220 protein-coding genes, 1 tRNA gene, 1 rRNA gene, 3 pseudogenes and 1 riboswitch are annotated in these 214700 nt (G+C 72.9%); of the genes and pseudogenes, 110 read left to right on the top strand and 115 right to left on the bottom strand.

The annotated features are described in order from the left end of the window. A pseudogene (locus tag AB0424_RS22640) lies at positions 1 to 246 on the top strand (ABC transporter); the annotation flags it as partial. Further along, positions 243 to 1031 (top strand): ABC transporter permease, encoded by a 789-nt coding sequence (locus tag AB0424_RS22635; RefSeq protein ID WP_366308137.1) that lies wholly within the window; start codon positions 243 to 245, stop codon positions 1029 to 1031. The pseudogene AB0424_RS22640 and the gene AB0424_RS22635, both read left to right, overlap by 4 nt. A gap of 160 nt (positions 1032 to 1191) precedes the next feature. Here AB0424_RS22635 and AB0424_RS22630 read toward each other — a convergent pair whose 3' ends face one another. From AB0424_RS22630 to AB0424_RS22620, 3 genes are all read right to left on the bottom strand, one after another. After that, a complete protein-coding gene (locus AB0424_RS22630) occupies positions 1192 to 2100 on the bottom strand; it encodes an aminoglycoside phosphotransferase family protein (protein ID WP_366308135.1) in 909 nt (302 codons plus the stop codon). Between the two features lie 98 nt (positions 2101 to 2198). Next, the gene (locus AB0424_RS22625) at positions 2199 to 2897 is read right to left on the bottom strand and encodes a copper homeostasis protein CutC (RefSeq protein ID WP_366308133.1); all 699 of its coding nucleotides are present in this window, start codon (positions 2895 to 2897) and stop codon (positions 2199 to 2201) included. Positions 2898 to 2948: 51 nt separating this feature from the next. After that, complete coding sequence (locus tag AB0424_RS22620) at positions 2949 to 3932, bottom strand: hypothetical protein (RefSeq protein ID WP_366308131.1); 984 nt, start codon at positions 3930 to 3932, stop codon at positions 2949 to 2951. Positions 3933 to 4125: 193 nt separating this feature from the next. On the opposite strand from AB0424_RS22620, the gene AB0424_RS22615 reads away from it, so the two are divergent. From AB0424_RS22615 to AB0424_RS22605, 3 genes are all read left to right on the top strand, one after another. Continuing rightward, the gene (locus AB0424_RS22615; protein WP_366308153.1) at positions 4126 to 4410 is read left to right on the top strand and encodes a heavy-metal-associated domain-containing protein; all 285 of its coding nucleotides are present in this window, start codon (positions 4126 to 4128) and stop codon (positions 4408 to 4410) included. Positions 4411 to 4650: 240 nt separating this feature from the next. Further along, positions 4651 to 6918, top strand: coding sequence for a heavy metal translocating P-type ATPase (locus AB0424_RS22610; RefSeq protein WP_366308129.1), 2268 nt, complete (start codon positions 4651 to 4653; stop codon positions 6916 to 6918). A 35-nt stretch (positions 6919 to 6953) separates the two neighbouring features. Beyond that, complete coding sequence (locus AB0424_RS22605) at positions 6954 to 7235, top strand: metal-sensitive transcriptional regulator (protein ID WP_366308127.1); 282 nt, start codon at positions 6954 to 6956, stop codon at positions 7233 to 7235. 21 nt (positions 7236 to 7256) lie between these two features. Here the strand turns inward: AB0424_RS22605 and AB0424_RS22600 are convergent, their stop codons facing one another. Continuing rightward, the gene (locus AB0424_RS22600; RefSeq protein ID WP_366308125.1) at positions 7257 to 7412 is read right to left on the bottom strand and encodes a hypothetical protein; all 156 of its coding nucleotides are present in this window, start codon (positions 7410 to 7412) and stop codon (positions 7257 to 7259) included. A gap of 82 nt (positions 7413 to 7494) precedes the next feature. Here AB0424_RS22600 and AB0424_RS22595 point away from each other — a divergent pair, with 82 nt between their 5' ends. From AB0424_RS22595 to AB0424_RS22565, 7 genes are all read left to right on the top strand, one after another. Then, positions 7495 to 7884, top strand: coding sequence for a BlaI/MecI/CopY family transcriptional regulator (locus tag AB0424_RS22595; RefSeq protein WP_366308123.1), 390 nt, complete (start codon positions 7495 to 7497; stop codon positions 7882 to 7884). Continuing rightward, complete coding sequence (locus AB0424_RS22590) at positions 7881 to 8792, top strand: M56 family metallopeptidase (RefSeq protein WP_366308121.1); 912 nt, start codon at positions 7881 to 7883, stop codon at positions 8790 to 8792. The genes AB0424_RS22595 and AB0424_RS22590 overlap by 4 nt, the downstream gene beginning before the upstream one ends. Before the next feature lie 122 nt (positions 8793 to 8914). Beyond that, positions 8915 to 9394, top strand: a complete 480-nt coding sequence (locus tag AB0424_RS22585) for a GNAT family N-acetyltransferase (protein ID WP_366308119.1) — start codon at positions 8915 to 8917, stop codon at positions 9392 to 9394. 234 nt (positions 9395 to 9628) lie between these two features. Beyond that, entirely contained in the window at positions 9629 to 10489 is an 861-nt protein-coding gene (locus AB0424_RS22580) for a class I SAM-dependent methyltransferase (protein WP_366308117.1), read from the top strand. 101 nt (positions 10490 to 10590) lie between these two features. Next, the gene (locus AB0424_RS22575) at positions 10591 to 11031 is read left to right on the top strand and encodes a transcriptional repressor (RefSeq protein ID WP_366308115.1); all 441 of its coding nucleotides are present in this window, start codon (positions 10591 to 10593) and stop codon (positions 11029 to 11031) included. Between the two features lie 99 nt (positions 11032 to 11130). Next, positions 11131 to 12162 carry a helix-turn-helix domain-containing protein gene (locus tag AB0424_RS22570; RefSeq protein ID WP_366308113.1) on the top strand — a complete coding sequence of 344 codons (1032 nt, stop codon included), beginning with the start codon at positions 11131 to 11133 and terminating at the stop codon, positions 12160 to 12162. 90 nt (positions 12163 to 12252) lie between these two features. Then, positions 12253 to 13305 (top strand): helix-turn-helix domain-containing protein, encoded by a 1053-nt coding sequence (locus AB0424_RS22565; protein WP_366308111.1) that lies wholly within the window; start codon positions 12253 to 12255, stop codon positions 13303 to 13305. A gap of 175 nt (positions 13306 to 13480) precedes the next feature. Here AB0424_RS22565 and AB0424_RS22560 read toward each other — a convergent pair whose 3' ends face one another. From AB0424_RS22560 to asnB, 6 genes are all read right to left on the bottom strand, one after another. Continuing rightward, a complete protein-coding gene (locus AB0424_RS22560) occupies positions 13481 to 13687 on the bottom strand; it encodes a hypothetical protein (protein WP_366308109.1) in 207 nt (68 codons plus the stop codon). Between the two features lie 218 nt (positions 13688 to 13905). Next, positions 13906 to 15210, bottom strand: a complete 1305-nt coding sequence (mshA, locus tag AB0424_RS22555) for a D-inositol-3-phosphate glycosyltransferase (RefSeq protein ID WP_366308151.1) — start codon at positions 15208 to 15210, stop codon at positions 13906 to 13908. A 196-nt stretch (positions 15211 to 15406) separates the two neighbouring features. Then, on the bottom strand, positions 15407 to 16972 hold the full coding sequence (locus AB0424_RS22550) for a class I tRNA ligase family protein (RefSeq protein WP_366308108.1): 1566 nt from the start codon (positions 16970 to 16972) through the stop codon (positions 15407 to 15409). 105 nt (positions 16973 to 17077) lie between these two features. After that, positions 17078 to 17824, bottom strand: coding sequence for an SDR family oxidoreductase (locus tag AB0424_RS22545; protein WP_366308106.1), 747 nt, complete (start codon positions 17822 to 17824; stop codon positions 17078 to 17080). A gap of 91 nt (positions 17825 to 17915) precedes the next feature. Further along, positions 17916 to 18737 (bottom strand): hypothetical protein, encoded by an 822-nt coding sequence (locus AB0424_RS22540; protein WP_366308105.1) that lies wholly within the window; start codon positions 18735 to 18737, stop codon positions 17916 to 17918. A gap of 522 nt (positions 18738 to 19259) precedes the next feature. Further along, positions 19260 to 21065, bottom strand: a complete 1806-nt coding sequence (gene asnB, locus AB0424_RS22535) for an asparagine synthase (glutamine-hydrolyzing) (RefSeq protein ID WP_366308103.1) — start codon at positions 21063 to 21065, stop codon at positions 19260 to 19262. 178 nt (positions 21066 to 21243) lie between these two features. On the opposite strand from asnB, the gene AB0424_RS22530 reads away from it, so the two are divergent. Both AB0424_RS22530 and AB0424_RS22525 read left to right on the top strand, forming a co-directional pair. Further along, entirely contained in the window at positions 21244 to 21993 is a 750-nt protein-coding gene (locus tag AB0424_RS22530; RefSeq protein ID WP_366308101.1) for a PIG-L deacetylase family protein, read from the top strand. A gap of 169 nt (positions 21994 to 22162) precedes the next feature. Then, on the top strand, positions 22163 to 23278 hold the full coding sequence (locus AB0424_RS22525) for a hypothetical protein (protein ID WP_366308098.1): 1116 nt from the start codon (positions 22163 to 22165) through the stop codon (positions 23276 to 23278). Between the two features lie 34 nt (positions 23279 to 23312). Here AB0424_RS22525 and AB0424_RS22520 read toward each other — a convergent pair whose 3' ends face one another. Further along, positions 23313 to 24272, bottom strand: coding sequence for an SMP-30/gluconolactonase/LRE family protein (locus tag AB0424_RS22520; RefSeq protein ID WP_366308096.1), 960 nt, complete (start codon positions 24270 to 24272; stop codon positions 23313 to 23315). A gap of 111 nt (positions 24273 to 24383) precedes the next feature. On the opposite strand from AB0424_RS22520, the gene AB0424_RS22515 reads away from it, so the two are divergent. Next, positions 24384 to 24830 (top strand): Lrp/AsnC family transcriptional regulator, encoded by a 447-nt coding sequence (locus AB0424_RS22515; protein WP_366308095.1) that lies wholly within the window; start codon positions 24384 to 24386, stop codon positions 24828 to 24830. Between the two features lie 46 nt (positions 24831 to 24876). On the opposite strand, the gene AB0424_RS22510 is transcribed toward AB0424_RS22515, so the two are convergent. After that, on the bottom strand, positions 24877 to 25524 hold the full coding sequence (locus AB0424_RS22510) for a dihydrofolate reductase family protein (RefSeq protein WP_366308093.1): 648 nt from the start codon (positions 25522 to 25524) through the stop codon (positions 24877 to 24879). 120 nt (positions 25525 to 25644) lie between these two features. Between AB0424_RS22510 and AB0424_RS22505 the strand changes: the two genes are divergently transcribed. Then, positions 25645 to 25959: a hypothetical protein gene (locus tag AB0424_RS22505; protein WP_366308091.1), complete on the top strand. Its 315-nt coding sequence runs from the start codon at positions 25645 to 25647 to the stop codon at positions 25957 to 25959. A 99-nt stretch (positions 25960 to 26058) separates the two neighbouring features. Here AB0424_RS22505 and AB0424_RS22500 read toward each other — a convergent pair whose 3' ends face one another. Then, positions 26059 to 26841 carry an MBL fold metallo-hydrolase gene (locus AB0424_RS22500; RefSeq protein WP_366308090.1) on the bottom strand — a complete coding sequence of 261 codons (783 nt, stop codon included), beginning with the start codon at positions 26839 to 26841 and terminating at the stop codon, positions 26059 to 26061. Next, positions 26838 to 27416 carry an NADPH-dependent FMN reductase gene (locus AB0424_RS22495; RefSeq protein ID WP_366308088.1) on the bottom strand — a complete coding sequence of 193 codons (579 nt, stop codon included), beginning with the start codon at positions 27414 to 27416 and terminating at the stop codon, positions 26838 to 26840. Before AB0424_RS22495 ends, AB0424_RS22500 begins: the two co-directional genes overlap by 4 nt. Before the next feature lie 134 nt (positions 27417 to 27550). Between AB0424_RS22495 and AB0424_RS22490 the strand changes: the two genes are divergently transcribed. The 3 genes from AB0424_RS22490 to AB0424_RS22480 all read left to right on the top strand — a co-directional run bounded on the left by AB0424_RS22490 (position 27551) and on the right by AB0424_RS22480 (position 30546). Next, the gene (locus AB0424_RS22490; RefSeq protein WP_366308087.1) at positions 27551 to 28489 is read left to right on the top strand and encodes a pirin family protein; all 939 of its coding nucleotides are present in this window, start codon (positions 27551 to 27553) and stop codon (positions 28487 to 28489) included. Continuing rightward, entirely contained in the window at positions 28486 to 29724 is a 1239-nt protein-coding gene (locus AB0424_RS22485; protein ID WP_366308085.1) for an MFS transporter, read from the top strand. The genes AB0424_RS22490 and AB0424_RS22485 overlap by 4 nt, the downstream gene beginning before the upstream one ends. A 144-nt stretch (positions 29725 to 29868) precedes the next feature. Next, positions 29869 to 30546 carry a TetR/AcrR family transcriptional regulator gene (locus AB0424_RS22480; protein ID WP_366308083.1) on the top strand — a complete coding sequence of 226 codons (678 nt, stop codon included), beginning with the start codon at positions 29869 to 29871 and terminating at the stop codon, positions 30544 to 30546. Here AB0424_RS22480 and AB0424_RS22475 read toward each other — a convergent pair. Beyond that, positions 30500 to 31783 carry an amino acid permease gene (locus AB0424_RS22475; protein WP_366308149.1) on the bottom strand — a complete coding sequence of 428 codons (1284 nt, stop codon included), beginning with the start codon at positions 31781 to 31783 and terminating at the stop codon, positions 30500 to 30502. The genes AB0424_RS22480 and AB0424_RS22475 overlap by 47 nt on opposite strands. A 269-nt stretch (positions 31784 to 32052) precedes the next feature. Here AB0424_RS22475 and AB0424_RS22470 point away from each other — a divergent pair, with 269 nt between their 5' ends. The 3 genes from AB0424_RS22470 (at position 32053) to AB0424_RS22460 (ending at position 33183) form a co-directional block, all read left to right on the top strand. Continuing rightward, complete coding sequence (locus AB0424_RS22470; protein WP_366308081.1) at positions 32053 to 32271, top strand: type II toxin-antitoxin system VapB family antitoxin; 219 nt, start codon at positions 32053 to 32055, stop codon at positions 32269 to 32271. After that, positions 32268 to 32675 carry a PIN domain nuclease gene (locus AB0424_RS22465; RefSeq protein ID WP_366308079.1) on the top strand — a complete coding sequence of 136 codons (408 nt, stop codon included), beginning with the start codon at positions 32268 to 32270 and terminating at the stop codon, positions 32673 to 32675. The genes AB0424_RS22470 and AB0424_RS22465 overlap by 4 nt, the downstream gene beginning before the upstream one ends. Before the next feature lie 139 nt (positions 32676 to 32814). After that, positions 32815 to 33183: a peptidoglycan-binding domain-containing protein gene (locus AB0424_RS22460; RefSeq protein WP_366308077.1), complete on the top strand. Its 369-nt coding sequence runs from the start codon at positions 32815 to 32817 to the stop codon at positions 33181 to 33183. A 58-nt stretch (positions 33184 to 33241) separates the two neighbouring features. On the opposite strand, the gene AB0424_RS22455 is transcribed toward AB0424_RS22460, so the two are convergent. The 3 genes from AB0424_RS22455 to AB0424_RS22445 are packed head-to-tail and all read right to left on the bottom strand — an operon-like array spanning position 33242 to position 34552. Further along, complete coding sequence (locus AB0424_RS22455; RefSeq protein WP_366308076.1) at positions 33242 to 33868, bottom strand: LysE family transporter; 627 nt, start codon at positions 33866 to 33868, stop codon at positions 33242 to 33244. Beyond that, the gene (locus AB0424_RS22450) at positions 33865 to 34212 is read right to left on the bottom strand and encodes a DUF2087 domain-containing protein (protein ID WP_366308074.1); all 348 of its coding nucleotides are present in this window, start codon (positions 34210 to 34212) and stop codon (positions 33865 to 33867) included. Before AB0424_RS22450 ends, AB0424_RS22455 begins: the two co-directional genes overlap by 4 nt. A 58-nt stretch (positions 34213 to 34270) precedes the next feature. Further along, positions 34271 to 34552: a hypothetical protein gene (locus tag AB0424_RS22445; protein ID WP_366308072.1), complete on the bottom strand. Its 282-nt coding sequence runs from the start codon at positions 34550 to 34552 to the stop codon at positions 34271 to 34273. 120 nt (positions 34553 to 34672) lie between these two features. Between AB0424_RS22445 and AB0424_RS22440 the strand changes: the two genes are divergently transcribed. After that, positions 34673 to 35161 carry a hypothetical protein gene (locus AB0424_RS22440; RefSeq protein WP_366308070.1) on the top strand — a complete coding sequence of 163 codons (489 nt, stop codon included), beginning with the start codon at positions 34673 to 34675 and terminating at the stop codon, positions 35159 to 35161. Between the two features lie 9 nt (positions 35162 to 35170). Here the strand turns inward: AB0424_RS22440 and AB0424_RS22435 are convergent, their stop codons facing one another. Together AB0424_RS22435 and AB0424_RS22430 are read right to left on the bottom strand one after the other, a co-directional pair. Further along, positions 35171 to 35365, bottom strand: a complete 195-nt coding sequence (locus AB0424_RS22435) for a DUF397 domain-containing protein (protein ID WP_366308068.1) — start codon at positions 35363 to 35365, stop codon at positions 35171 to 35173. Then, on the bottom strand, positions 35358 to 36179 hold the full coding sequence (locus AB0424_RS22430) for a helix-turn-helix transcriptional regulator (protein ID WP_366308066.1): 822 nt from the start codon (positions 36177 to 36179) through the stop codon (positions 35358 to 35360). Before AB0424_RS22430 ends, AB0424_RS22435 begins: the two co-directional genes overlap by 8 nt. Before the next feature lie 109 nt (positions 36180 to 36288). On the opposite strand from AB0424_RS22430, the gene AB0424_RS22425 reads away from it, so the two are divergent. After that, the gene (locus tag AB0424_RS22425; protein ID WP_366308064.1) at positions 36289 to 36534 is read left to right on the top strand and encodes a hypothetical protein; all 246 of its coding nucleotides are present in this window, start codon (positions 36289 to 36291) and stop codon (positions 36532 to 36534) included. A 245-nt stretch (positions 36535 to 36779) separates the two neighbouring features. Here AB0424_RS22425 and AB0424_RS22420 read toward each other — a convergent pair whose 3' ends face one another. Continuing rightward, a complete protein-coding gene (locus AB0424_RS22420; protein WP_366308062.1) occupies positions 36780 to 37370 on the bottom strand; it encodes a TetR/AcrR family transcriptional regulator in 591 nt (196 codons plus the stop codon). A 103-nt stretch (positions 37371 to 37473) separates the two neighbouring features. Here AB0424_RS22420 and AB0424_RS22415 point away from each other — a divergent pair, with 103 nt between their 5' ends. The 5 genes from AB0424_RS22415 to fxsT all read left to right on the top strand — a co-directional run bounded on the left by AB0424_RS22415 (position 37474) and on the right by fxsT (position 44619). Next, entirely contained in the window at positions 37474 to 38613 is a 1140-nt protein-coding gene (locus AB0424_RS22415) for an ABC transporter permease (protein ID WP_366308060.1), read from the top strand. After that, positions 38610 to 39296: an ATP-binding cassette domain-containing protein gene (locus AB0424_RS22410; protein ID WP_366308058.1), complete on the top strand. Its 687-nt coding sequence runs from the start codon at positions 38610 to 38612 to the stop codon at positions 39294 to 39296. Before AB0424_RS22415 ends, AB0424_RS22410 begins: the two co-directional genes overlap by 4 nt. Positions 39297 to 39455: 159 nt before the next feature. Further along, positions 39456 to 40520 carry a hypothetical protein gene (locus AB0424_RS22405; protein ID WP_366308056.1) on the top strand — a complete coding sequence of 355 codons (1065 nt, stop codon included), beginning with the start codon at positions 39456 to 39458 and terminating at the stop codon, positions 40518 to 40520. A gap of 113 nt (positions 40521 to 40633) precedes the next feature. Then, positions 40634 to 41380 carry a DUF4232 domain-containing protein gene (locus tag AB0424_RS22400; RefSeq protein WP_366308054.1) on the top strand — a complete coding sequence of 249 codons (747 nt, stop codon included), beginning with the start codon at positions 40634 to 40636 and terminating at the stop codon, positions 41378 to 41380. Positions 41381 to 41481: 101 nt separating this feature from the next. Then, a complete protein-coding gene (fxsT, locus tag AB0424_RS22395; protein WP_366308052.1) occupies positions 41482 to 44619 on the top strand; it encodes an FxSxx-COOH system tetratricopeptide repeat protein in 3138 nt (1045 codons plus the stop codon). Here the strand turns inward: fxsT and AB0424_RS22390 are convergent. The 16 genes from AB0424_RS22390 to AB0424_RS22315 all read right to left on the bottom strand — a co-directional run bounded on the left by AB0424_RS22390 (position 44601) and on the right by AB0424_RS22315 (position 65247). Continuing rightward, the gene (locus tag AB0424_RS22390; protein ID WP_366308050.1) at positions 44601 to 48314 is read right to left on the bottom strand and encodes an amino acid adenylation domain-containing protein; all 3714 of its coding nucleotides are present in this window, start codon (positions 48312 to 48314) and stop codon (positions 44601 to 44603) included. The two genes, fxsT and AB0424_RS22390, sit on opposite strands and share 19 nt — an antisense overlap. 405 nt (positions 48315 to 48719) lie before the next feature. Beyond that, positions 48720 to 49394 carry a maleylpyruvate isomerase family mycothiol-dependent enzyme gene (locus AB0424_RS22385; RefSeq protein ID WP_366308048.1) on the bottom strand — a complete coding sequence of 225 codons (675 nt, stop codon included), beginning with the start codon at positions 49392 to 49394 and terminating at the stop codon, positions 48720 to 48722. Beyond that, a complete protein-coding gene (gene ahcY / locus AB0424_RS22380) occupies positions 49394 to 50809 on the bottom strand; it encodes an adenosylhomocysteinase (protein WP_366308046.1) in 1416 nt (471 codons plus the stop codon). Before ahcY ends, AB0424_RS22385 begins: the two co-directional genes overlap by 1 nt. Then, positions 50802 to 51662 (bottom strand): methylenetetrahydrofolate reductase [NAD(P)H], encoded by an 861-nt coding sequence (gene metF / locus AB0424_RS22375; RefSeq protein ID WP_366308044.1) that lies wholly within the window; start codon positions 51660 to 51662, stop codon positions 50802 to 50804. Before metF ends, ahcY begins: the two co-directional genes overlap by 8 nt. After that, positions 51659 to 55129: a methionine synthase gene (metH, locus tag AB0424_RS22370; protein ID WP_366308042.1), complete on the bottom strand. Its 3471-nt coding sequence runs from the start codon at positions 55127 to 55129 to the stop codon at positions 51659 to 51661. The genes metF and metH overlap by 4 nt, the downstream gene beginning before the upstream one ends. Then, positions 55126 to 56109 (bottom strand): carbohydrate kinase family protein, encoded by a 984-nt coding sequence (locus AB0424_RS22365; RefSeq protein ID WP_366308040.1) that lies wholly within the window; start codon positions 56107 to 56109, stop codon positions 55126 to 55128. Before AB0424_RS22365 ends, metH begins: the two co-directional genes overlap by 4 nt. A gap of 5 nt (positions 56110 to 56114) precedes the next feature. Continuing rightward, positions 56115 to 57365: a methionine adenosyltransferase gene (gene metK, locus AB0424_RS22360; protein WP_366308038.1), complete on the bottom strand. Its 1251-nt coding sequence runs from the start codon at positions 57363 to 57365 to the stop codon at positions 56115 to 56117. Further along, complete coding sequence (locus AB0424_RS22355) at positions 57362 to 57613, bottom strand: acyl carrier protein (RefSeq protein ID WP_366308036.1); 252 nt, start codon at positions 57611 to 57613, stop codon at positions 57362 to 57364. Before AB0424_RS22355 ends, metK begins: the two co-directional genes overlap by 4 nt. Before the next feature lie 13 nt (positions 57614 to 57626). Next, on the bottom strand, positions 57627 to 58094 hold the full coding sequence (acpS, locus tag AB0424_RS22350; protein ID WP_366308034.1) for a holo-ACP synthase: 468 nt from the start codon (positions 58092 to 58094) through the stop codon (positions 57627 to 57629). Position 58095: 1 nt separating this feature from the next. Further along, complete coding sequence (locus AB0424_RS22345; RefSeq protein ID WP_366308032.1) at positions 58096 to 58995, bottom strand: hypothetical protein; 900 nt, start codon at positions 58993 to 58995, stop codon at positions 58096 to 58098. Between the two features lie 46 nt (positions 58996 to 59041). Then, positions 59042 to 59935 (bottom strand): diiron oxygenase, encoded by an 894-nt coding sequence (locus AB0424_RS22340; RefSeq protein WP_366308030.1) that lies wholly within the window; start codon positions 59933 to 59935, stop codon positions 59042 to 59044. A 30-nt stretch (positions 59936 to 59965) separates the two neighbouring features. Beyond that, a complete protein-coding gene (locus tag AB0424_RS22335; protein WP_366308028.1) occupies positions 59966 to 61009 on the bottom strand; it encodes a class I SAM-dependent methyltransferase in 1044 nt (347 codons plus the stop codon). Continuing rightward, complete coding sequence (locus AB0424_RS22330) at positions 61006 to 61848, bottom strand: SAM-dependent methyltransferase (RefSeq protein WP_366308026.1); 843 nt, start codon at positions 61846 to 61848, stop codon at positions 61006 to 61008. Before AB0424_RS22330 ends, AB0424_RS22335 begins: the two co-directional genes overlap by 4 nt. Before the next feature lie 82 nt (positions 61849 to 61930). Next, positions 61931 to 62470 (bottom strand): MaoC family dehydratase, encoded by a 540-nt coding sequence (locus AB0424_RS22325; RefSeq protein ID WP_366308024.1) that lies wholly within the window; start codon positions 62468 to 62470, stop codon positions 61931 to 61933. An 89-nt stretch (positions 62471 to 62559) separates the two neighbouring features. After that, positions 62560 to 63729, bottom strand: a complete 1170-nt coding sequence (locus AB0424_RS22320; protein ID WP_366308022.1) for an aminotransferase class I/II-fold pyridoxal phosphate-dependent enzyme — start codon at positions 63727 to 63729, stop codon at positions 62560 to 62562. A gap of 78 nt (positions 63730 to 63807) precedes the next feature. After that, complete coding sequence (locus tag AB0424_RS22315; RefSeq protein ID WP_366308020.1) at positions 63808 to 65247, bottom strand: MFS transporter; 1440 nt, start codon at positions 65245 to 65247, stop codon at positions 63808 to 63810. A 176-nt stretch (positions 65248 to 65423) separates the two neighbouring features. Here AB0424_RS22315 and AB0424_RS22310 point away from each other — a divergent pair, with 176 nt between their 5' ends. Further along, the gene (locus AB0424_RS22310; RefSeq protein ID WP_366308018.1) at positions 65424 to 66098 is read left to right on the top strand and encodes a hypothetical protein; all 675 of its coding nucleotides are present in this window, start codon (positions 65424 to 65426) and stop codon (positions 66096 to 66098) included. 63 nt (positions 66099 to 66161) lie between these two features. Here the strand turns inward: AB0424_RS22310 and AB0424_RS22305 are convergent, their stop codons facing one another. Further along, entirely contained in the window at positions 66162 to 66551 is a 390-nt protein-coding gene (locus AB0424_RS22305) for a hypothetical protein (protein WP_366308016.1), read from the bottom strand. A 16-nt stretch (positions 66552 to 66567) separates the two neighbouring features. Beyond that, positions 66568 to 66957 (bottom strand): hypothetical protein, encoded by a 390-nt coding sequence (locus AB0424_RS22300; RefSeq protein WP_366308014.1) that lies wholly within the window; start codon positions 66955 to 66957, stop codon positions 66568 to 66570. Between the two features lie 198 nt (positions 66958 to 67155). Here AB0424_RS22300 and AB0424_RS22295 point away from each other — a divergent pair, with 198 nt between their 5' ends. Next, positions 67156 to 68370, top strand: a complete 1215-nt coding sequence (locus tag AB0424_RS22295; protein ID WP_366308147.1) for a Cmx/CmrA family chloramphenicol efflux MFS transporter — start codon at positions 67156 to 67158, stop codon at positions 68368 to 68370. A gap of 52 nt (positions 68371 to 68422) precedes the next feature. Then, on the top strand, positions 68423 to 68944 hold the full coding sequence (gene cpt, locus AB0424_RS22290) for a chloramphenicol phosphotransferase CPT (RefSeq protein WP_366308145.1): 522 nt from the start codon (positions 68423 to 68425) through the stop codon (positions 68942 to 68944). A 69-nt stretch (positions 68945 to 69013) separates the two neighbouring features. Here the strand turns inward: cpt and AB0424_RS22285 are convergent, their stop codons facing one another. Beyond that, positions 69014 to 69283: a DUF4031 domain-containing protein gene (locus AB0424_RS22285; protein WP_366308012.1), complete on the bottom strand. Its 270-nt coding sequence runs from the start codon at positions 69281 to 69283 to the stop codon at positions 69014 to 69016. Between the two features lie 25 nt (positions 69284 to 69308). Then, positions 69309 to 69665 carry a hypothetical protein gene (locus AB0424_RS22280; RefSeq protein ID WP_366308010.1) on the bottom strand — a complete coding sequence of 119 codons (357 nt, stop codon included), beginning with the start codon at positions 69663 to 69665 and terminating at the stop codon, positions 69309 to 69311. A gap of 112 nt (positions 69666 to 69777) precedes the next feature. Between AB0424_RS22280 and AB0424_RS22275 the strand changes: the two genes are divergently transcribed. The 3 genes from AB0424_RS22275 (at position 69778) to AB0424_RS22265 (ending at position 73319) form a co-directional block, all read left to right on the top strand. Then, complete coding sequence (locus AB0424_RS22275; protein ID WP_366308008.1) at positions 69778 to 70695, top strand: MurR/RpiR family transcriptional regulator; 918 nt, start codon at positions 69778 to 69780, stop codon at positions 70693 to 70695. 127 nt (positions 70696 to 70822) lie between these two features. After that, positions 70823 to 71761, top strand: a complete 939-nt coding sequence (gene murQ / locus AB0424_RS22270) for an N-acetylmuramic acid 6-phosphate etherase (RefSeq protein WP_366308006.1) — start codon at positions 70823 to 70825, stop codon at positions 71759 to 71761. Positions 71762 to 71804: 43 nt separating this feature from the next. After that, positions 71805 to 73319 (top strand): PTS transporter subunit EIIC, encoded by a 1515-nt coding sequence (locus tag AB0424_RS22265; protein ID WP_366308004.1) that lies wholly within the window; start codon positions 71805 to 71807, stop codon positions 73317 to 73319. 112 nt (positions 73320 to 73431) lie between these two features. On the opposite strand, the gene AB0424_RS22260 is transcribed toward AB0424_RS22265, so the two are convergent. Continuing rightward, entirely contained in the window at positions 73432 to 74940 is a 1509-nt protein-coding gene (locus AB0424_RS22260) for an alpha/beta hydrolase (protein WP_366308002.1), read from the bottom strand. 163 nt (positions 74941 to 75103) lie between these two features. Here AB0424_RS22260 and AB0424_RS22255 point away from each other — a divergent pair, with 163 nt between their 5' ends. Continuing rightward, positions 75104 to 76036, top strand: a complete 933-nt coding sequence (locus AB0424_RS22255) for an aldo/keto reductase (RefSeq protein WP_366308000.1) — start codon at positions 75104 to 75106, stop codon at positions 76034 to 76036. 9 nt (positions 76037 to 76045) lie between these two features. Beyond that, complete coding sequence (locus tag AB0424_RS22250; protein ID WP_366307998.1) at positions 76046 to 76786, top strand: transporter substrate-binding domain-containing protein; 741 nt, start codon at positions 76046 to 76048, stop codon at positions 76784 to 76786. 37 nt (positions 76787 to 76823) lie between these two features. On the opposite strand, the gene AB0424_RS22245 is transcribed toward AB0424_RS22250, so the two are convergent. After that, positions 76824 to 78107: a lysine 2,3-aminomutase gene (locus AB0424_RS22245; protein ID WP_366307996.1), complete on the bottom strand. Its 1284-nt coding sequence runs from the start codon at positions 78105 to 78107 to the stop codon at positions 76824 to 76826. Between the two features lie 548 nt (positions 78108 to 78655). On the opposite strand from AB0424_RS22245, the gene AB0424_RS22240 reads away from it, so the two are divergent. Next, positions 78656 to 79399 (top strand): class I SAM-dependent methyltransferase, encoded by a 744-nt coding sequence (locus tag AB0424_RS22240; protein WP_366307994.1) that lies wholly within the window; start codon positions 78656 to 78658, stop codon positions 79397 to 79399. A 30-nt stretch (positions 79400 to 79429) separates the two neighbouring features. Here AB0424_RS22240 and AB0424_RS22235 read toward each other — a convergent pair whose 3' ends face one another. Next, positions 79430 to 79900 carry an SRPBCC domain-containing protein gene (locus AB0424_RS22235; RefSeq protein WP_366307992.1) on the bottom strand — a complete coding sequence of 157 codons (471 nt, stop codon included), beginning with the start codon at positions 79898 to 79900 and terminating at the stop codon, positions 79430 to 79432. Between the two features lie 277 nt (positions 79901 to 80177). Between AB0424_RS22235 and AB0424_RS22230 the strand changes: the two genes are divergently transcribed. Then, a complete protein-coding gene (locus AB0424_RS22230) occupies positions 80178 to 81800 on the top strand; it encodes a hypothetical protein (RefSeq protein WP_366307990.1) in 1623 nt (540 codons plus the stop codon). Beyond that, positions 81790 to 83469: a hypothetical protein gene (locus tag AB0424_RS22225; protein WP_366307988.1), complete on the top strand. Its 1680-nt coding sequence runs from the start codon at positions 81790 to 81792 to the stop codon at positions 83467 to 83469. Before AB0424_RS22230 ends, AB0424_RS22225 begins: the two co-directional genes overlap by 11 nt. An 89-nt stretch (positions 83470 to 83558) precedes the next feature. Here AB0424_RS22225 and groL read toward each other — a convergent pair whose 3' ends face one another. From groL to thrC, 4 genes are all read right to left on the bottom strand, one after another. Then, positions 83559 to 85187, bottom strand: a complete 1629-nt coding sequence (gene groL / locus AB0424_RS22220) for a chaperonin GroEL (RefSeq protein WP_366307986.1) — start codon at positions 85185 to 85187, stop codon at positions 83559 to 83561. A gap of 384 nt (positions 85188 to 85571) precedes the next feature. Continuing rightward, positions 85572 to 85775 carry a cold-shock protein gene (locus AB0424_RS22215; protein WP_015035246.1) on the bottom strand — a complete coding sequence of 68 codons (204 nt, stop codon included), beginning with the start codon at positions 85773 to 85775 and terminating at the stop codon, positions 85572 to 85574. Between the two features lie 397 nt (positions 85776 to 86172). After that, positions 86173 to 86451, bottom strand: coding sequence for a MoaD/ThiS family protein (locus tag AB0424_RS22210; RefSeq protein ID WP_015035244.1), 279 nt, complete (start codon positions 86449 to 86451; stop codon positions 86173 to 86175). A gap of 14 nt (positions 86452 to 86465) precedes the next feature. Continuing rightward, positions 86466 to 87752, bottom strand: coding sequence for a threonine synthase (thrC, locus tag AB0424_RS22205; protein ID WP_366307983.1), 1287 nt, complete (start codon positions 87750 to 87752; stop codon positions 86466 to 86468). Between the two features lie 17 nt (positions 87753 to 87769). After that, positions 87770 to 87914: riboswitch (SAM riboswitch) on the bottom strand. 149 nt (positions 87915 to 88063) lie between these two features. Here thrC and AB0424_RS22200 point away from each other — a divergent pair. The 3 genes from AB0424_RS22200 to AB0424_RS22190 all read left to right on the top strand — a co-directional run bounded on the left by AB0424_RS22200 (position 88064) and on the right by AB0424_RS22190 (position 91004). Beyond that, positions 88064 to 89032, top strand: coding sequence for a glucosyl-3-phosphoglycerate synthase (locus AB0424_RS22200; RefSeq protein ID WP_366307981.1), 969 nt, complete (start codon positions 88064 to 88066; stop codon positions 89030 to 89032). Positions 89033 to 89070: 38 nt separating this feature from the next. Next, positions 89071 to 89484, top strand: a complete 414-nt coding sequence (locus tag AB0424_RS22195) for a hypothetical protein (protein ID WP_366307979.1) — start codon at positions 89071 to 89073, stop codon at positions 89482 to 89484. Positions 89485 to 89639: 155 nt separating this feature from the next. Next, complete coding sequence (locus AB0424_RS22190; RefSeq protein ID WP_366307977.1) at positions 89640 to 91004, top strand: trehalose-6-phosphate synthase; 1365 nt, start codon at positions 89640 to 89642, stop codon at positions 91002 to 91004. Here the strand turns inward: AB0424_RS22190 and AB0424_RS22185 are convergent. Then, positions 90994 to 91344, bottom strand: coding sequence for a helix-turn-helix domain-containing protein (locus tag AB0424_RS22185; RefSeq protein WP_366307975.1), 351 nt, complete (start codon positions 91342 to 91344; stop codon positions 90994 to 90996). The genes AB0424_RS22190 and AB0424_RS22185 overlap by 11 nt on opposite strands. Before the next feature lie 98 nt (positions 91345 to 91442). On the opposite strand from AB0424_RS22185, the gene AB0424_RS22180 reads away from it, so the two are divergent. Beyond that, entirely contained in the window at positions 91443 to 92330 is an 888-nt protein-coding gene (locus tag AB0424_RS22180; RefSeq protein WP_366307973.1) for an NAD(P)-binding domain-containing protein, read from the top strand. 59 nt (positions 92331 to 92389) lie between these two features. On the opposite strand, the gene otsB is transcribed toward AB0424_RS22180, so the two are convergent. The 3 genes from otsB to AB0424_RS22165 all read right to left on the bottom strand — a co-directional run bounded on the left by otsB (position 92390) and on the right by AB0424_RS22165 (position 94892). Further along, the gene (gene otsB / locus AB0424_RS22175; RefSeq protein ID WP_366307971.1) at positions 92390 to 93232 is read right to left on the bottom strand and encodes a trehalose-phosphatase; all 843 of its coding nucleotides are present in this window, start codon (positions 93230 to 93232) and stop codon (positions 92390 to 92392) included. A 68-nt stretch (positions 93233 to 93300) separates the two neighbouring features. Continuing rightward, positions 93301 to 93552: a DUF3263 domain-containing protein gene (locus AB0424_RS22170; protein ID WP_366307969.1), complete on the bottom strand. Its 252-nt coding sequence runs from the start codon at positions 93550 to 93552 to the stop codon at positions 93301 to 93303. Between the two features lie 56 nt (positions 93553 to 93608). Further along, entirely contained in the window at positions 93609 to 94892 is a 1284-nt protein-coding gene (locus tag AB0424_RS22165; RefSeq protein ID WP_366307967.1) for an extracellular solute-binding protein, read from the bottom strand. Between the two features lie 201 nt (positions 94893 to 95093). Between AB0424_RS22165 and AB0424_RS22160 the strand changes: the two genes are divergently transcribed. The 3 genes from AB0424_RS22160 to AB0424_RS22150 all read left to right on the top strand — a co-directional run bounded on the left by AB0424_RS22160 (position 95094) and on the right by AB0424_RS22150 (position 98249). Beyond that, on the top strand, positions 95094 to 96044 hold the full coding sequence (locus tag AB0424_RS22160; protein WP_366307965.1) for an ROK family protein: 951 nt from the start codon (positions 95094 to 95096) through the stop codon (positions 96042 to 96044). Continuing rightward, a complete protein-coding gene (gene nagA / locus AB0424_RS22155; RefSeq protein WP_366307963.1) occupies positions 96044 to 97198 on the top strand; it encodes an N-acetylglucosamine-6-phosphate deacetylase in 1155 nt (384 codons plus the stop codon). The genes AB0424_RS22160 and nagA overlap by 1 nt, the downstream gene beginning before the upstream one ends. Positions 97199 to 97328: 130 nt before the next feature. Then, positions 97329 to 98249, top strand: a complete 921-nt coding sequence (locus AB0424_RS22150) for a 1-phosphofructokinase family hexose kinase (protein WP_366307961.1) — start codon at positions 97329 to 97331, stop codon at positions 98247 to 98249. Positions 98250 to 98262: 13 nt separating this feature from the next. Here the strand turns inward: AB0424_RS22150 and AB0424_RS22145 are convergent, their stop codons facing one another. Together AB0424_RS22145 and cdgB are read right to left on the bottom strand one after the other, a co-directional pair. Beyond that, the gene (locus tag AB0424_RS22145; protein ID WP_366307959.1) at positions 98263 to 99240 is read right to left on the bottom strand and encodes a CBM35 domain-containing protein; all 978 of its coding nucleotides are present in this window, start codon (positions 99238 to 99240) and stop codon (positions 98263 to 98265) included. A gap of 73 nt (positions 99241 to 99313) precedes the next feature. Continuing rightward, the gene (gene cdgB / locus AB0424_RS22140) at positions 99314 to 101041 is read right to left on the bottom strand and encodes a diguanylate cyclase CdgB (RefSeq protein ID WP_366307957.1); all 1728 of its coding nucleotides are present in this window, start codon (positions 101039 to 101041) and stop codon (positions 99314 to 99316) included. Positions 101042 to 101357: 316 nt separating this feature from the next. On the opposite strand from cdgB, the gene AB0424_RS22135 reads away from it, so the two are divergent. Continuing rightward, positions 101358 to 101924 carry a flavin reductase family protein gene (locus tag AB0424_RS22135; protein WP_366307955.1) on the top strand — a complete coding sequence of 189 codons (567 nt, stop codon included), beginning with the start codon at positions 101358 to 101360 and terminating at the stop codon, positions 101922 to 101924. 19 nt (positions 101925 to 101943) lie between these two features. On the opposite strand, the gene arfB is transcribed toward AB0424_RS22135, so the two are convergent. Beyond that, the gene (arfB, locus tag AB0424_RS22130) at positions 101944 to 102381 is read right to left on the bottom strand and encodes an alternative ribosome rescue aminoacyl-tRNA hydrolase ArfB (protein ID WP_366307953.1); all 438 of its coding nucleotides are present in this window, start codon (positions 102379 to 102381) and stop codon (positions 101944 to 101946) included. A 139-nt stretch (positions 102382 to 102520) separates the two neighbouring features. On the opposite strand from arfB, the gene AB0424_RS22125 reads away from it, so the two are divergent. Together AB0424_RS22125 and AB0424_RS22120 are read left to right on the top strand one after the other, a co-directional pair. Beyond that, positions 102521 to 103096, top strand: a complete 576-nt coding sequence (locus AB0424_RS22125; protein ID WP_073911578.1) for a TerD family protein — start codon at positions 102521 to 102523, stop codon at positions 103094 to 103096. 61 nt (positions 103097 to 103157) lie between these two features. Next, positions 103158 to 103682: a GNAT family N-acetyltransferase gene (locus tag AB0424_RS22120; RefSeq protein ID WP_366307951.1), complete on the top strand. Its 525-nt coding sequence runs from the start codon at positions 103158 to 103160 to the stop codon at positions 103680 to 103682. Positions 103683 to 103713: 31 nt separating this feature from the next. Here AB0424_RS22120 and AB0424_RS22115 read toward each other — a convergent pair whose 3' ends face one another. Beyond that, positions 103714 to 105156, bottom strand: coding sequence for a M1 family metallopeptidase (locus AB0424_RS22115; protein ID WP_366307949.1), 1443 nt, complete (start codon positions 105154 to 105156; stop codon positions 103714 to 103716). A 146-nt stretch (positions 105157 to 105302) separates the two neighbouring features. Then, positions 105303 to 105839, bottom strand: a complete 537-nt coding sequence (locus AB0424_RS22110) for a heme-binding protein (RefSeq protein WP_366307947.1) — start codon at positions 105837 to 105839, stop codon at positions 105303 to 105305. Between the two features lie 268 nt (positions 105840 to 106107). Between AB0424_RS22110 and AB0424_RS22105 the strand changes: the two genes are divergently transcribed. The 4 genes from AB0424_RS22105 to AB0424_RS22090 all read left to right on the top strand — a co-directional run bounded on the left by AB0424_RS22105 (position 106108) and on the right by AB0424_RS22090 (position 109794). Beyond that, complete coding sequence (locus AB0424_RS22105; protein WP_366308143.1) at positions 106108 to 107220, top strand: sensor histidine kinase; 1113 nt, start codon at positions 106108 to 106110, stop codon at positions 107218 to 107220. Then, positions 107220 to 107840 (top strand): response regulator transcription factor, encoded by a 621-nt coding sequence (locus AB0424_RS22100; RefSeq protein ID WP_015035223.1) that lies wholly within the window; start codon positions 107220 to 107222, stop codon positions 107838 to 107840. Before AB0424_RS22105 ends, AB0424_RS22100 begins: the two co-directional genes overlap by 1 nt. 92 nt (positions 107841 to 107932) lie before the next feature. Further along, a complete protein-coding gene (locus tag AB0424_RS22095; protein ID WP_366307945.1) occupies positions 107933 to 109138 on the top strand; it encodes an FAD-dependent monooxygenase in 1206 nt (401 codons plus the stop codon). 155 nt (positions 109139 to 109293) lie between these two features. Next, positions 109294 to 109794: a hypothetical protein gene (locus AB0424_RS22090; protein ID WP_366307943.1), complete on the top strand. Its 501-nt coding sequence runs from the start codon at positions 109294 to 109296 to the stop codon at positions 109792 to 109794. Between the two features lie 91 nt (positions 109795 to 109885). Here the strand turns inward: AB0424_RS22090 and AB0424_RS22085 are convergent, their stop codons facing one another. Then, a complete protein-coding gene (locus AB0424_RS22085; RefSeq protein WP_366307941.1) occupies positions 109886 to 110554 on the bottom strand; it encodes a pentapeptide repeat-containing protein in 669 nt (222 codons plus the stop codon). Between the two features lie 97 nt (positions 110555 to 110651). Between AB0424_RS22085 and AB0424_RS22080 the strand changes: the two genes are divergently transcribed. Continuing rightward, positions 110652 to 111869: an NAD(P)-binding protein gene (locus AB0424_RS22080; RefSeq protein WP_366307939.1), complete on the top strand. Its 1218-nt coding sequence runs from the start codon at positions 110652 to 110654 to the stop codon at positions 111867 to 111869. 60 nt (positions 111870 to 111929) lie between these two features. Then, positions 111930 to 112934, top strand: coding sequence for a zinc-binding dehydrogenase (locus AB0424_RS22075; protein ID WP_366307937.1), 1005 nt, complete (start codon positions 111930 to 111932; stop codon positions 112932 to 112934). Positions 112935 to 112996: 62 nt separating this feature from the next. Here the strand turns inward: AB0424_RS22075 and AB0424_RS22070 are convergent, their stop codons facing one another. The 4 genes from AB0424_RS22070 to AB0424_RS22055 are packed head-to-tail and all read right to left on the bottom strand — an operon-like array spanning position 112997 to position 115635. After that, positions 112997 to 113332, bottom strand: coding sequence for a hypothetical protein (locus AB0424_RS22070; protein WP_366307935.1), 336 nt, complete (start codon positions 113330 to 113332; stop codon positions 112997 to 112999). 9 nt (positions 113333 to 113341) lie between these two features. After that, positions 113342 to 113821, bottom strand: coding sequence for a GNAT family N-acetyltransferase (locus AB0424_RS22065; protein WP_366307933.1), 480 nt, complete (start codon positions 113819 to 113821; stop codon positions 113342 to 113344). A 19-nt stretch (positions 113822 to 113840) separates the two neighbouring features. After that, complete coding sequence (locus AB0424_RS22060; protein WP_366307931.1) at positions 113841 to 114860, bottom strand: aminoglycoside phosphotransferase family protein; 1020 nt, start codon at positions 114858 to 114860, stop codon at positions 113841 to 113843. A 43-nt stretch (positions 114861 to 114903) separates the two neighbouring features. Then, the gene (locus AB0424_RS22055; RefSeq protein WP_366307929.1) at positions 114904 to 115635 is read right to left on the bottom strand and encodes a thioredoxin domain-containing protein; all 732 of its coding nucleotides are present in this window, start codon (positions 115633 to 115635) and stop codon (positions 114904 to 114906) included. Between the two features lie 153 nt (positions 115636 to 115788). On the opposite strand from AB0424_RS22055, the gene AB0424_RS22050 reads away from it, so the two are divergent. Further along, positions 115789 to 117177 carry an FAD-binding oxidoreductase gene (locus tag AB0424_RS22050; RefSeq protein WP_366307927.1) on the top strand — a complete coding sequence of 463 codons (1389 nt, stop codon included), beginning with the start codon at positions 115789 to 115791 and terminating at the stop codon, positions 117175 to 117177. Positions 117178 to 117293: 116 nt separating this feature from the next. Here the strand turns inward: AB0424_RS22050 and AB0424_RS22045 are convergent, their stop codons facing one another. Further along, on the bottom strand, positions 117294 to 119381 hold the full coding sequence (locus AB0424_RS22045) for a restriction endonuclease (protein ID WP_366308141.1): 2088 nt from the start codon (positions 119379 to 119381) through the stop codon (positions 117294 to 117296). Between the two features lie 189 nt (positions 119382 to 119570). Here AB0424_RS22045 and AB0424_RS22040 point away from each other — a divergent pair, with 189 nt between their 5' ends. Genes AB0424_RS22040 through AB0424_RS22030 form a run of 3 tightly spaced genes read left to right on the top strand, consistent with a single transcriptional unit; the run spans position 119571 to position 121138 of the window. Continuing rightward, positions 119571 to 119957: a metalloregulator ArsR/SmtB family transcription factor gene (locus tag AB0424_RS22040; RefSeq protein ID WP_366307925.1), complete on the top strand. Its 387-nt coding sequence runs from the start codon at positions 119571 to 119573 to the stop codon at positions 119955 to 119957. Further along, a complete protein-coding gene (locus AB0424_RS22035; RefSeq protein ID WP_366307923.1) occupies positions 119954 to 120694 on the top strand; it encodes an aquaporin in 741 nt (246 codons plus the stop codon). The genes AB0424_RS22040 and AB0424_RS22035 overlap by 4 nt, the downstream gene beginning before the upstream one ends. Before the next feature lie 24 nt (positions 120695 to 120718). Further along, entirely contained in the window at positions 120719 to 121138 is a 420-nt protein-coding gene (locus AB0424_RS22030; RefSeq protein ID WP_366307921.1) for an arsenate reductase ArsC, read from the top strand. A gap of 342 nt (positions 121139 to 121480) precedes the next feature. On the opposite strand, the gene AB0424_RS22025 is transcribed toward AB0424_RS22030, so the two are convergent. Continuing rightward, positions 121481 to 121873: a hypothetical protein gene (locus AB0424_RS22025; protein WP_366307919.1), complete on the bottom strand. Its 393-nt coding sequence runs from the start codon at positions 121871 to 121873 to the stop codon at positions 121481 to 121483. A 424-nt stretch (positions 121874 to 122297) separates the two neighbouring features. Between AB0424_RS22025 and AB0424_RS22020 the strand changes: the two genes are divergently transcribed. Beyond that, positions 122298 to 122744 carry a hypothetical protein gene (locus tag AB0424_RS22020; RefSeq protein ID WP_366307917.1) on the top strand — a complete coding sequence of 149 codons (447 nt, stop codon included), beginning with the start codon at positions 122298 to 122300 and terminating at the stop codon, positions 122742 to 122744. 595 nt (positions 122745 to 123339) lie between these two features. On the opposite strand, the gene AB0424_RS22015 is transcribed toward AB0424_RS22020, so the two are convergent. Further along, entirely contained in the window at positions 123340 to 123951 is a 612-nt protein-coding gene (locus tag AB0424_RS22015) for a hypothetical protein (protein WP_366307915.1), read from the bottom strand. Between the two features lie 101 nt (positions 123952 to 124052). On the opposite strand from AB0424_RS22015, the pseudogene AB0424_RS22010 reads away from it, so the two are divergent. Next, positions 124053 to 124427: pseudogene (locus AB0424_RS22010) on the top strand (site-specific integrase); the annotation flags it as partial. Positions 124428 to 124601: 174 nt separating this feature from the next. Here the strand turns inward: AB0424_RS22010 and AB0424_RS22005 are convergent. From AB0424_RS22005 to AB0424_RS21995, 3 genes are all read right to left on the bottom strand, one after another. After that, complete coding sequence (locus AB0424_RS22005; protein ID WP_366308155.1) at positions 124602 to 124892, bottom strand: hypothetical protein; 291 nt, start codon at positions 124890 to 124892, stop codon at positions 124602 to 124604. Positions 124893 to 125088: 196 nt separating this feature from the next. Further along, a complete protein-coding gene (locus AB0424_RS22000; protein ID WP_366307913.1) occupies positions 125089 to 125553 on the bottom strand; it encodes a hypothetical protein in 465 nt (154 codons plus the stop codon). Between the two features lie 507 nt (positions 125554 to 126060). Beyond that, positions 126061 to 126137: transfer RNA gene (locus AB0424_RS21995), tRNA-Thr, on the bottom strand. A gap of 182 nt (positions 126138 to 126319) precedes the next feature. Between AB0424_RS21995 and ugpC the strand changes: the two genes are divergently transcribed. From ugpC to AB0424_RS21980, 3 genes are all read left to right on the top strand, one after another. Next, positions 126320 to 127417 carry a sn-glycerol-3-phosphate ABC transporter ATP-binding protein UgpC gene (gene ugpC / locus AB0424_RS21990; RefSeq protein ID WP_366307911.1) on the top strand — a complete coding sequence of 366 codons (1098 nt, stop codon included), beginning with the start codon at positions 126320 to 126322 and terminating at the stop codon, positions 127415 to 127417. Positions 127418 to 127632: 215 nt separating this feature from the next. Beyond that, entirely contained in the window at positions 127633 to 128043 is a 411-nt protein-coding gene (locus AB0424_RS21985; RefSeq protein WP_366307909.1) for a hypothetical protein, read from the top strand. A 55-nt stretch (positions 128044 to 128098) separates the two neighbouring features. Further along, complete coding sequence (locus AB0424_RS21980) at positions 128099 to 128815, top strand: nucleotidyltransferase family protein (protein ID WP_366307907.1); 717 nt, start codon at positions 128099 to 128101, stop codon at positions 128813 to 128815. Positions 128816 to 128937: 122 nt separating this feature from the next. On the opposite strand, the gene AB0424_RS21975 is transcribed toward AB0424_RS21980, so the two are convergent. From AB0424_RS21975 to AB0424_RS21950, 6 genes are all read right to left on the bottom strand, one after another. After that, the gene (locus tag AB0424_RS21975; RefSeq protein ID WP_366307905.1) at positions 128938 to 130521 is read right to left on the bottom strand and encodes a DoxX family membrane protein; all 1584 of its coding nucleotides are present in this window, start codon (positions 130519 to 130521) and stop codon (positions 128938 to 128940) included. Positions 130522 to 130626: 105 nt separating this feature from the next. Continuing rightward, the gene (gene rlmB / locus AB0424_RS21970) at positions 130627 to 131583 is read right to left on the bottom strand and encodes a 23S rRNA (guanosine(2251)-2'-O)-methyltransferase RlmB (protein WP_366307903.1); all 957 of its coding nucleotides are present in this window, start codon (positions 131581 to 131583) and stop codon (positions 130627 to 130629) included. A gap of 79 nt (positions 131584 to 131662) precedes the next feature. Further along, the gene (cysS, locus tag AB0424_RS21965; protein WP_366307901.1) at positions 131663 to 133060 is read right to left on the bottom strand and encodes a cysteine--tRNA ligase; all 1398 of its coding nucleotides are present in this window, start codon (positions 133058 to 133060) and stop codon (positions 131663 to 131665) included. Between the two features lie 388 nt (positions 133061 to 133448). After that, positions 133449 to 133958, bottom strand: a complete 510-nt coding sequence (ispF, locus tag AB0424_RS21960) for a 2-C-methyl-D-erythritol 2,4-cyclodiphosphate synthase (RefSeq protein WP_366307899.1) — start codon at positions 133956 to 133958, stop codon at positions 133449 to 133451. Continuing rightward, positions 133948 to 134697: a 2-C-methyl-D-erythritol 4-phosphate cytidylyltransferase gene (ispD, locus tag AB0424_RS21955; RefSeq protein WP_366307897.1), complete on the bottom strand. Its 750-nt coding sequence runs from the start codon at positions 134695 to 134697 to the stop codon at positions 133948 to 133950. The genes ispF and ispD overlap by 11 nt, the downstream gene beginning before the upstream one ends. Before the next feature lie 366 nt (positions 134698 to 135063). Beyond that, positions 135064 to 135546, bottom strand: coding sequence for a CarD family transcriptional regulator (locus AB0424_RS21950; RefSeq protein WP_003953493.1), 483 nt, complete (start codon positions 135544 to 135546; stop codon positions 135064 to 135066). Positions 135547 to 136188: 642 nt separating this feature from the next. Between AB0424_RS21950 and AB0424_RS21945 the strand changes: the two genes are divergently transcribed. Further along, the gene (locus AB0424_RS21945; protein WP_366307895.1) at positions 136189 to 136842 is read left to right on the top strand and encodes a DUF461 domain-containing protein; all 654 of its coding nucleotides are present in this window, start codon (positions 136189 to 136191) and stop codon (positions 136840 to 136842) included. 169 nt (positions 136843 to 137011) lie between these two features. Here the strand turns inward: AB0424_RS21945 and AB0424_RS21940 are convergent, their stop codons facing one another. After that, a complete protein-coding gene (locus tag AB0424_RS21940) occupies positions 137012 to 137692 on the bottom strand; it encodes a response regulator transcription factor (protein ID WP_188271409.1) in 681 nt (226 codons plus the stop codon). Then, entirely contained in the window at positions 137689 to 138918 is a 1230-nt protein-coding gene (locus tag AB0424_RS21935; protein WP_366307893.1) for an ATP-binding protein, read from the bottom strand. Before AB0424_RS21935 ends, AB0424_RS21940 begins: the two co-directional genes overlap by 4 nt. Positions 138919 to 139182: 264 nt before the next feature. On the opposite strand from AB0424_RS21935, the gene phoU reads away from it, so the two are divergent. Together phoU and AB0424_RS21925 are read left to right on the top strand one after the other, a co-directional pair. Further along, positions 139183 to 139863: a phosphate signaling complex protein PhoU gene (phoU, locus tag AB0424_RS21930; protein ID WP_033203724.1), complete on the top strand. Its 681-nt coding sequence runs from the start codon at positions 139183 to 139185 to the stop codon at positions 139861 to 139863. A 205-nt stretch (positions 139864 to 140068) separates the two neighbouring features. Then, entirely contained in the window at positions 140069 to 140221 is a 153-nt protein-coding gene (locus AB0424_RS21925) for a hypothetical protein (RefSeq protein WP_366307891.1), read from the top strand. Between the two features lie 43 nt (positions 140222 to 140264). On the opposite strand, the gene AB0424_RS21920 is transcribed toward AB0424_RS21925, so the two are convergent. After that, the gene (locus tag AB0424_RS21920) at positions 140265 to 140735 is read right to left on the bottom strand and encodes a GNAT family N-acetyltransferase (RefSeq protein ID WP_366307889.1); all 471 of its coding nucleotides are present in this window, start codon (positions 140733 to 140735) and stop codon (positions 140265 to 140267) included. Between the two features lie 75 nt (positions 140736 to 140810). Further along, positions 140811 to 141170, bottom strand: coding sequence for a hypothetical protein (locus AB0424_RS21915; protein ID WP_366307887.1), 360 nt, complete (start codon positions 141168 to 141170; stop codon positions 140811 to 140813). Between the two features lie 289 nt (positions 141171 to 141459). On the opposite strand from AB0424_RS21915, the gene AB0424_RS21910 reads away from it, so the two are divergent. Further along, entirely contained in the window at positions 141460 to 141678 is a 219-nt protein-coding gene (locus tag AB0424_RS21910) for a hypothetical protein (protein WP_366307885.1), read from the top strand. 130 nt (positions 141679 to 141808) lie between these two features. On the opposite strand, the gene AB0424_RS21905 is transcribed toward AB0424_RS21910, so the two are convergent. After that, positions 141809 to 142570 (bottom strand): phosphoglyceromutase, encoded by a 762-nt coding sequence (locus tag AB0424_RS21905; RefSeq protein WP_366307883.1) that lies wholly within the window; start codon positions 142568 to 142570, stop codon positions 141809 to 141811. 124 nt (positions 142571 to 142694) lie between these two features. Here AB0424_RS21905 and AB0424_RS21900 point away from each other — a divergent pair, with 124 nt between their 5' ends. Beyond that, the gene (locus AB0424_RS21900; RefSeq protein ID WP_366307880.1) at positions 142695 to 144098 is read left to right on the top strand and encodes an MFS transporter; all 1404 of its coding nucleotides are present in this window, start codon (positions 142695 to 142697) and stop codon (positions 144096 to 144098) included. A 101-nt stretch (positions 144099 to 144199) separates the two neighbouring features. Here AB0424_RS21900 and AB0424_RS21895 read toward each other — a convergent pair whose 3' ends face one another. Further along, positions 144200 to 145114, bottom strand: a complete 915-nt coding sequence (locus AB0424_RS21895; RefSeq protein ID WP_366307878.1) for an MBL fold metallo-hydrolase — start codon at positions 145112 to 145114, stop codon at positions 144200 to 144202. Between the two features lie 103 nt (positions 145115 to 145217). Between AB0424_RS21895 and AB0424_RS21890 the strand changes: the two genes are divergently transcribed. Next, entirely contained in the window at positions 145218 to 146237 is a 1020-nt protein-coding gene (locus AB0424_RS21890) for an AraC family transcriptional regulator (protein ID WP_366307876.1), read from the top strand. On the opposite strand, the gene AB0424_RS21885 is transcribed toward AB0424_RS21890, so the two are convergent. The 3 genes from AB0424_RS21885 to mshA (AB0424_RS21875) all read right to left on the bottom strand — a co-directional run bounded on the left by AB0424_RS21885 (position 146137) and on the right by mshA (AB0424_RS21875) (position 149786). Further along, on the bottom strand, positions 146137 to 147807 hold the full coding sequence (locus AB0424_RS21885; protein ID WP_366307874.1) for a glycosyl hydrolase family 28-related protein: 1671 nt from the start codon (positions 147805 to 147807) through the stop codon (positions 146137 to 146139). The genes AB0424_RS21890 and AB0424_RS21885 overlap by 101 nt on opposite strands. Before the next feature lie 100 nt (positions 147808 to 147907). Beyond that, positions 147908 to 148426: a YbjN domain-containing protein gene (locus tag AB0424_RS21880; protein ID WP_366307872.1), complete on the bottom strand. Its 519-nt coding sequence runs from the start codon at positions 148424 to 148426 to the stop codon at positions 147908 to 147910. Then, the gene (gene mshA, locus AB0424_RS21875; protein WP_366307870.1) at positions 148419 to 149786 is read right to left on the bottom strand and encodes a D-inositol-3-phosphate glycosyltransferase; all 1368 of its coding nucleotides are present in this window, start codon (positions 149784 to 149786) and stop codon (positions 148419 to 148421) included. The genes AB0424_RS21880 and mshA (AB0424_RS21875) overlap by 8 nt, the downstream gene beginning before the upstream one ends. A gap of 177 nt (positions 149787 to 149963) precedes the next feature. Here mshA (AB0424_RS21875) and AB0424_RS21870 point away from each other — a divergent pair, with 177 nt between their 5' ends. The 3 genes from AB0424_RS21870 (at position 149964) to AB0424_RS21860 (ending at position 153730) form a co-directional block, all read left to right on the top strand. Then, a complete protein-coding gene (locus AB0424_RS21870; RefSeq protein WP_366307868.1) occupies positions 149964 to 150758 on the top strand; it encodes a class I SAM-dependent methyltransferase in 795 nt (264 codons plus the stop codon). 243 nt (positions 150759 to 151001) lie between these two features. Continuing rightward, the gene (locus AB0424_RS21865) at positions 151002 to 152051 is read left to right on the top strand and encodes a C40 family peptidase (protein WP_366307866.1); all 1050 of its coding nucleotides are present in this window, start codon (positions 151002 to 151004) and stop codon (positions 152049 to 152051) included. Positions 152052 to 152500: 449 nt separating this feature from the next. After that, positions 152501 to 153730, top strand: coding sequence for a fused response regulator/phosphatase (locus AB0424_RS21860; RefSeq protein ID WP_366307864.1), 1230 nt, complete (start codon positions 152501 to 152503; stop codon positions 153728 to 153730). A gap of 110 nt (positions 153731 to 153840) precedes the next feature. Here AB0424_RS21860 and AB0424_RS21855 read toward each other — a convergent pair whose 3' ends face one another. The 4 genes from AB0424_RS21855 to AB0424_RS21840 all read right to left on the bottom strand — a co-directional run bounded on the left by AB0424_RS21855 (position 153841) and on the right by AB0424_RS21840 (position 155982). After that, positions 153841 to 154185: a DUF2516 family protein gene (locus tag AB0424_RS21855; RefSeq protein ID WP_026058798.1), complete on the bottom strand. Its 345-nt coding sequence runs from the start codon at positions 154183 to 154185 to the stop codon at positions 153841 to 153843. Positions 154186 to 154279: 94 nt separating this feature from the next. Beyond that, the gene (locus AB0424_RS21850; protein WP_366307862.1) at positions 154280 to 154849 is read right to left on the bottom strand and encodes a hypothetical protein; all 570 of its coding nucleotides are present in this window, start codon (positions 154847 to 154849) and stop codon (positions 154280 to 154282) included. A gap of 27 nt (positions 154850 to 154876) precedes the next feature. Further along, positions 154877 to 155311 (bottom strand): helix-turn-helix transcriptional regulator, encoded by a 435-nt coding sequence (locus AB0424_RS21845; RefSeq protein ID WP_366307860.1) that lies wholly within the window; start codon positions 155309 to 155311, stop codon positions 154877 to 154879. 77 nt (positions 155312 to 155388) lie between these two features. Next, entirely contained in the window at positions 155389 to 155982 is a 594-nt protein-coding gene (locus tag AB0424_RS21840; RefSeq protein ID WP_366307858.1) for a hypothetical protein, read from the bottom strand. Between the two features lie 171 nt (positions 155983 to 156153). On the opposite strand from AB0424_RS21840, the gene AB0424_RS21835 reads away from it, so the two are divergent. Beyond that, a complete protein-coding gene (locus AB0424_RS21835) occupies positions 156154 to 156645 on the top strand; it encodes a helix-turn-helix transcriptional regulator (protein ID WP_366307856.1) in 492 nt (163 codons plus the stop codon). 10 nt (positions 156646 to 156655) lie between these two features. Then, the gene (locus AB0424_RS21830) at positions 156656 to 157072 is read left to right on the top strand and encodes a VOC family protein (protein WP_366307855.1); all 417 of its coding nucleotides are present in this window, start codon (positions 156656 to 156658) and stop codon (positions 157070 to 157072) included. An 84-nt stretch (positions 157073 to 157156) separates the two neighbouring features. Here AB0424_RS21830 and AB0424_RS21825 read toward each other — a convergent pair. Beyond that, positions 157157 to 157525: pseudogene (locus AB0424_RS21825) on the bottom strand (hypothetical protein); the annotation flags it as partial. A 63-nt stretch (positions 157526 to 157588) separates the two neighbouring features. Here AB0424_RS21825 and AB0424_RS21820 point away from each other — a divergent pair. The 3 genes from AB0424_RS21820 to AB0424_RS21810 all read left to right on the top strand — a co-directional run bounded on the left by AB0424_RS21820 (position 157589) and on the right by AB0424_RS21810 (position 160626). Beyond that, the gene (locus AB0424_RS21820) at positions 157589 to 158074 is read left to right on the top strand and encodes a MarR family winged helix-turn-helix transcriptional regulator (RefSeq protein WP_366307853.1); all 486 of its coding nucleotides are present in this window, start codon (positions 157589 to 157591) and stop codon (positions 158072 to 158074) included. 141 nt (positions 158075 to 158215) lie between these two features. Continuing rightward, positions 158216 to 159673: an MFS transporter gene (locus AB0424_RS21815; protein ID WP_366307851.1), complete on the top strand. Its 1458-nt coding sequence runs from the start codon at positions 158216 to 158218 to the stop codon at positions 159671 to 159673. Then, complete coding sequence (locus AB0424_RS21810) at positions 159670 to 160626, top strand: WYL domain-containing protein (protein WP_366307849.1); 957 nt, start codon at positions 159670 to 159672, stop codon at positions 160624 to 160626. Before AB0424_RS21815 ends, AB0424_RS21810 begins: the two co-directional genes overlap by 4 nt. Before the next feature lie 31 nt (positions 160627 to 160657). Here the strand turns inward: AB0424_RS21810 and AB0424_RS21805 are convergent, their stop codons facing one another. Both AB0424_RS21805 and AB0424_RS21800 read right to left on the bottom strand, forming a co-directional pair. Beyond that, on the bottom strand, positions 160658 to 161902 hold the full coding sequence (locus tag AB0424_RS21805) for a GNAT family N-acetyltransferase (protein WP_366307848.1): 1245 nt from the start codon (positions 161900 to 161902) through the stop codon (positions 160658 to 160660). A 73-nt stretch (positions 161903 to 161975) separates the two neighbouring features. Further along, positions 161976 to 162596: an ABC transporter substrate-binding protein gene (locus AB0424_RS21800; RefSeq protein ID WP_366307847.1), complete on the bottom strand. Its 621-nt coding sequence runs from the start codon at positions 162594 to 162596 to the stop codon at positions 161976 to 161978. A gap of 139 nt (positions 162597 to 162735) precedes the next feature. On the opposite strand from AB0424_RS21800, the gene dtd reads away from it, so the two are divergent. Further along, entirely contained in the window at positions 162736 to 163161 is a 426-nt protein-coding gene (dtd, locus tag AB0424_RS21795; RefSeq protein WP_366307845.1) for a D-aminoacyl-tRNA deacylase, read from the top strand. A 39-nt stretch (positions 163162 to 163200) separates the two neighbouring features. Here the strand turns inward: dtd and AB0424_RS21790 are convergent, their stop codons facing one another. The 6 genes from AB0424_RS21790 to AB0424_RS21765 form a co-directional block, all read right to left on the bottom strand. After that, on the bottom strand, positions 163201 to 164181 hold the full coding sequence (locus AB0424_RS21790) for a folate-binding protein (protein WP_366307843.1): 981 nt from the start codon (positions 164179 to 164181) through the stop codon (positions 163201 to 163203). A gap of 10 nt (positions 164182 to 164191) precedes the next feature. Beyond that, a complete protein-coding gene (locus AB0424_RS21785) occupies positions 164192 to 164629 on the bottom strand; it encodes a transcriptional repressor (RefSeq protein ID WP_366307842.1) in 438 nt (145 codons plus the stop codon). 61 nt (positions 164630 to 164690) lie between these two features. Next, entirely contained in the window at positions 164691 to 165263 is a 573-nt protein-coding gene (locus AB0424_RS21780) for an FABP family protein (RefSeq protein WP_366307840.1), read from the bottom strand. A gap of 228 nt (positions 165264 to 165491) precedes the next feature. Further along, entirely contained in the window at positions 165492 to 166427 is a 936-nt protein-coding gene (locus AB0424_RS21775) for a hypothetical protein (protein ID WP_366307838.1), read from the bottom strand. Beyond that, positions 166424 to 167311: a hypothetical protein gene (locus AB0424_RS21770; protein WP_366307836.1), complete on the bottom strand. Its 888-nt coding sequence runs from the start codon at positions 167309 to 167311 to the stop codon at positions 166424 to 166426. The genes AB0424_RS21775 and AB0424_RS21770 overlap by 4 nt, the downstream gene beginning before the upstream one ends. Then, positions 167308 to 168105: a hypothetical protein gene (locus tag AB0424_RS21765; protein ID WP_366307834.1), complete on the bottom strand. Its 798-nt coding sequence runs from the start codon at positions 168103 to 168105 to the stop codon at positions 167308 to 167310. The genes AB0424_RS21770 and AB0424_RS21765 overlap by 4 nt, the downstream gene beginning before the upstream one ends. A gap of 229 nt (positions 168106 to 168334) precedes the next feature. Here AB0424_RS21765 and AB0424_RS21760 point away from each other — a divergent pair, with 229 nt between their 5' ends. Next, positions 168335 to 168697: a DsrE family protein gene (locus AB0424_RS21760; protein ID WP_366307832.1), complete on the top strand. Its 363-nt coding sequence runs from the start codon at positions 168335 to 168337 to the stop codon at positions 168695 to 168697. A 9-nt stretch (positions 168698 to 168706) separates the two neighbouring features. Here the strand turns inward: AB0424_RS21760 and AB0424_RS21755 are convergent, their stop codons facing one another. The 8 genes from AB0424_RS21755 to AB0424_RS21720 all read right to left on the bottom strand — a co-directional run bounded on the left by AB0424_RS21755 (position 168707) and on the right by AB0424_RS21720 (position 173997). Then, complete coding sequence (locus AB0424_RS21755) at positions 168707 to 168970, bottom strand: DUF3099 domain-containing protein (protein ID WP_366307830.1); 264 nt, start codon at positions 168968 to 168970, stop codon at positions 168707 to 168709. Between the two features lie 135 nt (positions 168971 to 169105). Then, entirely contained in the window at positions 169106 to 169393 is a 288-nt protein-coding gene (locus AB0424_RS21750; RefSeq protein ID WP_017242395.1) for a DUF1416 domain-containing protein, read from the bottom strand. Positions 169394 to 169443: 50 nt separating this feature from the next. After that, the gene (locus AB0424_RS21745) at positions 169444 to 170289 is read right to left on the bottom strand and encodes a sulfurtransferase (RefSeq protein ID WP_366307828.1); all 846 of its coding nucleotides are present in this window, start codon (positions 170287 to 170289) and stop codon (positions 169444 to 169446) included. A gap of 167 nt (positions 170290 to 170456) precedes the next feature. Next, entirely contained in the window at positions 170457 to 170537 is an 81-nt protein-coding gene (locus tag AB0424_RS21740) for a putative leader peptide (RefSeq protein WP_350203226.1), read from the bottom strand. Between the two features lie 230 nt (positions 170538 to 170767). After that, positions 170768 to 171457, bottom strand: a complete 690-nt coding sequence (locus AB0424_RS21735; protein ID WP_366307826.1) for a DUF2993 domain-containing protein — start codon at positions 171455 to 171457, stop codon at positions 170768 to 170770. A gap of 151 nt (positions 171458 to 171608) precedes the next feature. Continuing rightward, on the bottom strand, positions 171609 to 172853 hold the full coding sequence (locus AB0424_RS21730) for a hypothetical protein (protein ID WP_366307824.1): 1245 nt from the start codon (positions 172851 to 172853) through the stop codon (positions 171609 to 171611). A 10-nt stretch (positions 172854 to 172863) separates the two neighbouring features. Further along, positions 172864 to 173118 (bottom strand): MoaD/ThiS family protein, encoded by a 255-nt coding sequence (locus AB0424_RS21725; protein ID WP_161374566.1) that lies wholly within the window; start codon positions 173116 to 173118, stop codon positions 172864 to 172866. Between the two features lie 45 nt (positions 173119 to 173163). After that, complete coding sequence (locus tag AB0424_RS21720; RefSeq protein WP_366307822.1) at positions 173164 to 173997, bottom strand: alpha/beta fold hydrolase; 834 nt, start codon at positions 173995 to 173997, stop codon at positions 173164 to 173166. Between the two features lie 216 nt (positions 173998 to 174213). On the opposite strand from AB0424_RS21720, the gene AB0424_RS21715 reads away from it, so the two are divergent. The 5 genes from AB0424_RS21715 to AB0424_RS21695 all read left to right on the top strand — a co-directional run bounded on the left by AB0424_RS21715 (position 174214) and on the right by AB0424_RS21695 (position 179490). After that, complete coding sequence (locus AB0424_RS21715) at positions 174214 to 175023, top strand: response regulator transcription factor (RefSeq protein WP_366307820.1); 810 nt, start codon at positions 174214 to 174216, stop codon at positions 175021 to 175023. 24 nt (positions 175024 to 175047) lie between these two features. After that, positions 175048 to 176073: a LacI family DNA-binding transcriptional regulator gene (locus AB0424_RS21710; protein ID WP_366307818.1), complete on the top strand. Its 1026-nt coding sequence runs from the start codon at positions 175048 to 175050 to the stop codon at positions 176071 to 176073. Between the two features lie 134 nt (positions 176074 to 176207). Next, positions 176208 to 177278: a trypsin-like peptidase domain-containing protein gene (locus AB0424_RS21705; RefSeq protein ID WP_366307816.1), complete on the top strand. Its 1071-nt coding sequence runs from the start codon at positions 176208 to 176210 to the stop codon at positions 177276 to 177278. A gap of 32 nt (positions 177279 to 177310) precedes the next feature. Continuing rightward, the gene (locus AB0424_RS21700) at positions 177311 to 178039 is read left to right on the top strand and encodes a response regulator transcription factor (protein WP_366307814.1); all 729 of its coding nucleotides are present in this window, start codon (positions 177311 to 177313) and stop codon (positions 178037 to 178039) included. Then, on the top strand, positions 178036 to 179490 hold the full coding sequence (locus tag AB0424_RS21695) for a HAMP domain-containing sensor histidine kinase (RefSeq protein WP_366307812.1): 1455 nt from the start codon (positions 178036 to 178038) through the stop codon (positions 179488 to 179490). The genes AB0424_RS21700 and AB0424_RS21695 overlap by 4 nt, the downstream gene beginning before the upstream one ends. On the opposite strand, the gene AB0424_RS21690 is transcribed toward AB0424_RS21695, so the two are convergent. Next, positions 179455 to 180309 (bottom strand): phosphatidylinositol-specific phospholipase C, encoded by an 855-nt coding sequence (locus AB0424_RS21690; RefSeq protein WP_366307810.1) that lies wholly within the window; start codon positions 180307 to 180309, stop codon positions 179455 to 179457. The genes AB0424_RS21695 and AB0424_RS21690 overlap by 36 nt on opposite strands. A 206-nt stretch (positions 180310 to 180515) precedes the next feature. Further along, positions 180516 to 182348, bottom strand: a complete 1833-nt coding sequence (locus tag AB0424_RS21685) for a bifunctional metallophosphatase/5'-nucleotidase (protein ID WP_366307808.1) — start codon at positions 182346 to 182348, stop codon at positions 180516 to 180518. 151 nt (positions 182349 to 182499) lie between these two features. Here AB0424_RS21685 and mshD point away from each other — a divergent pair, with 151 nt between their 5' ends. The 11 genes from mshD (at position 182500) to pstB (ending at position 194283) form a co-directional block, all read left to right on the top strand. Beyond that, on the top strand, positions 182500 to 183426 hold the full coding sequence (gene mshD / locus AB0424_RS21680) for a mycothiol synthase (protein ID WP_366307806.1): 927 nt from the start codon (positions 182500 to 182502) through the stop codon (positions 183424 to 183426). A 118-nt stretch (positions 183427 to 183544) separates the two neighbouring features. Beyond that, positions 183545 to 183937 (top strand): GntR family transcriptional regulator, encoded by a 393-nt coding sequence (locus tag AB0424_RS21675; RefSeq protein WP_366308139.1) that lies wholly within the window; start codon positions 183545 to 183547, stop codon positions 183935 to 183937. Continuing rightward, positions 183934 to 184773, top strand: coding sequence for an ABC transporter ATP-binding protein (locus AB0424_RS21670; RefSeq protein WP_366307804.1), 840 nt, complete (start codon positions 183934 to 183936; stop codon positions 184771 to 184773). Before AB0424_RS21675 ends, AB0424_RS21670 begins: the two co-directional genes overlap by 4 nt. Further along, positions 184770 to 185753: an ABC transporter permease gene (locus AB0424_RS21665; protein WP_366307802.1), complete on the top strand. Its 984-nt coding sequence runs from the start codon at positions 184770 to 184772 to the stop codon at positions 185751 to 185753. Before AB0424_RS21670 ends, AB0424_RS21665 begins: the two co-directional genes overlap by 4 nt. 258 nt (positions 185754 to 186011) lie before the next feature. Next, positions 186012 to 188255: an RNA degradosome polyphosphate kinase gene (locus AB0424_RS21660; protein WP_366307800.1), complete on the top strand. Its 2244-nt coding sequence runs from the start codon at positions 186012 to 186014 to the stop codon at positions 188253 to 188255. Continuing rightward, positions 188242 to 189231: a CHAD domain-containing protein gene (locus AB0424_RS21655; protein WP_366307798.1), complete on the top strand. Its 990-nt coding sequence runs from the start codon at positions 188242 to 188244 to the stop codon at positions 189229 to 189231. Before AB0424_RS21660 ends, AB0424_RS21655 begins: the two co-directional genes overlap by 14 nt. Then, on the top strand, positions 189228 to 189632 hold the full coding sequence (locus tag AB0424_RS21650) for an NUDIX hydrolase (protein WP_366307796.1): 405 nt from the start codon (positions 189228 to 189230) through the stop codon (positions 189630 to 189632). Before AB0424_RS21655 ends, AB0424_RS21650 begins: the two co-directional genes overlap by 4 nt. Before the next feature lie 558 nt (positions 189633 to 190190). Continuing rightward, on the top strand, positions 190191 to 191333 hold the full coding sequence (gene pstS, locus AB0424_RS21645; RefSeq protein WP_366307794.1) for a phosphate ABC transporter substrate-binding protein PstS: 1143 nt from the start codon (positions 190191 to 190193) through the stop codon (positions 191331 to 191333). 104 nt (positions 191334 to 191437) lie between these two features. Further along, on the top strand, positions 191438 to 192412 hold the full coding sequence (pstC, locus tag AB0424_RS21640) for a phosphate ABC transporter permease subunit PstC (protein ID WP_366307792.1): 975 nt from the start codon (positions 191438 to 191440) through the stop codon (positions 192410 to 192412). Beyond that, entirely contained in the window at positions 192409 to 193482 is a 1074-nt protein-coding gene (gene pstA, locus AB0424_RS21635; protein WP_366307790.1) for a phosphate ABC transporter permease PstA, read from the top strand. The genes pstC and pstA overlap by 4 nt, the downstream gene beginning before the upstream one ends. Before the next feature lie 24 nt (positions 193483 to 193506). Next, positions 193507 to 194283 carry a phosphate ABC transporter ATP-binding protein PstB gene (gene pstB, locus AB0424_RS21630; RefSeq protein WP_366307788.1) on the top strand — a complete coding sequence of 259 codons (777 nt, stop codon included), beginning with the start codon at positions 193507 to 193509 and terminating at the stop codon, positions 194281 to 194283. Positions 194284 to 194393: 110 nt separating this feature from the next. On the opposite strand, the gene AB0424_RS21625 is transcribed toward pstB, so the two are convergent. Together AB0424_RS21625 and AB0424_RS21620 are read right to left on the bottom strand one after the other, a co-directional pair. Next, positions 194394 to 195392 carry an inorganic phosphate transporter gene (locus AB0424_RS21625; protein WP_366307786.1) on the bottom strand — a complete coding sequence of 333 codons (999 nt, stop codon included), beginning with the start codon at positions 195390 to 195392 and terminating at the stop codon, positions 194394 to 194396. 6 nt (positions 195393 to 195398) lie between these two features. Then, positions 195399 to 196019, bottom strand: coding sequence for a DUF47 family protein (locus tag AB0424_RS21620; protein ID WP_033203812.1), 621 nt, complete (start codon positions 196017 to 196019; stop codon positions 195399 to 195401). Between the two features lie 193 nt (positions 196020 to 196212). Between AB0424_RS21620 and AB0424_RS21615 the strand changes: the two genes are divergently transcribed. Then, positions 196213 to 196569 carry a metal-sensitive transcriptional regulator gene (locus tag AB0424_RS21615; protein ID WP_366307783.1) on the top strand — a complete coding sequence of 119 codons (357 nt, stop codon included), beginning with the start codon at positions 196213 to 196215 and terminating at the stop codon, positions 196567 to 196569. A gap of 22 nt (positions 196570 to 196591) precedes the next feature. On the opposite strand, the gene AB0424_RS21610 is transcribed toward AB0424_RS21615, so the two are convergent. Both AB0424_RS21610 and AB0424_RS21605 read right to left on the bottom strand, forming a co-directional pair. After that, on the bottom strand, positions 196592 to 196777 hold the full coding sequence (locus AB0424_RS21610) for a hypothetical protein (RefSeq protein WP_366307781.1): 186 nt from the start codon (positions 196775 to 196777) through the stop codon (positions 196592 to 196594). A gap of 118 nt (positions 196778 to 196895) precedes the next feature. After that, positions 196896 to 197738 (bottom strand): hypothetical protein, encoded by an 843-nt coding sequence (locus AB0424_RS21605; protein ID WP_366307779.1) that lies wholly within the window; start codon positions 197736 to 197738, stop codon positions 196896 to 196898. 131 nt (positions 197739 to 197869) lie between these two features. On the opposite strand from AB0424_RS21605, the gene AB0424_RS21600 reads away from it, so the two are divergent. Continuing rightward, positions 197870 to 198043, top strand: coding sequence for a hypothetical protein (locus AB0424_RS21600; protein WP_366307777.1), 174 nt, complete (start codon positions 197870 to 197872; stop codon positions 198041 to 198043). Between the two features lie 15 nt (positions 198044 to 198058). Here the strand turns inward: AB0424_RS21600 and AB0424_RS21595 are convergent, their stop codons facing one another. Continuing rightward, positions 198059 to 198778: a phosphatase PAP2 family protein gene (locus AB0424_RS21595; RefSeq protein WP_366307775.1), complete on the bottom strand. Its 720-nt coding sequence runs from the start codon at positions 198776 to 198778 to the stop codon at positions 198059 to 198061. 233 nt (positions 198779 to 199011) lie between these two features. Further along, a complete protein-coding gene (locus tag AB0424_RS21590; protein ID WP_366307773.1) occupies positions 199012 to 200046 on the bottom strand; it encodes a bifunctional lytic transglycosylase/C40 family peptidase in 1035 nt (344 codons plus the stop codon). A gap of 160 nt (positions 200047 to 200206) precedes the next feature. Here AB0424_RS21590 and AB0424_RS21585 point away from each other — a divergent pair, with 160 nt between their 5' ends. From AB0424_RS21585 to AB0424_RS21555, 7 genes are all read left to right on the top strand, one after another. Further along, on the top strand, positions 200207 to 200791 hold the full coding sequence (locus tag AB0424_RS21585) for a TetR/AcrR family transcriptional regulator (RefSeq protein WP_366307771.1): 585 nt from the start codon (positions 200207 to 200209) through the stop codon (positions 200789 to 200791). Between the two features lie 258 nt (positions 200792 to 201049). After that, entirely contained in the window at positions 201050 to 201358 is a 309-nt protein-coding gene (locus AB0424_RS21580; protein WP_024757447.1) for a hypothetical protein, read from the top strand. A gap of 109 nt (positions 201359 to 201467) precedes the next feature. Beyond that, positions 201468 to 202304, top strand: a complete 837-nt coding sequence (locus AB0424_RS21575) for a hypothetical protein (RefSeq protein WP_366307769.1) — start codon at positions 201468 to 201470, stop codon at positions 202302 to 202304. Continuing rightward, positions 202294 to 203616, top strand: coding sequence for a hypothetical protein (locus tag AB0424_RS21570; RefSeq protein WP_366307767.1), 1323 nt, complete (start codon positions 202294 to 202296; stop codon positions 203614 to 203616). Before AB0424_RS21575 ends, AB0424_RS21570 begins: the two co-directional genes overlap by 11 nt. Continuing rightward, positions 203613 to 205166, top strand: a complete 1554-nt coding sequence (locus AB0424_RS21565; protein ID WP_033203824.1) for an SCO6880 family protein — start codon at positions 203613 to 203615, stop codon at positions 205164 to 205166. The genes AB0424_RS21570 and AB0424_RS21565 overlap by 4 nt, the downstream gene beginning before the upstream one ends. A 20-nt stretch (positions 205167 to 205186) precedes the next feature. Then, on the top strand, positions 205187 to 206587 hold the full coding sequence (locus tag AB0424_RS21560) for an ATP-binding protein (RefSeq protein ID WP_366307765.1): 1401 nt from the start codon (positions 205187 to 205189) through the stop codon (positions 206585 to 206587). Then, a complete protein-coding gene (locus AB0424_RS21555; protein WP_366307763.1) occupies positions 206588 to 208195 on the top strand; it encodes a type VI secretion protein in 1608 nt (535 codons plus the stop codon). Positions 208196 to 208216: 21 nt separating this feature from the next. Here AB0424_RS21555 and AB0424_RS21550 read toward each other — a convergent pair whose 3' ends face one another. Next, entirely contained in the window at positions 208217 to 208780 is a 564-nt protein-coding gene (locus AB0424_RS21550; protein ID WP_366307761.1) for a GNAT family N-acetyltransferase, read from the bottom strand. 133 nt (positions 208781 to 208913) lie between these two features. On the opposite strand from AB0424_RS21550, the gene AB0424_RS21545 reads away from it, so the two are divergent. Genes AB0424_RS21545 through AB0424_RS21530 form a run of 4 tightly spaced genes read left to right on the top strand, consistent with a single transcriptional unit; the run spans position 208914 to position 212518 of the window. Further along, a complete protein-coding gene (locus tag AB0424_RS21545; RefSeq protein WP_366307759.1) occupies positions 208914 to 209816 on the top strand; it encodes an ATP-binding cassette domain-containing protein in 903 nt (300 codons plus the stop codon). Next, on the top strand, positions 209813 to 210595 hold the full coding sequence (locus AB0424_RS21540) for an ABC transporter permease (protein ID WP_366307757.1): 783 nt from the start codon (positions 209813 to 209815) through the stop codon (positions 210593 to 210595). The genes AB0424_RS21545 and AB0424_RS21540 overlap by 4 nt, the downstream gene beginning before the upstream one ends. Positions 210596 to 210608: 13 nt before the next feature. Further along, positions 210609 to 211847, top strand: coding sequence for a histidine kinase (locus AB0424_RS21535; RefSeq protein WP_366307755.1), 1239 nt, complete (start codon positions 210609 to 210611; stop codon positions 211845 to 211847). Next, positions 211844 to 212518 (top strand): response regulator transcription factor, encoded by a 675-nt coding sequence (locus AB0424_RS21530; protein ID WP_366307753.1) that lies wholly within the window; start codon positions 211844 to 211846, stop codon positions 212516 to 212518. Before AB0424_RS21535 ends, AB0424_RS21530 begins: the two co-directional genes overlap by 4 nt. A 10-nt stretch (positions 212519 to 212528) precedes the next feature. On the opposite strand, the gene AB0424_RS21525 is transcribed toward AB0424_RS21530, so the two are convergent. Then, positions 212529 to 214517 carry a pentapeptide repeat-containing protein gene (locus AB0424_RS21525; RefSeq protein ID WP_366307751.1) on the bottom strand — a complete coding sequence of 663 codons (1989 nt, stop codon included), beginning with the start codon at positions 214515 to 214517 and terminating at the stop codon, positions 212529 to 212531. Positions 214518 to 214606: 89 nt separating this feature from the next. After that, a 5S ribosomal RNA gene (gene rrf, locus AB0424_RS21520) occupies positions 214607 to 214700 on the bottom strand; the annotation flags it as partial.

The raw sequence follows: 214700 nt of genomic DNA, 5'->3' as shown, positions 1-214700 counted from the left end.
ACCTACCGCACCGCCGCCCACACCCTCACCGACGCCACCCGCGACGACGACACCCTCACCCTCCACATCCCCGGCGACGGCAGCCAACGCGCCCTGCGCACCCTCCTCGACCACCTCCACACCACCGGCATCGAAGCCGACGAACTCACCGTCCACACCCCCGACCTCGACGACGTCTTCTTCGCCCTCACCGCCACGCCCGACATCCCCGGCCAGCAGAACCCGACCAAGGAGAACGTCCGATGAGCTCCCTCTCCCTCGCCGTCCGCGACTCGACGACCATGCTGCGCCGCAACCTCCTGCACGCGCGCCGCTACCCGTCGCTCACCCTGAACCTGCTGCTCACCCCGATCATGCTGCTGCTGCTCTTCGTCTACGTCTTCGGAGACGCGATGAGCGCCGGCATCGGCGGCGGCGGAGGCCGCTCGGCGTACATCGCGTACATCGTCCCCGGCATCCTGATGATGACCATCGGCGCCACCACCGTGGGCACCGCGGTCTCCGTCTGCACCGACATGACGGAGGGCATCGTCGCCCGCTTCCGCACCATGGCCATCCACCGCGGCTCGGTCCTCTTCGGCCACGTCGCCGGAAGCGTCCTGCAATCGGTCGCGAGTGTGACCCTCGTCGGCGCCGTCGCCGCGGCGATCGGCTTCCGCTCCACGGACGCCACGGCCCTGGAGTGGTTCGCGGCCTTCGGCCTGGTGGCCCTGTTCGCCCTGGCGTTCACCTGGATCGCGGTCGGGATGGGCATGGGGAGCCCGAACGCCGAGGCCGCCAGCAACAGCGCCACGCCACTGATCCTCCTGCCGATGATCTCCAGCGCCTTCGTCCCGCTGGAGACCATGCCGGGCTGGTTCCGGCCGATCGCCGAGTACCAGCCCTTCACCCCCGCCATCGAGACCCTGCGCGGCCTGCTCCTCGGCACCGAGATCGGCAACAGCGGCTGGATCGCCGTCGTCTGGTGCCTGGCGCTCACCGCACTCGGATACCGCTGGTCAAAGGCCCAGTTCGACCGCGACCCCAAGTAGGCGTCTTGCGTACGCGGGCCGACATGCCCGGACGAGCAGGAATCCCGGCACGAGCAGGACCCCCTCCCCCGCACGACCGAACCCGCGAAGGCCCGTCACCGCCGTCTCCGATGGCAGCGACGGGCCTTCGCCGTGTCCGCGGGACCTCCGTGCGGGCAGGTCAGCGGGCCGCCGCGAACTCCGCCAGCGCCTCGGTGCGGGTGCGGCGGGCGACCTCGGCGAGGACGGGGTTGCCGGCGCGGTAGTAGTGCTCGGTCACCAGGCCCCAGGCGAGGGCCCAGCCGCGGCCGCGCGCCCAGGTGGCGTCGTCGGCGCCGGACTCCTCGCGGAAGAGGTCCCTGGTGCCGGCGGTGAGCAGGGTCCAGGCGGGCATCATGTCGCAGGCCGGGTCGCCGGTGCCGAGGCCGCCGAAGTCGATGACGGCGCTGAGGCGGCCGCCGCGGGTGAGGAGGTTGCCGGGCAGCAGGTCGGAGTGGATCCACACGGGGGCGCCCTGCCACTGCGGCAGGCGCAGGACCGACTCCCAGGCGGCGGTGGCCAGTTCGGCGTCGACGACGCCGTCGGCACCGAGGTCGCGGATCGCGGCGGGGAGGTGGCCCTCTTCCCACGCGGTGACCGGGCCGCCCCGGAACGACCGGGGCCCGCCGCTCGCGTCGACGGCGCGCAGGGCCCGTCCGAAGCGGCCCAGCGCGACCGCCGCGTGGGCGAGGTCGGTGACGGGGGCGTCGAAGGCGTCGGCGCCGTCGAGCCAGCGGTACACGGACCAGGGCAGCGGGAATCCGTCCCCCGGCTCGGCCCGCCCGACGGGGACGGGGACGGCCAGCGGCAGGTGCGGGGCGAGCCGCGGCAGCCAGCGCTGCTCCTTCTCCACCTGGCGCGCCGCGGAGGGGACGCGGGGGAGCCGGACGACGAGTTCGTCGCCGAGCCGGAACATGGCGTTGTCGGTGCCGGCCGAGTCCACGGCCCGTACCGGCAGTCCGGCCCAGGCGGGGAAGCGGCGGGCGACGAGCCCCGCGACGAGGCCGGTGTCGATGTCGGGTTCGTCGGGTCGCGTCGGGGTGGCTGCCATGGCGCGGAGGGTAGCGGCCGTCCCGCCCGTCCGGCGAGGCGATTTCCCCGGGGGCGGGCGGTCGGCGGCCGGGCGGACCCGGCCGCCGCCGACGGGTCCTACGCGTCGATCGCGGTGCGCCAGGTGCGGACGGCGTCGGCGGAGACCGGTGCGGCCCAGCCCTGGGGCCGCGCGGCGCCGCCGATGTGGAAGGCGTCGAGTCCGTCGGCGCGGAGCCCGGGGAGGTGGTCGAGGCGGAGGCCGCCGCCGACGAGGACCCGGGCCTCGTAGCCGGGCTCGCCGGCCCGGGCGGCCTCGGCCTTGAGGGTGGCGAGGCCGTCGTCGACGCCGGTGGCGGAGCCCGCGGTGAGGTAGGTGTCGAGCCCCGGGAGGTCGGCGAGCCGCTTGCGCAGGCCGTCGCGGTCGGCGGCGCGGTCGATGGCCCGGTGGAAGGTCCAGCGGCAGCCGTCGAGGACGGCGATCAGCCGTTCGACGGCCACCAGGTCCGGCTCGCCGTCCGGGGTGAGGAAGCCGAGGACGAACTCGTCGGCGCCGGCCTCACGGAGTTCCGCGGCCCGTGCGACCAGGGCGTCGACGCCTTCCGGGCCGCCGGCCGAGAATCCGTCGGTGAGCCGGAGCATCACCCGCAGCGGGATGTCGACGGCGGCGCGGATCGCGGCGAAGCGGGCCCGGGACGGGGTGAGCCCGTCCGCCGCCATGTCGGTGACGAGTTCGAGGCGGTCGGCCCCACCCGTCTGGGCGGCGACCGCGTCTTCCTCGTCGAGGGCGATCACCTCAAGGACTGCACGGTTGCTCATCGAGCCCATTCCTCCACGCGTGCCGGCTACAGGTCTAGTCCAATGACCAGACTAGCCGTGCGCGTGGCCTCCCGCACCGTGCGTGGCCTCGCCGGCCCCGGGAACGGTCGCCGGACCGGTCGCACCGGTGGCGCCGGCCGTGACGGTGAAGGCCGCCGTGCGCACCTTCCCCTGGTGCTGGAAGTCCAGGAAGAGACGGTACGTCCCGGCACTGGGCGCGGTCGCCGTGAACGAGACGTCCGGGCCGGGGCCCCCCTCGTTGGGGTGCACGTGCAGATAGGCGAGGTCGCCGTCGCGCAGGGCGACGAGGTGTCCGTACGCCCCGAGGTACGGCTCCAGATCGGTGACCGGCTTTCCGCCCTTGGTCACGGTCAGCCGGAGCTCTCCGGCCTTGCCCGGGTCCAGCGTGCCGCCGAGACGGACCTGGTAGCCGTCGACCGCGACGGTCGCCGCGACGGCCGGCAGCGGCTTCGGCGCGTACGCCCCCGGCACGGAGAGGTCGGCGCCGAGCGTGACGCCCTTGGCGCCGGCGGCCGCGGGCTTGAAGTCGGCGAACGCCTTGTAGCCCCCGGCGGCGGGGAGGTCCGCGGCCACCGACCAGGTGCCGTCGGCCGCCTTGACCGGGTGCAGATGACGGAAGGTGGTGAGGTCCCGCGAGGCGACGATGAAGTGCAGCTCCTTGCCGTGCTCGGTGGTGAAGGCGGTGACCTTCCGTCCGGCCGCGTCCTTGATCGAGAACTTCAGGACGCTCCGGCCGGCCGCGGGTGTCGGCGTCTCCAGGGCGAGCGTGTAGCCGTCCTGGGAGACCTGCAGACCGCCGGGGAGCTCCGCGGCGGCGGAGTCCGGGGTCGCACCCTCCCCGTGACCGGCGTGCCCGTCGGCGGCCGGGCTCTCCGAGGGCGCGGCCGCGTGGTCGCCGTGCCCGGCCTTCGCCGACTCCTCGACGGGGCCGACCCCCACGCCGACCCCGTACGCGGTCCCGAAGGTCGCGACGAGCGCGGCGGCATAGGCAGTGATCTTCACTCCGGTGTTCATGGCTGCTCTCCCGTGCGTGGGTGGACGTGGTGCGCCGTGGCGACCCCTTCAATGCACTTCACCATACCCCTGGGGGGTATCAAGTCAAGTCGCGGAACCGCTTGCGGGTCCATACGGCCGGGGGGTATACATGACTCAGGACCGGATACCCCCCGAGGGTATCGATGAAGTGGAACCGACCGAGGAGGAAGCCATGGGCTCCTGCTGCACCCCCGACAACAGCTGCTCGACCACCGGCGAGACCACCGCCACCGCGGTCGCCGACAGCACCGTCACCGTCTACGCCGTCTCCGGCATGACGTGCGGCCACTGCAGGACCGCGATCACCACCTCCGTCACCGCGCTGGACGGCGTCATCTCCGTGGACGTCGACGTCACCGCCGGCCTGGTGACCGTCACCACCGGCGGCGAGCCCGACGACGCCGCGATCACCGCGGCCGTCGACGACGCGGGCTACGAGCTGACCGGCCGGGCCTGATCCGCCCGCCGGGCCGACCGACACCCACCGGCGTCCCCCGTCCCGGTACCTGAAGGTCGGCCCGGCAGGCGGCCCCGGCCCGGCCCGGCCCCCCAGGCGGGTGAGCCGAAGGGGCGCGTCGGTGTCGAGACGGCGAGCGCGCGGAGGCCCGACGAAGGAGGGTCGAGCACGATCGCCGACTCGACACCGGCACCAGCGCCCCGGAGGCGAACCGAGCCCCCAGGAAAAGAGGAGCAGGAAATGACGACGACCACTCCGGGCCCCGCCCAGGTCGAGCTCGCCATCGGCGGCATGACCTGCGCCTCGTGCGCGGCCCGCATCGAGAAGAAGCTCAACCGCATGGACGGGGTCGAGGCCACCGTCAACTACGCCACCGAGAAGGCGAAGGTCACCTTCGACGCCGACATCGACGTCGCCGACCTGATCGCCACGGTCGAGGCCACCGGCTACACCGCCGCCGAGCCGGAGCCGGAGCGGCCCGCGGGCGGTGGCACCGGGGACGGCCCCTCCGACGAGGAGCGGGCCGACGAGGAGCTGCGGCCCCTCCGGCAGCGGCTGATCACGGCCGCCTCGCTCGCCGTGCCCGTCATCGCGATGGCGATGGTCCCGGCGCTGCAGATCGAGTACTGGCAGTGGCTGAGCCTCACGCTCGCGGCGCCGGTCGTCGTGTACGCCGCCTGGCCCTTCCACAAGGCCGCCTGGACCAACGCCCGGCACGGCGCGGCCACCATGGACACGCTGATCTCGGTCGGCACGATCGCCGCGTTCCTGTGGTCGCTGTGGGCGCTGTTCTTCGGCACCGCCGGCACCCCGGGCATGACGCACCCCTTCGAGTTCACGATCGCCCGCACCGACGGCGCCGGGAACATCTATCTGGAGGCCGCGGCCGGCGTCACCGCCTTCATCCTGGCCGGCCGGTACTTCGAGGCCCGCTCGAAGCGCAAGGCGGGCGCCGCGCTGAAGGCGCTGATGCAGCTGGGCGCGAAGGAGGTGACGGTCCTCAGGAACGGCCGCGAGGTCACCGTGCCTACGGCCGAACTCCAGGTCGGGGACCGCTTCCTGGTCCGTCCGGGCGAGAAGATCGCCACCGACGGCACCGTCGTCGAGGGCTCCTCGGCCGTCGACGCGTCGATGCTGACCGGCGAGTCCGTGCCCGTCGAGGTCTCCGTCGGCGACTCCGTCACGGGCGCCACCCTGAACGCCGGTGGCCGGCTGGTCGTCGAGGCGACCCGCGTCGGTTCCGACACCCAGCTCGCCAGGATGGCGAAGCTCGTCGAGGACGCGCAGAACGGGAAGGCCGCCGCCCAGCGCCTAGCCGACCGGATCTCCGCGGTCTTCGTCCCCGTGGTCATCGCGCTCGCGCTCGGCACCCTCGGCTTCTGGCTGGGCACCGGGCAGGGACTCACCGCCGCGTTCACCGCGGCCGTCGCCGTCCTGATCATCGCCTGCCCCTGCGCCCTCGGCCTGGCCACCCCGACCGCCCTCATGGTCGGCACCGGCCGCGGCGCCCAGCTCGGCATCCTCATCAAGGGCCCCGAGGTCCTGGAGACGACCCGCAAGGTCGACACCATCGTCCTGGACAAGACCGGCACCGTCACCACCGGCCGGATGACGCTCATCAAGGTCCACACGGCCGCCGGTACGGACGAGACCGACGTCCTGCGCCTGGCCGGCGCCCTGGAGCACTCCTCCGAGCACCCCATCGCCCAGGCCGTCGCCACCGGCGCCGCCGCGAAGGTGGGCACCCTGCCCACCCCCGAGGACTTCGCCAACATCCCCGGGCTCGGCGTCCAGGGCGTCGTCGACGGCCGCGCCGTCCTCGTCGGCCGGGAGAAGCTGCTCCAGGAGTGGGCGATGGAGCTCACCCCGTCCCTCAAGGCCGCCAAGGAGGCCGCCGAGAAGGCCGGAAGGACCGCCATCGCGGTCGCCTGGGACGGCGAGGCGCGCGCGGTCCTGGAGGTCGCCGACGCCGTGAAGGAGACCAGCCCGGAGGCGATCCGGCGGCTGCGGGCCCTGGGCCTGACCCCGATCCTGCTCACCGGCGACAACAAGGCGGTCGCCGAGGCCGTCGCCGCCGAGGTCGGCATCGACGAGGTCATCGCGGAGGTCATGCCGCAGGACAAGGTCGACGTCGTCAAGAGGCTCCAGGCCGAGGGGCGTTCGGTCGCCATGGTCGGCGACGGTGTGAACGACGCGGCGGCGCTCGCCCAGGCCGACCTGGGTCTGGCGATGGGCACCGGCACGGACGCCGCGATCGAGGCCGGCGACCTGACCCTCGTACGGGGAGACCTGCGGGCCGCGGCGGACGCGATCCGGCTGTCCCGCAGGACGCTCGGCACCATCCGCTCGAACCTCTTCTGGGCCTTCGCCTACAACGTGGCCGCCCTGCCGCTAGCCGCGGCCGGGCTGCTCAACCCGATGATCGCGGGCGCGGCCATGGCCTTCTCCTCGGTCTTCGTGGTCGGCAACAGCCTGCGGCTGCGCGGCTTCCAGGCCGCCGACCGCTGACGCACCCCTTCCCGCCGAACCCCGAGGAGCCCGTCGTGGCCGGTTACGGACAGCACAAGGAAGACATCATCAGACGCCTGCGGCGCATCGAGGGGCAGGTCAGGGGGGTCCAGCGGATGGTCGACGAGGACGTCTACTGCATCGACGTCCTCACCCAGGTCTCGGCGATCAACGCGGCGCTCCAGTCCTGTGCGGTGGCCCTTCTGGACGAGCACCTCAGCTGCTGCGTCACGGAGGCCATCGCCCAGGGCGGGGACCAGGCGAAGGAGAAGGTGGGCGAGGCGTCGAGGGCGATCGCCCGGCTCATCCGGACGTAGCGACCGGCCTCCTCGGAGGGATCAACCGCCCTTGGGCGAAGGACAGTCGGCGGACAGCCTGATGCTCAGGCGAAGGCAGAGTCCGAGCACCCGGCGGAGGAGCACCAGCTCCGCCGCACCGGGCAGGCCGGGGCCGCAGACCTTCGCGCAGGGGCGGTTGCCCATGAGGGTCGACATCCCGCCATCGTACCCCTGGGGGGTATACCTGGAGCGGGGAGGCGGACCGTACGATGAACCGCCCAGGGGGAAGGGGATCCATGTGCGCCGGCTGGGTGAGCTGGAGGCCGAGATCATGGACCGGCTGTGGGCCTGGCGGCGGCCCGCCACGGTCCGCGAGGTCGTCGACGACATCAACCGGGAGCGCAGGGTCGCCTACACGACCGTGATGACCGTGGCGGACATCCTGCACCGCAAGGGCTGGCTCCGCCGCGAGAAGGCCGGACGGGCCTGGCTGTACGAACCGGTCCGCGGCCGCGAGGAGTACACGGCCGGCCTCATGCGGGACGCCCTCGGCGACAGCCGGGACCGCCCCGCCGCCCTGCTCCGGTTCGTCGAGGTCATCTCGGACGAGGACATGGCCGCCCTGGACGCGGCCCTGCGCGCCGCCCGCGGCGCGGCGCCCGACGGCCCGGCGGGGGGCGGCGCGTGAACCACCACGTCCTCGTCCCCCTCGGGCTCGTCCTGCTGACCGGCTGCCTCGTCCCCTGGCTGGTGGTCCGGTCCCGCTGGGCCCAGCAGGCCCCCCGGCTCGCGCTCGGCGTCTGGGCCGCCTGCGGGGCCGTCTTCGCCGGCGCGGCGGCCCTGCTGCCCGCCCAGATGGTCCTGACCAGGGAGAGCAGCCACCGCCTCACGGACATGGCGCTCACCCTCCGGCCGCCCGGCCCCGGCCGGTTACTGGCCCTCGACGGCCGCGAGACGCTCGCCCTGTCGCTCGCGCTCGCCGTCCTGGCCGTGCCCGCCGGCGCCTTCGTCCGCCGGCTGGCCCGTGCCCGCCGGGTGCGGGTGCGGCACGCGGGGGTGCTGCGCCTGGTCGGACGGTACGACCCCGCGCTGCGCGCCACCGTCCTCGACGACGAGCGGCCCGCGGTCTACTGCCTGCCGGGCCGCTCGCGCCGGGTCGTCGTCACCTCGGGCGCGGTCCACACGCTGACCCCCGACCAACTGGCGGCGGCCCTGGCCCACGAGCGGGCGCACATCACCGGACGGCACCATCTCCTCGTCGCGGCGGCCGAGGCGTTCGCCGCCGTCTTCCCGCGCCTCCCGCTGGCCCGGCACGGCGGCGGAGCCGTACCGCTGCTGCTCGAGATGGCCGCCGACGACCGGGCGCTGCGCCGGTGCACCCGGGACGCGCTGGCGACCGCGCTGTACGCGCTGGCCTCGGGGCGGGCGCCGCGCTCGGCGTTCGCCGCGGGCGGGCCGTCGGCGGCGCTGCGCATGCGCCGCATCCTCATGCCCCACAGCGCCGGACACCCCGTGCTCCGCGGGCTGTTCACGATCGCGGCGGCGGCCTTCGCGATGACACCCCTGATCGTCGCCTGCTGCGCGTTCCCCCGGTAATGGCGAACGTCGTTATTTACTAAGCGAATTCGTAGATTTCGCATCGGTCACGGAGCGTCGAATTCGCCGCTATCGTGGGTACGTTGGGGCTGGGACACGGTACGTCGAAGGGTGCAAAACCAATGCAGCTCGCTGGCGTTCGCACGGCAGCGGCCGGCGACGCGACGACGATATCCAGGCTGCTGGCCGACATCATCCGGAGCAGCTACGCCGGAATACTGGACGAAATCCCGATGCGACGGCTGATCTCGGCCCAATGCGCACTCCCCCGCATACGCGCGGAAATTGAAATTCCGGGCGGAGCACCCGGATGGCTCGGCTGGCTGGTCGCCACGGACACGCGGGGCTCGGTCGTCGGCATGGCCGCCGGCGGCGTCCCGGTGCCCGGCGAGGGCGAGGTGTACGCGCTGGCGGTCGCGCCCGGCTCGCGCCGTACCGGCGTCGGCACGGCCCTGCTCGGCGCGGCGAGCGAGCGGATGCGGGCCTACGACGCCCACGAGCAGCGCGTGAAGCTCCCCGTCGAGGCCGACCCGGCCCTCCCCTTCTACGCCGACCAGGGCTTCACCCCGCTCAGCCCCGGCCGACTGGCCAGACCGCTCTAGGGGGCGGCCTCTTCCGGATCTCGCCCGACGCGCCTCCTCCTCGCGGGGACCGTGGCAGATCCACGCCATCGCGTGTTCACGCAGCCCGATCCGGTGGATCGGGGCTCCCTCCCCAGGTCACGATGGGTCCAGCGGCGCGGTCCCGGCGGCACGGGTACCTCGTCCGGACGGCATGGACCGAGCGAGCCCCTGGAGGAGCGGATGCACACACCGAGCGGCACTTCCCTGCCCGTCGTGCCCGCAGCGCTCGCGCCGGTCCTGCCGTCCCGATACGACCGGGCCGCGGAGCCCTCCCCCGGCGCGGGTGTCCGGGTCACCGCGGACACCCTTCCCGGGCTGGAGTCGGTCTCCCCCGCCGACGAGGGCTCCGTGTGGCTGCACGACGCCCTGCTCGGCCCGCACAGCGCGGACATCGTCCGCTACCTCGGCCTCGCCCGCTCCGCCGGCGGACCCGTCCTGGACCTCGGCTCCGGAGCGGGGCGGCTCGCCGTCCCCTTCGCCCGCCACGGCTTCGCCGTGGAGGCCGTGGACCGGGACGCCTCGGCCCTGGAGCGCCTCGACGGCTGGGCACGGCGGATCGGCCCGCAGGTGGCCGGGCTCGTCGTGACGCACCGGGCCGACCTCACGGAGCTCCGCCTCGACGGCAGCTACCGGCTCGCGCTCCTGGCGGGGGCGATGGTCTCCGCCGTACCGCCGACGAGCCGGCCGGCGCTGCTGCGGGAGGTCGCCGCCCACCTGGAGACGGGCGGGGCGCTGGCCCTCGACTACACGGCGCACCGGATGCCGGGGCTGGTCGCGGAGCCGCAGCGCACCTGGGCCTTCCAGGTGCCCCGCTTCGACGGCATCGACGAGTGGGTGGTGGCGCGGCAGGTCTTCGACCTGCCGTCGATGAGCGAGCGGATCACGTACTACGCGGCCCGGACCGGCAAGCTGTCCACGGAGCGGGTGGTGCTGACCACCGACAAGTGGATCGTGGACCCGGAGCGGCTGGCGGCCGAGCTGCACGCGGCCGGACTGCACGTCGAGGGACGGCGGCGCCACCGGATCGACGACCGGACCGAGAGCGTCCTGCTGGTGTGCAGGACCGGCGACTGACCGGGCGGAACGGCCGAAGGACGCCTGCCGGGGCGGGCGGGCAAGAGGTACGATGCCCACAAAGGTTTGAGCCGACCAGGCGGCGCGGACGGGCGGAGAAGATGGCAGTCGTGGAAGAGCTGACGGGCCGCGAGGCGGTGATCCAGCGCCTGCGCGACGTCGGGCTGCGGGTCACGGGCCCGCGCCTGGAGGTGCTCACGGTGCTCGCGGCCGGCGGCCATCTCGACGTCGAGGCGATCACCACCACGGCCCGCGAGCGGCTCGGCACGCTGACCAGCCAGGCCGTGTACGAGATGCTGCGGCACTTCCAGGAGACCGGCCTGGTGAGCAAGTTCGACCGGCCGGGCCTGCCGGCCGTCTTCGAGATCTCGGGTCCGCCCCACCAGCACGCCCTGTGCACCGGCTGCGGCCGCGTGGAGAACGTCTCCGCCGCCGCCCCGGAGCCGCCCCGCCGGGCCCTTCCGCAGTGGCGGGTGGACGACGCGGAGATCGTCTTCAAGGGTCTGTGCCCCGACTGCCGGGCGAACGCCTCCACCGTCTGATCCACGGTCAACTCCGTGCGTGTCGTTGGAATGTGTGGCAGGGTCTAGCGGGGCGATTCATCAGGGATCCCGCGGGATCCGAGGGGAGTCAGCTGCGCCGTGTCCAGAAACGCCGCCGTGACCCGCGTGGGGAGCGAACAGGCTCTCGCCCTGTACCAGGAGCTGCGGGCGTGCCCCGACGCCGGCTTCGACGAGGTGGCGGACCGGTTCGGCCTCTCCGCCGAGGAACGGCGGCGCTGCCGCGACGAACTCGCCTCCTTAGGACTGACCACCGCCGCGGACCCGGCCGCCCCCGCCGCCCCCACCCGGGTCGTCGACCCCGACGTCGCCCTCCTGCGGCTGCTGCGCCGCGAGCGTGACCGGCTCCAGGACCGGCTCGCCGCCGCCGGGCGGGCGCACACCGCGATCGAGGCCCTCGCCGGGCCGTTCCTGCGGACCGGCGCCGCCCCGAGCTCCGAGGTCGAGGTGGAGATCGTCACCGACCCGCAGCGGGTGGCGCGCGAGCTGGCGGATCTGACGGAGTCGGTCCGCGGCGCCGTCCACGTCATGCACACCGGCTCGGTGCGGCGCGACGACATGGCCGCCGAGCTGGAGCGGGACCGCTCGCGGGCGGCCCGCGGGGTGCGGGTCCGCGCGATGTACAGCCGCCGGGTCGGCACCGTCCCCGAGATGACCCAGCACCTGGCGGACCGGGCCGCCCTCGGCGTGGAGCTGCGCCTCTCGCCCGTCGTCCCGATGAACATGGTCCTCGCCGACGAGAACTTCGCCCTGCTGCCGACCGACCCGCACGACCAGGACTCCCCCGTCATCCTCGCCCGCGGCCCGGGCCTGGTGCGCTCCTACCTCGCGCTGTACGAGTACTGCTGGCAGGCGGCCTCCCGGTACGGCGAGGAGCCGGGCGAGAGCGGCGGCGACGGCCTCTCCGACCAGCAGCGGGCCGCGCTGCACATGCTCGCGTCCGGCATCAAGGACGAGCAGATCGCGCGCAGTCTCGGGGTGTCGCTGCGGACCGTCAGCCGGCTGCTGTCGGAGGTCATGCAGGAGCTCGGCGCGGCCAGCCGATTCGAGGCCGGGGTGAAGGCGGCCCGGCTCGGCCTGCTGGACGGTGAGGGGCCGGAACCCGTGGCCTAGTACGAGGAGTTGACATGGCACGGATGCCCGCCGAGCCGTATGACAGGGTGAGGGCGGGGCGACTCGGAGGATGAGGGGGGTCACTTCGCCATGGTCACTGCGGGCGACGGCATCGGGGACGGCGCGACCGACGTCCTGCTGGCCGTGTACCAGGAGCTGCGCCGCCGGGGCGTCTCGGACTTCGAGGAGGTCCGCAGGACGCTGGGGCTCGCGGCGGAGGAGTACGAGCGATGTCGCGCCGAACTCCTCGCCCTGGGTCTGATCGTGCCGACGGGGCAGGCACACGCCACGGTCACGGCCGTGCAGGACGGCAGCTGGCGCTCCGAGACGGACACGGTGGCGGCGATCGATCCGGAGATCGCGCTGCTGCGACTCCTGGAGCGGGAGCGGGAGCGGCTGCGGGAGCACCTGGCCGAGGCGGACGAGGCGTACAGCACGCTGGAGATCCTCGCGGGCTCCTATCTGCGGGCGGAGGCGCTGACCCGGGCGGAGGCGCATGTCGAGGCGCTGACCGACTACCGCAGGATCCAGCAGGCCATCGAGGACATCACGGACGTGATGCAGGAGAGTTCGGCGGCGCTGCACCCGGGGACGCCGGGCCGGCAGAACCCGGACCGGATGCTCGACCGGGACCGGCGCCAGATCGCCAACGGGGTGCGGGTGCGGGCCATCTACGGCCGGCAGGAGGCGACGGACCCGCACATGGAGAAGTTCCTCGGGCAGCGGGCCGAGCTGGGGGTGGAGATCCGGCTGGCACCGGTCGTGCCGATGAACCTGATCATCGCCGACCAGCAGTTCGCGCTGGTGCCGATCCGGCCCGAGGAGCCCGGCGAGGGCGCGATCCTGGCGCGGGGCAGCGCGCTGGTGCGGCCCTATCTGAGCCTGTACGAGCACTGCTGGCACACGGCGACGCCGTACGGCGTGGAGGCGGCGACGGAGGCGGGCGGCGACGGCCTGTCGGAGCAGCAGCGGGCGGCGCTGCACATGCTGGCCTCGGGGATGAAGGACGAGCGGATCGCGCGGACGCTCGGGGTGTCGCTGCGGACGGTCAGCCGGATGATCTCGGAGCTGATGCAGGAGCTGGGGGCCACGAGCCGATTCGAGGCGGGGGCCCGGGCGGTGCGGCTCGGCTGGCTCGACTGAGGCGCGCGGGATTCTCCGTGAAGGCCCGGACGCACGGAAAAGGCCCGGACGCGCGGAAAGGCCCGGAGGCACGGAAAGGCGCGGAGTCACGGAAAACACCGGACCCCGCAATCGTGGCAGCGATCACGGGGCCGGGCGGTCACGGAATTCCGGGGGCATTCCCCTGGCAATTGCCTCAGTTGGTGGGGCTGGGGGTCGGCTTCGGCGGGGCGACCGGCCAGCCGTTGTCGTCCGCGACGCCGGCGACGGTCTGCGGGACGACGGGGTCGCCGTCGGGCGAGACCGCGAGGGCGGCGCCACCGGCGACGGCCGTACAGGCGACCATCGCGACCAGGAGCTGACGGACGGCGGTGGCGAGGCGGGAGTTCTGCGCAGCGGACATGATTCCTCCAGGATTCGGAATGGGGATTTCCGCCTTCCGGGGGCCCGTGCCGCCGGGCGTTCCCTGAAGACATCTCCATACTGTCCCGGCCTCGAGTGCGAATCCAGGGATACTCGGTGCGTGGACCCGCCATGGCGTGGATGCGTCAATACGCCTTTCCCGCAACGGAATTGAGGCATCCGGAGCTCGCCATACCTTTGGTCGAACCAAAAGAGATGCTAGACTTGTGCTACGGCCTTCTCGTTCCTCCAGGAGAGAGGGGCCGCCGGGGCAGGGGCGTGCCGCCGCCCCTGCCCCACCATCCCGCGCACGGCCGGCCGACGCGTCTCCGCGAGCGCCCCCCGGTACACCTCGACGGTCCGCGCCGCGGACGCCCGCCAGCTCATCCCGCCCGCGTGGTGCACCGCCGCCTCCCCCATCGTCTCCACCACCTCCGGACGGGCCGCCAGCCACCGCAGCCGCCGGGCGTACTCCACCGGGTCGTGACCGCGCACCAGCAGCCCCGTCACCCCGTCCCACACCGCGGTCGGCAGCCCGCCGACCGCCGCCGCGAGGACCGGCGTCCCGCACGCCTGCGCCTCCAGGGCGACCAGGCCGAACGACTCGCTGCGCGACGGCACCACCAGGACGTCGGCCGCCCGGTACCACTGCGCCAACGCGGCCTGCGGGACCGGCGGGAGGGGCCGCAGCACGTCGGCGACGCCCAGCTCCTCCGCCAGCCGCCACACCGTCCCCTCGCGGGACGCGCCCGAATGGCCCCCGATCACCGGCACCAGCAGCCTGCGCCGCAGGTCCGGCGCCTCCCGCAGCAGCTCGGCGACCGCCCGCACCAGCACGTCCGGCCCCTTCAGCGGCTGGATGCGGCCCGCGTAGAGCGGCACGAACGCGTCGGCCGGAAGCCCGAGCCGTGCCCGGGCGGCCGCCCGGCCCTCACCCCGGTGGAAGGTCCGCAGGTCGACCCCGGGCCGCACGACCTCGGTCCGCTCCCCCTCCGCCCCGTACAGCGTGCGCAACGCCTCCGCCTCGTCGGCGGTGTTGGCGATCAGCCGGTCGGCGGCGCCCACCACCTGGTGCTCGCCGCGCACCCGCAGCTCCGGCTCGGGGGTGTCGCCCGCCGCCAGTGAGGCGTTCTTCACCCGCGCCAGCGTGTGGGCCGTGTGCACGAGCGGCACCCGCCAGCCCACCGAGGCGATCCGGCCCGCCTGCCCCGAGAGCCAGTAGTGCGAGTGGAGCAGGTCGTACCGCCGCTCCTCCTTGAGCAGCGCCAGCGAGAACGGCACCACCAGGTCGGGCATGGCCTCCTTGGGCAGCGGCCCGCGCGGCCCGGCGTGCAGATGACGCACCCGCACCCCCGGGGCCGGCTCCACGGTCCGGGGCCGGTCCTCGCCCCGGCAGCGGGTGAAGAGGTCGACCTCCACGCCCAGTTCGGCCAGGGCGCGGGAGAGTTCGACCATGTAGACGTTCATTCCGCCGGCGTCCCCCGTCCCGGGCTGGTGGAGCGGGGAGGTGTGGACGCTGAGCATGGCGACGCGCAGGGACACGTGAAGCTCCTGTGGAGTGGGGGGCCACGTGTCCCTGCGCGTCGCTGGCGCGCACGGTCACGCGGCAGGGTGGGTGAGGGTGCGGGTCGTGCGGGTGCGGGTGCCGGGGCGGTTCGCGCGGTGCGAGGAGAGGTCGTGCGGGGGCCGGGGCCGGTCGTCCGGGGCCGGCCCCGGACCGTCAGAAGCCGAAGACCGGGCCCGAGGGCGGCGCCAGCCTGGTCCCCGGCAGCGGGGCCGACAGGGCCTGCCAGTCGACCGGCCGGCCCGGCTCCGCCCGGAGCGCCGCTGCGAGGCGGTCGGCACCCTCCGGCATCACCGGCCGCGCCCACGCGGACAGCGCGGACGCCACCGACAACTGGGCCGCCAGCGCCGGAAGATGACGGCACGAGGTGCTGGGGCGGCAGCGCTCGTGGGCGTTCACATGACCGAAGTCGGCCACCGAGCGGACCATCTCGTCGAGGACGGCCACCGCCCGCCGCGGGTCGAAGGCGTCGGGGCCGTACGCCTCGCGCAGGTCGTCGACCCCCCGGTGCAGCCGCCGCTCCAGGACGTCCCAGCCGGTGCCGCCGGGCAGCGCCTGCGGGGCGAGCCCGCCGCACTCCTCCCGGACGGACGAGAAGAGCCGCGACAGCCAGCTGTTCCAGTTCTCGTCCAGCTCCAGCCGGGCGGCGGCGAGCCGGTCCCGGTGGAAGACCGTGCGGCGGCCCAGCGGGCGGGCCTGGAGGACATGGCGGCGCAGGCTGTCGGAGCCGTACTCGGTGAGCAGGTCGAGCGCCCACACGTTGCCCTCCTGGACGCCCTCCTCGATGACGTACGACTCGTTGACGTTGAAGTCCTGCGGCAGCTTGACGTCCTGCGCGAGGAGCAGCACCGGGAGCAGCACCGCGTGGCAGAAGGCGTGCCCGAAACCGCAGAAGTGGATGGCGCGGCGGGGCAGCGGGCCCGTGACGTCGTAGCCGAACAGGTGCATCGCGGCGGCCTCGAAGCAGCCGTCGATCCGGTGGTCGGGGAAGCCCTCGACCGGCACCGGCAGGCCCCACTCGGCGGGGTGGCCGACGGCGATGTCCGGCAGGCCGTCCTCGACGAGCGACTCGCAGAGCGCCGCGAGGCGCGGCGGCAGACCGGCCGTCGCCCAGTAGTCGGCGAGCGTCTCCCGGAACGGCTCCAGGGGCACGTACAGCCGGCGGCAGCGGCGGGCCACCGCCGGGGTGTCGCAGAGCGCGCAGCGGGCCCCGATCAGGTCGCCGCCGTCGTTGGGCCGGGCGCACTCGTGGCACGTGCCGCCGTCGCTGACGGCGCCGCAGTGCGGGCAGCCGCCCCTCGCGTGCGCCCCGTACAGCCAGCGGTCGCACGGCTCGCAGTACGGCAGGAGCCGCGTGCGGGGCGCGATGACCCCCTGCGCGAACAGCCGGCCGAAGAGGTCCTGCACCCAGCGCCCGTAGCCCTTGTCGCGGCGCGGGCTCACGATGTGGTCGAACTCCACGCCCGAGCGCAGCCAGTCCGCGGTGATCGCGGCACGGTAGCCCTCCGCGACCTCCTCGGGCTTGCGGTGGTGCCGCAGCGCCCGCACCTCGACGGAGGAGGCGTGGTCCGCGGTGCCGGTGGTGAACCGGACGGCCTCGCCCTCCGCGCGCAGGAAGCGCGTCAGGACGTCGGCGGCGACGTACGGCCCGGCCAGATGGCCGATGTGGAGTTCGCCGTGGGTGGCGGGAGGAGTCGCGGTGATCCAGACAGGGGTGCTCATGGGACCTCCTTGACGCTGTGGTGCGGTGGGCTTCAGCGGTCGCGTGCGGCGGGGCGCTGTCGGCGCAGGGCGGTCAGCGGGTCTCGGTCGTTCGGGGGGTGGCGGTCAGCGGGGCTCGAAGTGGAACGAGCGGATGAAGCAGTCGCGGGGCTGCTCGACGGCGTAGACGACGCACTCGAAGAGGGCCTGCGTCGTCAGCTTCTCGTCGGGCGCCACCCCGTCCGGATCGGAGCCGTCCCACTCCGCGAAGCGCGGGTCCGACGTCGAGAAGTCCGGCGGGAACAGGGAGAAGACGCGCACCCCCGACGGCCGCAGCCGCCGCGACAGGATGTCCGCGAACCCCGCCTGGGCGCTCTTCGCCGCCCAGAACGCCTCGTGCGCCGCGCCCGCCGTCGCCGCGGAGGCGCCTCCGGCGTCGCGGACGGCCACCATGTTCACGATGTCGGGCCGCAGCGAGCCGCGGAGCAGCGGCAGGAAGTGCTTCACCATCAGGACCGTGCCGCCGGCCGTCGACTCGATCGTCTCCACGATCTCGGCGTCGCTCGCGGCCTCCAGGTCCATGCCGTCCAGCCACCGGGCCCCGTTGTTCACCAACAGGTCGACGCGGTCGGTGCGTTCGCCGACGCGCGCCGCGAAATCACGGATCTCCGCGGGCCTGCTCAGGTCGCAGCCGAACGCGTGGATCCGGTCACGCGCCGAACCCATCACCTCCGCACGGGTCCGCTCGGCGGCCTCGACGGTCCTCGCCGACACATAGACCTCCGCGCCGAGATGCGCGAATCCGACGGCGAGCGCGCGACCGAAATAGCGGGACGCCCCGGTCACGACGACACGCAGATTCTCGAATTTCATGTGTGTCTGCTCTCCCCACGGATACCGATTGCCGGTCCATTTCAGCGTCGCAGAGGAAACACACGCCAAGCCCTCCGAGCGGCCTGCGCGTTCACGCCGTTGCGTGGACACGCCACGGCAGTTCGAGGCGTTCCAGCACCTCGGCCCGCTTGTGGTGGACCCGCACCCGGTCCCGCCCCGCGGACACCGTCACCGTGCCGCCGGGCGTCCGCACCTCGCCGTCCACGGCCGGCACGACCGTCCCCCCGATCGCCCCCGCCGCGGCGAACGCGGCGGCCCCGGTCACCGCCAGCCGCGGATGCCAGCCGCCGACCGTGAGGGCCCGCACGGCCGGGCCCTCGGCGCCGCCGTCGGCGAACACCGCGATCTTCGGCAGCGCCGAGCCCTGCGCGTACCCCAGCACGCGGGCGGCCTCCGCCCGCAGCCCCAGCAGCCGCCGCCTGAGCGCGTCGTCCTCCGCGGGGACCCGTCCGGCGTCCACGAACACGTACGGGTTGCCGTACCGCACGATCGACACCGGCACCCCGTCCAGCACGTCCACCGCCCTCCCCGTGGGCAGCGTCCCCGGTCCGCCCGGCGGCCTCAGGAAACTCAGCGTGTACGCGTGCCCCTCGTCCCCCTCGTCTCCCTCCGGCTCGCACCGCACCACGTCCCCCGTCGTCACCGCCCGCACCTCGACCGGCCCGCCCCGCCCCTCCGCCACGACGCACGCCAGCAGCGAATGCCCGCACCCCGCACGGAAGTCGAACCCGCCGTCCGGCAGGGCCTGCACGAACCGGTACCTCAGCGTCGCCCCCGCCCTCTCGTACAGCGCGATCTTCCCGATCCCCTCGTACGCCGTCCCCACCAGCGCCTCTCTCGCCTCCGCGACCTCGCTTCCCGCGCCTGTCGGCAGCGCCTCGGCTCTCACCACCAACGTCGGCCCCGGCGCCCCCTCCACCCCCACCACCACTCCCCTCACCCCTCCCCCTCCCCCTCCCGTTGTGCGCCATCGTTCCGCCGGGCCGGTGCCGCCCTCGTTGTGGGCAATCGTTCCGCTGGGGCGGAACGGGTGGGCACAACGGAACGGCGCCCCCTGCCGGGCCTAGGCTTCAGCGCCCCGGGCCCGCACCCCACGCGCGGCGCACTGCTGGTGCGGGTCCAGGCACAAGAGGCGGAGGCGCGGCCAGGCGCGCCGTCCCGTGTGCCCACCCGTCCCGCCCCAGCGGGACGATTGCCCACACGGAGGTGGGCCAGGGCCCGGCCCTGCCACGGCGTGCGCCCACACGGCGGGGGGCCAGGGCCCGGCCCAGCCGCGGCGTGCGCCCGCACGAGGGCGCGGGCCGGGGGCCCGTACGAGGGGCGCGGGCTCGCAGGGACGGGGCGGGGCCGTACGAGGGGGGCAGGGCGCGGGCCCAGGCGACAGGCGGGCCCGCCCGGGTGGCACGGCGGGGGGTCATGCGGCGTAGTCGAGGGGGAGGCGGAGGGTTTGGATGATGTCGGTCCAGAGCTCGTGGACGGCGAGAGCCCAGAGCGCCTGGGCGTCGTGGTGGCTGGGCCGTTCAAGGTGGCGGGCGAGGAGTCGGGAGACGCGGTCGGCGCGGAGGCGGCCGCCGAGGACGAGGCGGGCGGGGGAGAGGAGTTCGCGGACGGTGTCGAGGAGGGGCGTGCCGGGGGCGAGCATGGCGGCGACGGGCAGGGTGAAGGGCTGTTTGGGGCGCCGGAGGACTCCGGCGGGGAGGAGCTCGGCGCCGGCCTCGTGGAGCGCGGCCTTGCCGGTGCGCGCGGCGGTGGGGAGGGCGCGGGCGTGGGCGACGACGGCGGGCTGGCAGAAGGGCATGCGGGCTTCGACGGCCCAGGCCATGGAGAGGTGGTCGACGCGCCGCAGGTGGTAGGCGGGGAGCCGCCAGCGCGTCTCGAAGGCGGTCATGGCGGTGAGCCGGTCCTCGCCGACGGCCTCGGCGGAGCGGAGTTCCTGTTCGATGCGGTCGGCGGCGGAGCCCTGGTCGGCGATGTAGGCGCGGTAGTGGGAGGTGTAGAGGTGCTCGCGGAGGAGCCGGGGGGCGGCGGAGAGGGCGTCGGTGTAGGCGCCGGCCCAGTCGGCGCCGGCGGGGGCGGCGAGTGCGGCGCTCATCCGGTCGTATCCGCCGAAGAGTTCGTCGGCTCCGTCGCCGGTGAGGGCGACGGTGAAGCCGTTCTGGCGGACGGCGCGGAAGAGCGCGTAGGTGGAGACGGTGACGGGGTCGGCGTTGGGCTGGCCGAGGTGGCGGACGGTGCGGGTGAGGAGGGAGCCGAGTTCGTCGGGGTCGACGGCGACCTCGTGGTGGACGGTGCGGGCGCGGCGGGCGACGGAGCGGGCGTGGGCGGCTTCGGATCCGGGCCACCGGCCGCGGTAGGTGAGGTGGAAGGTGTGGAGGGGCGGCGCGTCGGTCTCGCGGGCGTGTTCGGCGGCGAGCGCGGTGACGAGGCCGGAGTCGAGGCCGCCGCTGGTGATGGCGCAGACGGGGAGTTCGGCGCGGGCGAGGCGGCGCACCTCGTGGCGCAGGACGTCCTGGGTGTCGCCGACGGGGGTGGCGCGGTGGGCGCCGCGGCGGCGGACGACGGGTGCGGTGCCGGGCCGTACGAGGGCGGTGGCGCCGGGCGGAAGGACGCTGACGCCGTCGAGGGCGGTGTGGGCGGAGAAGGAGGTGCGGGTGGCGAGGACGGTGTCGAGGGCGTCCTCGCGGGGGGAGATCCGTACGCCTTCGAAGGCGAGGAGGGCGGGGATCTCGGAGGCGAAGCGGGTGGATCCGTCGCGGGGGTCGTGGTGGAGGTGGAGGGGTTTCATGCCCATGTCGTCGACGGCGAGGACGAGTCCGGTGGTTCCGGGGCGCAGGTCGAGGACGGCGACGGCGAACATGCCGTCGAGGTGTTCGGCGAAGGCGGGGCCGTGTTCGGCGTAGAGCGCGGGGAGGACGGTGCCGTCGCAGAGGTCGGGGAAGCGGTGGCCGCGGGCGGCGAGGGTGCGGCGCAGTTCGGCGTGGTTGTAGATCTCGCCGTTGAGGACGGCGAGGATGCCGGGGAGGTGGGGCAGCCGGTAGGGCTGCTGTCCGCCGCACGGGTCGGTCACGGCGAGACGGTCGCAGCCGAGGGACCAGCCGGGTCCGCTGAGTATGTGGTGCTCGTCGGGGCCGCCGTGCCGCTGGCGGGCCGAGGCCGCCGCGAGTTCGGCGGGGTCGGGCCGGTCCGCTCCCGCGGCGAAGGAGCCGAGAATCCTGCACATGGCGGTCGCCTCTCCGAATCCGAAGTGTCCGTCGTGGACGTCTTCACGCACTTGCCACACTGGTCGACCTCAATGATTTGAATCTACCAAGTTTTTGAATGGCGCGTAAGTGCCATGTCCAGTTCACGCCACGGGTCGGCCTTGCGACGCCCCCGGCCGCCCCAACAGGCTTTGCCCCATGGAGGACTTGGCGACCGATCTCACCCAGCTCACCGACCGGGGCGCGCCCGAATCCCTGCTGGTCGTGGCCGCGCACCCGGACGACATCGAGTTCTGCGTCAGCGGCACGGTCATGCAGTGGATCGCGCGCGGCACCCGCGTCACGTACTGCATCGTCACGGACGGCGGCGCCGGCGGTTACGACGAACAGCTCCCCCGGCAGGCGATGGCGGACCTGCGCCGCGCCGAGCAGGTGCACTCCGCCAAGCTCAGCGGCGTCGCGGACGTCCGCTTCCTCGGCTACCCCGACAGCTTCGTGGAAGCCTCCGTGGAGCTGCGCCGCGACCTGTGCCGGGTCATCCGCGAGGTGCGCCCCCAGCGTGCGGTCATCCCCTCACCCGAGATCAACTGGGCGCGCGTCGCCGACCTCCACCCCGACCACCGGGCGGTCGGGGACGCCTGCCTGCGCGCGGTGTACCCGGAGGCCCGCAACCCCTTCGCCCACCCCGAACTCCTCAAGGAGGAGGGACTGGAGCCCTGGACGGTCCACGAGCTCTGGCTGATGACCGGCCCCACCCCGAACCAGTACGTCGACGTCACCTCCGTCTTCGACCGCAAGGTCGAGGCGCTGCGCATCCACACCTCCCAGACCGCCCACTTCGACGACCTCGCCGGCCTCCTGCGCACCTGGCTCGGCGAGCACGCGGCGGCGGGCGGACTGCCTCCGGGCCGCATGGCGGAGGCGTTCCAGATCGTGCACATCGACTGAATCACGCACATCGACCGGCCGGGAGACCGGATCCCGACCGTCCGCCCCCGACCGTCCGCCCCCTCCCCCGACGGCCACCCTCGCCCACCCCTTCCCGACTCTTGTAGGTGCAAGGGCCACATGAGACCGTCGATGCCCAACAGACGGTGACCCTGGGGGAGTTCGCGTCATGGCGGTCGAACGGACGGATGAGGAAGCGGCGCTGATGCGCCGGTACGCACTGCCCTGGATCGAGGCGAACGAGGACCGGTCCGGGGACGCCGACCGCAACCTGCGCGCGTACGCGTCGTCCCTCGGGGACGACGCGGCCGACGCCGACAAGGCCGTGGAGCGGCTGCTCTCCAGCGGGCGCGGCGAGGCCATGAAGGCGCTGGAGGAGCACTGGTCCCGCGTCCGTTCCTGCTTCGGGCGGACGACCCGCGCCACGATCGAGATCGCCGCCGGGGTGCAGTCCTGCGGTGACACGATCGTCATCGGCAAGCACCGGGCCCAGCAGATCGTCGGGTACCTCGCGGCGATCCACCCCGACCTGGCCACCACCCCTCCCGACGCCGCACTCCGGCGACACGTCGACGTCGCCCGCGAGGACCTGGAGGAGAACGTCCGCACGACCACCGCCGACGCCCACGACAGCGCGTCCCGCGCCCGGGGTTCTGCGGACGTCGCCGCCCTGCCGTCGGTCCCCGCCGCACTCGGCGGCGCATCCGGCGGCATGGGCCCGGGCGTCGGCGGCGGGGCCGGTGTCGCCGGGGCGACGGGCGGCCTGGGTCGGGCCGTCGGCGGCGGGGCGGGAATCGCCGGGGCGACCGGCGGGGCGGGCCGGGCCGTCGGCGGCGGATCCGGTGTCGCCGGGGCGACGGGCGGCGGCGCCGACGGCCTCGGCGCGGGAGCGGGGATCGCGGGCGCGGCGGGCGCCCGGCACGCGGACCCCCTGGCGGGGACGACCGCGGGCACGACCGCGGGCAACTGGAACGTCTTCGTCGACCACGACGAGCACAGGCGCGCCGCCGACGGTCTCGCCAAGGCCGCCGAGCACCTCCGCGGCAAGACCACGACGGCGCTCGCCCGGGCCGTGTACGACCTCGACGCCCTCGCCGCGAGCGGCTCCCTCGGCGCCGCCGTCGCCGCGGACTACAGCCCCCTCCTCGCCGACCTCGACCTCGCCACCCGCGCCCTCGCCGACCACCTCGACGGCCCCCTCCGCGCCATGGTCGTCGCCGTGGCCGAGGACCAGCAGGACACCGACGACGCCCGGCGGGACCGCTTCGGCTTCCGGAACCGCTGACGGGGCCGTCGCGGCAGCGGGGCCGTGCGGCGGGTCAGACGGCCGCGGCGGTCCGCCACGGCCGGTGGCCCGGGCCCGTGGGATGCGTGCCCGTGACGGCCATGACGACGGAGTAGAGGCTCGTCTCGGCGGTGATGAAGAGGCGGTTGCGCTTCGCGCCGCCCCAGGAGACGTTGGCGACCGCCTCGGGGAGGTTCAGCCGGCCGATGAGGGTGCCGTCGGGGTCGTAGCAGTGCACGCCGTCGTCCATGGCGGCGACCCAGAGGCGGCCCTCGTCGTCGAAGCGGAGGTTGTCGAAGCGGGCGCGCTCGCGGTGGGCGGCGTCGGCGAAGACCTCACCGTCGGACAGGGTGCCGTCGTCGCGGACGTCGAAGACCCGGATGAGGCCCGCGCGGGTGTCGGAGACGTACAGCTGCCGCTCGTCGTGCGAGAAGACCAGCCCGTTCGGCGCCCCGAAGCCGTCGGCGACCATCCGCACCTCGCACGTGGCCGGGTCGACCCGGTAGACGTGGTTGGCGCCGATCTCGCTCTGCGCCCGGTAGCCCTCGTAGTCGCTGGTGATGCCGAAGTCCGGGTCGGAGAACCAGATCGACCCGTCGGACTTCACGGTGGCGTCGTTCGGGCTGTTCAGCCGCTTGCCGTTCCACCGGTCCGCGAGGACGGTCACGGTGCCGTCGTGCTCGGTGCGGGTCACCCGGCGGTTGCCCTGCTCGCAGGTGACGAGCCGGCCCTGCCGGTCGAGCGTGTTGCCGTTGGTGTGCCCGGCGGTGCGGCGGAAGACGCTCACCGCGCCCGTCTCCTCGTCCCACCGCAGCATCCGGTCGTTGGGGATGTCGCTCCACACGACCTGCCGCCAGGCCGGCACGTAGACCGGGCCCTCGGCCCAGCGGCAGCCGGTGAACAGCACCTCCGGCGCATCGTCGCCGTTCATGCACCGCCCGGTGCGGAACCGCTCGTCGAACATCTCGTACAGCCCAGGGCGCTCGCTGGTCACGGAACCCTTCCCCCTCCATCGACTGCGGTCATCGACCGAATGCCATCCTGCTGGTCGTGAACATTGCAGGATGAGCTACGGTCATGACAACACATCACCGAACGGAGAGTCGTGGATCACATCGACCGCGTCCTGCTGGCCCGGCTCCAGCAGGACGCCACGCAGTCCTACGCCGCCCTGGGCCAGGCCGCCGGCCTCTCCGCGGGGGCCGCCCACGAGCGCGTACGCAAGCTCCGCGAGCGGGGCGTCATCCGGCGCACGGCCGCCGAGGTCGACCCGGCGGCCGTCGGCGGCGGCGTCCTCGCCTACGTGATGGTCGACTCCACGGCCTGGATGGGCGACTCCGCCGACGCCTTCGCCGCCCTCCCCGAGATCCTGGAGGCCCACGTCATCGCCGGCAGCGCCTCCGTCCTCGTGAAGGTCAGGACCGCCACCACCGAGCAGCTCCAGGACGTCCTGCGCCGCCTCTACGCCATCGAGGGCGTCAGCGGCACCCAGGCCACCGTCGTCCTGGAGACCTTCTTCGAGCGCCCCGTGTCGCCGCTGATCGAGAACTGACCGGGCGAGCACCGGCCGGCGGTGGCCGGGGCCGCGCTCCTCCTCGTCACCTCCGCCAGAACAGGTGGTGCGTCACCCGGCCGCCCGGGCTCGGCACCACGTCGTGGTGGAACCGGTCGTCGAGCTCCTCCGGCGACTCCCACAGCCGCGCCCCGTCGCCGAGTTCCAGGGGCGAGACCGCCACGTGCAGGGTGTCCACGAGGCCGGCGTCCAGGAACTCCCGGATCGTCGTCGCCCCGCCGCCGAGCCGCACGTCCTTGCCGTCGGCGGCCTCACGGGCCAGAGCGAGGACCTTCTCCGGCTCGTCGTCCACGAAGTGGAAGGTCGTCTCACCCAGCGCGAACGACGGCCGCAGGTGGTGCGTCATCACGAACACCGGTGTACGGAAAGGCGGTTCGTCGCCCCACCAGCCCTGCCACTCGTGGTCCTGCCACGGTCCGCGCTGGGGTCCGAACTTGTTCCTGCCCATGATCTCCGCGCCGATGTTCCGCGGGTAGTCACGCGTCAGGTAGTCGTCCAGGCCCCGGCTGCCCCCGGGGTCCGTCCGCATCGGCCAGCTCGCCGTCGCCCCGGCCCACGAGAACATCGCCCCGGGGTCCGCGTGCCCGAAGGGCCGCTCCAGGCTCTGCCCGACCCCCGCCCCGTAGCCGTCGCTGGAGACGTTGAAGTTCTGCACCCGCAACAACTGCCCCACGTCCGTCCTCCTCGCTCGTACCCTGCCGACAGGGGGTGGACCGCCCGCACGGAGCAGACTCATCGCCCTTCCGGGCCCGGATCCGCGCCGGGCCGCCCGGCCCGTGCCTAGGATCGCCGCATGACCACCCACCGACCCGCCTCGACACGGTCCTGCCTGTCCCTGTGGTCCCGGGACTCCTTCCTCTCCATCGGGTCCGTCGGCTCCGCGCTCTCCATCGGGTCCGTCGGCTCCTTCCTCTCCGTCGGCTCCGTCGGCTCGGCCGCCTCGGTCGCCTCGGTCGGCTCCTGGGCCAGCGCCGGCTCCCTCCTCTCGGCGTGCTCCACCTGGTCCGTCCTCTCCTGGCGCTCCCGCCGGGGCGTCCTCGCCGCCGGCGCCGGTCTCGCCCTCGCCGGCACCCTCGCCCTCACCACCCGGACCCGCCGCTCCTCCTGAAACCGCCTCCGGCCTTCCCTGCACGAAGCAGGGAAGGCCGGTGCCGTTCCGGACGGCCGGAGGGACGGACGCACGGACGGTGGTGGGGTGCGTCCGGGTTCAGAGTGTCTCGGCCGCGCCGGGTCGGAGCCGGCGCAGGCGGCCCACGAGGTCGGGGGCGGAGAAGGCTTCGTCGATGCGGGCGGGGTCTTCGGAGAGGTGGTCCCAGGAGTCGAAGTGGAGGGGGACGACGGTGCGGGCGCCGAGGGTGCGGGCGAGGGCGGCGCCTTCGTGGGCGGAGAGGGAGAAGGCGCGGTCGCCGGTGGTGGGGAAGTGGGCGTCGCCGAGGTGGAGGAAGGCGGTGTCGAGGGAGAAGCGGGTGCCGATCTCGGCGAGGGCGTCGTGCCGGACGGTGTCGCCGGAGAAGTAGAGGGCGCGGCCGTCGTGTTCGACGACGAAGCCGGTGACGGGGCCGGTGACGTGCTCGGTGCCTTCGGGGCCGTGGCGGGCGGGGGTGGCCGTGACGGTCACGGTGGTGGCGCTGGCGGTGACCCGGCGGGTCTCCCAGCGCGCGAGGCCCTCGACGCGGCCGGTGGCGCGGCCGTCGGCGCGGAGGCGCTCCGCGGCCTCGGGTGTGGTGAGGACGGTCGCGGCACGGGCGAGGACCTCGCGGCCGGCGTGGTCGAGGTTGTCGACGTGCTGGTCGTGGGAGAGCAGGACCAGGTCGAGCGGCGGCAGCTCGTCGGGGGTGAGGGCGGGGTCCGCGGTGCGGCGCAGGGGCCGGGCGCCGGGGTAGTCGGCGGGGGCCGGGTCGAAGGCGGGGTCGGTCAGGACGGTGAGGTCGCCGAGGCGGAGGAGGACCGTCGCCGTTCCCACGTAGGTGACGGTCGCGGGGCGGGTCACGACCGGGCCGCCGCGGCTTCGATCGTGTCCTGGAGGTTGGCCAGGAGGCCCTGGACGAGCTCGATGGTGAGCTCGTCGGTGAGGTTGCCGTCGGCGTCGAAGCGCTCGTGGGAGCGGAAGACGTGGACCTCGGGCTTCACGACGACGTCGCTGTCGGTGCAGAGGAGGATCTGGCGGAGGGCGAGCTGCGCCCGGACGGTGCCGAAGCTGCCGGGGCCGGCGCCGAGGATCGCGGTGGGCTTGTGGCGCAGGGGCAGGCCCTCGGTGCGGGTCCAGTCGGTGCTCAGCCAGTCGAGGGCGTTCTTGAGGACGCCGGGGACGGAGTAGTTGAACTCCGGGGTGGCGATGAGCAGTCCGGCCGCCTCCGACACGCGGCGGCGGAGTTCGCCGACGGCCGCCGGCCGCCGTTCGGGGGTGTCGAGGTCGAGGTCGTACGGCGGGATGTCGCGCAGTCCTTCGTAGATCTCGATCTCCCGGGTGCCGGGGTTGAACTTCTGCGCGGCACGGAGCAGTTGCGTGTTGTGCGAGTCGGCGCGGAGCGAGCCGGACAGGGCGAGGATCGTGGACGCGGACATGGGGACCCCCCGTTTCGTCGGGCGAGCCGGCGGGTGCCGGACTCGACGGCCATGAAGCTAAACCGAACGGTTCAGTCTGTCAATCGAACGGTTCAGTATTGACAGTGAACTGAATGGTGTAGTTCATTCGATGCATGGCCACTCACCTGAGCGAGTCCCCGCCCGCCGCAGCCGACCGGGCCGTCACCGACCAGGCCGTCACCGAACGGACCGTCGCCCGCGTCACCCGCCCCGTCCACACGCACGAAGGCGCCGGATTCCCCGTCCGCCGCCCCTTCCCCACCGAGGAACTCCCCCACCTCGACCCGTTCCTGATGGTCGACCAGGTCGGACCGGCCGAGCTGGGCCCCGGCGAGGCGAAGGGCGCGCCCCCGCACCCGCACCGCGGCTTCGAGACGATCCAGTACGTCCTCGACGGCGACATCGCGAACGCCGACTCGCGCGGCCACCGGGCCGTCGTCCGCGCCGGCGGCGTCCAGTGGCTCACCGCGGGCTCCGGGATCGTCCACGAGGCCCTGCCCACCGAGGAGTTCCTCGCGGCGGGCGGCCGTCAGCACATGCTCCAGATCTGGGTGAACCTGCCCGCACGCCTCAAGGGCGTCCCGCCGCACAGCCAGAACGCCGAGGCCGCCGACCTCCCCGTCGCCGCCACCCCGGACGGCTCCTCGCTGACCGTCCTCGCCGGCACCAGCCACGGTGTGACCGGCCCGTTCGTCCCCCGTACGCCCCTGCTCGTCGTCCACGGGCGGCTCGCGCCCGACGGTCGGGCCGAGTTCACCGTCCCGGCCGGGCACAACGCGATGGTGTACGTCCTCCGGGGCGCCGCCACCGTGTCCGGCGCGCACCTGCCCGACGGGCATCTCGCGGTCCTGGCCCGGGACGGCGAACGCTTCACGGTCGAGGCCCCCTCCGCCGGGGAGGAGCCGTACGCGGCCGAGGTGCTCGTCCTCGCCGGGGAGCCGATCGGCGAGCCGGTCGCCCGCAGCGGGCCGTTCGTGATGAACACCGCCGCCGAACTCCGCCGGGCGGAGCAGGACTTCCGGCGCGGCCTGATGGGACGGATGGCGCCGTGACCGCCCTGTCGGCACCCGCGCGCACGGGGGCCCCGCGGGGCGGGGCGAGGACCGGGCTGCTCCTCGCCGCACTCGCCGCGCCCGCCGCGATGGGCGTGTCCGGTCCGAGCCTCGCCCTGCCGGCGGCGGCCCGCGCGCTGGCGGTCTCACCGGCGTCGGCGGCCTGGCTGATGACGGCGTTCGGGCTCGGCATGGCGGCCGGTACGCCGCTCCTGTCCGCCACGGCCGGCCGGCGGCACGGCCCCGCCGGGGTGATCCGGGCCGCCGCCGTCCTCGTCGTGCTCGGCGCGCTCCTCGTCCTGGTCGCCCCCGGCCTCCCCCTGGCGGTCGCCGGCCGGGCACTGGAGGCGGCGGGCGCTGCCGGCCTGAACGTCGCCGCGTTCCAGCTCGCCGGCCGGGACTCCACCGGCCGCACCCCGGGGCTGGTCGCCATCGGCAGCGCGGCCGGCGGCACCGCCGGCCTCTTCGCCGGAGCGGCCGTCGCCGGCGCGCTGGGCTGGCGCGCGGCCCTGGTCCTCCCCCTCCTCAGCCTCCTCGCGCTCGCCCCGGCCCTCCGCCTGGCGGGCCGGGAGCAGGAGCGGGGCCGGTCCCTGATCCTCGGCGGCAGCCCCGGCCCGCTCGGAGACACCGGCGGATCCCCCGGCCCGAGCGAGGGCACGAGCGGCGCCCCCCGGCCGTCCGCCCCCGAGGGAAGCGGCCACGGCGGGACCCGCGGGACCCGCGGCACCCCCCTCCCGCTCCGTCTCCCCCTCCCCCTCGACGTCCTCGGCAACCGCCGCTTCCAGGTCGCCGTCGGGCTCATGCTCGCCGTCTCCACGGTCAACTTCGCCCTGCTGTACGCGGCTCCGCGCCGGGTCGCCGCCCTCACCGGCTGGGGTGCGGTGGAGACGGGGGCGGCCGCGTCGGTGGCGGCGCTCGCCGGGGCCCTGCTGTCCTGGCTGCTGATCCGCTCGGCGCCGGTCCTGGGGGCGCGACGGGTGCGCGTCCTGCTGGCGGTCGGTTCGGCGGGGGCCCTCGTACTCGCGCTCGGCGCGCCGTGGCCGGCGGTCGTCCTCGTCGCCTCGGGGGCGAGTGCCCTCGTCACCGCCGGCGGTCAGGGGCTGCTCACCGGCGCGGCGACGGGCGGTCTGCCGCCGGCCCGCCACGGGCTCGCCATCAGCCTCTTCAACCTGGCGTTCCTGACGGGCGTGGCGGCGGGTCCGGCGCTGGCCGCCCTGGCCGCCCCGACGGCCTGACGCCCGGCCGCCGGGGGTCGGAGCCCCGGACGCCTCGACCCACCCCCGGCCCACCCACGGCCCACCCCCGGCCGACCTTTGCAGACCAAACCGTTCAGTTCATATACTGGCCGTTCCCCCGTCACCCCTCGTAAGGACACCCCCATGGGAGCCGGAGCCGAGACCCAGGACGCCATCGACGAGTACGGCATCCCGATCATCCCGGACCCCGCGGACGCCGCCTCGCGCAAGCGCCAGGCGATCATCGACGCGGCCCTCTCGGAGTTCCTGGCCGAGGGGTACTCGGCCGCCTCGATGGACGCGATCACCCGGGGTTCGGGCGTCTCCAAGGCGACGATCTACAAGCACTTCGGCAGCAAGGAGCGGCTCTTCCTCGCCGTCATCGGCGGTGTCCTGCCCAAGACGTACGCCGACCTGGAGCCGTCCAACTCCACGATCGCCGACGCCCCGGACCTGCGGGCCGCGCTCGTGAAACTCACGACCGACTGGGCGCGGATCCTGCTGCGCCCGGACATCATGTCGCTGCGGCGGCTGGTGATCGGCGAGATCGACCGCTTCCCGCAGCTCGGACAGCTCTGGTACCGGGTCAGCTACGACATGAACAACGGGCCGCTCGTCGAGGCGTTCACCGAGCTGAACGCGCGGGGCGCCCTCGACGCGCCCGACCCGGCGCTCGCCGTGCAGCAGCTGGTGGCGGCGACGCTGGGCGTGCCGCAGCTCGTCCGCACGTTCTCCCCCGACGCCGAGATCGACGACGCGGAGCTGACGCGGGTGATCAGCTCGGGAGTGGATCTGTTCCTGGCCCGGTACGCGCGTTCCTGAGGCTCCTCACCCGGGCCCAGACGAGCAGGGCCGCCGCCCAGCCCCCGGTGGTGAGGAGCTGGGTGCGGCTGGCCGCGTCGCCGAGCATGAAGAGCAGCACCCCGCCGATGCCCGCGAGCGCGAGGCAGGCCCGTACGGAAGGGCCGTGCAGGCGCAGGTGGGAGGCGGCGATCAGGGCCCAGACGAGAAGGATGGCGGCGCCGATGGAGTTCAGCAGGAACGGGAAGACCGTGCGCGGCCACAGCAGGCTGAGGACCACCGACACGAAGCCGAACGCGGCGGAGGCGAGCACCGCCGCGTAGGGCACGCCGGTACGGAGCCGGCCGAGCGCCCGGGGCGCGTCGCCGCGCCCGACGAGGGCGTACAGCATGCGCGAGGAGCCGTAGATGTTGGCGTTCATCGCCGACAGGAGGGCGACGAGGACGACGGCCTTCATGAGGTCGGCGGCGCCCGGGACGCCGATGCGGTCCATCACGGCGGCGTACGGTCCGTCGGCGACGCCCGGCGCGTTCCACGGGACGAGCAGGACGATCACCGCCATCGAGCCCAGGTAGCAGACCGCGACCCGCCACATGACGGCCCGTACGCCGGTCCGCACCGCGCGGACCGGGTCGGCGGACTCCGCCGCCGCGATGGTCACCGTCTCCAGACCGCCGAAGGCGAACACGGCCGCCACCATGCCGACGGCCACGCCGTGCCAGCCGTGCGGCAGGAAGCCGCCGTCACCGGTGAGGTGCCCGGCCCCGGGTGAGGGACTGCCCGGCAGCAGGCCCGCGAGGACGACGGCGCCGAGGACGAGGAAGCCCGCGATGGCCGCGATCTTCAGGCCGGCGAACCAGAACTCCAGCTCGCCGAAGTTCCGCACCCCGGCCAGGTTGCTCACCGTGAAGACGCTCATGAACAGCGCCACCCACGCCCAGCCCGGCACCCCCGGCACCCAGCCGCCCAGGAGGTGCGCCGCCCCGACGGCCTCCGCCGCGACGCTCACCACCAGCAGCGCCCAGTACATCCACCCGGCGAGCAGCCCCGCCCACGGCCCGAACGCCCGCCGCGCGTGCTCCGCGAACGACCCCGTCACCGGGTGGGCCGCGGACATCTCCCCGAGCATCCGCATCACCAGCGCCGTCAGCACCCCCGCCGCCGCGTACGCCACGAGGATGCCCGGCCCCGCCGCCGCGATCCCGAACCCCGAGCCCACGAACAGCCCCGCCCCGATCGCACCCCCCATCGCGATCATCGCCAGATGCCGCTGCCGCAGCCCCCCGCCCAGCCCCCGCCCCGTCACGCTTCCCCCCGCACCCTCGACCCGTTCCACCGACCAGCGCAGGAGCCTGACGCCCCCTCCCCCACCCCCGCAACCCGGTACCGCCCCCCGAGACGTCCCGGGACCTGGGGGACGACGCATCGAGGGGGAGACCCCACCGGCGGAGCACGCTGCGGCACACGCCTCCCAGGCTCACGATATATACTTCTGACAACGACATATACGATCTGCTGGAGGCTCTGGTGTCCAAGACCCTGGTCGACATCGACGACGACATGCTCGCCTTCGCCCAACAGCAGCTCGGCACCAAGACCAAGCGGGACACCATCAACAGGGCGCTGACCATAGCGGCATCCATCAGCGCGGATGATCGGGCGCGAGCGCTGCGGTGGCTTCAGGAGAACGCCGAGGACTTCCTCGACTTCGACTTCCTGGAAGCGCAGGAGCGGTCGGACCGGTGAACTACCTCGCCGACACGTCGGCCGTGTGGCGCCTCCTCCGCCGACAGGTACGCGAGCCCTGGCCGGGACGAGTGGCGCAGGGCCAGGTCTCCATTTGCCCGCCAGTCGAGGCCGAGTTGATGCGCGCCCTGCGCTCAGACCGGGACAACGAGCCCTTCACCACGATGCTCAGCCAGACTTTCACCTGGGTGCCCACACCAGACGACCCGTGGCCCCGAGTCATCGCGATCCAGCGGGACCTGCTCGGTATCGGTCACCATCGGGGCCCCTCTCCCATGGACATCCTCATCGCGCTGACGGCCGAACAGCACCGGCTGACGCTGCTGCACGTCGACGACGACTTCGCCGCCATCGCCAAGGTGCGCCCAGGCATCGACATGGTGCGACTGCTGCCCGACGCATGACCAGGTGGGTGGAGACCACTCACCGTTGATCCGCTGTTGGCGGGGTGTTGGAGGGGGGCGGCAGGGTGGTCGTGGTTGCCCCGGCACGGGGGTGTGGGGCAGCCGGAACGCCGACACCAGCAGGAATCGAGGCTTGCCCATGAACGTCAGGACGCCGCTGTCGCGACTCGGATTCGTCGCCGCGAGCACCGCTCTCGCCGCGGGCGCGTGGATCGCCCCGGCCCAGGCCAACCCGTCCGCCCCGTGGATCGGGCCCGGCCAGGCGAACACCTACAACGGGGTGCGCTGCTTCCAGGAGCTCTTCAACGACCTCCAGAACTCGATCGGTTACCACCCGATCGCCGAGGACGGCGCCTTCGGCCCGGACACCGCCGGCGCCATCAGGGCGTTCCAGAGCTGGGACGGCCTGCGTCCCGACGGCATCGTCGGCCCCCAGACCGGCGGCGACCTCCTCATCGCCACCTACGGCGGCGGCGGTTGCGCCACCCACATCCCGAGCCGGTACTGAACCGGAGAAGGGCCGGTCTCCGGAGGCGACACGCCTCCGGAGACCGGCCCTTCACACGTCAGCTCACCAGCCCCACCGCGAGCACCGCGATCAGCGCGCTCGACGCGAGAGCGGTCACCAGGCGCCCCCGCGGACCGGTCAGGACACGGCCCAGCAGGGTGCCGCCCGTCGACAGCAGCAGCTGCCAGCTGACGGAGGCCAGGAGCGCGGCCGCGACGAAGACGGCGCCGTCGGTGAACGTCGAGGAGGCCGCCGGGCCACGGGCGAGGATCAGGGCGGCGAAGTAGATCACGGTCATCGGGTTGAGGATCGTGATGCCGAGGAAGGCCAGGAACGCCCCGACCGGGGTGAGCGGGGCGTCCGCCCCGTCCCGGGTCGGCGTCGACCGCGCCCGGTAGGCCCGTACGGCCGTCCAGGTCGCCCGGCCCGCCAGACCGAGGAGCACCAGCGCCGACACCCAGCGCAGGGGGCCCGTCACCGGCGCGATGAGCGGCACGAGCGCCGCACCGCCGATGACGGCGACCAGCGCGTACAGCCCGTCCGCGGCGGCGATGCCCAGCGCCGCGCCCGCACCCGTGCGCCACGGGGAGCGCGCCGCGACCGCCACCAGATGCGCCCCGACGGCGCCGACCGGAATCGCGATCCCGTAGCCGGCCACCAGGCCGGCCACCACCGCCCCGGTCACGCGACGGCGGGAATCGAGCCTCCGGGGACGCCGGTCCGCTGCTGTCGGCGGTAGGCCGAACCGTCCTTCGTCCGCGCCAGGAACCCGCCGATCACGAGATAGCGCCGCAGGGCCGAGAAGTCGTCGTGCACGGTCAGCAGGGCCTCGTTGACCTCCCGCTCGCGGTACTCGCGCTCCGCGTCGAACAGCGTCTCCGCGAGGTGCGCGAGAAGCGCCTCACGGCGGGCGGGCCTGCGGGGGATCGCCTTGAGTCGCCCGTCGGCGGCGAACAGGTCCGCGACGGGTCGGGGGCCCGCTGCGGGCAGGTCGGAGTCCGCGGCGGGGCGGTCGGAATGACTGGTCATGGCCGGAAGACTGCCGCCCGCCGCACCCGCCCCGCAAAGGGTTTTCGGCCCGCCGCCGCTACGTTCGCAGCATCACGTTCACGGCCTCCTGCACCTTCGGGATCATCGTCCGCATCCCGTTCCGCTCGAAGATCGGCCGCGCGTTCTCCACGAACGCCAGGAAGTCGTCCTCCGACTCCCAGAAGTCCACCACCCGCCACCCCCCGGTCCCGTCCGGCCCCGCCGCGTGCGCGAGGAGCTCCGCCGGCGGAAACCATTCCGTGGCCCGGAGCTGCGCGGTGCTCGCCTCGTACTGCTCCTGCGTACCACCGGGAATCTCGACGGTGATGATGACGGCCATGGTTCTGCTCCCGTGGGATGTCGTGAGGGGTCCCGCCCAGCAGACCAGCCCCCTCCCCCACCCGCACGACGACGGGCCCGAACGAGCGACGCGCGCCCGGCGTACCGGAGGATGGCGCCCATGGACCCCTTCGTCGACCCTCTCCAGAGCCGCCACGTCCTACCCGGCGAGTACCCCGCCTGGGACCACGCCCTCGCCCTCCTCAACCAGGACCTCGCGGCCACCCTGCCCGACCAGGAGCCCCTCCGCCTGATGGCCCTCCCGCCCTACGCCGACGGCGAGCCGGAAGCGGTCCACGTCTCCCTCGCCAACGGCGAATGGCATGGCAACTCCCTGCCCCCGGAAGCCGCGGACGACCCCGCCACCGCCTTGGAGGCCATCGCCGAAGCCGCCCAGGACACCCTCGTCGAGCTCCTGTGGCAGGCATGGCCCCTGTGCCCCGAGCACGACCTCAGCATGCACCCCCGCCCCGTCGACGGCCGCCTCTCCTGGTGGTGCGCCGGCGAACGCCTCCGCCGCGGCCCGTCCCACCTCCGCGCCGCCGTGGGCGAACTCGACACGCTGGTGCGCGTCCCCCGCCCCAACCAAAAGAAGCGGAAGTCTCGTTGAGCCCGCTCGTCAGCCGGCGTACGTCCGCGCGAAGACGGTGAACGCGGACCACGCGGCGGGCGTGGCCGTGAGCTCGCCGCGGGCGTGGTCCTTGGTGTCGCGGACGAGGACGACGCCGGGGAGGTTGTCGGCGACCTCGATGCAGGCGTCGTTGTCGTTGCCGCTGTAGCTGCTCTTGTGCCAGTTCGGGGAGGTCTCAGTCATCGTGTTCCTTCGCGATAGCACGCATCAGTTCGAGGGATCTACGGACGCCCAACGCACCCTGTTGCAGCAGATCATAGACGCGCTGGAACCTCATCACCTCTGCTGGTTCCTCTGTGTAGTTGCCCGTACTGAACCCCTCGGTATACGCCCCGCGCTCACCCTTGGGCAGCGTAAGGAGGGCGACGGAACCGGCCACGGGGGCGCCCCTCATGGGAAGCACCTGGATGTTCACGTTGGGGCGCTCGCTCATCGAGATCAGGTGCTCGATCTGCTCCCTCATGACCGATGCACCACCCATGTCACGCCGCAGGCACGCCTCGTCGAGGACGATCATCATCCACGGCGGGTCGGGCTGGTCGAGTACGGCCTGACGCTCCAGTCGCCTGCCGACGAAGCCACCGATCTGGCCGGAGTCGCCCGCGAGGCCCGCCTCCATCACGGCGCGGGCGTAGTCGGCGGTCTGGAGCAGGCCCGGTACGACGATCGAGAACTCGTGTATGGCCGTGGCTTCGAGCTGCCGCCTCATGTAGGTCTTGGCGTAGTCGCGGACGTTCTGGTCGGTGAGGATCTTCACCAGGTTCACCAGGGACCCGGGCGGAAGCCGTAGGACGGTCTCCAGCTTCTTCGCCAGGTCGCGGTCCGGGGGATCCTCGCCGCGCTCGATCTCGGAGATCCGGCTGCCGCTGCTGAAGACCTTCGTCGCCAGGTGCGCCTGGGTCCAGTCCCGCCCCTGTGCCAGGCGTGCCTCGCGCACCGCGTTTCCGAGGTACTGCTCGATGCTGTCGCCGGGGTCCAGTTCCTTCGCTCCTGGCATATGCCTCGTTCCTCACCCGTGCCATGGAACTCAACTCCTGGTGAGCGTAGGTCCGGTCACGTCATCGTGGAGTCGTTCCGGAGGAGATCCACCAGAAAGAGAGCCCTCCATGCCGACGACCACGAACCCTCCCCCGATGCGACCCGTCTCCGAGCCCGAGGCCGCTCGGGTGTACCGCGATCTCAAGGCGGCCATGGACGCCGCGGGTCTCCCCACGAACGGTCTGTACCGGGACGTGACGCGGGCGCCGGGCGGGGATGTGCACCGCTTCGGGCTGGGGGTGGTGGGCATCGGCGGGGCGAAGTTGCTGACGGCGCTGCTGTGCGCGGCGGTGGCGAGGACGGATGCCGGGTGAGGTACCGGGTCGGGGACGTGGTGACGGACGGGCAGCGGGCGCTGACGGGCCAAGTGCGGTACGCGCACGGAGGGTTGCTGACGCTGGTGCGGCCCAGCGGGTATCTGTGGGAGGCCGTGGCGGATCAGTGCTGGACGGCGAGTCCGGAGGAGCGGGCGAGCCTGACGCCACGGGGGGCCGTGCGGATCATCAGCACGTCGGCGTCGCCGGCGCGGCGGTCGTCCTGATCGCGCCGGACGGAGGCGTCACGCGGAGGCGAGGCCCCGGAGCGCGGCGACGGAGAGGCGGACGGCGCGGTCGGTGACGGCGGCGTAGTCGTGGCCGGACTCCAGGGCGGTGGTGGCGGCGTTGACGAAGCCCTGGAGGAAGCGGGCGGTGAGGAGGGGGTCGTCGTCGCCGAGGTCGCGGAGGGCGTCGACGAGGGGGTCGAGGAGGGCGCGGTGGGCGGTGTCGGCGCCGGCGCGGAGGGCGGCGGCGTCGCCCTCGTCGGCGACGGCGCGGGCGACGCGGTGTTCGCCGTCGCGGACCATCTCCAGCTGGGCGGTGACGTAGGCGGCGACGCGCGCCTCGGGGGTGTCGCCGGCGGCGGCGAGGGCGGCGTGGATGCGATCGGTCCAGCGGGGCGCGGCCTCGCGGACGACGGCGGTGAGCAGGTGGTGCCGGTCGGGGAAGTACTTGTAGACGCTGTTGCGGGCCAGGCCGGTGCGGCGGGCGACCTCGGCGAAGGTCACGCGGGAGGCGTCGCCCTCCTCCAGGACTTCGCGGGCCGCTTCGAGGAGGGCGGCGCGCTGCTGGGAGCGGTGGTCGGCGACCGTGGCGGCGTGGATCTTGGGCACGGGTCAAGTCTATGAGCCCGGCTTTCCGAGGGACCCCCTTGGGGACGTGGCGTCCCCATCTTCTATCTTGGGGACGTACCGTCCCTATCTTTGGAGGGAACCCGTGTTCCTCGCCCTGCTGGAACTGAGAGCGGCCCGTGGCCGCTTCCTGCTGATGGGCAGCGTCGTCGTCCTGGTCTCGGCGCTCGTCGGCATCGTGTCCGGCTTCACCACCGGACTCGGCGACGACACCGTCTCCGCCCTGCGGCGCCTGCCCGCGACCCATGTCGCCTTCGCCACGGGGTCGGACTCCGACCAGTTCGCCCGCAGCCTGATCGACGACCGGACCGCCGCCGGCTGGAGCGGCGAGAAGGGTGTCGAGGCCACCCCGCTGGGCGTGACGATCACGCGCGGCACGACGGGCCGGGGCACCGAGGTCGACCTGGCCGCGTTCGGGGTCGTCCCCGGCGCCTTCACCGACCCCGGCGCCGACGACGGGCGCCGGCTCGACGCCGCCCGCCCGCACGGCGTCGTCGTCTCCCGCCAGCTCCTGAACGAGGGCGTGCGGGTCGGCGACACCCTGACCGTCGACCGCCTCGGCATCCGCCTGGAGGTCGTCGGCAGCACCGGCCGCTCCTCGTACGGGCACGTGCCCGTCGCGTACGTCACCACCGACGCCTGGCGGCAGATCCGCTTCACGGCACCCGGCGCGCCCGCGACCGCGTCGGCCCCGGCCGCCGGGCCCCCGGTCCAGTACAGCGCCATGGCGCTCCGGCTCCCCGACGGGGCCGACACCGCGGTGCTCGAAGCCGCCGACCGGCGGCACGACACCGCCACCGTTCCCCTGGAGAGCGCGTTCGCCGCGGCCCCCGGCTACGACGGCGAACGCCTCACGATGACCTCGATCCAGACCTTCCTGTTCCTGATCGCCCCGCTCGTGGTCGGCGCGTTCTTCGCCGTCTGGACGGTCCAGCGCACCCCCGAACTCGCCCTGCTCCGGGCCATGGGCGCCTCCCGGCGCCGCCTCCTCGGCCACACCCTCGCGCAGGCCGCCGTGGTCGTCGCGACCGGCACCGCCGTCGGCGCGGCCCTCGCCGCCGGGCTCGGTCTGCTCGTCGGCGAGAAGGTGCCCTTCAGCCTGCCCGCCGGGACCCTCGCGGGCACCATGGCCGCGGTGGCCCTCGTCGGCCTCGCGGGCTCCGCGCTCACCCTGCGCCGCGTCACCACCGTCGACCCCATGACCATGCTGGGAGCCGCCCGATGAGCCTCCACCTCCACGACGTCACCGTGACCCTGGGCCGCGGCGAGTCCCGTACGACCGCCCTGCGCGGACTCGGCGTGTCCTTCGCCCCGGGCGTCCTGACCGCCCTCGTCGGCCCGTCCGGCTCGGGCAAGTCGACGCTCCTCGCCGTCGCGGGAGCCCTCCTGCGGCCCGACGAGGGGCAGGTCCTCCTGAACGGCGCCGACCTCGCTGCGCTCACCGACGGGGAGCGCGCCCGTGCCCGCCGCGAGCGCATCGGCTACATGTTCCAGAGCGGCAACCTCCTCACCGGCCTCACCTCCGAGGAGCAGCTCCTCGCCGCCGCCTCGCTCGCCGGGCGCCGCCCCCGCACCCTGCGCGCCCAGGCCCGCGCCCTCCTCGACGAGGTCGGCCTCGGCCACCGCCTCGCCCACCGCCCCGACCAGCTCTCCGGCGGCGAACGCCAGCGCGTCGCGCTGGCCCGGGCCCTCCTGCTCGAACCCGAACTCCTCCTCGTCGACGAACCGACGGCCGCCGTCGACCGCACCCGCGCCGACGACCTCGTCGCCCTGATCTCCCGCACCACGCACGAACACGGCTGCGTGACGGTCGTGGCGACGCACGACCCGGTCGTCACCCAGGCCGCGGACACCGTCGTGGACATGGCGGCGGACGTACAGCCGCGGGAGGGCGCGCTTTCCGCCTGAACGACAACGCCGGTGACGGCTCGTCACCCACAAGAGCGATCTTCATGAAGTACGGCCGGATGCGCTTGGCATATGCGCTACGTTCACGAAAAACGGCCCCTGCCGATGGCTCGCAACCATCGACGGGGGCCTGAACCACTAGTGGAATACGAGTCCACCGTGATCTACCGGCACTTTAACGCGCCCGTGCGGGCCTTCACCCAGCTCTCGCACGACATCATTCGCCATCCCCGGCTCAGCTCCGACGCCGTCCGGCTCCTGACCTGGCAGCTCTCGCTTCCGCGCGCCGCCCGGGAACCCCTGTCCCGAACAGCCGAACGTGCCCGGATCGGGGCATGCGCCTTCACCAAGGCCAAACTCCAGCTCAAGGAGGAGGGCTTCCTCCACGAGCGGCGCGTCCAGGTGGCGGGCGGCCGCTGGATCACCCAACAACTCCTCTCCAGCGTTCCGTTGAGCCCCGAGCAGGCCGTGAAGCTCCTCGCGCGGGACCCCGTGCCGGCCGACCCGGAGCCGATGTCCCCGCAGCTCGCACCGGGTCGTCGTTTTCCGGCGGCCGGTGGGCCGGTCGCCGGTGGGCCGGGGATCCGGCCCACCGGCGGTCATCCAGAAGAACAACCGGGAGAAGACACCTCCGACCTTCCGCCGGCGGAGACGGAGGCGGAGACGGAGGCACCTCCCGGGGCACCCCCGGCCCCGGCACCTGCCGGAGGACTCCCGACACCGCCCCCGGTCCCCGCACCACCCCAGGCCCCCGCACCACCCCAGGACCTGGCACCGCCCCAAGCCCCGGCACCGCCCGAGAGCCCGCTCCGCGAAGAGGCCCGCGCGCTCGTCGGCGTCCTGCCCCTGCTCTCCCCCGCGCTGCGGAACATCCCGCCGGGGATGCGGGAGGAACTGGCCGGGCTCGCCGCCCGGTGGCTGGAGGCCGGGTACGGCTCGGCCGAGGTCCACGAGCACGTCCTGCGCGGACTGCCGGGCGCGGGGACGCCCGTACACCGCCCGGGCGGGCTGGTGAGGTACCTGCTGCGGGAGGTGCCGCCACGCGCGGTCCCCGCCGTCGAGGCCGAAGGACCGCCCGAGCCACGTCTGTCGGTCCGACTGGAGGGCGCACGGGAGTGCGCGGGCGAGGGACACACCCAGCCGATGCTGTTCCGCCCCGACGGGAGCGAGACGCACTGCGGCGACTGCCGACGGAACCGACCCCTCCCTGTCCTGAGTCGGTAACAGAACATCTGTGCCCGTGTGTCGTGGTTCGTCACCGAGCAGAATCCGCTCGCCCGCGCCACCGGGCGAGACGACGGACACGGCCCCGCAGGGCCGACCACGGGGGATGCACCATGAGGACTTCTGCCAGGCCGACCACCACGTCCAGGGGCCTGCGGCCCCACGCCGTCGGCGCCGCGGTCGCCGCCGCCCTGCTCGCAGCCACCGCGTGCGGGCCGAGCGGGGACGACGGCACCGGCGACGACACGGGATCGGGGCGGCCGAGCGCGACGGGCTCGGCGGCACCGGGCGGGACCGCGTCGCCGCGGCCCGAGGACACGACCACGTCGGAACCCGAGGGCACGCCCGCGGCCAAGCCGAGCGCGACCGCGACGAAGAAGCCGGGCGGCGGCTCGGGCGGCGGAACCACCGCCGTCGCCACCTGCACCCAGGAACAGCTCGCCGTCTCCTCCCAGTTGGAGCCCGCGAACAGCAAGGACCCGCGCCACGTGCTCCTCACCGTCCAGAACGTCAGCGACAAGAAGTGCAACCTCCACCGCTACCCGCACGTCAGGATCGGCGCCGACTCCCAGGCCGACACCCCCGTCATCAAGGACAGCGACCCCGACCCCGGCAAGCCCGTCACCCTCGACCCCGGCCGCGAGGGCCACGCCGCCCTCCTCGTCGCCGGCGGCGGCCGGGACGAGTACGAGGCCACGAGCATCTCGATCACCCTCCAGGGCGCCAGGCCCGGCACCCACGCGGGCAGCGCCATCGACGTCCCCATGCCCGCGGCCAGGCTCTACGCCGACGACGGCCAGCTCGTCACCCACTGGACCACCGCCTCCGGCTTCGCCCTCCGCTTCATCACCTCCAAGTGATCCGCCCCACCCGCCGAACCCCTGCGGCGGGCGGGGCGGTTGGGCGACACTGATGACGGGACGCCGCTCCTTGGCGCCCTCGTTCGAACCGGAGGCCCGCCATGGACCCACAGCGACTCGTCTGGGTCCGCACCGCCGACCCCCAGGGGTCCGGCTCCGGCTATCTCGTCGGCCCCCGGCTCGTCCTCACCGCACTGCACGTCGTGCTCGACGGCGGACGGTGGGCCGGACGGGTCGAGGCCCGCGTCGGCCACCCCCGCTTCGGGGAGACCACGGAGCGCCAGGCCGAGGTGTGCTGGCCGGACACCCGGGACGGCATACCCCCCGACGACGCCCCGGACATCGCCCTGCTCTGGCTCGACGCACCCGTGCACGCCGGGAAGGGGCCCGTGCGGTGGGGGCGTCCGGACGGCACCGCCCGCATCCCCTTCACCGGCGCCGGCTTCCCGGCCTTCGCGGCCGACGACGCCCCCGCCGCACAGTTCGAGGACCTGCACGGCCACCTGTCCGTCATCGGCACCTCCCTCCCCGGCTGGGTCCTCGACTGCCCGGTCTGGCCCGCACCCCGCCGCGACGGACAACGCCCCTGGGCCGGCGCCTCCGGCTCGGCGATCTTCTGCCAGAACCGGCTCGTCGGCGTCGCCGTCGAGGACAACCGCACCATGGACTGGCGCCGCCTCCACGCCGTCCCCCTCCACGAAGCCCTCGAACGCCCCGGCTTCGCCCCGCTCATCGCCCGCCACGGCCACCCCGGCACCACCACCGCCGCCGAACCCGTCACCGCACGACCCGCCACACCCGGCGCCGACGGCGTCTCCTGGCCCGTCGAAGTCGGCCCCATCCCCACCCTCGCCTCCGCCTTCCAGCCCCGCAGCGGCCTCCGCGAACGCATCGACGCCCTCCGGTCCGCCCGCGGCACCGTCGTCCTCACCCAGGTCCTCTCCGGCGGCGGCGGCTTCGGCAAGACCCAACTGGCCGCGTCCTGCGCCCTCGACGCGCTGGCCGACGGGGTGGACCTGGTGATCTGGGCGTCCGCGACCGAGGCCCAGCAGGTCATCACCCAGTACGCCCAGGCCGCAGCAGACCTCCACCTCCCGGGCGCGACCGGCCAGGACCCCGAGTCCGACGCGCGCACTCTCCTCCGCTGGCTCGCCACGACGGACCGCCGCTGGCTCGTCGTCCTGGACGACATCACCCACCCCACCGACCTCGGCTCCTGGTGGCCCGCCGGCCGCACGGGTACCGGATGGGTCCTCGCCACCACCCGCCTCAACGACTCCCGACTGACGGGCGGCGGGCGGAACCGCATCGACATCGACGTGTACTCCCCCGAGGAAGCCGACGCCTACCTGCGGGAGCGCCTCACGGGCGACGACATGGCCCACCTCCTCGACGACCGCGCCCCGGCCCTCGCGGAGGCCCTGGGCCACCTCCCCCTCGCCCTCGGCCTCGCCGCCGCCCACATGCTCAACGAAGAGCTGACCTGCACCGCCTACCTCCGCCTCTTCACCGACCGCCGCACCCGACTCGACGAAGCCCTCCCGGAGACCGCGGACGCCGAGGGCTACGGCCGCCAGATCTCCGCCGCACTGCTCCTCTCCCTGGAAGCCGCCCAGGCCGCCGACCGCACCGGCGTCGCCGTCCCCGCCCTCCGCATGGCCGCCCTCCTCGACCCGGCCGGCCATCCCCACAGCCTGTGGACGACGACACCGCTTCTCGACCACCTCTCCGTGGCCGGAGACGCCCCCGCCACGCCGGACCGGACGCACGCGGTACTGCGCCTCCTCCACCGCTACGCGCTGATCACCTACGACACCCGCGCCGAGCCCCGGGCGGTCCGCATCCACGCCCTCACCGCACGAGCGGTCCGGGAAGCCATGCCCGAGTCCGTCCTCGGTCCGCTGGCGATCACGGTGGGGGACGCGCTCCTCGACATCTGGCCGCAGGTCGACCAGGTGCACCAGGAACTGGCAGCCGTCCTGCGTGCCAATACGGACGTCCTGGCCGACCATGCTCAGCACCACCTGTGGCGTCCTCAGCCGCATCCGGTACTGCACCGTTCCGGCATCAGCCTCCTCGACGCGGGTCTCGCCGAGTCCGCAATCGCCTTCTGGACGGTCCTGGCCGACACCGCCCACAGGTTGCTGGGCGCCGAGCACAGCGACACCCTCATCGCCCGCGGTCATGTGGCCCTGGCACTGGACCAGGCGGGACGGACCGGCGAAGCCATCACCATCGAGGAGCGGGTGGCCGCCGACCACGCACGCATCCTCGGCGCCGAGCACCGTGACACGCTCACCGCCCTCCACAACCTCGCCGGCAGCTACGGGGCAATGGGTCGGATCAGCGAAGCCATCGAGATCCAGGAGCAGGTAGTCGCCACCCGTCGGCGACTCTCCGGCGCGGACGCCCCCGACACCCTCATGGCCCTCGGCAACCTCGCCGCGAACTACCTCCGGTCGGGCCGCGTCAACGAAGCAATAGAGATCGAGGAACAGGTGGCCGCGGTCCGTCAGGAGCGTCTGGGCGCCGAGCATCCGGACACCCTCGCCGCCCTCAACAACCTCGCCTCAAGCTACCTGCGTGCGGGCCGCGTCAACGAGGCCATCGAGATCCAAGAACACGTGGTCACCACCTGTCAGCGACATCTGGGCGCCGATCACCCCCAAACCCTTACCGTCCTCAGCACCCTCGCCAGCAGCTACTGGGAAGCACTCCGCACCCGTGAGGCCATCGAGATCCAGGAACTCGTGGTCACGCGCCGACGTCGGCTCCAGGGCGCCGAGCATCCGGACACCCTCGGGGCCCTCAACAACCTCGCCACCTGCTACTGGCAAGCGGATCGGAACAACGAAGCCGCCGAGATCCTCGAAGACGTGTTCACCGCGCGCCTGCGCCTCTTGGGCGCCGACCATCCCCACACTCTCATCACCCGTGGCAACCTCGCCGCCGTCTACTCGGACATGGGCCGCGACGCAGAGGCCGTTGCGATCACCGAGGAGGTCACAGAAGCCCGCCGACGTCTCCTGGGCGGCGACCACCCTGACACTCTCGCCAGCCGCGCCAACCTCGCCGCCCTCTACGGGGACACAGGCCGCCACGCCGACGCGCGCCGCCTGTTCGAGGAAGTGGCGGCGGACTCCGAACGGGTTCAGGGGCCCGATCACCCTGACACCCGCGCCTTCCGGGCCACCCTCGCGGCCATGCCTCCCCCTCCCGGCTACAGCCCCAGCCGATAGCGGATCTTCTTCACCAGCTCCCTCAGGTCCGGCTGTCGCAGCAGGCTGTAGTGGTCGGCGTCGAGTTCGACGACCGTCGGGGGGCGGGTGGACCAGCCGGTGGTGTGGTCGAGGAAGGAGTAGTCGTCTCCCTGGGCCTTGAAGAGGGTGACGGGGCAGTGGACCTGGCGTTCGCGGAGCTCGCGGAAGGTGTAGGTGAAGTCGAAGGTCTCCTCGACGACGGCGACGATGCGGGAGACGAGGTCGGGGTCGAGCGAGGGGAGGTCGGAGGCGACGCGGGAGACGAAGGAGGCGCGGTCGGCGGCGGTCACGGTGGGGTCGACGAGGCCGGCGAAGACGGAGTAGAGGATCGTGACGAAGGCGGGGTTGGCGTAGTCGGCGCCGCCCGTCTCGGAGGAGCGGACCTTCGGGGAGCCGGGGGCGATGAGGAAGAGGTGCTCGACCTGTTCGCCGGCCGCCTCCAGCAGGTGGGCGGACTCGAAGGCGACGCGGGCGCCGAAGGAGTAGCCCCACAGGGTGTAGGGGCCGTGGGGCTGGCGGCGGCGGATGGCGGCGACGTCGGCGGCGGCCATGTCGCGGATGGTGGAGTAGGGCTCCTCGCCGCGGTTGATGCCGTGGGCCTGGACGCCGTAGAAGGGGCGGTCGATGCCGACCTCCTCGGCGAGGTGGCGGAGGTTCATGGTGTAGCCGCCGAGGCCGGGCCAGCAGTAGACGGGGGGTTGGGCGCCGGGCGCGTGGAGGCGGACGAGTCGGGAGGCGGGGGTGGCGGCGGCGCCGTCCAGCTGGTGGGCGAGCTTCTCGACGGTGGGGCGTTCGAAGAGGATCTGGAGGGGGAGCCGGGCGTCGAACGCGCGGTTGATCCGTGTGACGAGGGCGACTGCGATGAGGGAGTTGCCGCCGGACTCGAAGAAGTCGTCCAGGACGGAGACGGCCGCCGCGTCCTCGTACTTCAGGGCCGCCGCCCAGATCTCCGCGAGGCGGCTCTCCGTGCGCGTACGGGGCGGGACGTGCGGGCGGCCGTGGAGACCGGCGTTGACGACGGCGAGGTCGGCGAGGGCCTTGGTGTCGACCTTGCCGTTGGCGGAGAGGGGCAGGCGGTCCAGGACGACGACACGGTTGGGGATCATGTAGTCGGGGAGACGGTGGACGAGGTCGTCGCGGATCATCTCCGCGGGGCCCTTCATGTGGACCGTGTCCTCGTACATGCCCTCGCCGAGGCGCTGCTCGTCGCTGACACGGCCGCCGACGAAGAAGTAGGACGGTCCGGTGGGGCGGCCGGCAGCGGCGAGGATCTCGTCGACGCGGCGGGCGGCGGGCAGGGGGTGGCCCGTTCTGGAGCTGTAGCCGGAGGACATGAACCCGAGCCCGTGCTCGCCGAGTTGCAGGCGCTGGAGGGTGCGGCCCAGGTCGATGTAGGCGCGGGTGGGATCGGTCGTGCGGCTGACGGCGGTGATGCCGACGGAGGCGCGCTCGTACACCGCCTGGTTGATGGCGATGACGTGCTTCCTCTCGACGAGGGAGCCGGAGAGCGGCTGCAGGTCGCCGTCGACGTAGGCGTAGTGGCCGCGGGGGAGGCCGGGTATCGCCGTCCCGTGGACCTGGACGTAGAGGTCGACCTGCGGGTCGCCGCTGGTCTCCGGGTCGTGGGGGACGACCTCGACGCCGCCGAAGACGTCCGGGTCGCCGGGGGTGCCGGGGGCGTCGTACGGGCGGACGTCGAGGCCGAGGGCCGGGAGGATCTCCTCGAAGAGGCATGTCATGTGCCCGGCCTCGATCTCCAGGACCTCCTGGACGTTGTTCCTGTAGACGGGCTCGACGGCGGACCGCTTGCCGCGGAAGGAGAAGCGGAGGTGCGGGGCGCCGTCGGAGGTGCCGGGGGCCGTCAGGTACAGCCGGTGGCGGACCGGGTGGTAGTAGTACGTGCCCGGTTCGAGGCCGGCGATGCCGCGGGCCTCGACGTGGAGCTGGGTGGCGTAGAGGGCGCCCGGGGAGGCGTAGCCGTACTTGGGGAGGAGACGCTCCTCGCTGGTGAACTGGCCGAACCAGCGGAGTATCCCGCCCACGTCGGCGAGGGTGAGGCTGCCCACCGCGCGGGAGCCGACGCCCTCGGGGCGGCGGGCCAGGACGGCGAGGAGGTCGGCGCGGGTCAGGGGGCCGCCGTCGTAGAAGCGGTAGGTCTTGCGGGCGAAGACGGCCCGGCGCACGAGGGCGGAGGGGGTGACGCCCGGGAGCTGGACGGCGGGACGGCCGGCGAGATCGGCGTCGTCACGGGTTCCGGCGTTCGAGAGCTGGGCCTTGACCTGCAGCTTCGACTCCTTGGACTGGTGGTGGGCGCCGTGGTCGCCCTGGTCCATGAGCGCGGCTTCCCTGGGCGACAGCTCGACGCAGGCGACGAGGTTCTGGAAGCCGGTGCGGGGCTCGTCCTTGACGATGACGGCCGCGTTCCTCACCCAGTCGTGGTCCTCGACGGCGAGCGCGATCTCGTCGAGCTCGACGCGGAAGCCGCGTAACTTCACCTGGTTGTCGGCGCGTCCGGCGAACTGGACGGTGCCGTCGTCGTTCCAGTGGGCCAGATCGCCGGTGCGGTAGAGGCGTTCGCCGGTCTCCGTGGTGACGAATCGCTCGGCCGTCAGCTCCGGCCGGTCCAGGTACCCCCGCGCGACCTGGACGCCGCCGATGCACAGTTCGCCGTCGCGTATGTGGAACGTCGTGTCCCGGGCCGGTCTCCCGATGGGGACGGCCGGCGGGCCGTCCGCCCCGACCGTGGCCCTGTCGACCGTGTACGAGGAGGCGTTGATGGTGCACTCGGTGGGGCCGTAGAGATTGACCAGCTCGACGTCCGGAAGCTCCGCGAGAAGCCGCGCGGCGAGATTCCGGGACAGGACCTCCCCACCGGAGAACACCCTGCGGAGGGTGGTGCAGGTCCCCAGACGCTCGGTGTCCACGAGTGCCTGGAGGAGCGTGGGCACGCCCTGCAGCATCGTCGCGCCCTGCGCCCGTACCGCGTCGACCAGGCCCTCCGGGTCCCGGTACACCCCCGGCGGCCCCACCGCCACGCTCGCCCCGACGGCCGGCGCGAGGATCTCCCACTGCGCCGCGTCGAAACTCATCGGCGTCTTCTGCGTCACGACCGCGCCCGGGCCCAGCCCGTGCTCCTCGGCCATCCACCGCATCTGCGACACGATCGAGCGGTGCTCGACCATCACGCCCTTCGGCCTGCCCGTCGACCCCGACGTGTAGATCACGTACGCGAGGTCCGTCGCGGCGATCGTGTACGGCGGCGGGCCCGGGTCCTCGGCCTCCGTCGGCCCGTCCAGGGTGAGGATGCGCGTCCCCCTCGGGGCCAACTCCGCGACCCTGTGCCGTAAGTGCTCCTGCGTCACCACGATCCGGGTCCCGCTGTCCTCGATCATGTACCGCACCCGCTCCTCCGGATACTCCGGCGACAGCGGCACGTACGCGGCTCCCGCGCACACCACCCCCCACACCCCCACCACCAGCTCGCACGACGGCTCCACGAACACCCCCACCCGCGTGTCCGCCCCCACCCCCAGTCCCCTCAGCCGGCCCGCCACCACCAACGCCGCCTCCGCCAGCTCCCCGAACGACAGCGACTCGTCGCCCCACGTCACCGCCGTGGCATGCGGGTCCTCCAACGTCTGCGCGTGCAGCATCCGATCCAGCGTGACGTTCATACGGGGTCCCTTCGGAGATGGTGGGTGGGTGTGCGAACGGCGCAGGCCCCCCCGTTGTGGGCAATCGTTCCGCTGGGGCGGAACGGGTGGGCGCAACGGACGGCGCCCCTTGCCGGGCCTAGGCTTCCGGGCCCTCACCCGCACCCCTTGCGCGGCGCACTACTCGTGCGGGTCCAGGCACAAGGGGCGAAGGCGCGGCCGAGCGCGCCGTCCCGTGTGCCCACCCGTCCCGCCCCAGCGGGACGATTGCCCACACGGCGGGGGGCCAGGGCCCGGCCTCCCACGGCGTGCGCGGCTGGGGCGGAGGGTGGGCCTGGGGCTCGGCGGCCCGTGTGCCGCACGGCGGGGCCGGGGGCCCTACGGAGGGGGCGGGCTCGGCGGCACGTCACGGCCCAACGGGGGAGGTCAGCGGTAGAGGCAGAGTTCTTGCTCGGTGGCGCCGGTGAGGTGGTAGAGGGTGCGGACGAGGGGGCGGCCGGAGTAGATGCGGATGAGGGTGGGCGCGTCGCCGCGGAAGTGGGCGGCGGGGCGGCCGGGCAGCTCGTTGCCGAGGGCGAGGGGGTGGTCGCGGTCGGGGAGGAGGCCGAGGAGGCGGGGGGTCTCGCGGCTGCGGCTGGTGACGGAGAGGAGGGGGAGGGCGAGGTCGAGGCTGGCACCGCAGTAGGCGCCGGGGGCGCCGAGGGCTTCGCGGACGTCGCCGGCGTGCACCCATTCGCCGAGGGCGACGGCGTCGAGGCGGCCGTCGTCGCGGGCGGCGATGACGGGGCCCGCCTCGGTGAGGCCGCGTTCGAGTTCGTCGAGGACGCGGCCGAGGGCCCAGTCCTCGCGTTCGGCGACGTCGGAGGCGTTGGCCTCGGGGAGGAAGACGCCTTCCTCCAGGCGGTCCTCGACGATGCGGACGAGGGCGGCGCCGCAGTGGGCGAGGACCTGGCGGACGGTCCAGCCGGGGCAGGCGGTGCGGAGCGCGTACGCCTCCTCGGGGGTGCGGCGGAGGAGCGGCATCAGGAGGTCCCGTTCCGTCGTGAGGAGACGGTCGGGGAGCCACGGGTCGCGGGTGTCGTGGACGCATGCGGTACACATCAGTAGCGGTAGTGGTCCGGCTTGTAGGGGCCGTCGACGGGGACGCCGATGTAGGCGGCCTGGTCGGGGCGGAGGGTGGTGAGGCGGACGCCGAGGGCGTCGAGGTGGAGGCGGGCGACCTTCTCGTCGAGGTGCTTGGGGAGGGTGTGAACGTCGACGGGGTACTCCTCGGGCTTCGTGAACAGCTCGATCTGGGCGAGGGTCTGGTCGGCGAAGGAGTTCGACATGACGAAGGAGGGGTGGCCGGTCGCGTTGCCGAGGTTGAGCAGTCGGCCCTCGGAGAGGACGATGACGACCTTGCCGTCGGCGAAGGTCCAGGTGTGGACCTGCGGCTTGACCTCGTCCTTGACGATGCCGGGGATGCGGGCGAGGCCGGCCATGTCGATCTCGTTGTCGAAGTGGCCGATGTTGCCCACGATGGCCTGGTGCTTCATCTTGGCCATGTCGGCGGCCATGATGATGTCCTTGTTGCCGGTCGTGGTGATGAAGATGTCGGCGGTCTCGACGACGTCGTCCAGGGTGGCGACCTGGTAACCGTCCATGGCGGCCTGGAGCGCGCAGATGGGGTCGATCTCGGTGACGATGACGCGGGCGCCCTGGCCGCGGAGGGATTCGGCGGATCCCTTGCCGACGTCGCCGTAGCCGCAGACGACGGCCGTCTTGCCGCCGATGAGGACGTCGGTGGCGCGGTTGATGCCGTCGATCAGCGAGTGGCGGCAGCCGTACTTGTTGTCGAACTTGGACTTGGTGACGGCGTCGTTCACGTTGATCGCGGGGAAGAGGAGCGCGCCCTCGCGGTGCATCTCGTACAGGCGGTGGACGCCGGTGGTGGTCTCCTCGGTGACGCCGCGGATCGAGGCGGCGATCGCGGTCCAGTCGAGGGTGGTGTCCCGCAGCAGTTCCAGGACGACCCGGAACTCGTCGTTGTCGGCGGTGGAGGGGTCGGGGACGGCGCCGGCCTTCTGGTACTCCACACCCCTGTGGACGAGGAGGGTGGCGTCGCCTCCGTCGTCGAGGATCATGTTCGGGCCGTCGGCGCCGGGCCAGGTGAGGGCCTGCTCGGTGCACCACCAGTACTCCTCCAGGGTCTCGCCCTTCCAGGCGAAGACCGGGATGCCGGCGGCGGCGATCGCGGCGGCGGCGTGGTCCTGGGTGGAGTAGATGTTGCAGGACACCCAGCGGACCTCGGCGCCGAGGGCGACCAGCGTCTCGATGAGGACGGCGGTCTGGACGGTCATGTGCAGGGAGCCGGTGATGCGGGCTCCGGCGAGGGGCTGCGCGGCGGCGTACTCGCGGCGGATCGACATCAGGCCGGGCATCTCGTGCTCGGCGAGGGTGATCTCCTTGCGGCCGAAGGCGGCCAGGGAGAGGTCCGCGACCTTGAAGTCGGAGAAGCCGGTGGTGAGGTCAGACATGGGCAACGCTCCTTGCGCTGAGGATGGTGCGGTGGATTTCGAGGGCCGCCGTCGACTTGTTGAGCGTGATGTAGTGCAGGCCGGGCGCGCCCTCGTCGAGCAGGCGCAGGCCCATGGCGGTCGCGTGCTCGACGCCGGTGCGGTACGCGGCGGCCGGGTCGTCGCGGGCCGCTTCGAGGCGGTGGGCCAGGTCCTCGGGGAAGGCGGCGTCGCTCAGTTCGGCGAAGCGCCGGATCTGGCGTACGTCGGTGGCGGGCATGATCTCCGGGATGATCGGGGTGTCGCAGCCGGCGGCGGCGACCCGGTCGCGCAGCCGCAGGTAGTCCTCGGGGTCGAAGAACATCTGCGTGATGGCGTAGTCGGCGCCGGCCCGGCACTTGGCGACGAAGTGCGCGAGGTCGGCGGCGGGGCCCGGGGACCGGGGGTGGCCTTCGGGGAAGGCGGCCACCCCGATCCGGAAGTCGCCCAGGGAGCGGACGAGGGAGACGAGTTCGTGGGCGTGGGTGAAGCCCTCCGGGTGCGGGGTCCAGGGACCGCGGGGGTCGCCCGGCGGGTCGCCGCGCAGGACGAGCACGTCGCGGACGCCGGCGTCCGCGTAGGCGCCGATGATGGCGCGCAGTTCGGCGACGGAGTGGCCGACGGCCGTCAGGTGGGCGACGGGCCGCAGCGTGGTCTCGGCGGCGATCCGCTGGGTGACGTCGATCGTCCGGTCGCGGGACGAGCCTCCGGCGCCGTACGTCACGGAGACGAAGTCGGGCCGGAGTGCCTCGACGCGGCGGAGGGCGTCCCAGAGGGTCTGCTCGCCGCGGTCGGTCTTCGGCGGGAAGAACTCGAAGGAGAAGGTGGGGTTCACAGGCGTCTGCCTCCGGCGTTGAAGTAGCTCGCCTCCGGGTGGTGGACGACGATCGCGTCCGTCGACTGCTCGGGGTGGAGCTGGTACTCCTCCGAGAGCTCGACGCCGATCCGCTCGGGCCGCAGGAGCGCGGCGATCTTCGCCCGGTCCTCCAGGTCGGGGCAGGCGGGGTAGCCGAGGGAGTAGCGGCAGCCCTGGTACTCGGTGCGCAGCATGCCGTCGAGGCCGGCCGGTTCGGAGGCGCCGGCGATGCCCCACTCGGCGCGGACGCGGGCGTGCCAGAACTCGGCGAGGGCCTCGGCGAGCTGGACGGAGAGGCCGTGGAGTTCGAGGTAGTCGCGGTAGGCGTCGGCGGCGAAGAGGCGGGCGGTCTCCTCGCCGATCCGGGGGCCGACGGTGACGAGTTGCAGGGCGACCGCGTCGACCTCGCCGGAGTCCTCGGCGCGGTGGAAGTCGGCCAGGCAGAGGCGGCGGCCCCGCTGCTGGCGGGGGAAGGAGAAGCGGGTCCGCTCGCCTCCGTCCTCGTCCAGGACGATCAGGTCGTCGCCCTTGGAGACGCAGGGGAACCAGCCGTGGACGACGGCCGCCTCGACCAGGTTCTCGCGTTCGACGCGGTCGAGCAGGGCCCGGAGGCGCGGTCTGCCCTCGGTCTCGATGGTGGTGGCGTCCTTGAGGCCCCACTGGCCCTTGAAGAGGGCGGTCTCGTCGAGCCAGGGGGCGTAGTCGGCGAGGGGGATGCCGCGGACGACCCGGGTGCCGAGGAAGGGGGGTTCGGGTACGGGGTTGTCGGCGGCGACGTCGGAGCGGCCGGCGGGTTCGGGGGTGCGGACCTCCGCGAGGGGGGTCGCGCGCCGGGGTACGCGGCGCTGCTTGAGGGGTGGGAGGGAGGCGCCGGGGACGCCCCGCTTGAGGCCCATGAGGGCGTCCATGAGGCGCAGGCCCTCGAAGGCGTCGCGGGCGTAGCGGACCTCGCCCTGGTAGATCTCGTGGAGGTCCTGCTCGACGTAGGCGCGGGTGAGGGCGGCGCCGCCGAGGATCACGGGGTACTTGGCGGCCAGCTCGCGCTGGTTCAGCTCCTGGAGGTTCTCCTTCATGATCACGGTGGACTTCACGAGGAGGCCGGACATGCCGATGACGTCGGCGGAGTGCTCCTCGGCGGCTTCCAGGATCGCGGAGACGGGCTGCTTGATGCCGATGTTGACGACGTTGTAGCCGTTGTTGGACAGGATGATGTCGACGAGGTTCTTGCCGATGTCGTGGACGTCGCCGCGGACGGTGGCGAGCACGATCGTGCCCTTGCCCTCCGCGTCCGACTTCTCCATGTGCGGCTCCAGGTGGGCCACCGCGGTCTTCATGACCTCGGCGGACTGGAGCACGAACGGCAGCTGCATCTGACCGGAGCCGAACAGCTCGCCCACGGTCTTCATGCCGTCGAGCAGGATCTCGTTGACGATCTCCAGGGCCGGGCGGAGGGCGAGCGCGGCGTCGAGGTCGGCCTCCAGGCCGTTCTTCTCGCCGTCGACGATGCGGCGCCTGAGGCGCTCGTCCAGGGGCAGGGCGAGGAGTTCCTCGGTCCTGCCGGCCTTCAGGGACTTCGCCGTGGCGCCCTCGAACATCTCCAGGAACCGCTGGAGCGGGTCGTAGCCGTCGGCCCGCCGGTCGTGGATCAGGTCGAGCGCGACGCGGACCTGCTCCGGTTCGAGGCGGGCGATCGGCAGGATCTTCGAGGCGTGGACGATCGCCGAGTCGAGACCGGCCTTGACGCACTCGTCGAGGAAGACCGAGTTGAGGACGATGCGGGCGGCCGGGTTGAGGCCGAAGGAGATGTTGGACAGGCCCAGGGTCGTCTGGACGTCCGGGCGGCGGCGCTTGAGCTCGCGGATGGCCTCGATGGTCGCGATGCCGTCCTTGCGGGACTCCTCCTGGCCGGTGCAGATGGTGAAGGTCAGGGTGTCGATCAGGATGTCGCACTCCCTGATCCCCCAGGTGCCGGTGAGGTCCTCGACGAGCCGCTCGGCTATCGCGACCTTCGCCTCGGCGGTGCGGGCCTGGCCCCGCTCGTCGATGGTCAGCGCCATCAGGGCCGCGCCGTGCTCCTTGGCGAGGGCCGTGACCTTGGCGAAGCGGGAGTCGGGGCCGTCGCCGTCCTCGTAGTTGACGGAGTTGACGACCGCCCGGCCGCCGAGCTTCTCCAGGCCGGCGCGCAGGACGTCGACCTCGGTGGAGTCCAGGACGATCGGGAGGGTGGAGGCGGTCGCGAAGCGGCCGGCCAGCTCCTCCATGTCGGCGACGCCGTCGCGGCCCACGTAGTCGACGCAGAGGTCGAGCAGGTGCGCGCCCTCGCGGATCTGCTCGCGGGCCATCTCGACGCAGTCGTCCCAGCGCCCTTCGAGCATGGCCTCGCGGAACTTCTTCGAGCCGTTGGCGTTGGTCCGCTCGCCGATCGCCAGGTAGGAGCTGTCCTGGCGGAACGGCACATGGCCGTAGAGGGAGGAGACGCCGGGCTCCGGCGCCGGACGGCGGTCGAGGACCGCCGCGCCCCGCACCCGCTCCACGATCTCCCGCAGGTGCTCCGGGGTCGTGCCGCAGCAGCCGCCGACCAGGGCGGGGCCGTACTCCCGGACGAACGCCTCCTGGGCGTCGGCCAGTTCCGCCGGCGACAGGGGATAGTGGGCGCCGTCGGAGGTCAGGACGGGCAGGCCCGCGTTCGGCATGACGGAGATCGGGACACGGGCGTGCCGGGACAGGTACCGCAGGTGCTCGGCCATCTCGGCCGGGCCCGTGGCGCAGTTCAGGCCGATCATGTCGATGCCGAGCGGCTCCAGGGCGGTGAGCGCCGCGCCGATCTCCGAGCCGAGCAGCATGGTGCCGGTCGTCTCCACCGTGACCTGCACGATGACCGGCAGGTCCACGCCGACCCAGTCCAGGGCGCGGCGGGCGCCGATGACGGCCGCCTTCGTCTGGAGCAGGTCCTGCGAGGTCTCGATGAGCAGGGCGTCCGCGCCGCCGCGGATCAGGCCCTCGGCGTTCTGCCGGAAGGCGTCCCGCAGCGACTCGTAGGTGACGTGGCCGAGCGTCGGCAGCTTCGTGCCGGGGCCCATGGAGCCGAGGACCCAGCGGGGGCGTCCGTCGGCGGCCGTGTGCGCGTCCGCCGAGGCGCGGGCGATCCGGGCGCCGGCCTCGGACAGCTCGTACACCTGGTTCTCGATGCCGTACTCGGCGAGCGCCGCCAGGTTCGCCCCGAAGGTGTTGGTCTCGACGCAGTCCACGCCGACGGAGAAGTACGCGTCGTGGACGGAGGCGACGATGTCGGGGCGGGTGAGGTTGAGGATCTCGTTGCAGCCCTCCAGGTCCCGGAAGTCGTCCATCGTCGGGTCGGCGGCCTGGAGCATGGTGCCCATGGCGCCGTCGGCGACGACGACCCGGGTGGCGAGCTCCTCCCGGAGCGGGCGCCGGGCCGCGCTCATGACAGGGCCCCCAGGTGGGTGACGAGGGCGGCCGTGCAGCCCACCCCGTACGTCGTCCTGATCCGGTCGAGGAGGGAGTCCCGGTGCAGCCGGTACTCCTGCGTCCCCACGTAGTCGAGGACGGTCGCGGCGACCGCGCAGCCCAGCTGCGCCGCGCACCGCTCCGGCACGCCCCACAGGGTCCCGGCGAGGAACCCGGCCCGGAAGGCGTCGCCGACCCCGGTCGGGTCGACGACCGCGGGGACCGCGACCGCCGGCACGGCCGACGTGGCGCGGCCCTCGCCGCGGATCCGGACGCCCGCCCCGCCGTGGGTGGTGACCCAGGTGCGGACCCGGCGCAGCACGTCGGCCTCGCTCCAGCCGGTCTTCTCCAGGAGCAGGGCCGTCTCGTACTCGTTGGTGAAGAGGAACCGCGCCCCGTCCACCAGCTCCCGCGCCTCTCCCCCGTCGAGCCGCGCCAGCTGCTGCGACGGGTCGGCGGCGAAGGGGATGCCCAGGTCACGGCAGGTGCGGGTGTGCCGGAGCATGGCCTGGGGGTCGTCCGGGGAGACCAGGACCAGTTCCAGCCGGCCGGTGCGCAGGGCGACCTCCCGCAGGTCGATCGCGCGCGCCTCGGCCATCGCCCCCGCGTAGAAGGTGGCGATCTGGTTCTGGGCCCGGTCGGTGGTACAGACGAAGCGCGCGGTGTGGAGCGTCTCGCTGACGCGCACGGAGTCGGTGTCGACGCCGTGGTCCTTCAGCCAGACCCGGTACGGCTCGAAGTCGGCGCCGACCGCTCCCACCAGGGCGGGCCGCAGTCCGAGGACCCCGAGCCCGAAGGCGATGTTCGCTGCCACTCCACCGCGCCTGACCTCCAGGTCGTCGGCGAGGAACGACAGGGAGACCCGGTCGAGCCGGTCGGCGATGAGCTGCTCGCTGAACCAGCCGGGGAAGGTCATCAGATGGTCGGTCGCGATGGATCCCGTGACAGCGATGCGCATCCTTCTCAGCCCCCTTCGCCTTCGTGCGCCCGCGGGGCACCCGCCGCCTTCTTCAGCTGCTCCACGCGGTCGGTGCGCTCCCAGGTGAACTCGGGGAGTTCGCGGCCGAAGTGGCCGTAGGCCGCCGTCGCCGCGTAGATCGGCCGCTTGAGGTCCAGGTCGCGGATGATCGCGGCGGGACGCAGGTCGAAGACGGAGGTGACGGCCTCCTGGATCCGCTCGTCGGGCAGGGTGCCGGTGCCGAAGGTCTCCACGAAGAGGCCGACGGGCTCGGCCTTGCCGATCGCGTAGGCGACCTGGACCTCGCAGCGGCGGGCGAGCCCGGCCGCGACGACGTTCTTGGCGACCCAGCGCATCGCGTAGGCGGCGGAGCGGTCCACCTTCGAGGGGTCCTTGCCGGAGAAGGCGCCGCCGCCGTGCCGGGCCATCCCGCCGTACGTGTCGATGATGATCTTCCGGCCGGTGAGTCCGGCGTCGCCCATGGGGCCGCCGACCTCGAAGCGCCCGGTCGGGTTGACCAGCAGGCGGTAGCCGTCGGACTCCAGGCTGACGCCCTCCTCGACCAGCTCCTTGAGGACGTGCTCGACGACGTACTCGCGCACGTCGGGGGTGAGCAGGCCCTCGACGGAGATGTCGGCGGCGTGCTGGGAGGAGACGACCACGGTGTCGAGGCGGACCGGTCGGTCGCCGTCGTACTCGATGGTGACCTGTGTCTTGCCGTCGGGCCGCAGGTACGGCACGGTGCCGTCCTTGCGGACCTCGGTGAGCCGGCGGGACAGCCGGTGGGCCAGTGCGATCGGCAGCGGCATCAGCTCGGCCGTGTCGTCGCAGGCGTAGCCGAACATGAGGCCCTGGTCGCCGGCGCCCTGAGCGGCGAGCGCGGCGTCCTCCCCCGTCGGGGAGGCTCCCTCGACGCGGGACTCGTACGCCGTGTCGACGCCCTGGGCGATGTCCGGCGACTGGGCGCCGATGGAGACCGAGACGCCGCAGGAGGCGCCGTCGAAGCCCTTCGCGGAGGAGTCGTATCCGATGTCGACGACGGCCTCGCGGACCAGCTTCGCCATCGGGGCGTACGCGGTCGTGGTGACCTCGCCGGCGATGTGCACGAGGCCCGTGGTGATGAGGGTCTCGACCGCCACGCGCGAGGACGGGTCCTCGGCGAGGAGCGCGTCGAGGATGGTGTCGCTGATCCGGTCGGCGATCTTGTCGGGGTGTCCCTCGGTCACGGACTCCGAGGTGAAGAGGCGGCGGCTCATGCCTGGACCTCCGCCGGCGCCTTGAAGAAGTGCTGCTCGATGGCGCCGAGAGTGCGGATGGCGTCGACCTCCAGGGTCTCCATCTGGATGGCGGTGCCGCTCTCCTGCTCCAGGAGGAAGACGAACTCGACGAAGGACAGCGAGTCGATGAGCCGGTTCTCGATGAGGTCGAGGTCGGCGGGGATGTCGTCGCGCTCGGGGTGACGCTCCAGGATCCAGTTCTTCACCGTCTGCAGGCCGTCGGCCATGGTTGCTCTCCTTTTAGCTGCTGCTGGATACGGAAGGGGTGGGGGGCGCGGGCACGGGTGTCGCGGCGATGATCGGGGCGGCCACGGCGACCGCGTAGTCCACGTCGTGGCTGATGGACACGGTGATCTCGGTGATGCCGGACGCGGCCGCCATCTCGGCGGCGGCCCGGTGCAGCTCCACGAGCGGCCAGCCGCCCTCGGAGCGGCGCACGACGATGTCCGGCCACGGCAGGAACCTGCCTCTGACCCGCAGGGTCTTGAAGGCCGCTTCCTTGGCCGCGATCCGCCCGCACATGCTCAGGACGTCGAGCCCGGTGGAGGTACGGCAGTCGGCGAGCTCGCCGGGGGTGAGCATCCGCTCGAAGAACCGCTCCCCGTACTGGGTGAGGAGCCTGCGGACACGGTTGACGGACACGATGTCCATGCCGAGGTTCGCCCACCCCAGGCCGCCCGCCGGCGGGGCGGCGGGACGGGCCGGCACGTCAGATCACCGGCCCGGCCGCGCCGCTCGCATCGGCCCGCAGGCGGGCGTTCGCGTCGAGCACCGCCCGGGTGGCGGCCTCCCAGCCGCCGTGGCGCCGGGTCAGCGCGGACAGCCATCGCTCCAGGCCGAAGGCGACGCAGCTGGTGAAGGCCGGTCCGCCGGTCGACTCCAGCGTGATGTCGCAGCGGTCGCCGAAGAAGTTCCGGTGCGTGTTGACCGAGGCGATCGCCAGGTCCTCGTACAGGAACTCGTGCTTCACCGGGGTGAGCCGCTGGAGGAGGGCCTTCGAGCCGCCCTTGTCGAAGAACGGGTCGCAGGCGGCCTCCCTGCGCAGCGGCAGGTCGAGGGCGTTCGCGAACGCCTGGATACGGCCGGTGAAGTCCGCGAGGTGGGTCTCGGCGTGCTCGCGCGTGCCGATCGCCACGATCTCGCGCATGCGGAAGCCGAGTTGGCGGCGCATGCCCTCGTAGTGGGTCTCCTTGCGGAAGCACCAGGAGCAGATCGTGACGAGGGTGTCGTCGGCGACCCGGCGGCCCCGGTGGTCGAGGTAGACGGCGTAGCAGGACGCCGACGGCAGGCCGAGCGCGGCCGGCTGGAGGGCCTCGCTGGGGAAGGTGCCGGTGTCGGCGGAGAAGGGTGTCGTCGTGCGGCGCTCCAGATCGAGCGGGGCGGCGACGACGGCCTGGTGGGGGAAGTTGTCGTAGTAGTCGAGCCCGGCCAGGTCGGCGGCCGGCAGGAGCGGGGGCATGGTCATCGGGCGGGCGCCCGCGGTCACGCCCCAGCTCTCGAAGGTGTCGTCGAGGAGCCGCAGCAGGCGGGTCCCCTCCGGGCCGAGCGAGGGCAGACCCCTCGCCTGCCCCTGGGCTTCCCCGACGGTCGCGGGGGTCGTCACGGTCATGGTCTCTTCACCTCTCGGGTGGGAGGTCTCGGACGGGGCCTGTGCGTCAGACGACGGGCAGGGTGTCGTCGGAGAAGATCCCGGTCTTCAGGAAGAAGGCGAGCGGCTTGCGGATCGCCTTGCGCTCGTGGGGGCGGCGGCCGGGGTCGGCGACCAGCGCGTTGCGCAGGGCGAGCGGGTCGGCGATGCCCGCGTCGCGGTAGACGTGCGGGTTGTAGAGGGAGTTGACGCTGTAGACGACGTACCGCTTGAGGTACGCCTCCACCTCGCGGACCCGTTCTGCGCTGACCGCCTGGCACATCCGGGTGTACAGGAGGGAGACCAGCTCGCGGCCGAAGGCGATGTGGCGGGACTCGTCCTGGTGGTGGATCCGGTTGACCTCGCGGATGGTGTGGCAGAGGGAGTCGTCCTTCGCCATCCGGGAGTTGTAGTGGTCGACGAGCTCCTCGAAGAAGAGGATGCGGGTGAAGACGAGGAAGTTCTCCACCTCGGGCTCCCAGGCCGCGTCGGCGCGCATCGCGGTGGAGCCGTAGATCTTGTTGCCGTAGCGGCGGCAGAACTCCGAGAAGAACCACATGTGTTCGTTCTCCTCGCCGATGAAGTGGTGGAAGAAGTCGGAGGGCACCTCGAAGCCGGGCATGTGGATGCGTCCGACGACCTCGATGAGGAGTTCGCGGATGCCGTGCACGTTGAGGCTGTAGAAGTTGACCGACTCCCACTTCGAGAGGCGGTGAAGCGTTTCCTCGCCGAGGGTGTCGTAGTGCTCGGTGCCGTGGACGGTGAGCAGCTCCGGCGTCATCCAGAAACGGTTCTCCTCCAGCTTCTCGGGCCACTGGAAGGTCTGGTACGGGTTGTAGTAGTCCTCGACCGAGCGTTCGCTGAGGCGTTCCAGGACCTCCAGGAACCGGTCGGTGACGGGAAGGGGGGCGGCTGTGCCCATGAGGTGGCTCCTCGCTCGCTGGCGGTGGGGTTACGGGCGGACTTCGTAGACCGCGTTCACCGGGGTCTCCGTCGCGCGCCGCCAGCGGGTGAAGCCGGCCTCCTCGGCGATGGCCCGGAACGCCTTCTCGCCGGAGTGGTTGCCCAGCGCGTGCGGGCCGCGCTGGGCGACCGCGACGGGCAGGCACATCACGGCCGACAGCGCCATGAACATGCGGGCGGCCGGGGTCTGTGTGTCGACGTCCTGCGGCGACACGTTCGACTCGACCAGCATCCAGGTGCCGTCCGCGTCCAGGGACTTGTGGACGTGCTGGGCGGCGGCGACCGGGTCGCCCATGTCGTGCAGGGCGTTGAAGAAGCACACCAGGTCGTATCCGGAGCCCGGGTAGTCGTCGGCGGAGGCCACCTCGAAGACGACCCGGTCGGAGAGCCCGGCCTCCTCGGCGAGCTGGCGCGCGATCGCGACGGCCTCCTCCGAGTAGTCGAAGCCGTGGACGGTGGCCTGCGGGAACGCGCGGGCGATCAGCAGCGTGGTGTGGCCGACGCCGCAGCCGACGTCGGCGACCGTGCCGCCGGCGGCGAGCTTGCCGGTGACGTCGTGGAGGGCGGGCAGCCAGTCCGGGACCAGCTTGTGCTCGTAGGTCGGCTGGAAGAAGGAGCCCATGCCGGTGTCGAGGGCCGCGTCGTGCTCGGCCCATCCGACGCCGTCCCCGGTGCGGTACGCCTCGACGAGGAGGTCCTCGGTGGCGTACAGCGCCTTGAGCGCGGTGAAGAACCCGGCCGCGTACGTGACGGCGCCGGCGTCGGCGAGCACCTCGACGTGGTCGGCGGGGAGCGTGTACGTGAGGGAGCTCGGGTGCCGCTCGACGTACCCGGCGGAGAGCTGGGCGTGCAGCCACTCCTCGACGTAGCGCGGGTTCGTGCCGGTCCGCGTGGCGAGTTGCCCGGCGGTCAGCGGACCGTCGGCGGCCAGCGCCCGGTAGAGGCCGAGGCGCTCGCCGAGGGCGACGGTCAGACCGCGGACGGCCGCGCCCGCGTCGCCGATGACCCTCTGGTGGAACTCGTGGGCGCTCATGCCGCCTCCTCCTCGCGGTGGGTGGGGAGATCGCAGGTGAACAGGAAGGAGCGGGGGACGCGGGGCAGGGCCCGGGGGGCGACCCGGTAGGGCCAGCGCCCGAAGTCGGCGCCCTCCTCACCGGGCTGCCGGACCTCCCGTACGCCCCAGCCGCAGTCGGCGAGCAGCGCCTCGGGCTCCTCGGTGCCGAAGAGCCACGGGTTGCCGTCCTCCTCCAGCGCCGCCATGAAGCCGCGGGCCAGCGGGTTGTCCAGGGCCGCCCGGGAGATGACGTCGCCGAGCAGCACGGAGCCGGGAGCGGCGTGCGCGGAGAGCGTCGAGAGAAGGGTCCGCACGGCCTGCTCGGGCAGGAAGAACAGCAGTCCCTCGACCACCCACAGGACGGGCTCCTCGCTCTTCCAGCCCGCCTCCTTCAGGGGGCCGGTCCAGTCCTGGGTCAGGTCGACCGGGACGGTGACGCGGGTGCGGCCGGCGGGCCGCGGCTCGCCCGCGAGCATCTCCGCCTTGGCCTCCAGGAGGGCCGGGCGGTCCAGTTCGTAGACGGTGACGCCGTCGGGCCAGGGCAGCCGGAAGAAGCGGGTGTCCATGCCGGCGGCGAGGAGGACGACCTGGCGGATGCCGCGCTCCTCCACCGCCTTCACGACGGCCCGGTCGAGGTAGGTGGTGCGGATGGCGAGGAACGGCACGATGCCGCCCCCGTCGTAGCGGGCGAGCAGTTCGAAGCCGATCTCGTCGGCGACGGTGCGCGCGTAGGGATCGGCGAACAGCCGGTCCTCGCGCTCGGTCTCCAGGGCGCGCGCGGCGGCGGTCCACTGGGCGGTGCGGGATACGGCCTCCACAGGAGGTCCCCCTTCACGTGGGCAACGGATGTGCGGAGAGGTACGGACGGCCGTGCTCAGGGGCCCGACGAAGGACGGTTCGTCAGGCGCTCATGGCCGGGACACAGGTCTTGGCCGGTCGCGCGCAGGCGACGGGGTCCTCGGCCGCGGGCATCGACGACAGATGGTCGGCCTCGGAGTCGGCGGGGCGCCGGCGGAAGATGCTGTGCAGGATCATGCTGAACACGGCCGTCCCGTCGGGGGCCACCAGGGTGCACCGGGGCTTGACGGTGCCGGTGGCGCGGTTGAACGGCGACGGGGTGGAGCCGAGGATCTCGACGCGGGCGGTGAGGACGTCGCCCGGGCGGACGGGCCGCAGGTAGCGGACCTCGTCGATGCCGGGCGAGCCCATACAGGCGCTGTAGGCGAGCAGTCCGTCGACGTAGCGCCGCATGAACATCGCCTGGGTGTGGAACCCGCTCGCGATCAGACCGCCGAACTGCGAGTGCTCGGCGCGCTCGGGGTCCGTGTGGAAGGGCTGCGGGTCGAAGCGCCTGCCGAACTCCAGCACCTCCTCCGCCGTGACGGTGACGGCGCCCAGCTCGTGGACGTCGCCGGGCCGGAAGTCCTCGAAGTAGCGCATCGCGCTTCCCCCTTGACCTAGGAGTGGTCTTTCCCTGGCACACCCCAATCTACGAATTGAACATTTATTTTGTCAACCCAAAAGAAGGCTCACGCGAGGGCTTGTTCGACATCGGCCCACAGGTCCTCGGCGTCCTCGATCCCGACCGACATCCGCACCAGCCCGGCACCGATCCCCGCCACCGCCAAGTCGCCCTCGTCCAGCTCCCGGTGAGAGGTCGAGGCCGGATGTGTCACGAGGGTCTCCACCCCGCCCAGCGACAGCGCGAGCCTCGCCAGCCGCACCCGCTCGATGAAGTCCCGGCCCGCCTCCCGGCCCCCCGCCAGCTCGAAGGAGAGCAGCCCGCCGCCGCCCGAGAGCACCGTGCGCGCGCGGGCGTACGAGGGATGCCCCGGGAGCCGGGGGTAGTGGACGGCCGTCACCTCCCGGCGGGCCGCCAGCCGCTCGGCGAGCACCTCCGCGTTGGCGCAGTGCGCCCGCATCCGCAGGGGCAGCGTCGGTATCCCGCGCAGGGTCAGCCAGGCCGCGAACGGGTCCGCGCAGGCGCCCAGTTCGACCGTCCGGGGCCAGATCCGCCGGCGCAGCCCGTCGTCCGCGAAGACGGCCGCCCCGCCGAGGACGTCCGAGTGCCCGGAGAGGTACTTGGTGGTGGAGTGGACGACGACGTCCGCGCCGAGCGCGAGCGGCCGGCACAGCACCGGCGAGGCGAGCGAGTTGTCCACCAGGCTCGTCACCCCGAGCGCCCGCGCGGCCGCGAGCAGGCCCGGCAGGTCCGGGACGTGTCCGGTGGGGTTGGCGATGGTCTCCAGGACGAGCAGCCGGGTGGCGGGGTGGACGGCCGCCGCCTCCAGCTCGGCCGGGTCGTCGCCGGATATCCGCACGACCTCGATCCCGTACCGCTCGGCCAGGTCCGCGAGGACCGCGTGCGTCCCCCCGTACAGGCACCGCTGGGCCACCACCCGGTCGCCGGGCCTCAGGAGCGCCAGGAGCACCCCGCTGATCGCCCCCATCCCGGAGGCGAAGGCCAGCGCCCCCTCACCGCCCTCCAGGCCCGCGAGCGTCTGCTCCAGGGCCCGCACGGTCGGGTTCCCGCGGCGGCCGTAGACGTACCGCCCGTCGGGCCCGGCCATCGCCTCGGCGAGGTCGGCGGCCGAGTCGAAGGCGAAGGCGGACGACTGCACGAGCGGCACGGACAGCGGCCGACTGCCGTCGGGGAAGGGCTCGTTGACGACGTGCACGGCGCGGGTGTTCAGTTCCACGGCTTTCCTTTCCGGGGGACGGGAAAAGGGGCCGCCCGGCGTCCGGAGTCGGACGTCGGGCGGCCCCTTCGGGACGGATCAGGCGGAGACCTTCTCGCCCTGCGGCGCGGGCGCGGCGGCGGCCTCGGCCGCGACGGCCTTGTCGCTCTTCATGACGAGGAGGGTGACGACGCCGCCGACGGCGGCGACGATCGCGGCCCCGATGAAGGCGGCCGAGAAGCCGTCGGTCAGCCGGGGCAGGTCGCCCAGCCGGTCGGCGCCCTGGGACATGGCGACGGCGGTCAGCGCGGCGAGACCGAGCGCGGAGCCGACGTTGTAGGTGGTGTTGACGATGCCGGAGGCGAGACCGGCCTGCTCCTGCGGGGCGCCGGACATGGCGGCGATCATCGCCGGGATGTAGGCGAGGGACATGCCGAGCGCGGCGACGAGCGAGGCGGGCAGGACGTCGACCAGGAAGGTGCCGGTGGGCGGGACGGCCGCGAGCCAGACCAGACCGGCGGCGAGGACGAGGAGGCCGGCGCCGATGAGCGGCTTCGCCCCGAAGCGGCCCATGAGGCGGGCGGTGACGGCCGTCATGAAGATCATCAGGAGCACGGTCATCGGCAGCAGCGCGGCGCCCGACGCGAAGGCGCCGTAGCCGAGGACCTGCTGGAGGTAGAGGTTGAGGAAGTACCACATCGGGATCCAGGCGGCGCCGAGCAGCGTCATCGCCAGGTTGGCCGAGCCGAGGCGCGGCACCCGCCACACGGCGAGCGGCATGAGCGGCTCGCGGACGGACTTCTGGATCACGAAGAAGAGGACGAGCAGGGCGGCGGCGCCGACCAGCTCCAGGACGGTGGCGGTGGCGCCCCAGCCGACCTCGGGGGCGCGGACGACGGCGAAGACGGCGAGCGCGAGACCGGCGGTGACGGCCACGGCGCCGAGGACGTCGACGGAGCCGCGGCGCGCGCCGACCTCGGGCAGGAGCCGGGTCGCGGCGAGGGTCGCCAGGCCGATCGGGATGTAGATGATGAAGACCCACTGCCAGGCCGCCCACTCGGTGAAGACGCCGCCGAGGAAGACGCCCGCGGTGCCGCCGGCGGGAGCCGCGGCGCCGTAGAGCGCCATCGCCTTGCCGAGCTCCTTCGGGTCGTGCATGAAGAGCATCATCAGCAGGGTCATGGCGGAGGGCGCGATCAGCGCACCGCCGACGCCCTGCACGGCGCGGCCGGCGATCTCGACCCAGGCGGTCTGAGCGGCGGCGGCGAGGACCGAGCCGGCGATCATCACGGCCCAGCCGGTGACGAAGACCTTCCGGGCCCCGAGGAGGTCGGAGAGGCGTCCGCCGAGGAGCAGGAGGCCGCCGAAGACGATCACGTACGCGTTGAAGACCCACTGGAGCTCGCCCTGCGTGAAGCCCAGGTCCTTCTGCATCTCCGGGAGCGCGACCCCGATGATCGACGTGTCCATGATGACCATGAACTGGGCGGCGGCGAGCACGACAAGTGCCCACCAGCGCCGGGGATTGACGGTTGACATTGCCCTGACCCTTCGCTCGCGTCGGCCCCCGACCACCGTCGGGGCATACCCCTAGGGGGTACCTGTGCGGAGCACCGTAGCATACCCATGGGGGGTATGTAAGAGAGAGATGAGGTCGCTCGCGACGACGCGGGGGAAGCGCCCGCTCCACGCCCCCCGCCGGGCAGAATGCCCCCATGACCGCAGACCAGGACCCCGCGCTCCTCCGCCGCTGGACCGCCACCCTGCTCGCCGCCCGCGCCGGCCGCCAGGGCCCCGACCCCGCCCCGTACGGCCGGAACCTCCTCGCCCGCTGGGCCGAGCCGCAGCGCCGCTACCACACGGTCGACCACCTCCGCGCCGTCCTCGACCGCATCGACGAACTCGCCGACCAGGGCGGCGAGGGCGGCGAGCTGGAGCTCGTCCGACTGGCCGCCTGGTTCCACGACGCCGTCTACCGCCCCGACCGCTCGGAGAACGAGGAGCGCTCGGCCGCCCTCGCCGAGAAGGCCCTCGCCGAAGCCGGCCTCACCCCCCACGAGGTCGCCGAGGTCGCCCGCCTCGTCCGGCTGACCACGACCCACGACCCCGACCCGGGCGACCTCGACGGCGAGGCCCTCTGCGACGCCGACCTCGCCGTCCTGGCCTCCGACCCCGATACGTACCGGGGGTATGCCGCCGCCGTCCGCGAGGAGTACGCCTTCGTCCCCGACGACGCCTTCCGCGAAGGCCGCGCCGCCGTCCTCCGCCAGCTCCTCGCCCTCCCCCGCCTCTTCCGCACCCCCTACGGCGCCGCCGCCTGGGAGGCGCGGGCCCGCGAGAACGTGGAGCGGGAGCTCGCCCTGCTGACGGGCCCCGCCGGACGGGCGTGAGCGGCGGCGACCCGCGATCGTCCGCGCGCCGCGCCCGCGGACGTACGGTCGCCGCCCTCGGCCTCAGGGTCCGCTCAGGAACGCCTCCAGGGACGGCCCCGTCGGCGCGACCACGACGGCGCCGTCCCGGAGGTCCGCCGACAGGTGCGCCCGGTCGCCCTCCTCCCGGATCGCCACCGGCCGGTCCGTCGGGATGACCGTCGCCCCGAGCCGGTCCACCAGCCGGGCCAGGACATCCGAGAACGGTCCGCGCGGGAAGCGGCTGACGGCGACGCACAGGTCGTCGACGTCCACGTCGACCTCGCAGCCGTCGGCCGTCCGGATCAGCACGCCGTCCCTCAGGTCCTCACCCGCGGCGACGACGTACGGCGCCAGGACCTCCCGCACGACCTCCAGGGGCAGCGGCCCCGGCTCGCCGTCACGGAACCGGACGAGGAACACGGTGCGGCTCATCCCGCCGTCCCCCGCATCAGGCGGCCCGGACGGCCGCGGCGATCTCCGCGCCCGTGCGGGCGACGACCACCGTGTCGTCGCCCGCCGTCGGCGGCAGGTGCGCCCGCTCCCCGTCGCGCCGGACCACGACGGTGCCGCCGGGGACGACGAGCCAGGCGTCGAGACGCTCCAGCAGCACCGCCAGGAGCTCCATGATCCCCTCCCCGCCGAACCGGTTGAAGGTGATGCCGTGGGGCGGGTGGACGTAGACGTCCGCCTCCTCCCCCGGGCCCGTGCCGATCCGGAGGAAGCCGGACGCGGGGTCCCGCGCCACCACGTGGGGGCCCAGGACCTCGTACGCCGTGTCCATGTCCAGGGGGGCCGGCTCGCCGTGCTCGAACCGGCACACGAAGATGTCGAAGCTCATGGGGCCTCGCTATCACGGAGCACCGACACTGCGGCGGGCGCGGAAGCCGCACCGGGACCGGGCGGGCGGCCCGTCTCGGATGGCAAGACACCCCCGCCAGCCGGAATGACAGGAACAAATCGCTCGTTGACGCATGTCATGCCGTCTTCCTCCGCCGAGCACACGACATCCGTCACCGACGCCGCGCCCGGCGGCCGCATGCCGCTGGCCGTCTACATCCTCGGGCTCTCCGTCTTCGCGCTCGGCACGAGCGAGTTCATGCTGTCCGGACTCCTGCCGCCCATCGCGGAGGACATGGGGGTCTCCATCCCCCGCGCCGGCCTCCTCATATCCGCCTTCGCCATCGGCATGGTCGTCGGAGCGCCGCTCCTCGCCGTCGCGACGCTGAGACTCCCCCGCAAGACCACCCTCGTCGCGCTCATCACCGTCTTCGGCCTCGGCCAGGTCGCGGGAGCGCTGGCCCCCAACTACGCCGTCCTCTTCGCCTCGCGGATCGTCAGCGCGCTCGCCTGCGCCGGATTCTGGGCGGTCGGCGCGGCCGTAGCCATCGCCATGGTGCCCGTCGGCGCACGGGCCCGGGCCATGGCCGTCATGATCGGCGGCCTCTCCATCGCCAACGTCCTCGGCGTCCCCGCCGGGGCGTTCCTCGGCGAGCACCTCGGCTGGCGGTCGGCGTTCTGGGCGGTCGGCGCGGCCTCCGTGATCGCGCTCGTCGGCGTCGTGACCCGCATCCCGCACATCCCGCTCCCCGAGACCAGGCCCCGGCTGCGACGCGAGGTCGCCATCTACCGCGACCGCCAGGTCCTCCTCTCGGTCGTCGTCACCGCCCTCGCCGCGGGCGGCGTCTTCTGCGCCTTCTCCTACCTCGCCCCGCTCCTCACCGACGTCTCCGGCCTCGACGACGGCTGGGTCTCGGGCGTCCTCGCCCTCTTCGGCATCGGCGCCGTCGTCGGCACGACGATCGGCGGCCGCGTCGCCGACGCCCACCTCTTCGGCGTCATGCTCAGCGGCATCGCCGCCTCGACCGTCTTCCTGGTCGCCCTGGCCCTCTTCGCGTCCAGCCCGGCCGCCACGATCGTGCTGACCTTCCTCCTCGGCGTCTCCGCGTTCTACACCGCGCCCGCCCTCAACGCCCGCATGTTCAACGTCGCGGGAGCCGCGCCCACCCTGGCCGGCGCCACCACCACCGCCGCCTTCAACCTCGGCAACACCGGCGGCCCCTGGCTCGGCGGCACCGTCATCGACGCCGGGTTCGGCTTCGCCTCCACCGCCTGGGCGGGCGCCGCCATGACCGCCGTCGGCCTCGGCACGGCCGCCGTCGCACTGCGGCTCCACACGTCGAGGACCCGCGTGGTCGCCTCCGGCTCCCCCGCGGACCAGCGGGTGGTCTCGCCGCACCCGCCCCGCTTGTAATCCCCCTGCGCGCCACCGTGCGAATCCGTACGGTGACCCCGTGACGACTCGGATGATCATCCTCAACGGCGCCTCCAGTTCGGGCAAGTCCGGCATCGTCCGATGCCTCCAGTCGGTCCTGCCGGACCCCTGGCTCACCTTCGGCTGCGACTCGTTCGTCGACGCCCTGCCCAAGAAGATGTGGGGCTCGCCGGGCGGGATCGTCTTCGACGAGGACGGCGGCGTCGGCGTCGGCGAGGAGTTCCGCGCCCTGGAAGCCGCCTGGACCGAGGGCGTCGTCGCCATGGCCCGCGCCGGCGCCCGGGTGATCGTCGACGACGTCTTCCTCGGCGGCGCCGCCTCCCAGCAGCGCTGGCGCACCGCCCTCGACGGCCTCCCCGCCCTCTGGGTCGCCGTCCGCTGCGACCCCGACGTCGCCACCGGCCGCGAGATCGCCCGCGGCGACCGCACCCCCGGCATGGCCGCCCGGCAGTCGACCGTCGTCCACGAAGGCGTCACCTACGACGTCGAGGTCGACACCACCCGCACCGAATCCCTCGCCTGCGCCCGGGCCGTCGCGGCCCGGCTGGGCTGACGGACGGGGCCGCGAGCCCGGCCCGACCCGGAAGGCAGGCCCTACGTGGCCCGACCCGGAAGGCAGGCCCTACGTGACCGGGCGGCTCTTCGGGCGGCGCAGGCCGGCGGTGGTGAGGCGCCGGAGGAGCTCCTTGGAACCGACCTCGACGGCGCCGCCGGCGACGGCGGCGGCGTAGTGGTCGGCGGGAATGTCGTAGTGGTCGCGCTCGAAGGCCCGGGGAGGGGCGCCTATCGAGGCGGCGAAGGCGTGCAGCTCCTCGAAGGAGGCGTCGCTGACGAGGTGGGACCACATACGGCCGTGGCCGGGCCAGGTCGGCGGGTCGATGTAGAGGGTCACGCGCGGGGTCCTTCCGGTCGGCACCTCACGTCAGACCGCCCACCGGGGCCACCACGACGCCCTGCTCGGCGCAGACCCAGTGGGGGTCGGGGCCGAGTTCGGGTTCGACGTCGAGGGCGTGGGGGCCGCCGGTGGAGCAGACGGGGCAGAGGGGCCAGCGTCCGTACCGTTCGAGGAGGGCGTCCTGGACGTCCTGGGCGACGAGACCGGCGACGTAGGTGCGGCCCTCCGGCCACTGCTCGACCCACCAGCGCCGGTGGGCGACGGATTCCTCCACCATCGAGACGACGTCGGCGGCGGCGACCTCGCGGGCGGCGAGGTCGGCCAGCACCAGGGCGCGGGCGGTGTGCAGGGCCTGCTCCACGGGGTCGATGTCGTCCATGCCCTCATTGTCACCCGGCCCGGGGCCAGGACGAAGGTCCCGGCGGAATCCGGGACCCCTCCGGGACCGAAGGGGTCTTGTCGGGCCCGGCGGCCGAAAGTATCTTTCAGTTGTGACCAATGACGTGAAGGAAAGTTTCACCGGCGACGCGCCGCCGCCGCCCGCCGCGCTCGCGGCCAAGGTGCGCACCCTCGCACCCTCCATGACCCGCTCCATGCAGCGGGTCGCCGAAGCCGTCGCCGGAGACCCGGCCGGCTGCGCCGCCCTCACGGTCACCGGCCTCGCCGAGCTCACCGGCACCAGTGAGGCGACCGTCGTCCGCACCGCCCGCCTCCTCGGCTACCCCGGCTACCGCGACCTGCGCCTCGCCCTCGCCGGCCTCGCCGCCCAGCAGCAGTCCGGCCGCGCGCCCGCCGTCACCGCCGACATCGCCGTCGACGACCCGATCGCCGACGTCGTCGCCAAGCTCGCCCACGACGAGCAGCAGACCCTCGCCGACACCGCGGCCGGCCTCGACACCGTCCAGCTCGGCGCCGCCGTCGCCGCCCTCGCCACCGCCCGCCGCGTCGACATCTACGGCGTCGGCGCCTCCGGCCTCGTCGCCCAGGACCTCGCGCAGAAGCTCCTGCGCATCGGGCTGATCGCACACGCCCACAGCGACCCGCACCTCGCGGTCACCAACGCCGTGCAGCTCCGCTCCGGCGACGTCGCCCTCGCCATCACCCACTCCGGCTCGACCGGCGACGTCATAGAACCGCTCCGGGTCGCCTTCGACCACGGCGCCACCACCGTCGCGATCACCGGCCGCCCGGACGGCCCCGTCACCCAGTACGCGGATCACGTGCTGACCACCTCCACCGCCCGCGAGAGCGAACTGCGGCCCGCGGCCATGTCGTCCCGGACCAGTCAACTCCTGGTCGTGGACTGCCTGTTCACCTGCGTGACGCAGCGCACGTACGAGACGGCGGCCCCTGCCCTCGCCGCCTCCTACGAGGCCCTCGCCCACCGCCACTCCCCGCGCACCCGCTGACCCGCCGGCCGACCCGGCCGCCGCCCGCCCTCCGACCCCGCACCGACCCGTACCCCGACCAGCCCGCCGAGCGTCATACGTCGACGCCAACGCCGCCGACGACGTCCACGCACCGAAAGAGCCGCACATGTCCGCTTCCACGTACTCCGAACTCCGCGCCCAGCTCGCCACCCTCACCACGGAGGCGTTCCGGCCGGAGCTCGCCGAGATCGACCAGCTCCCGACCCTGGACATCGCCCGGACGATGAACGACGAGGACCGGACCGTCCCCGCCGCCGTCGCCCGGCAGCTCCCCGCCATCGCCGCCGCGATCGACGCCACCGCCGAGCGCATGGCCCGCGGGGGACGGCTCCTCTACCTGGGCGCCGGCACCGCCGGCCGCCTCGGCGTCCTCGACGCCAGCGAGTGCCCGCCCACCTTCAACACCGACCCCGCCCAGGTCGTCGGCCTGATCGCGGGCGGCCCGTCCGCCATGGTCAAGGCCGTCGAGGGCGCCGAGGACTCCAAGGAACTGGCCGTCCGGGACCTCACGGAACTCGGCCTCACCGCCGACGACACCGTGGTCGGCATCTCCGCCTCCGGCCGCACCCCGTACGCCATCGGCGCCGTCGAGCACGCCCGGACGCTCGGCGCCCTGACCATCGGCCTGTCCTGCAACGCGGACAGCGCGCTGGCCGCCGCCGCCGAGCACGGCATCGAGGTCGTGCCCGGCCCCGAGCTCCTCACCGGCTCCACCCGGCTCAAGGCCGGCACCGCGCAGAAGCTCGTCCTCAACATGATCTCGACGATCACGATGATCCGGCTCGGCAAGACCTACGGAAACCTCATGGTCGACGTCCGCGCCTCCAACGAGAAGCTCCAGGCCCGCTCGCGGCGGATCGTCGCCCTCGCCACCGGCGCCCCCGACGAGCAGATCGAGACGGCGCTCGCCGCCGCCGACGGCGAGGTGAAGAACGCGATCCTCATGATCCTCGCCGAGGTCGACGCCCCGACCGCAGCCCGGCGGCTCACGGACTCCCGCGGCCACCTGCGGGCGGCGCTGCACGCCACCGAGCCCACCCCGTAGTCCCCACCGCACGGCACCCCCTCACAGCAAGGCCCACCGCACCATGAGCACAGACGACAAGAACCGCGCCATCGCCGCCGCGATCCTCCCCCTCGTCGGCGGCGCCGGGAACATCAGCTCCGTGGCCCACTGCATGACCCGCCTCCGGCTGGGTCTGCACGACCGCTCGCTCGTCCAGGACGAGGCCCTCAAGGCCCTGCCGTCCGTGATGGGCGTGGTGGAGGACGACACCTACCAGATCGTCCTCGGCCCCGGCACCGTCGCCCGCGTGACCCCGGAGCTGGAGGCCCTGGTGGCCGAGACGCCGCGGCCCGCGCACTCCGCCGAGGACCTGGCGGCGCAGGGCGCGGCCCTGAGGGCCGAGCGGAAGGCGAAGAACGCCACCCCGTTCAAGCTCTTCCTCCGCAGGATCGCGAACATCTTCGTCCCGCTGATCCCCGCCCTCATCGGCTGCGGCATCATCGCCGGTCTCAACGGCCTGCTCGTCAACCTCGGCTGGCTGCCCGGCGTCACGCCCGCGCTCGCCGCCATCGCCAGCGGCTTCATGGCGCTCATCGCGGTCTTCGTCGGGTACAACACGGCCAAGGAGTTCGGCGGTACGCCGATCCTCGGCGGCGCGGTCGCCTCCATCATCGTCTTCGCGGGCGTCGCCAAGGTCGACGTCTTCGGCCAGACGCTCTCCCCCGGCCAGGGCGGCGTCCTCGGCGCGCTGGGCGCCGCGGTCCTCGCCGTGTACGTGGAGAAGTGGTGCCGCCGCTGGGTGCCGGAGTCCCTCGACGTCCTGGTCACCCCGACGCTCACCGTGCTCATCTCCGGCCTCGTCACCGTCTTCGGCCTGATGTTCGTCGCCGGCGAGATCTCCCAGGCCATCGGCGACGGCGCCGACTGGCTCCTCGTCCACGCCGGCGCCGGCGCCGGGCTCGTCCTCGGCGGCCTGTTCCTGCCGCTGGTGATGCTCGGCCTGCACCAGGCGCTCATCCCGATCCACACCACGCTCATCGAGCAGCAGGGGTACACCGTCCTGCTCCCCATCCTCGCGATGGCGGGCGCCGGCCAGGTCGGCGCGGCCATGGCCGTCTACCTGAAGCTCCCCCGCAACGGCTCCATCCGCCGCACCATCAAGTCCGCACTCCCGGCCGGCTTCCTCGGCGTCGGCGAGCCGCTCATCTACGGCGTCTCCCTGCCCCTGGGCCGCCCGTTCGTCACCGCCTGCTTCGGCGGCGCGGCCGGCGGCGCGTTCATCGGCTTCTTCAGCATGCTGGGCGACAAGGTCGGCTCGACCGCGATCGGCCCCTCCGGCTGGGCGCTCTTCCCGCTCCTCGACGGCAACAAGGGCCTCGGCGCGACGATCGCGATCTACGGCGGCGGACTCCTCGTCGGCTACCTGGTCGGCTTCGCGGCGACGTACTTCTGGGGCTTCGGCAAGGAGCTCCTGGAGGAGTTCGACGTGGAGACGGACGCGGAGCCGGAGACCGCCCCGGTGGCGGCCGGCACCCCGGCCGCGCCCGCGGCGCCGACCCAGGGGGCCGGGCCGGAGCCCGAGCCGGTGAAGGTCTGACGCGGACGGCGCTCCGGCAGGGACCGGAGAGCACGCGGGAGGGGCCCGGCGGACGACCGTCCGCCGGGCCCCTCCCGTACGCACCGGGTCCCCGCGCCCCCGGCCGTCCCGCCTACCGGCAGAGGACGTCCTCCGCCGGGCGCACGCCCTCCGTCAGGAAGCGGGTCACCGCCCGGTCGCCGCACGCGTTGCCGCTGCCGAGGTAGACGGCGTGGCCGCCCTTGTCGACGGAGACGAGCCGGGCGCGGTCGCCGAAGGCCGCGCGCATCCTCAGACCGGACGCGTACGGGGTCGCCGGGTCGCGCAGGTTCTGGATCATGAGGACGTTCGAGGGGCCGCGGTCGGTGATCCGCGTCGGCTTCTCCACCGCTCCGCCCTTCCAGAAGGAGCACGGCGTGATGTTCGCCGGCATGCCCGCCGTGAGCGGGTGGAGCACCCGGTCGGCGGCGACGGCCCGCTGGTACGCCGGGACGGAACGCGGCCAGTCCACGTCGTTGCAGATCACGCCGACGCTGACGGTCGCGGCCTCGTCCGGCATCGGTCCGGTCAGCTCCGGCGGCAGCACCGGCACCCCCCGCGGGTCGAGGGCCTGGGACACCAGCCGGGCGAAGGACTCGAAGGCGGTGTCGGAATACAGGGCCTGCTGGAGGGCCTGACGCAGCCCGGTGCCGGTGAGCGGCACGCCGGCCGTCGTCGACGGACGCGGCTCGCGGTCCAGACGGGCCGCGAGGTCCAGCACCAACGGGCGCACGTCCTCGGGGCGTTCGGCCAGACGCAGCGCGGCCGGACGGGCCGGGTCCGACGCCCAGGCGGCGAAGTCGGGGAAGCGGTCCTCGGCGCCCCGCGCCATGTCCGCGAGCCAGCCTCGGGCGACCCGCCCCGGGTCCGGGTCGGCGCTGCTGTCCAGGACCCAGCGGTCGGTCCGCCCGGGGAACTTCTCCGCGTACACCGCCGCGACGTACGTCCCGTAGGACACGCTCCACGCCGACAGCCTCCGCTCGCCGAGCGCCTGCCGCAGCCGGTCCAGGTCCCGCGCCTGGTTCGCCGTCGTCAGGCCGCGCAGCATCGCCCCGCCGTTGCGGGCGCACGCCTCCGCCATGCGGCGCGAGCGGGCGACGTTCTCCCCGATGCCGCCGTCCGCCGCGGGCCACGACCGCAGGGTCACCAGGCGCCGGTCGTCCTCATCGAAACCGCACCGGGCCTTCGCGGACCCGCCGACGCCCCGCGGGTCGAACGCCACCAGGTCGTAGGCCCCGTTCATCTCCGCCGCCAGCGCGGCGCCCTTCTGGCCGAGCCGCTGCACCCCGGAGCTCCCGGGCCCGCCCGGGATCACCATGAGCGTCCCGCGCCGGACCTCGGGCCGCGTGCTGCGCAGCCGTGCCACGGCCAGGCCGATCCGCTCGCCGTCGGGCCGGGCGTAGTCCAGGGGTACGGAGAGGGTCGCGCACTCCTGGCCGGGCAGCGGCTTCACCGCCGGCGCGCACTCCCCCCACACGAGTCCCTCCGCCGCGCCGGCGGGAGCGGCGGCGGAGGCGGCCCCGCCGCCGGCGAGTCCGGCGCCGGCCACGGCGGCGGCGGAGAGGGCAAGCATCAGGGCCTTGCGTCCACGGTTCGTCGTCATGCGCACAGCCTCACGCACCGGCCTCCGCCGCCCCATCCGGCAGGCACGCCGGTGCGGGGTGGGGTCAACCCCCCACTCCACGAGTCCCGTTGGCCCCCGGGAACGGCGCCGCCCCAGGAGAACCCGGTGGCACCGCGGGCCCGGCCGGGAGATCATCCCCGGCATGACCACGACCCGCGCGACCACCCCGGCCCACGCCTCCGCCTCCGGCACCTGGACCCTCGGCGGCGACCTCACCGTCCACCGCGTCGGCTTCGGCGCCATGCGGCTGCCCCAACGCGGCCCGGCGCTCGTCGAGAACGCCGTCCCGAGGGACCGTGACGAGGCGATCGCCGTCCTGCGCACGGCGGTCGAACTCGGGGTGAACCACATCGACACGGCGGCCTTCTACTTCTCGCCGCTCCGCTCCGCGAACGAGCTGATCAGCACGGCGCTCGGCGGGCCGTACCCCGACGACCTCGTCATCGCCACCAAGGTCGGGCCCGCCCGCGACCTCTCGGGCGCCTGGACCGAGCACGCCCGCACCCCCGCCGCGCTGCGCGCCCAGGTCGAGGAGAACCTGCGGCAGCTCGGCCGGGACCGGCTCGACGTCGTCAACCTCCGTGTCCTCGGCACGGATTCGATCGCCGAGCGCTTCGGCGCCCTCGCCGACCTGCGGCAGGCCGGCCTCATCCGCCACCTCGGCCTCTCCAACGTCACCCCCGACCAGCTCACCGAGGCGCGCACCATCGCCCCGGTCGTCTGCGTGCAGAACATGTACGGGATCGGGGTCCGCCCCGAGTACGACGCGTTCGTCCGGCACTGCGGCGAGCAGGGCATCGCGTTCGTCCCGTTCTACGCGATCGCCGCCGCGGGCCGCGAGACCGGCGCCACCCCCGACGAGCACGAGGAGGTCCTGGCCGTCGCCCGCGCCCACGGCGTGGGCCCCGCGGAGGTACGGATCGCCTGGACGCTCCACCAGGGCCCCCACCTCCTCGCCATCCCCGGCACCGGCGACCCCGCGCACCTCGCCGCCAACGTCGCCGCCGGATCCCTGCGCCTCACCCCCGACGAACTCGCCCGCCTCGACCGGGTGCACCGGGGCACTGCTGCCTAGACTCCGGCCATGACGCCCCGCACCCCGCACCGCGCCCCGCATCCCGACGTCGTCGCCGACCTCGCGCCCACCGGAACCCTCCGGGCCTCCGTCAACCTGGGGAACCCCGTGCTCGCCCAGGGCACCCCCGACGCCCCGGCCGGGATCACCGTGGACCTGGCGCGGGAGATCGCGGCGCGGCTCGGGACGGGGGTGGAGCTGCTCTGCTTCGACGCGGCGCGCAAGTCGTTCGAGGCGATGGCGGACGGCCGGGCCGACCTCTGCTTCCTGGCGGTGGACCCGGCGCGGGAGGCGGAGGTCGCGTTCACCGCCCCGTACGTGGTCATCGAGGGCGTGTACGCCGTCCCGCGCGGCTCGACGCTGACCGACGTCGCGGAGGTGGACGCACCCGGCGTCCGGATCGGGGTCAAGAAGGGCTCGGCCTACGACCTCTTCCTGTCCAGGACCCTCGCGCACGCGACCGTCGTGCGCGGCGAGGAGGGCGTCGACACCTTCCGGGACGAGGGCCTGGAGGCGGGCGCCGGCATCCGGCAGCCGATGACCGCGTACGCCGCGGCGCACCCGGAGGTGCGGCTGCTCGACGAGCGGTTCATGGAGATCCGGCAGGCCGTGGGCACGACGGTCGGCCGCGCACCGCGGACCGTCGCCTTCCTCCGCGACACCGTCGAGGAGCTGAAGGCGAACGGTTTCGTCGCGGACGCGCTCCGCCGCTCCGGCCAGGACGCGGCCCTCGCCGCCCCGCCCGCCTGACGCCTCCGCCCCGTCGCCGCGCCGCCCGCCCGACCCGCTACCCCACCACACCCTCCAGGGTCAGCGGCTTGCCCGGCACGAGGACCCGGTCCCGCGGCCCGTACGGGAGGAGGTCGTCCCACCACCGGGCCGCGGGATCGAAGCGGGCGTGCGCCAGGGTCCCCACCAGGGCCGGGTCGCGGGCCTGGAGGGCCCGCAGGGCGAAGGCGGGACCGCCGGGGAGGTGGGCGACGCCGTCCAGGACGAGTTTGCCCAGCTCGGTGGACATGACGGGGCCGCGCGCGGTCCGGGCGAGCCCCGACACCCGGCGGGCGGCGTCGGCGTGGATGGCGAGGGCGCGGGCGAGCGGCAGGCCGAAGTAGCGGCGAGGTCCCGTGTCGCGCTCCACGAACATGTAGTACGGCACCAGGCCCAGTTCGACCTGCTCCTGCCACATGCGGGCCCACACGTCGGCGTCGTCGTTGACGTGCCGGACGACGGGCGCCTGGGTGCGCAGGACCGCTCCGGTGGCGCGCAGCCGGCGCAGGGCGCGCCGGGCCGGCTCCGGGTGGAGCTCCCGGGGGTGGGAGACCTGGAGCATGAGGGCGAGGTGCCGCCCCGAGGTCACGATCCGCTCGAAGAGGCGCAGCAGGTCGTCGGCGTCGGGCGCGGTGAGGAAGCGCTCCGGGGCGAACGACACGGCCTTGGTGACCATGCGGACCGTGCGGACGTGGGGCCGGGCCAGGAGCGGGGCGACGTACGTGTCGAGCAGCTCGGCCCGCAGGACGAGCGGGTCGCCGCCGGTGAGCAGCACGTCGGTGACCTCCGGGTGGCCCGCGAGGTACGCGTCCGCCGCCCCCGGCCCGTCCACCGCCTGCCGCCGCTCCGTGTCACCGGTGAACTGCGGCCAGCGGAAGCAGTACGCGCAGTAGCCGTGGCAGGTCTGCCCCTGGCGTGGGAAGACGAGAAGCGTCTCCGGGTACCTGTGCCGGAGCCCCCGGCCGTCCTCGGGCACGTTCAGATGGAGCTGGCCGCCCGGATGCGGGGTGAGCCGCTCCCGCAGCCCGTCCACGACCAGCCGCAGCCTGACCCGGTCGCCGTCCCGCAGCGCCGCCTCGACGGCGGCGAAGTCCGCGGGCGCGAGCATGTCCCGGTGCGGCATCACCAGCCGGTACAGCGGGTCGTCCGGCGCCCGGTCCCAGTCGACCAGTTCGTCGACGACGTGCGCGCTGACCTTGAACGGCAGCACCCTCCCGACGACCTCGGCGTCGTGCCCGAGCCCCGGCTGCCCGGTCCGCTCCGCGATGAGCCTGCCCAAGCGCTGCCCGGTGAACGAACTCATCCGTCCCCCACCCCCCGCACCTCCGTCGGCCACCCGACCGCCCCTCCGTCCCACCCACCCCGCACGATGATGGGCAGCCCGTCCGCCCCCCGCCAATGCCCCTACCGGTCACCGGAGTCGACGGCAACCCGGCAGTCCGGCCAATCCCGTGCACCGCCTACCGGACAGCGCCGCGCCCGTCCCGCCGTCCCGCAGGACCGGTCCGCGCGGGTACCACCCGGTTCAAACCCGAGGACTTTCGGCCGCTCCACGGAACCGGACCGTCCGCCAGATTGACGCCTTTCCTCCCTGCCCCCGCCCGCCCCGTGCGGCCAAGGCCCCGGCCACCCGGACCACTCGGGAAAGTGCCCCGCGCACCGCCCGGAAGGGCCCCTTCACGGCCCGGGAAGCGGGGCCACGGGGCCGGGCGGGCCCTGGCGGGGGCCGGGGCCCGAGACCCTCGCCGGACACCGCGCAAGGAGCGCACACGGGATCGACACACCCACTCTGACCTGGGCTTTCGTGGCTCCCGCCACTAATCTGGAGGGGAACTCGGAGGGGAGATCCGCATGGGTGGGAACGACCGTGGCGTGCGCACGATCGACGATGTTCTGGAGATGCTCGACGGCCTGTTCGCCGGAGGCGGGGACCGGTGGACCGAGGGTGGCGCCGCGTGGTGGGACGGGTTCTACGAGGACCGGGGGAAGCCCGTGCCGTTCTTCGTGGAGAAGCCGGACGAGAACCTGGTGGCCTACGGGGAAAGGGAGTTGCCGCCCGTCCGGGGCAGGGCCCTGGACCTGGGGTGCGGGCCGGGACGGAACGCCCTCCACCTCGCGTCGCTCGGCTACCGGGTGGACGCGGTCGACCTGTCCGCGACCGCGATCGGATGGGCGCGGGAGCGGGCGCGCGCGGCCGGGGCCGTCGGCATCCGGTTCGTGTGCGGGGACGCCTTCACGGCGGCGCTCGACGGGCCCTACGATCTGGTGTACGACTCGGGGTGCTTCCACCATCTGCCACCGCACCGCCGGGCCGGCTATCTGGCACTCCTGGACCGGGTGTTGGCACCCGGCGGACACTTCGCCCTGACCTCGTTCGCGGCCGGCGAGGGCGGCATGGGATCGGAGCTGCCGGACGCCGAGTTCTACCGGCGCGGGAGCCTGGAGGGCGGACTCGCCTACACGGACGTCCAGTTGCGGTCGATCTTCGCCGGGCTGACGGAGGTCGAGCTGCGCCGGATGCGCGACGAGCCGGCCGACTCCCCCGCGTTCGGGGAGTCCTTCCTCTGGACGGCCCTGTTCCGGCGCCCCGCGTAGGCGAGGCGCCCTCGCCCGAGCGCCGGGGTCTCACATCGACGTCAGGTACTCCGCGAGCCGGTCGTACTGCTCCCGCACCCCCGCCTCCATGCCCGCGGCCAGAGCCTGGTCCCTGATGTCGTTCGACGGCCAGAAGGAGGTGCTGGTCAGGGCCGTGCCGCCGTCGGGGGTGGCGTCGAAGGCGAGGGTCACGCGGACCGGCAGGGCGTCCGGCATCTGCTCGAACACCTCGGTGTAGTCGAGCCGTTCGGTCGGGACGATGTCCTCGTAGACGCCGGAGAAGACGATCTGCTGGCCGTCGGGCGCGGTCTGCCCCCATCGCCAGGCGCCGCCCGGGCGCAGGTCGATCTCGACGACCGTCGTGGTCAGGGCGACCGACCCGTACCACCGGCGGACGTGCTCGGGGCTCGTCCACGCCGTCCAGACCCGGCCCGGCGGGGCGTCGAAGGTGCGGGTGACGACCAGCTCGCGATCGGCCGGTGTCGTCATCAGGGTGACCATGGCCGCGACCCCTTCCGGTTCCGCACACCGCAGGCGCCGAAAGCACCGAAACCGCCCCCGGACGCCTCTCCTGCTCATTCCAGGATCACCCCGGCACTCCCGTAAAGCGAATGAACATGTTCAACACGTGAGCGCTAAGGTTCCTGCTACGCGGCCGCCTCGACCAACGGCGAAGCCGCCATCTCAGACCTGTGGGGGGTCCCTCTTGCCGCGCACCACGCGCAGGCTTCCGCACGCCTTTGTCCGTGCGGCCGCCGTCTTCGCACTCTCGGCCGGTATGGCCGTGCCCGCCGTCATCACGGCACCGGCCGCCCACGCGGCCACCGACGTGACCGCCACCTTCACCACCGACGACGCCAGGATCGGCGTCCGGATCAGCGGCGATCCGCTGTGGGTGAAGGCCAGCATCATGTCCTCCACCGGCCCCGACGCCACGGTGCTCGCGTCGACCGACGCCCTGACCTGGCAGGCCGGGGACAACGACACCGGCCGGCCCTACGGACACGTCTCCGACACGGCGCCGCGGCTGCCCGACGGCACGCCGTACGGCACCTACCCGGTCGTCGTCGAGTACCGCCAGCCCGGCGGCACCGCCCAGCGGTGGACCGGCGGCACCTACGTCCACAAGCTGCACGCCGGCGTCTCCGGACTCGCCTTCGACCGGAAGACCACCAGCCTCGCCGAGCGGAAGGTCGTCCTCTCCGGCCGCGCCACCACCTGGGACCCGGTCACCGGGGCCACCGCGCCCGCCCTCCCGGGCACCGGGGTCGACGTCACGCTCCAGCTCGTCGCCGAGGGCTGGAAGACGCTGACGGTCAAGGCCACCACCGGTGAGGACGGCGCCTTCTCGCTGCCGTTCTCCCCGAACGCCGAGGTCCGCGGCGGCACCGCCGTCGTCGTCGCCCCGAACGCCGACACGGTGGCCACCCTGCCCGCGGCCGTCCCCGAGGTCGGCGTGGAGAAGACCTCGTACCGGCTGACCGCCGACCTGAACAAGTACCGGGTCCAGGCGGGCACGAACGTCACCGTCACCGGCCGCGTCGAGCGCCTCACCCCCGACGGCTGGAAGCCGTACGCGGGCGCGCCGCTCATCACCACCTCCGGCAAGCCCGAGTCCGCCTCCCTCGGGGTCTCCGGCCTCATGGGCAGTGGCGCGGCGGCGGCCGACGGCTCCTTCTCGTACCCGGCGCGCGCCTCGCACACGACGCAGGTGTACACCTCGCTCGCGCCGTCGGTGTACTACGCCTCGCGCGCCTACGACCAGGGGGCCATCGCCGTCCCGCAGCAGTTCGCCTGGGGCGGCGTCCGCGTCGCGCTCGACGAGTACGGCACGGTCCGCGCCACCGGCAAGGTGTCCGCGAACACCTTCGTCTGCTGGGACCAGTACGTCTTCCTCCAGGCGTCCCTGGACAACGGCCGCACCTGGAGGAACCTGGCCAACGGCAAGGCCGAGGGGGGCACCGAGGGCGGCTGCCCGTTCGACATCTCCGCCCGCGCCTACCACAACGCGATGTACCGGCTGTACCACTACGAGACCGACCAGCTCGTCGGCAAGGTCACCGGCACCATCCGGCTCAGCCGCATCCCGACCCGCTTCTCCGCCTTCACCATCAGCCCCTCGCGGCCCCGCGTGAACGCCAAGATGACCGTCTCCGGCACCCTCCAGCAGTACACGAGCGGCGCCTGGCGGCCCCTCAAGGGCGCCAAGGTCATGCTCGTGTTCAAGCCCAAGGGCTACTCGGAGTGGTACTGGGTCACCCGCGACGTCGCCACCGGCAGCAACGGCTCCTTCAGCTTCCGCGCCACCAACTACGGCGACGGCACCTGGGCGATGGTGAAGCAGTCCGCGAGCGGCTACTTCCACAGCGAGACGAAGGTGAAGTACATCGATGCGCTCTGACCTGCGGCGGACCTCCGCCACCACGCTCGCGGCGGCCGTCGCCACCGCCCTGCTCCTCGGCACCGCCGGCACCCCGGCGCAGGCCGCCGACGCGCCCGCCCCGTCCCCGGTGTCCATCGGTCCCGCCGTCACCGACGACCAGCAGCGCGGCATCTTCCACGTGGCGGCCTGGACCGACGTCCCCGGCGTCACGGTGACCAAGGTCGCCGTGACGATCCGCAAGGGCGACACCGTCGTCGCCGAGATCCCCTCGCTCCCCGAGTACTCGTGGGTCAAGGGCCGCTTCGGACTGACCTCGGCCGACCCCCTGAAGCTCACCGAGGACGGCGGCACGCTGCCCGCGCTCGGCCGGTACTCCCTCGACGTCACGGCCACCGACTCGCAGGGCAACACCGGCACCCGCACCGACGCCGGCACGCTCGACTTCACGCTGAAGCCGCAGCTGGAGTTCGGCCTCTCCACCCCCGGCTGGGACGACCGCACCACCGTCCCCAGCGGGACCCTGACCGGTGTCCAGCCCGGCTCGGGCGACCTCGTCCCGATCACCGGCCGGTCCGTCGACATCCGGCGGATCACGCCGGAGGCGGGCCCCGTGCAGTCGGCCGTCACCACGGAGACGGGCGCCTTCACCGGCCAGGCGTACACGGTCGCCAGGCCGGGCGACGACTTCCGGGTCGCCTTCGCCGAGGAGAGCGAGGAGGTGCACGGCAGCGTCGCGTACACCCACACCCTCTACTCCGTGCGCCCGCACACCGTGTCCGTCCAGGCCACCGCCGACCGCGTCCGGGTGCTTCCCGGGCAGCAGGCGGTCGTCACCGGCCGGATGACCGACCCTCAGAACGGCGGGACGCCCCTCGCGGGCCAGCAGGTCCAGGTCGGGCCGTCCTGGTACAGCACGTTGATGAGCGGCTTCGCCAAGACCGTCACCACCGACGCCGACGGCCGCTTCACGGCGACGATCCCGGCCCTCCCGGGGCTCCGCGTCGACAGCTGGGCCGCCGTCCCGGTCGATCCGTACCAGAGCTTCGGCACCGCGGTCGGCGGACGCCTCGTCATGCCGCAGGAGGCCCGGATCATCCTCGGGTCCCGTGTCCTGACCAACGAGGGCAAGGTCACCGCGACCGGTACCCTGCGCGCCACGTACGACGCCGAGGCGTACTTCGACGAGCCGCTCTACCTGGAGGTCTCGCCGGACGGCCGCACCGGCTGGCGCCGGATCGCCCTCTCCACGGCGAGCAACTACTACGCCACCACCATGACGGCGGCCAGCCGCGGCGGCTACTACCGCTTCCGGCACCCGGAGACCGACGTCTTCGCCGGGACCACGAGCGCCGTCTTCCGGCTGGCCCGCACCGAGGCCCGGGTCATCGGCCTGAACGCCGGTCCCGAGCCGGTCGCCAAGGGCGGCACGCTCACCACCACCGCCACCCTCCAGCACTACACGGGCGGCGCCTGGCGGGCGTACGGGAACGGGGCCGTCGCCCTGCAGTTCCTGGCGAAGGGCTCGACGACCTGGCGCAACGTCGCCACCGGCCGCTCGGCGTCCACCGGCAAGGTCACGCTGAAGGCGAAGGCCACCGTCGACGGCAGCTGGCGCATCCGGTACTGGGGCGACGCCACGCACTTCCACGCGCCGGTCGCCGCACCGGACTACGTCGACGTGCGCTGATCACCGCCCCGCACACGCCCGAGGGCGGCACCCCCGGTGGGGGTGCCGCCCTCGGTCGCGTTCAGCGATGAACAACCGATCCCGGAGGATCAGAAGTCCATGTCACCGCCCGGCATGCCGCCGCCGGCCGGCGCGGACGCCTTCTCCGGCTTGTCGGCGATGACGGCCTCGGTGGTGAGGAACAGCGCGGCGATCGACGCGGCGTTCTGCAGCGCGGAGCGCGTGACCTTCGCCGGGTCGATGATGCCCTCGGCGATGAGGTCGACGTACTCGTTGGTCGCGGCGTTCAGGCCGTGGCCGACGGGCAGGTTGCGGACCTTCTCCGCCACGACGCCGCCCTCGAGGCCGGCGTTGACCGCGATCTGCTTCAGCGGGGCCTCGAGGGCCAGCTTCACGATGTTCGCGCCGGTGGCCTCGTCACCCGTGAGGTCGGCCTCGAGCTTCTCGAAGACGTTCGACGCCTGGAGCAGGGCGACGCCACCGCCGGCGACGATGCCCTCCTCGACGGCCGCCTTCGCGTTGCGAACGGCGTCCTCGATGCGGTGCTTGCGCTCCTTGAGCTCGACCTCGGTCGCGGCACCGGCCTTGATGACCGCCACGCCGCCGGCGAGCTTCGCCAGGCGCTCCTGGAGCTTCTCGCGGTCGTAGTCCGAGTCGGAGTTCTCGATCTCGGCGCGGATCTGGTTCACGCGACCGGCGACCTGCTCGCTGTCACCGGCACCGTCGACGATGGTGGTCTCGTCCTTGGTGATGACGACCTTGCGGGCTCGGCCCAGCAGGTCGAGGCCCGCGTTCTCCAGCTTGAGGCCGACCTCCTCGGAGATGACCGTGCCGCCGGTGAGGATGGCGATGTCGTTCAGCATGGCCTTGCGACGGTCGCCGAAGCCCGGGGCCTTGACCGCGACGGACTTGAAGGTGCCGCGGATCTTGTTGACGACCAGGGTCGACAGGGCCTCGCCCTCGACGTCCTCGGCGATGATCAGCAGCGGCTTGCCCGACTGCATGACCTTCTCCAGGAGCGGGAGCAGGTCCTTCACCGAGGAGATCTTGGAGTTGACGATCAGGAGGTAGGGGTCGTCGAGCGACGCCTCCATGCGCTCCATGTCGGTGGCGAAGTACGCCGAGATGTAGCCCTTGTCGAAGCGCATGCCCTCGGTGAGCTCCAGCTCCAGACCGAAGGTCTGGGACTCCTCGACGGTGATGACGCCTTCCTTGCCGACCTTGTCCATCGCCTCGGCGATGAGCTCGCCGATCTGGGTGTCGGCGGCGGAGATGGAGGCCGTCGAAGCGATCTGCTCCTTGGTCTCGACATCCTTCGCCTGCTCGAGCAGGGCGCCCGAGACGGCCTCGACGGCCTTCTCGATACCGCGCTTGAGGGCCATCGGGTTGGCACCGGCGGCCACGTTGCGCAGACCCTCGCGGACGAGCGCCTGGGCGAGGACGGTGGCGGTGGTCGTACCGTCGCCGGCGACGTCGTCCGTCTTCTTGGCGACTTCCTTGACCAGCTCGGCGCCGATCTTCTCGTACGGGTCCTCGAGCTCGATCTCCTTGGCGATGGAGACACCATCGTTGGTGATCGTGGGGGCGCCCCACTTCTTCTCGAGGACGACGTTGCGGCCCTTGGGGCCGAGGGTGACCTTGACGGCGTCAGCGAGCTGGTTCATGCCGCGCTCGAGACCGCGCCGGGCCTCCTCGTCGAACGCGATGATCTTGGCCATGTGAAGTGGTCCTCCCGGACATGGGGTGGATAACGCTCCAGGACCGCGCCGACGCCCGCGACGGACGGCCTGCGTGCCCGATGGTTCCTTGCCCCACCTGGCCGCGGGCCTCATCTGCCCGATCCTCGTAAGCACTCTCACCTTCCGAGTGCTAACGCCAATGATTAGCACTCGGCATAGGAGAGTGCAAGCCGTTCCGAAGGAACGTCCTTGAGGGGCGGCGGTCGGGTGACGGGAGGGTGCAAGCGACTCTCGACGATCGGGATGTGGCGGGAGGGGCGTGCGGGGGCGCGCGTGAGGGCGGGGGAACGCGCGAGGGGTCCGCATCCCCTCAGGGATGCGGACCCCTCGACGGCGTTGCGTCGGTGGCCGATCGCGCCGCGCTCAGACGGCGAGCTTGACCATGTCCGCCTGCGGACCCTTCTGGCCCTGCGAGATCTCGAACTCGACTCGCTGTCCCTCTTCGAGGCTGCGGTAGCCATCCATCTGGATCGCGCTGTAGTGGACGAAAACATCCGCACCACCGTCGACCGCGATGAAGCCGTAGCCCTTCTCCGCGTTGAACCACTTGACGGTGCCCTGAGCCATGCCTAACTCCCCTATTACTGGCCCTTGCGCGGGACCCGCACCTCGCGGAACCCGGGTCAGACCCTGCGCCGGAACGCGTCGACCGCCGCTGAATGTATCTGCCCAACTGCCCTCTGCAACAGGTCATTCGAGCGAGAATTCTGGGCGCGACGGAAAGGGGAATTGGGGAGAATCCCCTGGATGCCGGGGCAAGTCGGGCCCGGCAAAAGGCGCAGAACGTACACAACGCACAGGCACTTTGGCTGCTTCTTGTCGCGCGGGGACGCCTTTTCATATGCGTCCGGCATGAGCAGCGGAGGGGACTTCCCCAACTCTACCCCGCTCAACCATGCAGAATTGCCCCTTCCGCTTATTGTCGCGGAAGGGGCAATTCAAGAAAGACGGGGCACGGAACGGCTCAGCAGCCGCCGGCCACCGCGGGGATGATCGAGACGCCGGCGCCGGCCGGGGTGGCCGTCTCCAGACCCTGCTCGAAGCGCACGTCGTCGTCGTTCACGTAGACGTTGACGAAGCGGCGCAGCTTGCCCTGGTCGTCCAGGACGCGGGCGGCGATGCCCGTGTGGTTCTTCTCCAGGTCGGCGATGACCTCGGCGAGGGTCGCACCCTCGGCCTGCACCTCGGACCGACCGCCGGTGTAGGTGCGGAGGATGGTGGGGATGCGGACGTTCACGGCCATGTCTTCGTAACCTTTCAGAGGGCCAGGCCGGCGTCGCGGAACGCGTCCAGGCTCGGGCGGATGGTGACGGTCGCCTGAGAGGTGTCGGCCACCGCGTCCAGGGTCTTGAGGCCGTCGCCGGTGTTGAGGACGACGGTGGTGAGCTCCGGGTCGATCAGACCGGCCTCGACGAGCTTCCTGGTGACGCCGACGGTCACGCCGCCGGCGGTCTCGGCGAAGATGCCCTCGGTCTGCGCCAGCAGCTTGATGGCGTCCACGACCTGCTCGTCGTTCACGTCCTCCACGGCGCCGCCGGTGCGGCGGGCGATGTCGAGGACGTACGGGCCGTCGGCCGGGTTGCCGATCGCGAGCGACTTGGCGATCGTGTTCGGCTTCTGCGGGCGGACGACGTCGTGGCCGGCCTTGAAGGCCGCCGAGACCGGGGAGCAGCCCTCGGCCTGGGCGCCGAAGATCTTGTACGGCTTGTCCTCGACCAGGCCCAGCTTGATCAGCTCCTGCAGACCCTTGTCGATCTTGGTGAGCTGGGAGCCGGAGGCGATCGGGATGACGAGCTGGTCGGGGATGACCCAGCCGAGCTGCTCGCAGATCTCGAAGGCCAGCGTCTTGGAGCCCTCGCCGTAGTACGGGCGGAGGTTGACGTTCACGAAGCCCCAGCCCTCGCCGAGCGGGTCGCCGATGAGCTCCGAGCAGAAGCGGTTGACGTCGTCGTAGTTGCCCTCGATGGCGACCAGGTCACCGCCGTAGACACCGGCCATGACGACCTTGCCCTGCTCCAGGTCGTGCGGGATGAAGACGCAGGAGCGGAAGCCGGCGCGGGCGGCGGCGGCGCCGACGGCGCCGGCCAGGTTGCCGGTGGAGGAGCAGGAGAGGGTGGTGAAGCCGAAGGCGCGGGCCGCTTCGAGGGCCTGCGCGACGACCCGGTCCTTGAAGGAGTGGGTCGGGTTGCCGGAGTCGTCCTTGACGAAGAGCTTGCCGGAGGCGACACCGATCTCGCGGGCGAGGTTGTCGGCCTGGACGAGCTTGGTCCAGCCCGGGTTCAGGTTCGGCTTCTCGGCGACGTCGGCCGGGACGGGCAGCAGGGGGGCGTAGCGCCAGATGTTGGCGGGGCCGGCCTCGATCTGCTTGCGCAGCGCCTCGGGGTCACCGGTCGGAAGGTCGTACGCGACTTCGAGAGGTCCGAAACAGAGCGCACAGGCGAAGATCGGACCGAGCGGGAAGAGCTCTCCGCATTCGCGACACGAAAGCCCGGAAGCGGGACCGAGGTCGACGGTGGTGGCGGGAGCGTCAGTCTGTACAGCCATGGAGGCGAGGCCCTTTCTCCTCATCTTTCCCATGACGAATTTTTCGCCATGAGACGGATTTGGCACCTTCCCTAGCCGGGGACCTCGCTGGAGGACGAGTAACCGACTGGAGGGTTGCCGGGGCTTCAACGGGCCGTTTCCCTCTGCCCCTCTGGATGAGCGGTATTCGATTGTGAAGCGCGGTGGACTTTCGTTCCCACGCTCCGACGCGGTCGGCACCCCGACGTGCATCGGGGATCCGCGTTGTTCAAGACTGTAACCGAAGGCCCGGATGCTTGGACCGGCCGTCCGTAACGCGAGATGGAGATCACGTGCTGGAAGAGGTGGAGCGCTGGCTGGACCGGCGGTCCTGGTCAGTGGCCGACCGGCCGCTGGAGCGGATCCTCGCCGCCAAGCGTTCGACGACCGTCAGCGTGGTGCTGCCCGCGCTGAACGAGGAGGCGACGGTCGGGGACATCGTCGCCGTCATCCGCCGCGAGCTGATGTCGGAGGCGGTGCCGCTCGTCGACGAGCTGGTGGTGATCGACTCGGGCTCCACGGACCGCACGGCGGAGGTGGCGGCGGCGGCCGGGGCGCGGGTGGTCGCCCGCGACGCGATACTCCCCCGGATGCCGGCCGTGCCCGGCAAGGGCGAGGTCCTGTGGCGTTCGCTGATGGCGACCCGCGGGGACGTGGTGTGCTTCGTCGACGCCGACCTGCGGGAGTTCTCCGCGGACTTCGTGACGGGGATCGTGGGCCCGCTGCTCACCGAGCCGGACGTCGACTTCGTGAAGGCGATGTACGACCGGCCGTTCGGCGACGCCCCCGAAGGGGCGGCGTCCGGCGCCGCCCCGGCCCAGGGCGGCCGGGTGACGGAGCTGGTCGCCCGCCCGCTGCTCAACCTGCACTGGCCGCAGCTGGCCGGCTTCGTGCAGCCGCTCGGCGGCGAGTACGCGGCCCGGCGCTCGCTGCTCGAACGGCTGCCGTTCCCGGTGGGGTACGGGGTGGAGCTGGGGCTGCTGGTCGACGCGCTGCACACGGTGGGCCTGGACGCGCTCGCCCAGGTGGACGTGGGGGTGCGCAGGCACCGGCACCAGGACGGGCAGGCGTTGGGCCGGATGGCGGCGGCGATCTACCGGACCGCGCAGCTGCGGTTGTCGCGGGGCCATCTGGTGCGGCCCCGGCTGACCCAGTTCGAGCGGGGGGAGAAGGGCTTCGAGCCGCGGACGTACGCGGTGGACACCGAGGAGCGGCCCCCGATGGCCGAGATCGCGGAGTACGCGCGCCGCCGCGTGGCGTAACGCCCCATGATGATCCTGTTTGCATACATTTCCCCTTCATGGGCTGCAGACACCATCACCCGGGCACCGTGCCGGCGATCGTCGCCCGCACGGCCGCCGTCGTCCTCACGGCGGGCTCGCTCGCGTTCGCGGCGGCCGGTCCGGCCGCCGCGGACGGGGCCGAGCCCCTCGGCGGGCGGTACGGCGCCGCGCCGCACGGCTCCGTCCACGCGGACCCCGGCACGGTCTCCGGCGCGCGCCGGGAGACCGGCCCCACCGAAGCCGTCCCGGCCGGCCGCGCGGCGCCCCTCGCCCACGCGGCGCGGATCGGGCACCCGGCCCCCGGACCGCCCCGCGGCGGCCCCTCGGCCGCGGCGGGCGAGGAGCGCCTCTGGCTGCTCGGCGCCCTCACCGTCGCCCTCGCGGCGACCGCGCTGGTCGCGAGGGCGGCGATGCGCGGCCGCCGCGACTGACCCGCGTCCGACCCTCGACGGGCCGCCACGCGACCGGCGACACGGCAGGTCGCGCGCCCGGCCACGCCGCTGACCTGCGGCGACGCAGCGTGGCCGGATCCACCCGTCTCGTATACGTACGTTTGAGCGTTTACCGGACGGGCTAGGTTCGCCACATGGCTACTGTGCTCGTGGCATCCAACCGGGGCCCGGTCTCGTACGTACGCGGCGAGGACGGCTCACTCGACGCCCGAAGGGGCGGCGGCGGCCTGGTCTCGGGCCTGAGCGCCGTCTCCTCGGACACGCCGCAGGAGAGCCTGTGGGTCTGCGCCGCCCTCGGCGAGGGCGACCGGGAGGCCGTCCGGCGCGGTGTCGGCGAGCCCGGCGTCCGCATGCTGGAGATCCCCCCGGACGTCTACGACGACGCGTACAACGGCATCGCGAACTCCGTGCTGTGGTTCCTCCACCACCACCTCTACGACATCCCGCGCGCCCCCGTCTTCGACGCCGACTTCCGCCGCCGCTGGGCCTCCTACCGCGCCTACAACCGCGCCTTCGCCGAGGCCCTGGCCGCCGAGGCCGCCGAGGGGGCCGCGGTCCTCGTCCAGGACTACCACCTCGCCCTCGTCCCCGGACAGCTCCGCGCCCTCCGCCCCGACCTGCGCATCTCCCACTTCACCCACACCCCCTGGGCCTCCCCCGACTACCTCCGCATGCTCCCGGACGACATCCGCGCGGAGCTGATGTCGGGCATGCTCGGCGCCGACGAGCTGGGCTTCCACACCACCGTCTGGGCCTCCGCGTTCCGGAGCTGCGCGGACGGCGGGACCGCGGGGACCCGGGTCTCCGTGCACCCCCTCGGCGTCGACGCCGACGAGCTCCGGGCCCTCGCCCACCGGCCCGAGGTCGACGAGAAGCTCGCCCGGCTGCGCGCGGAGGTCGGCGACCGGCGGACCATCGTCCGCGTCGACCGCACCGAGCTGTCGAAGAACATCCTGCGCGGCCTCCTCGCCTACCGCGAGCTGCTCACGGTCCACCCCGAGTGGCGCGAGCGGGTCGTCCACCTCGCCTCGGCCTACCCCTCGCGCCAGGACCTCGACGTCTACCGCGACTACACCGCCTCGGTGGCCGAACTGGCCGAGCGGATCAACACCGAGTTCGGCACCCCCGGCTGGCAGCCCGTCCTGGTCTCCGTCCAGGACGACTTCGCCCGCTCCCTGGCCGCCTACCGCCTCGCCGACGTCGCCCTGGTGAACCCCGTCCGCGACGGCATGAACCTCGTCGCCAAGGAGATACCGGTCGTCTCCGAGGCCGGCTGCGCCCTCGTCCTGTCCACCGGCGCCGGCGCCTACGAGGAGCTGAAGGACGACGCCCTCACGGTGAACCCCTTCGACGTCTCCGCGACCGCCGAGGCCCTCCACACGGCCCTCTCGATGCCCGACGCCGACCGCGCCGACCGCACCAAGCGCCTCGCCGCCACGGCCACCGCCCTGCCCCCGCAGCGCTGGTTCCTGGACCAGCTGGAGGCCCTCAGCCGGTAGGCCGTGCCCCGGCCCGTTCGCGGCCCCACGCGGCGAGGGGCTCCAGGGCGTCGTTGAGCCGCAGGCCGGCCGGGGTGAGGGCGTACTCGACGCGGGGCGGGACCTCGTCGTACGAGACGCGGTCCACGACCCCGTCCGCCTCCAGCTCGCGCAGATGCGAGGCGAGGACCTTCTCGGTGATGCCCGGGACGAGCCGGCGCAGCTCGCCGAAGCGCCGGCGCGGCCGCTCGTGCAGGGCCCACAGGATGAGGACCTTCCACTTGCCGCCGATCACCTCCATCGCGGCGTCGATCCCGCAGACGTGACCGTCCTCGGCACCGGGCCGGTTCAGCATCGCCATCTCCCCCACCCCTCTGGCCTGTCCGCTCACCTCAGGGTAACCACCCACTCCGAAGTGGGTACTTGAGCGGGCCGGAGCGTCGGCGCAGCCTGGTGGGCATGACAGCGAACCCCCCGGGGAAGTCCCCCGTCACCCTCCTCGGCCTCGGCGCGATGGGCACCGCCCTGGCCCGCGCCTGGCTCGCCGCCGGCCACCCCCTGACCGTCTGGAACCGCACCCCGGGCCGGGCCGCCCCGCTCGCCGCCGAGGGGGCGGTGGCGGCCGCCACCGCCGCCGGGGCCGTCGCCGCGGGCGGCGGCCCCGTGGTCCTCTGCCTCCTCGACGACGCCTCCGTCGGCACGGCCGTCGACGGCGTCGACCTGACCGGCAGGGACCTCGTCAACCTCACGACCACGACCCCCGCCCAGGCCCGGGCCCGCGCCGCCTGGGCCGCGGAGCGCGGCGCCCGCTACCTGGACGGCGGCATCATGGCCGTACCGCCGATGGTGGGGGTCCCGCAGGCCGGGGGGTACGTGTTCCACAGCGGCTCGCGGGAGCTGTTCGAGGAACACCGGGAGACGCTGGCCGTGCCGTTGGGCACGGTGTACGTCGGCGAGGACGCCGGTTTCGCGGCCCTCCACGACGTGGCCCTGCTGAGCGCGATGTACGGGATGTTCGCGGGCGTCGCGCACGCCTTCGCGCTGATCCGCCGGGAGGACGTCGACCCCGTCGCGTTCGCTCCGCTGCTCGGGGAGTGGATCCGCGCGATGGCCGGGCCGGCCGCCGCGGAGACCGGGCGGCGCCTGGCGAGCGGCGACCACACCACGGACGTCGCCTCCCGCCTCGCGATGCAGGTGGCGGGCACGCCCACGTTCCTGGACACGGCCGCGGGGCAGGGCGTCAGCCCGGAGCTGCTCCGCCCGTACTTCGCGCTGATGCGCCGTCGCCTCGACACGGGCGGCGGCGAGGAGGGCCTGACCGGCCTGGTGGACCTCCTGCTCGGGTGAACGGCGGGTCCGGACGGGGGGCGGCGGGTCCCGTGCGGTCCCGCCGCCGGTCCGGGTCCTCAGTCCCCCCGTGCCGCCTCGGCCAGCGCCGCCAGCAACGCGACCACGCCCGACGGGCCGTCGACCGAGAGGTCGGCGCGGCCGGACAGCTCCGGGACCTCGGTGGAGCCGCTGCAGACGAGCAGGCCGGGGGTGCCGTCGGCGCGGAGCTTCTCGACCGCGGCGAAGGCGGGCAGGTCGCCGAGGTCGTCCCCGGCGTAGAGCACCGACCCGGCGCCCACCTCGCGGACGTACGCGGCGAGGGCCACGCCCTTGTCCATGCCGGGGGGCCGCAGCTCCAGGACCATGCGGCCCGGCTCCACGACGAGGCCGTGGTGGGTGGCGAGCTCGCCGAGGGGGCCCTTGAGCGCCTCGAAGGCGCCCTCCGGGTCGAGCGCGCGCCGGGTGTGCACCGCGACGGCCCGGCCCTTCTCCTCGATCCAGACCCCGGGCCAGGCCCCGGCCCGGTCGAGGAAGCCGGGGAGTTCGGCGCGGACGGACGCCACGCCCGGGTGCGGGGCGGCGGCCTGGACGGTGCCGGTGACGGCGTCCCAGCGTTCGGCGCCGTAGTGCCCGAGGACGACGAGGTGCTCCAGTCCCGGGACGCCGGCGAAGCCGCCGTAGCGGACGGCGACCCCGGCGGGCCGGCCCGTCACGACGGCGACGGAGGCGACCTCGGGCGCGAGGGCCGAGAGGGCGGCCACCGCGCCGGGGTGCGCGCGGGCCTGTTCGGGGTCGGCGACGATCTCGGCGAGGGTGCCGTCGAAGTCGAGGGCGACGACGGCCTTCTCGGGCCGCGCGAGGAGCGCGGCCAGACCGTCGCGGCCGGCGGACGTGGTCGGGTGCGGGAGGCTGCTGACCATGCTCCCGACCCTACCGACGTACGGCGGCCGCGTCAGCGGGGCCGACGGGGCGCGGGTGCGGGGCACCCCTACCGCCGCCGCTGCCTCTCCTCCCGGACGCGGCGGAGCCGGTTGACCGTCACCGGGTCGTGGGCGAGTGCCCGCGGGTCGTCGAGGAGGGCGTTGAGCAGCTGGTAGTAGCGGGTCGGCGAGAGGCCGAGCCGTTCGCGGACGGCCCGCTCCTTGGCACCGGGGCCGGGCCAGGCGCGGCGCTCGACGGCGAGGAGGGCCTCTTCGCGCGCGGCGAGGCCGTCCTCGTCTCGTTCCTCACTCGCGGTCATACGACCAACCTATTACCCGGCGGCCCGCGCGGCTCACGCCGTGGGCCGCCGGACGGTCACTCGGCGGCCTCGGCGGCCGTCGCCACCCGGCCTATCGCAGCGAGGACGGCGGCGGGCTTGGCGTCCGGGGAGACCGCCTTGCCGATGTTCTGCTTGACGTTCTCGCTGACCTTCGCCCAGGAGGTCTTGCCGACCGGCGGCAGCTGGGCGTTGGGCAGACCCTTGAGGAACTCGCGCAGGTTGGCGTACTCGGGGTCGGTCTCCATGCGGGCGGAGGCGCTGACGGTGACCGGCAGCAGGTCGTTGTCCCCGGCGAACTTCAGGACGTTCTCGTCGCTGAAGGCGAAGTTGAGGAAGTCGCCGATCTCCTTGCGGTGGCCGTTCTGCTTGAAGCCCATGATCCAGTCGGCGACGCCCATGGAGCTCTTGGGGGTGCCGTCGATGCCGGGCAGCGGGACCTGGCCGACCTTGACGCCCTTCTTGGCGGCCTCCTTCACGAGGGAGGGGTGGCCGTTGAGCATGCCGACCTCGCCGCGCGCGAAGGCGGCGAAGGCGGCCTTGCGGTTGAGCTTGCCGGGGGCGACGGGGCCGGTGAGTCCCTTGCCGACCAGGTTCGTCCGGAGCCACTCGAAGGTGCGGACGTTGGCGTCGGAGTCGACGGCGTAGTGGTCGGTGGCGTCGGTCCAGCCGCCGCCGCCGCTGAGCAGCCACATCAGCGTCTCGGCCTGGGCCTCCTCAGGGCCCAGGGGCAGCGCGAAGGGGGTGCGGACACCGTTGTCCTTCAGCTTCTCGGCGGCCGCGGCGAGCTCGTCCCAGGTCTTGGGGGCCTTGAGCCCGGCCTCGGCGAAGAGCTCCTCGTTGTAGAAGAGGGGCCGGGTGGAGGCGACGAAGGGCAGGCCGTACTGGGTGCGCTTGGACTCGCCGGCGGCGACCAGCGGCGCGAGGAAGTTGGCCTGGACGGGGATGGAGAGGATCTCGTCGGCCGCGTACAGCTTGTCGGCGGCCGCGTAGTCGGCGTAGGCGCCGATCTGCGCGATGTCGGGGGCCTCGCCGGCGGCGACCATCTCGGCGACCTTGCGGTCGACGTCGTCCCAGGACTCGATCTGGAGCTCGACCGTCACGCCGGGGTGCTTCGCCTCGAAGGCGGCGACGAGGTCGGTCCAGTACTTCTTGGTGGAGTCGCCGCCGGTCAGGTCGTACTCGGCCGCGACCAGCCGGAGCGTCACGTCGCCGGAGTCACCCCCCAGGGAGCCGCACCCGGCGACCGTGGAGGTCAGCCCGAGGGCGGCGGCGGCCGCGGTCAGTCCAAGGAATCGTCGCCGCTCCACGGATTCATCCACCTTTTGCTCGTCGTTGAGCTGCGCTGAGCTGCGTGTTTGCTCGTCGCAGGGCCGCAAGTCTCTCGCGCGTCCAGGGATGAGGTCTACACCACTTGGGTATCACTTCCGCAACGCAGTCCGGACGTCGAATTTGTATCCGTACGCAACAATCCTCGACAGTGGACTAGACCTTTTGGGTCCCCGCGCGCCAAACTGTCCTCCGTGAGACACGTCATCGCCCTCGATGTGGGCGGCACCGGCATGAAGGCCGCCCTGGTCGGGGCAGACGGCACCCTGCTCCACGAGGCCCGCCGCGCCACCGGCCGCAGGCGCGGCCCCGAGGCCGTCGTCGAGACCATCCTCGACTTCGCCGAGGACCTCCGCGCCCTCGGACAGGAGCGGTACGGCCGACCCGCCGCCGCGGCCGGAGTCGCCGTCCCCGGAATCGTCGACGCCGAGAACGGCATCGCCGTCTACGCCGCCAACCTCGGCTGGCGCGACGTTCCCATGCGCGAACTCCTCAGCCGCCGGCTCGACGGCATCCCCGTCGCCCTCGGCCACGACGTGCGCACCGGCGGCCTCGCCGAAGGCCGCATCGGCGCCGGCAACGGCGCCGACCGCTTCCTCTTCGTCCCCCTCGGCACCGGCATCGCCGGCGCCATCGGCATCGGCGACCGCATCGAGGCCGGCGCCCACGGCTACGCCGGCGAGATCGGCCACATCGTCGTCCGCCCCGGCGGCACCGACTGCGGCTGCGGCCAGCGCGGCTGCCTGGAGCGGTACGCCTCCGCCTCCGCCGTCTCCCAGGCGTGGGCCGCCGCCAGCGGCGACCCGGACGCCGACGCCGCCGACTGCGCCAAGGCCGTCGAATCCGGCGACGCCGCCGCCGCACGCGTCTGGCAGGACGCCGTCGACGCCCTCGCCGACGGTCTCGTCACCGCCCTCACCCTGCTGGACCCCCGCACGCTCATCATCGGTGGCGGGCTGGCCGAGGCCGGGGAAACCTTGTTCACACCACTCCGGGCCGCGGTGGAGGAGCGAGTCACGTTCCAGAAGCTGCCCGCCATCGTCCCGGCGGCCCTCGGGGACACCGCCGGATGCCTGGGCGCGGGCCTCCTCGCCTGGGACCTGCTCGCCGACCAGCCCCCCACCGACTCGGAGGTTTCCGCCTGATGGCCGATCACAAGGTTCTCGCCGGCGCACACGTCGTGCTGCCCACCGGGATCGTCGAGAACGGACGCGTGATCGTCGACGGCGGCCGCATCACCGGCTCCGCCCCCGAGGGAGCCCCCCGCGTCGACCTGACCGGCCACTGGCTCGTCCCCGGCTTCGTCGACATGCACAACCACGGCGGCGGCGGCGCCTCCTTCACCTCCGGCACCGTCGACGAGGTCCTCAAGGGCGTCCACACCCACCGCCTGCACGGCACGACCACCGTCGTCGCCTCCTTCGTCACCGGCGAGATGGACTTCCTCGCCCGGCGCGCCGGACTGCTCTCCGAGCTCGCCGAACAGGGCGAGATCGCCGGCCTCCACTTCGAGGGCCCCTTCATCTCCCCCTGCCGCAAGGGTGCCCACGACGAGACGCTGCTGCGCGACCCCGACCCGGCCGAGGTCCGCAAGCTGATCGACGCCGGCCGCGGCCAGGCCCGGATGGTCACCCTCGCCACCGAGCTGCCCGGCGGCCTGGACTCCGTACGCCTCCTCGCCGAGCACGGCGTGATCGCCGCCATCGGCCACACCGACGCCTCCTACGAGCAGACCGTCGCGGCCATCGACGCCGGCGCCACCGTCGCCACCCACCTCTACAACGCGATGCCCGCCCTCGGCCACCGCACCCCCGGCCCGATCGCCGCCCTCCTGGAGGACGAGCGGATCACCGTCGAGCTCATCAACGACGGCACCCACCTCCACCCCGCCGCCCTGGAGCTCGCCTTCCACCGCGCCGGCCCCGAGCGCGTCGCCTTCATCACCGACGCCATGGACGCCGCCGGCTTCGGCGACGGCCGCTACATGCTCGGCCCGCTGGAGGTCGAGGTGAAGGACAGCGTCGCCCGCCTCGTCGAGGGCGGCTCCATCGCCGGATCCACCCTCACCCTCGACCGCGCCTTCAAGCGCGCCGTCACCGTCGACGGCATCCCCGTCGAGTCCGTCGTGCAGGCCATCTCCGCCAACCCCGCCCGCCTCCTCGGCGCCTACGACCGCGTCGGCTCCCTGGAGCCCGGCAAGGACGCCGACATCGTCGTCCTCGACGCCGACTTCGACCTCAAGGGCGTCATGCGCAAGGGCGAGTGGATCGTCGACCCCACGGCGGCCGCAGCGGTCTGATCAGGAGTCATACGCGAGGGCGGTCGGCCGGGGGTCTGGGCCGATCGCCTTTCGTTTGGCATGATCGGTGCCCGTCGGAACACGTGTTCCGCAGGACTTCACACGGAGTACGGAGTACGGGGGTGGACAGGTGATCCTCACAGTCACCCTCAACACGGCGCTGGACCTGACCTATCGGGTCCCCGCCCTCACCCCGCACACCTCCCACCGCGTCACCCAGGTCATCGAACGCCCCGGCGGCAAGGGCCTCAACGTCGCCCGCGTACTCGCCGCCCTCGGCCACGAGACCGTCGCCACCGGCTTCGCGGGCGGCGCCACCGGAGCCGTGCTCCGGACCCGGCTCGCCGCCACCCCCGTGCGGGACGCGCTCGTGGAGACAGCAGGGTGCACCCGCCGCACCGTCGCCGTCGTCGACGCCACGACCGGCGACACCACCCAGCTCAACGAACCCGGCCCGGCCGTCACCGCCGCCGAGTGGACCGCCTTCCGCACCCGCTTCGCCGAACTCCTCGACGGAGCCCGGGCGGTCGCCCTCTGCGGCAGCCTCCCGCCCGGCGTCCACGTGGGGGCCTACGCCGAACTCGTCCGGCTCGCCCGCGCCGCCGCCGTGCCCGTCCTCCTCGACACCAGCGGCGAACCCCTGCGGCGCGGCATCGCCGCCCGCCCCGACCTCGTCAAGCCCAACGCCGACGAACTCGCCCGGCTGACCGGCTCCCGCGAACCCCACCGCGCCACCCGCGACGCCCGCCGCCGGGGCGCCCACGCCGTGATCTCCTCGTTCGGCCCCGAGGGCCTCCTCGCCGCCACCCCCGAGGGCGTCTGGCGCGCCGCCCCGCCCACGGCGGTGCGCGGCAACCCCACCGGCGCCGGCGACTCCGCCGTCGCGGGCCTGCTCTCCGGCCTCGTCGACGGCTCCCCCTGGCCAGAACGCCTCACCCGCGCCGTCGCCCTCTCGGCGGCGACGGTCCTCTCCCCGGTGGCCGGGGAGTACGACGCCGCGGCCTACGAGGAGCTGCTGACGCGGGTGAAGGTGACGGAGGAGGACCTCTGAGGGACCGGGTCGGCTACTGACCGAGCTCCGGAGTGACTTCCAGCCAGTCCAGCAGGACGTTGCACTGGTTGCCCTGCTCGCACGAGATCCGGATCTCGTTCTCGCCCTTCTTGAGGGTGACCGGCGCCCAGGTGGTCTGCCAGTTCTTCTCGAGGTTCGGGTCCGTGGAGTGGACGAAGTTCTTCAGGCCGAGCGGGGACGAGTTCGGCGTGCCGTTGACCGTCAGCGTGGCGTTGGCGTCGACGGCCGGGATGGCGTAGCGCACGGTCAGGCGGTACTTGCCGTCCGACGGCATGTTCGCCTTCCAGGTCACCGAGGATCCGAGCGCGTTGAAGCCCGAGACGTACACGCCTCCGGCGCCCTCGGCACCCTTCACGGTGGTCTCCGTGAGGGCCGAGCCGCCCAGCTTCAGCGTCGCCGCGTCCTGCTTCGGCAGTTCCTCCGGGGTCTTGTCCGGGCTGGGGTCGCCGCTGGGCTGACCGGAGGGCTGGGACGAGGGAGCGGTGGACGGGGTGCCGCCGGACCGGTCGTTCTCGTTCTTGTCGCCGGAGTTGCTGATCACGGCGGCGGTGATGCCGACGACGACGACCGCGACGACCGCGACGGCACCGATGAGGAGGCCCCTGGTGTTCGGGCCGCGGCCCGAACCGCCGCCGCGCTGGGGCGGGACCGGGGAGTGGCGGGTGGGCTGGCCGCCGTACGTCTCGGGCGCGGCGTACTGCGCCTGCGGCTGGCCGTAGGGGGCCTGCTGCTGCGGGGGGACGTAGGGCTGGTGGTGCCCCTGGGACTGACCGCCGTACTGGCGCTCGCCGACCGTCCTGACCTGGTTGTACGAGGTGCGGGGCACGCCGGGCTGCGCGGGGGCGGGGCCGGGGTAGCCGTAGCCGCCGCCCTGTGGGGGCTGCGCGCCCGCTGCCTGCCCGTCCGCGTACAGGTAGCCGAACGGATCGTCTTCCTCGGGCTTGCTCGCGCCGTCGTTACCGGCAGCCATCCGGGTCATCCTCTCCATGCTCGCCAGCCGTCGCCGACCGGCCGAGCCTACCCCGAACGGACGAGCGCGCGACTCAGCCGGCCCGGCGGTGGACCTTGGCGCGGGACCGCTTCTCCACGTACATCCGCTGGTCGGCGGAGTTCAGGACCTCTTCCACGGTCATCCCGCATTCGGCCCAGCCGATGCCGAAACTGGCGCCGACCCGGACCGCCCGACCGTCCACCCGGATGGGCGGGATGATCGCGTTGCGCAGGCGCACGGCCAGGTCGGCGGCGTCGGCGGCGCCGAGGCCGTCGGCGAGGACGACGAACTCGTCGCCTCCGAGCCGCGCCACCGTGTCGCCGTCCCGCACGCCGGTGGTGAGCCGCCGGGCGACCTCGATGAGGACGGCGTCGCCGGTGTGGTGCCCGAAGCGGTCGTTGATCGACTTGAAGCCGTCGAGGTCGCAGAAGAGGACGGCGAGTCCCTTGGTGCCGTCGTCGACCTCGCCGCCCGAGGGGGCGACGGCGTGCACGTGGTGGTCGTAGGGCCCGGCGCCGCCGGCCGGCTCGAAACCGAAGCCGTGCTCGTGCTCGTGGTCATAGGGCTGCGGATCGGCTCCGGAGTCGTACGACGTGTCATAGGAGGTGTCGTACGAGGAGCCGTGGCCGGCGGCCCCGTAGCCGCCGTCCCTGGCGGAGTCGTACGCGCCGTACGCCGCCTCGTCCCCCGGCGCCGACGGGCGCTCGCAGATGCGGGCGGAGAGGCGGGAGCGCAGCTCGGCGCTGTTGGGGAGCCCGGTGAGGGCGTCGTGCGAGGCCCGGTGGGCGAGCTGGAGCTCGTGCCGCTTGCGCTCCTCGATGTCCTCGACGTGGGTGAGGAGGAAGCGCGGGCCGTCGGCGGTGTCGGCGACGACCGAGTTGCGCAGGGAGACCCAGACGTACGTGCCGTCGCGCCGTCCGAGCCGCAGTTCGGCCCGTCCGCCCTCGGCGGAGGTCCGGAGCAGGGTGCCTATGTCCTCGGGGTGGACGAGGTCGGCGAAGGAGTAGCGCCGCATCACCGAGGCGGGCCGGCCGAGGAGCCGGCACAGGGCGTCGTTGGTCCGCAGCAGCCGGCCGTGCTGGTCGCCGCCCATCTCGGCGATCGCCATGCCGGACGGGGCGTACTCGAACGCCTGCCGGAAGGACTCCTCGCTGGCGCGCAGGGCCTGCTGCTCCCGCTCCAGGCGGACCAGGGCGCGCTGCATGTTCGAGCGGAGCCGGGCGTTGCTGATCGCGATGGCGGACTGGGAGGCGTACATCTGGAGCGCCTCCTGGCCCCAGGGGCCGGGGTGCCTGCCGTTGCGCGGGCGGTCGACGGATATGACGCCGAGGAGCTCACGGCCGGAGCCGGAGGCGTACATCGGGGCGTAGAGACGGTCGTGCGGGTGCCACTCGTCCTCGAAGCGGGGCGCCGGGCCGTCGGTGTGCCACTGGGGGACGTCGTCCTCCATCAGCACCCAGCCCTCGGTGTGCGGGATGAACCGCAGGTCGCCCCAGGCGGACCCCATGGACAGGCGCCGTTCCCAGGAGGCGCGGGAGCCGACCCGGCCGGTGATCAGGGCCTCGGCGGCGGAGCTTCCGGCGAAGGCGGCGACGACGAGGTCACCGTCGGGGCGTACGAGATTGACGCAGGCCAGCTCGTAGTTGAGGCCGGCGACGACACCGTCGGCGACGGTCTGCAGGGTGTCCGCCAGGCTGCGCGCAGTGTTGAGGTCCGCCACGACCTGATGCAGCTGCCGCAGGGTCGAGAGACGGACGTACGGCTCCGACTCGGTCTCCATCGCTCGCTCTCCCCGAGACCTCGACAGCAACTCCAGGGTTCTCATCGGCTACGTGTTGCACTGTCACTGCCACTGAATCACAGCGAGCTGCGCACCCGGTACACAGGGTCAGCAAATACTGCCCTCTGTGACTCAAGTCACAGCAGGTCATAGCGGGTCGTGTCTTTCCTCCCGAGCCCTCGCGCCATAGGGCGGGGAGCCCCGCCGGACGCCTCCCGACGGAACCTTCCGGACAGGACCTAGGACCCGCGGGGGGTGGCGGACTGGTCCCCCGGCCCGATGCGACGGGCCCGGGCCCCGGCCTAGCGTGGCCGGTGTGCTGCAGAAGACCCCCGCCCCGCCCCCCGTCTCCGACCTGGCCATCCCTCATGCTGAGGGGGTGAGCAACGACGAGTTCCGGGCGGCCATGTCCCGCCTCGCGGCGGGCGTGGTCCTGGTGACCGCGCACGACCCCGACGACGGTCCGCGCGGCGAGGACGTCGGCATGACGGCCACCGCCTTCATGTCGGTCTCCCTCGACCCGCCCCTGGTCCTGGTCAGCCTCCGCAACGGCTCCCGCATGGACGACCTGCTCACCGACGTGCCCGTCTGGGCCGTGTCGATGCTCGCCGAGGACCAGCGGCACGTCGCCGGCCGCTTCGCCATGAAGAACCGGGTCAGCGACCGGCTGCTCTTCGCCGACCTGCCCTACGCCCGCGGCGAGGAGAGCGGCGCCCCGCTGATGGGCGGTGCGCTGGCCACCCTGGAGTGCCGCACCGAGAGCCGGGTCGTCGCCGGCGACCACACGCTGGTCGTGGGCCGCGTCCTGACGGCCGCCCTGTCCCCGGCCACCGCCCGCGGTCCGCTCACGTACTTCCAGGGGAAGTACCGCCACCTGTCCTGAACCCCGTCCGGGGCGCCGGTCAGCCCCAGTCGCGGGACTGGCGGGTCCGCTTGGTCTCGGAGCGCTGCTTCTTCTCGCGGAGCCGCCGCTCGTTGATCCCGCGCGGGATCTTCGTCGCCCTGCGGGGCTTCGGCGGCGGGGCCGTCGCCTCGGCGAGGAGGGCGGCGAGCCGGACGGCGGCCGTCTCGCGGTTGCGCCACTGGGAGCGGTGCTCCGAGGCGCGGACCGTCACGACGCCGCCCACGAGACGGGAGGCGAGCCGCTCCAGCGCCCGCGCCTTCCACACCTCGGGGAGCGAGGTGGTGGCGGCGAGGTCGAAGCGGAGCTCCACCTGCGAGTCGCTGGTGTTGACGTGCTGCCCGCCCGGCCCCGACGACCGCGAGAAACGCCACTGGAGCTCGGCCTCGGGGAGCGAGACGGAGCCGCGGATGGGATAGGGACCGGACATGCCCCCCATGTTCCCCGGAAGGGGCCGGGGGAGTCATCCTGTTTTCACCACGAACCCCGCGGGGAACCCCGTGGAGGAACGGTCGGGAACCGCCGGGGCCGCGCACGCGTTTCTCCAGGCGACGACATCACGATGAAAGGGACTTTCCATGGCTGTGAGCCTGTCCAAGGGCGGCAACGTCTCCCTGACCAAGGAGGCCCCCGGCCTCGCCGCCGTCACCGTGGGCCTCGGCTGGGACGTCCGCACCACCACCGGCACCGACTTCGACCTCGACGCCTCGGCGATCGGCGTGGACGCCGCCGGCAAGGTCGCGTCCGACGCGCACTTCGTCTTCTTCAACAACAAGTCGACGCCGGACCAGACCATCGTCCACACCGGTGACAACCGCACCGGCGAGGGCGGCGGCGACGACGAGCAGATCAACGTCAACCTGGCGGCCCTCCCGCCGAACGTCGACAAGATCGTCTTCCCGGTCTCCATCTACGACGCCGTGAGCCGCTCGCAGAACTTCGGCCAGGTGCGCAACGCGTACATCCGCATCGTCAACCAGGCCGGCGGCGCCGAGCTCGCCCGCTACGACCTCTCCGAGGACGCGGCCGTCGAGACCGCCATGGTCTTCGGCGAGCTCTACCGCAACGGCGCCGAGTGGAAGTTCCGCGCCGTCGGCCAGGGCTACGCCTCCGGCCTGGAGGGCATCGCCCGCGACTTCGGCGTCAACCTCTGATCCGTCGCACCTCCGTGGAGCCCCGGCCGGGACGTCCCGGCCGGGGCTCTACCCTGTGCGCGTGATCGTCGAAGCCCTCGCCCCCAAGGCCCTGGAGGACGGCGCCGCCCTCCCCGGGGCGCTGCTGACCGAGCTCACCGCGCTGTACGCGTCGAACGTGGAGTTCCAGCAGCTCACCGGCGACTTCCCGGACCCGTCCGACATCCGCCCCGAGCAGGTCGCCGCCGCGCTCGCCGACGAGCTCGCCGAGCCCACCGCCGAGGTGCTGCTCGCCCGCTCCGGGGGCCGCCTGGTGGCCGTCGCCGTGACGCTCGGCCGCCACCCCGACCCGGCCGACCCGGACCCGTGGCTGGGCCTCCTCATGGTCCACGCGGACGAACGGCGCGCCGGCCACGGCCGCCGCCTCGCCGGGTACGTCGAGGAGCGCTTCCGCGCCGCGGGCCGCACCGGACTGCGGCTCGCCGTCCTGGAGAACAACCCGAAGGCCCTGGCCTTCTGGACCGCCCTCGGTTACGAGGAGACCGCCCGGCGCCCGGACCTCGCCCACGGCCGGCCCTGCGTCGTGCTGCGCAAGGAGCTCGGCTGAACCGCGCGCCCGCCCGGCCCCGCCGCCGGGCTCAGGGCCGCGCCGGCTTCCCGTCGCCGTACAGCCAGACGTCCCACAGCGCGTCGAGGTCCTTCCCCGACACGCTCTCCGCGTAGGCCGTGAAGTCGTCCGTGGTGGCGTTGGCGTGCCGGTACTTCGCGGGCCAGCCGCGCAGGATCTCGTCGAAGACCCGGTCGCCGACGGTCTCGCGGAGCTTGTGCAGGACCATCGCCCCGCGCTGGTAGACGGGCGGGTCGAAGAGGTTCTCGGCGGACGGCGGTGCGGCGGGCGGGAAGGCCCAGTTGGCGTCCTGGGCGAAGGCCGTCTCGAAGCGGGTGCGCGCGGGGACGTCCTCGTACTCCTCCGCGTACAGCCACTCGGCGTAGGTGGCGAAGCCCTCGTTCAGCCACAGGTCCTGCCAGCCGGCGGGGGTGACCGAGTCGCCGAACCACTGGTGGGCCAGCTCGTGGACGAGGGTCGCCCGGTCGAAGGAGGCGGCGGGGAAGACCGGCCGGGTCTGGGTCTCCAGGGCGTAGCCGAGCGTCCCGTCCGTCATGACGATCGCGCCGGCGGACGAGAAGGGATACGGGCCGAAACGTTCCGCCTGACGGCCGAGGATCGTGGGGATCTCGCCCCGCAGCGGGGCGCTGGCCTTCGCGACCGGCCGCTCGGCGGCGGTCAGGACGGGAACGGCGCCGGCGTCGGACCCGGCGCCGCCGGAGCCGCCGTCCTCGTCCGCGTCCGGACCCGGCGCGGTCGCCGTCGACGTCTCGTACCGCCCGATCGCTACCGTCGCCAGATAGCTCGCCATCGGCTCGGCCGTGTGCCAGACGCTGGTGACGCGGCCGTCCGCCCCCGTCCGCTGCTCGGTCCTGACCCCGTTGGAGAACGCGTCGAGACCGGCCGGGACGGTCAGCGTGATGTCGTACGCCGCCTTGTCGGAGGGATGGTGGTTGCCGGGGAACCAGCTCATCGAGCCCTGCGGCTCGCCGACCGCGATCGCCCCGCCGTCGGTGCGCATCCAGCCCTCCTCGGAGCCGTCCGCGTCCGTGATCGGCTCGGGCACTCCCGCGTACCGGACGGTGGCCCGGAACTCCGCGCCCTCGGGGATCTCCTCGCGCGGCCGGAGGGTCAGCTCGTTCCCCGCCCGGTGGTGCGCCGCGGGCACGCCGTCGACGGTCGCCGCGCTCACGGTCAGGCCGGCGAGATCGAGGTTGAAGGCGCTGAGGTCCTGGGTGGCACGGGCCGTGATCTCGGCCGTGCCGTCGAGCCGCCCGGTCCGGGGGTCGTAGGCCAGGGACAGCGCGTAGTGCCCCACGTCGTAGCCGCCGTTGCCGAGCTTCGGGAAGTACGGGTCGCGCAGCCCGGCGGCCCCCGGGGCGCCCCGGACTCCGCCCGTGGCCTGCGTACAGCCGCCCGCGAGCAGCGCGAGGACGGCGAGGGCGGCGGCTGCGGTCCGGTTGCGGTGGATCACACACCGATCCTATGCAACCCGCCCGAACGGGGCGCATGGGCGGAAGGCCGTACGGAAGAGGCGGCGGCGCCCGGCGGGGGATCCGGGCGCCGCCACCGGTCGTGGGGGCGTTCTCGCCGCTCGGCCCTCGCGGGCCGAGGTGTCGGCTACTTGGCGAGGGAGGCGACGCCGGCCTGGGCGAACTTCTCGTCGAGGTCGCCGGAGGGGGCGCCGGCGACGCCGATGCCGGCGACGGGGGCGTCCTTGGCGGTGACGGGTGCGCCGCCGGCGAGGAAGAGGGTGCCGGGGATGTCCTTGAGGGTGGGGGCGTTGGTGAGGCGCTTGGCGAGCTCGGAGGTGGGGGCGTTCCAGGAGACGGCGGTGTACGCCTTCTTCACGGCCGACTCGTAGGACTGGGGTCCGGCGCCGTCGCCGCGGAGGGTGACGAGGGTGGTGCCGTTGCGGTCGACGACGGCGACGGAGACGCGCTGGTTCTCCTTCTCGGCGGCGTCGAGCGCGGCCTGCGCGGCCTTCGTGGCGGCCTCGATCGTCAGGTGCGTCGACTGCCGGAGGTTCGCGTTCCCCGCGTCGGCGGTGATCGCGGCGGGCGCCGCGGCCGGGGCGGAGGCGTTCGCCGAGACGGCGCCGAACGTGCCGGCGGCGATGACGGCGGCGGCGGTGGCACCGAAGAGGATCTTCTTCATGGGGAACTCCGTGAGGTGAGGCGCTGCGGGGAGGACGTTCGTTCGCTCTGCCATCCATCGTGTGGCCGCACACCCCGCCCGCCGGTCCACGGAGCGGCTGCCCTCCTCACGCACACTGGAGGACGGCCGGGTCAGCCGATCGGCTGATGCCCCCGTGGTCCCCCCGGGCCACCATGGACAGATGTCCCCAGGTCAGGGGTGGCAGGGAGGTGCGAAGGTGACACGGCCGACGGAGCAGGACCCCGACACCCGCTGGCTGGCACGGGTCATGCACATCGCGTTCTTCCTCCTGCTCGGCGCCTCGCTCGCCCGCTTCCTGCTGCGCCACCCCTGGGAGGACCGCAGCCCCTGGATCGTCGCGCTCTCCGGCGCCCTCGCCTCCCTCTACCTCCTCGGCCCGGTCGTCGGCACCCGCGCGGCCCCGCGCCGCATCGCCTGGCTGGGCACGGTCGTCGCCGTCTGGATCGTCCTCGTCGTCCTCGCGCCCAGCTTCGCCTGGTGCGCCGTGCCGCTCTTCTACACGGGCCTGCGGACCCTCCCGCCGCGCGCCGCGCTCGGCCTGGTCACCCTGCTGACCGCGTTCGTCGTCTTCGCCCAGGTGCAGCTCGCGCACGGCGGCTGGGACCCCAACCTGATCGTCGCCCCGCCGGCCGTCGCCGCCATCGCGACCGGCGTCTTCGTCTACTCCGACCGTCAGGCGGCGCGGCAGCGGGCCCTCATCGCCGACCTCATCCGCACCCGGCGCGAACTGGCCGCCATCGAGCGCCGCGAGGGCACCCTGGCCGAGCGGCAGCGGCTGTCGATGGAGATCCACGACACCCTCGCCCAGGGCCTGTCCAGCCAGCAGATGCTGCTCCAGGCGGCGGACCGCACCTGGGACAGCGACCCGGCGACGGCCCGCCGCCACGTCCGTACGGCCGAGTCCATCGCGGAGCGGAACCTCGCCGAGGCCCGCCGTTTCGTCCACGACCTGGCGCCCGCCGACCTCGCCGAGGGCGGCGGCCTCGAAGAGGCGCTGCGCGGCCTGGCCACCCGCGAGTCGGCGGCCTTCCGCGTCGACGGGACCGCCGTGCCGCTGCCCGAGCGGGTGCAGTCGGCCCTGCTGCGGATCGCGCAGGGCGCCCTCGCCAACATCCGCGAACACGCCGGCGCCGACTCCGCCGCCCTGACCCTCAGCTACCTCGACGACCAGGTCGTCCTCGACATCGCCGACGACGGCCGCGGCTTCGACCCCGCCGACACCCCCGGCGGCGTCCGCGGCCACGGCCTGCCCGCCATGCGCGTCCGCGCCCGGCAGCTCGGCGGCACCCTCACCGTCGAATCCGCCCCGGGCGAGGGCACGGTGCTCTCCGCCGCCATCCCGCTCACCCTGGAGCCCTGATGTCCGTACGCATCCTGCTCTGCGACGACCACGTCGTCGTCCGCGCCGGGCTGCTCGCCCTGCTCGGCAGCACCCCCGACATCGAGGTCGTCGGCGAGGCCGGGAGCGGCGAGGAGGCGGTGGCCATGGCGGCCAAGCTGAAGCCGGACGTCGTCCTGATGGACCTCCAGCTCGGCGCGGGCATCGACGGCGTCGAGGCGACCCGCCGGATCGCGCCCACCGGCGTCCACGTCCTCGTCCTCACCACCTACGACACGGACGCCGACATCACCCGCGCGATCGAGGCGGGCGCCACCGGCTACCTCCTGAAGGCCGAGCGGCCCGAGGAGCTCTTCGCCGCCATCCACTCCGCCGCGCAGGGCCGCACCGCGCTGTCCCCGCCGGTCGCCAGCCGTGTCATGGACCGGATGCGGGGAGCCGCCGGGCCGAGCCTCACCGACCGGGAGCGCGACATCCTCGGGCAGCTCGGCCGCGGACTGGGCAACCGGGAGATCGCCCGCGCCCTGTTCATCAGCGAGGCGACCGTGAAGACCCACCTCGGCCGCATCTACGCCAAGCTCGGCGTCGACACCCGCGCGGGCGCCGTGGCGGTCGCCAAGGAGCGCCGTCTGCTGCCGTAGAGGGCCCGCCCACTGCTACTGTGCGTTGCCATTCGACCGCACGGCGTCATGCCGCGGTCCGGTACCGGCACTCAGTCCCAGTGGGAGCGCACGTGAAGCTCGCGATCGTCGGCGGCGGCCCCGCCGGCCTCTACCTCTCGATCCTGCTGAAGCGGCAGGATCCGTCGCACGAGATCGCCGTGTACGAGCGGAACGCCGAGGGTTCCACCTACGGCTGGGGCGTCACCTACTGGGCCGGGCTCCTCGACAAGCTGCGGGCGGGCGACCCCGAGTCGGCCCAGGCGGTCGCCGAGGCGTCCGTGACCTGGACCGACGGGGTCGCGATCGTCCGCGACGAGCGGACCGTCCACCGGGGCGACGCCGGCTTCGGCATCGGACGGCGGCGGATGCTCGGGCTCCTCGCCGACCGCGCGCGGGAGCTCGGCGTCCGGGTCGCCTTCGAGCACGACGTCACCGGGCCGGACGCGCCCGAACTCGCCGGCGCGGACCTGGTCGTCGCCGCCGACGGCGTCAACAGCGTCCTCCGCGAGGCCCACGCCGACCGTTTCGGCCCCACCGTCACCACTGGCCGCAACCACTACATCTGGCTCGGCACCACCAAGGTCTTCGACTCCTTCAGCTTCGCCTTCAAGGAGACCGAGCACGGCTGGATCTGGTGCTACGCCTACGGCTTCAGCGGCGAGCGCTCCACCTGTGTCGTCGAGTGCTCCCCCGCGACCTGGAAGGGCCTCGGCCTGGACTCCCGCGGCGAGGCCGACAGCCTCGCCCTCCTTGAGAAGCTCTTCCACGACCTCCTCGACGGACACGAGCTGATCGGCCGCGACCGGGCCGACGCCGCCGCCCAGTGGCTGACCTTCCGCACCCTCGCCAACCGCGTCTGGCACCACGGCAACCTCGTCCTCCTCGGCGACGCCGCCCACACCACGCACTACTCCATCGGCGCGGGCACCACACTGGCCCTGGAGGACGCCCTCGCCCTCGCGGAGGCCCTGCGCGGCCACACCGACCTGGACGCCGCCCTCACCACCTACGGCAAGCGGCGCCGCGCCGAACTCGTCTCCGCCCGGAGCGCCGCCCGCTACAGCGCCCAGTGGTACGAGAACCTCCCCCGCTACATGGCCCTGGAGCCGGCGAAGATGTTCGCGCTCCTCGGCCAGCGCCACTCGCCGCTCCTCCCCCACATCCCCCCGCAGCTCTACTACCGGATCGACCGCGCCGCCGAGCAGCTGGAGGCCCTCCGCCGCCTCAAGCGCTGGCTCGGCCCCCGCGTCGCCCGCGCGGTCCACGGCCGCCGCTGACCGGCCGCGCCCGCCGCACGCCGGAGCCGCCCGCACGCCGCACGCCGGAGCCGCCCGCCCACCGCGCCCCGGAGCCGGGTGCGGCGGGCGGGAGCGGCCGCCGGCGGTGATCCTCGCGTGCGTGGCCGGTCCGGCGCCGTGACACCATCGGTCCCGTGCTCGACATCGGCTACTCCCTCTCGCGTCGCTTCCCCGACCCGCCACAGACCGACTACCGCCACGCGGACGTCCACTCGCTGCGGCACGACCTCTTCTGCGGGGACGTCTACCTCGCCGACACCGAGGCGGACCGCGAGGTGTCCACAGCCTGGGGATGGGTGCCGGTCCTCGACTTCGCCTGGGCCCTGTGCGACATCGTCGAGCAGCTCGACCAGGACCCCCGCGGCAGCCGCGCCGCCCAGCCGCAGTACGCCGAGCTCGACTTCACCGAGTCCACGGACCGGATGCTCTTCGAGCGCCGCTTCGGCTGGGTGGACGTCGAGGCCGACTGGATGCCCGGCGACGAACCGCCGATCACCTTCAACCACGCCGAACTGCGCCGCGAGGCACGCGACTTCCTGCACGACGTGATCGCCGACCTCACCGACATGCACGAGGGCCTCGCCGACAACCCGGCCGTCTGGTCCCTCCAGGCCCGCTTCCCCCGCCTGCCCTGACCCCGGGAGCCCTGCCACCGGGAGCCCCCGGAGTCGGCCGCCCCTCCCCGGCCGCGGGCCCCCGGTCCTCCGCCCGCCCCCGCCCGGGCGCTCAGTCCTCCACCCGCACCCCCAGCTGCGCCGCGAACACCGGCGCCAGGTCGAGGAGCTGGGCAGTCGAGACGACCGCACCGGCCAGCGACTCCACCCCGCGCGCGATCTCCAGGCGCTGCACCCCCCGCAGGTCCACGTCCCGCAGCCGCGCCCCGGAGAAGTCCACCCCCGTCAGCACGCAGTCCGCGAACTCGACCCGCTCCAGGACCGCGCCCCCGAAGTCCGCCTCGCTCAGGACGCACCCCTCGAAGACGACGTCCCGCAGCTTCGCCCCCCGCAGGTTCAGGTAGTCGCTCTTCCCGCCCCGCACCACGACCCGCTCCAGCACCGCCCCGTGCAGCTGCGCGCCCCCGAGCCGCGCCTCCACCACCTCCACGTCCCGCAGCTGCGCACCGCCGAGCTCCGTGCCCACCCCCCGCACCCCGGTCAGCACCGAGTCGAGGAAACGCGCGCCCGTCAGCCGCGCCCCGTCGAGCCCGCACTCCCGCAGCGCGCAGTCCAGGAACCGCGCGCCCTCGCCCGACTGACCGGTCAGGTCGAGCCCCGCGAGGTCGAGCCCGTCGTAGTCCCCGTCCGGCTCCAGCCCGCCCCCGTACGCCTCCAGCGGAGGCAGCCGGACCTCCGGCCGTCGCGCCCCCGCCACCTTCTTCTTCCGTGTCGTCGCCATGCCTCCATGGTGATGTACGCCACTGACAGCGCCCCGATGTCACGAACGCGGACCCGCCCCACGTCCCCCCTACGAGACCGACACGAGGGAGACGGACATGCGGAAGCTCACGATCATCGGCGGCGGCTTCGCCGGACTCACCGCGGCCATCACCGCCGCCGAGGCCGGCACCAAGGTGACCCTGCACGAGTCCCACCGGACCCTCGGCGGCCGGGCCCGTACCGCCGACGGCCCCTACCGCACCAACGAGGGCCCGCACGCCCTCTACGCCGGCGGCCCCCACTGGACCTGGCTGAAGCAGCGCGGCCTCCTCGGACCGCTCGCCCCGCTGCCGGCCGCCGAGAGCCTGCGGTTCCGCTTCCACCAGGACGGCGCCCTGCGCCGCGTCCCCCCGCTCGGCCTGCTGCGCCAGGCCCTCCGCGGCGCCGGACAGGCCCCCGTCGACCTAGACTTCCGCACCTGGGCCGGCCGCCTCGCGGGCGCGCGCACCGCCGCGACCGCCGCCGCGTACAGCGGGGTCGCGCTCTTCCACCACGACCCCGGAGCCCTCTCCGCCCGCTTCGTGCAGGAGCGCCTGCACCGCGCCGCCTCGCTGCCGCCCGAGGCCCACTACCTCCGGGGCGGCTGGGGCGAGCTGATCGACCGGATGGCCGCGCGGGCCTGGGAGTCGGGCGTCCGCATCGAGACCTCGTCCCGTGTCGACACCCTGCCGACCGGCGAGGGCCCGGTGATCGTCGCCACCGCCCTGCCCGCCGCCGCCCGGCTCCTCGGCGACCCGTCGCTGACCTGGGAGAGCGGCCGTACCGTCCTCGTCGACCTGGCGCTGCGCACCCGCAAGGGCGACCCGTTCGTCGTCTCCGACCTCGACGCGCCCGGCTGGGTCGAGCGCTTCACCGCGCAGGACCCCTCCCTCGCCCCCGCCGGACAGCAGCTGCTCCAGGCCCAGCTCCCCATCGGCCCCGACGAGGGCAAGGCCGACGGCGTCGCCCACGCGGAGCGCCTCCTCGACCTCGGCTTCCCCGGCTGGCGCGAGCGGACCGTCTGGCGGCGCGAGTCCGTCTCCCAGGGGCGTACGGGCGCCGTCGACCGCCCCGGCACGACCTGGCGCGACCGTCCCGCCGTCGACCGGGGCGACGGCGTGTACCTGGTCGGCGACCAGGTGGCGGCCCCCGGCGTGCTGTCGGAGGTCTCCTTCACCAGCGCCGTCGAGGCGGTCTCGCTCGCCCTGCGCGCCGACCGCCCCGGCCGCCGGGTCCGCCCCGGGACCGGAGCCCGGGCCGGCCGGCCCGACGGCCTTGACCTCAAGCGCGCTTGAGGTCGGAGGCTGTACCCGTCAAGCCGCCCACCGGCCCGTACGACGACACAGGGGACCGCCATGCACGCCATCCGCCTCCACGCCTTCGGCCCCGCCGAGAACCTCGTCCACGAGGAGACCCCCGACCCCCTCCCGGGCGCCGGCCAGGTCCGCATCAGGGTCGCGGCGGCCGGCGTGCACCTCCTCGACACCGCGCTCCGCGAGGGCGCCACCGGCCCGTTCCCCGCCCCCACCGAGCTGCCCACGATCCCCGGCCGCGAGGTCGCCGGCACCGTCGACGCCCTCGGCGAGGGCACCGACCCGTCCTGGCTCGGCAAGCGGGTCGTCGCCCACCTCGGCATGAACCCCGGCGGCTACGCCGAACTCGCCGTCACCGACGCCGCCCGCCTCCACGCCCTGCCCGACCACCTCGGCGAGGCCGAGGCCGTCGCCATGATCGGCACCGGGCGCACCACCCTCGGCATCCTCCAGTTCACCACGCTCGGCCCCGACTCGGTCGCCGTCGTCCCGGCCGCCGCGGGCGGCATCGGCACCCTGCTCGTCCAGTACGCCAAGAACGCCGGCGCCCACGTCATCGGCCTCGCCGGCGGCCCCGCGAAGGTCGCGCTCGTCCGCGAGAACGGCGCCGACCTCGCCGTCGACTACACGGAGCCGGGCTGGCCCGACACGGTCCGCGCCCACCTCGACGGCATCGGCCGGCAGGCCACCGTCGTCTTCGACTCGGTGGGCGGCGACGCCGGCCGCGCCGCCGTCGACCTCCTCGGCAAGGGCGGGCAGCACCTCGTCTTCGGATGGTCCGGCGCCGGCGGCCTGGAGGCCGGCGCCCTCACCTTCACCGAGGAGGAGCTCACCGCCCGGGGCATCACCTCGGAGTCCGTCCTCGGCCCGGTCATGATCCGCAAGGCGGGCGGCGACGTCCGCGGCCTCGAACTCGCCGCCCTCGACGCGGCGGCCACCGGCACCCTCCGGCCCGCCGTCCACCGCTTCCCCCTCGCGGACGCCGCGGGAGCCCACCGCGCCCTGGAGAACCGGGGCACGACGGGCAAGGTCGTCCTCGTCCCGTAGACCCTTCGTTCCCCGCGGGAAGAGGGCGGGGCCCGCGGGAAGAGGGCGGGCGCGCGGCGCCGTCAGACGCCGACGACGTCCCAGGAGTGCGCCTTGAACTCCTTCAGGAAGTCCGGGTGGTCCTCCCACATCCGGGCCACCTGACGCAGCACGTCCCAGTTCTGCTCCAGGGCCTGGTCGACGACCTGGCGCAGCTCCGGCGCCGTCTCCCGCTTCTCCACGAGGCCGTTGACGGCCGACGCCGCCTGCACCGTGTACCGCGTGGCCCGCAGCGCCCGCGAGGTGTCGTCCATGCCGAACCCGTGGTCACTGCCGTTCGCGGGGTCGAAGAGCGGCGTCAGCCGCGCCTCGATGAAGGCGGTGATCCGCTGGAACCGCTGCTCGATGTCCGTGTTCATGCGTTCTTCCTACACCCTCGCCCCACCGAGCTCCGCAAGCGCCCCGTCCGTCAGGCGGTAGATCGTCCACTCGTCCTGCGGGCGGGCGCCCAGGGACTCGTAGAAGTCGATCGACGGCTTGTTCCAGTTCAGCACCGACCACTCCAGGCGCCCGTAGCCCCGGTCGACGCAGATGCGGGCCAGCTCGCGCAGCAGCGCCTTGCCGTGACCGCCGCCCCGCGCCTCCGGACGGACGTACAGGTCCTCCAGGTAGATGCCGTGGACTCCGCGCCACGTCGAGAAGTTGAGGAACCAGAGCGCGAACCCGGCCACCTCGCCGGAGTCGGTCTCCGCGATGTGCGCGAAGGCCGCGGGATGCTCGCCGAAGAGGGCCTCGCGGAGCTGGTCCGGGGTCGCGTGGACCTCGTCGAGGGCCTTCTCGTACTCCGCGAGGTCGCGGACCATGGCGTAGATGACAGGGACGTCGGCAGGCGTGGCTGTACGGATCATGAGGTCAGCCTGCCCCGGCTCAGGCCCTCCTGGCCAGCAGGATTCGGGCCAGCGCCACCTGTTCGGCGTCGAGCCCCGGCTCGCCGTCCTCGACGTCCCACAGCCCGTTCTGCAGCACCCGCCCGAGCGTCCACGCCGCCGCCCGCCGCCGGTCCCCCGCCACCTCCGCCAGCAGGTCGAAGCGCCACAGGACCTCCGCCGGGTCGGGATCGAACCGGTCCGTCAGCGCCGGCAGCAGATCGAAGCCGGGGTCCCCCGCCAGCGGCTTCGGATCGATCGCCAGCCAGGGCTCGCGCGCGCCGGGACCTCCGGTTCCGGGTCCGCCCGGACGGCCCCGGTCGTCCCCGCCGCCGCGACCACCCGCCAGGACGTTCCCCATGTGCAGGTCCCAGTGGAGCAGCCGGTCCCCCGGCTCCCCCGCCACCTCCCGCACCGCCGCCGCGCAGTCCCGCAGGACCGCCGCGTCCTCCGCTCCGAGCCGCGCCACCGCCGCCGGCACCTCAGCCAGCATCCCCACCGCGATGTCCCCGAGCCGTCGCATCCCCTCCGGCGCGGGCACCGCCACCAGCCGGGCCAGCAGCCCCGCCACGATCCGCAGCGCCTCCCGGGTGTCGGCCAGCGACGACAGCGGCCGGGTCTCGTCGAGCCGCTCCAGGAGCATCGTCCCCGTCGCGGCGTCATGGTCGAGCAGCCGCACCGAGCCCGCCCCGTCCCACACCCGCAGGGCGACCGGCTCGCCCTCCGACTCCTCGTCCAGGAGCTGGAACTTGAGCGCCGCGGGCGTCCCGTCCGCCCGCCGCTCCACCGGCAGCACCAGCGAGGCCACCCCGTACATCGACGGGCCCGTCACCCGCAGCCCCCACCGCCCGAGGAACTCCCCGGCCATCCCCGGCAGCCCCGCCACGAACGCCCGCCCCGCCGCGCCGTTGTACCGCTCCTGCGACCGGGCCAGCTCCTCGGGTACGCGGACGACGGGACGCTGCGGCCCCTCGGGTACGCGGACGGACGCGCGGCGCAGCCCCTCGGCTCCATGAGTCATCCCCCGACCCTAGAACGGGCCCCCTCCCCCGATCGCCTTCTTTTCACGGCAGGGTGCGGCCCACCCCGGCGTCGCGCAGCGCCCGTGCGAACTGCGTCGCGTCGTACAGCGCGTCCCCGCCCGGCAGGGCCGTACCGTCCACGAGCACCGTCGGCGTGCCGCCCACCCCCGACTCCTCGAACGCCCTCTCCGCGTCGGCCACCCAGACCCGGTGCGCGTCGTCCCGCACCGCCCGGTCGAAGGCCGGCCCCCGCAACCCCTCCACCTGGTCGGCGATCCGCAGCAGACGGTCCACCGCGTACCCGTCCGCCGACTCCCCGGCGGGCTGCGAGGCGAACAGCGCCGCCTGGTACGCGGCGAACCTCCCGGGCCCGGCGTCCACCGCAGCCCTCAGCGCGTTCGCCGCGCGCGCCGAGGCCGAACCGCCGGTCCGCGCGTCGAGGAAGGAGGCGACGACGTACTCGACCCTCACCGTGCCGGCCGCGGCCTCGTCGGCGAGGACCGTCCCGGCGCTCGCCTCGAACCGCGCGCAGTAGCCGCACCGCGGGTCCACGTACACCGTCACCGTGTGCGGCACCTTCGCCGCGCCGACGACGATCTTCGTACCCTCCACGGCCGCCGGCAGCGTCCCGAGCACGTCGGCGTTCCCGGCCGGTGCCGCCGCCACCGCCTCGGCGGCCGACGGCCCGCCACCCGAACACCCCACCGCCACAAGGCCGATGAGGCCGGCCGAGAGCGCCGCGGCGACACCGCGGCGAGTCCTGCGTACGGCCATGGGAGAGTCCTTCCGGAACGACGAAATCCGCACGAGATCCGCACCCTCGAACCTAGGCCGGACACCACCCCGCACCCCGCGCCGAAGGACCCGTATCCAGAGGACCAAGGCCCCGGGTAACGTCCCGCCCACGCACCCGGAAGAGGGATACACATGAGCACGGTCAACGGCGGCATCTCGTTCTGGTTCGCGCAGGAGGGCGCCTCCGCGCCCCGCGAACCGCTCCCCGGAGACACCACGGCCGACGTCTGCATCGTCGGCGGCGGCTACACCGGCCTGTGGACCGCCTACTACCTGAAGAAGGCCGTCCCCTTCCTCCGGATCACCGTCCTCGAGGCCAAGTTCTGCGGCTACGGGGCCTCCGGCCGCAACGGCGGCTGGCTCTACAACGGCATCGCCGGCCGCGACCGCTACGCCCGACTCCACGGACACGACGCCGCCGTCCGCCTCCAGCAGGCCATGAACGCCACCGTCACCGAGGTCCTCGACGTCCTCGGGACCGAGAAGATCGACGCCGACCAGCACCGCGGTGGGGTCCTCGAAGTCGCCCTCTCCCCCGCGCAGCTCATCCGCCTCAAGGAGTTCCACGCCACCGAGACGGCCTTCGGCGAGACCGACCGCGAGCTGTACGGCGCCCGCGAGACCGCCGCACGCATCCGCGTCACCGGCGCCGTCGGCTCCTCCTGGAGCCCGCACGGCGCGAGCCTCCACCCGGTCAAGCTGGTCACCGGCCTCGCCGCCGCCGTCGAGGCGCTCGGCGTCACCCTCCACGAGTCGACCCCCGTCACCGAGATCAGGCCCAAGAACGCCGTCACCCCGTACGGCACCGTCCGCGCCCCCTACGTCCTGCGGTGCACCGAGGGCTTCACCGCCTCCCTCGCCGGCCAGCGCCGCACCTGGCTCCCGATGAACTCCTCGATGATCGTCACCGAGCCCCTCACCGACACCCAGTGGGACGCCCTCGGCTGGGCCGGCGGCGAGGCCCTCGGCGACATGGCCCACGCCTACATGTACGCCCAGCGGACCGCCGACGGCCGCATCGCCCTCGGCGGCCGCGGGGTCCCCTACCGCTTCGGCTCCAAGACCGACAACGACGGCCGCACCCAGCCGCAGACCGTCGAGGCCCTCCGCGACATCCTCGTCCGCTTCTTCCCCCAGCTCGCCGGCGTCGGCATCGACCACGCCTGGTCCGGCGTCCTCGGCGTCCCCCGCGACTGGTGCGCCACCGTCACCCTCGACCGCTCCACCGGCCTCGGCTGGGCCGGCGGCTACGTCGGCTCCGGCGTCGCCACCGCCAACCTCGCCGCCCGCACCCTCCGCGACCTCATCCAGCAGGACTCCGGCCAGTCCGGGCCCACCGACCTCACCGAACTCCCCTGGGTCGGCCACAAGGTCCGCAAGTGGGAGCCCGAACCCCTCCGCTGGCTAGGCGTCCAGACCATGTACGCCGCCTTCCGCGGCGCCGACCGCCGCGAGGCCGCCGGCCACGCCGCCACCACCGACCGCATCGCCGTCCTGGCCAACCGCCTCAGCGGCCGCTGACCGAGCAGGCCACCGACCGGACGAAAAACCCACCCGGCCCCAACGGAACGAGAACCCCACCCGGCTCCGGCCGGGTGCGGCCCGCGCGGCTCCGGCCGGGTGGGGCCCGCGCGGTCTCATTCCACGTCGATGCCGAAGTCCCCCACCAGCTCCTCCAGCCCGCCCCCGTACCCCTTCCCCCCGACGACGAAGTCCCAGTCGCCACCGGCGCGCCGCCGGAACGACCCGAGCACGAGCGCGGTCTCGCCGGGCCGCCCGTCGGACACGACCAGCCGGTCGAGCTCCGTCCCCGCGTCGTCACGGAGCCGGATGCCCGCCTCGGTGAAGCCGCGGAGATCCGCGTCCGGGTCGGCCTCGGGATCGACGGCGGCGACCAGCACCAACCGGTCGGCGCGCGCCGGAAGGGCGTCGAACCCGACCCGCACGGCGGCCCGGTCGCCCGGCGCGGCGGCCACCGTCGACACCGAACCGTCCGGGGTGGCCGGGTTGTTGTAGAAGACGAACCACTCGTCGCCGATGATCCGGTCGCCCGCGCAGACCAGCGCGCACACGTCGAGGGCCACCGCACCGGTCCACACCATGCCCAGCAGGTTGAAGTCCGCGTCGGCCTCGACGGCCGGGACGACGGCGGGCGCGGCGGGCGCCGGCTCGGGCCCGGAGGGTGTCACGGGGCCCAGCCGGCCCCGCAGCCCGTGCTGGCGGAGCAGGTCCACGAGTTCCGTCCCCGAGATCAGGGTGAGGGGCTTGCCGTTGGCGAAGGTGTACGAACCGGGCCCGAACCTCGACGTGGTGACGAGGACGCCCTTGTTCGCGCCGGCGCCCTGCACGGTCCCGAACAGGTCCCGCACGGCGGTGGGCGGAACGGTGTTCCGGTAGCGCTTCACCTGGACGACGATCGACCCGCCGCTGATGGGATCGGGATCCAGCGCCTCCACGTCGACACCACCGTCGTTGGACCGCCGCGTGGTGACGGCCTGCAGCCCGCGGGCCCGGAAGAGCTGCGCGACGAGCCCCTCGAACGCGATCGGGTCCATGGTCAGGAGATCGGGCTCCTCCCCGTCGCCCTGGACGACGACGTCCTCGCTCACCTGGCCCGGCGAGACCAGCGGCGCGACGGCCGCCCGCTCGTCCGGCCTGGCGGAGAGCCGTCCGGCGAGCCCACCGGTCAGGCACTCCACCGCCCCGACGAGCTCCAGGTTGAGCCCGTCGAACACACCCCGGTCCACCGCCACGGAGGCCACGCAGACCCGCGACGCGAGCCCGGTCGCCGGATCGACACCGCCCACGTACCCGTTGAGGGCGACACCGTCCAGCGCACCGAACCGGTCCGCGGCGAACAGCTCCCGCACCGCGAGGAGCACACTCTGGGCCAGCACGTCCCGGTAGAGCGCCCGCCGCCGCGTCACCGGCCGCGGCACCTCCTTCTCCTGGTCCGTGCCGGGCAGGTACTTGACCCCCTTCGCCACCGGCACGACCTCGTACCCGGGCAGGTCCCAGTCGACCACGAGCCGGCGCCTGCCCCGCTCGTACGCCGCCGACACCTCGCGGGGAAACCCCTCGGGCCAGGCCGTCGAGGCGAACAGCACGGCGGAGAAGAACTCGACGACCGTGTCCGCGTCCCCCTCGCGCAACGCCCCGACCATCCCGGCGATCCCGCTGTTGTGCGCGCGTATCTCCGCCAGCCGGCCGGCCGCCCACACCTCGTACTCGCGCCGCCGGGACGCCAGTTGGCCGACCCGCCGCGCCTCCGCCGCCCGCGCCTCGTGCCGGTCCCGCTCGAACCGCGCCCCCGCGTCCCGCTCCGCCTGCGCCGACCCGGACGCCGGACGGTAGAACCGCCGATCCGGCATCGCCACCGGCTCGCCCAACGGCCCCGGCTCGAACGGCTCCACGACCTCGTCCCGCCGCAGCGACTCCACCCCGAACGCCGCACCCCGGCACCCCACCGCCAGCAACGACTCCAGCTCCGCCACCCGCCGGTCGATCTCCCGCGTCCGCCGCAACGCGTCCGCGTCCCTCCGCTGCCGGTACGCCGCCCGCTCCTCCCGCCGCATCCGCGCGACGTCCCTCTCGTACGCCCGCTGCGCCCGCTCCGCCTCCCTCTCCCGCCGGAGCACCGCCTCCCGCTGCCCCTCCCGCTCCCTCTGCGCCGCCCTCTGCTCCTCGGCCCACACCCCCATGAGCCCCCCGCCCCGCCGCCCCATCGCCACCCCTCCCGCAACACCCGACCCCACCCCCCAATCCTCCCGGACCCGCGGCCCCCGCAGCACCCTTCGGCGGCCCCGGAACCCGCCCACGAACCCCACCGAAGGGCATCGGTGCGCCCTGCGGAGCCGATGCGGCCCGACGGGTCCGGCATTGCCCCTGAATTAGACACCTGTCAACGTAGACACATGTCGAAATCAGAGCTGCCGGTGATCGGCCAGGACGAGCAGGCGGCGTGCTGCTCGCCGATGGTCCGTGAACCACTGGGCGAAGCGGACGCCGCGGACCTGGCCAAGGTGTTCAAGGCACTGTCGGACCCGATCCGGCTGCGCCTGCTGTCGCTCATCGCCTCGCACGAGGGCGGCGAAGCCTGCGTGTGCGACCTGACCGGCCCGTTCGACGTGTCCCAGCCGACGATCTCCCACCACCTCAAGGTGCTGAGGGAAGCGGGTCTGGTCGGCTCGGAACGACGAGGCACCTGGGTCTACTACTGGGTGCTCCCCGCCACCCTCGCCCGCCTCTCCTCCCTCCTGCGGACGCCGGCCGACGCCGTCCCCGCCGGAGCCGTCGGATGACGGCTCCCCTCGGGCGTCGCACCCTGGCCGAACTGGTCGGTACCGCCACCCTCGTCGCGATCGTGGTCGGCTCCGGCATCCAGGCCACCAGGCTGACCGACGACGTGGCCCTCCAGCTCCTCGCCGACTCCCTCGCGACCGTCCTCGGCCTCGGCACGCTGATAGCCCTGCTCGGACCGGTCTCCGGGGCGCACTTCAATCCGGCGGTGACACTGGCCATGTGGTGGAGCGGGCGCCACGACACGGACGGCCTCGCACTCCGCAGCGTCGCGGCGTACGTCCCCGCCCAGGTCGTCGGCGCCGTCGGCGGCGCGGTCCTGGCGAACGCGATGTTCGCCGAACCCCTCATCCGCCTGTCCGGTCACGACCGCTCCGCCGGCCACCTGTGGCTCGGCGAACTCGTCGCCACCACCGGCCTCGTCCTCCTGGTCCTCGGGCTCGGCCGCACGGCCCAGCAGCGCCTCGGACCGGCCCTCGTGGCCTCGTACATCGGCGCGGCCTACTGGTTCACCTCGTCCACCAGCTTCGCCAACCCGGCCGTGACCCTCGCCAGGACCTTCTCCGACACCTTCGCGGGCATCGCCCCGGGCTCCGTGCCGCCGTTCATCGCCGCCCAGCTCCTCGGCACCGGAATCGCCCTCGCTCTGGCCGTCGCCCTCTTCGGCCGCCCCACACCCACCACCACCGTCGCCCCCACCCCGACGCCCGAGCCCCGACTCGCCACCACCGACCACTGACCCCCCGCCCCAGGAAGCCCCACCATGCCCTCCCCCGCGATCCCCTCCGTACTCTTCGTCTGCGTCCACAACGCCGGCCGCTCCCAGATGGCCGCCGCCTTCCTCTCCCACCTGGGCGGCGACCGCGTCGAGGTCCGATCAGCCGGCTCCGCCCCGGCCCACACGGTCAACCCCGCCGTCATCGCAGCCATGTCGGAAGTCGGCATCGACATCTCCGCCGAGACCCCCAAGGCCCTCACCCCCGAAGCCGTCCAGACCTCCGACGTCGTCATCACCATGGGCTGCGGCGACGCCTGCCCCTACTTCCCCGGCAAGCGCTACCTCGACTGGACCCTCGCCGACCCCGCCGGCCACACCCTCGAATCCATCCGCCCCATCCGCGACACCATCGAACAACACATCCAAACCCTCCTGACCGAACTCCACATCACCCCCTCGCCCTGACCACCCGACGCACCGCCGACCAGCGACCCACACCCGCCCGAGATCTGTCAGTCTGCGGATGCCTTCACGGTGGACGGATTCCTGCGCGGCGAGTCCCCGCTATCGGGTTGCCGCTACCGCGCTCCTGTCCCGAGGACCTCTTCGTCCCGAAGCGGCAGCTCGGCCAGGGGCGCTTCCAAGGGCTACCGCGCCTTTCACCTGGGCTGCTGGTCTTCAGGTGATCGCGTTCGTCCGCCGCTGTTCGTCGGCGTTGCCACGCAGTTGGACAGTCACCCCGGGTACGCACCGGGCGCTGAAAAGCTGGGCTGACAGGGCTGCACGGCACGCAAGGAGCCGCCCTGATCAGCTCTGAGACACCAACTCGATCGACACCAGTGCCGCTGATTCAAGGTCGATCGTGTCTCCGTCGTCCTCGGAAAGAGCCTCATCCGGGTAGTCGGCGGGCACGACGACCAGCATCGTGTGCGGGCGGGGAAGCCAGCCGACATCCTGCGGAGGGTCGTAGCGGCCGATATCGATGATCCGCACCAGCGTCTCGGGTATGCCCACAAGGCAGCTGTCACCGACGTGCAGGTTCCATGGCTCAGGATCGGTCTTGAACAGGCTCATGATCCAGCCCGAAGAGTCGGGCGACATCCCGAAGGATCTCCGCCCGTTCCACTTGATGTGAGACTGCGGATCGATCTCGGCCCATGGCCACTCAATCGAAGCGTGGAAGCAGGACACCTCGGCCACTCGACCTTCCGCCGGCGGGCAGCTGACTCGTAGAACGTCGCCCACCCGGAACTCGTGATGTGGCGTGTCTGTGCCCATGGTTGCCCCTGCTGTCGCTCGCTCCAAGAGTTGCACCGTACCGACCGCCTCAGCTGAAACCCGCCCCACCTCCCATCCCGTCTGCCGTCGCCCCGCACGCGCTGTGGAGCAGGTGCGGCGCCGGGCGCCCATGCGCAAGAGCCCACCCCTGTGGTCGTGGCCTTCTGGCACATAGGCGGCACGGCCATGATCATGCGGAAGGGCCGACGCCGGGGATCTCTCCCCGGCGCCGGCCCTTCGCGTGAAGCCCTCTGTCGGGTTCGAACCGACGACCCCAGCTTTACAACAGAGGGAGGGTGATCACTGACGTGACCTGCGAGTGATGCCACTGCATGCATGGAGCATCATGTCCGACATGCTGCTGACCCTTGGTTCCGACCGCCAGACGCGCGACTTCACGTGTGACTGCTGCGACGCCCCCATCGAGCGGGCATGGGACTTCATCCACGCCGACGGCGCTCCCCACGCCGTGTACTTCGCGAACTGCTACCACCACGCCGATCAAGACCACGACGCATGGATAGACGTGATCTTCGGTACCTGGGGTGCCGGACCCGACGAGTGGACGGATCACGTCGCCTTCGCGTGCCGTGTCGGTCCTGTGGCCGGCCAGACCTCTCCGGCCTCCACCCTGGTGACCGCCGGCCTGGCGAACCCTGACGGACCGCTCTTCGGGCTCAAGCTCGACCGTGAAGCCGCCTTGAAGCACCCGCGCCTGAACGAGTTCTGGCAGGTCTCGGACTTCATCCTGGAGAACGATCCCCTGGTGCGGGCCCACGTCTACGGCCACTAGGAGAACCAGCGACGACTCGCCACCGACCCGAGCCGTCATGCGTGCGGACGGCGGCCGGGCTGGAGGGATGCACGAGATCAGGAGCGCACCCGAAAGGCCGTGGCTGCCGCCTTCCAGGGCACATACGCTCCCCGTCATCGAGGAACCCGGGGGCGATACGACATGGCCGACGAGGCGGTCTCGGTGCTTCGGGGCGCGGGCGCCACGCATGGCCGCCGTTGGTTGCCCCTCCACGGCCCGCAGACGGCCCGGAACCTACTCAGTCACGAGCCCAGTCGAAGGGCATCGGTGCGCCCTGCGGAACGACCCATGGGTGCGGATAGCGTGCCCGACAGCCTGTGCACCGCGCGACGAACGGACCGATTTCCGGGTTCGTCAGAACGCTGTAGTGACTGGAGGGCTGAGCCGGAAGCATGTGCCCGTTCGCTGTCGACTCCAGGCCGGGCCACTCTGGTGAGCACTCGCAAGGTCGTTCCACAGCAAACAGCTCACCGTCAGAGACCCCGGCCGTTCGCTTGAAGAGCCTGGCGAGGGTCTCACGTACCGACACAGCCGGCCTCCGCTTCACGTAGCCCGAACCCTGGGTGGGCAGAGGCTATCCGAGGTCACGGAGCGGCTGGGCTGGAGCGGTAAGTTCGGGGGAGTGCGGCCGTGCAAGCAACTCGCTCTCGCCTGGTTGTGCAGGGATGGCAACGGTGTCCCGAGCAGCCCGTGCGAAGTCGCGTTGTGCTTGCCAACGGGCGCGTGAGGCCGCGATCAATTCTTCCTTCGAATCAGGGTGTCGATGGAACTTGCCAGCCTTCGCACGCTCGGCCATCAGAGCATTCGCGGCCTGGTCTGCCAGGTCGGCCACCTGGGCTGGCCCTTCGATGGTCACCAGCGCCAGAAGCGGCCACAGCTCCGCCAGCCTCTCATCAGCCTGTGCAGCGGCGTTGAGGTAAGCCTCCTCGGAGACTCGCGCTTCCGGCTTGACCGTCGCGCCTATCGCCTGCGCAGTCCGTACTGCCTGATTGATGAACTGTACGTACGCTTCCTTGCGTGTTGTGCGGTATTGGTCTCGCCTGGCCTCATCTCGCTCGTTGTTCGTCAACCTCTCTTGGTGTCTAAACTGGTGACGATTAGTTAGCAAACTCAGCCAACTGGTGATGCCAGCGCCGGCAAGCGTTGACAACGCAGTGATCAGTGCAATCGAAGCCGCATCGCTCATAAGTCCATTCTGCTTTGGGGCGCCGACACCAGGTGCTGAATGGCTCCGTCACCCGACCTTGGCCACCCCAACTCCCATCTCAACAACCCACGGCCGGCACCCGCGTACGGGCCTGGCGGACCGCCCTCCTCGAGGAAGGCGTGGGCGAGCCGACCGTCGTCAAGGCGTACCAACTCCTCCGAGCCACCCTGAACACGGCCGTGGACGACGAGCTGATCCGCCGCAACCCCTGCCGCAACAAGGGCGCCGACCGATACAACGTCCCCGAGCGCCCCAATCTCACTGTGGCCGAGGTGTACGCCGTGGCCGACAAGGCACCGAAGTCCGCCGCCGGCATCCGACCGGTCGCCTTCCCGGCCGAAATCGCCCCAGAGCCCGCTCACCACTTGGAGCACTTCGCCGGTGCCGGTCAGGACGGCCATCTCTTCCGGGGTCCCCGCGGCGGCCTCTTTCGGCGAACCAACCTCCGGGACGACCGGACCGCCGCCCGCCCCCTGTCGGGTTCGAACCGACGATCCCCGCTTCAGAAGTTCGGCCTGGCTTCCCCGAGAGAGGGCAACCTCCTGCTCGCACTCGCTGTCGACAGCCACACTGGACTGCCGTCATCCACTGTTGCTGATGTCAGCCAAGGATGTCGAAGGCTGCTCTACTCAGCCCGGCTGGACGACCGCGTATTCACCGCCGGCAGCAGGCGTCAGGCGAGTGCGCTCCTCCTCCGAGAGGACCCGTCCAGTCCTTGCGGCTATCTGTCCCAGCGATTCACCCGCGCTCGCTTGGACGATCTCCGGCGCCTCCGGGTCGACGGCCACGGCGAGGAGGGCCTGGCGGGCCTGCTCTTCATCCGTGGCGTACAGATCCATGGCGGCATCGTCACGTGCCCCGATGTCGGCGCCGCGATCGAGCAGCATCGCAAGCAAAGCCTTCACCTGCTGTGCATCCATGCAGTCATCCTTCACGACGGACCGGAGGGGCTCACAGGGGATCTCAAACTGTGCGGCGGGACGGCGATCACCGCCACCTCCACTGTCGGTCCTCGCCGGGCCCAAGCGGGCCGCCGCCTCTTTACAAGAGCGGGAGGGCGGAACCACGTCTGACCTGGGCGGATACTGAGCTGACTGCTCCACCAGACAGCTAGCCTCAGAGGTGTTGCTTCGCTGCCCTGACGAGATGAGCGATGCCATCCCGCGTGTGTACCCTTCGCTGATCCAGCTCTGACCGGCTGTCCGTTTTATGTACGGCTGTGACCTCGGCAAGCAAGCTTTCACCCTTGCGGCTCAGCTCTTCGTTGTCGGTGAGCATCTGCATCCGGAACAGAGCCTCCTGAGCCTTGGACCTGAGGTCATATGCCCGGATCTGCACAGCCTCGGCAGCTTCCGGAGGGGGCTGCTCATGCGTACAGAACCAAAGGTGCACGAGACACCGCCGGTAGTTGATCAAAGCCGCCGCATAGGCCGTGTACGCGTCCAGCCGTTCCTGACGCAGCTTCTCGTCCCGCGTGAACTGGTGACCTCTTTCAGTGGTGCGCCGTTGGACTCCCAGGGTGATCCCCGAACCAAGCAGGGTGCCCAAGACGGCGATGGCGCTGGCGATTATGGCTTCCACCTCTGTAGAAGATCACGACCGAAGGCGCTCTGTGATCGGTTCGCATGAGCTACTGGGGCACATGTTGGGGAGCAAGCCCTCTCTACCGGGTCCGAGCTTGCGGCCCCCACCGACCCTCCACCCGCCATCCGCCCTGACTCCCATCCGCCACACCTCACCAGCCGGCACCCGCGCACAGGCCCCATCCATCCCGGAGTTTGAGCGCCCCGGCGGAGGCATCGTCTTGAGCCGCCCTTGCGTACCGCCTCGGCCGCATCGTGGTTCGCCGCCCATCACCCCGAGCCGTCAGGCGTGCGGACGGCGCCCGGGCTGGAGCGGGGCGGAGACAGGAGCGCAGGCCCGGGCGACGGGCCGCGCGCGCCGCGCCGTGCACGGCGGGTGCCTTGATGAGGCAGAGGTATCTGTAACAGCTGCTTCGACCGGGCCTTCTGGCGCGTAGGTGGCAAGGCCGTGATCATGTCGAAGGGCCGGCGCCGGGGGATCTCGCCCCTGCGCCGGCCCTTCGTGTGGAGCCCCCTGTCGGGTTCGAACCGACGACCCCCGCTTTACAAGAGCGGTGCTCTGGCCAGCTGAGCTAAGGAGGCAGCGAGTGCAGTGTAACGAACGGGGGGTGGGGGGTGGTCGGGAATCTCACCGTGGGGAGGGTGCTGACAGATCGGGTGCGGGGAGGTAGCGTCACGGGGAGTTCACCTGGGTGGACTAGACCTCAATCCTTCCTTTACTCGGATCGTCCGGCACGTTCCTGCCGGTGAAGGGACACATCACCATGGCTTCCGTCACTTTCGACAAGGCGACCCGGGTGTACCCCGGTGCCACCAAGCCCTCCGTCGACCAGCTGGACATCGAGATCGCCGACGGCGAGTTCCTCGTGCTGGTCGGACCGTCCGGCTGTGGCAAGTCGACGTCGCTCCGCATGCTCGCGGGCCTCGAGGACGTCAACTCCGGCGCGATCCGCATCGGTGACCGCGACGTCACGCACCTGCCGCCGAAGGACCGGGACATCGCGATGGTGTTCCAGAACTACGCGCTGTACCCGCACATGAGCGTCGCCGACAACATGGGCTTCGCGCTCAAGATCGCCGGCGTGAACAAGTCGGAGATCCGGGCGAAGGTCGAAGAGGCCGCGAAGATCCTCGACCTCACGGAGTACCTGGACCGGAAGCCGAAGGCGCTCTCCGGCGGTCAGCGCCAGCGTGTCGCCATGGGCCGCGCGATCGTGCGCGAGCCGCAGGTGTTCCTCATGGACGAGCCGCTGTCGAACCTCGACGCGAAGCTCCGTGTGTCGACGCGTACGCAGATCGCCGGTCTGCAGCGCCGTCTGGGCATCACGACGGTGTACGTGACGCACGACCAGACCGAGGCCCTCACCATGGGCGACCGCGTCGCGGTGCTGAAGGACGGTCTGCTCCAGCAGGTCGACTCGCCGCGCAACATGTACGACCGTCCCGCCAACCTCTTCGTCGCCGGCTTCATCGGCTCCCCGGCCATGAACCTGGTCGAGGTCCCGATCACGGACGGCGGCGTGAAGTTCGGCAACAGCGTCGTCCCCGTCTCCCGCGACGCCATCGCCGCGGCGGCCGCCAACGGCGACACCACGGTCACGGTCGGCGTCCGCCCCGAGCACTTCGACGTGCAGGGCCCGACGGGCAAGGACGGCCTGGCCGTCACGGTCAACGTGGTCGAGGAGCTCGGCTCCGACGGCTTCGTCTACGGCTCCACCCGCGTCGGCGGCGAGGACAAGGACCTGGTCGTCCGCGTCGGCGGCCGTGACGTCCCGGCCAAGGGCACCACGCTGCACGTCGTGCCGCGCGCCGCCGAGCTGCACGTCTTCTCGACCTCCACGGGCGCGCGTCTCAGCGACTGACGCCACCCGAGCCTCCCCGGCTCTCCCGGACGGCCCCGCATCTCCTCGGCAGATGCGGGGCCGTCCGTTTAAAAGGGCGTACCGCGGAAAACCCCGGCATTCGGGGCTGCTCCGGGCCGACGCGTCAACACGGGATTCGAAAAGGCGCCTCGAACCATCCCCCGCGAGAGTGACTAAATGTCGCCATATCACTACCGGCCGCTACGCTCGCCTGCGTGACGCACACTGCCCGCCGAATCGGCCGCTCTCTCGCCCTCGTCCTGCCCGTCGTCCTGGTGCTCTCGGGAACGCTCGCGGTGTCCGCCGTTCCGTGGGCCGGCCAGGACTCCGGAACCCAGCTGACGGCCTCCTCCTCGGAGGTCTCCGTCCGGGCCAAGTCCCGTGCCCCGCAGGACGTCCTGCGCGACCAGCTCCTCGCCGAGCTCCAGGAGAAGGACCCCGGCACGGCCCTCACCCACCTCCAGCGCGAGGTGGAGAACCGGCCGTCGCTGGCCAAGCACTGCATCTCGATCGCCCGCGCGCTGGGCCGCGCCGCCGTCGAGCACTACGGACCCTCGCGCGCCCAGTCGTTCTCCCGCCCGGTCTGCGACACCGCGTACGCGACCGGCGTCATGCGCGCGAGCTGACCCCCGTCGCGCGTCCGGCCGTCGGGCGTACGGGGCGACGCCTATCGTTCCCCGTATGCACACCTCTCCGACGCAGGCCGTGGTCCTGGCGGGCGGCCAGGGCTCACGGCTGCGCCCGTACACCGACGACCGCCCCAAGCCGATGGTCGAGATCCCGGGCACCGGGACCCCGATCATCGGCCATCAGCTTTCCTGGCTGGCCGCCGAGGGCGTGACCGACGCCGTCGTCTCCTGCGGCCATCTCGCCGAGGTGCTCCAGGAGTGGCTGGAGACGGCCGACCTCCCCCTCAAGGTGACGACGGTCGTCGAGTCCGAGCCGCTGGGCCGCGGTGGCGGCCTGAAGTACGCCGCCGCGCACCTGCCCGCCCCGGACCAGCCCTGGTACGCCACGAACGGCGACATCTGGACGCGCTTCTCGCTGCGCGAGATGGCCGCGTTCCACACGGAGCGGGACGCCGTCGCGACGCTGGCCCTGGCCCGCCCCCGGATCCCGTGGGGCGCCGTCGAGACCGACACCTTCGGGCACATCACCGACTTCGTCGAGGCGCCGCCGTCGCCGTTCCTGATCAACGCAGGCGTGTACGTCTTCTCCGCGACCTTCACGGAGCTCCTCCCGGATCTCGGCGACCACGAGCGGACCACGTTCCCCCGGCTCGCCCGTGAGCGCCGGCTGGCGGGCTTCCCGCTGCCCCAGGGGGCGTACTGGCGGGCCATCGACACCGCCAAGGACCTGACCGAGGCCGCGAAGGAGCTGGCCGCGCAGCGCGCCTGACGGCCGGCCGCCCGCGTCCCCGCTCAGGACCAGGGGGTGTCAGGCGACGGGAGCACGACACGGGAGAGGGCGGCACCGCGATCCAGCGCGGTGCCGCCCTCTCCCGTGTCGGGGGCGCGGGGTCAGCCCAGGAGGCCGCCGATCGGGTTGCGGGCGCCGCCCGAGGTGGAGCCGCTCTCGGTCGGGGTGCTGCCGCCGCCGGAGCCGCCGGAGCCGCCGCCGGACGAACCGCCGGTGCTGCTCGGGCTGTCGCTGGTGGACGGCGGGGGCGCGGGCTTGGACTGGGTGGGCGTACGGCTGCCGGTGCCGCCGGTGGAGCTGCCGCGGGTGGCGGTGGGGCTCTGGGTCCGGGTGGACTCGCGGGTGGACTCCGTGGGCCGCGCGGCCTCCTGGGTCTCCTCGCGCTCGGCGGGGGCCTTGGTGGTCTCGGCGGGCTTGGGGGCGGTGGAGGCGCTCTTGGAGGGGGCGCGGCGCTGCGGCTCGGTGGGGAGCGGCTGCCCGGGGAGGTGGTTGATCGGGTCGTCGTTGGGGCCGGGGACGGTGACCATCTCGGTGGAGCGGACGGCGCCGCCGAGGACGGAGCCGACGAGGAGGGTGAGGCCGACGACGACGGAGGCGAGGAGGGTGCTGCGGCGGATGACGCGGCGGCGCAGGTCCCAGAGGTCGGCGCGGGGGCCGAGGGTGCGCCACGCCTCGCCGGCGATCCGGCCGTCGAGGGAGTAGACGGGGGCGCCGGCGATGATCAGCGGGGACCAGGCGGCGAGATAGATGATGTCGGCGGAGTCGTAGACCGGGACGGTCTTCCAGCTGACGGTCAGCAGGAGCGCGGCGGAGAGCAGGGCTCCGACGACGGCCGCGACGCGCTGCCAGAGGCCGAGGACGGTGAGGACGCCGACGACGACCTGGAGGAAGGCGACGGTGAGTCCGGCGCCGACGGGGTGCTGGAGGGCGAAGTCGCGGAGGGGTTCGGCGAGCGCCCACGGGTGGAGGGAGTTGAGCCACTTCACCATCGAGCCGCGCTCGCCGCCGTCGAAGTAGACGGGGTCGCAGAGCTTGCCCATGCCCGCGTAGATGGAGATGAAGCCGAGGAAGACGCGGAGCGGGAGGAGGACCACGCCGAGGTTCATCCGGCGGCCCGGGTAGTAGGCGTGCCGGACGCTGTCGTTGCCGTGGCGCTGGGCGGCGCGGCCTTGCGGCGCGTCGTCGTACGGCTCGGCCGCCTCGGGCCGGAGCTCGTAGACGTCGTCGTACGCGCCCTCGGCGCGGCGCATCGGCGGCAGGAGCGGCGCGGAGTCGGCGGGCACCACCGGGGTGGGCATCGTGGTGTCGATCCGCGGGATCGCCTGCGTGTCGCCGGTCCCGTGACCGGAGTGGCCGCCGTGGCCCCCGCGCCCCACGGCCGGTTCGAGCGTGGAGACGGACGACTCGCGCACGGCCTGCAGGAGGCCGGTGGCGCCCGGTGCGGACTTGCCCGTCCACACGACGGGACGGCGGCGCGGGCCGGCCGCTCCGGCGGCGACGCCGGCTCCGGCGAGGGCCGCGGTGCGGGCGCCGGAGCCGAACTGGGGCTGCGGGGCCGGCGCGAGCCGCACACGGAAGCTGGCGTGGTTCACGATCACCTGGGCGGGATCGGAATCCACCTTGACCATGCTCAGCGCGGGCTGATCGTCGAACCCCGGCCGGGGCGTTCTGGTGTCCACACTCATCTAACCGAGTGATCTGGGTTTAGGACACTGCCTTGACAGCTCGCAAATGTCCGAGGCCCGTCAAGATCACGCCACGGCCGGGGCCGGGGTACAGCAGGTGCGAGGTCAGGCCATGCGGCGGCGGGCGGCCTCGTAGAGCACGACACCGGCGGCGACACCGGCGTTGAGCGACTCGGCGCCGCCCGGCATGGGGATGCGGACGAGGAAGTCGCAGGTCTCGCCGACCAGGCGGGACAGGCCCTTGCCCTCGGAACCGACGACGATGACGACCGGGCCGCCCAGCTCCTCCAGCTCGTGGACCTCGCGGTCGCCGTCGGCGGCGAGGCCGACGACCGTGACGCCGGCCTTCTGGTACGCCTCCAGGCAGCGCGTCAGGTTGGTGGCGCGGGCGACCGGGGTACGGGCGGCGGTGCCGGCCGAGGTCTTCCAGGCACCGGCGGTCATGCCGGCCGCGCGGCGCTCGGGGACGACGACGCCGTGGCCGCCGAAGGCGGAGACGGAGCGGACGACGGCGCCGAGGTTCCGCGGGTCGGTGACGCCGTCGAGGGCGACGATCAGCGGGTCCTCGTGGTGGTCGTAGGCGTTCGCCGCGAGGTCCTCGGGGTGCGCGTACTCGTACGGCGGGACCTGGAGGACGAGGCCCTGGTGGTTGAGGCCGTTCGTCATCCGGTCGAGCTCGGGGCGCGGCGCCTCCATGATGTTGATGTTGCCGCGGCCGGTGGCGAGGTTCAGGGCCTCGCGCACGCGCTCGTCGTTGTCGATGAACTGCTGCACGTACAGCGTCGTGGCGGGCACGCCGTCGCGCAGGGCCTCGAAGACCGGGTTGCGGCCGACGACCATCTCGGACAGGCCCTTGCCGCCGCGGCGCGCGACGGGCTTGCGCTTGGCGGTGTTCCGGGCGATCGCGTTGGAGACGCGGAACGCCTTGTGGCCCTTGCGGTTCTCGGCCTTGGGCGTCGGGCCCTTGCCTTCGAGGCCCTTGCGCCGCTGGCCACCGCTGCCGATCGTCGCACCCTTCTTGTTGGACGTGCGACGGTTCCTGCGCTGGCTGTTCCCGGCCATGACTACTCTCATCCTGGGTGTTGCGTACGTAAGGTCTGTAAGTGAAGTGTGCCGCCCGGAGGCCCGAGCGGCACGTCTTCTAACGGTTGCCCAGCGTCCAGCGGGGGCCGTCGGGGCTGTCCTCGATGGCGAGGCCGGACTGGGTGAGCTGGTCGCGGATCGCGTCCGCGGTCCCCCAGTCCTTGCGCTCACGGGCCGACTCGCGCTGCTGGAGCACGAGCCGTACGAGGGTGTCGACGACGCCGTGGAGCTCCTCGCCGCCACCGGTCTCCTCGGCCCAGTGCGGGTCGAGCGGGTCCAGGCCGAGGACGCCGAGCATGGCCCGGACCTCGGCGAGGCGGGCGATGGCCTCGTCCTTGTCGTCCGCGGCGAGGGCGCTGTTGCCCTGGCGGACGGTGGTGTGGATGATCGCGAGCGCGTGCGGCACGCCCAGGTCGTCGTCCATGGCCTCGGCGAAGGCCGGCGGCACCTCGGCGGCGGGGGCGACGGGCACCCCGGCCTTCTCGGTGGCGCGCTGGACGAAGCCCTCGATGCGGGCGAACGCCGACTCGGCCTCGCGCAGGGATTCCTCGCTGTACTCGATCATCGACCGGTAGTGCGGGGTCCCCAGGTAGTAGCGCAGGACGATCGGGCGCCAGTTCTTCACCATCTCGGACACCAGCACGCTGTTGCCGAGCGACTTCGACATCTTCTCGCCGCTCATGGTGACCCAGGCGTTGTGCACCCAGTACTGCGCGAACTCGTCGCCGAACGCCTTGGCCTGGGCGATCTCGTTCTCGTGGTGCGGGAAGATCAGGTCGAGGCCGCCGCCGTGGATGTCGAAGGCGGAGCCGAGGTACTTGTGCGCCATGGCCGAGCATTCGAGGTGCCAGCCGGGGCGGCCGCGGCCCCACGGGGTCTCCCAGTCGGGCTCGCCGGGCTTGGTCGACTTCCACATGGCGAAGTCGCGCGGGTCGCGCTTGCCGGCGACGCCCTCGTCGGGCTGGCGGAGGTCGTCGATGTCCTGGTTGGACAGCTCCAGGTAGCCCGGGAAGGAGCGCACGTCGAAGTAGACGCTGCCGTCCGCCTCGTAGGCGTGGCCGCGCTCGATGAGGCCGCGCATCATCTCGACCATCTCGGGGACGTGACCGGTGGCGCGGGGCTCGTAGGTCGGCGGGAGGCAGCCGAGCGCCTCGTAACCGGAGTTGAACGCGCGCTCGTTCTCGTAGCCGATGGACCACCAGGGGCGGCCCTGCTCGGCGCCCTTCCTGATGATCTTGTCGTCGATGTCGGTGACGTTGCGGATGAACGTGACGTCGTAGCCGCGGTACGCGAACCAGCGGCGCATGATGTCGAAGTTCAGCCCCGACCGGATGTGGCCGATGTGCGGGGCCGCCTGCACGGTGGCGCCACAGAGGTAGATCGAGACACAGCCCGGTGTGAGCGGGGTGAAGTCACGGATCTGCCGGGCGCTGGTGTCGTACAGGCGAATAGTCACCACTCCAGGGTAGTGGGCGTGTGGTAGTGCCCCGCGACCAGTTCGCGATCGCCGATGACGTTTTTCACCGGTACCGGTGGCAATCGGTCATCCCGGTCGGCGACGGCGGCCCCGGACTGGCGGACGTCCGCCACCGCCGAGGTTCCCGCGCCGACGGCGGGCGGGCGCCGACCGCCGGCGTACGCCCCGGCCGGTGCCCGCCCGTTCGGGCGCTCGGGCCTGTCGTCACATTCCCCTCGTTGCCCGAAGGGCGGCCCTGCGGCGTCTGGTGCGTGCTCTCGGTGTGCCGGGTGGAAGTGCTCGTACTGGGCGTACTCGCGCTTTCGCCCGGTGCGGCGAGAGCGCGTGCCAGGCGTCGCGGGGCAGAAGGGGAATGTGACGACAGGCCCTAGCGCGCTTCCGTCGGGTAGACGAGGGCGGTCGCGATCGCGGCGAGGCCCTCGGCCCGGCCGGTGAGGCCGAGCCCGTCGGTGGTGGTGCCGGAGACGGAGACGGGGGCGCCGGCCGCCGCGCTCAGCGCCTTCTGCGCCTCGTCGCGGCGCTTGCCGACCTTCGGGCGGACGCCGACGACCTGGACGGCGATGTTGCCGATCTCGAAACCCTCGGCGCGGACGATCCGGGCCGCCTCGGCGAGGAGGGTGACGCCGGAGGCGCCGGACCACTCCGGGCGGGAGGTGCCGAAGTGGGCGCCGAGGTCGCCGACGCCCGCGGCGGAGAAGAGCGCGTCGCAGGCGGCGTGGGCGGCGACGTCACCGTCCGAGTGGCCGGCGAGGCCGTAGCCGCCGCTGTCGGAGGCGTCCCAGAGCAGGCCGGCGCACCAGAGTTCGCGGCCCTCCTCGAAGGCGTGCACGTCGGTGCCGATGCCGGTACGGGGAAGGATCATCGGTTCAGAAGCCATCGTTGGCCCTCCTGCGGGCGAGTACGGCCTCGGCGAGGACGAGGTCGAGGGGGCGGGTCACCTTGAAGGCTTCCTCGTGGCCGGGTACGACGACGACGGGGGCGCCGAGCCGCTCGACCATACCGGCGTCGTCCGTGGCGCCCTCGCCGGCGAGGGCGATGGTGGCGTGGGCGTTGACCAGCGTGTCGCGGTCGAAGCCCTGCGGGGTCTGGACGGCGCGGAGGCGGGCGCGGACCGGGGTGGCGACGACCTGCTCGGGGTCGCCGGGCTTCCCGGCCGGCTCGACCTCCTTGACGGTGTCGGAGACGGGCAGCGCGGGGACGACGGCGACGGCCCCGTCACGGACGGCCTCGATGACCGCGTCCACGGTGTCCACGGGGACGAGGGGACGGGCGGCGTCGTGGACGAGGACGGTGCCGACGCCCTCGGGGAGCGCCTGGAGGCCGAGGTGGACGGACTCCTGGCGGGTGTCGCCGCCGGGGACGACGAGGTAGTCGGTCCGCTCGGGCAGGGCGTGGGCGTCGAGGAGGTTCTTGACCTCGGCGGCGCCGTCGGAGGGGGCGACCACGACGACCAGCGAGACCGCGCGGGAGGCGGCCATCGCGCGGACGGCGTGGATGAGCATGGGGGTGCCGTTCAGCGCGCGCAGCGCCTTGGGGGCGCCCGGGCCGAGGCGTACGCCCCGGCCGGCCGCAGGGATCACCACAGCGGTAAGAGGAGGACGCGCTTCGTCTGACATCGGTTGCACTCCGGCAGGTTTGTTTCCGCGGCCGACATGGGTATGGCCTCACCGTGCCGGACGCTCCGCCTTGACCGGGCCCTTTCCGTGACGACGGTCGAGGCGTGGCCGCCCGGGCACAGGGGTTCGAACGTCTCGGGGGGTGCGGGCTTTATTCTCGGCGGCGCACACGCGTGCCCGTTCAGGCTGTCCGTGTGTGTACGGCCGTGCGTACGCTCCGCGTTCGTACGCGAACATGCCGCAGCGCCCGGCGACGGCACTGTGTGGATCACAGCACGCCAGCGGGCGCCGCGGCAGCATCGCTTCACTTGGCAGCGCGCTCGGGCGGGTCGTCGGACGGGGTCCTCGGACGTGGCCTGAGCACGCTCAGGACGCGAGGACCTCGTCGAGGAGAGCCTCGGCCTTGTCCTCGTTCGTGTTCTCCGCGAGGGCGAGCTCGCTCACCAGGATCTGGCGAGCCTTGGCGAGCATGCGCTTCTCACCTGCGGACAGCCCGCGCTCACGCTCGCGCCGCCACAGGTCGCGGACTACTTCGGCGACCTTGATGACATCGCCGGAGGCGAGCTTCTCGAGATTTGCCTTGTAGCGACGGGACCAGTTCGTCGGCTCTTCGGCGTACGGCGCACGCAGCACCTCGAAGACCCGGTCCAGCCCGTCCTGACCGACCACATCGCGGACTCCGACGAACTCCGCGTTGTCCGCGGGCACGCGGACAGTCAGGTCGCCCTGCGCGACCTTGAGCACCAAGTAGGTCTTGTCCACGCCTTTGATCTGGCGAGTTTCGATGGCCTCGATCAGCGCGGCCCCGTGATGGGGATAGACCACGGTGTCGCCAACCTTGAACGTCATGTGACAGGTACCCCTTCCGTGGCTATCCAGGGTAACACGGATTCAGCTTCTTCTGAATGGCGTTTTCGCAGGTCAGGGCATATCTCGGGGCTTGACAACGGCAAGCCGATCGTGCTGCGGAGAGCTTCCGGAAGGCGGTATTCGCAGGTCGGAGCGGCTGTGCGGACAGAGAGAAACGCGCACGTTACACCTACCCCGAGCCACTCAAGGCAGGCTCGATGTCCTGATTTGTCTGGTTCGGACTGCCCTTCTTCGCGTACTCCGTTCGAGGATCGTCCACTCGTACGGATGCATCCGCGAGGGATTCCGCAATTGATCAGTCGACGCGGCTCGGGGATTTTCCGGAGCCGCGACTCCGGGGAATGCGCGGCGCACCTCGAATTGATCAAGGCGGATATGTGAACACCAGGTCAATGGGTCGTGATCCGGCCATGTCAGCCGGCGGCCGGAGCGGCGCCGGGACCGCACCCGGGGGCGGCTCCGGACGGCCGGCCCCGCGGCGACCGGAGACGACCGCGGTCGGTTAGGGGCGGGTCGGGTGCGGGACGGAGAGTGCGGCTCGGTAACCTAAGCGCGCTGACACACCCTTAGTTGTTCCTCAGTTCCCAAGCCTGTCCGTACGTCCTAGGAGAAGCCGCCGCCGTGAGCCGCAGCCTTCGACGCGGCGCCCTCGCCGCCACCGCCATCGTTTTCTCCATCGCCGCGCTGTCCGCCTGCGGTGCCGGCAACAACGCGCAGACGCTGGAAGTGCGGCCGGACAACGCCGCCGTCACCGTGGACGACGTCAAGATCCAGAACGCGCTGGTGATCACCCAGCCCGAGATCGGCGTCAAGGGCCCGGCCGTGGTCTCGGCCACCGTCTTCAACAACGGCAACCTGCCGCAGGTCATCGAGTCGATCACCCTTCCGGGCACGCTCGGCACCGTGAAGCTGAAGGCGGCCGAGGGCGCCGGCCCGATCACCGTCCCGGCGCTCGGCTCGGTCGTCATCGGCGGCGAGGGCAACGCCTCCGCCGTCGTCGAGAACGGTCTGGCGGAGGCCCGCAACGGCAACGCCCAGAAGGTCGTCTTCAAGCTGAGCAAGACCGGCGAGGTGAGCCTGAGCGCCTTCGTCGTCCCGGCGACCAGCTACTTCAAGGACTTCGGCCCGAGCGTCGTCCCGGCCCCGCCGGGCGCCACGCCGTCCGCCTCGGCCTCCCCCTCCGGTGACGCCGAGCACGGCGCCGGCGAGGGCGAGGGCGAGGGCGAGCACGGCGCCGAGCCGTCGGGCGAGGCGAGCCACACGGCCGGTCACTGACCGCACGCACAGACGTGAGGAGGGGCGCCCCCCGGCCGGGGGGCGCCCCTCCTCACGTCCAGGCGCCGTTCCTCACGCCAGGGCGCCGTTCCTCGCTCCCGGGCGCCGTACGGGACGGCCGCGCGCCGTGCTTCACGTCCGGGCGCGGCTCCTCGCGTACGTGCGCCGTCTACGGCTCGAACTTGTAGCCGAGGCCGCGGACCGTGACCAGGTAGCGCGGGGCGCCCGGGTCCGGCTCGATCTTCGCCCGCAGGCGCTTCACGTGGACGTCGAGCGTCTTGGTGTCGCCGACGTAGTCCGCGCCCCAGACCCGGTCGATGAGCTGCATGCGGGTCAGCACACGACCCGCGTTGCGCAGCAGCATCTCCAGGAGGTCGAACTCCTTCAGCGGCAGGTCGACCTTGCCGCCCCCGACCGTCACCACGTGGCGGTCGACGTCCATGCGGACCGGGCCGGCCTCCAGCGCCGCCGGGGTGACCTCCTCCGGCTCGCCGCGGCGGCGGAGCACCGCGCGGATGCGGGCGACCAGCTCCCGCGAGGAGAAGGGCTTGGTCACGTAGTCGTCGGCTCCTATCTCCAGGCCGACGACCTTGTCGATCTCGCTGTCCTTGGCGGTCACCATGATGACCGGGACGTTCGAGCGGCCGCGCAGCTGGCGGCAGACCTCGGTACCGGGGAGCCCCGGAAGCATCAGGTCGAGGAGGACGAGGTCGGCTCCGTTGCGCTCGAACTCGTCGAGGCCGTCGGGCCCGGTCGCCGCGACGGCGACCTCGAAGCCCTCCTTGCGGAGCATGTACGACAGGGCGTCGCTGAAGGATTCCTCATCCTCGACGACAAGCACTCGGGTCACGGAAGGACCTCCGGGGCGGGGAGCGGTTCGGTCATGAGATCAGGGGTGGGGGAGAGAGCCGGCCGGCGGTCCCGTGCGGAGCCCGCCTCGGGCAGCCGCAGGGTGAAGGTGGAGCCCTGACCCTCGGTGCTCCAGACGGTGACCTCCCCGCCGTGCGAGGCGGCCACGTGCTTCACGATGGCCAGGCCGAGCCCCGTACCGCCGGTGGCGCGGGAGCGGGCCGGGTCGACGCGGTAGAAGCGCTCGAAGACGCGCTCCTTGTCCTTGTCGGGGATGCCGATGCCCTGGTCGGTGACGGCTATCTCGATCAGGTCGCCGCCGGGCGCGGCGATCTTGCGGGCCGCGATGCCGACGCGGGTGTGGGCGGGTGAGTAGTTGACGGCGTTCTCGACGAGGTTGCCGAGGGCGGCGGCGAGCTGGCCGCGGCTGCCCCAGACCCGCAGGTCAGCGGTCCCCCCGGACGCCATGGTGATCTGCTTGGTGGTGGCCGTGTGCCGGGAGCGGTCGATCGCCTCGGCGACGAGTTCGTCCACGGACACCGGCTCGGAGTCCTCCAGCGGGTCGTCGTTCTGCACGCGGGAGAGGTCGATGAGCTCCTGTACGAGGTTGGTGAGGCGGGTCGCCTCGATCTGCATGCGGCCGGCGAAGCGGGTGACCGCCTCGGGGTCGTCCGAGGCGTCCATGACGGCCTCGGAGAGCAGCGAGAGCGCGCCCGTCGGGGTCTTGAGCTCATGGCTGACGTTGGCCACGAAGTCGCGCCGCACCGCTTCGATGCGGCGGGCCTCCGTGAGGTCCTCGACCAGGAGCAACACGAGCCGCGAGCCCAGCGGGGCGACCCGGGCGGAGACGGCGAGGGCCTCGCCGCGTCCGGTGCCGCGCCGTGCCAGGTCCAGTTCGACCTGCCGTATCTCCCCGTCGCGTCGGGTGTCGCGGGCCATGTTGAGCATGGGCTCGACGGCCAGCTTCCCGCCCCGGACCAGGCCGAGCGCGTACGCGGCCGAGCTGGCCTTCACCACGGAGTCGCTCTCGTCGAGGACGACCGCGGAGGAGCGCAGCACGGACAGCACGGTGTCGACGCCGGGCGGGAGCACGGCGTCGGTGTGCAGGGAGGTACGGGTGGGGCGCGCGTGGTCGCGTTCGCTCCAGCGGAACGCCAACATGGCGATCACGCCGGTACACACTCCGGCGATCGCTGCCAATGCGGCGACCGCCGCGTTCACGTCCATGCCCTCAAGGTTATGCGGGGCGACGGACACTCTCCCAGCCGTCCGAGTGCCTGCTCGAACACTCGTCGCCCAGAGTTCACCGTGGAGACGGGACCGGTTCATTTGACCCGGGGGCCGCGGTGGCGGGCGTCGCCCAGAGTTCACCTTGGGGAAAGTGCCGGTTCACGTCAGGTGTCGGAACCGGACGCGTAGGGGGCCGAACGTGGCAACGTGGGGGTCCGAGCCCCACCCGGACCCCGGAGCATTGCGTAGAGAGGGACATCCATGCGGGACGCGTACCACGAGGAACTGGACTCGATCGGCGAGAGCCTGGTCGAGATGGCCCGACTCGTCGGGTCGGCGATCGGGCGCGCCACGACGGCCATGCTCGACGCGGATCTGAAGCTCGCGGAGAGCGTGATCGCGGCGGACCAGAAGGTCGACGACCTTCAGCACGACCTGGAGGCCCGGGCGATAGCACTGCTCGCCCGCCAGCAGCCGGTGGCGACGGATCTGCGGATCGTGGTGACCTCGCTGCGGATGAGCGCCGACCTGGAGCGCTCGGGCGACCTCGCCCAGCACGTGGCGAAGCTGGCGCGGCTTCGCTTCCCCGACACGGCGGTGCCGCGGGACCTGCACGCGACCATCCTGGAGATGGGCCAGCTGGCGCAGCGCCTGATGGCGAAGGCCGCCGAGGTCATCATCACCAAGGACGTCGACCTGGCCCTCCAGCTGGAGCAGGACGACGACGAGATGGACCTGCTGCACCGGACGCTCTTCCAGCACCTGATGGACGACCGCTGGAAGCACGGCATCGAGACCGCCGTCGACGTCACGCTCCTCGGCCGCTACTACGAGCGGTTCGCCGACCACGCCGTGTCGGTCGCCAAGCGGGTCGTCTACCTGGTGACCGGCGAGCACGCCGACGAACTGCAGGCGGCGGACGCGCCGGTCGAGGGCGCGTAGGCGGGGCCGGGCGCGTCGGGGGTCGTGTCGGGGGGGCACGACCGCCGCGCGCGGCCGGCGGGGCGCGGCTCGTGGACGGCGCACGGTGGCATCAGTAGGGGGCGCACGGACGGCGCGCGCGATCCCGGTGCGCCGTTGATGCGCCCGGCAGGGCGGGCATGCAGTGGGGAGAGACGAATCCGCGTCTCCTAAGGGAGGGATCCCCATGGCCGATTCGCCCATCACCACCGACTCCTCGCCCGAAGCCCCGCGCGAGGCGGTGTTCCTGCCCGTGCTCGGGGCCTGCGGCTGCGGTTCGGGCTGCGGCTGCGGCTGCCAGTCGGGATCACCGTGCCAGTGCGGAGGCTGCTCGGGCTGACCGGTGAGGGGCGGGGCGCGGCGACGACCGCGCCCCGCCCCGCTCAGCCGATGTCGAGGACGCCGACGGTCTGACCGCCGCTGAGCTCGCCGGTCGTACGGAAACCGAGCTTCCGGTAGAAGGCGCCGGGCCCGTCCTCGCCCGGTTCCCAGGTCACGAACAGCCTCTTCTCACCGCGCCGGAGGAGCTCCTCCCGGACGGCCTCGACGGCGAAGCGCCCGTACCCCTTCCCCTGGCCCTCCGCGGTGATGTTGAGGCGCCAGAGACCGCTGCGGCGGTCGGCGGGGTCCTTCTTCTCGTCCCACGGGATGTCGAGGAACGCCATCAGGAAGCCGACGAGCTCGTCGCCGTCGAAGACCAGCCGCGGCCATGCCGTCTCCCCGAAGGCGTACGCCTCGGCGAGGGAGTGGGCGACGGGAGCGACGTTCCGCTCCTGATGCGGGTGGACGCGCAGCGCGAGGGCGGCGTCGACGTTGGCAGGGGTGACCTGCTCCAGGCGCAGTGACGTGCTCATGCGGTGGACGGTAGCCACTCGCCGGGGGAGCCGCCCCCGAATATCCGGACCGGACGGAACGACCGCCGGACCGGCCTACGCGTACGAGGCCACGAACACCACCGAGCGGAGCTTGAGGAGGTCGGTGGTCGGGCTGCCGTGCGGACGGAGCGTCCAGGACTCCCCGGTGCAGTCCGGCCCGGTGAAGACGACCGCGAACTCGTCCGTGTCGTTGTGCGGTGCGAAGGCGGGCTCGGAGGACCCCGGGTCGGCGGCCTCGGCGAGCGTGACGCACGAGGCGTTCACCGGGTCGTGCAGCGTGATCCACTGCTGGTCGCCGCCGATGCCGACGAACCGGTAGCCGAAGTCGCCGGTGGCGGCGGAGGCCGGGGAGGCGAGGGTGGCGGTGAGAGCGAGCGCGCCGCAGAGGGCGGCGGCGGAGTGACGGAGACGCACGGGGTTCTCTTTCGCGAGGACGGTGAGGCGGTGAGGGCCGCGGGGACGCCCGCGGCCCTCCCCACCTCTAGCCCCCTCCTGCACCCCGTGACCGGCACACCACGGCCGTAAGGTTTCCCCCTCACCCGTCCGGCCCAGCCGGGCGCACCGCGGCACGTGCGACGCGAGCTGTCGGGGGTCGAGCGCCGCACGCGCCCTTTCGCCCAACGGAATGAAATCCGACATCGGGATGGTTACACTAAGAACATGCCATATGGCATACGGTGACGGTCTGCCCAAGGGGGGCGCAGTGGCTCACGAGTACATCGCAGAAACCACGCACGGAGACAAGGTCTTCACCACCGACGTCCACCACACCCACCACCACCGTGGCCTCCTCGGCTGGTACGAGGACCACAAGGACTTCATCAACAGCATCATCGCCCTCCTGGGTCAGGGCGTTCAGCTGCTCGGCATCCACGAGTCCCGTCAGGGGCGACGGGCCGGGCAGATCCTCCGCAACAACTAGGTCCGGCGACCGGCCCGGCCACGGGGCCTCACGGGGATGCCCCCCCCCTGAGGCTCCCCGCACGGGCCCGGAGCGTGAAAATGCCCCCGGTCCGCGCCGTGTGCGCGGGTCGGGGGCATGATCGTTTTTCTTACTTCTTCTTGCCCTGGTTCTTGACGGCCTCGATGGCGGCCGCGGCGGCGTCCGGGTCGAGGTAGGTGCCGCCGGGGGTGAGGGGCTTGAAGTTCTCGTCGAGCTCGTAGGCGAGGGGGATGCCGGTGGGGATGTTGAGACCGGCGATGTCGGCGTCGGAGATGCCGTCGAGGTGCTTGACGAGCGCGCGGAGGCTGTTGCCGTGGGCGGCGACGAGGACCGTGCGGCCGGCGAGGAGGTCCGGGACGATCGAGTCGTACCAGTAGGGGAGCATGCGCTCGACGACGTCCTTGAGGCACTCGGTCCGCGGGCGCAGCTCCGGCGGGATCGTCGCGTAGCGGGCGTCGTGGGCCTGCGAGTACTCGCTGTCGTCGGAGAGCGCCGGCGGCGGGGTGTCGTACGAGCGGCGCCACAGCATGAACTGCTCCTCGCCGAACTCGGCGAGGGTCTGGGCCTTGTCCTTGCCCTGGAGAGCGCCGTAGTGGCGCTCGTTCAGCCGCCAGGAGCGGTTGACCGGGATCCAGTGGCGGTCGGCGGACTCGAGCGCGAGCTGCGCCGTGCGGATGGCGCGCTTCTGCAGGGAGGTGTGCAGCACGTCGGGGAGCAGGCCGGCGTCCTTGAGCAGCTCGCCGCCGCGCGTCGCCTCCTTCTCACCCTTCGCGGTGAGGTTCACGTCCACCCATCCGGTGAACAGATTCTTCTCGTTCCACTCGCTCTCGCCGTGGCGGAGGAGGATCAGCTTGTACGGTGCGTCGGCCATGCGTAGGAGCCTAATCGACCGCTGACGATTGACGCGCGTCGTCAATTGGCTGGCGTCCGACCCCTGAGATACGTAAGTTACGGGAGCCAGAAGCAGGGCTTACGAAAGCAGGGGGCCGCACCACATGTCCATCCATTCGCTCAGACGATCGGCCCGGACGACGGTCTCCGGCCTCCCGCCGGGCTTCTGGTGGCTGTGGCTGTCGACCCTGGTCAACCGGACCGGGGCCTTCGTCCTGACCTTCCTCTCCCTCTATCTGACGATCGAGCTCGGGCACTCCGCGTGGTTCGCCGGACTCGTCGTCGCCCTGCACGGGCTCGGCGGCGTCGCCGGCTCGCCCCTCGGCGGGGCGCTCACCGACCGCTGGGGCCGGCGTCCCACGATGGTCACGATGCACCTGGCGGCCGCCGCCTGCGCCGCCGCGCTCGCCGTGGTCACCAGCGCCTGGGCCATCGCCGTCGTCGTCCTCCTCATGGGCGTCGCCATGCAGGCCGTCCGGCCGCCCATCAACGCCACCATCGCGGACATGGTCCCGGCCCACGACGTGCGCCGGGCGTACGCCCTCAACTACTGGGCCCTCAACCTCGGCTTCGCCATCGCCTCCATCGGCGGCGGCGCCGCGGCCTTCCTCGGCTACCGCACCCTCTTCGTCGTCGACGCCGTCGCCACCGTCCTGTGCGCCGTGATCGTCTTCCTCCGGCTGCCGGAGACCCGCCCGGAGGCCCGCCTCGACCAGCGGGGCGAGCCGGTCGTCGAGGAGAAGGTCAGCATGCTGACCGTGCTGCGCGACGCCCCGTTCCGCACCCTGGTCCTGCTCAACCTGCTCGTCTGCCTCGTCTTCACCGCCCCCTGGATCGGCCTGCCGCTGACCATGGCCGGCCAGGGCCTCTCGCCTTCCTCGTACGGTGTCGTCATCGCCGTCAACGGCATCGTGATCGTCGGTTTCCAGCTGCTCGTCAACAAGCTGACCGACAAGCGCTCCCCGGTGCTCCTGCTGAGTCTCTCCTCGCTGCTCTTCGCCCTCGGCACCGGCGCGACCGCCCTGGCCGGCTCCCCGGTGGCGTTCGCCGCGACCGTGATCGTCTGGACGGTCGGCGAGATGATCCACGTCCCGACGAACGCCGCGGCCACCGCCCGTCTCGCCCCCGAGCACGCCCGAGGCCGCTACCAGGGCGTGATGGGCATGTCCTGGGCGGTCGCCGGTTTCGTCGCCCCGATCCTGGCCGGTGTGATCGTCGGCGGGCCCGGGCCCGACGTGCTGTGGGCGGCGACGGCCGCCGTCGGCGTCCTCGCCGCCGTCGGGTACTACACCCGGCTGCGGAAGGCCCTCGCCGACGACGACACGGGGACCCCGACCGGGGCACGGACCCCGGACGGGACCGACCGCGACGGCGATGCCGAGGACGCCGTCGGGATCGAGGACGCGGTCAAGGCCGAGGGCGAGACCGTCGCCCCCGCGGCCGTGCCCGTCGTCTCCCCCGTCGTCGCCAAGGCCGAGGGCTCCGGGTCGTCCGCCGTCGGCGTCTGACCGGGATCCCCGCGGGGACCCCGTCCGACCCGGATCCCCGCGGGGACCTCGCACCCCGTCGGGGAGGGACCCTTCGGGGCTTCGGACCCCTGGCGGGGTGCTCACTCCCCCGGGTACGTCGCCCACCCGGCGACCGCGAAGCCCGTCCCCTGCCGGCGGACCTCGGCGGCGCCGGAGCCGCCGAAGTGGGCGGGTACGACCAGCTCGCGGGTGTCGGCGGCCCGTTCGAGGACACGGCGGCGGGTGGCGGAGGCGCCACGGGGGTCGAGGCAGAAGCAGCTCGCGCGGCCGGGGTCGAGGATCTGGACGGGGCTGTGCAGGAGGTCGCCGACGAAGACCGCGCGGTCGGTGCCGGAGGCGAGCCGGAGGACGGCGGAGCCGGGGGTGTGGCCGGGCGCGGACTCCAGGACGAGGTGGTCGTCGATGCGGTGGGCGCCGTCCCAGAGGTCGACGAGGCCGGCCCGGTGCACGGGCGCGACGCTGTCCTCGTGGACGAGGCGGTCGTCCGCGTGGAGACCGCCGCCGTAGCCGTTGTCCGGCCCGAAGTGGAAGTCGTCGGCGGCCGGGACGAGATAGCGGGCGTTGGGGAAGGTGGGGACCCACGCGCCGCCGGCGTCCCGGGTGTTCCAGCCGACGTGGTCGGCGTGGAGGTGGGTGTTGACGACGACGTCGACGTCCTCGGGACGGATGCCGGCCCGCTCCAGCCGGCCGGGGAGGTCGTCGGTCCGGTGGTGGAAGTGGGGTGAGCCGGGGCGCTCGCGCCCGGCGCCCACCCCGGTGTCGACGAGGACGGTCCGGCCGCCGCTGCGCAGGACCCAGCTCTGCAGCGCCATGACGGCGCTGTCCTCGTCGGGCGCCCAGTGGTCCGGCGCCAGCCACTCCTCGTTGCCCTTCCACACCTCGGCCCCGGCGTCCGGGACGAGGGTCCGGGCGGGGGCGAAGGGCCCCTGCCACTCGACGATCCGGATGACCTCGACGTCCCCCAGGACGATGCTCTGTGCGCTCTCGTTCGTCATGCGGTCGAGCCTAGGAAAGGGCGCTGAGCGCCTCAATGCTCCACAAGCTCCCCGGGATACGAGGAAGGCTCACCACGGACGCGGTGCCGGATACGCTCACGCCATGGACGTGGTGAGCGACGCGATCGCGACGGTCCGCACCGGGCAGCCCTCCTCCGAGCGGGTGCGGGTGGGCGGACGCTGGTGCACGCGGCTCGACCCGTACGAGGGCGCCGGCTTCCACGTCGTCCTGAAGGGCGGTTGCTGGCTGCTGCCCGACGGCGGCGAGGCGGTCGTGCTCGGCGCCGGGGACGCGGTGCTGCTGCCGCACGGCACCGGACACGTCATCGCGGACGCGCCCGCCGACGCGGCGACGGTGGCGCGGGCGGTGCCGTTCGGCCGGTGGGCGGACGGGACCCTGCCGCGCCCGCCCCTGCCCGTCCCCGGGGAGCGCGGGGTGGAGATGCTCTGCGGCAAGTACCGGCTCGACCGCAGCCATGTGCACCCGCTCCTGGCGGAGCTCCCGCCGCTCGTGCACCTGCCGGGCCGGGCCGACGGCCACCCCGAACTCCGCGCCGCCATCGACCTGCTGGGCGGGGAGCTGGACGGGCGGGGGCCGGGCTCCTGCCTCGCCCTCCCCAGCCTGCTCGACCTGCTGCTCGTCTACATGGTCCGTTCCTGGATGGCGGAGAGCGGGTCCGGCGTCTGGCCGGCGGTGCTGGGCGACCCGGTGACCGCCGCCGCGCTGCGCGCGCTGCACACCGATCCCGCCGCGCCGTGGACCGTCGACCGGCTGGCGGCCGAGGCGGGTGTCTCCCCGCCCACCCTGACCCGCCGGTTCACCGCCCTGGTCGGCCGGCCCCCGATGGCGTACCTGACGTGGTGGCGGCTGACCCGGGCCGCCACCCTGCTCCGGGACACCGGCGACCCGCTGGCAGCGGTGGCCCGGCACGTCGGCTACAGCACGCCGTACGCCCTCTCGCACGCGTTCCGCCGCGAGTTCGGGACGACGCCGGGGCGGTACCGGAGCGGCGCGGAGCGGGTCACCTCGGGTCGAGGGCCCGCTGCGCCTCGTACAGGTTCCGGGGGTGGACCGCCTCCGGTGCGCCGTACGCCTCCACGCGCGCGTGGAGGTCGCCCGTGAAGTCCGGGACGTCGATCTGGTCGAACTCGCGGACCTCGCTGATGCCGACGGTCGCGCTGTACGGGGCGACGGTGTCGATCCTCACGAGGCCCGCGCGGCCGTTGGTGACCGTCACGTTCCAGTGGGCGAAGCGGGCCCCGTAGAGCGGCCCTGCGGAGGCGTCGCCGCCGTGGCGGCCGTCGTTCTCGACGGTGATCTCGGTCCGGACGTCGGCGAACGGCATGCCCCGGTGGGTGTCGAAGGTGCCCGTCTCCATGACCCCGCGCGACCAGACGTTGTGGCTGGAGAGACCCTCGACGTTGATGCCGTGGAGCTGGGTGCCGGCGGGGGCGGGGACGGTGCGGGCCGCGACGTGGAAGTCCTCGACGAGGTTGTCGTGCGCGCCCTCCCGGCAGAAGTAGGGGTGGTGGGAGCCGCGCCCCTCCACGCGGGTGCGGCGGAGGGTGCAGGCGGAGGCGGCGACGAGCCCGAAGCCGTTGTCGACGTGGCGGACGACGACGTCCTCGGCCCAGCAGTCGTACGCGCACTGGAAGACGACGCCGTTGTGGCCCTTGTCGAGGAGGTGCGGCGCCTGCGGCGTCTCGACCGCCGCCAGGGTCAGGCCCACCACTCCGGCGTCCGTGAGCGGCGTGACGCCGGTGACCAGCCGGGGGTCCCACTCGGGGCGGAGGTCGAGGGGGAGGGGCCGTTCGAGGGTCACCGTCCGGCCCCGCACGGCGGTGATCCGCACGGGCCACTCGTAGGGGACGTAGCTGGTCAGCTTGGTCTTGTCGGCCCAGTGGTACGCCTCCGGGCCCGGGCCGCCGCCCGCCATGTGGGCCAGCAGGGTGTGCGCGGGGTCGTCGGCGAGGCGGAGGAGGACGAGGGAGCCGCGCCGGAGGGCCGAGGGGTCCTCGACGGTGACCCGCCGGTCGCCCCGGCGGGCCGGGCGGAGGGCGGTGAGGGTGGTCCATTCGTCGCGGCGGTTGCCGGTCCAGCCCTCGAAGGGCCAGGCCCGGTCGCGTATCGCGGCGACGAGCGAGGCGTGCCGGGCGTGCGGGGAGAGCCAGATCAGGCCGCCGGCCCAGGACCAGGACGACTTGTCGCCGCCGTAGCGGGAGCCGTAGGGGCCGATCAGTTCGGTCAGGTTGCGGGTCGCGAGCAGGGTCGTGCGGCCGGAGCCGGCGCCGCGCAGGACGACCCCGCTGTGGCCGATCCGGAGGTAGTCGTCGATCCGGTACGTCCCCGGCGGCAGCAGGACCGTCCCGCCGCCGCGCTCTCCCGCCTCGGCGAGGGCCCGGTTGATCGCGGGGGCCGCGTCGGCGGAGCCGTCGGGGAGGGCGCCGTGGTCGAGGACGTTCGCGGTGACCCGGGGGCGGGGCGTCCGGCGCGCGCCCGCGTGGGCGCCGGCCCGGCCCACGTAGGGGATCTGCGGATGGGTGAACGGCGCGGCCTCGAACTCCCGCCAGAGCGCCGCGGTGCGGGTGGGCGGGTGGGAGGGCGGGGTGAACGCGGTGGTGCCGAGTCCCGCGGTCGCGGCTCCCGCCACCGCCACCGCGCCGCCGACGAACTGCCTTCTGCCGAGTGCCATGACCGACCCTGAACCTTTCACGTATATGAACGGCATTCAGATCTGTGCAGAGCGCGAGCATGCCAGCAGAAGGCCCTTGCGGTGAAGGGGGCGCGAGGGGTCAGTTACCGGACTTGGCGACCAGGTTCTTGAACGCGTCGAGGTTGCGGGTCGACTCGCCGCGCGACACCCGCCACGCGTACTCGCGCCGGATCGCCGACGCGAAGCCCAGTTCCAGCAGGGTGTTGAAGTCGCCGTCCGCCGCCTCCAGGACGGAGCCGAGCAGCCGGTCCAGCTCCTCGGGCGTGACGGCGGCCAGCGGCAGCTTGCCGGCGAGGTAGACGTCGCCGAGCGCGTCCACCGCGTAACTCACCCCGTACAGCTTGAGGTTGTGCTCCAGCAGCCAGCGGTGGACGCCCGCCTCGTTCTCGTCGGGGTGCCGGATGACGAAGGCGTTGAGCGAGAGCGAGTGTCGGCCGGCGCGCAGCGACAGGGTGGTGAACAGCTTGCGCGTGCCCGGCAGTTTGACGACGTACGAGCCGGGCTCGGGCGACTCCCACTCCAGCTCCGCGTCGTCGAAGACGGACTCGATGATCCGCCGCACGTCCCCGACCGGGTTCCCGGCCTCGTCCTCAGCCATGGTGGGAGCGTACGCGACGGCGGTTCTCCCGCAGCCGGTGGTCGTGCATGGCGGCCGTGTAGACGTCCGCCGTGCCCGAGGCCGCCGTGTCCCAGCCGAACGAACCGGCGTGCAGGGCCGCCGCCGCGCCCATCCGGGCCGACAGCCCCGGCTCGTCCACGAACCTGCCGAGCGCGCGGGCGTAGTCCGCCGGATCGTGCCCCTGGACGAGGAAGCCCGTCGTCTCGTCCCGCACCGCGACGGGCAGACCGCCGACCGCCGCGGCGACGACCGGGGTGCCGGCCGCCTGCGCCTCGATGGCGACCAGGCCGAAGGACTCGCTGTACGAGGGCATGACGAGGACGCTGGCCGCGCGGAACCAGTCCGCCAGCCGGTCCTGGCCCACCGGCGGGTGGAAGCGCACGATGTCCGCGATGCCGAGCCGGGCGGCCAGCTTCTGCAGCCCCTCGGGCTTCGCGAGGCCGCTGCCGCTCGGGCCGCCGACCACCGGCACGACCATGCGGGAGCGCAGCGACGGGTCCCGCTCCAGGAGCAGGGCGGCCGCGCGCAGCAGGATGTCGGGGGCCTTCAGCGGCTGTATCCGGCCGGCGAAGACCGGGATGAAGGCGTCCGGCGGCAGCCCGAGCCGGGCGCGGGCGGCGGCCCGGCCGTCGGCGGGGCGGAAGTGGTCGAGGTTCACGCCGGGGTGGACGACCGCGATCTTGCCGGGGTCCGCCTCGTAGAACCGGGACAGCTCGTCGGCCTCCTCGGCCGTGTTGGCGATCAGCCGGTCGGCGGCGGAGACGATCTGGGTCTCGCCGATGACCCGGGCCGCGGGCTCGGGCGTGTCGCCCTCGGCGAGCGCCGCGTTCTTGACCTTCGCCATGGTGTGCATGGCGTGGACGAGCGGCACGCCCCAGCGCTCGGCGGCCAGCCAGCCGACGTGGCCGGAGAGCCAGTAGTGGGAGTGGACCAGGTCGTAGTGGCCGGGGCGGTGGCCCGCCCACGCCTGCATCACGCCGTGGGTGAAGGCGCAGAGCTGGGCCGGCAGCTCCTCCTTGGCCAGCCCCTCGTACGGACCGGCGTCCACATGGCGCACGAGGACGCCTGGGGTGAGCTCGACGACCGGCGGGAGACCGCCGGTGGTGGCCCGGGTGAAGATCTCCACCTCGATGTCGATGGCGGCGAGGCGCTTGGCCAGCTCGACGATGTAGACGTTCATGCCGCCCGCGTCACCGGTGCCCGGCTGGTGCAGCGGCGAGGTGTGGACGCTGAGCATGGCCACCCGCCGCGGGGTGCGGTGCCGGCCGGGGAGCCGGAGCCTGGTCGGCGCCTGGTGCCGGTGCCGGGTGCCGGCGAACCGGGACACGTACTGGCTCACGTCGGCGGTCCTTCCGCTCGGGGGGGCCTCGGGGGCCGCTCGGGGCACGCTGAGGACACGGAGCGTCCTCCAGCCGCCACAACACCGGAATGACCCCTTTCATTTCCATCGGGGTCGGCGCTTTGCCAATTCGTTGCCGGACCCGGCCCCCTCCCCCCACCCCGTACGCTCATGGGCATGGCCCCGCGCACCACCCGCCCCGTCGGCACACCGACCCGCGGGACCACCAATCCCAACCGTCTGCGCCGCATGGACCGCTGGATCGCCGCCGTCCACGGCCCCGCCCTGCGCCGCTCCGTCGAGCCGCCGCTCGCGGTCGACCTCGGATACGGGGCGGCGCCCTGGACCGCCGTCGAGCTCCTGGCCCGGCTGCGCACGGCCGAGCCGCGCACCCGGCTGTACGGCATCGAGATCGAACCGGCCCGGGTGGAGGCGGCGAAGCCGTACGAGCACGAGGGGCTCGCGTTCGTCCACGGCGGCTTCGAGGTGCCCGTGCCCGGCCGGGTCGCCCTGATCCGGGCGGCGAACGTGCTGCGCCAGTACGACGAGGAGCAGGTCGCGGCCGTGTGGGAGCGGCTGCGCGGGCGGCTCGCGCCCGGCGGGCTGCTCGTGGAGGGGACCTGCGACGAGATCGGACGCCGGCACGTGTGGGTGGCGCTCGACGCGGACGGCCCCCGCACGGTGACCTTCGCGACCCGGCTGGGGTCGCTGGTCCGCCCGTCGGACCTGGCGGAGCGGCTGCCCAAGGCGCTCATCCACCGGAACGTGCCGGGCGAGCCGGTCCACGCCTTCCTGCGCGACTTCGACCGCGCGTGGGCGGCCGCCGCGCCGTACGCCTCGCTGGGGGCGCGTCAGCGCTGGATCCGCTCCGTCCGCGACCTGGCGGCCGACTGGCCGCTCGCCGACGGCCCGCGGCGGTGGCGCCAGGGCGAGGTGACTGTGCGTTGGGAGGCGCTGGCACCCCGGGGCTGAGGGGGCGCCCCGGCCGGGAGTGGGGGGGCGCGGGGCCCTCGGGCCGCGGGCGTCCGGCCCGACTCCCGGCGAAATTCCGGTACGGAGGGAACGCCACGCGCGGATCACTCGTCACCCGTGGGGGGAACGGGCCCGACAGGCCCCGGTTTCCCCTGTTGCTTTCCGGTTTCGCATGGCACTATCACCAAGGTCACCGGCAAGTTACTGACGGTAAATCAGATTTGGTCGCTCGAGGGGGAGCTAGTGAACCGACGCCGCCACGCCACTGCCGCGATCACCGTGATCTGCGCCCTGACCGTGCTGGCCTCGCCTGCGCTCACCCTCCAGGCATCCGCCGCGCCGCTCCCGCCTCCGCCGCCGAAGAAGAGCCTGGAGGAGGTGCGCAAGGAGATAGACGCCCTGTACCGGCAGGCCGCCGTCGCCACCGACGCGTACAACCTCGCCGAGGAGAAGACCCGGGAGCAGTCCGCCGAGATCGTCGAGGTCGCCCGGATGATCGTGGCCGGCCGCGCCAGGATCGAGGCCCTCAAGGCCAGGGCGGGCGCCGCCGCCCGCGCCCAGTACCGCAACGGCGGGCTCCCGGACGGCGCGCAGCTGGTCCTCACCGACGACCCGCAGCTCTTCCTCGACACCGCGGGCCGGCTCAAGGCCGGGGCGAAGGCCACCACGGACCTCCTCGGCGAAATGAACCGCACCCAGGCCCAGTTGGACGTCTACGCCAAGGACGCCGGCGCGAACTGGACCAAGCTGGAGGCGAACCGCGTCCGGCAGGCCAAGGCGAAGAAGGAGATCACCGACAAGATCGCCGCGGCCGAGAAGCTGGAGTCCGAGCTCGCCGCCGAGGAGCGGGAGCGGCTGCGGCGCCTGGAGGAGCAGGCCCAGTACCGCGCCCAGACGACCTGGCTCGGCACCGGCGTGCTCGACGGACTGAAGGCCGGGGCGACGCCGGAGGCCAAGAAGGCCGTCGCCTTCGCCACGGCGCAGATCGGCAAGCCCTACGAGTGGGGCGCCGAGGGGCCGAGCACCTTCGACTGCTCCGGGCTGACCCAGAGCGCCTGGGGCGCGGCCGGCCTCGGCATCCCCCGCACCTCGCAGGAGCAGTGGCGCCTCCTGCCGCGTGTGGACATCAAGGACATGCGGCCGGGCGACCTCATCGTCTACTTCAAGGACGCCAGCCACATCGGCATGTACGTCGGGAACGGCGCCATCGTCCACGCCCCGCGCCCCGGCCGGAACGTGACCCTCGCGGGTGCCGGTTCCATGGAGATCCTGGGCGTCGTCCGCCCGACGTGACGGAGAGCGCCCGAGCGGCGCGAGGCGGCCCGTGGCCACGCGTGGCCACCCGGGGCCGCCCCCTCCCCCGGGACCGGGCGCGGGGCCGTCCCCTCCCGGGGGCCGGGAGCGCGCGGGGCCGTCCCTCCGCCAGGACCACGCGCGCGGCGGCCGGACCGGTGGCCGCGGGGCGGGCGTGACCTTTCTCATTGCCTCCGGGACCCGCCGAGGGGCTTCCGGAGGGCGAGTACCTCCCCTTCCGCGGCATATGCCAACGACGCCGCGCGGGCTCACAGGCTGATCACCATTCCGCTGCGCACCGCCCTACCGCTAGGGTCCGGGACGGGCGGGGCGCCACCCGGCGCCCTGCGCACCCTCGGGGGGAGGGAAGGAAACCCGGACCGATGCCCGTATCGCTACCGCGTCAGAGAATCGTCTCTGCAGCTGCGGGACCCGGCGAGGCCACCCCTATGGACGCCACCGCTATGACAGGCACAGTCACCGCCACAGGCGATCGCACCGATCTGACCCTCCTGGTCGTCGAGGACGACCCGGCGGGTGCTCTCGCCGTACCCGAACTGCTCGACGCCGCCGGCACCCGGGTCCGCATCCGCACCGCCCGCAACCTCACCGAGGCCGAGCGGCTCCTCACCGACGACGTCCACTGCGTCCTCGTCGACCTCTCCCTGCCCGGCCCCCGGGCCGCCGCCGGCGACGACCCGCTCGCACCCCTGCGCCACATCCTGCGCCTCGCCCCGCGCCACGCCGTCCTCGCCCTCGCGGCGTCGGCGGACGCGGAACTCGCGGCCGAGGCGGTACGCGTCGGGGCCCAGGACCACCTCTTCCGCGAGGAGCTCGACGGCCGGCTGCTCAGCCGGGCCATCCGGTACGCCGTCGAGCGCAAGCGCGCCGACGCCGTGCAGGTGAAGCTGGCCGAGTCCCGCCTGCGGGCCCAGGAGAACGCCCGCCTGGAACGCGGACTGCTGCCCACCCCGCTCCTGGAGGGCTCCGACCTGCGGTTCGCGGCGCACTACCGCCCCGGTCGCTCCCGCGCACTGCTCGGCGGCGACTTCTACGACGTCGTGCGCACGCCCGACGGCACCGTCCACGCCATGATCGGCGACGTCTGCGGCCACGGCCCCGACGAGGCGGCGCTCGGGGTCGAGCTGCGGATCGCCTGGCGGGCCCTGACCTTCGCGGGCCTGTGCGGCGACGAGCTGCTCTCGACGATGCAGCAGGTCCTGGAGCACGAGCGGGAGAGCGAGGAGATCTTCGCGACGCTCTGCACCGTCGACATCGCCCCCGACGGGCGCCGGGCCGGCCTCTGCCTGGCCGGCCACCCGTCCCCGCTGATCGCCCGCCAGGGCAGGGTGGCCAGGCTGCTGCCGTACGAGGACGGCGGCCCGGCCCTCGGACTCCTGCCGCGCGCCCGCTGGCCCCGCCGCCAGGTGGAGCTGGGCGGGGCCTGGAGCCTGCTCATGTACACCGACGGTCTCATCGAGGGCCGCTCGGACGGCCCCGACTCACCCCGGCTCGGCCAGGACGGCATGGTCGCGATGATCAACCGCCAGCTGGCCTCCGGGCTGCGCGGCGAGGAGCTCCTGGAGGCGGCCGTCACGGAGGTCCGCTCGCTCAACGGCGGCGAACTGACCGACGACGTCGCCGTCCTGGCCCTGGAGAGGGACCGGACCCGGGGATAGCGGAACGGGCGCCGGACGCCCGGCGCGGACACGGCACAGGGCCCGGGGAACGATCCCCGGGCCCTGTGCCGTCTTCCCGTCCCGCGGGCCGGTCCCCCGGCCGCGGGCGGCTATCGACCGCCGTTGTAGGGGCCGTACGGTCCGTCGCTGCTGGAGCCGCCGCCACGGCGGCCCCGGCCGCCGCCGGAGACCTGCGCGAGCGCGGGGCGCACGTCCACCATGAACACGATGGCGGCGATCAGCCCGGCGATCTGCAGGAACAGCATCGGCAGCAGCAGGTTCAGGACGAGGTTGATGCCCAGGATGATCAGCCAGAACTTCTTCGTCTGCTTCTCGGCCGCGCGGTAGGCGTCCTCGCGCGCCATCGCGGCGAAGACGAGCGCGGCGACGGCGAAGCCGGTGAAGACCAGGAAGATCACCAGGGAGAGAAGGGAGTCGAATCCCGCGCGCAACATGCTGAGCACCGCCTAGTGGAGATGTGGAGAGAGCGCCTCGCGGTCAAGGTACCCGGTACAACGCCCCGGGTACCCGCAATGGTGCCCCGGACGCCTACTCCGTCTCGGCGGCGGCCTTCTTCGACGGGGACTTGCGGGTGGCGGTCCGCTTGGCGGGGGCCTTCCGGGCCTCGGCGGGAGCCTCGGCCGACGCCTCCGCCGGGGTCTCCTTCTCCGCCGCCGGCTCGGGGTCCGGCTCGACGACGACGGCGATCTCGACGATCTCCTCGGCGGCCTCGCCGCGCCACGCCTTGACGGCCTCCTCGCCGTGCGCGGCGACCTCCTCGTACTTCTCGCGGGCCTTCACGGCGTACTCGGCGGCCACGCCGACACCGCGGAGGGCGAAGTCCTGGGCGGTCTCGCCCAGCTTCTTCAGGTCCGTGTCGAGCCCGCCGACGACCTCGGCGAACTTCGACTGCACGGTGGCCTGGGCGCCCTTGGCCTGGGCGGAGACCTTCTCCTGCACGACCTTCGGGTCCGTCTTGCGCACGGCCTCGATGCGGGCGGGCGCCTCGGCCGCGAGCTGCTCGATCAGGCCGGGAACCTTCCTGGCCTGCTGCGCGACGAGGTCGGCGGTGCCGGCGGCGAAGTAGAGAGGGGTACGCAGTTCGTCGATGATGGCCATGCTGGTGGTTCCTCCCGGTGTGGCGTACTAGCTCGGAGTCGGTTCGGCATCGGGCACGTCCGCGGTCTGCGCGGCGGCCTGCTCGGCCTGCTCGGCGGCCGCCGTGGCGGCGGCCTCCGCGGCGTTCTCCTTGCGGAACGAGTCGTAGATCTGGAGCAGCACCTGCTTCTGCCGCTCGTTGATCGAGGGATCGGCCAGGATGACGGCCCGCGTCTCCAGCTCCTCCCGCTCCTTCTCGTCGAGGATCCCCGCCCGGACGTAGAGCGTCTCCGCCGAGATCCGCAGCGCCTTCGCGACCTGCTGGAGCACCTCGGCGCTGGGCTTGCGCAGCCCCCGCTCGATCTGGCTCAGGTACGGGTTCGACACCCCGGCCGCCTCGGCGAGCTGCCGCAGGGACAGCTGCGCGGTCCGCCGCTGGTCGCGGAGGTACTCACCGAGATTGCCGACGTTGAGCGATGCCATGCCCCGACCATGCCAGCTCCTGCTAACTATTGCAAGCAGATGCTTGCAAGCGTGTCGCTCCCGGGAACGGGCGCCGCTCAGGCGTCCAAGTACGGCTCGGGCCGGGTCCAGGGGGTGAGGTCGCTGCTGGTGGCGACCGCCAGGCTCAGACCGGAGGGCGAGAAGCCGGCCGCGCGGAGTTCCGAGTGCCGGGAGTGGAGGACGTGCCACCACGTCCCGCCCGCGGGCCCCCGGTGGGCCCCGCCGTCGGCGGAGAGGAGGACACGGTGGTGCGGCCACTCGGGGCTGACGACGTCCAGGGTCCAGCCGTCCGGCGTGGTGCGGTGCAGACCGCCGCCGAAGAGTCCGGCGATGCGCACCGGGACGCCCGCGAGCGGGCCCAGCCCGGGACAGGAGAGGTCCGGGTCGGCGTCGGGGGTGCTCGTCGCGGGATCGGGCTCCCGGTCGCGGGCGATCCGCTCGCCGGTGACCGCGTCGAAGAGGCCGTGGCCGCCGTGGGACACGACCATGACGAGGTCGCGCCCGCTGTCGGGACAGACGGCGAACCCGATGCCGAGCAGTCCCCCGACGGGAATCCCGCCTGCCCCCACGGGGCGCCACGGTCCGGGGGCGGGCATGACGTCGGCCGCGAGGTAGTGCTCGCGCCGCCGCTGCTGGTACTCGGTGATCAACTCGGCTCCTCGGTGCGGACCGCGTCGGGGGTCGACGGTGCGGCGGCGGGCGTCGGGCCGCGGCGGGCCGCGGCGGGCCCAGGATCCCCCGGTGGGGCCCCCGGCGGCACGTCGATTTTCTGCCAGCCGGGTGGGGGCACCGGGCTCGGGCACGCGTGCGATGCTGAGGGGGTGACCCTTGAGGACCTGGTACGGCTGCGGCGCGCGCGGGACACCATGGACCGCGACTACGCGTCGCCCCTGGACGTACCGGCGCTGGCCAAGGTCGCGCTCATGTCGACCGGGCACTTCACCCGCAGCTTCCGCGCGGCCTTCGGCGAGACGCCGTACAGCTATCTGATGACGCGCCGGGTGGAACGGGCGAAGGCCCTGCTGCGGCGGGGTGACCTGAGCGTCACCGAGGTCTGCTTCGCCGTCGGCTGCACGTCGCTGGGCTCCTTCAGCTCGCGCTTCACCGAACTGGTCGGCGAGACCCCGAGCGCCTACCGGGCCCGCCGCCACGAGACGGGCGCGGCGATCCCGGCGTGCGTCGCCAAGATCTTCACCCGCCCCGCCCGGCACCGCGAACCCGCGGGGAACGCCGAGCCGACCCGACGCCGAGAGCCGACCGGACGGCGAGAACCGGTCAGGATCAGAGAAGCGGAATCGACCGTCGCGATTTAGCGTCGTCGACATGAACGTCAAACTCTCGCAGTGCTTCATCGCCGTCGACGACCACGACAAGTCGCTCGCCTTCTACCGCGACGCCCTGGGCCTGGAGGTCCGCAACGACGTCGGGTTCGAGGGCATGCGCTGGGTCACCGTCGGCTCCCCCGACCAGCCGGACGTCGAGATCGTCCTCGAACCGCCGCTCGCCGACCCCAACGCCTCCCCCGCCGACCGCCAGGCCGTCGCCGAGCTGCTGGCCAAGGGCATGCTGCGCGGCGTGATCTTCGCGACCGACGACGTCGACACCACCTTCGAGAACGTCCGCGCCGCCGGCGGCGAGGTCCTCCAGGAGCCCGTCGACCAGCCCTACGGCGTCCGCGACTGCGCCTTCCGCGACCCGTCCGGCAACATGGTCCGCTTCACCCAGCCCCGCAAGTCCTGACCGCCCCCGCACCGCCGGGCCCGGCAACCGGCCCCCGAACGGCCCAGCCCGCGCGCCGGACCCCGGGCCGCTCCTTCGCGCCGCTCACCGCACCCACGCGGTGAGCGCCGCGAAGTCCGCGGCGACCAGCCCCCGCCGGGCGTCCACCCGGTGCAGCAGCGCCGGCCCGGCGTGGTGCGCGGCGACCCAGGCCCGGTCCGCCGGTCCGATCTCGTCGTCCACCCAGGCGAACGGCCGCCCCTCGGCCCACGCCACCAGCGCCGGGGTCTTCCAGTGGAGTCCCGGCGCGCCCGGGCCGTCCGTCCAGGGCAGGACCGGCAGCTCGGGCAGCCCGAGGCGGGGCGCGACCCAGGCGTTCGCGTCCGCCTCCCAGGTCGTCGCCCACACCAGCTCGTACGGCAGGGCCGCGAGCCGCGACCCCTGTGCGGGATCGAGCCGCGCGAGGAGCGGACTCCGCCCCCACTGATCCGCTTCTCGACAATCCGCGACGGATCGAGTCTCGTTACGCTGGCAGGCATGACCGCCATGGCGCCCACCCGGACCGAGCCCGACCTCTCCTACCTTCTCGACCACACCAGTCACGTCCTGCGGACGCGGATGGCGGCGGCACTGGGCGAGATCGGGCTGACCGCGCGCATGCACTGCGTGCTGGTGCACGCGCTGGAGGAGGAGCGGACGCAGGCGCAGCTCGCGGAGATCGGGGACATGGACAAGACCACGATGGTGGTGACGGTCGACGCCCTGGAGAAGGCGGGGCTGGCCGAGCGGCGGCCGTCGAGCACGGACCGGCGGGCGCGGATCATCGCGGTGACGGAGAAGGGCGCGGGGGTGGCGCGGGAGAGTCAGCGGATCGTCGACGGCGTGCACGAGGGCGCCCTCGGTTCGCTGCCCGAGGAGGAGCGCGCCGTACTCGTCCGCGCGTTGAACCGGCTGGCGACGGGCCACCTGGAGACCCCCGTCGAGAGCGCCAGGCCCGCCCGCCGGGCACGGCAGCGCGGCTGACGCGGGGCGCATCCACCATACGAAAGCAGAACAAACGGGACGAACTCCCCCACACCTCGGAACTACTCTCGTAAAAAATAGTCTGCAACAAAACCTTCTGCTAGCGTCTTACCTGTTGCCTCCCTCGGACAGGAGAGACCCATGCCCACCACCACCCGCCCCCGCACCCCCGCCGCGGCCTCGCGCCGGCTCGCCCTCGGCGTCCTCGCCACCGGCATGCTGATGACGGTCCTCGACGGCAGCATCGTCACGGTCGCGATGCCCGCGATCCAGGGCGACCTCGGGTTCACGCCCGTCGGACTCAGCTGGGTGGTGAACGCCTACCTGATCGCCTTCGGCTCGCTGCTCCTGCTCGCCGGCCGCCTCGGCGACCTGATCGGCCGCCGCCGGATGTTCCTCGCGGGCACCGGGATCTTCACCGCCGCCTCGCTCCTCGCCGGGGCCGCCGCGGACCCCGGCGTCCTCATCGCCGCCCGCTTCCTCCAGGGCGTCGGCAGCGCGATGTCCTCGGCCGTCGGCCTCGGAATCCTCGTCACGCTCTTCACCGAACCCCGCGAACGCGCCCGTGCCATCGCCGTGTTCAGCTTCACCGGCGCCGCGGGAGCCTCCGTCGGGCAGGTCCTGGGCGGCGTCCTCACCGACGCGCTGGCCTGGAACTGGATCTTCTTCATCAACCTGCCGATCGGCCTCGCGACCCTCCTCGTCGCCGTCCGCGCCCTGCCCGCCGACCACGGCCCCGGCCTGCGGGCCGGCGGCGGCGCCGACGTCGCGGGCGCGCTGCTGGTCACCTCCGGCCTGATGACCGGCATCTACGCGGTCGTCAAGATCGAGGAGTACGGGGCCGGTTCGGCGCACACCCTGGGCCTCGGCGGCCTCGCCGCCGCCCTGCTGGCCGGCTTCCTCGTCCGCCAGACGAGGGCGGCGAACCCGCTCATGCCCCTGCGGATCCTCCGCTCGCGGAGCGTCGCCGGCGCCAACACCGTCCAGATGCTGATGGTCGCCGCCCTGTTCTCCTTCCAGGTCCTCGTCGCGCTCTACCTGCAGAAGGTCCTCGGGTACGGAGCCGCCGAGACCGGCCTCGCGATGCTGCCCGCGGCCGTCGTCATCGGCGTCGTCTCCCTCGGCGTCTCGGCCCGCCTCATCGCCCGCTTCGGCGAGCGGAACGTGCTGCTCGCCGGGCTCGTGCTCCTCGTCGGCGTCCTCGCCCTGCTGACCCGCGTCCCCGTCCACGCCTCCTACGCCACCGACCTGCTCCCCGTGATGCTGCTCGCCGCCGGCTTCGGGCTCGCGCTCCCCGCCCTCACCTCCCTCGCCATGTCGGGTGCCGAGGAGGCCGACGCGGGCCTCGCCTCCGGCCTGTTCAACACCACGCAGCAGATCGGCATGGCCCTCGGCGTCGCCGTCCTCTCCACCCTGGCCGCCACCCGCACCGGATCCCTCACCGAGGCCGGCCGCCCGGCAGCCGAAGCCCTCACCGGCGGCTACCGCCTCGCGTTCGGCGTCGGCGCCGGACTCCTGCTGCTCGCCCTGGCCGTCGCCCTCACCGTCCTGCGCCGCCGACCGGCACACCCGCGGGAGTCCCTGACAATGGCGGCATGAGAGCCGACCGACTCGTCGCCGCCCTGCTCTTCCTCCAGACCAGACAGCGGGTCACCGCCGCCGAACTCGCCGCCGAACTGGACGTGTCCGAACGGACCGCCCGCCGGGACCTCGAAGCGCTCGCGAGCGCCGGGGTCCCGGTCTATTCGCAGGCCGGCCAGGGCGGCGGCTGGTCGCTCGTCGGCGGCGCCCGCACCGACCTCACCGGCCTGACCGCTCCCGAGATCCGCGCACTGTTCCTCCTGACCGGAGCGGACTCCGCCGCCCCGAACCAGGAGACCCGCACCGCCCTGCGCAAGCTCGTACGCGCACTCCCCTCCCCGCTCAGAGAGGGCGCCGAGGCCGCCGCCCGCGCCGGGGTCGCCGACGGCGCCGACTGGACGGGGGCCGACACCGGGGAGCCGCTGCTCGCGCCCGTCCAGCGGGCCGTGGTCGAACGCCGCGAACTCAGGATCGGGTACGCCCGGCCCGGCCGGGACCCGCACGAGCGGACCGTCCGCCCGCTCGGGATCGCCGCGAAGGCCGGAGCCCGCTACCTCGTCGCCGACACCGACCGCGGGCTGCGGACCTTCCGGATCGGCCGCGTCACCTCCGTCGCCGAGACCGGAGCCCCCGTCGTCCGGCCCGAGGGCTTCGACCTCGCCGCCGTCTGGCGGACGCTCGCCGCCCGCATGGAGGACCGGCTGGTCGCCGCGACGGTACGGGGAAGGGCGGCCCCCGGCACCGAACAGATCCTGGAGGGCCTGCTCGACGGGCGGATACGGTACGGCGAACGCACCCCCGACGGCTGGACCACCATCGAGGCCGACGGCCCGTCGCCCGAGGTGATCGCCGCCCGTCTCGCCGGGCTCGGCGCCCGCGTGGAGCTCCACGAACCGCCCGAGGCCCGCGCCGCGCTCGCCCGCGTCGGCGCCGAACTCGCCGCCCTCTACGGACCGCCGCCCGCCCCCTGACCCGGCGGCGCCCCCCGGACCGGCCGCGGGCTCAGAAGATGTCGGGCGAGAACGGCCGCAGCGGCGTGCGGAACAGCAGATCGGCGCGGGCCGCGGCGCCCGCCGTCCTCTCCTCGACGCGCCCGAGCCGGACCAGCCGTACGGCCGACTCGTCGCCGAACGCGAGCGTGCCCGACTCCGCGACGTCGAAGGCGAGATCGGCCGACTCCGAGGTGGGGACGCAGGACACCCCCGCAGGGGAGGCGTCCAGCCGGAACCGCCCGCCGGCGAGCCCGTCGGCGTCGCGCACGTCGAGGACGAGGCGGTCGGCCACCGGGTACGTCCTGCTCTCCAGGACCCGGACGACGTCCAGGACCCGCACCCACAGCATGTCCACGTACGTCAGCGTCTTCGCCGCGCGCGGATCCGGCAGCAGCAGCGGCAGCGGGTCGTCCGGCGCCCGGTAGCCCGAGCGGACCGTGGCGATCCAGTCGATCGAGCAGAGGTAGTGCCACAGGGCGCGCTCGGCGGCCGGGGTGACCGCGATCAGGTCCCGCACCGTCGCCGTGTTCACCGGCTGCTTGGCGTCGTCCCACTTGTCGTCGGCGTGATAGGAGACGTACCCCTCGACCTCGCCGGACTCCGAGCGGTAGACCGCGTAGTAGGGCTCCCGCCACGGGGCGCTCTGATGGCCGAGACCGGTGCCGATCTCCCAGCCGCGGGTGTCGCGGTTCGTCACCCCGGCGCGGACGGCGGCGAGCCGCCGGTGCACCTCGGGGCCGGTCTTGCGGATCTCCTCGGCGTCCGTCAGGTCGATCCGGCCGCCGTCCTCCGGGCGTCCCGAGCGGCGCGGGTCGAGACCCGTGCGGCGCACGTCCACGCTCCACTCGGTGGTCCAGCTGGCCGCGCCGAAGCCGTACCGCCCGTAGATCGGGTACTCGGCGGCGATCAGGGTCGCGACGGCGTCCCCGCGCTCCTTCGCGGCGGCCAGGTCCTCGGCCATCATCCGGCTGAGCAACCCGCGCCTGCGGTGCGTCGGCGAGACGGTGACCTGGGTGATCGCGTCCGCGGTGAGACTGCCGCCGCCGACCGTGCTGACCTCCTGCCGGAACGACCGGAAGGTGGCGACGACGCGGTCCCGGTCGAAGGCCCCCAGGGTCCGCCCCAGGTCGGCGTTGGCCAGCCGGTCCGCCACCTCCTCGTCCGACACGACCGGCGGCCGCAGGAACCCGGTGCGCAGCGCCCGCTGCCATGCGGGGAACTCGGACTCCGTCACCGTGCGCACGTCGACAGTCATCCTCCGACCCTACGCACGGCCCCGGCACGGCCGCACCCCGGTTTGTGCCCGCCCGCACCCGGGCGGCCCGGGCTCAGGCCAGCAGGTCGTCGACCTGCGCCTCACCCTCCCGGTAGCGGCGGGCGATCTCCGCGCTGCAGTCGTCGGCCGTCCGCTGGAGGTGCTGGCGGCGGCGCGAGACCTGCTGCTCGTATCCCGCGAGCCGGCCCATCGCCGCGTGCAGTTCGTCGTCCGTCCGGGCCGTCAGGTCCGACAGCTCGACCTCCGACAGCATCTCGGCCGCGAGCCGCCGGTACTCCTCGCCGCGCGGCGTCGACAGCGTCACGTGCCGGGCCGACGTGCGGTGCCGGGACGGCACGTCGGCGAGGATCTCGGAGAGCCGGTCGAGGACCGGCGCCTCCGGATCGGTCCGCCGGGCCAGCTCGGCCCGCAGGATGTCGATCCGGCCCTGGAGCATCCGCCGGACGTAGCTCAGGTCCGCCTCGTCGCTCTGGGCGTCGCGGCGCAGCGTGCGCAGCTCGGGCAGGCGCAGTGTGCCGAGGTCGGGCTGGGTCCGTTCCGGCAGGGCGGGTTCGGCGGTCCGCTGGACGGGTGGGCGCGTCACGGGCCCTCCGCCCGGTCCCGCGACCGGGGTTCCGGAGCGGGTCAGCGGTACGGGGCCGGGCGGCGTCGGCCCGGTGGCAGGTGCACTCATGAGAATCGTCCCCTCGACCGGTGCGGAGCCGCACCGCCTCCCCCGCATGGTGCCACTCCTGCCCGCGCGCGTGCAGGCGCTCTGCACCCGTTCGGCCCCTCGTCCTTCGGGACGGGGTCCGGTCGGTAGGTTGGTGCGCATGCGAGCAGTGGTGCAGAGGGTCGACGGCGCGAGTGTCGTCGTCGCAGGGGAGACCGTCGGTGAGATCACCGGCGAGGGGTTGTGCGTGCTGGTCGGGGTGACCCACGACGACACTCCGGAGAAGGCCGCCCAATTGGCCAGAAAGCTCTGGTCCGTCCGGGTGCTCGACGGCGAGAAGTCGTGCTCCGACGTGAACGCGCCGCTCCTCGTCATCTCCCAGTTCACCCTCTACGGAGACGCCCGGAAGGGCCGCCGCCCCACCTGGAACGCGGCCGCGCCCGGCCCGGTGGCCGAGCCGCTCGTGGACGAGGTCGTCGCCCGGCTGCGGGAGCTGGGCGCGCACGTGGAGACGGGCCGCTTCGGAGCGGACATGCGCGTCTCGCTCACGAACCACGGCCCGTTCACGGTGCTGGTCGAGGTCTGACCCGCCGCGGCCCGGCAGGGGCCGCGGCGGAGGGAAGTCCTACGGTTCGACGACGGTCTCCTGGGCGGCGGCCGTCGTGCCGACGATCAGCGGGGCGTCCACCGGCACGTTCCGCTTCACCAGGGCCAGGGCGATCGGCCCGAGCTCGTGGTGGCGGACGGCGGTGGTGACGAAGCCGAGCTGGCGGCCCTCCTCGCCGTCGGCCGCGAGCCGGACCGGCGTGCCGTGGCCCGGCAGCAGCACCTCGCTGCCGTCCAGGTGCAGGAAGACCAGGCGGCGCGGCGGCTTCCCCAGGTTCTGCACCCGGGCGACGGTCTCCTGGCCCCGGTAGCAGCCCTTCTGGAGGTGGACGGCGCTCCCGATGAGGCCGACCTCGTGCGGGATGGTCCGGTGGTCGGTCTCGAAGCCGAGCCGGGGCCGGTGCGCCTCGACCCGCAGCGCCTCGTACGCGAGGATGCCCGCGGCCGGGCCGTGGGAGGCCGCGAAGGACTCAAGACCGGCGCGGGGCAGGAACAGGTCGCGGCCGTGCGGGGTCTCCCGTACGACGACGCCCTCGGGCACCTCGGCGATGGAACCGGCCGGGAGGTGGACGACCGCGATGTCGTCCGTGCGGTCGGCGACCTCGACCCGGTAGAAGAACTTCATCGACTCCAGGTAGGCGACGAGCTCCTCGCGCGTCCCCGGCTCGACGTGCGCCCAGACCGTCTCGCCGTCGTCGACGAGGTACAGGGCGTGCTCGATGTGCCCGTTCGCGGAGAGGATCAGCGCCTCGGTGGCCCGCCCGACCGGCAGGTCGGTCATGAACTGGGTGACCAGCAGGTGCAGCCAGTTCAGCCGGTCGTCACCGGTGACGGCGATGACACCGCGGTGGGAGAGGTCGACGAAGCCGTTCCCCTCGGCGAGGGCGCGCTGCTCACGGAACAGGTCGCCGTAGTGCGCGGCGACCCCCTCGTCGCGCCCTTCGGCGGCGACGGCACCGGGCAGGGACAGCAGGGGGCTGGTCGAAGAATGTCGCTGCATGACAGAAAGCCTACGACTCCGCGGCCGCGGCCTTCCGGGCGCAGTCCGCACACCTGCCGAAGATCGCGAAGTGCTTCATGTCGGTCTCGAAGCCGAAGGTCTCGCGGAGCTTCCCGGTGAACTCGGCGGCCACTTCCACGTCCGCCTCGATCACCTCGGAGCAGTCCCGGCAGACCAGGTGGAGATGGTGGTGCCGGTCGGCGAGGTGGTACGTCGGAGCCCCGTGCCCCAGATGGGCGTGGCTCACCAGCCCGAGCTCCTCCAGGAGCTCCAGGGTCCGGTAGACGGTCGAGATGTTCACCCCGGACGCGGTCCTGCGGACCTCGACCAGGATGTCGTCGGGCGTCGCGTGCTCCAGCGCGTCGACGGCCTCCAGGACAAGCTGGCGCTGCGGCGTCAGCCGGTAGCCGCGCTGCCGCAGATCGCTCTTCCAGTCGGTGCTCACCACGCCCCCCAGTGTAGGAGGGCGCGGCGCGTCACCCCAGACCTTCGTCGGTCCGCGACGGTCTCTAGCGGAAGAAGGCGATGCCGTCGTCCGGCATGTCGGGCAGGTTGCGGGCCATCTCCGCGACCTCCTCCGGCGTGACGACCTTCTTCAGGTGCGCCGACATGTACGGCCGGAGCGGGACCTCGGGGGTCGCCTTCTCGCCCACCCACATGAGGTCGCTCTTCACGTAGCCGTAGAGCCGCTTGCCACCGCTGTACGGGCCCGAGGCCGCGGTGCGGGCGACGGCGTCCGTCGCGAGGTCGATCTGCGGCTTCTGGTCGGCGAGCTCGCCGTACCAGATCTCCACGATGCCCTGGTCGCGGACCATGACGACCTCGACCTGGCGGTCCTTGTCGATGCGCCAGAAGCCGCTCTCGCTCTCCAGCGGACGGACCTTGTTGCCGTCGCCGTCGAGGACCCAGGAGTGGGAGGTGTACTCGAGGAAGTCACGGCCGTCGTGGCTGAAGGTCACGGACTGGCCGAAGTTGCACTTCTCGGCGCCGGGGAAGTCGGAGACGCCCGCGCCCTCCCACGTACCGAGCAGGAACGCGAGGGGGACGAGGTCCGGGTTGAGGTCGGACGGAATCTCGATCATGAGCAGCTCTGGCGTTCTCTAGAAGTGGTTACCGCTGGCCCTGGTACAGCTTCTTCACGGCGAGACCGGTGAAGGCGAGCACGCCGACACAGACCAGGACAAGCAGAGCTTCGAAGAAAACGATCACGGGGTGCTCCTCGACTGAGCGGTGAAGGCGGAACGGGCCGGACCCCAGCTTAGTGGGCGGGGGCCCGGCCCACTCGGTGAGGTGGGTCTCCGGCCCGTCCCCTAGCCGAGCAGCTGGTTCTGCAGGGTGACGGTCTGCCGGAAGGGCACCTCCAGCGCCTCGCCCGCCCGGGTCTGGGTGATCAGGGCGAGGGTGTCGCCGGCCTGCACGTAGGCCCAGCGCGTCTGCTCCGGTCCGTAGGGCTTCTTCTCGCGGAAGGCGGACGCCTCGGTGTCCGGCACCTCGATGTCCTCCGTGAAGGTCTCCGGGACGAGGTACTCGACGCCCTCGGGCATCGTCCTCAGGCCGTCGATCTCGTACCCGCCGCGCAGCGTGTCCTCCTCGTACTGCTGCGCGTACGCCACCGAGCCGAACCGCAGCAGGTGGATGCTGGTCCGGGTGCCGTCCGGGGTCGTCCAGGCGCGCACCGCGATGTTCCGCAGGACGGAGTCGGCGAGCGCCTGCCGCATGTCGGCCCGGTACTCCTTCCCGTAGAGGGAGAGGTAGGCGTCGACGGAGGCGAACGCGCCGTCCGCCTTCGGGTCGACGGTCGCCCCCGCCGGCGCGGGCAGCAGCAGCCGTCGCGGGTCGGCGTGGTGGATCTCGCCGTCGTTGTCGTCGCCGAACGGGCGAGGCCGGTCGGCCGGCAGTGCCGGAAGGCTGAGCCGCGGGTACTCCCACCGGCCGTCGCTCTCGGTCGCCAGGCCCGGCACGTCCTCCCGGTCGAGGGCGGTGATCCCCATGGCCGTCCCGGCTCCCGCGCCTCCGCACACCACGACGGCGGCCGTCCAGCGGGCGACGGCCCACAGGACACGGCGGCTCCGCCGGGGGGCGGCCGGCGCGGGCTCGGGCGCGGATGCCGGCTCGGGCACGGATGCAGGTGCGGGCGCGGGCACGGATGCCGGCTCGGGCACGGGTGCGGGTGCGGACTCCGGCTTCGGCTCGGGGGCCGGTTCCGGCGTGGAGGCGGCGGCCGTCTCGGCCGGCTGCTCGGTCATACGTACTCCCCCGGGGAATCGATGTGCCCGAGCTGCTTCTCCAGCAGCTCGGCGACGGCCTTCCGGTCGAGGGGTCCGGCGCCGTACGCCAGGACGGTGACCAGGTACTCGCCGGTGTAGGCGGTGCAGGTCATGGCCCGCAGCGCGGCCTCCCTCTCCTCCTTGTCGCCCTCGGTGGGCTCGGGCAGGAGGTGGCAGGCGGCGTTCCGCTCGTGGCCCGCGACCTTCGGCCCCTTGCGGAGCTTCAGCGCCTCGGAGAGCTTCGTGCGCGTGTCGAAGAAGCCGCGGACCGCCTTCTTGTCCTTCATCTTCAGGACCAGCACCTCCACCTGGAGGTCGCTGTCGTAGGTGGCGTAGGAGCGCAGCGCGATGCCCTGGAGGCCGAGGGCGTCGATCCGCCGCTCGTACTCGCGGCGCTTCTTGCCGTAGACGCCCCTGCCGTTCGCCTTGACGAGGTCCGCGGCCTGCCGGGGCCCCAGCTCGCCGTCGTTGCCGTACCCGCCGATGTCCGAGCCCAGCTCGTAGCCGTACGGCATCGGCAGCAGGAGCTTGCTCAGCGGGGTGGAGGCGCGCCCCCGGGAGACGCCGGCGGCCGGGTCCTCGGACTCCACCTTCGGGGTGGGCTCCGCCCACGCCACGGTCGGCGCGGTCCGGTCGGCGCCGTCGACCGTGACGGCGGTGTAGGCGACACCGCCGCCGAGGGCCCCGAGGACGAGCGCGCCCGTCAGCACGCCCACCAGGAGGCGGCGCCCGCGGCGTGCGGTCCCGGCGCCCGGGACCCGCCCGTCCGGCGTCCGCGCGGCCTCGGGCGCCCCGCTCTCCGTCCCGCTCTCCGTCCCGCCGTCCACGACGTCGTCCACGCTCTTGTTCTCCTCGCCGCTCACAGGCGCTCCAGCTGCCGCTCGGCGAGCGAACTGATGTCCTTCTCGGCGATCTTCTTCGTGTCGAAGATCATGATCTCCATGGCGATGTCCCCCCGCTGGGCGAACGCCCGGGCCTCGTAGAGGTCGAGGTATCCGGCCTCGCGCTCCACGGGGTAGAGGAAGGAGCGGCCGTTGCCGGAGCCCTTCAGCTCCTCGCCGCCCGTCCCGGCCTGGTCCTCGTCGGCGGCGAAGGCGATCTGGTCCTCCACGAAGTTCAGCGCGCCGATCTGCGACCCGGGCCGGTACTGGAGGAGGTTGACCGTGACGTGGCGGTACGCGCCCACCCGCCACGAGCGGGTGGCGACGCGGCGGACGCCCTGCTCCAGCTGGAACTCCATTGCCGCGTCGGGCCAGTTGTAGTCGGAGGTGTAGGCGGAGAGCGACACCCACCCGTCCTCCCCGTCGGCCTTCGCCCCGGCCGGGCGCGGCACCAGCAGCTTCCGCAGGTCGCCGTCGGTCCTCACCTGCCGGTCCTCCTTCGCCGACAGCGGCTCCGGCTCCTCGCCGGCGGCGAGCGGCTTGGCCGGGTGGGCGAGGCCGGGCTGGTTGAGTGCGGCGAGCGGGGTCGGCTCCCGGTCGGCCTGGATGCGGTAGCCGACGGCCGTGCCGCCGACGACGCCGAGGACGGCCGCGACCGCGATGAGCCCGACCGTGCGCCGGACGCGACGACGCGGCCGTACGACGACGGGCCGGTCGCCCTCGACGGCGGGGTCCTCGGCGGCGGGCTCCGCGGCGGCGGGGTCGACGGCGGGCACGGGTGTGGCCGACGTCTCGGCGGCCGGGGCGGCCGGTGTCGGGACCGGAGGCCCGGGTTCCGAGGCGGGCCGGGAGTCCGGCGGTGGTGCGATATCCGGATTCCGTCCGGTTTCTGCGATGCTCAAGAGTCCCCCCACGAGACCTGAAGCGCGGATTCCGTCATCCGCGCATCCAGCTGACACGTGACGACCGCATGAGGTTGCAGGGGGGCGCATTACAGTTCGGTATATGGCGAAGAAGCTCGTGATCAAGGTGACCGCAGGGGCCGACGCCCCGGAACGCTGCTCGCAGGCATTCACGGTGGCGGCCGTCGCCGTCGCGAGCGGGGTCGAGGTCTCGCTCTGGCTGACGGGCGAGTCGTCGTGGTTCGCGCTGCCGGGCAAGGCGGCGGAGTTCGAGCTTCCGCACGCCGCGCCGCTGCCGGACCTGATCGAGTCGATCCTCGCGGCCGGCCGGGTCACGCTCTGCACCCAGTGCGCCGCCCGCCGGGAGATCACCGAGCAGGACGTCCTCGACGGCGTCCGCATCGCCGGCGCGCAGGTCTTCGTGCAGGAGGCGATGTCGGACGACACCCAGGCGCTCGTCTACTGACCCGTCGGCTCAGCGGTCCCGGCGCCTCTTGCCGTCCAGCTCGTCCCACCACTCGTCGGACTTCGGGTCCCCGGACGGGTCGTCCCACCAGCGGTCCTCCGGGCCCCGTCGGTTCGCGACCATCGCGGCGACCGGCGGGATGACCATGGCGACGACGCACATGCCGACGGCGACGGGCATCGAGAAGAGGCGCACGACAGCCCAGGCGCCCACGAAGAGGACCAGGCAGGCACCCATCATCCAGAAGTAGACGTGCCGACGCCGTGCGTACACACCTTCAGCGTACGGCCGGGCGGGCCGCCGGGCACCGGTGGAGAACGCGGAAGACCGGAGGGCCGTGCCTCTAGTCCTGGAAATGGCGTCCAACCCCCCAGGAGGCACGGCCCTCCGGCCGTTCGGTGTCGCGGATCAGACCGCGATGGCGACCTCGGCCAGGCCACCCTTCTGGGCGACGACCTGACGGTCGGCGGTGCCGCCGGGAACCAGGGCGCGGACGGTCCAGGTGCCCTCGGCCGCGTAGAAGCGGAACTGTCCGGTGGCGGAGGTCGGGACCTCGGCCGTGAACTCGCCGGTCGAGTCCAGGAGGCGGACGTAACCGGTGACGGGCTCGCCGTCCTTGGTCACGAAGCCCTGGATGGTGGTCTCACCGGGCTTGATCGTCGAGGCGTCGGGGCCGCCGGGCTGCGCTCCACACATGATGTTCTGTCCTAACGGTCGAGGGGTCCGGAGGGGAGGAGTCCGGGGACTTACTTGTTGGCGCCGAGCTCGATCGGCACGCCGACGAGGGAGCCGTACTCGGTCCACGAGCCGTCGTAGTTCTTGACGTTCGTGACCTCGAGCAGCTCGTGCAGGACGAACCAGGTCAGCGCGGAGCGCTCACCGATGCGGCAGTAGGCGATGGTGTCCTTCGCCAGGTCGACCTGCTCGGCCTCGTAGAGGGCCTTGAGCTCGTCGTCCGACTTGAAGGTGCCGTCGTCGTTGGCGTTCTTCGACCACGGGATGTTGCGGGCGCTCGGCACGTGGCCGGGGCGCTGCGACTGCTCCTGCGGGAGGTGCGCCGGCGCGAGCAGCTTGCCGGAGAACTCGTCGGGCGAACGGACGTCGACCAGGTTCTGGGCGCCGATCGCGGCCACGACGTCGTCGCGGAAGGCGCGGATGGAGGAGTCCTGGGCCTTGGCCTTGTACTCGGTGGCCGGGCGGGCCGGGACCTCGGAGCCGTCGACCAGGTCGCGGGAGTCGAGCTCCCACTTCTTGCGGCCGCCGTCGAGGAGCTTCACGTCCTGGTGGCCGTAGAGCTTGAAGTACCAGTAGGCGTAGGAGGCGAACCAGTTGTTGTTGCCGCCGTAGAGGACGACCGTGGTGTCGTTCCCGATGCCCTTGGCCGAGAGGAGCTTCTCGAAGCCCTCCTGGTCGATGAAGTCGCGGCGGACCGGGTCCTGCAGGTCCTGGGTCCAGTCGATCCGGATGGCGTTGCGGATGTGGTTCTTCTCGTAGGCCGAGGTGTCCTCGTCGACCTCGACGAGGGCGACCTGCGGGTTGTCGAGGTTGGCCTCGACCCAGTCCGCGTCGACCAGGACGTCGCTGCGAGCCATGTTGTTCTCCTCCGGGGCAGTGTGCGGCGGTGTGGTGCAGGTGGTGCGGTGTGTCGTGCGGTACGCGTCGTCGCGTGCGTACGGACAGCAGACGTGCGTACGGCTTGCACAGGGCGGCCCTGACCGCGGGGGGAGGGCCTGAGGAATACGGGAGTGGCGAGTCCCGCTCAGACGGTGCGACAGAGCATGGCGGCGACGCGGCACAGGTCTACTGCCCGCCGCTTCGTGAGATCCGCCTGTCGCTTCATGCCCTCGATCGTAGGGACGGACAGGCGGCCGTGTCACCGGCGTGTCGTATTTTGAGACGCGATCGTCCGAGATGCGAGACGCGATCACCGTGGGAGAGGGCTCCGGGCGGCTCCGTGCCCAGGCGTCCGGTTCGGCTTCTGCGGATCGGACACCGGTGTCTCAGCATGTGGCCCGAGCGGGTGTGGGGGCGCCCCGGCGCCGGGATCCGGGCCGGGGCGGGTCGGCGGGGTCAGCCCGCGAGGACGACGTCCTTGCCGGTCACGGTCACGGCCAGGCCGTCGGGGCGGGGCTCGACCTTCTCCACCCGCATGCCGGCGATCATCCCGATCGGCCGCTCGAAGTCGGTGCGGGCGCGGACCAGCTCCTCCACGCCGGGGATGCCCTCGCCGGGCACCTGGTCGGCGCGGACCCGGATCGTGCCGCCGTCCACGACGGTCACCGTGGAGACGACCGTACGGGTGAGGGTGCGGCCCAGGATCCGGACGCCGCCGGTCACCTTCACCTTGCCGTTCCCGCCGTAGGCGACGGTGGCGCCCTGGTCGGCCGCCGCGGCGTTGAGGTCCGCGTAGGAGATGAGCGCGGTGCCGGAGGCGGAGCCCGCCTTCGCGCCGGCCCAGTCGCCCGTGACGGTCACGTCCCGCAGGACGGCGGTCAGTTCGTCGACCCGGATGCGCCGCGAACCCGCCGTCGTCCGGACGCCCTTCGCAGTCACGTCGACCTCGTCGAACCGCTTGTCCGCGACCTGGGTAAGGAAGGGGAAGCCCTTGATGTCGACGTCCACCGACTCGCTGTCCGCGGCCGACAGCTTCACCCTGCTCGACGCCTCCGACTCGGCGTACGACACGGCCAGCCGGTCGATCCCGACGAGCACCCCGCCCAGCACGACGGCCAGGATCAACAGAATCCGCAGTGCTCGCATGGGATGCGCGTCCCCCCGGTAGGAAGTGTTCGGTCTGCCGGGTCACCTTTCCGGGATCCGGCGTGCAATGCATCGGCCCCCCGACACGAAGATCGACGTGCCGGGGGGCCGGTTGGTTCCCGGGGCCGGGCGGGCCCGGCCGGGAGGCGGCTCAGACCAGGGCGCGGCCGAGCAGGTAGACGGCGGGCGCGGCGGCCGTCAGCGGCAGGGCGACACCGGCGGTCATGTGGACGAAGCGGGACGGGTAGTCGTAGCTCGCCGCCCGCAGGCCGACGAGCGCGCAGACCCCGGCGCCGAGGCCGAGCAGGGCCCCGGAGGAGCCCAGGTCCGTGAGACCGCCGGCGGCGACGCCCGCACCCGCCGCCGCGAGCAGCGCGGCAACCGGGGAGACCGGGCCGGGCAGCGGCAGCGCCCGGGCGAGGACGGCGGCGGCGACCGCGACCCCGCCGACGACCACCGCGTCGGGGTCGGCTCCGAGGAGTCCGGTGGCGACGACGGTCAGCGCCGCGGAGGCGATGGTGGCCATCAGCCCGTACATCCGCTCGTCCGGGTCCGCGTGGCTGCGGAGCTGGAGGACGAGGCAGAGCAGCACCCAGACGCCGAGCGTGCCCAGGATCGCGGGCGCCGCGTGCTCCCGGCCGGTGGCGAGGAGGGCGGCGTCGGCCACGAGCCCGCCGGCGAACGCGAGCGCGATGCCCTGGCGGGCCGGCCACATGCCGTTGAGCCGGAACCAGCCGGCGGCGGTCAGGCCCTGGAGCAGGACCAGCGGGACGAGCAGCCCGTACGAGCCGACCGCGGCGCCGCCCGCGAGCAGCAGACCGAGGACGGCGGTCAGCACCGCCGGCCGCATGCCGGGGTCGATGATCGGCGACCGGCCCTCGGCCCGGGCCCGCTGCGCGTCCGTGATCCGGGTGTTCCCCGAGGTCGTGGGCGAGGAGTACGCGGGTCCCGCCGCCTCAGGGGCGGGCGCGGCGGGCGCCGCCGCGGCCGGAGCGGCTGCCTGGAAGGGCTCCTGGACCGGCGTCCGGGCGGCCGGCTGCTCGTGACCGGCGTAGTAGCCGCCCTGACCGAGGTCCTGTCCGACGCCCTGGCCGGGAGCCTGGCCGACGCCGTGCCCGACGCCCTGGCCGAGACCCTGGTCCCCGTACGCCGGGTACTGCTCGTACGGCTGCGGATACGCCTGGTCCTGCGCCCCGTAGGCCGCCGGGGCCTGGCCGGCCTGCGCCTGCGCCTGCGCGGCCCGCGCGGCCCGGACCTGCTCGTGCGAGAGGGCGGGCTGGTACTGGGTGTCCCAGGTCTGGCCCTCCCACGTCTGCGTGACGTCGGGACCCTGCTGCTGCCCGTTCGCGTACGGGTCGTACGGCTGCTGCCCGCCGTAGTACTGGTCATTGCTCATGTCGTGGGGTTCACCCTCCTGCGAACGGGGGGAGCACCTCGACCGTGCCGCCCTCGGCAAGCCGTACCGTCTCATGGCTCCGGGTCCCGACGGGGTCGCCGTCGACCAGGAACGAGCACCGCCGGAGGACCTGCGCCAGCTCGCCCGGGTGCTTCGCGCGGACCGCGTCCAGCGCCTCCGCCAGGTGTTCGGCGGCGTACGGCTCCTCGGCGACCCCGGCGGCGGCCTTGGCCGCGGCCCAGTAGCGGATGGTTCCCGCTGCCATAGCGGCGCTCCCTTCGTTCGTGTGCGCGCCGCCCCCCATGATGGGCTATGCGCGCGTGAGCCAGTCCCCGAGCCGGCCGAGCAGCTCCTCGTCCGCCGCGTTCTCGGCGTGGCCCATGCCCCGCTCCACCCACAGCTCCGCGTCACCGGCGCCGGCCAGCATCCGCGGGTGGTCGAGCGGGAAGTAGGCGTCCCGGTCGCCGTGCACGATCAGCAGCGGGGTCGGCGCGATCAGCGGCACCGCGGCCACCGGCGAGAGCGGCACCGGGTCCCAGGCGCGCCGCTGGATCCGGACGCGCAGCCCGTAGCGGCCGACCAGCCGCCCCGCCGGCCGGGTGACGACCCAGTGGACCCGGCGCATCGGGGCCGTGCCCCGGTAGTACCAGCGGGCCGGGGAGGAGACCGAGGCGACCGCGTCCGCGCTCCCCTCCGTGCCCCGCTCCAGGGCCGCGTGGCGCAGCACGACGGAGCCGCCCATGGAGAAGCCGACCGTCGCCACGCGCGTGTGGCCGAGCTCACGGGCCCAGCGGACGGCGGCGGACAGGTCGAGGACCTCGCGGTCGCCGACGGTCGAGAGGCCGCCGGAGCCCCCGTGCCCGCGGAACGAGAAGGTGACGACGGACGCGCCGCGCTCGGCCAGGACGCGGGCGGCGCGGCGGACGGCGGGCCGGTCCGCCGCCCCCGTGAAGCCGTGGGCGACGACCACCGCCGTACCGGTGTCCGCCGAATCGGTGACACTTGCCGCGGAGGGTTCGTAAACCGCCTCGATACGGACACCGTCATCGGTACGCAACATCGCGCGCCGGGGCATCCGGTGATGGACGGAAGTGAGCCAGGGAACATCCAGGATGTGAAATCGGCCCTCTGCCTCGGAACTCATGTGGGCTATTCTGCTTGCCAGAGGATCCGGGCAACGCAGCCCCCGGGTCCTTTTGTGTTTTCCGACCGTTGTTACGGACGGATGAACAAAAGCTCTCAGGGCGCGAGAGCCACACGTGAGCACACATAGACGTCCTCGCAGGGACCGAGGAGGAACCGACGTCATGGACGAGCGAACGACGCACCACGGACCGACGAACCGGGCAGGTGGGGAGCGATGAGCTCACTGCTGCTCCTGACCAACGCCCTCCAGCCGTCGACCGAGGTGCTCCCCGCACTCGGCCTGCTGCTGCACAACGTCCGGGTCGCCCCGGCCGAGGGCCCCGCCCTCGTGGACACCCCCGGCGCGGACGTGATCCTCGTCGACGGGCGGCGCGACCTCCCCCAGGTCCGTTCGCTCTGCCAGCTGCTGCGGTCCACCGGGCCCGGCTGTCCGCTGATCCTCGTCGTCACGGAGGGCGGCCTCGCGGCCGTCACCGCCGACTGGGGCATCGACGACGTCCTGCTCGACACCGCGGGGCCCGCCGAGGTCGAGGCGCGGCTCAGGCTCGCGATGGGCCGCCAGCAGATCGTCTCCGACGACTCCCCCATGGAGATCCGCAACGGCGACCTGTCGGTCGACGAGGCGACGTACAGCGCGAAGCTCAAGGGCAGGGTCCTGGACCTGACCTTCAAGGAGTTCGAGCTCCTGAAGTACCTGGCCCAGCACCCGGGCCGGGTCTTCACCCGCGCCCAGCTCCTGCAGGAGGTGTGGGGGTACGACTACTTCGGCGGCACCCGGACGGTCGACGTCCACGTCCGGCGGCTCCGGGCCAAGCTCGGCCCCGAGCACGAGTCGCTGATCGGCACCGTCCGCAACGTCGGCTACCGCTTCGTCACCCCGGAGAAGGTCGAGCGGGCCGCCGAGGAGGCACGCGCCAAGGAAGAGGCCCGCGCGGGCGCCCAGGTCAAGGACGCTCCGGCGGATGCCACCCGTGCGGAGGACAGGAACGTGGCGGATGCCACAGTGCGACCTGCCGGTAGGTAGGTCACCCCGCGTAGACTGCCGCGCGTGGCCAAGGTGACGCGGGATGACGTAGCTCGACTGGCAGGTACTTCTACCGCGGTCGTGAGCTACGTCATCAACAACGGACCCCGGCCGGTCGCCCCGGCCACGCGCGAGCGTGTCCTCGCCGCCATCAAGGAGCTGGGCTACCGCCCGGACCGGGTGGCCCAGGCGATGGCCTCGCGGCGCACCGACCTCATAGGCATGATCGTCCCGGACGCCCGGCAGCCGTTCTTCGCGGAGATGGCGCACGCGGTCGAGCAGGCCGCCGCCGAGCGCGGGAAGATGGTGCTCGTCGGCAACTCCGACTACCGCACCGAGCGCGAGGTCCACTACCTGCGCGCCTTCCTCGGGATGCGGGTCTCCGGGCTGATCCTGGTCAGCCAGGGCATGAGCGAGCAGGCCGCGAGCGAGATCGAGGCATGGGACGCGCGCGTGGTGCTGCTGCACGAGCGGCCCGAGGCCATCGACGACGTCGCCGTCGTCACCGACGACATCGGCGGCGCCCAGCTCGTCACCCGTCACCTCCTGGAGCACGGTCACCCGTACGTGGCGTGCCTCGGCGGCGTCCCCAACACCCCGGCCGTCGGCGACCCGGTCGCCGACCACGTCGAGGGCTGGCGGCGCGCCATGGTCGAGGCCGGGCGCTCCACCGAGGGCCGGCTCTTCGAGGCCCCGTACAACCGCTACGACGCCTACCAGGTGGCGCTGAAGCTGCTGGCCGGCCCGGACAGGCCGCCGGCCATCTTCTGCTCCACCGACGACCAGGCGTTCGGCGTCCTCAGGGCCGCGCGCGAGCTGCGCATCGAGGTGCCGACCGAGCTCGCCGTCGCCGGCTTCGACGACGTGAAGGAGGCGGCGCTCACCGATCCGCCGCTGACCACGATCTCCTCGGACCGGCCGGCGATGGCCCGGGCCGCCGTGGACCTCGTCCTCGACGACTCGATCCGGGTCGCGGGCTCGCGCCGCGAGCGGGTGAGGCTCTTCCCGTCGGCCCTGGTCGTCCGCCGCTCCTGCGGCTGCCACGAGTAGCCGCTCCCCGGACCTTCCTCCCACCCGGCACCCGAGGCCCGCCCACGGGTCTTTATATCGGGCATACAGGGTTCTGTCGGGCTTCTCAGCCGGTCCTCAGACGTCTCTCATCTACGACTCCGAGAGTCATAGCCATGACGGACTTCCAGGATCAGCACCCGCAGCAGCCCTCCTACCCGCCGAGGCCGCCGTACGATCCGGCGCAGCCGATCACCACCGAGCCCGGCACCACGATCTGGCCGTCCGGCGGTCACGTGCCGCCGCCGGTGGGCCCGCCCGTCGCCGCGGCGGCCACCGGCGCCCCCGCCCCCGGATCACGCCGCCGCGCCAAGCGCGGGGTCGGCCTCATGGCGGCCGTGGCCATCGCGGCCGCGGCCGTCGGCGGCGGTACGGCCACGCTGGTCCAGCAGCTCGCCTCCGACTCCCCCGCCACCGCCTCCTCCGCGGTGAACGGCACCAACGTCTCCGCGAGCAGCACCGGCACCGTCGCCGGCGTCGCGGCCGCCGTCTCCCCCTCCATCGTCGAGATCTCGGCCACCTCCGGCGCGGGCAAGTCGACCGGCTCGGGCGTGATCATCACCTCCGACGGCGAGATCGTCACCAACAACCACGTCATCTCGGGCGCCTCCTCGATCAGCGTCCAGCTCAGCGACGGCAAGACCTACGAGGCGTCCGTCGTCGGCACGGACCCCGACAAGGACCTCGCCCTGATCAAGCTGAAGGGCGCCTCCGGCCTCAGGACGGCGAAGCTCGGCGACTCCTCCAAGGTGCGCGTCGGCGACGAGGTCGTGGCGATCGGCTCCCCCGAGGGCCTGACCGGGACCGTCACCAGCGGCATCGTCTCCGCCCTCGACCGGGACGTCACCGTCGCCAAGGACGACGACGGCCAGGACCAGCGCCAGGAGCAGCAGTACGACCCGCGGCAGGGCTGGCCGTTCGAGTTCGGCGGACAGCAGTTCAACGGCGACACCGGCTCGTCGAAGACCACGTACAAGGCGCTCCAGACCGACGCCTCGCTGAACCCGGGGAATTCCGGCGGTGCGTTGATCAATATGAACGGCGAGATCATCGGAATCAATTCGGCCATGTATTCGCCCAGTTCTTCGAGCGGTTCCACCGCCGGAAGTGTCGGCCTCGGATTCGCCATCCCGGTCGACACCGTGAAGGCCGATCTCGACAGCCTGCGCGCGGGCGGCGGCAGCTGACCGGCCCGCGGACGACATGCGACGCTGAGGCCATGACGGGACAGCAGAACGAAGCCGAGCGCATCCTCATCGTCGACGACGAGCCCGCCGTCCGAGAGGCCCTGCGCCGCAGCCTCGCCTTCGAGGGGTACGGGACGCAGGTCGCCGTCGACGGTCTCGACGCGCTGGGCCTGATGGAGTCGTACGCCCCCGACCTCGTCGTCCTCGACGTCCAGATGCCCCGGATGGACGGGCTCACCGCGGCCCGCCGCATCCGGTCCGGCGGCTCGACCGTGCCGATCCTGATGCTGACCGCCCGCGACACCGTCGGCGACCGGGTCACCGGACTCGACGCGGGCGCGGACGACTACCTGGTCAAGCCGTTCGAGCTGGACGAGCTGTTCGCCCGGATCCGGGCGCTGCTCCGGCGCAGCTCGTACGCCTCGGCCGTCTCCGCCGGCCCGGCCGACGGCGACGTGCTGTCCTTCGAGGACCTCCGGATGGACCTGGCCACCCGCGAGGTCACCCGCGGCGGCCGGACCGTGGAGCTGACCCGCACCGAGTTCACCCTCCTGGAGATGTTCCTGGCGCACCCGCGCCAGGTCCTCACCCGGGAGCAGATCCTCAAGGCCGTGTGGGGCTTCGACTTCGAGCCCAGTTCCAACTCCCTGGACGTGTACGTGATGTATCTGCGGCGCAAGACCGAGGCCGGCGGCGAGCCGCGCCTCGTCCACACGGTGCGGGGCGTGGGCTACGCGCTGCGCGGAGGAGGCGGGGAGTGACCGCTCACCCGGCGGGGCGCCCCCGGCTGCTCCGCCCGCTGGCGTGGTTCCGCTCGCGGCCCCTGCGGTCGCGGCTCGCGCTGCTGACCGCCCTCGCGGTGGCCCTCGCGGTCGCCGCCGTGTCGCTGGCCTGCTGGTTCGTGACCCGCGCCCAGCTGGAGGCCGAGATGGACTCCTCGCTGCGCAGCACCCGGCTGGACCCGAACGGGGTGCAGAGCCTGCTCGCGATGTGCCGGCAGGGCACCACCCCGCCGCCGGTGGCCGGTTCGTACACCGTGCAGGTCGTCCTCGCCAACGGCAGCGTCTGCACCTCCGGCAAGGCGGCCATCCCCGCCGGCCCCGGCGACCTCGGCGTGGCGCGCGGGCAGCTGGAGTCCGCCCTGCACACCGTGAAGGACGACGCCGGGCGCGAGATGCGGGTCTACACCTACCCGCAGGAGGGCCCGATCGGGCTCGCCGTCTCCGTCGCCCGGCCGCTCGAGGAGATCGACAACTCGATGTCCACGCTGCGCTGGGTCCTGCTCCTGGTCTCCGGGATCGGGGTCGTCGGCGCGGGCGCGGCGGGCCTGTGGGTGGCGCGGACCGGGCTGGAGCCGGTGAACCGGCTGACCGACGCGGTCGAGCACGTCGCCGCCACCGAGGACCTGACCGTCCGCATCCCGGTGGAGGGCGAGGACGAGATCGCCCGGCTCTCCCGTTCCTTCAACGCGATGACGGCCGCCCTCGCGACCTCGCGCGACCGGCAGTCCCAGCTGATCGCGGACGCCGGCCACGAGCTGCGGACACCGCTGACCTCGCTCCGGACGAACGTCGAGCTCCTCGCGCGGAGCGAGGAGACCGGCCGCGCGATCCCGCCGGACGACCGGCGGGCCCTGATGTCCTCGGTGAAGGCGCAGATGACGGAGCTTGCCGCGCTGATCGGCGACCTCCAGGAGCTGGCCCGCCCGGACACCCAGCGCCCCGGCCCGCTGGAGGTCGTACCGCTGCACGGCATCCTCCGCTCGGCCCTCGAACGGGCCCGGCTGCGCGGCCCCGAGCTGGTCTTCGTGACGGATCTCGCGCCCTGGTACGTCCGGGCGGAGCCGGCGGCCCTGGAGCGCGCCCTGGTCAACGTCCTGGACAACGCGGTGAAGTTCTCGCCGCCGCGCGGCGAGGTCGAGGTGTCCCTGATGCGGGGCGAGCTCACGGTCCGCGATCACGGTCCCGGCATCCCGCCCGACGAGCTGCCGCACGTCTTCGACCGGTTCTGGCGCTCCCCGTCGGCCCGCAGCCTGCCCGGTTCGGGCCTGGGCCTGTCGATCGTGGCGCGGACGGTCCGGCACGCCGGCGGCACGGTGTCGCTCTCGCCGGCGGCGGGCGGCGGCACCGTGGCGCGGCTCCGGCTGCCCGGGGCCCCGACACCGCCGCCCGAGCTGTCAGTTGTGCCGGAGGAGGGCCTCGACCAGTCCTGACCGGGTGTTCGGGAAGTCCATCGGGACGATCCCGAGCCCGGTCCGGCCGGCCATCTCGGCGCCGTCGAGGAAGCCGTGCACGCGCGGGTTGAGACGGTCGGCGTTCCAGCGGGGCGGGAGCAGCGCGGCGGTCGACACGTGGTTCACGTACAGCCGGCCGGGCTGCGTCGCCGCCTTGCGGAAGTGCGCCTCGACCTTGGGGTACTTGGCACCCGGCTCCGCCATGTAGTCGTCCTGGATGTCGAAGAGGGCGCCGTCGCCGTAGCGGACGCCGGGCAGTCCGCCGTTGTCGGCGAGCAGCACGACCCGGCCGCGGGCCTCGCCCAGGAGCGGCAGCCCGGCGCCGATCCGGAACAGCGGGCGCCAGCCGCGCCGGTCCAGGTAGTCGTCGAAGACGCTCCGGAAGACGGCGTCGGACTCCTCCGAGTACTCCTGCTTGACCCGCATCAGGAGCGTCTCGGAGGGGTGCGCCGCGAGGAAGTCCGCGCAGGCCACGAGGACGTCCCCGAACATCGCGTTCTGGTAGGAGGCCCCGTGGTGGATCGCGAACGACCCGCCCGTGACCCGGCACCGGACGTCCAGGTACCGGATCCCGCTGTCCAGCTGCTGGGCGATCACGCTGTTCTGGCACTCCGTCCACGGCCCGCCGTAGCGGGCGCCCGAGTCGTGCGTGCCGGGGATGGTCAGCCGCTGCAGCGCGGTCCCGTCCCCGTGCCCGCCCATCCACGCGCGCGTGTCCACGGCCGCGGCCGGAGCCGCGCCGACCAGGAGCGCGGCGCCCGCGCCGGCGGCTCCCACGAGAAATCGTCGTCGGTCCATGGCACCGCACTATGGCAGGTACGCATCAACAATCACAGGGTGGGATCACGCCGGAATCCAGGGCGGGAGCACGGCGGGAACCGAGCCGGGAGCCACGCCGAATCCCGGCCGGGAGCACGGCGGGAATCCGGTGGGCCCGGGCCGCGCACGCCAAGGGGGCGGCGGTCCGCCGAGCGGTCCGCCGCCCCCTCAGGGCATGTCCGGTGCTACTGCACGACCGTGATCCGGTTCGCGGCCGGGACGGCCAGCGGCGCGGCGGCCGAGGAGTTGGCCGCCAGGTAGGCGTTGAAGACGTCGAGGTCCGAGGCGCCGACCAGCTTGTTCGTGCCGGTGGCCAGGGCCGCGAAGCCGTCGCCGCCACCCGCGAGGAACTCGTTCATCGCGACGCGGTAGGTCTTCGACGGGTCGATCGCCTCGCCGTTCAGCCTGACCGTGCCGTCGACGACGCGGTCCGCGCCCGCCTTGGTCATGTCGAGCGTGTAGGTGAGGCCCTTCGAGACCTGGAGGATCTTGATCGAGTTCAGGTTCGAGCCGCTGACCTGCTGCTTCAGCGCGGTGATCAGGTTCGCACCGGTCAGGTCGACCACGTTCATCATGTTGGTGAACGGCTGCACGGTGAACGACTCGCCGTACGTCACGACGCCGTTGCCCTCGCTGCCGGAGGCGGCGTACACCAGGTCCGAGCGGATGCCGCCCGGGTTCATCAGGGCCAGCTGGGCGCCGCCCTTGTCCGCCGGGGCCAGGCCCTCCAGCTGCGCGTCGGCGATCAGGTCGCCGAGCGGCTTCTCGTACGCCGTGGAACCGCGGCCGTTGATGTCGGCGGCGATGTAGCCCTGCGGACGGTTGGCGATCGGGGCGGCCAGCGTGCGCCAGTCCTCGATCAGCCGGGTGAGGTCCGCGGCCTTCGGCACGTCGCGCGAGACGACGTGGTTGGCCGAGGCCACCGCCGTGCGGACGATGTCCTTGGTGGCGCGGTCGTACGTCAGCGTCGTGTCCGTGTACAGCTTGCCGAACGAGGACGCCGAGGTCACCAGGCGCGGCTTGCCCGCCGGGTCCGGGATGGAGCAGACGTACGCCTGGTGGGTGTGGCCCGTGACCAGCGCGTCGACCTGCGGCGAGACGTTCTTCGCGATGTCGACGATCGCGCCGGAGACGCCCTCGCCGTCACCGTCGCCGTCGCCGTCGCAGTTGTAGTTGTACGAGGCCGAGGCCGGCATGCCGCCCTCGTGGACCAGGGCCACGATGGACTTGACGCCCTTGCGCTCCAGGACCTTCGTGTACTTGTTGATCGTCTCGACCTCGTCGCCGAACTTGAGGCCCTTGACGCCCTCGGCGGTGACGACGTTCGGGGTGCCCTCCAGGGTCACGCCGATGAAGCCGATCCGGACGCCGTTCTTCTCCCAGATGAAGTACGGGTCGAGCAGCGGCTTGCCGGTCTTCTCCTGCGTCACGTTCGCCGCGAGGTACGGGAAGTCCGCGCCCTTGAACCGCTTGCCCGGGACGTAGCAGCCCGCGGTCGGGTGACAGCCGCCGTTCTGCATCCGGGACAGCTCGCGCGCGCCCTCGTCGAACTCGTGGTTGCCCACCGAGGTGACGTCCAGGTCCAGCTTGTTCAGCGCCCCGATGGTCGGCTCGTCGTGGAAGAGCCCGGACAGCAGCGGCGAGGCGCCGATCATGTCGCCGGCCGCGGCCGTGATCGAGTAGCGGTTCCCCTCCCGCGCCTGGCGCAGGTGCGTGGCGAGGTACTCGACGCCGCCCGCGTCGACCTTCTCCGTCGTCCCGTCCGGCTTCGTCCGGGTCACCTGGCCCGACGAACCCGCCGGCGGCTCCAGGTTGCCGTGCAGGTCGTTGAAGGACAGCAGCTGGACGTCGACCATCCGGCCCCATCCCTTGCCGTGCCCGTACCCGGCGGCGGCGTACTCGTCGCCCGCGGCGCCGGCCGACGGCATCGCCGCCACGAGCGCCCCAACCGTCACAAGTCCCGCTCCGGCGGCCAGAATCCGCCGTGCCGACCTGCTCTTCCTCGGTGTCGCTGCCATCGCTCCCACTGTCCCCTTGCCCCGATTCGCGGCGTTGATCTACACCCCGTTGCGCGTGCAGCCTAGAGTCAACGCGCGTAGCGCAACAGGGGTCAGTGGGTTACAAGACAGTTGCCGCTGGCCGACGAGGTGTCGCCGTAGGCTCGTGTCCATGACTTCCGACGCGGCGCCGGCCCTCGAACCGGGACGGCAGATCCACACGTACGACGAGCTCACGCCGGAGCAGGTCCGGGACGTAATGGAGCTCCTGGAGGCCGCCGACCGGGCGGACGGCATGCACGCCGTGTCCGAGCAGGGGCGGCTGTACCTGCGCCACGGCAGCCGTGAGGGCGTGCGCCACTTCCTCCTGACGGTCGGTCCGCATCTCTACGGATACGCGCAGCTGGAGGAGACCGACCCCATCGAGGCCCCGGCGGCCGAGCTGGTCGTGCACCCCTCCTACCGCGGCCGCGGCCACGGCAGGGCGCTCGGGGCGGCACTGCTGGCGGCGTCCGGCAAGCGGCTGCGGGTGTGGGCGCACGGCGGCAAGGCGGCCGCCCGGCACCTCGCCCAGGTCCTCGGGCTGACCCTCTTCCGCGAACTGCGGCAGCTGCGGCGCCCGCTGGTGCCGCTCGACATCCCGGAGCCGGTGCTGCCGGAGGGCGTCACCGTGCGGACGTTCGCCCCGGGCCAGGACGACGTCGCCTGGCTGGCCGTCAACGCCGCCGCGTTCGCCCACCACCCCGAGCAGGGGTCGCTCACCCAGCGGGACCTCGACGACCGCACGGCCGAGCCGTGGTTCGACCCCAAGGGCTTCTTCCTCGCCGAGAAGGGCGGCTCCCTGGTCGGCTTCCACTGGACGAAGACCCACGCCGAGGAACAGCTCGGCGAGGTGTACGTGGTCGGCATCCTGCCGGAGGCCCAGGGCGGCGGCCTGGGCAAGGCCCTGACCGCGATCGGCCTGCGCCACCTGGCGGCACAGGGGCTGCCGACGGCGATGCTGTACGTCGACGCGGACAACACCGCGGCGGTGACGGTGTACGAGCGGCTGGGCTTCGCCACGCACGAGGTGGACCTGATGTACCGCACGGAGTCCTGAACCCGCGTGTGACGGGGGGCGGTTGACGGGTCCCGTGTGACAGGGGGCGGTTGACACCGCCCCCTTCTTTCCACCACCCTTTCACTACTTGATTAGTGAAAGGGTGGTGGAAAGGATCGTGGTCGAGTACCGCATCGACCGGCGCAGTGGCGTCGCCACCTACCTCCAGATCGTCCAGCAGACGAAACAGGCCCTCCGGATGGGCCTCCTGGAACCAGGCGACCGACTGCCCACCGCACGCGAGGTCGTCGAAGCGACGGCCATCAACCCCAACACGGTCCTCAAGGCATACCGCGAGCTCGAACGCGAGGGCCTCGTCGAGGCCCGCCGCGGCCTCGGCACCTTCGTCCGCGCCACCCTCGGCACCGCCGCCCCCGCCGACTCGCCCCTCCGGGCCGAGCTGACGGACTGGGCCCGCCGAGCCCGGGCGGCCGGACTGGAACGCGAGGACGTGGCCGCGCTCTTCACATCCGTACTGAAGGACCACTTCGAGGGGGAAGACGACCGATGACGAAGGACATCGCCCTGGAGGCAGACCTCCTGGGCAAGCGATACGGGGGAAGGGGCCGCGGCTGGGCGCTGCGGGAGTGCGACTTCACGCTCCCCGCCGGCCGCATATGCGCCCTCGTCGGCCCCAACGGCGCCGGCAAGTCCACCCTGCTCGCCCTCGCGGCCGGGCTGCTGCGCCCCACCGAGGGCCGGATCGAGGCACCCGCCCGCGAGGACCTCGCCTACGTCGCCCAGGAGAAGCCGCTCCACCCCCGGCTCACCGTCGCCGACACCCTGCGCACCGGCCGCGAACTCAACCCGGGCCGCTGGGACGAGGCCGCCGCCCGACGCGTGATCGCCGACGAACTCGACCCGCACACCCTCGTCCGCGACCTCTCCGGCGGCCAGCGCACCCGCGTCGCCCTCGCGCTCGCCCTCGGCAAGCGGGCCGGACTGCTCCTCCTGGACGAGCCGATGGCCGACCTCGACCCGCTCGCCCGCCACCAGCTGATGGGCCTGCTCATGGCCGACGCCGCCGAACGCGGCACGACCGTCGTCATGTCCTCCCACATCCTCACCGAGCTGGAGGGCGCCTGCGACCACCTCCTCCTGCTCCACGGCGGCAGGATCCGCCTCCAGGGAGCCGTCGACGACCTGCTCGCCGCCCACACCCTGCTCCGGGGCCCGGTCGCCGACCTCGCCCCGCACACCGTGGTGGAGTCCCGCACGACAGGCCGTCAGCTCACCGCCCTGATCCGCCGCGAGGGCCCCGTCGAAGGCCCCTGGGAGACTTCCCGGCCCTCCCTGGAGGACCTCCTCCTCGCCCACCTCCGCACCCCCGAAGGAGCCCCGGCATGAGCAGCCTCGCACTCAAGGGCCCCTACTGGGTGACGGTCCGCCAGTACCGGCGGACCCTGTGGCTCGCGGCCGCGGCGGTGGCCGTCTCCCTCACGGTCGTCGGCGGGCTGCGGATCTGGGACGCCCAGACCCCCGACCGCCTCATGGCGGACGGACAGCGGTTCCCCGCCGACGAGAACCGCGGCTACGAGACCCTGCGGTTGGCCATGGAGTACGGGGGCGTCTACCTGCTCCTGCTGCCGCTCCTGGTCGGCGCCTTCGTCGCCGGCCCCCTCGTCGCCCGCGAGTTCGAATCCGGGACGTACCGGCTCTCCCTCACCCAGTCGGTGAGCCCGGTGGCCTGGCTCCGCGCCAAACTCGTCTCCGCGACCGGAGCCGGACTCCTCACCCTCCTCGCCCTCGTGGCCGTCTACCACGTCGGCTGGAACCGGGTCTCGGGCAGCTACGGCCTCAGTTGGGCCGACCGCGGCCCGTACGAGGCCACCGGCGTCGTCCACGTCGCCTACCTGCTCGCCGCGATCGCCGTCGGCGCCCTCCTCGGCCTGCTCGTCCGCCGCACGCTCGTCGCCATGGCCGCCACGGGCGTCGTCATGGGCCTGGTCATGCTCGTCATGGGCACCTTCCGCTGGTCGTTCCTCGGAGTGGAGACGGCCACCGGCCCGGCCGGCCCCACCCTCTGGACGCCCGCCGACGCCCTCGTCATGGACTCGGGCCTGCTCACCGCCTCCGGCGCCCGCTTCGACCGGTCGATCTGCTGGGACGAGGCGGCCCGCACCCCGGGCGTGGACGCCACCGAGGGCCTGTGGGGCAAGGTGGAGGCCCAGTGCCAGGCCCGGCACGGGGTGACCGGCCAGTTCGCGGACTTCCACCCCGCATCCCACTTCTGGCCCACCCAGCTCATCGAGACCGGCATCCTCCTCGCCCTCGCCGCCCTGGCCGCGTACGCCGCGTTCCGCGTCCTGCGCGCCCGCCTCCCGTAGACATCCGTCCACCGGGCCGAACGGCGCCGCGCGAAGGCCCCGGGCCGGAGGACACGCGTAGACCGAACGGGGGCGGGGCCCGGCAAGGGCCCCGCCCCCGATTCCCGTACGACATGTCGTCGTTACCGGCCATTCAGACGCGCTTGCGACGCTCACGCAATGAAGCGCTCCGTGTCCAGCCTCCCCAAAGGGAGACTTCCCTCCCCCACGGCCCGCTCCGACGCGCCCGACCACCCCTTCGCGCGGAAGAATGGGGCCATGAGCAAGCAGCCTGCCGAGGTCCCGGTCCAGTCCTCCGCCACGCCGTCCGCCCAGCCGTCGCTCGGATCCATAGCCGCGCACCGACCGCACGTCGTGAACGCGAACGGCACAGCGGAGCCGGAGCGCGACCTGGACTCCGATCCCGACACCTTCGAGGACGACGGCCCCCTCGGCGACGAGCTGCCGGAGGGACGCTTCCTCGACCGGGAACGCAGCTGGCTCGCGTTCAACGAGCGGGTGCTCGAACTCGCCGAGGACCCCACCACGCCCCTCCTCGAACGGGCGAACTTCCTCGCGATCTTCGCCTCGAACCTGGACGAGTTCTTCATGGTCCGGGTCGCCGGCCTCAAGCGGCGCATCGCCACCGGCGTGGCCACCCGCTCGGCCTCCGGCCTCCAGCCCCGCGAGGTCCTCGACCTGATCTGGACGCGCTCGCGCGAGCTCATGGCCCGCCACGCCGCCTGCTACCAGCAGGACGTGGCCCCGGCCCTGGCCGACGAGGGCATCCACCTGATCCGCTGGCCCGAGCTCACGGAGAAGGAGCAGGCGCGGCTCTTCACCCTCTTCCGCCAGCAGATCTTCCCCGTGCTGACCCCGCTGGCCGTGGACCCGGCACACCCCTTCCCGTACATCTCCGGCCTCAGCCTCAACCTCGCCGTCGTCGTACGGAACCCGGTCAGCGGCCACCGCCACTTCGCGCGCGTGAAGGTGCCGCCGCTGCTGTCCCGCTTCCTGGAGGCGTCCCCGCAGCGGTACGTGCCGCTGGAGGACGTCATCGCGGCACACCTGGAGGAGCTCTTCCCCGGCATGGAGGTGCTCGCCCACCACATGTTCCGGGTGACGCGCAACGAGGACCTGGAGGTCGAGGAGGACGACGCCGAGAACCTGCTCCAGGCCCTGGAGAAGGAGCTCATGCGGCGCCGCTTCGGCCCGCCGGTGCGCCTGGAGGTCGAGGAGTCCATCGACCCCTACGTCCTGGACCTGCTCGTCCGCGAGCTGAAGATCTCCGACGCCGAGGTCTACCCGCTGCCCGGCCCGCTGGACCTCACCGGGCTCTTCGGCATCGCCGGGCAGGACCGGCCCGAGCTGAAGTACCCGAAGTTCATCGCCGGCACCCACCGTGACCTCGCCGAGGTCGAGTCCGCCTCCGCGCCCGACATCTTCGCCGCGCTGCGCGAGCGGGACGTGCTCCTGCACCACCCGTACGACAGCTTCTCCACCTCCGTCCAGGCATTCCTGGAGCAGGCGGCCGCCGACCCCGACGTCCTCGCGATCAAGCAGACGCTCTACCGCACCTCCGGCGACTCCCCGATAGTGGACGCCCTCATCGACGCCGCCGAGTCCGGCAAGCAGGTCCTCGTCCTCGTCGAGATCAAGGCCCGCTTCGACGAACAGGCCAACATCAAGTGGGCGCGCAAGCTGGAGGAGTCCGGCTGCCACGTCGTCTACGGCCTCGTCGGCCTGAAGACCCACTGCAAGCTGTCGCTCGTCGTCCGCCAGGAGGGCGAGCTGCTGCGCCGCTACTCCCACGTCGGCACCGGCAACTACCACCCCAAGACCGCCCGCCTGTACGAGGACCTCGGCCTGCTCACCGCGGACCCGCAGGTCGGCGCGGACCTCTCCGACCTCTTCAACCGGCTCTCCGGCTACTCCCGCCGCGAGACCTACCGGCGCCTGCTGACCGCCCCCAAGTCGCTGCGGGACGGGCTGGTCTCCCGGATCACCAAGGAGATCGCCCACCACCGCGCCGGCCGGCCCGCCTACGTGCGGATCAAGGTCAACTCGATGGTCGACGAGGCCGTCATCGACGCCTGCTACCAGGCGTCCCGGGCGGGAGTCCCCGTCGACATCTGGGTCCGCGGCATCTGCGCCGTACGCCCCGGCGTCGCCGGCCTCTCCGAGAACATCCGGGTCCGCTCGGTCCTCGGCCGCTTCCTGGAGCACTCCCGGATCTTCGCCTTCGGCAACGGCGGCGAACCCGAGGTGTGGTTCGGCAGCGCCGACATGATGCACCGCAACCTGGACCGCCGGATCGAGGCCCTCGTACGGGTCAGCGACCCGGCCCACCGGGCCGCCCTCACCCGGCTCCTGGAGACCGGGATGTCCGACACCACCTCCTCCTGGCACCTCGGCCCCGACGGGAACTGGACGCGCCACGCGACCGACCCCGAGGGCAGGCCGCTGCGGCACGTCCAGGAGATGCTCATCGACGCGCGGAGGCGCCGGCGTGCACAACCCTGACCACTCCCGGGACGTCACGGCGGGCGAGGTCCTCGCCCCCTACCTGCACGGGCGGGCCGCGGACTTCCTCCGCGGCCTGCGCCTGCACGGCGAGAGCGGCTCGGACACGGCCGGAGCGGAGGAGGCCGCCCGCACGCTGCGCGGCGCGGCCCGCCGCATCAGCGGCACCCTCCACACCTTCCGGCCGCTCCTCGACACCGCCTGGGCCGACCAGCTGCGCACCGAACTCGCCTGGCTCTCCGGGACCCTGGCCCTCGAACACGCCTGCACGTCCCGCCTGGTCCGGCTGGTGGACGCGCTGTCCCGGCTGTCGAACGCGGGCGGCGCGGGCCCCGTCCCCGCCGCCCGCGGCGGCGCGTCGACCGGACTCTCCGTCGGCGCCGCCCGCGCCGGCGCCCTCCTCGAACGGCAGCTGACCCTGGCCCGGACGCGTGCCCACTCCGCCGCCCTCCAGGCCCTCGGCTCGGCCCGCTTCCACGCCGTCGCCGACGCCGTCGCCCTCCTCGCCTCCGAGGTGCCCCTCGGCCCCGCCGGCTCGGCACCCGCCGTCGAGGTCCTCGACGGCCCCGCCGAGGTCGCCGAACGACGCCTCCTCGACGCGGTCGCCGCCCTGCCCCTCACCCGGGCCGCCCACCCGTACAACGCCGAGGCCCTCGGCCTCGACGCCGGCGACGGCCAGGACGCCCCCTGGCACCAGACCCGCCTCCTGCTGCGCCTCCACCGCTACGCCTCCGAGGCCCTGCACACCGGCGGCGAACCCGGCTCCGTCCTGTACGAGGCCGCCCGCGCCCTCGACCGGCACCGCGACGCCGCCGAGGCGGCGGCGGCGGCCGCCGCCGCCGCCCGCACGCCCCGGATCGCCCCCGCCACCGCGTACGCCCTCGGCGTCCTCCACGCCGACCAGCGCCATGACGTCGAAGCCGCCCGGTTCGCCTTCCAGCGCGCCTGGCGCACCACGACGGCCCCGGTCCCGTGAACGACGACCCACGGCCGATCCTCGCGGCGGGCTGCGTCCTGTGGCGCCCGGCGGTTTCCGGCCACGGCATCGAGATCGCCCTCGTCCACCGGCCCAAGTGGGACGACTGGTCGCACCCGAAGGGAAAACGCAAGCGCGGCGAGTCCGCCGAGGCGTGCGCGCTGCGCGAGGTACGGGAGGAGACGGGCCGCGACTGCGAGCTCGGCACCCGCCTGGCCACCGTCCGCTACACGGTCGCCGGGCGCCCCAAAGAGGTCGCCTACTGGTCCGCCCGTGCCCTCTCCGGCGCCTTCACCCCCTCCGACGAGGTCGACGCCCTCCTCTGGCTGCCCCCCTCCGCCGCCCGCGCCCGCCTCACCCAACCCCGAGACCGCACCCTCCTCGACAACGCCCTCCCCTAACCCACCCCCGTTGCGGGCCCGCGCCCCACCCCGGCGTGCCCCGGCGTGCCCCGTTGTGGGCAACTGTTCCGCTGGGGCGGAACGGGTGGGCACAACCCACGACGGCGCAGCACACGGGGTCCGGGCCCAGGCACGGAAGCCTCGCCCCGGCAAGGGGGCGCCGTCCCGTGCGCCCACCCTCCCCCAAGCTCTCGGCTTCGCTCGAGCAGGGGGACCCCCATCGCCCCAGCGGGACGATTGCCCACACGGGGGGTGGACCAGGGGACGGGCGCACCGCCCCGCGGAGGGGCGCGCCCCCGCCAAGAAGCACCGCCCCCACCGAGCGGCCGGGCCGCACAAGAACCAACCGCCCCCCCAAGGCCCCCGCACCCGGGCTTCCGGCACGGTTCACTTCCCGTTCACCCTCCTCCGTCGACCGCTTCACCTGTTCTGCCTAATTTCGGCCTTACACGGTGCACAGAGCACAGCGATGCACCCACCAAACCGACACACGCCGCCGTAGAACCGTTCAGGACACTCGGTCCGCGACAAGGCGGCTTCTGGAAGGAACACCCGAAAGTGAAGCTTTCGCGCAAGAACGGGCTTCGCGCCTCCGCGATCGGTGCCCTCGTCGTCTCCGGTGCGCTCGTCCTCTCGGCGTGTGGGTCGGACAACAACACGGAGACCCCGACCAAGGACGGCGCCTCCAAGACCACCGCGGCCGCGTCGAACATCGCCTGTGACGGCGCCAAGGGCCAGCTCCTGGCCGCCGGCTCCAGCGCGCAGAAGAACGCGATGGACCTGTGGGTCAAGAACTTCCAGGCCGCGTGCTCGGGCGTCGAGGTGAACTACCAGGCCATCGGCTCCGGCGGCGGCATCACCAAGTTCAACCAGGGCCAGGTCACCTTCGCCGGCTCCGACTCCGCCCTCAAGGACGAAGAGGTCGCCGAGTCCCAGAAGATCTGCAAGGGCGGCAAGGGCATCAACCTGCCGATGGTCGGCGGCCCCATCGCCATCGGCTACAAGCTGGACGGCGTGGACAACCTGGTCCTGGACGCCCCCACCCTCGCCAAGATCTTCGACACGAAGATCACCAAGTGGAACGACCCGGCGATCGCCAAGCTGAACCCGGGCGCCAAGCTCCCCGACACCACCATCCAGGCGTTCCACCGCTCGGACGAGTCGGGCACCACCCAGAACCTGGGCAAGTACCTCTCGGCCACCGCGAAGGCCGACTGGAAGTACGACCCGAAGACGAAGTCGTGGCCCGCCCCGGGCGGCCAGGCCGCCAACGGCTCCTCCGGTGTCGCCACCGCGGTCAAGGACGCCGAGGGCTCCATCGGCTACTTCGAGCTCTCCTACGCCACCGCCAACAAGATCTCCACGGTCAGCGTGAACACCGGTGCCGCCGCCCCGGTCGCCGCCACCACGGAGAACGCCTCGAAGGCCATCGCCGCCGCCAAGGTCAAGGGAACCGGCAGCGACCTGGCCCTCTCCCTCGACTACACGACCAAGGCCGAGGGCGCCTACCCGCTGACCCTGGTCACGTACGAGATCGCCTGCGACAAGGGCAACAAGGCGGAGACCCTGCCGACCCTGAAGGCGTTCCTCACCTACACGGCCAGCGAGGAGGGCCAGAAGGTCCTCTCCGAGGCCGGCTACGCCCCGCTCCCGGCCGAGATCGCGGCCAAGGTCCGCGCGATCGTCCCGACCCTGTCCTGACCCCCGGCCGGGTCCGGTCCTCCCCGGGAGGGCCGGCCCGGCATCCGGTGCACCGCCGCCAGGAGCCCGTACACCCGTCCGGGCCCCGCAGACCGGAGAAGCAGATGGCTACCAGCACACCAGACATACAGAGGAGCCGGCGCGCCAAGAGCGCGTCCCGCCCCGGTGACCGCATCTTCAGCGGTCTGTCCCGAGGCTCCGGCATCACCCTCCTCGTGATCATGGCCGCGATCGCGGTCTTCCTCACCTACCGCGCCGTCCTCGCCATCTCGAAGGACAGCACCAACTTCTTCACCACCTTCGAGTGGAACCCGGCCGCCAACCCGCCGGCCTTCGGCATCGCAGTCCTGGCCTTCGGCACGGTCGTCTCCTCGATCATCGCGATGCTCATCGCCGTACCGGTCGCGATCGGGATCGCGCTGTTCATCTCGCACTACGCCCCGCGCCGGCTGGCCAAGCCGCTCGCGTACGTCGTCGACCTGCTCGCCGCCGTGCCCAGCATCATCTACGGCCTCTGGGGCGCGATCTTCCTGGTCCCGTACCTGGACGGCCTGAACCAGTGGCTCGACCAGTACCTGGGCTGGACGTACATCTTCGACAAGTCCAGCGACGGCGTCGCCCGCAACCTCTTCACCGTGGGCATCCTGCTGGCGATCATGATCCTGCCGATCATCACCAACGTCACCCGCGAGGTCTTCCTCCAGGTCCCCCGGATGCACGAGGAGGCCGCGCTCGCCCTCGGCGCCACGCGCTGGGAGGTCATCCGCATGTCGGTGCTGCCCTTCGGCCGCTCCGGCATCATCTCGGCCTCCATGCTGGGCCTGGGCCGCGCGCTCGGCGAGACCATGGCCGTCGCCGTGGTCCTCTCCCCCAGCTTCCTCATCTCGGGCCACCTGCTCGACCCGGGCGGCGGCACCTTCGCGCAGAACATCGCCGCCAAGTTCAACGAGGCCAACGAGTACGGCCGTGACGCGCTGATCGCCTCCGGTCTCGTCCTCTTCGCCATCACCCTGCTGGTCAACGGCGCCGCCCGCTGGATCATCGGCCGCCGCAAGGAGTACTCGGGGGCCGCGGCATGAGCCACGCCATACAGGATCGTCCGGTCTCGGTGGCCCCGCGCCGCGGGTCCCTCTCCCACGCCCGGCTCCCCCGCTGGACCCCGGCCGCCGTCGCCGCCGGCTCGATCGCCGGAGGCATCGGCATCGGCCTCGCCGCGGGCTGGCACAGCAAGGTCCAGTGGGGCCTGGTCGCCGCACTGCTCTTCGTCCTCGTCACCTTCGCCGTGACCACCAAGGTCGAGGGCAGCCGCCAGGCCAAGGACCGCGTCGCCACCAGCCTCATCTGGGTCTCCTTCGTCCTCGCCGTCGTCCCGCTGCTCTCCCTCGCCTGGGTCACGATCAGCAAGGGCCTCGACGTCCTCGACGGCTACTTCCTGACGCACTCGATGAACGGCGTCCTCGACGCCGAGGCCGGCGGCGGTGTCTACCACGCGCTCCTCGGCACCATCGAGCAGGTCGGCATCGCGACCCTGATCGCCGCCCCGATCGGCCTGCTGACCGCGGTCTACCTCGTCGAGTACGGCGGCGGGAAGCTCGCCCAGGCCGTCACCTTCTTCGTCGACGTCATGACGGGCATCCCGTCGATCGTCGCCGGCCTCTTCGTCCTCGCCACCTGGAACCTGATGCTGGGCTTCGGCCCCTCCGGTTTCGCCGGCGCGATGGCCCTCGCCATCCTGATGATGCCGGTCGTGGTCCGCTCCACCGAGGAGATGCTCAAGCTCGTCCCGAACGAGCTCCGCGAGGCTTCCCTCGCCCTCGGCATCCCCAAGTGGCGCACCATCCTGAAGGTGGTCCTGCCCACCGCGATCGGCGGCATCACCACGGGCGTCATGCTCGCGATCGCCCGCATCACCGGTGAGACGGCCCCCGTCCTGCTCCTCGTGTTCGGTACGAAGCTCATCAACCCGAACCCCTTCGAAGGCGCGCAGTCCTCCCTGCCGCTCTACGTCTACGAGCAGTTCGCGGTCGGCACCGACGCCGCGATGGCCCGTGCGTGGGGTGCCGCGCTCGTCCTGATCGCCTTCGTCATGATCCTCAACCTGGTGGCCCGCGGCATAGCCCGCTGGAAGGCCCCGAAGACCGGCCGCTGACCGCGGCAATAGGAAGTGATTCACATGGCCAAGCGCATCGACGTCAGCGGCCTCTCCGCCTACTACGGCGCCCACAAGGCGATCGACGACATCTCGATGACCGTCGAGCCCCGCTCCGTGACGGCCTTCATCGGCCCGTCCGGCTGCGGCAAGTCCACCTTCCTGCGCACCCTGAACCGGATGCACGAGGTCACCCCCGGCGGCCGCGTCGAGGGCAAGGTGATGCTGGACGACGAGAACCTGTACGGCACGAACGTCGACCCGGTCGCCGTGCGCCGCACGGTCGGCATGGTCTTCCAGCGACCCAACCCCTTCCCCACCATGTCGATCTTCGACAACGTGGCGGCGGGCCTCCGGCTCAGCGGCGGCTACAAGAAGTCCCAGCTGAACGACATCGTCGAGCGGTCCCTCAAGGGCGCCAACCTCTGGAACGAGGTCAAGGACCGCCTGAACAAGCCGGGCTCCGGCCTCTCCGGCGGCCAGCAGCAGCGCCTCTGCATCGCGCGCGCCATCGCCGTCGAGCCGGACGTCCTGCTCATGGACGAGCCGTGCTCGGCCCTCGACCCGATCTCCACCCTCGCCATCGAGGACCTGATCGGGGAGCTGAAGGAGCGCTTCACGATCGTCATCGTGACGCACAACATGCAGCAGGCCGCCCGCGTCTCGGACCGCACCGCCTTCTTCAACCTGGCGGCGGTCGGCCAGCCCGGCAAGCTCATCGAGCTGGACGACACCGAGCGCATCTTCTCCAACCCGAGCGTCCAGGCGACCGAGGACTACATCTCCGGCCGCTTCGGCTAGACCGCTCGCCCCAGAGCCGTCATACGGTGCTGCATGGCGGTGCCACCGTGATGACGAAGGGCCCGGCTCCCCCTCGGGGGAGCCGGGCCCGTCCTCGTGCGCGGGGTCCGTCAGCCGAAGACCAGCTGGACCACGTAGTAGCTCAGCGCGGCGACGAGCGCCGCCGCCGGCATCGTGATGAACCAGCCGAGGATGATGTTCTTGGCGACGCCCCAGCGGACCGCGTTGACCCGCTTCGTGGCGCCGACGCCCATGATCGCGGAGGTGATGACGTGGGTGGTCGAGATCGGCGCGTGGAAGAGGAACGCCGAGCCGAACATGATCGACGCACCGGTCGTCTCCGCCGCGAAGCCCTGCGGCGGGTCGAGCTCGATGATCTTGCGGCCGAGGGTCCGCATGATGCGCCAGCCGCCCGCGTACGTACCGAGCGAGAGCATCACGGCACAGGCGATCTTCACCCAGACCGGGATGTCGTCGCCGGCCTGCTGCACGTCGGCGATGACCAGGGCCATCACCACGATGCCCATCGTCTTCTGCGCGTCCTGCAGACCGTGACCGAGCGCCATGCCCGCCGCCGACACCGTCTGGGCGATCCGGAAACCGCGCTTGGCCTTGTGCGGGTTGGCCTTGCGGAACATCCACAGGATCGCGCACATCACCAGATAGCCGACGACGAGGCCGACCACCGGCGAGACGAACATCGGGATGACGACCTTGTCGAGGACGCCTCCCCAGATCACCTCGGTGCCGCCGGCCAGCGCCGCGCCCACCATGCCGCCGAAGAGGGCGTGCGAGGAGGAGGACGGCAGACCGAAGTACCAGGTGACGAGGTTCCAGATGATCGCGCCGACGAGCGCGGCGAAGAGGATGCCCATCCCCTTGTCGCCGGTCGGGGTCTCGATGAGCCCCTCGCTGACCGTCTTGGCGACCCCGCTGCCCATGAAGGCACCGGCGAGGTTCATGACCGCCGCCATCGCGAGCGCGGCCCGGGGGGTCAGAGCCCGGGTCGACACCGAGGTGGCGATGGCGTTGGCGGAGTCGTGAAAGCCGTTCGTATACGTGAAGCCGAGCGCGACACCGATGGTCACGATCAGAGCGAAGGTGTCCACGAAGCCTCAGGACTCCTTGACCGCGATGGTCTCCACCGTGTTGGCGACGTGCTCGAACGCGTCGGCCGCCTCCTCCAGTACGTCCACGACCTGCTTGAGCTTCAGCACCTCGATGGCGTCGTACTTGCCGTTGAAGAGCTGGGCGAGCAGCTTCCGGTGGATCTGGTCCGCCTGGTTCTCCAGCCGATTGACCTCGATCCAGTACTCGGTGAGGTTGGCCATCGTCCGGAGGTTCGGCATGGCCTCGGCGGTCAGCTCGGCCGCCCGGGCCAGGACCTCGATCTGCTGCTCGACACCCTTGGGGAGCTCTTCGATGTTGTAGAGGACGACCAGGTCGACGGCCTCTTCCATGAAGTCCATGATGTCGTCGAGGGACGACGCGAGGGAGTAGATGTCCTCGCGGTCGAACGGCGTGATGAACGAGGAGTTCAGCTGGTGGAAGATCGCGTGGGTGGCGTCGTCGCCGGCGTGCTCCGCTGCCCGCATCCGCTCCGCGATCTCGGCCCGGGCGGAAGGCTCCGCTCCGAGCAGTTCCATCAGGAGCTTGGAGCCCGTGACGATGTTGTCCGCGGACGCGGCGAACATGTCGTAGAAGCTCGTCTCCCTGGGGGTCAGACGAAATCGCACGTGAGGTCCTCGGGGTGCTGGGTTTCGGTCAGGCTGATGCTAGGCGCATCATCCGGCCACGGCTAACCGGCGTCCTCTCAGTGTCGCCCATCAGGCACAGTGATCTGCACGGGCCCCCGCCCGCTTCGGCGGGGATCGGTACCATATACCCACGAGGGGTATACACCCCCTTTCTGGACAACGGGAGGACGCGATGACGACCACCGAGGCGGACCAGGTCACCCCCGACACCGTCGAGACTGTCGAGCCGGCCGACCACGACCACGGCGTGCACGGCTACCACAAGCAGAAGGACGAGCACCTCAAGCGGCTCCGCCGCATCGAGGGCCAGATCCGCGGCCTGCAGCGGATGGTCGACGAGGACGTCTACTGCATCGACATACTCACCCAGGTGTCGGCGTCGACGAAGGCGCTGCAGTCCTTCGCCCTCCAGCTCCTGGAGGAGCACCTGCGGCACTGCGTCGCGGACGCGGCGGCCAAGGGCGGCGACGGGATCGACGCCCGGGTCGAGGAGGCCACCAAGGCCATCGCCCGCATGATGCGGACCTGATCCGGCCGGCGGGGCCGTACCGTCAGAGGTCCTGTACGGCCCGTTCGGCCGCGACCCGCAGGACCTCGTCGATCCGGTCCGCGCTGAGCCGCTCCCCGACCGCGGCCGAGGCCGCGATGATCAGCTCGCCGCACAGTTCGATCTCGGCGAGGGCGACGCAGTCCGGATCTGCGGTCACGGTTGCTGTACCGGGCGGGGCCACGCGCATCCACCTCTTCCTGCCGGCGTCGTCTCCCAGCGGTCTCCCAGCGTAGGGACGGGGCCACGCACCGCGCATGACACGTCCGGACCATTTGCCGATGGTCCGCGCCTTCGTCCGGCCCGGGTCAGGTCTCGATCTTTCCGGCGTAGATGTGCCGCCGGTCCGGCAGCGTCACCTCCACCGCGGCGCCGAAGCCGTACAGCAGGGTGGTCGACGCGACCGCGACCGTACGGCCCTGGTTGCTGAAGCTGAACTGGTGGCGGACCTTCCGCAGCCGCCCCTCCGCGTCCAGGTACGCGTCGAACGGCACCGAGTCGTCGGCGAACCCTTTCGCCGCCGCGGCGAGCGCCCCGCGCAGCTGCGGCGAGGCCGCCCGGGCCGCGGCGGCGATGTCGGCGACCCCCCGGTAGTGGCCGACTTTCACCCCTGCCAGCTCGACCTCGCCGACGAAGACGACCTCCCGGGCGCCCCGCAGCAGCTCGGCCGCGGCGCCGGGGTCGGTGGCGCCGCCCGTCACCAGGTTCCCGTCGTCGAGGGTGGTGGTGTCGACGCGGACCCACTTGTCCGCCGGCACTCCGGCCCCCCGGTTCTTCATGTAGAGCGCGCCCGGCGTGAGCAGCTCGGTGATCGGCCGGTGCTCGCTCGCGCCGGCCGCGTCCCTCGGCAGCACCACCCGGAGCCGCCCGGTGCGGCGCCGGAAGTCGTAGCCCCCCTCGCCCCGGATGGTGACCCGGGTACCGCCCGACGCCATCTCCATCGAGGTGCTCGCCTTGGAGGTGCCGGCCCTCGCCAGCGCGTCGGCCGCGCTCCGCACGGTCAGGACCGGATCACCGGCGGGCTTCGGGTCCTGCGACGCCGCGCACCCGGAGACCGCCGCGGTGGAGGCGAGGCTGCCGACCAGGGCGGCGGTGACGGCCAGCGCCCCGCTCCTGCGGCCCCGCGGACGCCCGTACGACTGCACCGCCATCGCCTGCCAACCCCCCACACCGCACCGCCGTCCGCCCGGGATCCGCCCTCCCCGGCAGCCGCGCGCCCGGGGAGCACCCGATCCGGATAACGACGGCCCGGACGACCCGTCACGCGCAGTACGGTGGTCGCGTGCACGCGCAGGCCACTCCCCACACGACGACCACGACGGAGCGCGGCTCGTTCGCGCTGGCACGGTGCAGCTGCGGCTGGACCGGCCCGGCCCGCAGATCCCGCGACCGCGCCCGCACGGACGCCGCGGAACACTCCCGCACCGACGAGGACCGGAGCCCCGACCCGAACTAGGGGGTGCCTTGTCGATCAGGCCGCGAGGTCGTTGCGGCCGGTGGCGGGCGGGCCGCCGAGCCGGGACTCGGGGATGTCGACCGCCTCGGGGCGGCGCGGATCACCTGCCCTGCGCGAGCGGACCAGCCGGACGCCGGTGGCGGAGCGGCCGACCGCGGCGACGACCGGGGTGAGCAGCGCGAGCGCGAGCGGGGCGAGGAGCAGCGCCACCGCCGTGCCGAGCGCGAACCCGCCGATCACGTCGGTCGGGTAGTGGACGCCCATGTAGACGCGGGCGAAGCCCTCGGCGAGGGCGAGGCCGATCGCGGCGAGGCCGAAGCGGCGGTGGGCGACGAAGAGACCGACGCCGAGCGCCATCGCCAGCGTGGCGTGGTCGCTGACGAACGAGAAGTCCGTCTTCCCCTCGATCAGGACCTCCAGGCCCTGGTGGTCCCTGAAGGGCCGCGGGCGTTCCACGAAGCCGCGGATGGGGATGTTGACCAGGAGCGCGATCCCGGCCGCCAGCGGGGCCCAGACCAGCGCGGCGACGGCCGCCACGGAGTCGGCGTGGGTGCCGCGCCGGCGGACGCTCCACCAGCACCACAGCACGACGAGGACCATCGCGAGCACGATGCCGTACTCGCCGACGAACTCCATGACGCGGTCGAACCACGGCGGAGCGTCCTTCGCCAGTCCGTTGATGTCGTAGAGCAGGCTGACATCGGGGTTCGAACCGTCCGATGCGAGTACAGCCATCTCCTGCGGCCCCTTGCTCTCGTGTCTGTCGTCCAACCCCCGTGGTCAGAGTGGTCGGATCGGGGAACGAACCGCCTGAGGCGCACGTTCCGCTCGCTCCGGTGGATCATGAGGACGTTACCGAAGAGTGACGGTTCTCCGCAGCTCAGGGCCACTGCATGACGGAGAGTTCCGGCCATGTCCCCTACGCCCCGAAGGCCCCCGGAAGGCGCCCGACGGCCCGTCTGCCCCCGTTACGCCTGCGGCGGATGGGTCGGCAGCGCCGCCGCCCCCTCCGCCGTGACCCGGGTCGCGCCGAAGTAGTCCGGGGTGTCGATCCGGTCGAAGCGGATCACCGCCCCGGTCCGCGGCGCGTCGATCATGTACCCGCCGCCGACGTAGATGCCGACGTGCCGGATGGCCCGGGAGTTGGTCAGGTCGTCCGAGAAGAAGACCAGGTCCCCCGGGAGCAGCTCCTCGCGCGAGGGGTGCGGCCCGGCGTTGTACTGGTCGTTGGCGACGCGCGGCAGCCGGATGCCGACGGCCTCGTACGACGCCTGCGTCAGCCCGGAGCAGTCGAACCGGCCGTTCTGCGCCGCCGTGCCCGTCCCGCCCCACAGGTACGGCGTGCCGAGCTTCCCCTGCGCGTAGTGGATCGCGCCCGCCGCCAGCCGGGAGGGGTCCACCCGCCCCACCGGGCGCGCGAAGCTCTTCTCCAGGGACCGGATGATCCGCACGTAGTTCCGGGTCTCGCTGATCGGCGGCACCCCGCCGTGCTTGATGACCCGGTACGCGCCCGCGTTGTACGCGGCCAGCATGTTGTTCGCCGGATCCCCCGGCACGTCCTTCACATAGCCGGCGAGTTCGCAGTCGTACGAGGCCGCCGACGGGATCGCGTCCTTCGGGTCCCAGATGTCCCGGTCCCCGTCCCCGTCCCCGTCCACCCCGTGACCGGCCCAGGTGCCCGGGATGAACTGGGCGATGCCCCGGGCGTCCGCGGACGAGACCGCCCTCGGGTTCCAGCCGCTCTCCTGGTACAGCTGCGCCGCCAGCAGCGCCGGGTTGATGGCGGGACAGAGATTGCCCCAGCGCTGCACGAGACCCTGGTAGAGCGCGGGCACCGAACCCTTGGCCAGCGCCACGGTGCCGTTCACGGAACTGCCCGCCCCGCCCGCGAGACCGGCCGCCGCCGAGTACGTGCCGATGACGAGCAGGGCGAGGAAGGAGAGACAGACTCCGAAGGCCCCGCCGGCCACCAGCCACGCCTTGCCAGCCCTACGCACCGTCAACCACCCCTCGGCTCATGGCAGTACGCCCCGACGGCCCAGTCTAGGCGGCGAGGACCCCGGAGGGGACGTTGCGCGACCCCCCGGTCACGCGGCGCGCCCGTTCAACCGCCGCAGTGGCTTGAACGCACGCCCCGGACACCCCGCCGACTAACCTTTTCCGATGCAGTCCCGCAGCCCCGCGCTCGGCACCCGCGAGCGCATCGTCGTCGCCGCCTCGCGCCTCATCCGGCGCCAGGGGTACGCAGGCACGGGCATCAAGCGGATCGCCCAGGAGGCGAACGCCACCCTCGGCTCCGTCTACCACTTCTTCCCCGGCGGCAAGGAAGCCGTCGCCGTCGCCGCACTCGCCCACGGCCGCGAGGAGTTCGCCGCCCTGCTGCGCGCCGCCCTCGACGGCCGGACCGACCCCGCCGACGCCGTCGACGCCTGCGCCCGCCTGCTCGCCCGCGAACTCCACGCCTCCGACTGGACGGACGGCTGCCCCGTCACCGCCGCCGCCCTGGAGACCCTCGGCTCCGACAACGCCATCCGGCGGGCCTGCGCCGACGCCCTGTACTCCTGGCGCAACCTCGTCGCCGACCGGCTCCACGACTGCGGCCTGCCCGCCCCCCAGGCCCGCGACCTCGCCGCCACCGTCGTCCACACCCTCACCGGCGCCCAGGCGACCGCCCAGGTCACCCGCAGCGAGGAGCCCCTGATCCTGGCGGGCCGTCACCTCGCGCGCCTCGTCGGCTCGTACGCCTGACGCCGCCCCAAGAGTGCAACAACGACAATCATTGCCCGGAGTCACCCTCCGTGATACACAGAGTGACCATACGCTTCTTCACGCGGAAACCGGCCACACCACCGCAGGTCAAGACGGTCAGACCGGTCAAGTGTGCGGGGATCGGGTAAAGAGAGCCGTCAAGCCGTCACACGTGGGCGGTTTCATCAGCGAAGATAGGGCGATGACCCATGCCGTCCGGCAGGGGCAGATAACTACCCAACAGGGGCGGTGAGTTACATGTACCTGGCGGCCGAAAAGGGCGACATCACCACCATCATCGGTGGAATCGCCCCGAACTGGGGACCTTTCGGGAGCCTGGGCAACGAAGCCAAGGTGATGATCGAGGTCGTGATGGCCGTGGCCATCCTGCTCTGCCTCGGCATCGCCATCTGGGGAGCGGCCAAACAGCGCATCGGCGCGACCGCACTCCGCGACACGTTCAGCGCGGAACAGGGCAAGGGCCTCATCGTCGCCGGCCTGACCGGCGTCTTCATCATCGGATCACTCGGGACGCTGTTCACCATCGTGTACGGCATGGCCGTCTGATAGCCCGTCGGACCCCATCCACCCGAGGCCAGCTGATGTCGCGTTCCCTGATGCCCAGCCATGTTGCAGCACTGTCGTACCCGCGAACGAGTGAGGGGGCGTACCCGGCATGAGTCCCGGCGACGAGCACGACAGCTTCGGCGGCGTGGGCGGCTCGGGCCAGACCCGGACCCGCCTGCCCGAGGGCAACAGCGGCGACGTCTACGGCGGCGCCCGCCGCCCCGTCCGCAGCTCCCGCTCCCTCCTCACGGTCGTGGGCGTGGTGGTCGTCCTCGTCGGCGCCATCGCCCTCGCCAACCGCGGCGGCGGCGACCCCGCCGACGCCGCCGGCCCCCGCGCCGGCACCCCCGGCGACTCCGCCCCCACCGCCGCCACCGGCGTCCGCCCCGTCTCCGGCAAGAACGGCCGAATCCCGACCGGCTACGCCCACGACGACCAGGGCGCCCAAAGCGCCGCCACCAACTACGCGGTGGCGCTGGGGTCGGCGGAGATGTTCCAGGACGGCCCCCGTGAGGACATCGTCCGCGCCATCCACGACCCCGCCGTCGTCGACGACCTGCTGAAGCGGCTGGACGCGTCGTACTCGGCCGGCCTCATGGCCGACATCGGACTCGACGAGACCGGCCTCGCGCCGTCCGGCATGACGTTCGTGTCCCGCACCGTCCCCGTCGGCGCCAAGGTCCTCGACTACACCGAGACCTCCGCGACGGTCGAGGTCTGGTGCACCGGCCTGGTCGGCCTCGCCGGCGCGGGCTCCACCCGCCCCGTCACGTCCACCTGGTTCACCATCACGGAGAAGCTCACGTGGGTCGGGGGCGACTGGCGCGTCCAGTCCTCCAGCCAGAAGGAGGGCCCGACCCCGGTCAACGGCGACAACCGCGCCTCCGTCGCCGACGAGATCGCCGGGGCCGTCGAGGGATACGGAGGGTTCACCTATGCCCGCTAGCCGAAGCCTGGTGGGGCGCGCGACGACCGCCCTCACCGCCGCCTTCCTCTCCGTTCCCCTACTGCTCGCCTCCGACGCCCAGGCGGCTCCCACGCCGACCCCGACCGCCCCGACACCCACCCCCACCCCGACCAGCAACGAGTGCGCCCTCATCGTGGGGCAGGCGAGGGAACTCTGCGAGAAGGGCCAGACCGGCGGAGCCGGCAAGGCTCCGCTCACCGATCCCACCAGCGCCCTGGACCCCCTGTCCTCCCTCGCCCGGGGCTGCGCGGACGCGGCCGTCGCCACCATCGACTACCTCTCGAAAGCGGTGAAGGAGACCGCCGACGTCGACTTCACCAACACGGAGTTCCTCGGCCGGTACGCCATCGTCTTCGCCGCCTCCACCGTCCTCACCCTCCTCCTCTGGCTGCTCGCCGTGGCGAAGCGGGCCGTGCGGGGCGTGCCGCTGACGGTCGCGCTGTCGGAGGCCATCGGGTTCCTGTGGCTGACGGTGCTGGCCTCCGCGTTCACGCCGCTGATCCTCTACACCGTGGTGAACGCCACCGACGCCGTCACCGAGGTCATCGCCTCGGGCACCGGCCAGCAGACCGACATCTTCTTCGGCAGCTTCAAGCAGGCCCTGCAGAAGGGCGACAGCATCGGTGGCGGCCCCATCATGCTGATCATCGTGTCGCTGGTGACCGTCCTCGCCGCCGGCGTGCTGTACCTGGAGCTGTTCCTCCGCGCCGTGATGCTCTACGTCGGCGCGCTCCTCGGCGTCGTCGTGTACTCGGGCCTCGTCGACAAGAACATGTGGGGCCACGTCCGCCGCTGGGCGGGCATCATGATCGCGGTGATCCTGGTGAAGCCGATCATCGTGATCGTCCTCGGCCTGGCGGGGGCGCTCTCCTCGGGCACCGGCCCGGACTCGTTCTCCGCCGTCGTCTCCGGCCTCGCGATCATCCTCCTCGCCATCTTCGCCTCCGCGATGATCTACCGCTTCGTGCCCGGCTTCGGCGACGAGATCGCCGCCTCCCGCAACAACCGCCTCCACCGCGCGGGCGAGAACGCGGCCGCCGCCGTCATCTCCTCCCCCGCCTCCCTCGTCTCCCAGGGCATCAAGACCCACAGCACCCGCGACAGCGGCGGAGGCGGCGGCTCCCAGGGCTCCGCCCCCCGCCCCGCCAACCCCCTGTCCGGCGGCATGGCCGCCCACAGCAGCCGCGGCGGTGGCGGCACCGGCGGCGCCACGCCCCCGCCCCGTAGCAGCAGTCCCACCACGGGCACTCCGCACAGCAACCGCAAGAACTCTGGAGGTGCAGGGCGTTGACGACCCAGTCCCAGCCGGTCGCGCCCCGCCGCACGTATCTCGTGGGCCGCGCCCGGCCGAACGCGATCGTCGGCAAGAACCGCGAGACCGGCGAGATCGCCCTGATCATCGTCGGCGCCTTCCTCGGCATGATGAGCGGACTCCTCGTCCCCCTGCTCCCCCTGCGGATCGCCCTGCTCGCCGGCCTGCCGATGATCGCGATCGCGGCCGTGTACCTCCCGTACAAGCACCGCACGTTCTACAAGTGGTTCGAGATCAACCGCAGCTACAAGCGGATGCTGAAGCGCGGCACGGCCTACCGCTCCGTCGTCGTCGAGGCCGGCACCCGCCTGGACGGCCGCGAGGTCGAGGTCGGCCCGCCGCCCGGCATCGGCCGGGTCGGCTGGCTCGCCGCCCCCTTCGGCCCGGACGAGATCGCCGTCCTGCTGCACGCCGACCGCCGCACGGTCACCGCCGCCATCGAGATCGAGGGCCCCGGCGTCGGCCTGCGCGACAGCGAGGACCAGGAGGCCCTGGTCGACCGGTTCGGCACCCTCCTGAAGCACGTCGCCAACGGCGACGGCTTCGTGACCCGCCTCCAGATGCTGGCCCGCACCCTCCCCGCCGACCCCGACGCCCACGCCAAGGACGTCGGCCAGCGCGGCGACCCGCACGCGCCCGCGTGGCTCCAGGAGTCCTACGACCAGCTCCAGTCCATGGTCTCCACCTCCAGCGAGCAGCACCGGGCCTACCTCGTCGCCTGCATGCACTACACGCGCGAACTCGCCGCCGAGGCCAACGCCATGGCCCGCGCCGCCCGGCACGCCTCCGGCGCCCGCAAGCTCGACCGCGACGCCGGCCTCGCCGTCGTCATGGCCCGCGAGCTCACCGACATCTGCGCCCGCCTCGCCGAGGCCGACATCCGCGTGCGCCAGCCCCTGGGCCAGTCACGGCTGGCCTCCCTCGTGCACTCCATGTACGACCCGGACCACCCCATCGACCACATCCAGGCCATGACCAAGCGCAACGCCTGGCCGGCCGAACTCGACGCGATGGAACCGACGTACCTCCAGGCCAAGACCCGCGAGTCCTCCACCCGCGCCCCCTGGTGCCACGCCACGGCCTGGGTGAAGGAGTGGCCGATGACCCCGGTCGGCGTCAACTTCCTCGCCCCGCTCCTCGTCCACACCCCGGACGTCATCCGCACGGTCGCCGTGACCATGGACCTGGAGCCCACCGAGGTCGCCATCGAGCGCATGCTCACCGAGAAGACCAACGACGAGGCCGACGCCAGCCGCGCCGCCAAGATGAACCGCACGGTCGACCCCCGTGACATCGCCGCCCACGGCCGGCTCGACCAGCGGGGTGAAGATCTCGCCAGCGGCGCTGCCGGAGTGAACCTCGTCGGGTACATCACGGTGTCGTCGCGTTCGCCCGAGGCCCTCGCCCGGGACAAGCGCACGATCAGGGCCTCCGCCGGCAAGTCGTACCTGAAGCTGGAGTGGTGCGACCGCGAGCACCACCGGGCCTTTGTGAACACCTTGCCGTTCGCGACCGGCATCCGCCGCTAAGGCCGAAGGGGCACCGACCGATGCGAGATCCGCTGTCCGTCCTCACCGACGCCTTCACCTCCTTCCTCTTCGGGAAGGTGGAGACGACCCGCCTGCCCGTCCGCACCTCCACCGGCCAGGCCCAGGCGGTCTACCTGCCGACCGCCGCCCCCGGCCTCGGCGACTCCGGCGTCATCATCGGCCGCGAGGTCTACAGCGGGAAGGGCTACATCTACGACCCGTTCCAGCTGTACGGGCAGCAGCTCCCCGCCCCGCACTGGCTCGTCCTCGGCGAGTCCGGCAACGGCAAGTCGGCCCTGGAGAAGACGTACGTGCTCCGCCAGCTCCGCTTCCGGGACCGGCAGGTCGTCGTCCTCGACGCGCAGGGCGAGGACGGCGTCGGCGAGTGGAACCTCATCGCGCAGGAGCTGGGGATAACTCCCATCCGGCTCGACCCGATGGTCGCCAACGACTCCGGCATCCGCCTCAACCCCCTCGACCCCTCGATCACCACGACCGGCCAGCTCGCCCTGCTCCGGACGATCATCGAGGTGGCGATGGGCCACGGCCTCGACGAGCGGTCCGGCTTCGCGCTCAAGGTCGCCCACGCCTACGTCATCGCGCACAGGACCGACCGGCAGCCGATCCTCACCGACATCGTCGAGCAGCTCCGCCACCCCAAGGCCGAATCGGCGGAGTCGATGAACGTCGACATAGACGACGTACGGGCCTGGGGCCTGGACGTCGCCCTCGTCCTCGACCGCCTCGTCGACGGCGACCTGCGGGGCATGTTCGACGGTCCGACGACCGTCGGCATCGACCTCGACGCGCCCCTGATCGTCTTCGACCTCTCCCACATCGACCGCAACTCGATCGCCATGCCGATCCTCATGGCGATCGTCGGGGTCTGGCTGGAGCACACCTGGATCCGCCCCGACCGGAAGAAGCGCATCTTCCTCGTCGAGGAGGCATGGCACATCATCAACAGCCCCTTCGTGGCCCAGCTGTTCCAGCGCCTGCTCAAGTTCGGCCGCCGCCTCGGCCTGAGCTTCGTCGCCGTCGTCCACCACCTCTCCGACGTCGTCGACGGAGCGGCGGCCAAGGAGGCCGCGGCGATCCTCAAGATGGCCTCCACCCGGACCATCTACGCCCAGAAGGCCGACGAGGCACGGAACACGGGGCGGGTCCTCGGCCTGCCGCGCTGGGCGGTCGAGATCATCCCGACGCTCACCCCCGGCATCGCCGTCTGGGACGTCAACGGCAACGTGCAGGTGGTCAAGCACCTGATCACCGAACGGGAACGCCCGCTCGTCTACACCGACCGCGCCATGACCGAGGCGTCGGACCCGTCCGTCGACCCGGAACTGGAATGGGAGACCGAACAGCGCGCCCTCCTCGTCGAGCGGCAGATGAACGGCTCCTCGCAGTCGACGGTGGCGTAGGTGGAACCGGCACGGAAGGGAGGAGGAGGCGTCTCCGACGGGCTGCTGCTCGGCCTCTTCGGCCTCCTCCTCTGCCTCACCGTCCTGGTGTGGACGGCGACCGGCCTCGCCGGTCTGTTCGCCCACGGCGCCTGGCCGCAGGGGGTCGCCTTCACCGGCACCCCCTCGGCGCTCCGCTCCCTCGCCACCGCGCCGACCGACCTTGCCGCGGCCTGGCCGGCCACGCCGCCGGACCACCTCTCGGGGTACGGGCTCTTCTGGGGCATCCTCATCGGCGAGGCGATGATCCTCATGGTCCTCGCGGTCTTCGCCCTCGGCACCCTCGCCCGCTGGCGCGCCGTCCGCGCCCACCGCACGGCGGGCGCCTACGGCCGTCAGGCACCGCACGCCCACCCGGGCCCGGCCCCGGCCCCCGCGGCCACCCCGGGCCCGATACACGAGACCGCGCCCGACCCCGCACGAGAACCGGACCCCACACCGGTACGGGAAACCCCGCAGCACCCCCAGAAGCCACAGGCCCCGCAGAACCCGCTGAACCAGCAGAACCCGCTCCAGGAACACGCCCGGGCCGCGCAAGCCCCCCGGGCGCCGCTCCAGGAGACCGCGCCCGTACGGGAGACGCCGACCGTCCCCGTCCCCACCCCGGCGCCGCCCCGCGGCCACCTCACCGCCCCCGCCGCGGCGCCGGCGCGCACCGTCTACGGCCCCCCGGCGGACCGCCGCCCCGCCGCCGTCCAGGCGATCCGGGACGCCGAGGGCCCCGTCCTGGTCGTCACGTCCGACCCCGTCGTGTGGTCGTCGACCAAGGACGCGCGCGCCAAGCTCGGCCCGGTCCTCGTCCACGACACCGGACACCTCTGCGACACACCGGCCCGGCTGCACTGGTCTCCGTCGGAGCGGTGCGAGGACCCGGAGACCGCCCAGGAGCGCGCGGTCGCCCTGCTGGCCCCCGTACGCCCCCGCGCACGGCTGGACGCGGCCACCGCGGACACCGCGGAAACGCTCCTGCGCTGCTGGCTCCACGCCGCCGCCGTCGACGGCCGCCCCTTCCGCCAGGTCCTCCGCTGGGCCCAGGGCGCCGGCGCCCACGAACCCGTACGGATCCTCCGCAGCCACCCCAAGGCCGCCTCCGGCCACGCCGGACTCCTGGAGTCCGCCCTGACCGCCCACCCGGAAAGCCGCCGTCTCGCACAGGAACTGACGGCCCGTGCGCTCGCCGCGCTCTCCTCGGTCCACATCCGGGAGGCGTGCACCCCGAATCGAACGGATTCGCTGGCACTCGCATCTTTCGCCGCCGAAGGGGGCACCCTCTACGTGGTGGGCGAGGCGATCGAGGACCCCCGCACCCACCCCGGCGCGATGCCGCTCCTCACGGCCCTCGCCGCAAGCGTGGTCGAGCACGGCCGCCGCATGGCCGCACGGTCATCCGACGGTCGGCTCGACCCACCAATGACCCTCGTCCTCGACGACGTCGCGGCCGTGGCCCCGCTCCCCCGCCTCCCGGAGCTCCTCGCCGGCGGCCACACCCAGGGCCTCCCGACCCTGGCCCTCATGCGCTCCCCCGAGCAGGCCCGCTCGCGCTGGCCCGAGACCTCCCCCAGCCGCTGAACGACCGCCCGGGAGGGCGGCTCAGCCGACCGGGCGCAGCAGCTCGTACTCGCACTCGTTCTCGATCTCGCTGCCGTGCAGGCCGACCCGCACCCCGGTGTCCGCGAACCCGAGCCGCCGGTACGCCGCCTGGGCCCGCACGTTCTCGGAGTGCACGTACAGCCGCACCCGCTCGGTCCGCCACCCCTCCAGCGACCAGGACCACTCCGCGGCCGCCGCGAACAGGGCGTCGATCACCCCGGAACCCCGCGCCTCGTCCCGCACGAACACCCCGACCACATGCGTCTGCTCCACCTCCGGGACGTCCCCGAAGAGCGACTCCGTCGCGGCCCGCTCCACCAGCACCGACACGGTGCCCACCCACCGCCCGTCGGCGTCCTCCGCGACGAACTGGCGCACGGCGCCGGGACCCTCCTCCGAGGCGCCCACCGTCCGCTCCCGCCAGAAGGAGTCCGGGCGCCCGACCGCCACCTCGTACGTCTCCAGGAACGCCAGGTGCGCGACGGGATCCCGCAGGGCGGCCAGCCGAAGCTCCCTGGCCTGCTCCCACTCGTCGGGGCGGATGACACGAATCGCATAGTCCATGGCCCGATCCTGACGACGACACACCTCCCCTGACAAGGGCTTTTCCCCCGTCGTACCCGGGTACTACGCCCCCGCCGCAGCCCCCGACCACGGTCGGACGAACCCCCGGCGCCGCCTCCCTACCGTCGGAGACATGATCCGAGCAGAGAACCTCACCAAGCGGTACGGCGACACCACCGTCGTCCACGACCTCGGCTTCACGGTCCGCCCCGGCACCGTCACCGGCTTCCTCGGCCCCAACGGCGCCGGCAAGTCCACCACCCTCCGCATGCTCCTCGGCCTCGACGCCCCGACCCGCGGCCACGCCACCGTCGACGGCCGCGCCTACGCCGGCCACCCCGCCCCGCTCACCCGCGTCGGCGCCCTCCTCGAAGCCCGCTCCGTCCACCCCGGCCGCTCCGCCTTCCACCACCTCATGGCCCTCGCCCACACCCACGGCATCCCCCGCGCCCGCGTGGACCGCGTCCTCGCCCTCACCGGCCTCACCCAGGTCGCCCGCACACGCGTCAAGGGCTTCTCCCTCGGCATGGGCCAGCGCCTCGGCATCGCCGCCGCGCTCCTCGGCGACCCCGCCACCGTCGTCCTCGACGAACCGGTCAACGGCCTCGACCCCGAGGGCGTCCTCTGGATCCGCACCCTCCTCAGGTCCCTCGCCGCCGAAGGCCGCACCATCCTCGTCTCCTCGCACCTCATGAGCGAGATGGCCCTCACCGCCGACCACCTGATCGTCATCGGCAAGGGCCGTCTCCTCGCCGACACCACCGTCGAGGAGCTCGTACGGTCCGCGGGCGGCGCCGCCGTCAAGGTCGTCACCCCCGAACCGGACCGGCTGCGGAACCTCCTCCCCGGCGCCCGGATCACCGCCGAGGCCCCCGACACCCTCCTCGTCACCGGGCCCGACGCCCCCGAGATCGGCCGCACCGCCGCCGCCCACGGCCTCCCCCTGCACGAACTGACCCCCAGGACCCCCTCCCTGGAGGAGGCGTTCATGGCCCTCACCCACGACTCCGTCGAGTACCAGGGAGCCCCCGCATGACCACCCCCGCCACCCCCTACCGCCTCTCCACCCCCCGCGTCCTGCGCTCGGAGTGGCACAAGCTGTGGACCGTCCGCTCCACCTGGGCGACCGTCCTCACCGCCGCCGCGATCGTCCTCGGCGTCGGCGTCCTCATGGGCGCCACCTACACCTCCGACGGCGGCGACTCCGACGTCGACACCGTCGTCCTCACCCTCTACGGCTCCCAACTGGGCGCCATCGCCCTCGCCGTCCTCGGCATCCTCGTCACCGCCGGCGAGTACGCGACCGGCATGATCAGCGCCACCCTCACCGCCGTCCCCCGGCGCCTCCCCGTCCTCGGCGCGAAGGCCGCCGTCTACGGCGCCGTCGTGTTCGCGGTCTCCCTCGCCACCGCCCTGCTGACCTTCCTCACCGCCCAGTCCTTCCTCTCGGACACCGACCAGGCCGCCTCCCTCACCGACGACGGCGTCCTCACCGCCCTCGCCGGCAACGCCGCCGGCATCACCCTCCTCGGCCTGATCGCCCTCGGCCTCGGCGCCGCCCTCCGCTCCGTCCCCGGCGCCATCGGCGCCTACGTCGGCGGCGTCCTGGTCGTCCCGGAGATCCTCGGCGCACTCCCGTACGAGACGGTGGACACGGCCGTCCGGTACTTCCCCACCCAGGCCGCCGGCGCCCTCGGCTCCGCGACCCCCCTGCCCGGAGCCGCCTCCCCCGGAGCCGCCCTGCTCGCCCTGCTCCTGTGGGCCGCCGCGGCGCTCGCCGTCCCCGCGCTGTTGCTCAAGCGCCGGGACGTATGAGGATGATGACGGCGTGACCACGGAGGAGACACCGCAGCCCACCGGCACGACCGGCCCGAGCCGGCAGGTCCAGCGCCTGATCGCCCGGGTCCGGGACTTCGACGCCCGCCGCCCGCGCCTCTGGGACGCCACGCTCACCGCCGGGTGGACCGTGGCCGCGCTCGTCGACGCGGCCGGCGGCTGGCGCACCACCGCCCACGACCCGGGAGTCCCGACCTGGCTCGTCGTCGCCCTGAGCCTGGCCCTGTCCCTCCCGCTCTTCTGGCGCCGCAGTCACCCCACGACCGCCCTGGCGGTGATGGCCGCCGCGGCCTTCGTCAGCGAGGCGTCCGGCGCCTCCCTCCAGGCCGCCTACCTCCAGACGCTCCCGCTCTTCCACATCGTGCTCAGCCGGCCCACCCGCACCCTGCTCCTGTCCCTCGCCCTGACCCCGCCCCCGCTCATCGCGAGCGCGATCCGCTTCCCCTCCGGCAGCTGGGACCAACGCGTCCTCCCCACCCTGTGGGCGTACGCCCTGGTCGAACTCCTCGGCATCGTGGTCCGGTCCCGCCGCGAGCACACCGCCGGCCTCGTCGACCGCGCCCGCCGCCTGGAGATCGAACGCGACCAGGAGGTCCGGCTCGCCGCCGCCGCCGAACGCACCCGCATCGCCCGCGAGATGCACGACATCGTCGGCCACCACCTCTCCGTCATCACCGGCCTCGCCGACGGCGGCCGGTACGCCGCCGCGAGGAACCCCGAGCGCGCCACCCAGGCCCTCGACGCCATCGGCACGACGGGCCGCGAGGCCCTCACCGAACTCCGCCGCCTCCTCGGCGTCCTGCGCGACGACGACCAGGAGGCCGCCCGCGACCCCCAACCCACCCTGGCCGACCTGGACACCCTGATCACGGGCGTACGCAAGGCAGGTCTGCCGGTCCACCTGCACGCACCCACCCCCGCGACCGCGCCTCCGCTCCCCCCGGGAGCCCAGCTGACGATCTACCGCGTCGTGCAGGAGGCCCTGACGAACACCCTGAAGCACGCGGGCACGGGGGCGACGGCACGGGTCACCCTCACGTACACCCCCCAGGAGACACGGACGGAGATCACGGACGACGGCACCGCCAGGGCAACGCCCGGGCAGGGCCAGGGACTCGTCGGAATGCGCGAACGCGCGGCCCTCTACGACGGCACACTCGAAACCGGCCCCCTGCCGACCGGCGGCTGGGCCGTCACGCTCCGACTCCCCCGGGAAGGCTCCCCCTCGTGACGACCGTTCTCATCGCGGACGACCAGCCGATGCAGCGCTTCGGCTTCCGCATGCTGCTCGAAAGCCAGGACGACATGACGGTCGTCGGCGAGGCGTCGAACGGCACCGAGGCGATCCGCCTGGTCGACCGCCACCACCCCGACGTCGTCCTCATGGACATCCGGATGCCCGGCCTGGACGGCATCGAGGCGACCCGCCGCGTCGTCGCCACCGGCGCCCGCACCCGGATCCTCATCGTGACGACCTTCGACCTCGACGAGTACGCCTACGACGGCCTCCGCGCCGGCGCCAGCGGCTTCCTGGTCAAGGACGCCCAGCCGGAGGAACTCCTCGCCGGCATCCGCGCCGTGGCCGCCGGCGACGCCGTCGTCGCACCGAGCCTCACCCGCCGCCTCCTGGACGCCTACATCCACCATCTCCCGCCCTCGACGCCCGAACCGCCGGCACGCGAGGAAGACCCCCGCCTCGCCTCCCTCACCGACCGGGAACGCGAGATCCTCACGGTCATCGGCAAGGGCTGGAGCAACACGGAGATCGCCGAACGCCTCCACCTCGCAGAGTCCACCGTCAAGACCCACGTGGGCCGCGTCCTCGCCAAGACCGGTACCCGCGACCGCGTCCAGGCCGTCATCCTCGCCTACGACACCGGCCTCACCACCCCGGCCTCCTGACCCCGGCCCCTCAGCTCCCCGTCACGGCGTCCACCCACACCGCCGTCCGGGGGTCCGTACCGTCGAGCCGCGTGTCCGTCAGATCAGCGCGGGTGAAGTTCGTCCGGGTCAGGTTCGCGGCGGGCAGCTTCTTCGCCTTGTCCTGGCCGAGGTCGGCGCCGCCGAGCCACGCGCCGGTCAGATCGGCGTCCGTGAGGTCCGCCCCGGACAGCTCCGCGTCCACGAGGCTGACGCCCGTTCCGCCCGCCTCGGAGTCGAGGGTGGCACCGCTCAGATCCGCGCTGGTGAGATCCGCGCCCTCGAAGTCGGCACCGTCCCACCACACGTTCGCCATGTCGGCCTCGACGAACGCCGATTCCCCGAAGCGGCCCCTGCTCAGAATGGCCCCGCGCAGCGTCGCACGGTTGAACCACACGTTCTCGAACTCCCCGCTCAACTGGGCGAACGTGAGGTCGGCACCCCGGAAGTCGGCGTCGGTGAAGTTCCCGTCCGTGAAGTCCGCCCCCACCAGATAGGCCCGGCGCAGATCCATGACCGCCTCCCCCTCCACCCCCGGCGGACGCGCCCCCAGCACGTTCAGAGCCGCCTGCACGTCCTCGGCCGGCTTCGTCTCGGCGTCCTTGTGCGCGGCCTCGACCTTGGCCTTCGACGGCGTCCTGGCCTTGTCCCGCACATAGGCGCACAGGATCTCGACGATCGCGGGCTGCTCCCGCGGCGACTCCTTCATGATCCGCTGCAAGGCGTAGATGCTGCTGATCCGGACGTTCACGGAGTCGTCGCCCAGGTTGCCGACGGTGTCGGTATAGCTCGACGCCATCTGGTCCCGCTCGGCGACCCTCAGGGTGTCCCGCGCCTGGCTGATCGTCATCGCCGTGAGCGCCAGCGCCAGCAGCGCCGGAACGGTCGGCAGCGCCGTCGCGATCGCCGTGTACCGCTGCCAGCGCCCGGCCTCCGCCGACGCGGTCCCCGGCGCCGAAGGGCCCGGCCCGGCCGGCGGGGGCGGCACCGGAGCGAGGAGTGCCGCGTCGAGCAGCGCCAGCCACCGCGACGCGTGCAGCCGGTCCTGAAGCTGCGCGAGCAGCCGTACGAGCCCGGGCAGCGCGACCGGCACCCCTTCCCGCAGCACCCGCCCCGAAGCCTCGTGCAGCGTCACGGCGACACGCCCTCCGTGCTCCTCGAACTCCGCCCGCCGCTCGGCATCGGCCGGCGTCCCGCACCGGGCGAAGTCCCGCAGGGACGAACGCAGTTCGGCCACCGCCTCATCGAGCACGGACGCCTCGGGAGCGGGCGTACGAAGGGCCTCACGGCATGCGGCGAGAGCCACCGCACACGCCGCCAGCGGCGGCTCCTGCCGCGCCCACGCCGCGAAGTCCCGCAGGGCGGCCCGCCGGATCCACCACGCACCGACGACGAGCGCCACGGCGACCCCGAACGCGAACCCGGCCTCCGCCCCGGACCACCAGGGAACGAACTCCGCCTCACAGCCCCGCAGGACGGACCACCCCATGCAGTCCTCACTGCCGTCGACGAACCCCCGCTCGCCCAGCAGCGCCGCGAACCCCTGATCCGGGCCCGGGAACCAGTACCCGGGCCCGAACTCGACGTCGCTGTAGGTCACCACCCAGGTCCCCAAGAAGAGGCCGCCGATCCCCAGCAGCCCCGGTACGAGCACGGCCCACACCTGTCGGCCCCACAGCAGCACCCGCGTCGCCCGGTCCGCCTCCACCAGCCGGGCCAGCAGTTCCCCCGGCGACAGCGCACTCGGTACACCCTGATGCCGGCGCAGAGCCACCACGGCCCGCACCACGGGCCTCAGCTCTTCGGGTCTCCCCCGCACCAGCCGGCCGGGCACCAGCGGTATCCGGCGCCCCGTCCGCCGGTGCGGATCCCGATAGGACGCCGCTCCCGCCACACCCCGCCAGAGCAGCACGATCACCAGACCGGTGACGCACACCCCCAGCACGGCCCGGACCCAGTCGTTCCAGGACGCGAAATCCACCGCTGCGTTCCCCCCGGCTCTCGCACCTTCCCCAGAACGCAAAAATGCCTCAACCCCCGGACAGTGTCCAGGGGTTGAGGCTAAAGATTGTTCGGCGGCGTCCTACTCTCCCACAGGGTCCCCCCTGCAGTACCATCGGCGCTGAAAGGCTTAGCTTCCGGGTTCGGAATGTAACCGGGCGTT

The sequence above is a fragment of the Streptomyces sp. NPDC051180 genome (assembly GCF_040689545.1).
In the GTDB taxonomy this organism is placed as follows: Bacteria; Actinomycetota; Actinomycetes; order Streptomycetales; family Streptomycetaceae; genus Streptomyces.
This window is presented reverse-complemented; position numbering and strand designations above follow the sequence as displayed.

Bases quoted from the DNA above. Each gene is read 5' to 3' on its own strand.
- AB0424_RS22635 (WP_366308137.1), top strand. From the start codon at position 243: ATGAGCTCCCTCTCCCTCGCCGTCCGCGACTCGACGACCATGCTGCGC.
- AB0424_RS22630 (WP_366308135.1), bottom strand. From the start codon at position 2,100: ATGGCAGCCACCCCGACGCGACCCGACGAACCCGACATCGACACCGGC.
- AB0424_RS22625 (WP_366308133.1), bottom strand. From the start codon at position 2,897: ATGAGCAACCGTGCAGTCCTTGAGGTGATCGCCCTCGACGAGGAAGAC.
- AB0424_RS22620 (WP_366308131.1), bottom strand. From the start codon at position 3,932: ATGAACACCGGAGTGAAGATCACTGCCTATGCCGCCGCGCTCGTCGCG.
- AB0424_RS22615 (WP_366308153.1), top strand. From the start codon at position 4,126: ATGGGCTCCTGCTGCACCCCCGACAACAGCTGCTCGACCACCGGCGAG.
- AB0424_RS22610 (WP_366308129.1), top strand. From the start codon at position 4,651: ATGACGACGACCACTCCGGGCCCCGCCCAGGTCGAGCTCGCCATCGGC.
- AB0424_RS22600 (WP_366308125.1), bottom strand. From the start codon at position 7,412: ATGTCGACCCTCATGGGCAACCGCCCCTGCGCGAAGGTCTGCGGCCCC.
- AB0424_RS22585 (WP_366308119.1), top strand. From the start codon at position 8,915: ATGCAGCTCGCTGGCGTTCGCACGGCAGCGGCCGGCGACGCGACGACG.
- AB0424_RS22575 (WP_366308115.1), top strand. From the start codon at position 10,591: ATGGCAGTCGTGGAAGAGCTGACGGGCCGCGAGGCGGTGATCCAGCGC.
- AB0424_RS22565 (WP_366308111.1), top strand. From the start codon at position 12,253: ATGGTCACTGCGGGCGACGGCATCGGGGACGGCGCGACCGACGTCCTG.
- AB0424_RS22560 (WP_366308109.1), bottom strand. From the start codon at position 13,687: ATGTCCGCTGCGCAGAACTCCCGCCTCGCCACCGCCGTCCGTCAGCTC.
- mshA (WP_366308151.1), bottom strand. From the start codon at position 15,210: ATGCTCAGCGTCCACACCTCCCCGCTCCACCAGCCCGGGACGGGGGAC.
- AB0424_RS22550 (WP_366308108.1), bottom strand. From the start codon at position 16,972: ATGAGCACCCCTGTCTGGATCACCGCGACTCCTCCCGCCACCCACGGC.
- AB0424_RS22545 (WP_366308106.1), bottom strand. From the start codon at position 17,824: ATGAAATTCGAGAATCTGCGTGTCGTCGTGACCGGGGCGTCCCGCTAT.
- asnB (WP_366308103.1), bottom strand. From the start codon at position 21,065: ATGTGCAGGATTCTCGGCTCCTTCGCCGCGGGAGCGGACCGGCCCGAC.
- AB0424_RS22530 (WP_366308101.1), top strand. From the start codon at position 21,244: ATGGAGGACTTGGCGACCGATCTCACCCAGCTCACCGACCGGGGCGCG.
- AB0424_RS22525 (WP_366308098.1), top strand. From the start codon at position 22,163: ATGGCGGTCGAACGGACGGATGAGGAAGCGGCGCTGATGCGCCGGTAC.
- AB0424_RS22505 (WP_366308091.1), top strand. From the start codon at position 25,645: ATGACCACCCACCGACCCGCCTCGACACGGTCCTGCCTGTCCCTGTGG.
- AB0424_RS22495 (WP_366308088.1), bottom strand. From the start codon at position 27,416: ATGTCCGCGTCCACGATCCTCGCCCTGTCCGGCTCGCTCCGCGCCGAC.
- AB0424_RS22490 (WP_366308087.1), top strand. From the start codon at position 27,551: ATGGCCACTCACCTGAGCGAGTCCCCGCCCGCCGCAGCCGACCGGGCC.
- AB0424_RS22480 (WP_366308083.1), top strand. From the start codon at position 29,869: ATGGGAGCCGGAGCCGAGACCCAGGACGCCATCGACGAGTACGGCATC.
- AB0424_RS22475 (WP_366308149.1), bottom strand. From the start codon at position 31,783: ATGATCGCGATGGGGGGTGCGATCGGGGCGGGGCTGTTCGTGGGCTCG.
- AB0424_RS22460 (WP_366308077.1), top strand. From the start codon at position 32,815: ATGAACGTCAGGACGCCGCTGTCGCGACTCGGATTCGTCGCCGCGAGC.
- AB0424_RS22450 (WP_366308074.1), bottom strand. From the start codon at position 34,212: ATGACCAGTCATTCCGACCGCCCCGCCGCGGACTCCGACCTGCCCGCA.
- AB0424_RS22445 (WP_366308072.1), bottom strand. From the start codon at position 34,552: ATGGCCGTCATCATCACCGTCGAGATTCCCGGTGGTACGCAGGAGCAG.
- AB0424_RS22440 (WP_366308070.1), top strand. From the start codon at position 34,673: ATGGACCCCTTCGTCGACCCTCTCCAGAGCCGCCACGTCCTACCCGGC.
- AB0424_RS22435 (WP_366308068.1), bottom strand. From the start codon at position 35,365: ATGACTGAGACCTCCCCGAACTGGCACAAGAGCAGCTACAGCGGCAAC.
- AB0424_RS22430 (WP_366308066.1), bottom strand. From the start codon at position 36,179: ATGCCAGGAGCGAAGGAACTGGACCCCGGCGACAGCATCGAGCAGTAC.
- AB0424_RS22425 (WP_366308064.1), top strand. From the start codon at position 36,289: ATGCCGACGACCACGAACCCTCCCCCGATGCGACCCGTCTCCGAGCCC.
- AB0424_RS22410 (WP_366308058.1), top strand. From the start codon at position 38,610: ATGAGCCTCCACCTCCACGACGTCACCGTGACCCTGGGCCGCGGCGAG.
- AB0424_RS22400 (WP_366308054.1), top strand. From the start codon at position 40,634: ATGAGGACTTCTGCCAGGCCGACCACCACGTCCAGGGGCCTGCGGCCC.
- fxsT (WP_366308052.1), top strand. From the start codon at position 41,482: ATGGACCCACAGCGACTCGTCTGGGTCCGCACCGCCGACCCCCAGGGG.
- AB0424_RS22390 (WP_366308050.1), bottom strand. From the start codon at position 48,314: ATGAACGTCACGCTGGATCGGATGCTGCACGCGCAGACGTTGGAGGAC.
- AB0424_RS22385 (WP_366308048.1), bottom strand. From the start codon at position 49,394: ATGTGTACCGCATGCGTCCACGACACCCGCGACCCGTGGCTCCCCGAC.
- ahcY (WP_366308046.1), bottom strand. From the start codon at position 50,809: ATGTCTGACCTCACCACCGGCTTCTCCGACTTCAAGGTCGCGGACCTC.
- metH (WP_366308042.1), bottom strand. From the start codon at position 55,129: ATGAGCGCGGCCCGGCGCCCGCTCCGGGAGGAGCTCGCCACCCGGGTC.
- AB0424_RS22365 (WP_366308040.1), bottom strand. From the start codon at position 56,109: ATGCGCATCGCTGTCACGGGATCCATCGCGACCGACCATCTGATGACC.
- metK (WP_366308038.1), bottom strand. From the start codon at position 57,365: ATGAGCCGCCGCCTCTTCACCTCGGAGTCCGTGACCGAGGGACACCCC.
- AB0424_RS22355 (WP_366308036.1), bottom strand. From the start codon at position 57,613: ATGGCCGACGGCCTGCAGACGGTGAAGAACTGGATCCTGGAGCGTCAC.
- AB0424_RS22345 (WP_366308032.1), bottom strand. From the start codon at position 58,995: ATGACCGTGACGACCCCCGCGACCGTCGGGGAAGCCCAGGGGCAGGCG.
- AB0424_RS22340 (WP_366308030.1), bottom strand. From the start codon at position 59,935: ATGGGCACAGCCGCCCCCCTTCCCGTCACCGACCGGTTCCTGGAGGTC.
- AB0424_RS22335 (WP_366308028.1), bottom strand. From the start codon at position 61,009: ATGAGCGCCCACGAGTTCCACCAGAGGGTCATCGGCGACGCGGGCGCG.
- AB0424_RS22325 (WP_366308024.1), bottom strand. From the start codon at position 62,470: ATGCGCTACTTCGAGGACTTCCGGCCCGGCGACGTCCACGAGCTGGGC.
- AB0424_RS22315 (WP_366308020.1), bottom strand. From the start codon at position 65,247: ATGTCAACCGTCAATCCCCGGCGCTGGTGGGCACTTGTCGTGCTCGCC.
- AB0424_RS22310 (WP_366308018.1), top strand. From the start codon at position 65,424: ATGACCGCAGACCAGGACCCCGCGCTCCTCCGCCGCTGGACCGCCACC.
- AB0424_RS22305 (WP_366308016.1), bottom strand. From the start codon at position 66,551: ATGAGCCGCACCGTGTTCCTCGTCCGGTTCCGTGACGGCGAGCCGGGG.
- AB0424_RS22300 (WP_366308014.1), bottom strand. From the start codon at position 66,957: ATGAGCTTCGACATCTTCGTGTGCCGGTTCGAGCACGGCGAGCCGGCC.
- AB0424_RS22295 (WP_366308147.1), top strand. From the start codon at position 67,156: ATGCCGCTGGCCGTCTACATCCTCGGGCTCTCCGTCTTCGCGCTCGGC.
- cpt (WP_366308145.1), top strand. From the start codon at position 68,423: ATGATCATCCTCAACGGCGCCTCCAGTTCGGGCAAGTCCGGCATCGTC.
- AB0424_RS22280 (WP_366308010.1), bottom strand. From the start codon at position 69,665: ATGGACGACATCGACCCCGTGGAGCAGGCCCTGCACACCGCCCGCGCC.
- murQ (WP_366308006.1), top strand. From the start codon at position 70,823: ATGTCCGCTTCCACGTACTCCGAACTCCGCGCCCAGCTCGCCACCCTC.
- AB0424_RS22265 (WP_366308004.1), top strand. From the start codon at position 71,805: ATGAGCACAGACGACAAGAACCGCGCCATCGCCGCCGCGATCCTCCCC.
- AB0424_RS22260 (WP_366308002.1), bottom strand. From the start codon at position 74,940: ATGACGACGAACCGTGGACGCAAGGCCCTGATGCTTGCCCTCTCCGCC.
- AB0424_RS22255 (WP_366308000.1), top strand. From the start codon at position 75,104: ATGACCACGACCCGCGCGACCACCCCGGCCCACGCCTCCGCCTCCGGC.
- AB0424_RS22250 (WP_366307998.1), top strand. From the start codon at position 76,046: ATGACGCCCCGCACCCCGCACCGCGCCCCGCATCCCGACGTCGTCGCC.
- AB0424_RS22245 (WP_366307996.1), bottom strand. From the start codon at position 78,107: ATGAGTTCGTTCACCGGGCAGCGCTTGGGCAGGCTCATCGCGGAGCGG.
- AB0424_RS22240 (WP_366307994.1), top strand. From the start codon at position 78,656: ATGGGTGGGAACGACCGTGGCGTGCGCACGATCGACGATGTTCTGGAG.
- AB0424_RS22235 (WP_366307992.1), bottom strand. From the start codon at position 79,900: ATGGTCACCCTGATGACGACACCGGCCGATCGCGAGCTGGTCGTCACC.
- AB0424_RS22230 (WP_366307990.1), top strand. From the start codon at position 80,178: ATGGCCGTGCCCGCCGTCATCACGGCACCGGCCGCCCACGCGGCCACC.
- AB0424_RS22225 (WP_366307988.1), top strand. From the start codon at position 81,790: ATGCGCTCTGACCTGCGGCGGACCTCCGCCACCACGCTCGCGGCGGCC.
- groL (WP_366307986.1), bottom strand. From the start codon at position 85,187: ATGGCCAAGATCATCGCGTTCGACGAGGAGGCCCGGCGCGGTCTCGAG.
- AB0424_RS22215 (WP_015035246.1), bottom strand. From the start codon at position 85,775: ATGGCTCAGGGCACCGTCAAGTGGTTCAACGCGGAGAAGGGCTACGGC.
- AB0424_RS22210 (WP_015035244.1), bottom strand. From the start codon at position 86,451: ATGGCCGTGAACGTCCGCATCCCCACCATCCTCCGCACCTACACCGGC.
- thrC (WP_366307983.1), bottom strand. From the start codon at position 87,752: ATGGCTGTACAGACTGACGCTCCCGCCACCACCGTCGACCTCGGTCCC.
- AB0424_RS22195 (WP_366307979.1), top strand. From the start codon at position 89,071: ATGGGCTGCAGACACCATCACCCGGGCACCGTGCCGGCGATCGTCGCC.
- AB0424_RS22190 (WP_366307977.1), top strand. From the start codon at position 89,640: ATGGCTACTGTGCTCGTGGCATCCAACCGGGGCCCGGTCTCGTACGTA.
- AB0424_RS22185 (WP_366307975.1), bottom strand. From the start codon at position 91,344: ATGGCGATGCTGAACCGGCCCGGTGCCGAGGACGGTCACGTCTGCGGG.
- AB0424_RS22180 (WP_366307973.1), top strand. From the start codon at position 91,443: ATGACAGCGAACCCCCCGGGGAAGTCCCCCGTCACCCTCCTCGGCCTC.
- otsB (WP_366307971.1), bottom strand. From the start codon at position 93,232: ATGGTCAGCAGCCTCCCGCACCCGACCACGTCCGCCGGCCGCGACGGT.
- AB0424_RS22170 (WP_366307969.1), bottom strand. From the start codon at position 93,552: ATGACCGCGAGTGAGGAACGAGACGAGGACGGCCTCGCCGCGCGCGAA.
- nagA (WP_366307963.1), top strand. From the start codon at position 96,044: ATGGCCGATCACAAGGTTCTCGCCGGCGCACACGTCGTGCTGCCCACC.
- AB0424_RS22145 (WP_366307959.1), bottom strand. From the start codon at position 99,240: ATGGCTGCCGGTAACGACGGCGCGAGCAAGCCCGAGGAAGACGATCCG.
- cdgB (WP_366307957.1), bottom strand. From the start codon at position 101,041: ATGGAGACCGAGTCGGAGCCGTACGTCCGTCTCTCGACCCTGCGGCAG.
- arfB (WP_366307953.1), bottom strand. From the start codon at position 102,381: ATGGGGGGCATGTCCGGTCCCTATCCCATCCGCGGCTCCGTCTCGCTC.
- AB0424_RS22125 (WP_073911578.1), top strand. From the start codon at position 102,521: ATGGCTGTGAGCCTGTCCAAGGGCGGCAACGTCTCCCTGACCAAGGAG.
- AB0424_RS22110 (WP_366307947.1), bottom strand. From the start codon at position 105,839: ATGAAGAAGATCCTCTTCGGTGCCACCGCCGCCGCCGTCATCGCCGCC.
- AB0424_RS22105 (WP_366308143.1), top strand. From the start codon at position 106,108: ATGCACATCGCGTTCTTCCTCCTGCTCGGCGCCTCGCTCGCCCGCTTC.
- AB0424_RS22100 (WP_015035223.1), top strand. From the start codon at position 107,220: ATGTCCGTACGCATCCTGCTCTGCGACGACCACGTCGTCGTCCGCGCC.
- AB0424_RS22085 (WP_366307941.1), bottom strand. From the start codon at position 110,554: ATGGCGACGACACGGAAGAAGAAGGTGGCGGGGGCGCGACGGCCGGAG.
- AB0424_RS22080 (WP_366307939.1), top strand. From the start codon at position 110,652: ATGCGGAAGCTCACGATCATCGGCGGCGGCTTCGCCGGACTCACCGCG.
- AB0424_RS22075 (WP_366307937.1), top strand. From the start codon at position 111,930: ATGCACGCCATCCGCCTCCACGCCTTCGGCCCCGCCGAGAACCTCGTC.
- AB0424_RS22070 (WP_366307935.1), bottom strand. From the start codon at position 113,332: ATGAACACGGACATCGAGCAGCGGTTCCAGCGGATCACCGCCTTCATC.
- AB0424_RS22065 (WP_366307933.1), bottom strand. From the start codon at position 113,821: ATGATCCGTACAGCCACGCCTGCCGACGTCCCTGTCATCTACGCCATG.
- AB0424_RS22060 (WP_366307931.1), bottom strand. From the start codon at position 114,860: ATGACTCATGGAGCCGAGGGGCTGCGCCGCGCGTCCGTCCGCGTACCC.
- AB0424_RS22055 (WP_366307929.1), bottom strand. From the start codon at position 115,635: ATGGCCGTACGCAGGACTCGCCGCGGTGTCGCCGCGGCGCTCTCGGCC.
- AB0424_RS22050 (WP_366307927.1), top strand. From the start codon at position 115,789: ATGAGCACGGTCAACGGCGGCATCTCGTTCTGGTTCGCGCAGGAGGGC.
- AB0424_RS22045 (WP_366308141.1), bottom strand. From the start codon at position 119,381: ATGGGGCGGCGGGGCGGGGGGCTCATGGGGGTGTGGGCCGAGGAGCAG.
- AB0424_RS22040 (WP_366307925.1), top strand. From the start codon at position 119,571: ATGTCGAAATCAGAGCTGCCGGTGATCGGCCAGGACGAGCAGGCGGCG.
- AB0424_RS22035 (WP_366307923.1), top strand. From the start codon at position 119,954: ATGACGGCTCCCCTCGGGCGTCGCACCCTGGCCGAACTGGTCGGTACC.
- AB0424_RS22030 (WP_366307921.1), top strand. From the start codon at position 120,719: ATGCCCTCCCCCGCGATCCCCTCCGTACTCTTCGTCTGCGTCCACAAC.
- AB0424_RS22020 (WP_366307917.1), top strand. From the start codon at position 122,298: ATGTCCGACATGCTGCTGACCCTTGGTTCCGACCGCCAGACGCGCGAC.
- AB0424_RS22015 (WP_366307915.1), bottom strand. From the start codon at position 123,951: ATGAGCGATGCGGCTTCGATTGCACTGATCACTGCGTTGTCAACGCTT.
- AB0424_RS22005 (WP_366308155.1), bottom strand. From the start codon at position 124,892: ATGGATGCACAGCAGGTGAAGGCTTTGCTTGCGATGCTGCTCGATCGC.
- ugpC (WP_366307911.1), top strand. From the start codon at position 126,320: ATGGCTTCCGTCACTTTCGACAAGGCGACCCGGGTGTACCCCGGTGCC.
- AB0424_RS21980 (WP_366307907.1), top strand. From the start codon at position 128,099: ATGCACACCTCTCCGACGCAGGCCGTGGTCCTGGCGGGCGGCCAGGGC.
- AB0424_RS21975 (WP_366307905.1), bottom strand. From the start codon at position 130,521: ATGAGTGTGGACACCAGAACGCCCCGGCCGGGGTTCGACGATCAGCCC.
- rlmB (WP_366307903.1), bottom strand. From the start codon at position 131,583: ATGGCCGGGAACAGCCAGCGCAGGAACCGTCGCACGTCCAACAAGAAG.
- ispF (WP_366307899.1), bottom strand. From the start codon at position 133,958: ATGGCTTCTGAACCGATGATCCTTCCCCGTACCGGCATCGGCACCGAC.
- ispD (WP_366307897.1), bottom strand. From the start codon at position 134,697: ATGTCAGACGAAGCGCGTCCTCCTCTTACCGCTGTGGTGATCCCTGCG.
- AB0424_RS21950 (WP_003953493.1), bottom strand. From the start codon at position 135,546: ATGACGTTCAAGGTTGGCGACACCGTGGTCTATCCCCATCACGGGGCC.
- AB0424_RS21935 (WP_366307893.1), bottom strand. From the start codon at position 138,918: ATGGACGTGAACGCGGCGGTCGCCGCATTGGCAGCGATCGCCGGAGTG.
- phoU (WP_033203724.1), top strand. From the start codon at position 139,183: ATGCGGGACGCGTACCACGAGGAACTGGACTCGATCGGCGAGAGCCTG.
- AB0424_RS21925 (WP_366307891.1), top strand. From the start codon at position 140,069: ATGGCCGATTCGCCCATCACCACCGACTCCTCGCCCGAAGCCCCGCGC.
- AB0424_RS21920 (WP_366307889.1), bottom strand. From the start codon at position 140,735: ATGAGCACGTCACTGCGCCTGGAGCAGGTCACCCCTGCCAACGTCGAC.
- AB0424_RS21905 (WP_366307883.1), bottom strand. From the start codon at position 142,570: ATGGCCGACGCACCGTACAAGCTGATCCTCCTCCGCCACGGCGAGAGC.
- AB0424_RS21900 (WP_366307880.1), top strand. From the start codon at position 142,695: ATGTCCATCCATTCGCTCAGACGATCGGCCCGGACGACGGTCTCCGGC.
- AB0424_RS21895 (WP_366307878.1), bottom strand. From the start codon at position 145,114: ATGACGAACGAGAGCGCACAGAGCATCGTCCTGGGGGACGTCGAGGTC.
- AB0424_RS21890 (WP_366307876.1), top strand. From the start codon at position 145,218: ATGGACGTGGTGAGCGACGCGATCGCGACGGTCCGCACCGGGCAGCCC.
- AB0424_RS21885 (WP_366307874.1), bottom strand. From the start codon at position 147,807: ATGGCACTCGGCAGAAGGCAGTTCGTCGGCGGCGCGGTGGCGGTGGCG.
- AB0424_RS21880 (WP_366307872.1), bottom strand. From the start codon at position 148,426: ATGGCTGAGGACGAGGCCGGGAACCCGGTCGGGGACGTGCGGCGGATC.
- AB0424_RS21870 (WP_366307868.1), top strand. From the start codon at position 149,964: ATGGCCCCGCGCACCACCCGCCCCGTCGGCACACCGACCCGCGGGACC.
- AB0424_RS21860 (WP_366307864.1), top strand. From the start codon at position 152,501: ATGGACGCCACCGCTATGACAGGCACAGTCACCGCCACAGGCGATCGC.
- AB0424_RS21855 (WP_026058798.1), bottom strand. From the start codon at position 154,185: ATGTTGCGCGCGGGATTCGACTCCCTTCTCTCCCTGGTGATCTTCCTG.
- AB0424_RS21850 (WP_366307862.1), bottom strand. From the start codon at position 154,849: ATGGCCATCATCGACGAACTGCGTACCCCTCTCTACTTCGCCGCCGGC.
- AB0424_RS21845 (WP_366307860.1), bottom strand. From the start codon at position 155,311: ATGGCATCGCTCAACGTCGGCAATCTCGGTGAGTACCTCCGCGACCAG.
- AB0424_RS21830 (WP_366307855.1), top strand. From the start codon at position 156,656: ATGAACGTCAAACTCTCGCAGTGCTTCATCGCCGTCGACGACCACGAC.
- AB0424_RS21820 (WP_366307853.1), top strand. From the start codon at position 157,589: ATGACCGCCATGGCGCCCACCCGGACCGAGCCCGACCTCTCCTACCTT.
- AB0424_RS21815 (WP_366307851.1), top strand. From the start codon at position 158,216: ATGCCCACCACCACCCGCCCCCGCACCCCCGCCGCGGCCTCGCGCCGG.
- AB0424_RS21810 (WP_366307849.1), top strand. From the start codon at position 159,670: ATGAGAGCCGACCGACTCGTCGCCGCCCTGCTCTTCCTCCAGACCAGA.
- AB0424_RS21805 (WP_366307848.1), bottom strand. From the start codon at position 161,902: ATGACTGTCGACGTGCGCACGGTGACGGAGTCCGAGTTCCCCGCATGG.
- AB0424_RS21800 (WP_366307847.1), bottom strand. From the start codon at position 162,596: ATGAGTGCACCTGCCACCGGGCCGACGCCGCCCGGCCCCGTACCGCTG.
- dtd (WP_366307845.1), top strand. From the start codon at position 162,736: ATGCGAGCAGTGGTGCAGAGGGTCGACGGCGCGAGTGTCGTCGTCGCA.
- AB0424_RS21790 (WP_366307843.1), bottom strand. From the start codon at position 164,181: ATGCAGCGACATTCTTCGACCAGCCCCCTGCTGTCCCTGCCCGGTGCC.
- AB0424_RS21780 (WP_366307840.1), bottom strand. From the start codon at position 165,263: ATGATCGAGATTCCGTCCGACCTCAACCCGGACCTCGTCCCCCTCGCG.
- AB0424_RS21775 (WP_366307838.1), bottom strand. From the start codon at position 166,427: ATGACCGAGCAGCCGGCCGAGACGGCCGCCGCCTCCACGCCGGAACCG.
- AB0424_RS21760 (WP_366307832.1), top strand. From the start codon at position 168,335: ATGGCGAAGAAGCTCGTGATCAAGGTGACCGCAGGGGCCGACGCCCCG.
- AB0424_RS21750 (WP_017242395.1), bottom strand. From the start codon at position 169,393: ATGTGTGGAGCGCAGCCCGGCGGCCCCGACGCCTCGACGATCAAGCCC.
- AB0424_RS21745 (WP_366307828.1), bottom strand. From the start codon at position 170,289: ATGGCTCGCAGCGACGTCCTGGTCGACGCGGACTGGGTCGAGGCCAAC.
- AB0424_RS21740 (WP_350203226.1), bottom strand. From the start codon at position 170,537: ATGAAGCGACAGGCGGATCTCACGAAGCGGCGGGCAGTAGACCTGTGC.
- AB0424_RS21735 (WP_366307826.1), bottom strand. From the start codon at position 171,457: ATGCGAGCACTGCGGATTCTGTTGATCCTGGCCGTCGTGCTGGGCGGG.
- AB0424_RS21730 (WP_366307824.1), bottom strand. From the start codon at position 172,853: ATGAGCAATGACCAGTACTACGGCGGGCAGCAGCCGTACGACCCGTAC.
- AB0424_RS21725 (WP_161374566.1), bottom strand. From the start codon at position 173,118: ATGGCAGCGGGAACCATCCGCTACTGGGCCGCGGCCAAGGCCGCCGCC.
- AB0424_RS21720 (WP_366307822.1), bottom strand. From the start codon at position 173,997: ATGAGTTCCGAGGCAGAGGGCCGATTTCACATCCTGGATGTTCCCTGG.
- AB0424_RS21715 (WP_366307820.1), top strand. From the start codon at position 174,214: ATGAGCTCACTGCTGCTCCTGACCAACGCCCTCCAGCCGTCGACCGAG.
- AB0424_RS21705 (WP_366307816.1), top strand. From the start codon at position 176,208: ATGACGGACTTCCAGGATCAGCACCCGCAGCAGCCCTCCTACCCGCCG.
- AB0424_RS21700 (WP_366307814.1), top strand. From the start codon at position 177,311: ATGACGGGACAGCAGAACGAAGCCGAGCGCATCCTCATCGTCGACGAC.
- AB0424_RS21690 (WP_366307810.1), bottom strand. From the start codon at position 180,309: ATGGACCGACGACGATTTCTCGTGGGAGCCGCCGGCGCGGGCGCCGCG.
- AB0424_RS21685 (WP_366307808.1), bottom strand. From the start codon at position 182,348: ATGGCAGCGACACCGAGGAAGAGCAGGTCGGCACGGCGGATTCTGGCC.
- mshD (WP_366307806.1), top strand. From the start codon at position 182,500: ATGACTTCCGACGCGGCGCCGGCCCTCGAACCGGGACGGCAGATCCAC.
- AB0424_RS21670 (WP_366307804.1), top strand. From the start codon at position 183,934: ATGACGAAGGACATCGCCCTGGAGGCAGACCTCCTGGGCAAGCGATAC.
- AB0424_RS21665 (WP_366307802.1), top strand. From the start codon at position 184,770: ATGAGCAGCCTCGCACTCAAGGGCCCCTACTGGGTGACGGTCCGCCAG.
- AB0424_RS21660 (WP_366307800.1), top strand. From the start codon at position 186,012: ATGAGCAAGCAGCCTGCCGAGGTCCCGGTCCAGTCCTCCGCCACGCCG.
- pstC (WP_366307792.1), top strand. From the start codon at position 191,438: ATGGCTACCAGCACACCAGACATACAGAGGAGCCGGCGCGCCAAGAGC.
- pstA (WP_366307790.1), top strand. From the start codon at position 192,409: ATGAGCCACGCCATACAGGATCGTCCGGTCTCGGTGGCCCCGCGCCGC.
- pstB (WP_366307788.1), top strand. From the start codon at position 193,507: ATGGCCAAGCGCATCGACGTCAGCGGCCTCTCCGCCTACTACGGCGCC.
- AB0424_RS21615 (WP_366307783.1), top strand. From the start codon at position 196,213: ATGACGACCACCGAGGCGGACCAGGTCACCCCCGACACCGTCGAGACT.
- AB0424_RS21610 (WP_366307781.1), bottom strand. From the start codon at position 196,777: ATGCGCGTGGCCCCGCCCGGTACAGCAACCGTGACCGCAGATCCGGAC.
- AB0424_RS21605 (WP_366307779.1), bottom strand. From the start codon at position 197,738: ATGGCGGTGCAGTCGTACGGGCGTCCGCGGGGCCGCAGGAGCGGGGCG.
- AB0424_RS21595 (WP_366307775.1), bottom strand. From the start codon at position 198,778: ATGGCTGTACTCGCATCGGACGGTTCGAACCCCGATGTCAGCCTGCTC.
- AB0424_RS21585 (WP_366307771.1), top strand. From the start codon at position 200,207: ATGCAGTCCCGCAGCCCCGCGCTCGGCACCCGCGAGCGCATCGTCGTC.
- AB0424_RS21580 (WP_024757447.1), top strand. From the start codon at position 201,050: ATGTACCTGGCGGCCGAAAAGGGCGACATCACCACCATCATCGGTGGA.
- AB0424_RS21575 (WP_366307769.1), top strand. From the start codon at position 201,468: ATGAGTCCCGGCGACGAGCACGACAGCTTCGGCGGCGTGGGCGGCTCG.
- AB0424_RS21570 (WP_366307767.1), top strand. From the start codon at position 202,294: ATGCCCGCTAGCCGAAGCCTGGTGGGGCGCGCGACGACCGCCCTCACC.
- AB0424_RS21560 (WP_366307765.1), top strand. From the start codon at position 205,187: ATGCGAGATCCGCTGTCCGTCCTCACCGACGCCTTCACCTCCTTCCTC.
- AB0424_RS21550 (WP_366307761.1), bottom strand. From the start codon at position 208,780: ATGGACTATGCGATTCGTGTCATCCGCCCCGACGAGTGGGAGCAGGCC.
- AB0424_RS21545 (WP_366307759.1), top strand. From the start codon at position 208,914: ATGATCCGAGCAGAGAACCTCACCAAGCGGTACGGCGACACCACCGTC.
- AB0424_RS21540 (WP_366307757.1), top strand. From the start codon at position 209,813: ATGACCACCCCCGCCACCCCCTACCGCCTCTCCACCCCCCGCGTCCTG.